General features: G+C 56.5%; 239 protein-coding genes, 2 tRNA genes and 1 other RNA gene (2 of these 242 cut by a window edge). 136 read left to right on the top strand and 106 right to left on the bottom strand.

Features of this window, described 5'->3' with window-relative positions:
• On the top strand, positions 1–131 hold the 3' portion of the coding sequence (mnmH, locus tag C1J02_RS19725; protein WP_114880092.1) for a tRNA 2-selenouridine(34) synthase MnmH. The gene continues 916 nt to the left of window position 1, outside the view; the window shows 131 of its 1,047 coding nt (coding positions 917–1,047); its start codon lies off the left edge, out of view; its stop codon occupies positions 129–131.
• Here the strand turns inward: mnmH and selD are convergent.
• The 6 genes from selD to C1J02_RS19695 form a co-directional block, all read right to left on the bottom strand.
• Positions 124–2,286, bottom strand: a complete 2,163-nt coding sequence (gene selD / locus C1J02_RS19720; RefSeq protein ID WP_114880091.1) for a selenide, water dikinase SelD — start codon at positions 2,284–2,286, stop codon at positions 124–126. The genes mnmH and selD overlap by 8 nt on opposite strands.
• 127 nt (positions 2,287–2,413) lie before the next feature.
• Positions 2,414–5,725: an error-prone DNA polymerase gene (locus tag C1J02_RS19715; protein ID WP_114880090.1), complete on the bottom strand. Its 3,312-nt coding sequence runs from the start codon at positions 5,723–5,725 to the stop codon at positions 2,414–2,416.
• Complete coding sequence (locus C1J02_RS19710) at positions 5,725–7,269, bottom strand: DNA polymerase Y family protein (RefSeq protein WP_114880089.1); 1,545 nt, start codon at positions 7,267–7,269, stop codon at positions 5,725–5,727. The genes C1J02_RS19715 and C1J02_RS19710 overlap by 1 nt, the downstream gene beginning before the upstream one ends.
• Positions 7,160–7,882: an ImuA family protein gene (locus C1J02_RS19705; RefSeq protein WP_114880088.1), complete on the bottom strand. Its 723-nt coding sequence runs from the start codon at positions 7,880–7,882 to the stop codon at positions 7,160–7,162. The genes C1J02_RS19710 and C1J02_RS19705 overlap by 110 nt, the downstream gene beginning before the upstream one ends.
• A 160-nt stretch (positions 7,883–8,042) precedes the next feature.
• Positions 8,043–10,073, bottom strand: coding sequence for a VWA domain-containing protein (locus C1J02_RS19700; protein WP_114880087.1), 2,031 nt, complete (start codon positions 10,071–10,073; stop codon positions 8,043–8,045).
• Positions 10,070–10,603: an RNA polymerase sigma factor gene (locus C1J02_RS19695; protein ID WP_205389831.1), complete on the bottom strand. Its 534-nt coding sequence runs from the start codon at positions 10,601–10,603 to the stop codon at positions 10,070–10,072. Before C1J02_RS19695 ends, C1J02_RS19700 begins: the two co-directional genes overlap by 4 nt.
• A 138-nt stretch (positions 10,604–10,741) precedes the next feature.
• Between C1J02_RS19695 and C1J02_RS19690 the strand changes: the two genes are divergently transcribed.
• Positions 10,742–11,467: a hypothetical protein gene (locus C1J02_RS19690; protein WP_114880085.1), complete on the top strand. Its 726-nt coding sequence runs from the start codon at positions 10,742–10,744 to the stop codon at positions 11,465–11,467.
• A 76-nt stretch (positions 11,468–11,543) separates the two neighbouring features.
• On the opposite strand, the gene C1J02_RS19685 is transcribed toward C1J02_RS19690, so the two are convergent.
• Positions 11,544–13,016, bottom strand: a complete 1,473-nt coding sequence (locus C1J02_RS19685; protein WP_114880084.1) for an NAD-dependent succinate-semialdehyde dehydrogenase — start codon at positions 13,014–13,016, stop codon at positions 11,544–11,546.
• Between the two features lie 96 nt (positions 13,017–13,112).
• Between C1J02_RS19685 and C1J02_RS19680 the strand changes: the two genes are divergently transcribed.
• Together C1J02_RS19680 and C1J02_RS19675 are read left to right on the top strand one after the other, a co-directional pair.
• Positions 13,113–13,904: an alpha/beta hydrolase gene (locus C1J02_RS19680; RefSeq protein ID WP_114880083.1), complete on the top strand. Its 792-nt coding sequence runs from the start codon at positions 13,113–13,115 to the stop codon at positions 13,902–13,904.
• A gap of 78 nt (positions 13,905–13,982) precedes the next feature.
• Positions 13,983–15,212, top strand: coding sequence for an MFS transporter (locus C1J02_RS19675; protein ID WP_162798385.1), 1,230 nt, complete (start codon positions 13,983–13,985; stop codon positions 15,210–15,212).
• Here C1J02_RS19675 and C1J02_RS19670 read toward each other — a convergent pair.
• Entirely contained in the window at positions 15,194–15,535 is a 342-nt protein-coding gene (locus C1J02_RS19670) for a cupin domain-containing protein (protein ID WP_114880081.1), read from the bottom strand. The two genes, C1J02_RS19675 and C1J02_RS19670, sit on opposite strands and share 19 nt — an antisense overlap.
• A 154-nt stretch (positions 15,536–15,689) precedes the next feature.
• Here C1J02_RS19670 and C1J02_RS19665 point away from each other — a divergent pair, with 154 nt between their 5' ends.
• The 7 genes from C1J02_RS19665 to C1J02_RS19630 all read left to right on the top strand — a co-directional run bounded on the left by C1J02_RS19665 (position 15,690) and on the right by C1J02_RS19630 (position 23,459).
• On the top strand, positions 15,690–16,766 hold the full coding sequence (locus C1J02_RS19665) for a hypothetical protein (RefSeq protein ID WP_114880080.1): 1,077 nt from the start codon (positions 15,690–15,692) through the stop codon (positions 16,764–16,766).
• Positions 16,767–17,051: 285 nt separating this feature from the next.
• Positions 17,052–18,173, top strand: a complete 1,122-nt coding sequence (locus tag C1J02_RS19655; RefSeq protein ID WP_114880078.1) for a hypothetical protein — start codon at positions 17,052–17,054, stop codon at positions 18,171–18,173.
• A 53-nt stretch (positions 18,174–18,226) separates the two neighbouring features.
• Complete coding sequence (locus tag C1J02_RS19650) at positions 18,227–20,167, top strand: ATP-binding protein (RefSeq protein ID WP_114880077.1); 1,941 nt, start codon at positions 18,227–18,229, stop codon at positions 20,165–20,167.
• A 3-nt stretch (positions 20,168–20,170) separates the two neighbouring features.
• Positions 20,171–21,193: an AbiJ-NTD4 domain-containing protein gene (locus C1J02_RS20980; protein ID WP_162798384.1), complete on the top strand. Its 1,023-nt coding sequence runs from the start codon at positions 20,171–20,173 to the stop codon at positions 21,191–21,193.
• Entirely contained in the window at positions 21,190–22,545 is a 1,356-nt protein-coding gene (locus C1J02_RS19640) for a DUF6638 family protein (RefSeq protein ID WP_114880076.1), read from the top strand. Before C1J02_RS20980 ends, C1J02_RS19640 begins: the two co-directional genes overlap by 4 nt.
• A 3-nt stretch (positions 22,546–22,548) precedes the next feature.
• Positions 22,549–22,815: a hypothetical protein gene (locus C1J02_RS19635; RefSeq protein WP_114880075.1), complete on the top strand. Its 267-nt coding sequence runs from the start codon at positions 22,549–22,551 to the stop codon at positions 22,813–22,815.
• 14 nt (positions 22,816–22,829) lie between these two features.
• Positions 22,830–23,459, top strand: coding sequence for a DUF1523 family protein (locus C1J02_RS19630; RefSeq protein ID WP_114880074.1), 630 nt, complete (start codon positions 22,830–22,832; stop codon positions 23,457–23,459).
• Between the two features lie 58 nt (positions 23,460–23,517).
• On the opposite strand, the gene C1J02_RS19625 is transcribed toward C1J02_RS19630, so the two are convergent.
• Entirely contained in the window at positions 23,518–25,095 is a 1,578-nt protein-coding gene (locus C1J02_RS19625; RefSeq protein WP_114880073.1) for a DUF5928 domain-containing protein, read from the bottom strand.
• Between the two features lie 144 nt (positions 25,096–25,239).
• Between C1J02_RS19625 and C1J02_RS19620 the strand changes: the two genes are divergently transcribed.
• Positions 25,240–26,058 carry a sulfotransferase family protein gene (locus C1J02_RS19620; RefSeq protein ID WP_114880072.1) on the top strand — a complete coding sequence of 273 codons (819 nt, stop codon included), beginning with the start codon at positions 25,240–25,242 and terminating at the stop codon, positions 26,056–26,058.
• Between the two features lie 15 nt (positions 26,059–26,073).
• Here C1J02_RS19620 and C1J02_RS19615 read toward each other — a convergent pair whose 3' ends face one another.
• Positions 26,074–26,760 (bottom strand): SGNH/GDSL hydrolase family protein, encoded by a 687-nt coding sequence (locus C1J02_RS19615; protein ID WP_254693163.1) that lies wholly within the window; start codon positions 26,758–26,760, stop codon positions 26,074–26,076.
• 192 nt (positions 26,761–26,952) lie between these two features.
• On the opposite strand from C1J02_RS19615, the gene smpB reads away from it, so the two are divergent.
• The 5 genes from smpB (at position 26,953) to C1J02_RS19590 (ending at position 30,603) form a co-directional block, all read left to right on the top strand.
• Positions 26,953–27,441 carry an SsrA-binding protein SmpB gene (gene smpB, locus C1J02_RS19610; protein ID WP_114880071.1) on the top strand — a complete coding sequence of 163 codons (489 nt, stop codon included), beginning with the start codon at positions 26,953–26,955 and terminating at the stop codon, positions 27,439–27,441.
• On the top strand, positions 27,434–28,078 hold the full coding sequence (locus C1J02_RS19605) for a glutathione S-transferase family protein (RefSeq protein WP_254693162.1): 645 nt from the start codon (positions 27,434–27,436) through the stop codon (positions 28,076–28,078). The genes smpB and C1J02_RS19605 overlap by 8 nt, the downstream gene beginning before the upstream one ends.
• Before the next feature lie 121 nt (positions 28,079–28,199).
• Complete coding sequence (locus C1J02_RS19600) at positions 28,200–28,472, top strand: hypothetical protein (RefSeq protein ID WP_114880070.1); 273 nt, start codon at positions 28,200–28,202, stop codon at positions 28,470–28,472.
• Between the two features lie 92 nt (positions 28,473–28,564).
• Complete coding sequence (gene sseA / locus C1J02_RS19595; RefSeq protein WP_114880069.1) at positions 28,565–29,419, top strand: 3-mercaptopyruvate sulfurtransferase; 855 nt, start codon at positions 28,565–28,567, stop codon at positions 29,417–29,419.
• Complete coding sequence (locus tag C1J02_RS19590) at positions 29,419–30,603, top strand: amino acid aminotransferase (protein WP_114880068.1); 1,185 nt, start codon at positions 29,419–29,421, stop codon at positions 30,601–30,603. The genes sseA and C1J02_RS19590 overlap by 1 nt, the downstream gene beginning before the upstream one ends.
• Before the next feature lie 77 nt (positions 30,604–30,680).
• Here C1J02_RS19590 and C1J02_RS19585 read toward each other — a convergent pair whose 3' ends face one another.
• Both C1J02_RS19585 and C1J02_RS19580 read right to left on the bottom strand, forming a co-directional pair.
• A complete protein-coding gene (locus C1J02_RS19585) occupies positions 30,681–31,988 on the bottom strand; it encodes an ammonium transporter (RefSeq protein WP_114880067.1) in 1,308 nt (435 codons plus the stop codon).
• Positions 31,989–32,016: 28 nt separating this feature from the next.
• On the bottom strand, positions 32,017–32,355 hold the full coding sequence (locus tag C1J02_RS19580) for a P-II family nitrogen regulator (RefSeq protein WP_114880734.1): 339 nt from the start codon (positions 32,353–32,355) through the stop codon (positions 32,017–32,019).
• Between the two features lie 257 nt (positions 32,356–32,612).
• Here C1J02_RS19580 and C1J02_RS19575 point away from each other — a divergent pair, with 257 nt between their 5' ends.
• The 9 genes from C1J02_RS19575 (at position 32,613) to C1J02_RS19535 (ending at position 42,652) form a co-directional block, all read left to right on the top strand.
• Positions 32,613–34,823, top strand: coding sequence for a transglycosylase domain-containing protein (locus tag C1J02_RS19575; protein WP_205389830.1), 2,211 nt, complete (start codon positions 32,613–32,615; stop codon positions 34,821–34,823).
• Between the two features lie 95 nt (positions 34,824–34,918).
• On the top strand, positions 34,919–35,755 hold the full coding sequence (locus tag C1J02_RS19570; protein WP_114880066.1) for a PhzF family phenazine biosynthesis protein: 837 nt from the start codon (positions 34,919–34,921) through the stop codon (positions 35,753–35,755).
• Between the two features lie 170 nt (positions 35,756–35,925).
• The gene (locus C1J02_RS19565; protein WP_114880732.1) at positions 35,926–37,662 is read left to right on the top strand and encodes a type I secretion system permease/ATPase; all 1,737 of its coding nucleotides are present in this window, start codon (positions 35,926–35,928) and stop codon (positions 37,660–37,662) included.
• The gene (locus C1J02_RS19560; protein ID WP_114880065.1) at positions 37,659–38,969 is read left to right on the top strand and encodes an HlyD family type I secretion periplasmic adaptor subunit; all 1,311 of its coding nucleotides are present in this window, start codon (positions 37,659–37,661) and stop codon (positions 38,967–38,969) included. The genes C1J02_RS19565 and C1J02_RS19560 overlap by 4 nt, the downstream gene beginning before the upstream one ends.
• Positions 38,970–39,040: 71 nt before the next feature.
• Positions 39,041–39,499: a RidA family protein gene (locus C1J02_RS19555; RefSeq protein WP_114880064.1), complete on the top strand. Its 459-nt coding sequence runs from the start codon at positions 39,041–39,043 to the stop codon at positions 39,497–39,499.
• Positions 39,496–40,257, top strand: coding sequence for a glycerophosphodiester phosphodiesterase family protein (locus C1J02_RS19550; RefSeq protein WP_114880063.1), 762 nt, complete (start codon positions 39,496–39,498; stop codon positions 40,255–40,257). The genes C1J02_RS19555 and C1J02_RS19550 overlap by 4 nt, the downstream gene beginning before the upstream one ends.
• 46 nt (positions 40,258–40,303) lie before the next feature.
• Complete coding sequence (locus C1J02_RS19545) at positions 40,304–41,491, top strand: GNAT family N-acetyltransferase (RefSeq protein ID WP_114880062.1); 1,188 nt, start codon at positions 40,304–40,306, stop codon at positions 41,489–41,491.
• Complete coding sequence (locus C1J02_RS19540; RefSeq protein ID WP_114880061.1) at positions 41,488–41,796, top strand: 4a-hydroxytetrahydrobiopterin dehydratase; 309 nt, start codon at positions 41,488–41,490, stop codon at positions 41,794–41,796. The genes C1J02_RS19545 and C1J02_RS19540 overlap by 4 nt, the downstream gene beginning before the upstream one ends.
• Positions 41,797–41,806: 10 nt before the next feature.
• Positions 41,807–42,652, top strand: coding sequence for a mechanosensitive ion channel family protein (locus C1J02_RS19535; protein WP_114880060.1), 846 nt, complete (start codon positions 41,807–41,809; stop codon positions 42,650–42,652).
• A 49-nt stretch (positions 42,653–42,701) separates the two neighbouring features.
• Here the strand turns inward: C1J02_RS19535 and C1J02_RS19530 are convergent, their stop codons facing one another.
• The gene (locus tag C1J02_RS19530; RefSeq protein WP_114880059.1) at positions 42,702–43,190 is read right to left on the bottom strand and encodes a peroxiredoxin; all 489 of its coding nucleotides are present in this window, start codon (positions 43,188–43,190) and stop codon (positions 42,702–42,704) included.
• A 91-nt stretch (positions 43,191–43,281) separates the two neighbouring features.
• On the opposite strand from C1J02_RS19530, the gene C1J02_RS19525 reads away from it, so the two are divergent.
• Entirely contained in the window at positions 43,282–44,490 is a 1,209-nt protein-coding gene (locus C1J02_RS19525) for an NAD(P)/FAD-dependent oxidoreductase (RefSeq protein WP_114880058.1), read from the top strand.
• On the top strand, positions 44,487–45,041 hold the full coding sequence (gene rsmD, locus C1J02_RS19520) for a 16S rRNA (guanine(966)-N(2))-methyltransferase RsmD (protein WP_114880057.1): 555 nt from the start codon (positions 44,487–44,489) through the stop codon (positions 45,039–45,041). Before C1J02_RS19525 ends, rsmD begins: the two co-directional genes overlap by 4 nt.
• Here rsmD and C1J02_RS19515 read toward each other — a convergent pair.
• From C1J02_RS19515 to sfsA, 3 genes are all read right to left on the bottom strand, one after another.
• Entirely contained in the window at positions 45,038–46,249 is a 1,212-nt protein-coding gene (locus C1J02_RS19515; RefSeq protein ID WP_114880056.1) for a PLP-dependent aminotransferase family protein, read from the bottom strand. The two genes, rsmD and C1J02_RS19515, sit on opposite strands and share 4 nt — an antisense overlap.
• A 102-nt stretch (positions 46,250–46,351) precedes the next feature.
• The gene (map, locus tag C1J02_RS19510) at positions 46,352–47,167 is read right to left on the bottom strand and encodes a type I methionyl aminopeptidase (RefSeq protein ID WP_114880055.1); all 816 of its coding nucleotides are present in this window, start codon (positions 47,165–47,167) and stop codon (positions 46,352–46,354) included.
• A 32-nt stretch (positions 47,168–47,199) separates the two neighbouring features.
• Positions 47,200–47,913 carry a DNA/RNA nuclease SfsA gene (sfsA, locus tag C1J02_RS19505; protein WP_114880054.1) on the bottom strand — a complete coding sequence of 238 codons (714 nt, stop codon included), beginning with the start codon at positions 47,911–47,913 and terminating at the stop codon, positions 47,200–47,202.
• Between the two features lie 48 nt (positions 47,914–47,961).
• Here sfsA and C1J02_RS19500 point away from each other — a divergent pair, with 48 nt between their 5' ends.
• From C1J02_RS19500 to C1J02_RS19485, 4 genes are read left to right on the top strand one after another with little or no spacing between them, the layout of a single operon-like run.
• A complete protein-coding gene (locus C1J02_RS19500) occupies positions 47,962–48,681 on the top strand; it encodes a molybdopterin-binding protein (RefSeq protein WP_114880053.1) in 720 nt (239 codons plus the stop codon).
• Positions 48,678–49,397 carry a GNAT family N-acetyltransferase gene (locus C1J02_RS19495; protein ID WP_114880052.1) on the top strand — a complete coding sequence of 240 codons (720 nt, stop codon included), beginning with the start codon at positions 48,678–48,680 and terminating at the stop codon, positions 49,395–49,397. Before C1J02_RS19500 ends, C1J02_RS19495 begins: the two co-directional genes overlap by 4 nt.
• A 12-nt stretch (positions 49,398–49,409) precedes the next feature.
• Positions 49,410–49,979, top strand: coding sequence for a peroxidase-related enzyme (locus C1J02_RS19490; RefSeq protein ID WP_114880051.1), 570 nt, complete (start codon positions 49,410–49,412; stop codon positions 49,977–49,979).
• Positions 49,976–50,923 carry an OmpA family protein gene (locus C1J02_RS19485; protein WP_114880050.1) on the top strand — a complete coding sequence of 316 codons (948 nt, stop codon included), beginning with the start codon at positions 49,976–49,978 and terminating at the stop codon, positions 50,921–50,923. Before C1J02_RS19490 ends, C1J02_RS19485 begins: the two co-directional genes overlap by 4 nt.
• A gap of 74 nt (positions 50,924–50,997) precedes the next feature.
• Here C1J02_RS19485 and C1J02_RS19480 read toward each other — a convergent pair whose 3' ends face one another.
• From C1J02_RS19480 to C1J02_RS19470, 3 genes are all read right to left on the bottom strand, one after another.
• The gene (locus tag C1J02_RS19480; protein ID WP_114880049.1) at positions 50,998–51,903 is read right to left on the bottom strand and encodes a LysR family transcriptional regulator; all 906 of its coding nucleotides are present in this window, start codon (positions 51,901–51,903) and stop codon (positions 50,998–51,000) included.
• 146 nt (positions 51,904–52,049) lie between these two features.
• Positions 52,050–52,991 (bottom strand): zinc transporter ZntB, encoded by a 942-nt coding sequence (locus tag C1J02_RS19475; protein ID WP_114880048.1) that lies wholly within the window; start codon positions 52,989–52,991, stop codon positions 52,050–52,052.
• 74 nt (positions 52,992–53,065) lie between these two features.
• Complete coding sequence (locus C1J02_RS19470) at positions 53,066–55,093, bottom strand: NADPH-dependent 2,4-dienoyl-CoA reductase (RefSeq protein WP_114880047.1); 2,028 nt, start codon at positions 55,091–55,093, stop codon at positions 53,066–53,068.
• Between the two features lie 223 nt (positions 55,094–55,316).
• Between C1J02_RS19470 and C1J02_RS19465 the strand changes: the two genes are divergently transcribed.
• Positions 55,317–55,799, top strand: coding sequence for an RNA pyrophosphohydrolase (locus C1J02_RS19465; RefSeq protein ID WP_114880046.1), 483 nt, complete (start codon positions 55,317–55,319; stop codon positions 55,797–55,799).
• Entirely contained in the window at positions 55,796–56,266 is a 471-nt protein-coding gene (locus tag C1J02_RS19460; protein ID WP_114880045.1) for a hypothetical protein, read from the top strand. The genes C1J02_RS19465 and C1J02_RS19460 overlap by 4 nt, the downstream gene beginning before the upstream one ends.
• Here C1J02_RS19460 and C1J02_RS19455 read toward each other — a convergent pair.
• Genes C1J02_RS19455 through nth form a run of 3 tightly spaced genes read right to left on the bottom strand, consistent with a single transcriptional unit; the run spans position 56,263 to position 58,492 of the window.
• On the bottom strand, positions 56,263–56,859 hold the full coding sequence (locus tag C1J02_RS19455) for a GNAT family N-acetyltransferase (RefSeq protein WP_114880044.1): 597 nt from the start codon (positions 56,857–56,859) through the stop codon (positions 56,263–56,265). The genes C1J02_RS19460 and C1J02_RS19455 overlap by 4 nt on opposite strands.
• 2 nt (positions 56,860–56,861) lie before the next feature.
• Positions 56,862–57,851, bottom strand: a complete 990-nt coding sequence (locus tag C1J02_RS19450; protein ID WP_114880043.1) for an adenosine kinase — start codon at positions 57,849–57,851, stop codon at positions 56,862–56,864.
• Positions 57,848–58,492 (bottom strand): endonuclease III, encoded by a 645-nt coding sequence (gene nth / locus C1J02_RS19445; protein WP_114880042.1) that lies wholly within the window; start codon positions 58,490–58,492, stop codon positions 57,848–57,850. The genes C1J02_RS19450 and nth overlap by 4 nt, the downstream gene beginning before the upstream one ends.
• Before the next feature lie 128 nt (positions 58,493–58,620).
• Between nth and C1J02_RS19440 the strand changes: the two genes are divergently transcribed.
• From C1J02_RS19440 to C1J02_RS19430, 3 genes are all read left to right on the top strand, one after another.
• The gene (locus C1J02_RS19440) at positions 58,621–59,490 is read left to right on the top strand and encodes a bifunctional helix-turn-helix domain-containing protein/methylated-DNA--[protein]-cysteine S-methyltransferase (RefSeq protein ID WP_114880041.1); all 870 of its coding nucleotides are present in this window, start codon (positions 58,621–58,623) and stop codon (positions 59,488–59,490) included.
• A gap of 124 nt (positions 59,491–59,614) precedes the next feature.
• Positions 59,615–60,286 carry an OmpA family protein gene (locus C1J02_RS19435; RefSeq protein ID WP_114880040.1) on the top strand — a complete coding sequence of 224 codons (672 nt, stop codon included), beginning with the start codon at positions 59,615–59,617 and terminating at the stop codon, positions 60,284–60,286.
• A 111-nt stretch (positions 60,287–60,397) separates the two neighbouring features.
• A complete protein-coding gene (locus C1J02_RS19430; RefSeq protein ID WP_114880731.1) occupies positions 60,398–60,946 on the top strand; it encodes an NADPH-dependent FMN reductase in 549 nt (182 codons plus the stop codon).
• 10 nt (positions 60,947–60,956) lie between these two features.
• Here the strand turns inward: C1J02_RS19430 and C1J02_RS19425 are convergent, their stop codons facing one another.
• Positions 60,957–61,988, bottom strand: coding sequence for an FAD-binding oxidoreductase (locus C1J02_RS19425; RefSeq protein WP_114880039.1), 1,032 nt, complete (start codon positions 61,986–61,988; stop codon positions 60,957–60,959).
• A gap of 61 nt (positions 61,989–62,049) precedes the next feature.
• Between C1J02_RS19425 and mnmD the strand changes: the two genes are divergently transcribed.
• Both mnmD and C1J02_RS19415 read left to right on the top strand, forming a co-directional pair.
• Entirely contained in the window at positions 62,050–62,724 is a 675-nt protein-coding gene (gene mnmD / locus C1J02_RS19420) for a tRNA (5-methylaminomethyl-2-thiouridine)(34)-methyltransferase MnmD (protein WP_114880038.1), read from the top strand.
• Positions 62,721–63,599, top strand: coding sequence for a DMT family transporter (locus tag C1J02_RS19415; protein ID WP_114880037.1), 879 nt, complete (start codon positions 62,721–62,723; stop codon positions 63,597–63,599). Before mnmD ends, C1J02_RS19415 begins: the two co-directional genes overlap by 4 nt.
• Here C1J02_RS19415 and C1J02_RS19410 read toward each other — a convergent pair.
• Positions 63,555–65,528 (bottom strand): lytic transglycosylase domain-containing protein, encoded by a 1,974-nt coding sequence (locus C1J02_RS19410; protein ID WP_205389829.1) that lies wholly within the window; start codon positions 65,526–65,528, stop codon positions 63,555–63,557. The genes C1J02_RS19415 and C1J02_RS19410 overlap by 45 nt on opposite strands.
• Positions 65,529–65,653: 125 nt before the next feature.
• Here C1J02_RS19410 and dapA point away from each other — a divergent pair, with 125 nt between their 5' ends.
• Positions 65,654–66,529: a 4-hydroxy-tetrahydrodipicolinate synthase gene (gene dapA, locus C1J02_RS19405; RefSeq protein ID WP_114880036.1), complete on the top strand. Its 876-nt coding sequence runs from the start codon at positions 65,654–65,656 to the stop codon at positions 66,527–66,529.
• Between the two features lie 80 nt (positions 66,530–66,609).
• Positions 66,610–67,779: a M20 aminoacylase family protein gene (locus tag C1J02_RS19400; protein ID WP_114880035.1), complete on the top strand. Its 1,170-nt coding sequence runs from the start codon at positions 66,610–66,612 to the stop codon at positions 67,777–67,779.
• A 30-nt stretch (positions 67,780–67,809) separates the two neighbouring features.
• Here the strand turns inward: C1J02_RS19400 and C1J02_RS19395 are convergent, their stop codons facing one another.
• The 8 genes from C1J02_RS19395 to C1J02_RS19360 form a co-directional block, all read right to left on the bottom strand.
• On the bottom strand, positions 67,810–68,682 hold the full coding sequence (locus tag C1J02_RS19395; RefSeq protein ID WP_114880034.1) for a DmsC/YnfH family molybdoenzyme membrane anchor subunit: 873 nt from the start codon (positions 68,680–68,682) through the stop codon (positions 67,810–67,812).
• Positions 68,682–69,428 (bottom strand): 4Fe-4S dicluster domain-containing protein, encoded by a 747-nt coding sequence (locus C1J02_RS19390; protein WP_114880033.1) that lies wholly within the window; start codon positions 69,426–69,428, stop codon positions 68,682–68,684. Before C1J02_RS19390 ends, C1J02_RS19395 begins: the two co-directional genes overlap by 1 nt.
• 118 nt (positions 69,429–69,546) lie before the next feature.
• A complete protein-coding gene (locus C1J02_RS19385; RefSeq protein WP_114880032.1) occupies positions 69,547–72,381 on the bottom strand; it encodes a molybdopterin oxidoreductase family protein in 2,835 nt (944 codons plus the stop codon).
• Between the two features lie 19 nt (positions 72,382–72,400).
• Complete coding sequence (gene pta, locus C1J02_RS19380; RefSeq protein ID WP_114880729.1) at positions 72,401–73,399, bottom strand: phosphate acetyltransferase; 999 nt, start codon at positions 73,397–73,399, stop codon at positions 72,401–72,403.
• Positions 73,400–73,436: 37 nt separating this feature from the next.
• Entirely contained in the window at positions 73,437–75,218 is a 1,782-nt protein-coding gene (xsc, locus tag C1J02_RS19375; RefSeq protein WP_114880031.1) for a sulfoacetaldehyde acetyltransferase, read from the bottom strand.
• A 115-nt stretch (positions 75,219–75,333) separates the two neighbouring features.
• Positions 75,334–76,797, bottom strand: a complete 1,464-nt coding sequence (locus C1J02_RS19370; protein WP_114880030.1) for a PLP-dependent aminotransferase family protein — start codon at positions 76,795–76,797, stop codon at positions 75,334–75,336.
• A 274-nt stretch (positions 76,798–77,071) separates the two neighbouring features.
• Positions 77,072–77,329 carry a glycine zipper domain-containing protein gene (locus tag C1J02_RS19365; RefSeq protein ID WP_114880728.1) on the bottom strand — a complete coding sequence of 86 codons (258 nt, stop codon included), beginning with the start codon at positions 77,327–77,329 and terminating at the stop codon, positions 77,072–77,074.
• Between the two features lie 204 nt (positions 77,330–77,533).
• Positions 77,534–78,925: an aspartate aminotransferase family protein gene (locus tag C1J02_RS19360; protein WP_114880029.1), complete on the bottom strand. Its 1,392-nt coding sequence runs from the start codon at positions 78,923–78,925 to the stop codon at positions 77,534–77,536.
• Between the two features lie 588 nt (positions 78,926–79,513).
• On the opposite strand from C1J02_RS19360, the gene C1J02_RS19355 reads away from it, so the two are divergent.
• From C1J02_RS19355 to C1J02_RS19345, 3 genes are all read left to right on the top strand, one after another.
• A complete protein-coding gene (locus C1J02_RS19355; RefSeq protein WP_114880028.1) occupies positions 79,514–80,515 on the top strand; it encodes an ABC transporter substrate-binding protein in 1,002 nt (333 codons plus the stop codon).
• Positions 80,516–80,627: 112 nt separating this feature from the next.
• Positions 80,628–81,434 (top strand): taurine ABC transporter ATP-binding protein, encoded by an 807-nt coding sequence (locus C1J02_RS19350; RefSeq protein WP_114880027.1) that lies wholly within the window; start codon positions 80,628–80,630, stop codon positions 81,432–81,434.
• A 5-nt stretch (positions 81,435–81,439) separates the two neighbouring features.
• Positions 81,440–82,708: an ABC transporter permease gene (locus C1J02_RS19345; RefSeq protein ID WP_114880727.1), complete on the top strand. Its 1,269-nt coding sequence runs from the start codon at positions 81,440–81,442 to the stop codon at positions 82,706–82,708.
• Between the two features lie 58 nt (positions 82,709–82,766).
• Here C1J02_RS19345 and C1J02_RS19340 read toward each other — a convergent pair whose 3' ends face one another.
• The 3 genes from C1J02_RS19340 to C1J02_RS19330 form a co-directional block, all read right to left on the bottom strand.
• Entirely contained in the window at positions 82,767–84,947 is a 2,181-nt protein-coding gene (locus tag C1J02_RS19340) for a DEAD/DEAH box helicase (protein ID WP_114880026.1), read from the bottom strand.
• 271 nt (positions 84,948–85,218) lie between these two features.
• Positions 85,219–85,294: transfer RNA gene (locus tag C1J02_RS19335), tRNA-Ala, on the bottom strand.
• Between the two features lie 134 nt (positions 85,295–85,428).
• Entirely contained in the window at positions 85,429–85,761 is a 333-nt protein-coding gene (locus C1J02_RS19330; protein WP_114880025.1) for a TIGR02300 family protein, read from the bottom strand.
• Positions 85,762–85,885: 124 nt separating this feature from the next.
• Between C1J02_RS19330 and C1J02_RS19325 the strand changes: the two genes are divergently transcribed.
• On the top strand, positions 85,886–86,572 hold the full coding sequence (locus C1J02_RS19325; RefSeq protein WP_114880726.1) for a M48 family metallopeptidase: 687 nt from the start codon (positions 85,886–85,888) through the stop codon (positions 86,570–86,572).
• Positions 86,573–86,574: 2 nt separating this feature from the next.
• Here the strand turns inward: C1J02_RS19325 and C1J02_RS19320 are convergent, their stop codons facing one another.
• On the bottom strand, positions 86,575–87,117 hold the full coding sequence (locus C1J02_RS19320) for a CHAP domain-containing protein (RefSeq protein WP_114880024.1): 543 nt from the start codon (positions 87,115–87,117) through the stop codon (positions 86,575–86,577).
• Positions 87,118–87,347: 230 nt separating this feature from the next.
• Between C1J02_RS19320 and C1J02_RS19315 the strand changes: the two genes are divergently transcribed.
• Both C1J02_RS19315 and C1J02_RS19310 read left to right on the top strand, forming a co-directional pair.
• Positions 87,348–87,998: a GntR family transcriptional regulator gene (locus C1J02_RS19315; protein WP_114880725.1), complete on the top strand. Its 651-nt coding sequence runs from the start codon at positions 87,348–87,350 to the stop codon at positions 87,996–87,998.
• A 165-nt stretch (positions 87,999–88,163) separates the two neighbouring features.
• Positions 88,164–88,640 carry a GNAT family N-acetyltransferase gene (locus tag C1J02_RS19310; protein WP_114880023.1) on the top strand — a complete coding sequence of 159 codons (477 nt, stop codon included), beginning with the start codon at positions 88,164–88,166 and terminating at the stop codon, positions 88,638–88,640.
• Positions 88,641–88,689: 49 nt separating this feature from the next.
• Here the strand turns inward: C1J02_RS19310 and C1J02_RS19305 are convergent, their stop codons facing one another.
• Complete coding sequence (locus C1J02_RS19305; RefSeq protein ID WP_162798383.1) at positions 88,690–88,995, bottom strand: hypothetical protein; 306 nt, start codon at positions 88,993–88,995, stop codon at positions 88,690–88,692.
• A gap of 258 nt (positions 88,996–89,253) precedes the next feature.
• The gene (locus C1J02_RS19300; RefSeq protein WP_114880021.1) at positions 89,254–90,216 is read right to left on the bottom strand and encodes an acetyl-CoA carboxylase carboxyltransferase subunit alpha; all 963 of its coding nucleotides are present in this window, start codon (positions 90,214–90,216) and stop codon (positions 89,254–89,256) included.
• A gap of 98 nt (positions 90,217–90,314) precedes the next feature.
• On the opposite strand from C1J02_RS19300, the gene C1J02_RS19295 reads away from it, so the two are divergent.
• Complete coding sequence (locus C1J02_RS19295; protein ID WP_162798382.1) at positions 90,315–90,752, top strand: hypothetical protein; 438 nt, start codon at positions 90,315–90,317, stop codon at positions 90,750–90,752.
• On the opposite strand, the gene C1J02_RS19290 is transcribed toward C1J02_RS19295, so the two are convergent.
• Positions 90,749–91,348 (bottom strand): LysE family translocator, encoded by a 600-nt coding sequence (locus C1J02_RS19290; protein WP_114880019.1) that lies wholly within the window; start codon positions 91,346–91,348, stop codon positions 90,749–90,751. The two genes, C1J02_RS19295 and C1J02_RS19290, sit on opposite strands and share 4 nt — an antisense overlap.
• A 73-nt stretch (positions 91,349–91,421) precedes the next feature.
• Between C1J02_RS19290 and C1J02_RS19285 the strand changes: the two genes are divergently transcribed.
• Entirely contained in the window at positions 91,422–91,874 is a 453-nt protein-coding gene (locus C1J02_RS19285; RefSeq protein WP_114880018.1) for an Lrp/AsnC family transcriptional regulator, read from the top strand.
• 4 nt (positions 91,875–91,878) lie between these two features.
• On the opposite strand, the gene C1J02_RS19280 is transcribed toward C1J02_RS19285, so the two are convergent.
• Positions 91,879–92,838 carry an L-malyl-CoA/beta-methylmalyl-CoA lyase gene (locus C1J02_RS19280; RefSeq protein ID WP_114880017.1) on the bottom strand — a complete coding sequence of 320 codons (960 nt, stop codon included), beginning with the start codon at positions 92,836–92,838 and terminating at the stop codon, positions 91,879–91,881.
• Between the two features lie 191 nt (positions 92,839–93,029).
• On the opposite strand from C1J02_RS19280, the gene dgcA reads away from it, so the two are divergent.
• From dgcA to C1J02_RS19265, 3 genes are all read left to right on the top strand, one after another.
• Complete coding sequence (gene dgcA / locus C1J02_RS19275; RefSeq protein WP_114880016.1) at positions 93,030–93,995, top strand: N-acetyl-D-Glu racemase DgcA; 966 nt, start codon at positions 93,030–93,032, stop codon at positions 93,993–93,995.
• 2 nt (positions 93,996–93,997) lie between these two features.
• The gene (locus tag C1J02_RS19270; RefSeq protein ID WP_205389933.1) at positions 93,998–94,858 is read left to right on the top strand and encodes a D-amino-acid transaminase; all 861 of its coding nucleotides are present in this window, start codon (positions 93,998–94,000) and stop codon (positions 94,856–94,858) included.
• Positions 94,859–94,973: 115 nt separating this feature from the next.
• Positions 94,974–95,435 (top strand): MaoC family dehydratase, encoded by a 462-nt coding sequence (locus C1J02_RS19265; protein WP_162798381.1) that lies wholly within the window; start codon positions 94,974–94,976, stop codon positions 95,433–95,435.
• A 33-nt stretch (positions 95,436–95,468) separates the two neighbouring features.
• Here C1J02_RS19265 and C1J02_RS19260 read toward each other — a convergent pair whose 3' ends face one another.
• The 3 genes from C1J02_RS19260 to C1J02_RS19250 all read right to left on the bottom strand — a co-directional run bounded on the left by C1J02_RS19260 (position 95,469) and on the right by C1J02_RS19250 (position 97,525).
• Complete coding sequence (locus tag C1J02_RS19260; protein ID WP_114880014.1) at positions 95,469–96,341, bottom strand: metal-dependent phosphohydrolase; 873 nt, start codon at positions 96,339–96,341, stop codon at positions 95,469–95,471.
• A gap of 117 nt (positions 96,342–96,458) precedes the next feature.
• Positions 96,459–96,770 (bottom strand): DUF1244 domain-containing protein, encoded by a 312-nt coding sequence (locus C1J02_RS19255; RefSeq protein ID WP_114880723.1) that lies wholly within the window; start codon positions 96,768–96,770, stop codon positions 96,459–96,461.
• A gap of 17 nt (positions 96,771–96,787) precedes the next feature.
• The gene (locus C1J02_RS19250; RefSeq protein WP_114880013.1) at positions 96,788–97,525 is read right to left on the bottom strand and encodes an N-formylglutamate amidohydrolase; all 738 of its coding nucleotides are present in this window, start codon (positions 97,523–97,525) and stop codon (positions 96,788–96,790) included.
• Positions 97,526–97,635: 110 nt separating this feature from the next.
• On the opposite strand from C1J02_RS19250, the gene pyk reads away from it, so the two are divergent.
• Complete coding sequence (gene pyk, locus C1J02_RS19245) at positions 97,636–99,081, top strand: pyruvate kinase (protein ID WP_114880012.1); 1,446 nt, start codon at positions 97,636–97,638, stop codon at positions 99,079–99,081.
• A 127-nt stretch (positions 99,082–99,208) separates the two neighbouring features.
• Here pyk and C1J02_RS21345 read toward each other — a convergent pair whose 3' ends face one another.
• Positions 99,209–99,463 (bottom strand): hypothetical protein, encoded by a 255-nt coding sequence (locus tag C1J02_RS21345; RefSeq protein WP_162798380.1) that lies wholly within the window; start codon positions 99,461–99,463, stop codon positions 99,209–99,211.
• 97 nt (positions 99,464–99,560) lie between these two features.
• Here C1J02_RS21345 and C1J02_RS19235 point away from each other — a divergent pair, with 97 nt between their 5' ends.
• The 11 genes from C1J02_RS19235 (at position 99,561) to C1J02_RS19185 (ending at position 110,820) form a co-directional block, all read left to right on the top strand.
• Positions 99,561–99,956 carry an ankyrin repeat domain-containing protein gene (locus C1J02_RS19235; protein ID WP_162798379.1) on the top strand — a complete coding sequence of 132 codons (396 nt, stop codon included), beginning with the start codon at positions 99,561–99,563 and terminating at the stop codon, positions 99,954–99,956.
• Positions 99,957–100,218: 262 nt separating this feature from the next.
• A complete protein-coding gene (locus C1J02_RS19230; protein WP_114880009.1) occupies positions 100,219–102,177 on the top strand; it encodes an acyltransferase family protein in 1,959 nt (652 codons plus the stop codon).
• A 283-nt stretch (positions 102,178–102,460) separates the two neighbouring features.
• A complete protein-coding gene (rpmI, locus tag C1J02_RS19225; RefSeq protein WP_114880008.1) occupies positions 102,461–102,661 on the top strand; it encodes a 50S ribosomal protein L35 in 201 nt (66 codons plus the stop codon).
• A 15-nt stretch (positions 102,662–102,676) separates the two neighbouring features.
• Positions 102,677–103,042, top strand: coding sequence for a 50S ribosomal protein L20 (rplT, locus tag C1J02_RS19220; protein ID WP_114880007.1), 366 nt, complete (start codon positions 102,677–102,679; stop codon positions 103,040–103,042).
• A gap of 147 nt (positions 103,043–103,189) precedes the next feature.
• Positions 103,190–104,263, top strand: a complete 1,074-nt coding sequence (gene pheS, locus C1J02_RS19215; protein ID WP_114880006.1) for a phenylalanine--tRNA ligase subunit alpha — start codon at positions 103,190–103,192, stop codon at positions 104,261–104,263.
• Positions 104,264–104,351: 88 nt separating this feature from the next.
• Complete coding sequence (locus C1J02_RS19210) at positions 104,352–105,110, top strand: type 1 glutamine amidotransferase (protein ID WP_114880005.1); 759 nt, start codon at positions 104,352–104,354, stop codon at positions 105,108–105,110.
• Between the two features lie 36 nt (positions 105,111–105,146).
• Complete coding sequence (locus C1J02_RS19205) at positions 105,147–105,950, top strand: PHB depolymerase family esterase (RefSeq protein ID WP_114880004.1); 804 nt, start codon at positions 105,147–105,149, stop codon at positions 105,948–105,950.
• Positions 105,951–106,096: 146 nt separating this feature from the next.
• On the top strand, positions 106,097–108,496 hold the full coding sequence (gene pheT, locus C1J02_RS19200) for a phenylalanine--tRNA ligase subunit beta (protein ID WP_114880003.1): 2,400 nt from the start codon (positions 106,097–106,099) through the stop codon (positions 108,494–108,496).
• Positions 108,493–109,641 (top strand): hypothetical protein, encoded by a 1,149-nt coding sequence (locus C1J02_RS19195; protein WP_114880002.1) that lies wholly within the window; start codon positions 108,493–108,495, stop codon positions 109,639–109,641. Before pheT ends, C1J02_RS19195 begins: the two co-directional genes overlap by 4 nt.
• A gap of 10 nt (positions 109,642–109,651) precedes the next feature.
• A complete protein-coding gene (locus tag C1J02_RS19190; RefSeq protein WP_114880001.1) occupies positions 109,652–110,098 on the top strand; it encodes a YtoQ family protein in 447 nt (148 codons plus the stop codon).
• A gap of 152 nt (positions 110,099–110,250) precedes the next feature.
• Positions 110,251–110,820 (top strand): dimethylsulfonioproprionate lyase family protein, encoded by a 570-nt coding sequence (locus C1J02_RS19185; protein ID WP_162798378.1) that lies wholly within the window; start codon positions 110,251–110,253, stop codon positions 110,818–110,820.
• A 30-nt stretch (positions 110,821–110,850) separates the two neighbouring features.
• Here C1J02_RS19185 and C1J02_RS19180 read toward each other — a convergent pair whose 3' ends face one another.
• A complete protein-coding gene (locus C1J02_RS19180; RefSeq protein ID WP_114879999.1) occupies positions 110,851–111,552 on the bottom strand; it encodes a glutathione S-transferase N-terminal domain-containing protein in 702 nt (233 codons plus the stop codon).
• A 148-nt stretch (positions 111,553–111,700) separates the two neighbouring features.
• On the opposite strand from C1J02_RS19180, the gene mscL reads away from it, so the two are divergent.
• Entirely contained in the window at positions 111,701–112,135 is a 435-nt protein-coding gene (gene mscL / locus C1J02_RS19175) for a large conductance mechanosensitive channel protein MscL (RefSeq protein ID WP_114880722.1), read from the top strand.
• Between the two features lie 60 nt (positions 112,136–112,195).
• On the opposite strand, the gene C1J02_RS19170 is transcribed toward mscL, so the two are convergent.
• Complete coding sequence (locus tag C1J02_RS19170) at positions 112,196–112,477, bottom strand: DUF1330 domain-containing protein (RefSeq protein WP_114879998.1); 282 nt, start codon at positions 112,475–112,477, stop codon at positions 112,196–112,198.
• Between the two features lie 101 nt (positions 112,478–112,578).
• On the opposite strand from C1J02_RS19170, the gene C1J02_RS19165 reads away from it, so the two are divergent.
• Positions 112,579–113,466 (top strand): LysR family transcriptional regulator, encoded by an 888-nt coding sequence (locus tag C1J02_RS19165; protein ID WP_114879997.1) that lies wholly within the window; start codon positions 112,579–112,581, stop codon positions 113,464–113,466.
• Here the strand turns inward: C1J02_RS19165 and ald are convergent, their stop codons facing one another.
• A complete protein-coding gene (gene ald, locus C1J02_RS19160; protein WP_114879996.1) occupies positions 113,467–114,585 on the bottom strand; it encodes an alanine dehydrogenase in 1,119 nt (372 codons plus the stop codon).
• A 139-nt stretch (positions 114,586–114,724) separates the two neighbouring features.
• Here ald and C1J02_RS19155 point away from each other — a divergent pair, with 139 nt between their 5' ends.
• Positions 114,725–115,186, top strand: coding sequence for an Lrp/AsnC family transcriptional regulator (locus tag C1J02_RS19155; protein WP_114879995.1), 462 nt, complete (start codon positions 114,725–114,727; stop codon positions 115,184–115,186).
• A 130-nt stretch (positions 115,187–115,316) separates the two neighbouring features.
• On the opposite strand, the gene C1J02_RS19150 is transcribed toward C1J02_RS19155, so the two are convergent.
• Together C1J02_RS19150 and rpsU are read right to left on the bottom strand one after the other, a co-directional pair.
• Entirely contained in the window at positions 115,317–115,808 is a 492-nt protein-coding gene (locus C1J02_RS19150) for a fasciclin domain-containing protein (protein WP_114879994.1), read from the bottom strand.
• A gap of 240 nt (positions 115,809–116,048) precedes the next feature.
• On the bottom strand, positions 116,049–116,249 hold the full coding sequence (gene rpsU, locus C1J02_RS19145) for a 30S ribosomal protein S21 (RefSeq protein WP_114879993.1): 201 nt from the start codon (positions 116,247–116,249) through the stop codon (positions 116,049–116,051).
• A gap of 114 nt (positions 116,250–116,363) precedes the next feature.
• Between rpsU and C1J02_RS19140 the strand changes: the two genes are divergently transcribed.
• The 4 genes from C1J02_RS19140 (at position 116,364) to C1J02_RS19125 (ending at position 119,064) form a co-directional block, all read left to right on the top strand.
• Complete coding sequence (locus C1J02_RS19140; RefSeq protein ID WP_114879992.1) at positions 116,364–117,050, top strand: COQ9 family protein; 687 nt, start codon at positions 116,364–116,366, stop codon at positions 117,048–117,050.
• An 85-nt stretch (positions 117,051–117,135) separates the two neighbouring features.
• Positions 117,136–117,870 (top strand): energy-coupling factor ABC transporter ATP-binding protein, encoded by a 735-nt coding sequence (locus C1J02_RS19135; protein WP_114879991.1) that lies wholly within the window; start codon positions 117,136–117,138, stop codon positions 117,868–117,870.
• A complete protein-coding gene (locus C1J02_RS19130) occupies positions 117,845–118,441 on the top strand; it encodes an energy-coupling factor transporter transmembrane protein EcfT (RefSeq protein ID WP_114879990.1) in 597 nt (198 codons plus the stop codon). The genes C1J02_RS19135 and C1J02_RS19130 overlap by 26 nt, the downstream gene beginning before the upstream one ends.
• A 77-nt stretch (positions 118,442–118,518) precedes the next feature.
• The gene (locus tag C1J02_RS19125) at positions 118,519–119,064 is read left to right on the top strand and encodes a biotin transporter BioY (protein WP_114879989.1); all 546 of its coding nucleotides are present in this window, start codon (positions 118,519–118,521) and stop codon (positions 119,062–119,064) included.
• On the opposite strand, the gene C1J02_RS19120 is transcribed toward C1J02_RS19125, so the two are convergent.
• Both C1J02_RS19120 and C1J02_RS19115 read right to left on the bottom strand, forming a co-directional pair.
• Positions 119,053–120,153, bottom strand: a complete 1,101-nt coding sequence (locus C1J02_RS19120) for a thiolase family protein (protein ID WP_114879988.1) — start codon at positions 120,151–120,153, stop codon at positions 119,053–119,055. The genes C1J02_RS19125 and C1J02_RS19120 overlap by 12 nt on opposite strands.
• Positions 120,150–121,382 (bottom strand): class I adenylate-forming enzyme family protein, encoded by a 1,233-nt coding sequence (locus C1J02_RS19115; protein WP_114879987.1) that lies wholly within the window; start codon positions 121,380–121,382, stop codon positions 120,150–120,152. The genes C1J02_RS19120 and C1J02_RS19115 overlap by 4 nt, the downstream gene beginning before the upstream one ends.
• A 139-nt stretch (positions 121,383–121,521) precedes the next feature.
• Here C1J02_RS19115 and C1J02_RS19110 point away from each other — a divergent pair, with 139 nt between their 5' ends.
• Positions 121,522–122,508, top strand: a complete 987-nt coding sequence (locus C1J02_RS19110; RefSeq protein WP_114879986.1) for an NAD(P)H-quinone oxidoreductase — start codon at positions 121,522–121,524, stop codon at positions 122,506–122,508.
• A gap of 14 nt (positions 122,509–122,522) precedes the next feature.
• Here C1J02_RS19110 and C1J02_RS19105 read toward each other — a convergent pair whose 3' ends face one another.
• The gene (locus tag C1J02_RS19105; protein ID WP_114879985.1) at positions 122,523–123,167 is read right to left on the bottom strand and encodes a ribonuclease T2; all 645 of its coding nucleotides are present in this window, start codon (positions 123,165–123,167) and stop codon (positions 122,523–122,525) included.
• A 124-nt stretch (positions 123,168–123,291) separates the two neighbouring features.
• On the opposite strand from C1J02_RS19105, the gene C1J02_RS19100 reads away from it, so the two are divergent.
• From C1J02_RS19100 to C1J02_RS19090, 3 genes are all read left to right on the top strand, one after another.
• Positions 123,292–124,053 (top strand): DUF1013 domain-containing protein, encoded by a 762-nt coding sequence (locus C1J02_RS19100; RefSeq protein ID WP_114879984.1) that lies wholly within the window; start codon positions 123,292–123,294, stop codon positions 124,051–124,053.
• Positions 124,054–124,177: 124 nt separating this feature from the next.
• On the top strand, positions 124,178–125,278 hold the full coding sequence (locus tag C1J02_RS19095; protein ID WP_114879983.1) for an endonuclease/exonuclease/phosphatase family protein: 1,101 nt from the start codon (positions 124,178–124,180) through the stop codon (positions 125,276–125,278).
• Between the two features lie 271 nt (positions 125,279–125,549).
• The gene (locus C1J02_RS19090; protein WP_114879982.1) at positions 125,550–126,728 is read left to right on the top strand and encodes a type III PLP-dependent enzyme; all 1,179 of its coding nucleotides are present in this window, start codon (positions 125,550–125,552) and stop codon (positions 126,726–126,728) included.
• A 90-nt stretch (positions 126,729–126,818) separates the two neighbouring features.
• Here C1J02_RS19090 and recR read toward each other — a convergent pair whose 3' ends face one another.
• The 4 genes from recR to C1J02_RS19070 are packed head-to-tail and all read right to left on the bottom strand — an operon-like array spanning position 126,819 to position 130,009.
• Positions 126,819–127,412, bottom strand: coding sequence for a recombination mediator RecR (gene recR / locus C1J02_RS19085; RefSeq protein WP_114879981.1), 594 nt, complete (start codon positions 127,410–127,412; stop codon positions 126,819–126,821).
• A gap of 54 nt (positions 127,413–127,466) precedes the next feature.
• On the bottom strand, positions 127,467–127,811 hold the full coding sequence (locus C1J02_RS19080) for a YbaB/EbfC family nucleoid-associated protein (protein WP_114879980.1): 345 nt from the start codon (positions 127,809–127,811) through the stop codon (positions 127,467–127,469).
• A gap of 54 nt (positions 127,812–127,865) precedes the next feature.
• On the bottom strand, positions 127,866–129,608 hold the full coding sequence (locus C1J02_RS19075; protein ID WP_114879979.1) for a DNA polymerase III subunit gamma/tau: 1,743 nt from the start codon (positions 129,606–129,608) through the stop codon (positions 127,866–127,868).
• Positions 129,609–129,646: 38 nt separating this feature from the next.
• Positions 129,647–130,009, bottom strand: a complete 363-nt coding sequence (locus C1J02_RS19070; RefSeq protein ID WP_114879978.1) for a YidH family protein — start codon at positions 130,007–130,009, stop codon at positions 129,647–129,649.
• 64 nt (positions 130,010–130,073) lie between these two features.
• Here C1J02_RS19070 and C1J02_RS19065 point away from each other — a divergent pair, with 64 nt between their 5' ends.
• Positions 130,074–130,913, top strand: coding sequence for a neutral zinc metallopeptidase (locus C1J02_RS19065; protein ID WP_114879977.1), 840 nt, complete (start codon positions 130,074–130,076; stop codon positions 130,911–130,913).
• Positions 130,914–131,029: 116 nt separating this feature from the next.
• On the opposite strand, the gene ffs is transcribed toward C1J02_RS19065, so the two are convergent.
• An RNA gene (ffs, locus tag C1J02_RS19060) (signal recognition particle sRNA small type) lies at positions 131,030–131,127 on the bottom strand.
• A 37-nt stretch (positions 131,128–131,164) separates the two neighbouring features.
• A complete protein-coding gene (locus C1J02_RS19055) occupies positions 131,165–133,012 on the bottom strand; it encodes a 5'-nucleotidase C-terminal domain-containing protein (protein ID WP_162798377.1) in 1,848 nt (615 codons plus the stop codon).
• A gap of 163 nt (positions 133,013–133,175) precedes the next feature.
• Between C1J02_RS19055 and nudC the strand changes: the two genes are divergently transcribed.
• From nudC to C1J02_RS19040, 3 genes are all read left to right on the top strand, one after another.
• Positions 133,176–134,144 (top strand): NAD(+) diphosphatase, encoded by a 969-nt coding sequence (gene nudC / locus C1J02_RS19050; protein ID WP_114879975.1) that lies wholly within the window; start codon positions 133,176–133,178, stop codon positions 134,142–134,144.
• An 86-nt stretch (positions 134,145–134,230) separates the two neighbouring features.
• Positions 134,231–134,698 (top strand): SRPBCC family protein, encoded by a 468-nt coding sequence (locus tag C1J02_RS19045; RefSeq protein ID WP_114879974.1) that lies wholly within the window; start codon positions 134,231–134,233, stop codon positions 134,696–134,698.
• A 261-nt stretch (positions 134,699–134,959) separates the two neighbouring features.
• The gene (locus tag C1J02_RS19040; protein WP_114879973.1) at positions 134,960–135,559 is read left to right on the top strand and encodes a short chain dehydrogenase; all 600 of its coding nucleotides are present in this window, start codon (positions 134,960–134,962) and stop codon (positions 135,557–135,559) included.
• A gap of 66 nt (positions 135,560–135,625) precedes the next feature.
• On the opposite strand, the gene C1J02_RS19035 is transcribed toward C1J02_RS19040, so the two are convergent.
• Positions 135,626–136,468: a prephenate dehydratase gene (locus tag C1J02_RS19035; protein WP_114879972.1), complete on the bottom strand. Its 843-nt coding sequence runs from the start codon at positions 136,466–136,468 to the stop codon at positions 135,626–135,628.
• 130 nt (positions 136,469–136,598) lie between these two features.
• On the opposite strand from C1J02_RS19035, the gene C1J02_RS19030 reads away from it, so the two are divergent.
• From C1J02_RS19030 to C1J02_RS19010, 5 genes are all read left to right on the top strand, one after another.
• The gene (locus C1J02_RS19030; protein ID WP_114879971.1) at positions 136,599–137,102 is read left to right on the top strand and encodes a cytochrome c family protein; all 504 of its coding nucleotides are present in this window, start codon (positions 136,599–136,601) and stop codon (positions 137,100–137,102) included.
• Between the two features lie 263 nt (positions 137,103–137,365).
• A complete protein-coding gene (locus C1J02_RS19025) occupies positions 137,366–139,225 on the top strand; it encodes an extracellular solute-binding protein (protein ID WP_254693294.1) in 1,860 nt (619 codons plus the stop codon).
• Positions 139,226–139,234: 9 nt separating this feature from the next.
• A complete protein-coding gene (locus C1J02_RS19020; protein ID WP_114879970.1) occupies positions 139,235–140,329 on the top strand; it encodes a microcin C ABC transporter permease YejB in 1,095 nt (364 codons plus the stop codon).
• Positions 140,329–141,435: an ABC transporter permease gene (locus C1J02_RS19015; RefSeq protein ID WP_114879969.1), complete on the top strand. Its 1,107-nt coding sequence runs from the start codon at positions 140,329–140,331 to the stop codon at positions 141,433–141,435. The genes C1J02_RS19020 and C1J02_RS19015 overlap by 1 nt, the downstream gene beginning before the upstream one ends.
• Positions 141,432–143,012 carry an ABC transporter ATP-binding protein gene (locus C1J02_RS19010; protein WP_114879968.1) on the top strand — a complete coding sequence of 527 codons (1,581 nt, stop codon included), beginning with the start codon at positions 141,432–141,434 and terminating at the stop codon, positions 143,010–143,012. Before C1J02_RS19015 ends, C1J02_RS19010 begins: the two co-directional genes overlap by 4 nt.
• 11 nt (positions 143,013–143,023) lie before the next feature.
• On the opposite strand, the gene C1J02_RS21340 is transcribed toward C1J02_RS19010, so the two are convergent.
• The gene (locus C1J02_RS21340) at positions 143,024–143,143 is read right to left on the bottom strand and encodes a DUF6552 family protein (RefSeq protein WP_368073760.1); all 120 of its coding nucleotides are present in this window, start codon (positions 143,141–143,143) and stop codon (positions 143,024–143,026) included.
• Positions 143,144–143,189: 46 nt separating this feature from the next.
• Positions 143,190–143,717 (bottom strand): cysteine hydrolase family protein, encoded by a 528-nt coding sequence (locus C1J02_RS19005; protein WP_114879967.1) that lies wholly within the window; start codon positions 143,715–143,717, stop codon positions 143,190–143,192.
• A 254-nt stretch (positions 143,718–143,971) separates the two neighbouring features.
• Here C1J02_RS19005 and C1J02_RS19000 point away from each other — a divergent pair, with 254 nt between their 5' ends.
• The gene (locus C1J02_RS19000; RefSeq protein WP_114879966.1) at positions 143,972–144,850 is read left to right on the top strand and encodes a LysR family transcriptional regulator; all 879 of its coding nucleotides are present in this window, start codon (positions 143,972–143,974) and stop codon (positions 144,848–144,850) included.
• Between the two features lie 10 nt (positions 144,851–144,860).
• Here C1J02_RS19000 and C1J02_RS18995 read toward each other — a convergent pair whose 3' ends face one another.
• The gene (locus C1J02_RS18995) at positions 144,861–146,318 is read right to left on the bottom strand and encodes a D-alanyl-D-alanine carboxypeptidase family protein (protein WP_114879965.1); all 1,458 of its coding nucleotides are present in this window, start codon (positions 146,316–146,318) and stop codon (positions 144,861–144,863) included.
• A 227-nt stretch (positions 146,319–146,545) separates the two neighbouring features.
• Positions 146,546–147,265, bottom strand: a complete 720-nt coding sequence (locus C1J02_RS18990; RefSeq protein WP_114879964.1) for an HAD family hydrolase — start codon at positions 147,263–147,265, stop codon at positions 146,546–146,548.
• A 91-nt stretch (positions 147,266–147,356) separates the two neighbouring features.
• Between C1J02_RS18990 and clpS the strand changes: the two genes are divergently transcribed.
• The 9 genes from clpS to C1J02_RS18945 all read left to right on the top strand — a co-directional run bounded on the left by clpS (position 147,357) and on the right by C1J02_RS18945 (position 155,613).
• A complete protein-coding gene (gene clpS / locus C1J02_RS18985; RefSeq protein WP_114879963.1) occupies positions 147,357–147,698 on the top strand; it encodes an ATP-dependent Clp protease adapter ClpS in 342 nt (113 codons plus the stop codon).
• A 3-nt stretch (positions 147,699–147,701) separates the two neighbouring features.
• Positions 147,702–148,694 (top strand): class I SAM-dependent methyltransferase, encoded by a 993-nt coding sequence (locus tag C1J02_RS18980; RefSeq protein ID WP_114879962.1) that lies wholly within the window; start codon positions 147,702–147,704, stop codon positions 148,692–148,694.
• Positions 148,695–148,715: 21 nt separating this feature from the next.
• Positions 148,716–149,516, top strand: a complete 801-nt coding sequence (locus C1J02_RS18975; RefSeq protein ID WP_114879961.1) for an SDR family NAD(P)-dependent oxidoreductase — start codon at positions 148,716–148,718, stop codon at positions 149,514–149,516.
• Between the two features lie 111 nt (positions 149,517–149,627).
• Positions 149,628–149,704: transfer RNA gene (locus C1J02_RS18970), tRNA-Met, on the top strand.
• Positions 149,705–149,971: 267 nt separating this feature from the next.
• Entirely contained in the window at positions 149,972–151,012 is a 1,041-nt protein-coding gene (locus C1J02_RS18965) for a TRAP transporter substrate-binding protein (RefSeq protein ID WP_254693161.1), read from the top strand.
• Between the two features lie 78 nt (positions 151,013–151,090).
• On the top strand, positions 151,091–151,672 hold the full coding sequence (locus C1J02_RS18960) for a TRAP transporter small permease (RefSeq protein WP_114879960.1): 582 nt from the start codon (positions 151,091–151,093) through the stop codon (positions 151,670–151,672).
• A 1-nt stretch (position 151,673) separates the two neighbouring features.
• Positions 151,674–152,993, top strand: coding sequence for a TRAP transporter large permease (locus tag C1J02_RS18955; protein WP_114879959.1), 1,320 nt, complete (start codon positions 151,674–151,676; stop codon positions 152,991–152,993).
• A gap of 4 nt (positions 152,994–152,997) precedes the next feature.
• Positions 152,998–153,765, top strand: a complete 768-nt coding sequence (locus C1J02_RS18950) for a crotonase/enoyl-CoA hydratase family protein (protein ID WP_114879958.1) — start codon at positions 152,998–153,000, stop codon at positions 153,763–153,765.
• Between the two features lie 18 nt (positions 153,766–153,783).
• Positions 153,784–155,613, top strand: coding sequence for a feruloyl-CoA synthase (locus tag C1J02_RS18945; RefSeq protein WP_114879957.1), 1,830 nt, complete (start codon positions 153,784–153,786; stop codon positions 155,611–155,613).
• A gap of 859 nt (positions 155,614–156,472) precedes the next feature.
• Here C1J02_RS18945 and C1J02_RS21335 read toward each other — a convergent pair.
• The 4 genes from C1J02_RS21335 to C1J02_RS21330 form a co-directional block, all read right to left on the bottom strand.
• A complete protein-coding gene (locus C1J02_RS21335; RefSeq protein ID WP_114879955.1) occupies positions 156,473–156,901 on the bottom strand; it encodes a L,D-transpeptidase in 429 nt (142 codons plus the stop codon).
• Positions 156,902–156,946: 45 nt separating this feature from the next.
• Positions 156,947–157,276, bottom strand: coding sequence for an RHS repeat domain-containing protein (locus C1J02_RS18930; RefSeq protein ID WP_114879954.1), 330 nt, complete (start codon positions 157,274–157,276; stop codon positions 156,947–156,949).
• Positions 157,277–157,399: 123 nt separating this feature from the next.
• On the bottom strand, positions 157,400–158,047 hold the full coding sequence (locus tag C1J02_RS18925) for a hypothetical protein (protein ID WP_114879953.1): 648 nt from the start codon (positions 158,045–158,047) through the stop codon (positions 157,400–157,402).
• Positions 158,048–158,086: 39 nt separating this feature from the next.
• Positions 158,087–158,686: an RHS repeat-associated core domain-containing protein gene (locus C1J02_RS21330; RefSeq protein WP_368073790.1), complete on the bottom strand. Its 600-nt coding sequence runs from the start codon at positions 158,684–158,686 to the stop codon at positions 158,087–158,089.
• A 74-nt stretch (positions 158,687–158,760) separates the two neighbouring features.
• Here C1J02_RS21330 and C1J02_RS18915 point away from each other — a divergent pair, with 74 nt between their 5' ends.
• From C1J02_RS18915 to C1J02_RS18875, 9 genes are all read left to right on the top strand, one after another.
• Complete coding sequence (locus C1J02_RS18915; protein WP_114879951.1) at positions 158,761–160,302, top strand: benzoate-CoA ligase family protein; 1,542 nt, start codon at positions 158,761–158,763, stop codon at positions 160,300–160,302.
• Positions 160,299–161,123: an alpha/beta fold hydrolase gene (locus tag C1J02_RS18910; RefSeq protein WP_114879950.1), complete on the top strand. Its 825-nt coding sequence runs from the start codon at positions 160,299–160,301 to the stop codon at positions 161,121–161,123. The genes C1J02_RS18915 and C1J02_RS18910 overlap by 4 nt, the downstream gene beginning before the upstream one ends.
• The gene (locus C1J02_RS18905) at positions 161,107–161,562 is read left to right on the top strand and encodes a DUF309 domain-containing protein (protein WP_254693160.1); all 456 of its coding nucleotides are present in this window, start codon (positions 161,107–161,109) and stop codon (positions 161,560–161,562) included. The genes C1J02_RS18910 and C1J02_RS18905 overlap by 17 nt, the downstream gene beginning before the upstream one ends.
• A gap of 114 nt (positions 161,563–161,676) precedes the next feature.
• Positions 161,677–163,335 (top strand): 2,3-epoxybenzoyl-CoA dihydrolase, encoded by a 1,659-nt coding sequence (gene boxC, locus C1J02_RS18900; RefSeq protein ID WP_114880718.1) that lies wholly within the window; start codon positions 161,677–161,679, stop codon positions 163,333–163,335.
• A gap of 87 nt (positions 163,336–163,422) precedes the next feature.
• A complete protein-coding gene (boxB, locus tag C1J02_RS18895) occupies positions 163,423–164,874 on the top strand; it encodes a benzoyl-CoA 2,3-epoxidase subunit BoxB (protein WP_114879949.1) in 1,452 nt (483 codons plus the stop codon).
• Between the two features lie 83 nt (positions 164,875–164,957).
• Positions 164,958–166,127: a benzoyl-CoA 2,3-epoxidase subunit BoxA gene (boxA, locus tag C1J02_RS18890; RefSeq protein WP_114879948.1), complete on the top strand. Its 1,170-nt coding sequence runs from the start codon at positions 164,958–164,960 to the stop codon at positions 166,125–166,127.
• Positions 166,128–166,553: a thioesterase family protein gene (locus C1J02_RS18885; RefSeq protein ID WP_114879947.1), complete on the top strand. Its 426-nt coding sequence runs from the start codon at positions 166,128–166,130 to the stop codon at positions 166,551–166,553.
• A gap of 78 nt (positions 166,554–166,631) precedes the next feature.
• Positions 166,632–167,516, top strand: coding sequence for a helix-turn-helix transcriptional regulator (locus C1J02_RS18880; RefSeq protein WP_114879946.1), 885 nt, complete (start codon positions 166,632–166,634; stop codon positions 167,514–167,516).
• Entirely contained in the window at positions 167,513–167,986 is a 474-nt protein-coding gene (locus C1J02_RS18875; protein WP_114879945.1) for a 3-hydroxyacyl-CoA dehydrogenase family protein, read from the top strand. Before C1J02_RS18880 ends, C1J02_RS18875 begins: the two co-directional genes overlap by 4 nt.
• Positions 167,987–168,051: 65 nt before the next feature.
• Here C1J02_RS18875 and C1J02_RS18870 read toward each other — a convergent pair whose 3' ends face one another.
• From C1J02_RS18870 to hmgA, 7 genes are all read right to left on the bottom strand, one after another.
• A complete protein-coding gene (locus tag C1J02_RS18870) occupies positions 168,052–169,719 on the bottom strand; it encodes an ABC transporter substrate-binding protein (RefSeq protein WP_114880717.1) in 1,668 nt (555 codons plus the stop codon).
• Positions 169,720–170,252: 533 nt separating this feature from the next.
• Positions 170,253–170,441 carry a DUF2783 domain-containing protein gene (locus tag C1J02_RS18865; protein WP_114879944.1) on the bottom strand — a complete coding sequence of 63 codons (189 nt, stop codon included), beginning with the start codon at positions 170,439–170,441 and terminating at the stop codon, positions 170,253–170,255.
• The gene (locus C1J02_RS18860) at positions 170,441–172,042 is read right to left on the bottom strand and encodes an FAD-dependent oxidoreductase (protein WP_114879943.1); all 1,602 of its coding nucleotides are present in this window, start codon (positions 172,040–172,042) and stop codon (positions 170,441–170,443) included. The genes C1J02_RS18865 and C1J02_RS18860 overlap by 1 nt, the downstream gene beginning before the upstream one ends.
• A gap of 85 nt (positions 172,043–172,127) precedes the next feature.
• A complete protein-coding gene (locus C1J02_RS18855) occupies positions 172,128–173,078 on the bottom strand; it encodes an MBL fold metallo-hydrolase (protein ID WP_114879942.1) in 951 nt (316 codons plus the stop codon).
• A 67-nt stretch (positions 173,079–173,145) separates the two neighbouring features.
• Positions 173,146–174,399: a fumarylacetoacetase gene (fahA, locus tag C1J02_RS18850; RefSeq protein WP_114879941.1), complete on the bottom strand. Its 1,254-nt coding sequence runs from the start codon at positions 174,397–174,399 to the stop codon at positions 173,146–173,148.
• A gap of 80 nt (positions 174,400–174,479) precedes the next feature.
• Positions 174,480–174,683: a hypothetical protein gene (locus tag C1J02_RS18845; protein ID WP_114879940.1), complete on the bottom strand. Its 204-nt coding sequence runs from the start codon at positions 174,681–174,683 to the stop codon at positions 174,480–174,482.
• Entirely contained in the window at positions 174,680–176,041 is a 1,362-nt protein-coding gene (hmgA, locus tag C1J02_RS18840; protein ID WP_114879939.1) for a homogentisate 1,2-dioxygenase, read from the bottom strand. The genes C1J02_RS18845 and hmgA overlap by 4 nt, the downstream gene beginning before the upstream one ends.
• Before the next feature lie 68 nt (positions 176,042–176,109).
• Between hmgA and C1J02_RS18835 the strand changes: the two genes are divergently transcribed.
• Together C1J02_RS18835 and C1J02_RS18830 are read left to right on the top strand one after the other, a co-directional pair.
• The gene (locus C1J02_RS18835; RefSeq protein WP_114879938.1) at positions 176,110–176,559 is read left to right on the top strand and encodes a MarR family winged helix-turn-helix transcriptional regulator; all 450 of its coding nucleotides are present in this window, start codon (positions 176,110–176,112) and stop codon (positions 176,557–176,559) included.
• A 27-nt stretch (positions 176,560–176,586) separates the two neighbouring features.
• Complete coding sequence (locus C1J02_RS18830; RefSeq protein ID WP_114879937.1) at positions 176,587–177,462, top strand: DMT family transporter; 876 nt, start codon at positions 176,587–176,589, stop codon at positions 177,460–177,462.
• Positions 177,463–177,503: 41 nt separating this feature from the next.
• Here the strand turns inward: C1J02_RS18830 and C1J02_RS18825 are convergent, their stop codons facing one another.
• From C1J02_RS18825 to rplS, 4 genes are all read right to left on the bottom strand, one after another.
• Positions 177,504–178,421 carry a calcium/sodium antiporter gene (locus tag C1J02_RS18825; protein WP_114879936.1) on the bottom strand — a complete coding sequence of 306 codons (918 nt, stop codon included), beginning with the start codon at positions 178,419–178,421 and terminating at the stop codon, positions 177,504–177,506.
• Positions 178,422–178,582: 161 nt separating this feature from the next.
• Positions 178,583–179,392 (bottom strand): division plane positioning ATPase MipZ, encoded by an 810-nt coding sequence (locus tag C1J02_RS18820; protein ID WP_114880716.1) that lies wholly within the window; start codon positions 179,390–179,392, stop codon positions 178,583–178,585.
• Positions 179,393–179,624: 232 nt separating this feature from the next.
• Positions 179,625–179,846 (bottom strand): 50S ribosomal protein L31, encoded by a 222-nt coding sequence (rpmE, locus tag C1J02_RS18815; RefSeq protein WP_114879935.1) that lies wholly within the window; start codon positions 179,844–179,846, stop codon positions 179,625–179,627.
• 5 nt (positions 179,847–179,851) lie between these two features.
• The gene (gene rplS / locus C1J02_RS18810; protein WP_114879934.1) at positions 179,852–180,238 is read right to left on the bottom strand and encodes a 50S ribosomal protein L19; all 387 of its coding nucleotides are present in this window, start codon (positions 180,236–180,238) and stop codon (positions 179,852–179,854) included.
• 382 nt (positions 180,239–180,620) lie between these two features.
• Here rplS and ppk2 point away from each other — a divergent pair, with 382 nt between their 5' ends.
• Together ppk2 and C1J02_RS18800 are read left to right on the top strand one after the other, a co-directional pair.
• Positions 180,621–181,472 carry a polyphosphate kinase 2 gene (gene ppk2 / locus C1J02_RS18805; protein ID WP_114879933.1) on the top strand — a complete coding sequence of 284 codons (852 nt, stop codon included), beginning with the start codon at positions 180,621–180,623 and terminating at the stop codon, positions 181,470–181,472.
• A gap of 25 nt (positions 181,473–181,497) precedes the next feature.
• Entirely contained in the window at positions 181,498–181,746 is a 249-nt protein-coding gene (locus C1J02_RS18800) for a YdcH family protein (RefSeq protein ID WP_114879932.1), read from the top strand.
• A gap of 30 nt (positions 181,747–181,776) precedes the next feature.
• On the opposite strand, the gene trmD is transcribed toward C1J02_RS18800, so the two are convergent.
• The 13 genes from trmD to C1J02_RS18740 all read right to left on the bottom strand — a co-directional run bounded on the left by trmD (position 181,777) and on the right by C1J02_RS18740 (position 189,682).
• Positions 181,777–182,568: a tRNA (guanosine(37)-N1)-methyltransferase TrmD gene (gene trmD / locus C1J02_RS18795; RefSeq protein ID WP_114879931.1), complete on the bottom strand. Its 792-nt coding sequence runs from the start codon at positions 182,566–182,568 to the stop codon at positions 181,777–181,779.
• On the bottom strand, positions 182,565–183,350 hold the full coding sequence (locus tag C1J02_RS18790) for a sulfotransferase (protein WP_114879930.1): 786 nt from the start codon (positions 183,348–183,350) through the stop codon (positions 182,565–182,567). The genes trmD and C1J02_RS18790 overlap by 4 nt, the downstream gene beginning before the upstream one ends.
• Positions 183,350–183,871 (bottom strand): ribosome maturation factor RimM, encoded by a 522-nt coding sequence (gene rimM, locus C1J02_RS18785; RefSeq protein WP_114879929.1) that lies wholly within the window; start codon positions 183,869–183,871, stop codon positions 183,350–183,352. The genes C1J02_RS18790 and rimM overlap by 1 nt, the downstream gene beginning before the upstream one ends.
• Positions 183,868–184,017, bottom strand: coding sequence for a hypothetical protein (locus C1J02_RS21100; RefSeq protein WP_205389828.1), 150 nt, complete (start codon positions 184,015–184,017; stop codon positions 183,868–183,870). The genes rimM and C1J02_RS21100 overlap by 4 nt, the downstream gene beginning before the upstream one ends.
• On the bottom strand, positions 184,017–184,646 hold the full coding sequence (bluB, locus tag C1J02_RS18780; RefSeq protein ID WP_114879928.1) for a 5,6-dimethylbenzimidazole synthase: 630 nt from the start codon (positions 184,644–184,646) through the stop codon (positions 184,017–184,019). The genes C1J02_RS21100 and bluB overlap by 1 nt, the downstream gene beginning before the upstream one ends.
• A gap of 18 nt (positions 184,647–184,664) precedes the next feature.
• A complete protein-coding gene (gene rpsP / locus C1J02_RS18775; protein ID WP_114879927.1) occupies positions 184,665–185,081 on the bottom strand; it encodes a 30S ribosomal protein S16 in 417 nt (138 codons plus the stop codon).
• A 21-nt stretch (positions 185,082–185,102) separates the two neighbouring features.
• Entirely contained in the window at positions 185,103–185,399 is a 297-nt protein-coding gene (locus C1J02_RS18770; RefSeq protein ID WP_114879926.1) for a chorismate mutase, read from the bottom strand.
• Positions 185,396–185,950 carry a GNAT family N-acetyltransferase gene (locus C1J02_RS18765; protein ID WP_162798376.1) on the bottom strand — a complete coding sequence of 185 codons (555 nt, stop codon included), beginning with the start codon at positions 185,948–185,950 and terminating at the stop codon, positions 185,396–185,398. The genes C1J02_RS18770 and C1J02_RS18765 overlap by 4 nt, the downstream gene beginning before the upstream one ends.
• A 5-nt stretch (positions 185,951–185,955) precedes the next feature.
• A complete protein-coding gene (locus tag C1J02_RS18760; protein ID WP_114879924.1) occupies positions 185,956–186,477 on the bottom strand; it encodes a GNAT family N-acetyltransferase in 522 nt (173 codons plus the stop codon).
• A complete protein-coding gene (locus tag C1J02_RS18755; RefSeq protein WP_114879923.1) occupies positions 186,478–186,810 on the bottom strand; it encodes an NIPSNAP family protein in 333 nt (110 codons plus the stop codon).
• Positions 186,807–188,303, bottom strand: coding sequence for a signal recognition particle protein (gene ffh / locus C1J02_RS18750; protein WP_114879922.1), 1,497 nt, complete (start codon positions 188,301–188,303; stop codon positions 186,807–186,809). The genes C1J02_RS18755 and ffh overlap by 4 nt, the downstream gene beginning before the upstream one ends.
• Before the next feature lie 222 nt (positions 188,304–188,525).
• On the bottom strand, positions 188,526–189,023 hold the full coding sequence (locus C1J02_RS18745) for a hypothetical protein (protein ID WP_114879921.1): 498 nt from the start codon (positions 189,021–189,023) through the stop codon (positions 188,526–188,528).
• 74 nt (positions 189,024–189,097) lie between these two features.
• The gene (locus tag C1J02_RS18740) at positions 189,098–189,682 is read right to left on the bottom strand and encodes an FMN-dependent NADH-azoreductase (RefSeq protein ID WP_114879920.1); all 585 of its coding nucleotides are present in this window, start codon (positions 189,680–189,682) and stop codon (positions 189,098–189,100) included.
• A 110-nt stretch (positions 189,683–189,792) separates the two neighbouring features.
• Between C1J02_RS18740 and C1J02_RS18735 the strand changes: the two genes are divergently transcribed.
• Both C1J02_RS18735 and C1J02_RS18730 read left to right on the top strand, forming a co-directional pair.
• The gene (locus C1J02_RS18735; protein WP_114880715.1) at positions 189,793–190,671 is read left to right on the top strand and encodes a LysR family transcriptional regulator; all 879 of its coding nucleotides are present in this window, start codon (positions 189,793–189,795) and stop codon (positions 190,669–190,671) included.
• A complete protein-coding gene (locus C1J02_RS18730; protein ID WP_114879919.1) occupies positions 190,668–191,561 on the top strand; it encodes a DMT family transporter in 894 nt (297 codons plus the stop codon). Before C1J02_RS18735 ends, C1J02_RS18730 begins: the two co-directional genes overlap by 4 nt.
• 176 nt (positions 191,562–191,737) lie before the next feature.
• Here the strand turns inward: C1J02_RS18730 and C1J02_RS18725 are convergent, their stop codons facing one another.
• Together C1J02_RS18725 and C1J02_RS18720 are read right to left on the bottom strand one after the other, a co-directional pair.
• Positions 191,738–192,079, bottom strand: a complete 342-nt coding sequence (locus C1J02_RS18725; RefSeq protein ID WP_114879918.1) for a helix-turn-helix transcriptional regulator — start codon at positions 192,077–192,079, stop codon at positions 191,738–191,740.
• A 39-nt stretch (positions 192,080–192,118) separates the two neighbouring features.
• Complete coding sequence (locus tag C1J02_RS18720; protein WP_114879917.1) at positions 192,119–192,361, bottom strand: hypothetical protein; 243 nt, start codon at positions 192,359–192,361, stop codon at positions 192,119–192,121.
• A 105-nt stretch (positions 192,362–192,466) separates the two neighbouring features.
• Here C1J02_RS18720 and C1J02_RS18715 point away from each other — a divergent pair, with 105 nt between their 5' ends.
• The 6 genes from C1J02_RS18715 (at position 192,467) to C1J02_RS18690 (ending at position 196,174) form a co-directional block, all read left to right on the top strand.
• A complete protein-coding gene (locus tag C1J02_RS18715) occupies positions 192,467–193,360 on the top strand; it encodes a LysR family transcriptional regulator (protein ID WP_114879916.1) in 894 nt (297 codons plus the stop codon).
• A 204-nt stretch (positions 193,361–193,564) separates the two neighbouring features.
• Positions 193,565–193,894, top strand: a complete 330-nt coding sequence (locus C1J02_RS18710) for an AtpZ/AtpI family protein (protein ID WP_114879915.1) — start codon at positions 193,565–193,567, stop codon at positions 193,892–193,894.
• Position 193,895: 1 nt separating this feature from the next.
• Positions 193,896–194,654: a F0F1 ATP synthase subunit A gene (locus C1J02_RS18705; protein ID WP_114879914.1), complete on the top strand. Its 759-nt coding sequence runs from the start codon at positions 193,896–193,898 to the stop codon at positions 194,652–194,654.
• A gap of 69 nt (positions 194,655–194,723) precedes the next feature.
• Complete coding sequence (locus C1J02_RS18700; protein ID WP_114879913.1) at positions 194,724–194,948, top strand: F0F1 ATP synthase subunit C; 225 nt, start codon at positions 194,724–194,726, stop codon at positions 194,946–194,948.
• 89 nt (positions 194,949–195,037) lie between these two features.
• The gene (locus C1J02_RS18695; protein WP_114879912.1) at positions 195,038–195,598 is read left to right on the top strand and encodes a F0F1 ATP synthase subunit B'; all 561 of its coding nucleotides are present in this window, start codon (positions 195,038–195,040) and stop codon (positions 195,596–195,598) included.
• A gap of 3 nt (positions 195,599–195,601) precedes the next feature.
• Positions 195,602–196,174, top strand: a complete 573-nt coding sequence (locus C1J02_RS18690; protein ID WP_114879911.1) for a F0F1 ATP synthase subunit B — start codon at positions 195,602–195,604, stop codon at positions 196,172–196,174.
• A gap of 110 nt (positions 196,175–196,284) precedes the next feature.
• On the opposite strand, the gene C1J02_RS18685 is transcribed toward C1J02_RS18690, so the two are convergent.
• Positions 196,285–197,052: an FCD domain-containing protein gene (locus C1J02_RS18685; protein ID WP_114879910.1), complete on the bottom strand. Its 768-nt coding sequence runs from the start codon at positions 197,050–197,052 to the stop codon at positions 196,285–196,287.
• A gap of 118 nt (positions 197,053–197,170) precedes the next feature.
• Here C1J02_RS18685 and C1J02_RS18680 point away from each other — a divergent pair, with 118 nt between their 5' ends.
• The 3 genes from C1J02_RS18680 to C1J02_RS18670 all read left to right on the top strand — a co-directional run bounded on the left by C1J02_RS18680 (position 197,171) and on the right by C1J02_RS18670 (position 201,550).
• Complete coding sequence (locus C1J02_RS18680) at positions 197,171–197,578, top strand: hypothetical protein (protein ID WP_254693159.1); 408 nt, start codon at positions 197,171–197,173, stop codon at positions 197,576–197,578.
• Between the two features lie 123 nt (positions 197,579–197,701).
• Positions 197,702–201,157 (top strand): chromosome segregation SMC family protein, encoded by a 3,456-nt coding sequence (locus tag C1J02_RS18675; protein ID WP_114879909.1) that lies wholly within the window; start codon positions 197,702–197,704, stop codon positions 201,155–201,157.
• Positions 201,158–201,199: 42 nt separating this feature from the next.
• Entirely contained in the window at positions 201,200–201,550 is a 351-nt protein-coding gene (locus tag C1J02_RS18670) for a hypothetical protein (protein WP_114879908.1), read from the top strand.
• A gap of 12 nt (positions 201,551–201,562) precedes the next feature.
• Here C1J02_RS18670 and C1J02_RS18665 read toward each other — a convergent pair whose 3' ends face one another.
• From C1J02_RS18665 to C1J02_RS18650, 4 genes are read right to left on the bottom strand one after another with little or no spacing between them, the layout of a single operon-like run.
• A complete protein-coding gene (locus C1J02_RS18665; RefSeq protein ID WP_114879907.1) occupies positions 201,563–201,958 on the bottom strand; it encodes a rhodanese-like domain-containing protein in 396 nt (131 codons plus the stop codon).
• A 15-nt stretch (positions 201,959–201,973) separates the two neighbouring features.
• Complete coding sequence (locus C1J02_RS18660) at positions 201,974–203,146, bottom strand: lytic murein transglycosylase (protein WP_114879906.1); 1,173 nt, start codon at positions 203,144–203,146, stop codon at positions 201,974–201,976.
• Positions 203,147–203,155: 9 nt separating this feature from the next.
• Positions 203,156–204,070 carry an adenosylcobinamide-phosphate synthase CbiB gene (gene cbiB / locus C1J02_RS18655; RefSeq protein WP_114879905.1) on the bottom strand — a complete coding sequence of 305 codons (915 nt, stop codon included), beginning with the start codon at positions 204,068–204,070 and terminating at the stop codon, positions 203,156–203,158.
• Complete coding sequence (locus tag C1J02_RS18650; RefSeq protein WP_114879904.1) at positions 204,067–205,014, bottom strand: threonine-phosphate decarboxylase; 948 nt, start codon at positions 205,012–205,014, stop codon at positions 204,067–204,069. Before C1J02_RS18650 ends, cbiB begins: the two co-directional genes overlap by 4 nt.
• A 204-nt stretch (positions 205,015–205,218) precedes the next feature.
• Between C1J02_RS18650 and C1J02_RS18645 the strand changes: the two genes are divergently transcribed.
• A complete protein-coding gene (locus C1J02_RS18645) occupies positions 205,219–205,584 on the top strand; it encodes a response regulator (protein ID WP_114880714.1) in 366 nt (121 codons plus the stop codon).
• 9 nt (positions 205,585–205,593) lie between these two features.
• Here C1J02_RS18645 and C1J02_RS18640 read toward each other — a convergent pair whose 3' ends face one another.
• A complete protein-coding gene (locus tag C1J02_RS18640) occupies positions 205,594–206,568 on the bottom strand; it encodes a glutathione S-transferase family protein (RefSeq protein WP_114879903.1) in 975 nt (324 codons plus the stop codon).
• A 169-nt stretch (positions 206,569–206,737) separates the two neighbouring features.
• On the opposite strand from C1J02_RS18640, the gene C1J02_RS18635 reads away from it, so the two are divergent.
• Positions 206,738–207,091, top strand: a complete 354-nt coding sequence (locus C1J02_RS18635; protein ID WP_114879902.1) for a hypothetical protein — start codon at positions 206,738–206,740, stop codon at positions 207,089–207,091.
• Positions 207,092–207,134: 43 nt separating this feature from the next.
• Here the strand turns inward: C1J02_RS18635 and C1J02_RS18630 are convergent, their stop codons facing one another.
• On the bottom strand, positions 207,135–208,310 hold the full coding sequence (locus tag C1J02_RS18630) for a MalY/PatB family protein (protein ID WP_114880713.1): 1,176 nt from the start codon (positions 208,308–208,310) through the stop codon (positions 207,135–207,137).
• Between the two features lie 97 nt (positions 208,311–208,407).
• Between C1J02_RS18630 and def (C1J02_RS18625) the strand changes: the two genes are divergently transcribed.
• From def (C1J02_RS18625) to C1J02_RS18605, 5 genes are read left to right on the top strand one after another with little or no spacing between them, the layout of a single operon-like run.
• On the top strand, positions 208,408–208,926 hold the full coding sequence (gene def, locus C1J02_RS18625) for a peptide deformylase (RefSeq protein WP_114879901.1): 519 nt from the start codon (positions 208,408–208,410) through the stop codon (positions 208,924–208,926).
• A complete protein-coding gene (gene def, locus C1J02_RS18620; RefSeq protein ID WP_114879900.1) occupies positions 208,923–209,420 on the top strand; it encodes a peptide deformylase in 498 nt (165 codons plus the stop codon). The genes def (C1J02_RS18625) and def (C1J02_RS18620) overlap by 4 nt, the downstream gene beginning before the upstream one ends.
• Positions 209,417–209,914, top strand: a complete 498-nt coding sequence (gene def, locus C1J02_RS18615; RefSeq protein ID WP_114879899.1) for a peptide deformylase — start codon at positions 209,417–209,419, stop codon at positions 209,912–209,914. The genes def (C1J02_RS18620) and def (C1J02_RS18615) overlap by 4 nt, the downstream gene beginning before the upstream one ends.
• A gap of 24 nt (positions 209,915–209,938) precedes the next feature.
• The gene (gene fmt / locus C1J02_RS18610; RefSeq protein WP_114879898.1) at positions 209,939–210,853 is read left to right on the top strand and encodes a methionyl-tRNA formyltransferase; all 915 of its coding nucleotides are present in this window, start codon (positions 209,939–209,941) and stop codon (positions 210,851–210,853) included.
• Between the two features lie 3 nt (positions 210,854–210,856).
• Positions 210,857–211,093, top strand: coding sequence for a hypothetical protein (locus tag C1J02_RS18605; RefSeq protein ID WP_114879897.1), 237 nt, complete (start codon positions 210,857–210,859; stop codon positions 211,091–211,093).
• Positions 211,094–211,133: 40 nt separating this feature from the next.
• Here C1J02_RS18605 and C1J02_RS18600 read toward each other — a convergent pair whose 3' ends face one another.
• The 6 genes from C1J02_RS18600 to C1J02_RS18575 all read right to left on the bottom strand — a co-directional run bounded on the left by C1J02_RS18600 (position 211,134) and on the right by C1J02_RS18575 (position 214,877).
• Positions 211,134–211,757, bottom strand: a complete 624-nt coding sequence (locus tag C1J02_RS18600; RefSeq protein ID WP_114879896.1) for a trimeric intracellular cation channel family protein — start codon at positions 211,755–211,757, stop codon at positions 211,134–211,136.
• Entirely contained in the window at positions 211,754–212,206 is a 453-nt protein-coding gene (gene rnhA, locus C1J02_RS18595; RefSeq protein WP_114879895.1) for a ribonuclease HI, read from the bottom strand. Before rnhA ends, C1J02_RS18600 begins: the two co-directional genes overlap by 4 nt.
• Positions 212,199–212,792 carry a class I SAM-dependent methyltransferase gene (locus tag C1J02_RS18590; RefSeq protein ID WP_114879894.1) on the bottom strand — a complete coding sequence of 198 codons (594 nt, stop codon included), beginning with the start codon at positions 212,790–212,792 and terminating at the stop codon, positions 212,199–212,201. Before C1J02_RS18590 ends, rnhA begins: the two co-directional genes overlap by 8 nt.
• The gene (locus C1J02_RS18585) at positions 212,789–213,256 is read right to left on the bottom strand and encodes a DUF3429 domain-containing protein (protein ID WP_114879893.1); all 468 of its coding nucleotides are present in this window, start codon (positions 213,254–213,256) and stop codon (positions 212,789–212,791) included. The genes C1J02_RS18590 and C1J02_RS18585 overlap by 4 nt, the downstream gene beginning before the upstream one ends.
• Positions 213,253–214,203 carry a 4-hydroxy-3-methylbut-2-enyl diphosphate reductase gene (gene ispH, locus C1J02_RS18580; RefSeq protein ID WP_114879892.1) on the bottom strand — a complete coding sequence of 317 codons (951 nt, stop codon included), beginning with the start codon at positions 214,201–214,203 and terminating at the stop codon, positions 213,253–213,255. Before ispH ends, C1J02_RS18585 begins: the two co-directional genes overlap by 4 nt.
• Before the next feature lie 119 nt (positions 214,204–214,322).
• Complete coding sequence (locus tag C1J02_RS18575; RefSeq protein ID WP_114879891.1) at positions 214,323–214,877, bottom strand: NYN domain-containing protein; 555 nt, start codon at positions 214,875–214,877, stop codon at positions 214,323–214,325.
• Positions 214,878–215,058: 181 nt separating this feature from the next.
• On the opposite strand from C1J02_RS18575, the gene folK reads away from it, so the two are divergent.
• The 11 genes from folK to C1J02_RS18520 form a co-directional block, all read left to right on the top strand.
• Positions 215,059–215,622: a 2-amino-4-hydroxy-6-hydroxymethyldihydropteridine diphosphokinase gene (gene folK, locus C1J02_RS18570; protein WP_114880712.1), complete on the top strand. Its 564-nt coding sequence runs from the start codon at positions 215,059–215,061 to the stop codon at positions 215,620–215,622.
• A gap of 72 nt (positions 215,623–215,694) precedes the next feature.
• On the top strand, positions 215,695–216,048 hold the full coding sequence (gene rpoZ, locus C1J02_RS18565) for a DNA-directed RNA polymerase subunit omega (protein ID WP_114879890.1): 354 nt from the start codon (positions 215,695–215,697) through the stop codon (positions 216,046–216,048).
• 49 nt (positions 216,049–216,097) lie between these two features.
• The gene (locus C1J02_RS18560) at positions 216,098–218,239 is read left to right on the top strand and encodes a bifunctional (p)ppGpp synthetase/guanosine-3',5'-bis(diphosphate) 3'-pyrophosphohydrolase (protein ID WP_114879889.1); all 2,142 of its coding nucleotides are present in this window, start codon (positions 216,098–216,100) and stop codon (positions 218,237–218,239) included.
• 62 nt (positions 218,240–218,301) lie between these two features.
• Positions 218,302–218,958 (top strand): DUF2062 domain-containing protein, encoded by a 657-nt coding sequence (locus C1J02_RS18555; protein WP_114879888.1) that lies wholly within the window; start codon positions 218,302–218,304, stop codon positions 218,956–218,958.
• Between the two features lie 32 nt (positions 218,959–218,990).
• The gene (locus tag C1J02_RS18550) at positions 218,991–219,746 is read left to right on the top strand and encodes a pyridoxine 5'-phosphate synthase (protein ID WP_114879887.1); all 756 of its coding nucleotides are present in this window, start codon (positions 218,991–218,993) and stop codon (positions 219,744–219,746) included.
• A gap of 1 nt (position 219,747) precedes the next feature.
• Positions 219,748–220,185: a hypothetical protein gene (locus C1J02_RS18545; RefSeq protein ID WP_114879886.1), complete on the top strand. Its 438-nt coding sequence runs from the start codon at positions 219,748–219,750 to the stop codon at positions 220,183–220,185.
• A gap of 16 nt (positions 220,186–220,201) precedes the next feature.
• Entirely contained in the window at positions 220,202–220,609 is a 408-nt protein-coding gene (gene acpS / locus C1J02_RS18540; RefSeq protein WP_114879885.1) for a holo-ACP synthase, read from the top strand.
• 111 nt (positions 220,610–220,720) lie between these two features.
• Positions 220,721–221,557, top strand: coding sequence for a signal peptidase I (gene lepB, locus C1J02_RS18535; protein WP_114879884.1), 837 nt, complete (start codon positions 220,721–220,723; stop codon positions 221,555–221,557).
• A complete protein-coding gene (rnc, locus tag C1J02_RS18530) occupies positions 221,554–222,240 on the top strand; it encodes a ribonuclease III (protein WP_114879883.1) in 687 nt (228 codons plus the stop codon). Before lepB ends, rnc begins: the two co-directional genes overlap by 4 nt.
• Complete coding sequence (gene era, locus C1J02_RS18525; protein ID WP_114879882.1) at positions 222,237–223,163, top strand: GTPase Era; 927 nt, start codon at positions 222,237–222,239, stop codon at positions 223,161–223,163. The genes rnc and era overlap by 4 nt, the downstream gene beginning before the upstream one ends.
• A 60-nt stretch (positions 223,164–223,223) precedes the next feature.
• Positions 223,224–223,376: the 5' end (the start) of a DUF1491 family protein gene (locus C1J02_RS18520; RefSeq protein WP_114880711.1), read on the top strand. Its footprint extends 177 nt past the window's final position; the window shows 153 of its 330 coding nt (coding positions 1–153); the start codon lies at positions 223,224–223,226; the stop codon falls past the right edge of the window.

Below are 223,376 nucleotides of genomic sequence, written 5' to 3'. Positions count from 1 at the left end.
ATCACTACGATCCACGCTACGCAAGATCTGCGGTGCGGCTTCAGAACGACACCCAGTTGATTGACCTGCCAGATTTGGAAGACGAAACACTAGCGATCACCGCTGCGCGCTTGGCGTCCGAGATTAAATAAGAGTGATGGTGCCCGCACCTGTTTCAAGTCGCCCGATAATATGCCCGCCGCAGCCCAACTTTGCCAATGCCGCGATGGCGCGTTCAGCGTCCTTCCGGGGCATGGCCGCCAACAATCCACCAGCCGTTTGCGGATCAAAGAGAAGCGCATCCTCAATGCCTGCAACTGCGGCATCCGCGCGGTTTGACGGCATCAGCGTCGAAGCCACGCCCCGGTCGGAAAGTGCGCGCGCGCCGGGATAGATCGGGATTGCAGATTGCCAAAGCTCTGCGTCAAGTCCCGAGGCAAGGCAGATCGCACGCACATGACCGGCAAGGCCAAAACCCGTCACATCCGTCATCGCATGGGCCTGACGCAACACTTCTGCTTCGCGGTGCTGAGGGCGTTCCATGATCTGCAATGCGTTTGCAACGATGCGCCCCTCGGCGCTGCCTTGCATGTGCGCTGCCATGATGACCCCTGACCCAATCGGCCGGGTGAGCACCAGCACATCACCGGGCTGCGCGCCAGTGACGGTAATTGGCATGGTTGGATGGGTCCCGGTGACCGTGAATCCGATGGTCATTTCCGCGCCCATCGTCGTATGCCCGCCGACCAATTGCGCCCCGGCAGTGTGGAACACCTCGGTCGCGGATTGGGTTATTTCACGCAGGGTCCGGGCCTGTAATGCGGCAGACATGCGTGGCAAAATCAGGCTGGCCAATGCCACTTGCGGTTTGGCCCCCATTGCCCAGACATCGCCAAGCGCATGCACCGCCGCGATGCGCGTCATCTGTACCGGGTCATGCACGATGCTGCGCAGGTGGTCGGCGCTCATCACTTGAAACCCACCGCCCGGGGTCCGCAAAATAGCGGCATCATCGCCGGCCCCGGCCACAACATCACCGCTAATCTTGGGCAGATCACACAGCGCATCCGACAAAACGCCACCGCCAACCTTGGCCCCACACCCGCCGCAAAGCGGCTTGTCGGCCAATATTTCTTGCACCCCGCTTGCAACCTGTGTCGGAGCAGGCGGCGCTTTCATCACTGGCAATTCATCCAGACGGTCCATAAACGCCTGATCAATCCGGTTCTTCCAACGCCACAGAAGCGGACCTGCGAACGCCAGCCCATATTTTTCTGCCATTGCCGACTTGCCGCCCAACGAAATCAGCTTGAGATAATTTTTCTGCGGTCTGAAGGTGCGCGTGCGGCCACCCGATAGCGCGGCCCGCAAGTTGGCGTGCAGTATTGGTGCGGCGCGCACGGCAAATACGCCTGCTTTGGGCCGGGGGGCAAAGGGCATATGGGCGCAATCCCCGACAGCAAAAAGCGTGTTGTCGCCAGCGATGCTCAGATCAGGACCGACTTCAATAAACCCATCTTTTTGCGGCAAGTCGGTCTGGGCGATCCATTCGTGCGGAAAGGCACCTGCGGCCCCGACGCAAAACCGCGCTGAGACCGGGTCCTGATCATTCAGCAAAACCTGCTGCGCTTCGATCCGTTCAATGCGGGCATTCAGGCGCAAGCCAATGCCAAGATCGGTCATCGCGGATAACAGCATAGCCCGGGCGCGGGGCCCAACGCCTGATATCTGTGGCCCTGCTTCGATGACCGTAACCTGCGGCGATATACCTGCCTGCGTCATGGCAAAGGCCATCGCCATCGCCAGTTCGCAACCCGCCACTCCACCGCCAATCACTGCGACCTTTGGCTCTGCCTTGCCATGAGTGACCTGATCCAGAAAATCCCGCCATCGGGCTGCATAGACATCAAGCGGTTTGGCCCCCACGGCATGATCCGCAAATCCCGGCAAATCCATCTGTGCTGTAATACCAATGTCGATGGAGGCGATGTCGTAGGCAACTGGCCCGCGGCCATCGACGATGATCTCATGTGCTTGCCGGTCTATGCCGGTCGCTTTGCTCAGGATCAGCCGTGCACCGGCATGACGGCACAGGCGGACCAGATCAATTTCCAGATCATCACGCCCATAATGCCCCGCCACATGACCCGGCAACATGCCTGTATAGGGTGCAGTTGGACCGGGATTGATCACCGTTAACCGTGCCCCCGGCAATGGGTCCATTCCCCAGGCCTTGAGCACCAGCGCGTGTGCATGCCCGCCCCCAACCAGCACAAGGTCGCGTGTCAAAGGGACGTCATTTTGCATGCATAAATCTTTCTCTTCTTCTCGGCGCTGAACATCATGGGTGCCAGTGAGGCAAAGCTTCTCATTTCGCAGACAGAACATGTGTGGCACAGCCGTTCTATAAGCTAACAGCCCGACATGGCACCTGCTAATGAAAATCCCGCGACTTTGGAATGACACGCACGTCGCGTGGATGCCTGCGCCCACCGACCTGACCTGCGATGGGATGTGTCGGGTGATCGCCGCGTGCATCTGGCGGCGGCATTGCATCCTCAGACAGGGCATCCAAACGGTCTGTCCGGTTCTCCAATTGATCAGCGACAACGTGAATGACGCGTCCATCACTTTGCACGCGCCCGTGGACCACCAACAGACGCGCAGACATGATAACCGGGCGAAAATGGTCAAAAAGCTTTGGCCAGATCACAAGATTTGCCACCCCGGTTTCGTCCTCCAGCGTGATAAAGCAGACGCCCTTTGCGCTGCCCGGTTTTTGACGCACCAGCACCAAACCAGCCAGCGATACCTTTTGTCCGTGAAACATGCCCGGCAGTTCATCTGATGCTGCAAACCTCTGGCTGCGCAAACTGGCCCGAAAGAAACTTAGCGGGTGCGCTTTGAGTGACAGGCGCAGTGTCTGATAGTCCGCCACAACATGTTCCGCTTGTGGCATCGTGGGCAATGTGACCACAGGTTCTGCGCCCTCATCGCGGGACTCTGCATGGGTAAAAATTGGCAGTTCGGGCGCGTCTTTTAACCCTTGCGCCTGCCACAGGGCCTGACGCCGATCTATGCCCATATTGCGCATGGCATCCGCCGCTGCCAGACGCCGGATGGTGCCGCGATCAAGACGTGCGCGTGCTTTTAACTCCGCCACATCCACAAATGGCGCATCCCGCGCCGCCATGATCCGCGCCGCCGCATCCTCGCGCAGGCCATCCACTTGCCGCAACCCCAGACGCACGGCAAAGCCACCCTTGCAGGGTTCCAACGTGCAGTGCCAGTCAGAGAAATCCACATCCACGCCGCGCACCTCGACCCCGTGTTCGCGCGCATCGCGCACGATCTGGGCGGGGGCATAAAACCCCATCGGCTGGCTGTTCAGCAAAGCGGCACAAAAAGCATCGGGGTAATGGCATTTCATCCATGACGACACATAGACCAGCTTGGCAAAGCTGGCGGCATGGGATTCAGGAAACCCATATTCCCCAAATCCTTTGATCTGATCAAAACAGCGCTGGGCAAAGTCAGGGTCATAGCCGCGCTTTACCATGCGGCCCACCATTTTTTCCTGCAATTTCTCAATGGTGCCGCGTGACCGGAATGTCGCCATGGCTTTGCGCAGCTCATTGCTTTCCTGTGCGCTGAAACGGGCCGCATCCATCGCAATCTTCATGGCCTGTTCCTGAAAAATAGGCACCCCCAATGTCCGCCCCAGAATTTTCATCAACTCATCCTGTGGATGATCCGGACCGGGGGCGGGGTAACTGACCCCTTCCAGCCCCTGCCGTCGCCGCAGATAGGGGTGCACCATGTCGCCCTGAATGGGGCCGGGGCGCACGATCGCCACTTCGATCACCAGATCATAAAACTTGCGTGGTCGCAGCTTTGGCAACATTGCCATCTGCGCGCGGCTTTCGACCTGAAAAACACCAAGGCTGTCGCCCGCACACAACATGTCATAAGTTTCGGCATCGGCCTGTGGGACACTGGCCAGATCGTAATCAACGCCGTGATGGGCACGCAAAAGATCAAAACATTTGGCGATGCAGGTCAGCATCCCCAGCGCCAGAATATCGACCTTGAAGATGCCCAAGGCATCAATGTCGTCCTTGTCCCATTCAATAAAAGACCGCTCTGGCATTGCGCCATTGCCGATCGGGACCATCTCGGTCAATGGCCGCTCGGTCAGAATGAAACCGCCCACGTGCTGTGACAGATGGCGCGGCATCCCGGTCATTTGCCGTGCCAGCGTGATCACCCGGCGCAGATATGGATCAGACAGGTCCATGCCCGCCTCCTGCACGCGTTTGTCGCCCACATCGGCCTCAAAACTACCCCAGACGGTGCCGGCAAGTTTGCTGGTCACGTCCTCGGAAAGACCCATCGCCTTGCCCACCTCGCGGATCGCAGAACGTGGGCGATAGTGGATCACGGTGGCACAAAGCCCCGCACGGTCCCGGCCATATTTGTGATACATGTACTGGATCACTTCCTCGCGCCGCTCGTGTTCGAAATCGACATCGATGTCGGGTGGTTCGTCACGCTCTTCGCTTAAGAAACGTTCAAATAGAACGTCATGTTCGGCGGGGTCCACAGATGTGATACCAAGGCAGAAACAGACTGCGGAATTGGCGGCCGACCCACGACCCTGGCACAGGATCGGAGGCTCCGCCTCCTGACGGGCAAAGCGGACGATGTCATTGATGGTCAGGAAATAGCGGGCAATTTTCTTGGACCGGATCAGAGCGAATTCTTTTTCGATGATTGCGCGGATGTCGTCAGGCACGCCAGCGGGATACCGCATTTCTGACCCTTTCCATGTCAGGCGCTCCAATTCTTCCTGTGCGGTGCGCCCTTCAGGCTCAATCTCATGCGGGTACTCATATTTCAGATCATCCAGCGAAAAGGCACAGGCATCCGCCACTTGGCGGGTGGCGCGGATGGCATGGGGCCAGCGGTCAAAAAGACGGATCATTTCATGTGGCGGTTTGAGGTGGCGCTCGGCGTTGGACTCAAGCAGAAATCCTGCCCTTTCAACTGTTGTCCCTTCGCGAATACAGGTCATCACATCCTGCAGGGGCCGCCGCTGTGGTGTGTGATAAAGCACGTCATTGGTGGCGAGTATGCCCAAGCCATGCGCGCGCGCGATGCTGTCCAATCGGTTGATCCGGGCCACGTCGTCGCCGCGATAAAGATACGTCGTCCCAATATGGCGCAGCCCCGGCACCGCGCGAACCACGCGGGGCAATCCCGCTTCAAATAGGTCCAGATTGGGACCGGGCATTATGATCAGTTGCACGCCCTCGACATGGGATGCCAGCATTTCAAGCGTCAGATGAGTTTCACCCTTTTCCTGCCAGCCGCCATTCACATCGGCCATCTTGCCCTTGGACAGCAACATTGACAGCCGCGCATAGGCATCGCGGTCGGTTGGATAGGCCAGCAGTTCGACACCGCACATCAACACCAGCCGCGTGCCAATTATGGGCCGCACCTTGGCTTTGCGCGCTTCGGTATGCATGCGCACGACCCCGGCCAGCGTGTTGTGATCGGCAATGCCAATGCTGTGATAGCCCAACAGGTTTGCCGTGGCCGTCAGGTCAACGGCATCAGACGCGGCGCGCAGGAATGAAAAACAACTGGCAAGCCCCAATTCCACATACGGGCCGGGGTCGTGCCATTGAAACGGGTCATTGGTGTCTAGCGTGCGGCGTTTATGTCCATCTTGCTGGGGCATTATTCAAACACCCCATGCAAAAACCATCGCGGCGCATCCCCGCGTCCGTCGCCCAGTATCCCCTCGCGGTAGATCCAGAACCGCCGCCCATCTGTGACCTCGACCTTGTAGTAATCACGCAGCCTTGTGCCGGGGCGGTCGCGCCACCATTCCGGCGCGATGCGTTCGGGTCCCTCGTGACGCGCGGTGAGATAAGCCACCCGCCGCCAGCGGAACCGGGCGGGCGGCCCTTCGGGCACCGCATAAAGCACAGTGATTTCTTCGGGCGGGGCCAGCAGGCGCAAGGGGCGGTCGCGGTTGAGTACGGGCGCATCAGCAGGGGCATGTGACAAAGCGGGGCGTGTGTGTTCGACCCGTTCGGGCAAATGGCTTTCGCACCACGCTGACCATGTGATTTTTTCCGGGCCCAGCCGGGCGGTTAGGCGGTCCAGCAAGGCGGCCACATCCGCCGACGTATCGCGGCTGCCATCCAGACGGTCCTGGTGTTGTGACAGCGGTTCCACCCTGAGCGCCTCAAGGGTGAGCAGGTCAAACCCAAAGCCGGGGTCGATCCCCTCAAGTTTTCCGATCAGTAGCCGTAACATATGCGCGGCATCACGGCTGGCGCTGGCTGTGGCGACATCGCGGCTGCGCCATTCGCCGTCGACGCGGTAGATGGTCAGTCGCAACAGGCGTGCGCCCTGTTCTGCCTTGGCAAGCTGCGCGCACAGATCATCCGCCAGTGCATCCAGATGTGGTATGGGGTCAATCACCGGTTCCGGCAGGCGCGCACGCACCAACCAGCGCTGTGCATCTGCGGGCGCGTTCAGCGGATCGGCACTGCGCCCCAAGGCGCGGTCGAGCAGGATCAGCGGATTGCGATCCTCAGTCATCTTGCCAAACCGCCGCATCATTGCGACACGCGGCACCGCATCAAGTGCGCCAATGGTCTTGAGACCCAGTCGCTGCAACAGGCGTATGGTATCGGCATCAATGCGCAGGGCCGCAACGGGCAACGGGGCAAGGTGCGCCGCACTTTCATCCACACCGCAGATCGTGCTGGCCTTGCCATAGCGCGCCAGCATTTGTGCGGCACCACGTGTGGGGGCAATGGCCAGCCGCGCGGTCAGTCCCTGCATTTTGAACCGCACCCCCATATCACGCAGCAATGCGGGCTCGCCCCCAAACAGATGTGCGGCCCCGGTCACGTCCATTACAATGCCATCGGTGTCATCTCGCACGGTCCACGGGCACCAACGCCGCGCCCAATGTGCCACCCGGGTCAGCAACGCCTGATCGCCCTGCATATCGGCCTGTTCCACATGCAGGTCGGGATGGATGGCCTGTACATCAACCACCCGCGCTCCTTGTGTGATGCCACGTGCATGGGCGGCTGTACTTAGCGCATAGATGATCGGGCCGTGGCTGCCTTGCTGTGCCAGCACCACTGGCACATCATCCCCCGGAAGCGTCCGCTGTTGCGCCGTGATCCGCCGCCATCTGTCCATCGACAGGTCGGGGAAATAGGCGGAGACGATCCGCTGATGTGCGTGCCTTTGGGTCATATTCGGCCACCCACAGCCCCGGTGCACGGCCCCGTGCCCGGAACAATTCCGCCTCCCACAGTGGCACGCCGGGGGCCCCGGCATCGTGCGGATGTTTTTGTGATGAAACGGAGGACACCCGCCAGCGTTCGCGCGCCGCAGACAGTGCGCCGGGATCGCCTGATCGGATCAGCCAGATGGGTACCTTTGAGGCTTCGGCGCGTAAGGCCAGCCGTTTGGTTGCGGTAAAGCTGAGCACCTCGGGCGCGCCATGAATTTCGCCGACCACAGCGGCCAATCCGGCACAGGCTGCCCCCTCCTCCATCGCCCAAAGGACGTCGCGGGGATGGCTGACTTCGACCCGCAGCACACGCCCCTTGAAGCCAAACTTGCGCAGGGCAGCACCATAAAGCCGTCCGTTTTCGCGGCGTGACATGCGGTCGCTGACCCAAAGAACAGGGGAGGCTGTATCGGGCAGGCAGGCCAGCACAAAACCTGTCACCGCAGCATCGAACGGCCCCCCCGCCAGCACATCGCGCAGCACCGCATCGCCCCCGTTTGGGGCGGGCACGTCCCTGACAAGACGTTTTGCGGACAGGGAGATCACCTGCCCAAAAGGGGAATCGGTTGGCATGCATGCCTCCAGTATGTTCACTTTTTGTTCTACATGAAAAGGTTGCAGATGGCGAGACACATTTATGGGATAGGTTCGTCAGGTAAAGCGGGCACATAAAGCGCTTCAAGGCGGACCTGATGTGGCCCGCCTTGAAAATATCACTCTATCCAGAGGATGCTCAGTTTTGTGACAGGCTTGCCGCCAACCGCATCAATTGGACAGCTTCAGCGCGATAGCCAAACGGATCGTCACCCTTCGTGCTGTTCGCAAGGGCGATGGCATCGGCATGCGACCAATCACCCAGATAGGGGCTGCCGCGCAGCAGTTGACCAAAGCCCGCGATGGCGGTGGCAAACCCCGCGTCCGCCTGCGCGGTGTCCGTGCTGATCGGGGCCTCGATCAACTGGCTGGTCGCTGACCCTGGGGCCTTGTAGCGCAGACGCAAAAAGCCAAGTTCATCCTTGGTGTCAGCCACGGTGTCCGCTGTGCCATACCGCAACGGATCACTGAGTTGCGCAGGTGAGCCAACAGGCGTGACTTCATAAAGGGCCGTCACCTGATGGCCCGCGCCAATGTCGCCCGCATCCACCTTGTCGTTGTTGAAATCCTCGCGGCGCAGGGCGCGCGTTTCATACCCGATCAGACGGTATTCGGCGACTTGGGCGGGGTTGAATTCAACCTGAACTTTAACGTCATTGGCGATGGGGAACAACGCGCCGCCCAATTGATCCACCAGCACCTTTTGCGCTTCTGACAATGTGTCGATATAGGCGGCCTGGCCGTTGCCGTTCTGGGCCAAGGCCTGCATGGTCGCATCATCGAGATTGCCGCGACCAAAGCCAAGAACACTGAGATAGGTGCCGGTTTCGCGCTTGTCAGCAATGTAGTTTTTCAGCGCTTCAGGGTCAGAAAGCCCCACGTTGAAATCGCCATCCGTGGCAAGGATCACGCGGTTAATATCGCCGTGTTCGGCCATCGCCGCCGCGGTGGCATAGGCCTGCTGCAGACCTGCCTGACCCGCTGTGGACCCACCCGCGTCAAGATTGTCGAGTGCGGCGAGAATCGTGTCGCGCTCTTCTGCTGGAGTGGGTGCCAGCACCTGTCCGGCACTGCCTGCGTAGGTCACAATCGCCACTTGGTCTTCGGGCCGCAACTGGCCCAACATCAGGCGAAAGCTCTGTTTGAGCAAGGGCAGTTTGTCGGGATTGTTCATTGAGCCTGAGGTGTCGATCAGGAACACGAGGTTCAGGGGCGGGCGATCAGCGGCATCCGGCACCGCACCTTGAATACCGATCTGCACAAGCTGGGTGTCGGGGTTCCATGGGGTCTGGGTGATGGAGACGGTCGGACGGAAAGCCGCGTCCGCATCGGGAGTGGGATAGTCGTAGGGAAAATAATTCACCATTTCCTCTATCCGTATTGCATCGGTATTGGGCAGGTATCCGTTCGTCAGTGAGTTACGGATCACCGCATAGGATGCGGTGTCGACGTCGATCGAAAAGGTCGAGACAGGATCCTCAGTGACAATGTGCACCGGGTTGCTGTTGGCGTTAGCGAATTCCTCGGTGTTGGGCAATTCCAATTGTGGCGCTTCGTCCGCCACAAGGCCGCCCACTACGTACCCCTCGGCCTGTACCCGTGAGCGTGTCAATTCGCCTGGGGAAGAGGGAACGGGCGCGGGCAGGGAATTAAGACTGGCGACCCCGCCACTTTCAGCGTGGAATGTAGCATCATCTGACAGGCTTTCTGAATCCGCTTCGGCCAGGTCCAAACTGGGCGTTACAGACAGGGGCTGTTCCTCACGCGCCTCGCGTTTTGTGGTGTCAGTCCGCTCAGCCAAAATGGGTGCCGCCGCCTCGGGCTTGGGTGCCTTTTTGCTCGCTGGAACAATGCCGTAATCAGCTTCTTTGATGCCACCGGGGTTCAGCAGGGTGTCACCAATTGGCGTAAAAGCAATAAGGCCAACGGCGATCAATGCGGTTGATGCGGTCAGACCCGCGCGGGATGTCAGTGTATTCAGCATTGTCTTCGCTCCTGTCCAAAGGCCCGTCATCGGGCGATTGGAAGTAGGACGCGCGTCCTTATGCGATCCTTGGAGGGTTTCGAAATTTTTCTGCGCCAGCGCGATATTTTCCGCCCGGCGTTTTGCATCAGGGCGCGGCGTGGCGGCGTTCATCATGTTTTTCAGATCTTTGAGGTCGTCGCTCATGGCGTATCCTCCTTGCGCATCTGCGCGAGTTGTTTCTTGGCTTGAGATATCCGCCAGCTGATGGTGCCTTCGGATACGCCCAGAATGTCGCCCGCTTGGGCATGTGTCATGTCATCCAGCACCAATGCCAATGTGTCGCGCAGGTCGTCGGGCATGGCGCGCATGGCGCAGGTCAGCCAATCGACGGCCTGTGCTGTTTCAGTATCGGCGGCGCGACGATTCACTTCCCAGTCTCCCCAGCCAGATGCCGCTTTGGCATGGGTTGCCGCACGACGGCGGCGGTCGTGGGCGGCGTTGACGCACAGACGGTAGAGCCATGTGGTAAGCGCCGCGTCGCCCCGGTAGCTGCGCAGCTTTGCGGGCAGGGCGGCGCAAATGTCTTGGGTCAGATCTTCTGCGTCTGCTTGTGATCCGGTCAACCGAAAGCACAGGCGAAACAGGCGGTCATACTGCCGCTCCAACAGATTGGCGAACGCGGCTGCATCGCCCCCCGCGGCGGCAAGCGCCAGAGTTTCATTGCTGGTTTTCATCAACATCACGTAAGTTGGACGCAGCGCAGGCGTCAATCCCTGGTGGAACCTCGAAAAAATCCTCTGATTGGTTCAAACAAACGAATTATCAACTGTTTTGGGTGAGTTTGAGGCAACTGGAAATGCGCTGGGGTTTGAATGCTGCGATTGAGTTATGCGATTTTTGTGCTGCTTTGTGCGCCGAACCTCGTGCTGGCCGAGGCTGGGTCACTCTTTTCAGGAAGCACGATGGCGACGGCGCGTGGCGGGGTCATCCCGGTCAAAGGGACAGCGTTCACCGCGCCACGGTCCAGTCTTTTCATCGGGCGCGCAGAAATGGGCCTGTTCGCTGATCCGCCTGCACATGAACCCATCTATGACGATGCGCCCTATCAGGGCGTCGGTGGCGCGGATGTCGTGCATATCAGACATCTGATTGGACAGGCGGAATCGCGGCGGGACGGGTATGATGCGGTGCAGCACGGCGCGCGTATCAAACCTGCCAAGCGACCAACCATGATGACACTTGGTGAAATTTATCAGTGGATTGGGGACACGCCAGGTCAACCCCATGCGATCGGACGCTATCAGTTTATTCCAAAGACGCTGTTGCGCGTGGCGCGCAAGATAGGGGCGCTGCCGGATCAGCGTTTTTCCCCGCAACTTCAGGACAGGCTTGCTGATGTTTTGCTGGCGGAGGCAGGATTGCACGAATTTCGCGCAGGCAAACTGTCACGCGTGTCCTTTATGAACAACCTTGCAAAAATATGGGCCGGTTTGCCGACGTCATCGGGGAAGTCTTATTATGATGGATATGCAGGCAACAAGGCGTCAATGACCTGGGCGAGATTTGACGCCGAAATGGCGCGCGTGGAACCCGGCTGATGCCGCATCATGACAAAGGGCAGCGCGTGAGGCCGCCCTTTGGATTTGTGTATTTTTTGAACAATGAAATGCCGGTTCAGACACTCATACAGATGTATTTCATTTCCAGGTAATCTTCGATCCCGTGGTGTGATCCTTCGCGGCCCAGACCGGATTGTTTGACGCCACCAAAGGGTGCAACTTCTGTCGAGATGATTCCTGTGTTGACGCCGACGATGCCATATTCAAGTGCTTCGGCGACCTTGTAGACGCGGCTGAGGTCCTTTGCATAGAAATAGGAGGCAAGGCCGAAGATCGTGTCATTGGCCATAGCGATCACGTCGTCTTCGGTGTCAAATTTGAACAGCGGCGCGAGGGGTCCGAATGTTTCCTCTGTCGCGACTTTCATATCCTGGGTCACGCCGGTGACAATGGTCGGGGCGAGGAAGTTGCCCTGCATGTCACCACTATTGCCCAACATTACCGTACCGCCCTTGGCAATGGCGTCTTCGATATGTTCTTTGACCTTTTCGCCGGCCGCAGGGTTGATCAGGGGGCCAAGTTCGACGCCTTCTGCAAAGCCATCGCCAACTTTCATTTTCTCGACCCGTGCTTTGAGTTTCTGAGCGAAAGCGTCATAGACACCGGCTTGAACGTAAATGCGGTTTGCACAGACGCATGTCTGGCCGTTGTTGCGGAATTTGCACAGGATCGCCCCTTCAACGGCTGCATCCAGATCGGCATCATCAAAGACAATGAAAGGGGCGTTTCCACCCAGTTCCATAGAGCATTTCATAACCTGATCGGCGGCTTGTTTCAGCAAGATGCGCCCGACTTCGGTTGAGCCCGTGAAGGTGATTTTACGCACTGCGGGGTTTTCACAGAATTCCTTGCCCACGGCAGAGGAGGACGAGGATGGCACGACGTTGAACACGCCCGCAGGGATGCCTGCGCGTTCGGCCAGCACGCCCATCACGATGGCCGACAGTGGCGTTTCCGCAGCAGGGCGTGCCACGAATGCACAGCCCGCGGCCAATGCCGGGGCCGCCTTGCGGGTGATCATCGCGTTGGGAAAGTTCCACGGCGTGATTGAGGCCGCGACGCCGATGGGTTGTTTGATCACGGTGATGCGTTTGTCACGCTGGTGACCGGGTATGGTTTCGCCGTAGATGCGCTTGGCCTCTTCGCCAAAAAATTCAATAAAGGACGCACCATAAGCGATCTCGCCTTTGGCTTCTGCCAGTGGTTTGCCTTGTTCGGCAGTCAGGATGACGCCCAGATCGTGCTGGTTTTCCATCATCAGGTCGAACCATTTGCGCAAGACGCCCGCGCGTTCTTTGCCAGTCCATGTTGCCCAATCCTTTTGTGCGGCTTCTGCCTGAGCGATGGCACCGGCAACCTGTGCACGGCTCAGGTTTGCGACTTTGGCGATCACGTCACCGCGCGCCGGGTTGGTCACGTTAAACGTCCCATCATCGCCATCGACCCATTTTCCGCCTATATAGGCGCGGGTTTCAAGAAGGCTGGGGTCGTTGAGCATGGATTTCAGGTCAGTTGTTGCGTCAGTCATTTTGGTGTCTCCGCTTTTGGTTATGGCACCCAAAGCAACAAAGGCTATGATTGTCCAGTTCGAGTTTGCTATGTAATCCTTTTAGGAGACCGCTGAATGACGCTTGATGATGCTTACGCCAACGCTGCTTATATCCCCCAAGCAGAGGATTACCCGCCGCGCTGGGCCGCGCAAGCAGCAGCGTTTCGCGATGCGCAAGGTGCGCGGGGACAGATCGGTGTCCGGTATGGGCCAAGTGACCGACAGGTGTTTGATTTCTTTCAGCCGACGGGTGTGTCGCGCGGCACAATGATGTTTGTGCATGGCGGTTATTGGAAAGCATTTGATGCGTCGTCGTTTTCGCATCTTGCTGCAGGTGCCCTGGCGCGGGGGTGGGCTGTGGCGTTGCCGAGTTATGACTTGTGTCCCGATGTCCGGATCTCTGAAATCAGCACGCAAATTGCGGCGGCACTGACCGAAGTGGCCAATCGGACGCAGGGTCCGATTGCGTTGGCGGGACATTCGGCTGGCGGGCATTTGGTTGCCCGTATGACCGACCCGTTGTTGGTTGCGGGCGAGGTGCGCGACCGTATTGAACAGATCGTCGCGATTTCACCGGTCGCTGATCTGACGCCTTTGCTGCAAACATCAATGAATGAGATTTTGCAATTGGACGCGGCTGAGGCAGAGGCGGAAAGCCCGGTGAACATGAGCCCGCCACATGGGGTAAATGTCGCGGTTTGGGTCGGGTCAGAAGAACGGCCTGTGTTCCTTGAACAGGCCGAAGCCTTTGCCAGAACCTGGGGCGCGCGGCATGTCGTGGTCGAAGGCAAACATCATTTTGATATCATTGATGGGTTGGCAGACCCTGAAAGTGATCTGATTGCCGCGCTGTTGGGGCTGAAATAACGTCTGAACCTTGAAGCGTATTCTGGCGTGGTCAGATAAGGGTGGTATGAGATGGCGGCGTCGATGCAGGGTGCGGACATGACGCGGAATGTCGCGCTTTACCCTTGGTTCAAGTTTTTCCAAAACCTCATTTTCTGGCAAGCGGTATGGTTCCTGTTTTTCCAGGCGCAGTTGTCAGCGGCTGAGGCGCTTTTACTTTATGCCATTTATGATGTGGCAACGACGGCGCTTGAGGTTCCGTCGGGATATATGTCGGACAGATGGGGGCGTCGCCCAACCTTGATTGCGGCGGCGGTTGCGGGATGTGCGGGGTCCGGGCTGATTGCGCTGGGCGGTGGGTTTGGGGCCTTTGCCCTGGCTCAGGTCTTGCTGGGGGCAAGCGCCGCTTTTGCGTCGGGGACAGACAACGCATTGCTTTACGAATCTCTGGCCGGGACGGGGCGATCAGATGAAGTTGAGGCGCAAGAAACCCGCGGCTGGCAGTTTACCTTAACGGCGCTGGCATTGTCGGCGTTCCTTGGCGGGATCATCGCGCAATACAGTTATGGTGCTGCATTCGCGGCGGCCGCCGTCGCTATGGCGATTGCCTGTTTGATTGCCTTTCGATTTCAGGAACCTCCACACGATGTCCAACACGTGGGCGGTGTCGCAGACAGCACGCAATGGCATTTGTTTCGCAGCGCGATGAAACAGCCCGTGCTGGTTTGGTTGTTCTCGTTGTCGGTGCTGATGTACGGGTTCAGCCATATACCATTTGTCTTTGGTCAACCCTTTATTCAGGAAGCATTGAACAGTGCGGGGTGGCAGGCAGAGGCCCCTCTGGTCAGCGGGTCGGTGTCCGCTTTGATGATGCTGGTGTCCGTTGTGGCGTCGCTTTTTGCTATACGGCTACGACAGCGCATTGGCCTTCCTGCCATTCTGGTACTGGCATTTGGCATCCAGATCGCGCTCATTGCCACGCTTGCCGTGACCAATAGCATCCTTGCCATCGCGGTCCTATTCCTGCGAATGGTGCCGAATTCTCTGGCCCGGCCGTTTATCATCGCCCGGATGCAGCCCTTGCTGAGTGATGCGGGACGGGCGACATTCTTGTCCGTGCAGAGCTTTTGCGGGCGACTGCTTTTTGCGGCAACGCTTTTACTGGCCTCTGCAAATGTGCCAGATGGGTCTGAATTTGCATATGGCGATATTCAACAGACGCTGGCGTGCTATGTGATCGCAGGATGTATATTCTTCGCGATCCTTCTGGCCACCGTCAGACGTGCAAAGATTGCGGTTAAGCAAGAGGGTCAGAGCCGGATCACGTAGTCCTTGGTGGTTGTTTCGAGCACTTCCCAGGTTCCCGCAAAACCCGGACGGATGATAAAGCTGTCACCAGTGTTCAGCGTGACAGGGTCAGCACCGTCCTGGGTGATCACGGACACCCCGGACAGGATGTGGAAATACTCCCATTCGTCATAGACGACGCGCCATTTTCCCGGCGTTGACTGCCAAATACCGCAGTAAAGCCCCTCGATTTCTTCGACGTTCCAGGTCTTGAACTCAGGATCACCAGAGATCAGCCTGTCGGCAGCAGGTCGGTCATTTTCAACATCGCCTTCAGGTGTCAGGCGGAATAATTTTTCAGACATGCAAAGGCTCCTCGTGCTTTGGCTCTGGGTAGCGTTCCCCCTTTTCAATGGTCAAGGCATTTGTCACACTGTGCAAAATTTCGCAGGGCATGGATGTAAATCATCATAACATTCCCTATGTAATTGTTAACGTATTGAAAGACAGGAGCGATTCATGGCTAATTTGGATGCACAGGTTAAGGAATCTCAGACGCAGGTTGCCGAGGCACAAAGCAAAATTGCCGAGTTGACCAGCCGGATCGAGACGGCGCGCGCCAAACTCAAGACTGGCGACGATGCGATGATCGACATCGAAAATGCCTCGCTTGAGGATGTGCATGCCCATACGGACGTGATGAACGCCAATATTGCCGAGTTGATCATGGGACTTGATGATGTGACCGCGGGGTTTAGCCGTGATTTCGACGAAATGCGCAACAAGACCGGCATGGAAAGCATCATCGGGATATTTTCCAAGGCCAAGTCGGACAGCATGCGTCAGGAACGGGTGCGGTCGGCGTCGATTGACGACAAATTGCAGGACTTGATTTCTAAGTCCGACATCATTGTGCAACTGCTCGAAGGGCAGTTGGCAATGCTGGAGGAGCAAAAGACAAAGGTTGAAACCAACCTGACCGAGACGCTGGATGAGCGTGAAATGACTGTGGGTGAATTGGAGACCATCCGTAGTGATATTCAGGGCATGGACCCGTCAATCATCAAGGTTGAGAATGCGATTGCGTCTGAGACAGACGCGGCGAAACGGACCAAATTGGAAACCGAATTGGCTGACCTGAACACCAAGTACAATGCCTTGGTGCAGGACGAGCAGGTCAAACTGGCCAAGTCGCAGACTCTGGAACGCTATATTGAAAAGGGCAAAACCTGGATCGATTCACTACAGAACCAGGCGGCGACACAGATGGTTTTGATTAACAAATTGCAGACTGACACCAAACAGCGTGTGGTTTTGTATGATGCGCTGACCAAGTCTTTGAAGACGGCGCAGCAGCAGGATGTGGCCCACCGGATCAATGAGATCGGCGTCAAAACGGACCAAGAGGCGCAATCGGCGATGGCGGGTATCGGGTCGGCCACGAATGCACGCATGGCCGAGATGATGGAAAAGCACGAGGACCATATGGTGTTTGCGCGGGAGGTGCTTGAGGCGAAGGCGAAGGCGGATGAACGGTTCGCACGACGGTTTGCCAAGATCATCGAGAAGCATGACAGCAATCAGTATGGTGGGTAAGCAAACCTCCTTTGCGGTAATATGGCTGGTCGTATTCTCATCCCAATCAGCTTCGGCGGACTGGCAAAGGACGACTCAAGACTCGTCCGATTTGGCTGAGTCGGAGTTGGTATTGATAGGTTCGGTCGTCCAACCAGGGATAAATCCGAAATTGATTACATTTTGGCGAGACCCAGAAAATGTTAGGGAAATCGGGGATGGTTTGACTGTCCGAACATTCAGATGCTTTGATGAAATAGGGGGCGGTATTGCAAATAGTTATTGTGAAATTGCGTCTGGCCATGAATGACTGACCCCTCTCAAGACCACGTCGGCCTGACCGACACCTTTGCCTCGCGTCGTTATTTCCGCAAGTTCGAAGGCATCATGCGACACATGCTGGATGTGGCGGGTGTGATGGAGGCCGAGCAAAAGCTGAACCGGGACGAGGTCGCGATTCTGACCCGCTATGCGGCCAAGTTGACCCATACTTTTCGTGCGCTGAGCCTTAAATACCTGCTGGTCGGGCGCAACACCGGGCGGTTCTTTGGATCGTTGACCATGGACGACCGAGATAGCGGATTCCCCGTGGCCGCGGAGATCATGACGATGGCCAATGACGCGCAGCAAGCGGCGACGCATCTGGAGAATATGGCGTCTGAAACAACCCTTAAAAACGAGATGGTACAGACGATCTTGGGTGATCGGGAGGTGCCGACGAAACTGCAATTCGCCTTGTCACAGCGGCTTTATTACGAAGAGCTGGCCAAGGGCGATCTGTTCTGGGTTCAGAATGATCCGCAGGCGGATTGGACCGGGAACAAGTCGGAACAGCGGCGCACCTTTCGGCTACACTGGGCGACATACGATTCACAGGTCAACCTGCCGGTGATCTATCTGATGGAGCTTGAGGACACGGGCAGTGTTGCTCTGCCCAAGGATGAACGGCGTTGGCCGGAGGTGCAGGCGCACCTGAGTGCGCAGGCGCTGGGCGGATTGAAGTTGGTCACCATCGCGCGCGGATTTGACCAGGACTTTGACGATCTGCATCCAAAGCGGTTGCGACGGTTCCATCTGGGTCCGATGTATTCCCACGCCTTTACCCGGCAAGCTGGACCCCTGCGCGAGGTGCTGGCTGAGGCAAAGGCACCTGTGGGGCAAGACTGGGCGCTGGTCTGGACCGAAGAGGAACTGTTGTCGGACCGGGTGATTGAAGAGAAATCGGGCTGGTTTTCGACGGTCGAACGGGAAGTTTTTGCGCTTGATCCCTTTGGGGTACAAGGCCCGGACCTTGGGGCGACACGGACAGAGCGCAGCATCATCCTGCCGCAGCGGCCCTTTCAGGTTTTGGAGGAAAAGAACCTGCCGGGGTTTGGATCGGTGCGCAAATTTGTGGTCAGCCCACAGGGGCGGGTGTTGCAGTATTAGCGGCGTAGCACCGAAGATGTGTATTTTAAGAACAATGAAGATGGGTTGAAGATATGAGCCAGACCTCAGACGCCATGGAACTCCGCGAGGAGGACATCAAGAAACATAATTCGGTGGCCGGTGCGTTGTTGGAAGGGTTTGATCATGCGCCGCGGATTGGCACACCTTTGGCTGCGGATGCCCCAGCCGAGAAGTCCAGCGGCGTTGGAACGCGGCGGCGGTTTCGTTCGACGACGCCGGGGCTGGTGACGCAACGCAACGTGGCAAGCGCAGGTGTGCAGTTGATTGGGCGCATTGCCCGCGCGGATGATGGCGATATGCTTGTTTCCCCGGTGCAGGCGACCGTCATGCATGCATTGCGCCGTGCGGTGGCGATTGCGCTGGCCGTGGCAGAGAATTATGCGGATCAGTCCGGTCTGGGCGATCTGAAGCGGGCTAATCTGGAAGGTAGTTTACCTGCTGCGCGCAAGACCGAATTTTCGGAACTGCTGGCCGGTGAGGCGTTGGTGACGCTTTATGTCTTTGGCAATGCTGTGGCCTATCTGTTGTCATCGCATTTGACCGAAGTGACTGTCGAAGTGGGCGATGTGGACGAGGTGCTGACCGACAATGGTCAGGTTGCCCTGCATGGCGCGCTGTGGGAGCTGGATCAGGATATCGCATCCCATGCGAGCGATGATGCGCGGCTGGTGGGTACCGTCTGTGCCTTTGCTGAGATGCTGATGGAGAAAGTTGCGTTGCGCGCGCAGACCGCGCCGCGATTGGAAAGTTTCAAGGGGGCCGCGTGGCGGGTTGAGGCGGATGATTTTACCGTGCGCGGGTTCAGCCCGGCGTCCAAGGCGAAGTCGACCACGCTGACCATGACGTTCAAGAAGCCCAATGAGGTTGTTGGCAACCACATCGCGAAATATCAGGCGATGAAGCTTTCCAAGATGCTGATGGCCTATGATTTTGACCGTCGGTTGAACCCGTTTGCGGACCTTGGTGGGTTCATCTTTACCTTCATGGGCGATGGCGCGCCGGGGACGGGGAAAACAACGCTGATCCAGATGATGGCGGGGTTGGTGAATGAATACTGCCTGAACGCGGGCTATCCGTTTCGCTATCAGAACCTTTCGACGGACAATATCGACAGCTATCAGGGCAAGTCGGGCCAGAACGCCAAGGCATTTATCAACAACATCATTGATCCGTCGGTGATCGGCTTTGGCACGATTGACGACATTGACCAATTGGCTGGTAAGCGGGGCGATCGGCAGTCGTCAGCGGGGCAGTTGGAGATCACGGCGGTGTTGATGGAGTCGTTTGCCGGGGCCAATACCGTGGTGCGCGGAAATTGTACGTTTGGGATGTTCTCGAACTATCCTGAGAACGTCGATGATGCCCTGCGCCAGCGGGCCGGGGCGCGGTTTCTGGTCGATGGGCCACAGACGCGGGATGATTACATCGACATCCTGAACCTGCTGATGGGCAAGAACCACGATATTCCGCTGGGTGATCATCAGCCGTTTGCCGCGCAGGAGATCAAGAAGGCGGTGGCGGCATCGTTTGAATCGCACTCAAAGCCCCATGAAGAGGGTCTGATGAAGGTGTTTGATCAGGTGTCAAAGGACATCGGCAGCCTTGATACGATTGCCAAGCTTGGGACCTATCTGAAGGGGATTCAGGAGGCGGATGAGCGGTTCACCGGACGCGCGATCAAGAACATCACGGATGCGGTTAAGGTGCGGGCGATGGACTTTGAATTGCCCGACGAATGGATGGAGCAACCGGACCTGTTCCTGTTTAAGGGCTATGACGAAAAGCTGGCGATGATCAAAGATATGCGCAAGCCGATCACGGTGGAGATGGTGATCCAAGAGATCAATCGGTACGCCGATTCCGAGTTCCGGTATGCGGATAAGTCGGATGAGATTGCGATTGAGAATGCGGTGCGGGACATGCAACGGATGGAGGCGGCAAAGAAGCGGTTTTTGAGTGGGGGTGCGGGGTGATGGATGCTTACTGATATATTTGCTGTTCGCTATGAAAGCCGAAAATTATTCTCTGAGTACGGTCGTCGAGAACAAAGGACTTTACATCAATGTATGACTTGCTTGGAAGAACTTTCGAGCAAGCGAAATCCCGATGACGGGACATTATCTGTAGATATGAACTTCTGGAATGCTGTTCATGGAAGGGTCTCAAATGAACTAGGCATGCGGTGGTTGAGTGATCCTTACCAAGATGCATTGGGGCGGACTTCGGCAATAGACTCGCTTGGAGTGAGGGAACGCTCGAAATTTGAGATTTCTAGAGATTGGATGGAACGACTTCCAAGCAACCTAGACGATACTGATGAATTCCTAAAAAATCGAATAAGCTTAATAGAAGTTGGCTTTAGAGAGGCATACAAAAAAGAGGAGTCCCAAATTCGGTTTGCAGAGACAAATCCAAAAATGGCTGAATTTCTTGGGAAAAATACTAAAACACACTCTACACTCTACAACATGAGTGCTAACGAACTGAACAAGCGCTTCAGAGATGCACGATTTCCGCTTCATTATCATAATGGCTTCGTTCAGATAGAGGCTGATAAGCTCATTTCGACCGAAATTGAGCAACCGTTTTGGAGCTTGGTATCTGAACCGCTTTGGGAAAATGTTGATTTAGATATGAAAGAGGCATTGGACCAGAGAGACTCTGGTGGGAAAGATCCTGCGCTTTATGCTGCGAAAGCATTAGAAAGTACGATCAAGATCATTTCCTCTGAGCTAAATATTACTCACGGCAAAGAAAATGGTGCACATAACTTTATTGAAAATATTGGCAAGAAGGATGTTGGGTTCATCAGGTCTTGGGAGGCTGACTTTCTAAAGTCCTATTTCACCAAAGTCAGAAACCCTTTGGGCCATGGTCCCGGAAAGGAAGAGATGCCAAGACTGACAGCTGAGCAAACCAATTGGGCGATAGAGTCCGCGATGTCTTGGATCAAGCTTTTGGTTCAAAGATACACATTGTTGCCCGAACGCGTACAATGAAACGCCTCATCAAACACGGCCTCATGTTTGGCAACCTGTTCCACGTGGACTCCCCTGCGCTGGTGGACCGCTATAACCGCGCGCTGGAGCACCTGACGGGCAAGACTACCAAACAGACAGACTTCCACGTCGATATCTCGGGCTACTCGCCCGAGATTGGCGATGAGTTGAACGACCACCTCTACCTCAACCATGCGGGTGTGAACCGACAGTTTATTTTGCTGAGCATGGACCAGCGCACGGCACCTTTGCTCAACACCAAATTCTCGACCTCGCGCGGCATCCTTCAGCAGTTTTATGCGGAGAACGAGGCGCAGTTGTTTGCCCTGACCGCGCGAGATGCGGTGGCGGGGGAATTGGTCAACAGCGTCTATGACGTGTCCACGCCCCGGCGGTTGTTTGATATCCGCCGGATCAAGGTTGAGGCTGATACCACCGCCGGAACTGTGCATGATGCTGAGAAGCTGGGCGATCTGGTGGATCGGTTCAAGACGGAGCCCGATGGTTGGTTCGATGACGTGCTGATTGCCGAGATGATCACGCTGGCGGGCAAGACCGGGGATGTGGTGCGTAATCCGGTCAAGCTGAAGCAGATGAGCTTTGATCAGCGCAATTTCTGGACGGCGCATTTTGGCGGGCTGTATCTTTTTCAGGACGTGGAACACCCTGCGTTGATCGCGCCGTTGGGCAAGGCAGGGTTGGGTGAGTTGCCTATCAAATATGTTTTTGATGCAAGCAACCGAAACCAAATTGCCAAGTTTTTCGAATATAACGAGCTGACCGAAGCCATCACTGAGGCGCGGGGGATCAATGCCGCCGCGATCCTGCGGCAAAAGATGGATTTCATTCTGGTAGATGCGGTGGCAGATCAGGGCGTGGACCTGACCGGGGCCACGCGGGCCGATATGCGGCGGCTGGCGCGGGACCATGGTGACAAGCTGCCTGCCGAATTTCACGCGTTGGCGGCGTTGGTAAACTGGGCAGAGAATGGTGGGGCCTGGCCACGTATTTCATCGGATCATCCGGCGTATTTCTATACCTTGCGCGCGTCTGATACAAAGGACGCAGCACTGGTGAACATGCTGCTGGCGGAACTTGCGCCCAAAGACGCACGGCAGATGTTCATCTGTCATAAGGAACTCTTTTACCGCACCTATGCGGGTTGGCCGGATAACAAGCGCGCCTATGTTGCTGATTTCCTTGTGGCCGAGTATCAGGTGGACAAGGCGGGCGCGCGCAGGGCGCTTTTTGGTCATGATGCGCCGCTCGAAGAACCAATGCCTGCAAAGCCGGACCCGGTGTCGGATATGATAGCCCGGGTTGGTCCGTGGGGCGCGGTGAGGGGGAACTAGGCGATGCTTGCACTGGCACGATTGGTGGTGATGGGGTTCGTCGTTCTGACGGTGATCTTTATCTGTTTGTCATTCTATTCGCGTGCTGTCAGGCGCGGCAAGTTGCGCAAGAAATGGGAGGATGGCCCACGGAAGGTGGACCGGGAGACGTTTGTGCGGCGCGGCCTTGAAAGATACGATGACTCGATCCGTCGTAAATTGATTTGGGGCGTTTATATTGTACCTGTGGTGCTGATCAGCGTGATCATCTATCTGACCAATTTTTCGTAAGAAGGAACCTCGTGATGGCGATTGTTAAATGGGTCTTCTGGATCACAGTCTGGGTGCTGATTGGCGCGTTCTTTCATTACACGCTGCCGCAGGTAGACATTGTGCGGGTGACCGACACGTATGAAAAGCGGATCGATTTTGGTGAGAATTCGATTTTCTGGGCGCAAGCAGATATTGGAACGGATGGTGCCGCGGTCAATCGCGATGTGTTCTTTATCCAGACACGGCGGGCCAAGGGTGACGTCATGGTCTACCGAAACGAGGATACCGGCTGGGGCTGGCCGCCCTATTTCAAATTTGACACGTCAAATTTGCAGGCTGAGGCGGCGGACGCCAAATCAACCACCGGGGCACCGACCTATGTGGCGCTTAAGCATTATGGCTGGCGCAATGAATTCCTGACAATATTTCCGAATGCGATTTCGATCCGGGCGGTGGAGGGGCCAGATGCGTCCAAGGGAATTCCGTGGCTTAACATCATCATACTGACGCTGTTTTTTGCGATTGTTTACGCGATCTGGGTGCGCTGGCGCAGATTCAGGATGGCACGGATCGATCCGACGCTTGAGGCGATTGAGGATGATTTTGCCGAAAAAAGCGGACGGTTTTCCCGCTGGTTGGGGACGTGGCGCAAGAAGCCTTGAATTAAGCATTCTGGCGTTAGTCGTTCATACTGCATGACTTTCTGCCCTGCGACGCGGTTCAATCCGCAAAGAGGTAATCCGTAGACGCAATCTCTCGGGCCTTTTCATGCGGTATCGCCAAGAATTGGCTCAGCATTTCCGCGTTTTGATCCTCTGACGCGTTTTCGCGCAAACGCAGGTGGTTTTCGAAACCAGAATCTCTGATCTGGTCACTTTCATGCACCATGTCGTTCCGGATAGTGGGCAAAAGGCGTTCCAAAGTGTCTTGCGATGTCTGTTCCCCTGCAAGGCCCACACGCATTGCGTGGCCGATCAGATAATCATCGGAAAACTGGCATTCGATCTCAAGCATCCGCGTCACGGATCGGTCCGATGCAAAATCATTCAGCAGATCCAGATTTTCCGGATCCATGCACACAATGAGGCGGTCGGTTTCAAAATAATCAAACAACATGCGCATCAGCGCACGGCGGTGGCGCGTCCGTTTTTCCAGGGTGTTTTGAATGCCACCCAAATCGGGCAAAGGCGTGTCTTGTTCGTTAAAGATGTATTCGATTGCCGGTACATTGGTGACCTGACGGATGCGGTCAAGCACGCGTTTGGCCACATGCCATTTCTTGCAGATGACGATCAGCAATTCTCGTTCGCGACCCAAGGTGCTTTCGGTTTCCCAGAAACGGGTGGCAAAGCGGCGCCCAATACGGCCACGCCCCGACAAGAATTTGAAAAGGCTGCGCCCTTCGTTGCTGATCTGGAATTTTACACTCTCGGCCGCATAAAGCAGTCCCAGACGCCGCTTGAGATTCTGCGCTTCCGCGCTGATCTTGCGGGCGAACAGGTAATCCTGTGCCAAAAGCAGATCATAGTGATCGTTGTAGAACGTGACCGGCATCCCGTAGTCGGTGAACATGAGAAAAGTCAGCGTGCGGGTGCGTATTTCATCCTCGGGCACGAGATGGCGTACCAATGTTTGAAAAAATGTCTCATCCGGAATCCAGGTCGTGCGGAAAAAGCGGACGACATCCTTGCGCTGCTTTACGAAGTGCAACAGCCATTCGATGGTACGGCGGCGCAGGCACCACCATTGGCTGCCGATCTGGATCTGCAAGTCTGCAGGGATCTCTCGGGTCAGGCCCAGCCATTTTTGCACTTCGAACATGGCGTAGAACAGTTTTTTGTGGGTGCGCTCGTTCACCCAATGGCGGTAAATCAGGCGTTCCTCTTTCCAGCCTGTTTTGATCCAGTCACTTTCGAAATAGTCGAAGCTTTCGATGAAATCAGCATCGTTTTCATCCAGGTACTGATGGGTGTATTCGGCGGATTTGATCGCCATGCAATCGCCAGACAGCATGTAGAAATGTGTGGCACGTGGAAAGGCTTTGGCGGCGGATTCAACGGCGTAAAGTGTGGCTTGGACCAGCGACCATTCCCCCCACCCGCATTTGATCCGCTTATGGGCAAATGTGACGTTTGGATTGTTCGCGAGGGCCGCCTTAATCTCTTTGAAATGTTCAGGATTTGCAGAGGCATCAAAGTGGATCGACATATAATCGCCGACCGCTGTCAAACGCTCCGCTTGCCGAATAATGGCAACCGGATCCTTGTGACAAAGCAGAATGTAGGCGATTTTTGCCATTTTGGAAACGAACTGACCCTTTAACTCGGTTTGTTTACCTAGATAATGATGAAGACCGATTGAATAAACACCATTTATTTGCTTTTTTGTAGCAAAGCCAAACTGTTGCTAAAAACAGTCAGGGCCATCAGGAGGCGAGTGAGCATGGGTTTCCCCGGTACGTGGATGACAGAGAGCGAAAGCGTGGTTTACCGCGTGGTGCCGAAATGCGCCTGTTCAAGCATCGGACAGATCATGTTCTATTCCGACCATGGCGATTTTTTCGATGGCGATATTCACGATGCCAAGGCTGGTTTGCACAAATGGGCGTTGGATGGATCACAAGAGCCGATCACCCGGAATGTGACCAACCACAAGTCTTATGCGTTCACCTGTGTGCGCAATCCCTACACGCGCATCCTGTCGTCATTCTTTGACAAGATCTGCGGGATTCAGCGTAACGGGAAGCGTTATCGCGGCAATTTGGTGCCGCTGCTGATCCAGAAGTACGGCATCGAGGTTGGTGGGGAGGATGGCAAACAGGAATTCGATCAGATCGCATCGTTTCGCCGGTTTTTGCTGTTTGCCCGTGACACCATTCGCTGGCACCGTCCCATGGACCCTGACATTCATTGGTCAGCGCAGTCGGGTCATGTGAGCACTTTCATCATCAATGGCGGCACCTATGACAAGATCGTCTGGACCGAAAGTTTCAACGATGGGATGCAGGACGTCATGGACGCCATCGAAACACCACACCAGGTGACCCTTGCCGACATCCCCCGCTTTAACGAAAGCGAAGGGCATGGACCCAAGCGGGCGCATCCCGTTGAGGATTATTTTGATGATCTGTCAATGCATCTGGTGCGCGAAATTTATAAGCGTGATTTTGACTTGTTCAAATATGACTTTGAAAATCCGGGCAACAAGATGCCCATCGGCGAGATTGATTTGGCCGAGGTGCACGCAAAATTGGGCGACTGAATTTCCCCGGCGGGCTTATGACGGGTTCGGCCGAATGATCGACAGCACCCTGCGCGCAGCGGCGGCACTGCCTTTGGGCGACGGGTGGATCATATCAAGGGCGTGAAAACTTGCGTCGCCAAAAGGCACCATATCGGCCAGCGAAACAAACGTAATGCCACTGTCCAGCGCAGCCAGTTTTGCGATGCGCGCTTCGAGTTTGTCCCCCAATGGCTTACATGCCTCGATTGGGGATCCTCTGCCGGGGCTGCGCAGGTATCCGACGTAGATGACCTTTGCACCATCCCGGCGCGCGCGCGCAATTGTATTGGGTATCGCCCCTTTGCGCCCATCGCTGGATATCAGCTTTTCCATTTGGCGAGTGCATTTGCCACATCCGCAGCCCATCCAAAGGTCATTGCCGCCCCCGTTCATCACGACATAATCCCATTTTCCGGGTCGGTATTGTTTGGAAATATTCATCCCCAATCCGCCCGAGATCGGTAGGGCGTAAAGATGCCGAGCCCCCGCCACGGCTCTGCTTTTGACTTTGGTGCGCAGCAGGCCGGACAACACATGCGGCAGTGATTTTTTGGCGGAACTGTTTGAGGTCATGAACGAATCCCCCATCACCAGAACCCGCATCGGACTTTCTGCGGTGGCGGGGGTGGTCATCATTAAACAAAGGGCCAGCGCGGTGCACAGGCGAACGAGCAGCATCATGTTTATCCTTTTTCACGCGGCAGCGCGCGATGCGCGGGCAGGTACGTGTGTGGCAGACTTAGATTCTGTCAAAATTAGTACAATTTCGTGGCAAAAATATGGCAAATTGTGTTGAGTTGTGGTTGGGCAAAGATGGTAATTGCCTTGTAAAGCAGCCTTGCGCGAAGTGCCATGGCGGCATAAATCAACACTATGAGTCAAGTAAAATCATCCTCCAAATCTGATCCCAATTACAAGGTGATCGCTGAAAACCGCCGGGCGCGGTATGATTACGCAATTGAGGATGATCTTGAATGTGGGATCATGCTGGAAGGGTCCGAGGTCAAATCACTGCGCATGGGCGGGGCCAACATTGCTGAGAGCTATGCTGCGGTTGAGGATGGTGAGCTGTGGCTGGTGAACGGCTATATTGCACCCTACGCGCAGGCCAAGACCTTTTCGCACGAGGAGCGCCGCCGTCGCAAATTGCTCGTCTCGCGCAAGCAGTTGTCGCGGCTTTGGAATGAAACCCAGCGCAAGGGGATGACGCTGGTGCCGCTGGTGATGTATTTTAACCATCGCGGCAAAGCCAAGATCAAGATTGGCATCGCCAAGGGTAAGAAAAATCATGACAAGCGCGAAACAAGCGCCAAGCGTGATTGGTCACGGCAAAAGGCACGTCTTCTCAAAGATCATGGATGATCGGTTTATTCTGATCGGCTTTCGGTACAGCGTTTACACGCGCATTGTGCGCATGGCACTTTTGGAGCTGGGACTTGAAGCCACCTATGTTGAGGCCAATCCTTTTGCCGTAGAACCTGATGCTGAGCTGTCTCGCCACACGGCATTTGGTCGGGTTCCAGTCTTGCGGCACGGGGCATTTACGCTAACAGAAACAGCCGCGATCACCGGGTATCTCCATGATTTGACTGCCGGCCGGGCATTGCGGCCCGATGATGCCCAAGCCACCGCGCGCTTGCGGCAGGTGATCGGTATCGTTGATGCCTATGGCTATCAACCGATGGTCAGAGATGTGTTTTCACACGGTTTTTACCGGCCACATCTGGGTGAAGAATTTGACCCGGACAAAGTTGTCACCGGATTGGAGCGGTCTCTGCCTGTTTTGCAGACGCTGGATTTGATCGCCGAGGAAAGGCTGAAACTGAATGGCAAAGACGTCAGCCTTGCCGATATCCATCTCTCACCGATGATCGCCTATTTCGCAAAGGTTCCTCGGGCCGCAGATCTATTGAGCAAGTACCCTGCGCTGTCAGCGTGGTGGGCACAGCTGTGCAACCGCCCCTCTTTGATCGAAACGGATCCCTTTGCGATGCGGTAAATGCGTTAACGGCACCTTTTTTCCCCTTTGTCACACCATTTGCCCGCCCTAGTCCTGAATGCGCTGCAAGCTGGGGCCACATGCGGCATCAAATAAATACGGCCCCATAGGGAATGGAAATATGGAACTTATTATTGGTCTCCTTTCGGGCGCTGTTGGTGGTAATGTTGTTGGTAAAATTCTGGGTCAGCTCGACCAAGGTACTTTGATCAACTCAATCTCGGGCGTCGTGGGCGGCGGTCTGGGTGCGACGATCCTTGGCGGTCTGGGTGCAGGTGCCGCAGGTGGTGGGCTGGATATCGGCAGCATCATCAGCCAGGTTGCTGGCGGCGGCGTCGGCGGCGGCGTTGTTTTGGCGATTGTTGGCATCGTTAAAAACATGATGGAGAAATAAGTGACTTTGGGCGGTGCAACAGCGTCGCCCGGACTTGCCAGCCTGAACCAGCGGCGGTAGGCAATAGGAAACCTGACAAAAGAGGGCTTCCTGTGACCGATGATCCCAAAACACTGGTTTCAACTGACTGGTTGGCCAAGCATCTCAAAGACCCGGATCTGCGTTTGCTGGACGCATCGTGGTACCTGCCTGATACGGACCGGGATGCAAAAGCGGAATATGACGCGGCGCATATCCCAGGCGCGCGGTTTTTCGATATTGATGATATTTCCGATGCACGGTCAGATTTGCCCCACATGGCCCCGCCGGTTGAAAAGTTTATGTCGCGCATGCGCGCCATGGGGGTTGGTGACGGCCATCAGGTCGTTGTCTATGACGGCGATGGTTTGTTTTCTGCGGCGCGCGTGTGGTGGCTGTTCAAGCTGATGGGACAGAATAACGTTGCTGTTCTGGATGGTGGCCTGCCAAAGTGGATCGCAGAAGGGCATGCGACCGAAGATATGCCGCCGATCCCGCGTGATCGCCATATGACTGTGCGTTTGCAAAACCACTTGGTGCGCGATGTCACGCAGGTCGCCCATGCGTCAAAGCTTGGCGATCCGCAGATTGTTGATGCCCGTGCCGCCGCGCGGTTCCGCGGTGATGCGCCTGAGCCCCGCGAGGGTCTGCGCGCAGGGCACATTCCCGGTGCGCGCAATGTGCCATACACCGAACTGTTGAACGATGACAAAACGATGAAGTCCCCCGATGCCACGCGCGCAGTTTTCGAGGCGGCGGGTGTTGATCTGGGCAAACCCGTTATCACTTCGTGCGGATCCGGCGTGACGGCGGCCATTCTGGCGTTGGCACTGGAACGTATGGGGCATACGAATTGGTCCCTTTATGACGGCTCATGGTCCGAATGGGGCATGTTCCCCACGGTGCCCGTCGCAACCGGAGAAGCATAATGTTTGAGACGCTCAAGGCGCAGCCTGCTGACAAAATTCTAACGCTTATGCAGATGTACAAAGACGACCCTCGTGCCACAAAGGTGGACCTGGGGGTTGGCGTTTACAAAGACGCGACTGGCCTGACACCAGTGATGCGTGCGGTAAAGGCGGCAGAACACCAGTTGTGGGAAACGCAGAACTCCAAGGTTTATACCGGTCTTGCGGGTGATCCGGCGTTTGCGGATGCGATGATTGCGCTGATACTGGACGATGCAGTGCCCCGTAACACAATTGCTGCGGCCGCCACGCCGGGGGGTACGGGGGCGGTGCGTCAGGCATTTGAGATGATCCAGATGGCGCGACCAGAGGCGCGGGTATTTGTGTCTGATCCAACCTGGCCCAACCACCTGTCGATCCTGAAGTATCTTGGGATTGAGGCAGTACCCTATCGCTATTTCGACGATGAAACACGTGGCGTTGATTTTGACGGTTTGATCGCAGACCTAAAAACGGCAAAGAAAGGCGATGTCGTCTTGCTGCACGGGTGCTGCCACAACCCAACCGGTGCCAACCTCAATGCGTCCGAATGGGATGCGGTGATCAAGGTGCTGCTTGAAACCGGGGCCACCCCGATGATCGACATTGCCTATCAGGGTTTTGGCGATGGATTGGAAGAAGACGCCGCCGCCACGCGCAAAGTTGTGGCGGCTGTGCCAGAGTGCCTGATTGCAGCAAGCTGTTCCAAAAACTTTGGTATTTACCGCGAACGCACCGGGCTTTTGCTGGCCATCGCTGCGGATGCGTCAGCGCATGACCTGAACCAAGCGACGTTGGCGTTTTTGAACCGCCAGAACTTTAGCTTTCCGCCTGATCACGGGGCGCGGATTGTGACGATGATTCTGGATGACGACGCGTTGCGCAGTGATTGGATGGCTGAGCTGGAAGATGTCCGCACCGCCATGCTTGGCCTGCGCACACAGCTTGCGGGTGAATTGCAGCGTTTGTCCGGATCAGATCGGTTTGGCTTTCTCGCGCAGCACCGCGGCATGTTCTCGCGCCTGGGCACGACACCGGAAAAGGTTGAAGAACTGCGCAGCAAACACGGTATTTACATGATCGGTGACAGCCGCATGAACATCGCCGGTTTGAACAGCGAAACGGTACCAATTCTGGCGAAAGCAATCCTCGATGTTGGTATCTAGGCGCGGCGCGCCAATGCCATAGATGCGAAAAAGCCCGGACATGACGTCCGGGCTTTTTCATGTCTCATGGTGGCTTGTCAGCCTTTTGAGAATTCAGGATAGGCTTCCATGCCCAGTTCTGACATGTCCAATCCGTTGATCTCTGCCTCTTCGCTGACGCGGATACCCACCGTGGCTTTCAGGATCGTCCAGACTATAAAGCTGACGATGAACACAAAACCACCCACTGCACCAAAGCCAATGATCTGTGTCACGAAGGACGTGTCGGCGGTATAGACCGGTACCACCAAGGTGCCCCAGAAACCCGCGATCAGGTGAACCGGAATCGCACCGACCACATCGTCGATCTTGAGCTTGTCGAGGAAGGGGACGGCGAAGACAACGATTACCCCGCCCACAGCACCAATCCAGAGCGCCCCAAACAGCGTTGGGTCAAGTGGACCGGCGGTGATTGACACCAGACCTGCAAGCGCACCGTTCAGCACCATGGTAAGGTCGACCTTGCCATAAATCATCTGTGTCACGATCAGCGCGGCAACGGCACCAGCGGCGGCAGCCATGTTTGTATTGGCAAAGATCTGTGCGACGGCATCCACATCAGAGATGGTTCCCATCGCGAGCTGGGATGCGCCGTTAAAGCCGAACCAACCGAGCCACAGAATGAACGTACCCAATGTCGCGAGGGCAAGGTTTGAGCCTGGCATCGGTATCACACGACCTTCCTTGTTGTATTTACCAAGGCGCGGCCCCAGCACAATCGCACCCGCAAGTGCTGCAAAACCACCAGCGGCGTGTACCAGCGTAGAACCGGCAAAGTCGCTAAAGCCCATGTTGGCAAGGAAACCTGCGCCCCACTGCCAGCTTGCTTCGATCGGGTAGATCACGCCTGTCAGCACAACAACGAAGATCAGGAAGGGCCACAATTTGATGCGCTCAGCCAAAGTGCCGGACACGATAGAGGCTGTGGTTGCACAGAACATCAACTGGAAAAAGAAGTCGGATGCGTTGGAATAGCCGCCAGCATCAATCTCGGACTTGATATCCTTTGTGCCAATGCTGCCAAAAACATCCTGAATGATCCAGTTGCCGTCGCCGGGGTACATGATGTTATAGCCGATGAGCCAGTACATGATCGCAGCAATCGCAAACAACGCGATGTTCTTGGTCAACTGGGTCGTCACGTTCTTGGATCTGACGAGGCCGGCTTCGAGCATCGCAAAACCCGCAGCCATCCAGAACACCAGAAAGCCACCGATCAAAAAGAGCAGCGTGTTAAAGATAAATGTTGTATCGGCCAGCGTTGCAAATTCTGCATCCTGCGCCGCGCCCAGTGTCGGCACCAGTGCAAGCGCCGTGACCATGGGAATGATGTATCGTTTTTTCATGGGTCTGTTCTTTCTTAATGCAGAGGGGTCAAATGGCGTCATCGCCGGTTTCGCCTGTACGCACGCGGACGGCCTGTTCCACATCGAGGACAAAGATTTTTCCGTCACCGATCTTGCCGGTTTTCGCTGTGCGGCTGATCACTTCGATCATCTGATCGGCGACGCCATCCGAGACGACCAATTCCAATTTGACCTTGGGGACAAAGTTCACGACGTATTCGGCACCGCGATAAATTTCGGTATGGCCTGACTGTGCGCCAAAGCCCTTTATTTCGGTCACCATCAACCCGCGCACGCCAGCGTCTGTGAGCGCCTCACGTACTTCTTCCAGTTTGAATGGTTTAATAGTTGCAATGATGAGTTTCACCTTCTGGATACCTCTTTCAGTTGGCAGGAGCGCCCTGCATTGTGCAGGTGCAGCAAAACCTGGCAGGGCCTGAATTTGAAAGCGGTGGGTGGCCAAAACAGGCCTAAAGCCGGCATGGCGTGCTTAAATATTAGCCACACTTGCGGATGTGATTAAAAAATAGTCGGAAAATTGACGTTGTTTGTTCAATGGGACGCTAAACAATCCGGCCCGCTCAGGTTAAGATGCCGTAAAAATCAGGCCGGGCAGGCAATTTCATGAGTGATTCATCCAAGCGTAAGCGCCCTTTGGTGGCGGACAAGCGGTATCCTGGAAAAGGGTCGGCTGTCCCGAAAAAGGCACCCAGAGGCAAAGCGCCCGCGAAACGCAAACCGGCACGGGCCAAACGGCCAAGACGCGGGGGTATCATTGGTCTGCTCAGCGCGTTTGTGGGCTGGGTATTCCGACTGATCTGGAAGATTACATGGCGGCTTACTGCGGTTGCCATGGTCGTTCTGGCGGTTGCGATTGGATATTTTTATACAACGCTGCCCGCGCTTGATGACCTGTTGGATGGCCGTGCGCGTGGATCGGTCACAATGCTGGACAGGAACGGTGATGTCTTTGCGTGGCGGGGTGATCAATTCGGTGGTGTTGTAACCGCTGACAGCGTGTCCAGACACCTCAAGAACGCGGTGGTCGCCACCGAGGACAAACGCTTCTATTGGCATTTCGGGGTCAGCCCGCGTGGTATCGCGTCGGCGATCCGCATCAACCTCAGTGAAGGGCGAGGTCCGTTGTCTGGCCATGGTGGTTCCACCATCACACAGCAGGTCGCCAAGCTCATTTGTTTCGGGGAGCCGTTCGATGCTTCCACCGGACAGACAGAGGCGGAATATGAGCGCAGTTGCCGCGCGGGCAACATTCAGCGCAAGGCCAAAGAGGCGCTTTATGCCATGGCGATGGAGGCAAAGTATTCCAAGGACGACATCCTGTCGATTTATCTGAACCGAGCCTACATGGGTGGCGGTGCCTACGGCGCTGAGGCCGCGGCGCAGCGGTTCTTTGGCAAGCCCGCCGCAGCGGTGAATGCAGCCGAAGCAGCTATGCTTGCCGGTCTGCTGACCGCGCCCAGCAGTTTTTCCCCAACATCCGACCTTGATCGTTCGCAGAACCGCGCGGCCACGGTCATTCGGTTGATGCGCGAGCAGGGCTACCTGACACAAGCAGAGGCGGACGCGGCCCAAGCCAATCCGGCCGAATTGTCAGAGGCTGCCGAGGCCAAGGCGGGCGGGTATTTCGCCGATTGGGTCATGTCGACGGGTCCCGAATTCTTTACCCGTAACACCACCGAAGATGTGATCATCAAAACCACCCTTGATCAGCGTATCCAGCGCGCCGCCGAGGATGGGTTGAAATGGGTGTTCGAGAACAAGGTGCGCGAAGGGTCAAAGGCGCAGGCCGCCATCGTTGTCATGTCGGCAGACGGTGCCGTGCGCGCCATGGTCGGTGGTCGCAAAACCAAAGTGGCAGGTGCGTTCAACCGTGCAACGCAGGCCCTGCGCCAGACAGGTTCCGCATTCAAACCTTTTGTCTATGCCGCAGCGCTTGATCTGGGGTATTCACCAAATGATCTGATTGATGATGAACCGTATTGTTTGAACATTCCCGGTTCGGGTAAGTGGTGTCCAAGAAACTATACCAATAACTTCAAAGGCTTGGTGACGCTTACCGACGCCCTCAAGAATTCGCTGAACATTCCTGCCGTCAAAGTTTCTGAAAGTGTTGGGCGTGAACTGGTCAGTCAGGTTGCCCTTCAGTTTGGTATAAAAAATGATCTTGCCGCAGGACCGGCACTGGCGCTTGGCGCATCCGAAAGTACCTTGATTGAAATGACGGGTGCATATGCCGGTATCCTGAATGGGGGGTCGTCGGTGACGCCATACGGTCTGATTGATTTGCGGCTGATGGGAGATAATGAGCCTTTGATGGGGACCGGTGGCGGCATTGGTGAACGTGTGATTCAAGAAGAGGCCGCGCGCCAATTGGTTTACATGATGGAAAAGGTCATTTCCGAAGGCACTGGCCAACGTGGGCAGTTTGGCGGACGCCAACTGGCAGGAAAAACCGGAACGACCTCAGCTGCCAAAGATGCCTGGTTTATCGGATTTTCAGCCGATTATGTTGCCGGGGTCTGGATGGGGTATGATGACAACACACCTCTCAAAGGCGTGACAGGCGGTGGTCTGCCAACTGAGATATGGCGTGAAACGATGAGCCGTGTGCACGAGGGTGTCCCGCTTAGCGATCTGCCAATGAGCCTGCCGGGCCCTGCAAGTGGCCTGGGCGAACAGCAAGTCGCCTCAGATCCCATTCCAGTTGATAATGGCGGGGGCACACTGATCGATCAGGTGCTGCGCGAGATCTTTGGCCCCTCTTCCGGGGGTGGGGGTCAAAAAAACATTCCGGCGCGTGGTGAAGACCGCTGAGCATCACAATTTGTGATTGAACGGCGCACATACGGTCGTTTTTGATTGGATGGTGTTTGTGTCATCAGGGGATTGTTCAGAAAATGAGGTCCCCCATGACACCCCTTCGCATCGCATCTTTTTCGGCAGACGGCAGCGGCGGCAATCCCGCCGGCGTTGTCATTTCAGACCACCTGCCTGACCCCGATCAGATGCAATCCATCGCTGCAGAGCTTGGGTTTTCCGAGACCGCGTTCGCCACCCCAGAGGGCGATGCCTGGCGCGTCAGGTATTATGCGCCTGTCGGTGAGGTCGCTTTTTGCGGCCACGCCACAATCGCACTGGGGGCCGCGCTGGGTGCGCAAAAGGGGGCAGGACAGTTTGATTTGAACCTGCGGGACGCAAAAATTACCGTTGATGCGATGCAGGAAAGCGGTGTCTGGCAGGCTGCACTCCAGTCGCCTGAAACATGGTCAAAGCCATTGGATGATGAACTGGCGGTGCAGCTCTTATCGCTCTTTTCTCTGACGCGTGAGGACCTCGAACCGATGTTGCCACCAACACTGGCTTTTGCAGGGGTTAAACACGCCGTTCTCACCCTGAAGGACCGCACAAAGCTTGCGCAGATGTCCTATCCATTTGAACCGATGCGTGCGCTGATGGCTGAACATGATCTGGTTACCGTCAGTCTGCTTTACATCAATGGGCCGCGTCTTTTTGAGGCGCGTAATGCATTCGCCAGCGGTGGGGTGGTCGAGGACCCTGCAACCGGCGCTGCCGCTGCCGCTTTGGGCGGCGCGTTGGTTGATATGAATTGGGATGGATTGCGCACAGGCGGTTCATTCGAGATCAGTCAGGGCGTGGATATGGGTGCCCCGTCAAGGTTGACGGTGAATGTGACCGGAAGGCCCGGTGCGTCGGTGCGTGTGAGTGGCGCTGTCAGGTGGATGTGACCGGCAGCCAAATGTCCCAGCATTTGGATTGACTTAAATTTTTCGAAAAAAATCCGGATACTTATCGAAAGCGCAATGAAGTTTTAAGACCCATCGCACTATCCCCTTATGCGGACATGTGCGTTGACAGATGACAGCGAGTTGTTGACCGCCACTTAATGAAGGTTCCAATGCGCGACGAAGTCATCAAACGTGGGCAGAGTGAGTTGCGCAATGTGTGCAGCCGCAGCTGGACGTTGTTTTGGGTGGTCGGTCTGTTCAGCTTGTTTGCAAACCTGTTGATGCTGACGGGACCGCTGTACATGTTGCAGGTCTATGACCGGGTTCTGGGCTCAGGTTCACAAGAAACGTTGGTCGCGCTGTCGATTTTGGTCGTGTTCCTGTATGGTACGATGGGCATTCTGGATCATACGCGCGGCCGGATCATGGCGCGGGTTGGTGCGCGCTTTCAGGCTGATCTGGATCGCCGCGTTTTTGATGCTGTCGTGCGCAAATCTGCGGTGGCACCGGACTTAAAAACCGACGCTGGTCTGGCCGATCTGGAAGCAGTGCAGCGGTTGATCACGTCCCCCGTGCTCATGGCGGCCTTTGACATTCCGTGGTCGCCCATTTTCTTTGCGGCGATCTTTGTGTTCCATCCGTTGTTGGGATGGATGGCTCTGGGTGGTGCTGCGATTTTGATCCTGATTACGGTCGCGAATCAGATGTTGTCGCGCAGCAGCCAGGCAAGGGCGGGCATCGCGAGTCAGACGGCTGTTGCTATTTCGGATCAGATCAGGACCGAAGCGGAAATGGTGCAGGCCATGGGCATGCGCACCGCCGCTTTTGACCGCTGGCAAAAGTCGCGCCGCGAGGCATTGGAACAGCACGTTCGTGCTACGGATGTTGGTGGCACCTTTACGTCAATGAGCAAGACACTGCGCCTGTTTTTGCAGTCCGCCATGTTGGGGCTGGGTGCATGGCTGGTGTTGCAAAACCAGATGACACCGGGCGCGATGATTGCTGGATCAATCTTGTTGGGTCGCGCGCTGGCCCCGGTTGAGATGGCGCTGAACCAATGGCCTGTTCTGCAAAGAGGGCGTATCGGGTGGGAAAACCTTCTGCTGCTATTAGGGGTGGTTGCCCTTGAGACGACCCGCACAGCGTTGCCGCAGCCACGTGCCAAGCTGACTGCCAAGGGGCTGACCGTGGTTCCACCGGGTGAGAAACAGGCATCACTCAAGTCGCTCAATTTAGAGGTTGAACCGGGTCAGGCTGTCGGTGTGATCGGGCCATCCGGTTCTGGCAAATCGACCCTGGCGCGGGCTTTGATGGGAGTCTGGCCGCCTGCTGGTGGATATGTTCGATTGGATGGTGCGGCGCTGGATCAATACGGGTCAGAAACCTTGGGACGTCACATCGGGTATTTGCCACAACGCGTTCAGCTTTTTGATGGCAGCATTGCCGAAAATATCGCCCGGCTTTCCGACACGCCGGATGATGCGAAAGTTGTTGCCGCCGCCAAAATGGCCGCAGCACACGAGATGATTCTTGAGCTGCCGCAAGGCTATGACACTCAGATCCGATCAGGTCAGGTTCGCCTGTCTGGCGGCCAAATGCAACGGATCGGCCTCGCCCGTGCACTGTATGGCGATCCAGTAATTGTTGTGCTGGATGAACCCAATTCAAATCTCGATAACATTGGGTCACAGGCTCTTAACCAAGCGATCCGGCAGATGAAAGCGAACAAGCGGTCGGTTCTGATCATGGCACACCGACCTGCGGCCATTCAGGAATGTGACACGCTGTTGGTCCTCGACAACGGGATGCGCATGGCCTTTGGCCCCAAAGATGAGGTTCTGGCAGGCATGGTCAAAAACCATCAACAGATCAAACAGGCACCCGTTGATGCGGGGGGCGTGACATGACCGATACGCCTGACGAACGCTGGTCTGCAAAGCGCCAGGTTATTAGTGGGATGTTGGGGCTGGCGCTGCTGTTTGGTGGTTTTGGTACTTGGGCCATGATGACAGAGATCGCCGGCGCAATTGTCGCAACGGGAAAGATTGAGGTCGACCGGAACCGTCAGATTGTTCAGCACGAAAAGGGCGGCGTCGTTGCGGCCATTCTGGTGGATGAGGGCGACAGTGTTGCGGCCGGTGATCTGTTGATCCAGCTTGATCCACAAACTCTGGCTTCGCGATTGGCCATTACGGAAGGGCAATTGTTCGAACTGATGGCCCGACGTGGACGCCTTGAGGCGCAGCGCGATGAATCGGACGCCGTGGTTTTTGAAGAAGAGCTGATCGCCGTCGGCGCGATAAACCCAGATATGCAAGAACTGATGGGGGGGCAGCGCAATTTGTTTGAGGCGCGCCGCGCATCCGTTGTGCAAGAGATTGATCAACTGGGCAAGCGGCGTGGCCAAATCGGCTCGCAGGTTGCCGGTATTCAGGCGCAAGAGGCATCGCTTGCCCGTCAGCTTGAGTTGATTGAACAAGAGTTGGGCAATCAGCAATTGCTGTTGGATCGCGGCTTGGCGCAGGCATCAATTGTGTTGTCTCTGCAGCGTGAACAAGCACGACTGCAAGGACAGATTGGCGAATTGTCGGCCAGCAAGGCAGAAGCGCAAGGGCGTGCCACTGAAATTGATATCGAGATATTAAAACTTGGCGCTGCGGGCCGCGAAGAAGCGATTACGCGGTTGCGCGATCTTCGCTATCGCGAGCTGGAATTGGTGGAACAGCGCCGCGCGCTCAAGGCAGAGATTGATCAGCTTGACATACGCGCGCCTGTGTCCGGCATCGTGTACGCCATGCAGGTCCAGACGCCGCGTTCCGTCGTGCGCCCGGCAGATCCGGTGCTGTATCTGGTCCCCCAAGACCGTCCGCTGGTCATCGCGGCGCGCGTCAACCCGACCAACATCGATCAGATTGCAGTTGGTCAGCAAGTAAACTTACGGATGTCCGCGCTGGACCAAAGAACCACGCCAGAGCTATTGGGGCAGGTCATGCAAATCTCCGCTGATGCGATAGAAGAGGAACAAACCGGGCAATCATATTTTCGGGCGGAAATCACGTTGAACCCCGGTGAGATGGAAAAGCTGGCCGCGGGTACCATCCTGCTGCCCGGTATGCCGGTTGAAGCGTTTATTCGGACGGGGGACAGATCGCCTATGGCTTATCTGATCAAGCCGATGGCAGATTATTTTGCGCGCGCTTTTCGCGAAAGTTGATCCTGCCTCTTTCTCATCTCGCCTATCCCGGATAGCGTCTGGTAAACCTCAAACCGCTAAGGGAATACACCATGAACATCACCGCACGTCTGACCGAATTGGGTGTCACATTGCCCGATGCACCCGCACCCGCAGCGAATTATGTACCGTTCGTGACGGTGGGTAATATCGTCTATGTCTCGGGGCAGATATCAAATGGCCCTGATGGCTTCATCACGGGCAAGTTGGGCGAGAACATGGATGTTGATGCGGGGGCAGCGGCGGCAAAATCATGTGTGATCAGTTTGCTGGCGCAGGTCAAAACAGCCTGTGGCGGCGATATTGAGCGGTTGGTCCGGGTGATCAAGCTGACCGGCTTTGTGAATTCCACTGCGGAGTTCACCGACCAGCCCAAAGTGATCAATGGCGCTTCTGATTTTCTGGTCGAGGCGCTGGGCGACAAGGGGCGACATTCCCGTTCGGCGGTTTCTGCCGCATCCTTGCCATTTGGCGTTGCAGTTGAAATCGAAGGCATTTTTGAGATCAAATGAGCCTTCCGCATGCGTTTTATGATCGACCGTTGGCTCATCGCGCATTGCACGACGTGCGTGATGGACGTCCCGAAAACAGCCGCGCTGCCATTCGGGCGGCGATCGCGGCCGGATATGGTATTGAGATCGATGTTCAACTCAGCGCGGATGGCGCGGCGATGGTGTTTCACGACTATTCGCTGGACCGGCTGACAGGCGCGAAAGGTCCCATACGGCTGTGTCGTGCTGATGAACTGGCCCAGATCCACCTGACCGGTGGCGAAGAGGGCGTTCCGACCTTGCCAGAAGTACTTGATCTGGTCGCAGGCCGCGTTCCCCTGGTGATCGAAATAAAGGACCAGGACGGCGATATGGGCCCCGCAATCGGCCCGCTTGAAGAAGCAACTGCTGCGGCCTTGCGGGGATATGAGGGAGACGTGGCCGTGATGTCATTCAACCCTCATGCGGTTGCAAGAATGGCCGAACTGGCACCGGACGTGCCGCGCGGTTTGGTCACAAGCGCCTACCGTTATGACGAATGGCCGTTGTCCAAGACGACTTGCGACCGTTTGCGAGATATTCCCGATTATGATCGGGTCGGCGCATCTTTTATCAGCCACGAGGTAGATGATCTGACGCGCGCACGCGTTTCCGAACTAAAAGCGTTGGGCGCAATGATCTGTTGCTGGACGGTCCGGACAGTTGAAGAGGAAAAGATCGCGCGCCAGATCGCCGACAATATTACCTTTGAGGCCTACCGCGCCGCCCTTACCGCTTGATCCTGCGCGGGCAAGCCACAGATAAGGCACGAAGGCAGGAAATAATATGAGTGCGCAGGACGTAGAGATTAGGGTGGTGCCTGAGCTTGCCGATATCGGGCAGGCCGATTGGGATGGCTGCGCCTGCCCCGAGGCGCAGAGTGGCGCGCGCGCGCGCGATCCGTTTACCACCTATCGATTTCTTGCAGCACTTGAGCAAAGTGGCAGCGTCGGCCCGGGTACGGGGTGGCAGCCACAATATCTGACAGCCACGGTTGCGCGTCAGGTGATCGCGGTGGCCCCGATGTACGTCAAGTCGCATTCGCAGGGTGAGTATATCTTTGACCACAATTGGGCGCATGCCTACGAGCGCGCGGGGGGACGGTACTATCCAAAGCTGCAAATCGCGGTGCCGCATACCCCCGTGACAGGTCGGCGTTTTCTTACCCGTCCGGGGTTTGAAGAAACCGGGATGGCAGCACTTGTTCAAGGTGCCATTCAGCTTACGGAATCAAACAATTTGTCGTCTTTGCATGTGACCTTTTGCACCGAAGATGAAGTTGAAGTGGCCAAAGAACTGGGGTTGATGCCGCGCAAAAGCCAGCAATTTCACTGGCGCAATGATCGCTATGGCGACTTTGATGACTTTCTGAGCAGCCTTAACTCGCGCAAAAGAAAGAACATTCGCAAAGAACGCATGACTGCCCAAAGCTTTGGAGGACACATTCGGGTCCTCACCGGTGATCAGATCAAACCAGAACATTGGGATGCATTTTGGCGGTTCTATCAGGATACCGGCGCGCGAAAATGGGGGACGCCTTATCTGACGCGGTCGTTTTTTGATATCGCCCATGAAACACTGCGCGACGATATCGCTTTGGTTCTGGCAGAGCGTGACGGTGAATATGTGGCGGGGGCCCTGAACTTTATCGGTGCTGATGCGTTGTATGGTCGGTATTGGGGCTGCTCTGAGCATCATCCCTGCCTGCATTTCGAGCTGTGTTACTATCAGGCAATAGATATCGCCATCGCATACAAGCTCAAAACGGTTGAAGCCGGCGCGCAGGGTGAGCACAAGCTGGCGCGGGGCTATTTGCCAACGCCGACCTGGTCGCTGCATTGGATGCGGGACGCGGGGTTTGCGCATGCGGTTGGTGATTATCTGGCGGCTGAACGTGCGGCCGTTGACGAAGAGATTGAGATTTTGACAGATTATGGGCCATTTAGACGCGCCCAAATTGAGGAGCAGGAATGACAGAACGATTAAGCGACGAAACCCGGAACACGTTACTACAGCCTCTTTTCAACACTGGCTGGGAGATGGAAGAGGGGCGTGATGCCATCCACAAAACGTTTAAGTTTCCCGACTTTGCGGATGCGTTTGGCTGGATGACCCGTGTGGCGATATGGTCGGAAAAATGGGACCATCATCCAGAATGGATCAATGTCTATAACAAGGTGAATGTGACGTTGATCACCCATGATGTTGATGGCTTAAGCACGCTTGACGTCAAGTTGGCGCGCAAAATGGATAGTTTGTTCGAGACCAAGAAAGACTGACGGAATACATATGCAAAATCTAATGAATACAGAGCTTTGGCAGGGCAAGACCCTTGGCGATCTTTTGACACTTGAATTCCTGGCAGGCGCGGTGGGGTCGGTTCTTGCGGCCATTGGGATCCTGCTGGCGGGTTGGATCGTGTCAGCCTGGCTGCAACGACGTGTGCAGCACCTTGGAAAGAAACACAAACATCTGGATGAGATGTTGTTCGATTTTCTTGCGTCGATCGTGCGGTATGTCGTCCTGGGTTTCGCGGTGCTGTTTGTGCTGAACACTTTTGGTGTTCAAACGACATCAGTTGTGGCGCTTATCGGTGCGGCAGGTCTGGCAATTGGTCTGGCCCTGCAAGGCACGCTGTCTAATGTTGCAGCGGGTGTGATGCTGATCATGTTCCGGCCCATTAAAATAGGCGATTTTGTGGATATCGGCGGAGAAATGGGAACGGTCAAACAGATCAACCTCAACTTTACCGAATTGGCGGATCTCAGCAATGTTCAGGTGATTGTGCCCAATTCCAAGGTTTGGGGGAACGTCATCACCAATTATTCCGTGAACGAAACGCGGCGCGCAGAATGGACATTTGGCGTTGGCTATGGGGCCAATCTGAAAAGCGCCGAGGAGATCATTCGCAAAACCATCATGGCCGATGCGCGCGCGCATGCAGACCCCGATCCGTTTATTCAGGTCACAAATCTTGGCGACAGTTCCGTTGATTTTCTGGTGCGTGTCTGGTGTGACGCAGGGGATTATTTTGCGTTCAAGGCGGATATGACGCGGCAGGTTAAAGAAGCGTTGGACTCTGGTGGTGTGGATATTCCGTTCCCCACCCGCACAATCGTTCAGGCGGCAGAGTAGCGTATTGGTGTAAGGCGGCAGGCCATCGCATTGGCCTGCCGCGTTTGTGTTACATGCTGGCCAGCAGCGCTTCACCGCCGGACACGTCACAGACGCCGGGGCTTTCTTCGGCTTGGAACAGCGTCACTTTGCCATCGTCCACCAACATCGCATAGCGTTTTGACCGGGCCATCAACCCTGCAGGGGGGGCGTCAAAGTCCATGCCGATGGCACGGGTGAATTCGGATGATGCATCGGCCAGCATGGTAATGCCTGCCGCAGTTGCACCCGTCGCTTCGCCCCATGCTTTCATCACGAAGGGATCGTTGCAGGACACGCAGATGATCTCATCCACGCCTTTGGCATCGAATTGATCCTTGGTGCGTACAAAGCTGGGTACATGCGCGGAATTGCACGTCGGTGTAAATGCACCGGGCACCGCGAATACAACCACTTTGCGGCCTTTGAGTTTGTCCGCCATTTTGACTGGCGCTGGTCCGTCAGCGCCCAATTCGACCAGAGTTGCGTCGGGCAGAGTGTCCCCTTGAGATATCGTCATGGGCTAGACCTTTCATGTCATTGCGTTTGTCCTAAGCAAGCATATAGGTTTTGTCATAGGGTACGACCAGTAATATCGGGGAAAATTGGCTATGCGGCATGTGGTTGTGATCGGGGCGGGGCAGGCGGGGTCGTCTTGCGTGGCCAAGCTGCGCAATGGTGGTTTTGAGGGTCGCGTGACGTTGATTGGTGCAGAACCCGTACCCCCATATCAACGGCCGCCCCTGTCCAAGGCATACCTGATGGGTGACATGGCACTTGAACGCCTGTTTCTGCGCCCTGAGGCGTTTTATGCAGAGCACGATATCGATCTTATGATGGGCGTGCATGTCGACGCGATTGACACAGCCGCGCAAAGCATCTCGGTGCAGGGCAAGACGATGCACTATGATGATCTGGTCCTGACCACAGGATCGGAACCGCGTCATTTGCCAGCCAGCATAGGTGGCGATCTGGACGGTGTGCATGTGGTGCGCGATCTGGCGGATGTTGATGCGATGGCCCCGCGTTTTGTCAAAGATGCGAAGGTGCTCATTGTCGGAGGGGGTTATATCGGGCTGGAGGCTGCATCGGTTGCCGCCAAACTGGGCCTGCGCGTCACGCTTGTAGAAATGGCAGATCGTATTTTGCAGCGGGTCGCCGCACCCGAAACCAGTGATTTTTTCCGGGATCTGCATCAAGAGCACGGGGTCGATATCCGCGAGGGTGTCGGCCTTGAACGGCTGTTGGGTGATGGGGCTGTGCGTGGTGCGCGCCTGTCTGACGGGGCTGAGGTTGATGCGGATTTCGTGATAGTCGGTGTCGGGATAGCGCCATGTACGGCCTTGGCCGAGGTGGCAGGGATCGAGATCGACAATGGCATTAAGGTTGATGCGCAGGGCCGGACCTCAGCGCCGCATGTATGGGCGGCGGGTGATTGTGCGTCGTTTCCCTATCGCGGTGGGCGCATTCGGCTGGAGTCTGTTCCCAACGCCATCGATCAGTCAGAATGCGTGGCTGAGAACATCATGGGTGGGGACAAGGACTATGTTGCGAAGCCATGGTTTTGGTCCGATCAATACGATGTAAAGCTGCAGATCGCCGGGCTGAACACAGGCTATGACCGGGTGATCACACGGCGCACGGATGCCGATAGCGTGGCGTTCTGGTACTTTCGCGGGTCCGAATTGTTGGCGGTTGATGCCATGAATGATCCGCGCGGATTCATGGTTGGCAAGCGCTTGATTGAGGCCGGAAAATCGCCTGACCCTGCGGCGATTTCGGACCCGGAAACGGATATGAAAGCGTTGCTGAAGCTGTGAGGATCATCGCCGGAAAATACCGTGGGTCGGTGTTGTCCGATGTGGGCGAAGGCGACGTGGCCGCGCATCTGAGGCCCACGTCTGACCGGGTGCGAGAAAGCCTGTTCTCGATGCTGACACATCACGATGTGATCATCGGGGCAAGGGTGCTTGATCTGTTTGCGGGGACCGGCGCGCTGGGGTTGGAGGCGTTATCACGCGGTGCGAAAGACGTATGTTTTGTTGAGAATGGCCGTGTCGCGCAACGCCTGATCACTCAGAATATTGAGAAGTTGAGAGCAAAAGCAGAGGCCACGTTGATGCGCAATGATGCGACCAGTTTGGGTGCGTGGATTGCGGCACCTTTCGATCTGGTCCTTCTCGATCCCCCTTACGGTAAAGGGATGGGGCAGCTGGCGTTGACAGCCGTACGAGACGGCGGATGGCTGGCACCAGATGCCATGATTGTCTGGGAAGAGAACGCACCGATGAACGCGCCACACGGGTTTAAGCGGATCGATAAACGCAAGTATGGCGATACCCATATGACCTTGCTGCGCAGAACGGTTTAGGCCGCCGCGCGAATGACCGCTGCCAAACGTTTGATACCCTCATCGATTTTGGCGTCATCTGCCAATGAATATGCAAGGCGCAGGGTGTTTGCCCCGGATCCATCGGCAAAAAAGGCGTGACCCGGAACAAAGGCGACCCTTTGCGTTTCAAGCGATTGCCGCAACAGATCACCGCCATCCAGATGTTTTGGCAGTGTGACCCAGACAAACATCCCGCCTTCGGGTTTGGTCCAGACTACGCCATCGGGCATATGTGTCGCCAGGGCATGCAGCATCGCATCACGGCGCGCGCCATAAATCTTGCGCAGTTTGGCGGTGTGTTCACCAAAAATCTGCTGCGCCACGGTGGCGATTGCCATTTGGTTAAGCGTTGATGAATGCAGATCGGATGCCTGTTTCATCAGCACCAGCTGGGAAATGACGGGTGCCGCGCCACACACCCAACCAACCCGCAGGCCGGGTGCCAATGACTTCGAAAAGCTCCCGCAATACAGCGTCCGACAGGCATCGATGCTGCCTTTGCGTTCAATCTCCAGCGCCAATACGGGTGGGATCGGGGTGCCATCATAGCGCAGCGCCTGATAGGCCGCGTCCTCGATCACCGCGATGTCCATCTCATCTGCAAGATCAAGGATATTTTTGCGCGCCGCGAGATCAAGCGTCTCGCCCGTGGGATTAGCAAAATCGACCGACATATAGGCAAACTTTACCCGCCCACCGTTTTGGGCAGCAGCTTCTGCATAATCAGCGGCAGACCGATTGCCGCGCGGGATCAGACGGTCATAATGTGGTTCATAGGCATTGAAGGCACCCAAAGCACCAAGGTAGGTGGGCCACCCCAAAAGTGCCGTATCGCCCGGTGACAGCATCAATTTGCCCAGATAATCCAGCGCTTGTTGCGATCCTGAGGTGATCAGCACGTTATCACGGGTGCAGGGGATTCCGATTGCATCCATTTGTCCAATGATCCAGTCCCGTAAGGGACCGTAGCCTTCGGAAACGGAATATTGCAGTGCTGTGGCTTGTTTGGCCGGGGAAAGGGCATCCGCCAATGCCGCCTGAAACGCTTCGGTTGGGAACAGGGCCGGGTCAGGAATGCCACCTGCAAAGGAAATGATATCGGGCTGATCCAAGAGTTTGAGCAGCTCGCGAATTTCGCTGGCTTTCATGCGCTGCATGCGCGTCGCGAATATCTGTTCCCACTTCATGATGTCATCCCCCTGAGTTTAAGGACAACAGCACGAATCTAAATGTATGGCAATACTTCTTACCTATTTATACGTAAATTGGGCTGCATGCGCGAGCCTTCTTTAAGTCTTGTAAGTGGGGTGGAAGATATTGGCGGGCGACAGGGTGAATATCTCACATCCGGTTTCCGTAACCCCTACGGAATGTTCAAATTGCGCCGACAAGGATTTGTCACGGGTCACAGCCGTCCAGTCATCGGCGAGCGTTTTGGTCTCTGCCCGTCCAAGGTTCACCATCGGTTCAATTGTGAAAAACATGCCGGGCTCCAGAACGGCGCCGGTACCGGGGCGGCCGTAATGAAGGACGTTAGGTGGTGCATGGAATACGCGGCCTAACCCGTGCCCACAAAAGTCTGTGACCACGCTCATCCGGTGGCCTTCGACATAGGTCTGGATTGCATGGCCAATGTCGCCAAAAGTATTCCCGGGTTTTACGGCCTCAATACCCCGCATCAGGCTGTCATGTGTGACTTCGATCAGACGTTCAGCTTTGCGGGACAGTTTGCCTGCCACATACATGCGTGACGTATCGCCAAACCAACCATCAACAATCACGGTAACATCGACGTTCAGAATATCGCCATCCTTCAGCTTCTTGTCGCCGGGGATACCGTGGCAAACAACGTGATTCACCGAAATGCAGCTCGCGTGTTTATAGCCCTTGTACCCGATCGTCGCTGATTTCGCCCCGGCTGCTGTCACCTTTTCCTCGATGATGCGGTCAATCTCTCCGGTGGTTTGGCCAACAAAGACGTGTTCGGCGATTTCATCCAGAATGGCAGCGGCCAAACGGCCAGCGGCGTGCATGCCGGCAAAATCAGAAGGATCGTAAATGCGAATGCCGTCTTTGGTCTGACGGCCACGGTGTTCTGTGTTCACCGGGTTCTCCAATATCTTTTGTTTGGCCTTACTTAGCGTGCGGGGCGGCCAAGGGCCAGAGGGGCGGCGAGGCTCACTTCCAAAGGGCTGATGAGGGTGCCAATGGCCAGGGTTTCCAGACCAGAGGCGGTTGCCGCGTGATGGGCCGCGGCATAAGCGGGGTCAATGTCGTCTGCAATTGTGACATGGGTACAATCGGTGCGTTGCACAAGGTAAAGCAGAACGGCCCGGTGCCCAGCCGCCGCCATTCTGGCCAGTTCGCCCAGGTGTTTTGCGCCACGAGCGGTCACAGAATCAGGGAATTCGGCCAAACCGGGTTTTCGGGAAAGTGTGACAGATTTCACTTCGACAAAGGCATCTGGCAAACCCGGTTCGCTCAGTAAAAAGTCGATGCGGGAGTTTTCCCCGTATTTCACTTCTGGTTTTACAGTTCCATAGGCGGCAAGCGGTGCTAATTCGCGGGCTTCAAGAGCGGCCCGCACCGCGCGGTTCGGAAGCGCGGTGTCGACACCGGTGAAATGACCATTCTCGTGATCAACCAACCGCCAGCCGTACTTCAGCTTTTTCTTGGGGTCATCATTTGGTTCAAGCCAGATCCGCATCCCCGGTTCTGCCAATCCCATCATTGAGCCTGGGTTCGCACAATGTGCGGTTACCTCGTGCCCATCCTCAAGCATACAATCGGCCAAAAACCGTTTGTAGCGGCGGATCAGGCGGGCGGGGACAAGTTCGGTTTGAAAGCGCATGGGGCGAGGCCTATACCGTAGTGTAAGCAACCTCAAGGATACAAGCATATGCTCAACCCCACCGCCGCGATGCTGGTCATCGGAGACGAAATTCTGTCAGGTCGCACCCGCGATTCAAATATGCATTATCTTGCGGGACAACTGAATGATATCGGTATCGACCTAAAAGAAGTGCGCGTCGTCGGTGATGAGAACGGCAGAATTATCGCGGCGGTTCAGGCGCTGTCAGCCGCGTATAAATACGTGTTTACCAGTGGTGGCATAGGACCAACCCATGATGACATTACGGCCGACTGCATTGCAGCAGCGTTCGACCGAAACATAGATGTGCGCGATGATGCCCGTGCCATTTTGGCAGAACATTATGAAAAATCAGGGACTGAGCTGAACGCATCGCGGCTGCGCATGGCGCGGATTCCGGATGATGCGACTCTGATTGAAAATCCGGTATCGGCGGCCCCCGGTTTCAAACTGGAAAATGTGCATGTCATGGCAGGGGTGCCGTCGGTCTTTCAGGCGATGGTCGCCTCCGTGATCCCGACATTGACGGGGGGTGCGGCGCTGATCAGTAAAACAACCCGCATAGACCGGGGTGAGGGCGATATTGCGGGGCCGTTGGGCGATTTGGCGGCGGCGTTTCCGGCATTGGTGATGGGGTCCTATCCGTTTCAAAAAGATGGAAAATACGGCGCGCATATCGTGATCCGGGGCAATGACGAGGATGAGATTGACGCGGCGATGGATCAACTCAAAGATACCTTTAAGTGAATGTGACGGCGCATCAGCTATATGAGGTCTGCGACCAGACATGGCCCGCCGCGCGGCGCTTTGATCTGGGCAAATGGACGCTGCGTGAAGGGCGGGGCGGCGGCAAACGGGTCTCTGCGGCAACTGCGCTTGATGCGGTGTGCGCAGAAGACGTCGGGCAGGCCGAAATCGATATGCAAGAGATGGGCCAGCAGCCGTTGTTCATGATCCGGCAAGGCGATGATGCGCTGGATGCACTGCTTGAAGCGCGGGGATATCCGATCGTCGATCCTGTCACCCTTTATACACTGCCCATTGAAAACCTGACCGACGTACCAATCCCGCGGGTGACGGCGTTCACAATATGGGAACCTTTGGCAATCATGGCCGAGATTTGGGCCGAAGGCGGCATCGGTCCGGCACGATTGGATGTCATGTCTCGGGCGCAGATCAAGACCGGCGTGCTGGCGCGTTGGAACGAACAGCCTGCCGGCGTGGCCTTTGCCGGGGCTCATGACAATGTGTGCATGGTCCATGCTGTCGAAGTCTTGCCGCATCAACGCAGACAAGGTGTGGCGGAATGGATGATGCGGGCGGCGGCGTTCTGGGGGCAGTCACAGGGTGCCACGCATGTGTCTGTCTTGTGTGTAACGCAAAACGTGGGCGCAAATGCGCTTTATCGCTCTCTGGGCTTTGCACCTGCAGGGCGTTATCATTACCGACAATCCCCCGAGTAAAGGAGCCACCGGATGGCTGAAATGATGCCCACTGCCCTTGATTTGCCGATGGTTGATCCGCTTCCGGAAGCCACGCAAAAGTACTTTGACGTCTGTCAGGATAAGTTGGGAATGATCCCGAATGTCTTGCGTGCGCATGCCTTTGACATCGAGAAATTGAACGCCTTTACAGCGCTCTACAACGATCTGATGTTGGGCGTGTCAGAGTTGACCAAACTTGAGCGCGAAATGATCGCGGTTGTCGTGTCGTCGGTGAACAAATGCTATTATTGTCTGGTGTCGCATGGCGCTGCGGTGCGGGCGTTGTCTGGTGATCCGATGCTGGGCGAACAACTGGTGATGAACTACCGCGTGGCCAAATTGGACCCACGACAGCGTGCCATGCTGGATTTCGCGCACAAGCTGACAACGGCAAGCGCCACGATTGAAGAGGCGGACAGACAAGTGTTGCGCGACCATGGGTTTAGCGAGCGGGACATTTGGGACATCGCCAATGTCACCGGGTTCTTTAACATGACCAATCGGGTTGCCAGTGGCACCGACATGCGCCCGAATGACGAATACCACGCCCAGGCGCGATGAGAACCGCAGGGCGCATTCTGGCGATCACTGCCCTGGTGGGCTGGGCGAACGTCGGTACCGCGCTGGACCTGTCTTTGCCGGCAAATGCGGTGCAAACAGCCGCGCGGAACACCTCGCCCGATCTCTACGCAGCTCCGGTGGGCGTGTTTGTTGATGGCAAGGTTGAAAAACTCGACATCGAAGGTGACGTGCGGCGTACGGCATGGCGCCTCGACCAGCCTGGGCTGACCCCCCTACAGGTGATGCGCCCGCTGCGCGCCCAGTTGGATGCCGCCGGTTTTGAGATTGTCCTTGATTGCGCCAGCCAGACCTGTGGCGGGTTTGACTTTCGCTTTGCGACTGAAACGCTGCCCGGACCGAACATGTACGTGAACATTCGGGCATTTCATTTTGTGACCGCAATGCGCCCAACGGCGGCGGCCCCGAATGAGGTGATCACGGTTCTGACAAGCACCTCTGCCACGTCCGCTTATGTGCAGGTGATCCAAGCGGGTGCCTTGGACGACGTTGCAGTCGCTGTCGCCGCAACCGCTGATGTGCCTGTCACAACGCCAGTTGTCGCGCCTCAGGACATGTCGGGGCAGCTGTTGAGCGTGGGTCATATGGTGCTGAAAGACCTTGATTTTGATACGGGTACTTCTGACTTGGGCACCGGGAATTTCGCCTCGCTTGATGCCTTGGCCGCATTTCTCAGGGCGCAACCGGGGATCAAAGTTGCGTTGGTCGGGCATACTGATGCTATTGGTGGTCTTGACGGGAACATTGCATTGTCCCGCCGTCGCGCGCAGTCGGTGCGTGCACGGTTGATTGATGCATACGGTCTGGACCCGGGGCGCATGGATGCGCAGGGCATGGGGTATTTGTCGCCCATTGCATCCAACCTCAATGCCGCAGGTCGAGAAGCGAACCGCCGGGTCGAGGTGGTTGTGCTGTCATCGGAATGAAGTTTAGCCGGAAAGCCCCGCGAAACCAGAAGGCCTCGGGGGCTTAAGTCCATCAAGGGTAGATGGTGTTACTTTTACCAGTCACTTGGGCCTTTATCGGCAAATTCGTGTACCAGGAAATCAATGAATGCGCGCACTTTGGGCTGTGTGAAACGGCCCGGCGGATAGACGGCATAGATGCCTTGGGTTTCCAACGGCAGATCAGGGATCGCATCCTCAACCAGACCCTTTTCCATCGCTTCTGAATAAAGGAAGCTGGGCAGATACGCGATGCCAAGTCCGCTGATCGCGGCGTTTAGCAAAGATTGCCCATCGTTGACCGAAAGCCAGCCAGCGGTGCGCACCTGACGTTTTTCGCCAGAGGGTGCGGTCAATTTCCAGACGTTTCCTGAAGATTGGTTTGAATAATGTAACAGCTTGTGATCATTCAAATCATCGATCTTTTCAGGCCGCCCGTATTGTTCAAAATACTTCGGTGACGCGATCATCCGCTTGGTTGTTTCTGTCAATTTGCGGGCGCGCAGGGTGCTGTCTTCCAGCTCACCAATGCGCACGGCCATATCAAAACCTTCGCTGATCAGCTCAACATAACGGTTGTTCAGGACCATGTTCACCGTAATATCCGGGAAATCGCTGAGGAATTCAGACAAAGCCGGAGACAGGTGGTTTACCCCGAAATCGGTCGCCACCGAAATGCGCAAAAGGCCAGATGGTGCGGATTGCATTGACGTGACCAATGCGTCCGCTTCACCGGCGTCGTTCAACACGCGGCGGGCACGGTCATAATAGGCAAGACCAATCTCTGTTGGGGACACACGGCGTGTCGTCCGGTTCAAAAGGCGCGCGCCAAGGCGGGCCTCAAGTGACGAGACGTGTTTGGACACGGCCGATTTTGAGATTCCCATTTTTTTAGCGGCATCGGTAAAGCCCCCTTGGTCCACCACGGTGGCGAATGCTTCCATTTCTGTGAGGCGGTCCATGCCCGATCCCTTCAAGATACTTACTTCAAGGATCAGCTATGGCGGTGAATTGGGGCGGGTTCGGGGCAGGGTTGAGACAGTTACAAGGTAATTGCTGGGATCGTTCAAGGCATGGAAACGGCAGCGCGACCGGTTTTCAATCATTATCAGAGCCAGCGAAACGCCTTTAACACCAGATACATTAACCCCGCCAACCCAACCATTGAGATGCAAAGAATGGCAAAACCCCATGCGTTTTCAATGCCGGGCATGCCGCCAATATTCACGCCAAACAAACCGGTCAGGAAACCGAGCGGTAAAAATATTGCTGCCACAATCGACAGAGCATAGCCGTTTCGCGCCTGACGGCGTGCCACATCTAAGTCGTGATCATCCTGCACGGCAATCAAACGTTCCTGAAGCGCGTCAAGCTCTTCAACCGCAATCGTTGTGCGGTTGGCCAGTTCCCGCAGTTTCAGGGCGTCGGTTTCAGTGACAATCGGTAAATCAATGGTCGACAATGTGACCAGTGCGTTTTTCTGAGGCTCCAGATAGCGGCGCAATTTGATCACGCTGCGCCGGGTTGCTGGCAGGTCCTTTGGCAATGGTGTTGTATCGTTCTCAAGGTCCGCTTCGTAAAACTCGGTCAGCTTGGAAATGCGCATCACCTCGTCCTGAACCCGTGCGGTCAGGCGGCCAACCAGCGCCTCGATAAAGGCGGCAGTTGTAAGAGGCGCTGCTTGGGCGATGACAATCTGGCGAATTTCATCAAGCGCAAAAACTCTGCGCAGGCGCACGGTGATGATGACATTCCCTTCAACCCACATGCGCACCGATACCATTTGATCAGCATGCTGACCCGCGTTCAGATTGATGCCACGCAGGTTCAGAATGAGCCCTTCTTCATAAAGGTCACACCGTGGTCGCGTTTCGGGCTGCAACAAAGCACCTGCGGGGATCGCTGGCAGTCTGTTCGTGGCCCAGTCAGCCAGATCGGGATCGCTCAGGTCATAGTGCCACCAACGATAGGTGCCGGGGCCGGTGAGGGCGGCATCATCCGGCACCTTTGCTGTGCCGTCAGGGAATATGTCAAAGACGCAAATGGGCATTGTGGCATCTTTACTGCGGCCCGTGATTTACGCAATGGCCGGGTAAGGTCTGGTGGGCTGATCACCCACCCCTGTCACAACGATGCCGCCAGTCGGGTGCCTTGATTGATCGCGCGCTTTGCGTCGAGCTCTGCTGCGACATCCGCGCCACCGATGACGTGGCAGGAACGGCCTTTCGCCTCCAATGCATCAGCGAGCGAACGATCAGAGAGTTGCCCGGCGCATAGAACGATTGTGTCCACCTCAAGCAAGGTGGGGTTTTCACGCGCCTCGCCAAAGCTGATGTGCAGGCCGGTCTGATCAATCTTTTCATAGTTCACACCGGCAATCATCTTGACCTCTTTCATGGTCAGTGAGGCGCGGTGTATCCACCCGGTTGTCTTGCCCAGGCCCTTGCCGACCTTTGACGGTTTTCGCTGCAGCATTGTGACCTGACGGGCGGGCGCATGTGGCTGTGGCCCTTCTGGGGCCAGTCCGCTGCGGTGTTCTGCGGGGTCTGTAACACCCCATTCACGCATCCATTCGGGCAGGTTGAGTGTGGTGCTGTCGCCGTCATGCACAAGGTGTTCACTAACGTCAAAACCGATACCGCCCGCACCAATCACAGCGACACGGTTGCCCACTTTCGCTTTGCCGTTCAGCACATCGATATAGCTGACCACGTTGCCGCCGTTCTGGCCGGGGATTTTCGGGTCACGCGGCACGACCCCTGTGGCGATAACGACCTCGTCAAAGCCGTCAAGATCATTGGCCGATACTTCGGTGTTCAGCTTTACTGTTACGCCTAGTTCGGTGACCATGGCGCGATACCAGTCGACAAAGCCCCAGAATTCTTCTTTGCCCGCAACTTGCTTTGCAAGGTTAAGCTGTCCGCCAATTTCGGACGCGCGGTCGAAGACGGTGACATTGTGACCGCGTTCCGCCGCTGTAATGGCGGTGGACAGGCCTGCGGGTCCCGCCCCCACGATGGCAATGGATTTTGGCCGGTCCGTCTTTTCGATTTTCAGTTCAGTTTCATAACAGGCGCGCGGATTGACCAGACAGGTCGAGATCTTGCCATTGAACGTGTGATCAAGACAGGCTTGGTTACATGCGATGCAGGGCGCGATCTGGTCGGATTTTCCCGCCATCGCCTTGGACACAAATTCGGGGTCGGCCAACATGGGCCGTGCCATCGACACCATATCCGCGCATCCATCGGCCAGAATTTCCTCGGCGACTTGCGGTGTGTTGATCCGGTTTGATGTGATGATCGGGATACCCACCTTGCCCATCAGTTTCTTCGTGACCCATGCAAATGCGGCGCGGGGTACCGATGTGGCGATTGTCGGTATTCGGGCCTCGTGCCATCCAATACCTGTGTTGATGATGGTAGCACCTGCTTTTTCAATCGCTCTCGCAAGTTGAACAACCTCATCATGGGTCGACCCGTTGGGGACCAGATCAATCATCGACAGGCGGTATATGATGATGAAATCCGTGCCGACGGCTTCGCGCGTGCGGCGCACGACCTCAATCGGCAGGCGCATGCGGTTTTCATATGACCCGCCCCATTCGTCGGTGCGTTTGTTGGTGTGGGTCACAAGGAACTGGTTCAGGAAGTATCCTTCGGACCCCATGATCTCGACCCCGTCATAGCCCGCATCTTTGGCGCGTTCGGCACAGGCGACGATATCGCTGATTTGCTTTTCGATGCCTGCCGCATCGAGCTCTTTGGGCGCAAACAAAGAGATGGGTGATTTGATCGCAGAGGGCGCGACGCAATCAGGTGAATAGGCATAACGGCCCGCATGCAGGATCTGCATTGCGATCTTGCCACCCGCCTCATGAACGCGGTTTGTAACCAAGGTGTGATTTTTCACGTCTTCATCAGTGGTCATCATCGAAGCACCGTGCATGACCGACCCTTCGGGATTGGGGCCGATGCCGCCAGTGACCATCAATGCCACGTCCGCCCGCGCACGGGTGGCATAAAATTCAGCCACGCGGTTCCAGTCTTTGGTTTCTTCGAGCCCGGTGTGCATTGACCCCATAAGCACGCGGTTTTTGAGTGTTGTGAAACCCAGATCAAGAGGGGCGAGCATATGGGGGTAATCAGACATGGGAACCTCACGGGGATCGGGAATGGGATGGTATCTGAATGACCTTAGAACGTGGTTCTGTCACGCACAACGCCACGTCATAGGGTGCCAGCAGGATCCTGAAATGGCCCAAGGCAGCTTTAGACCATTTGGCATTCGTGATATTTGATGACAAAGCGGGTTTGGCTAAACTGGAATTCTGCCCTGCGCCGCAAAAGCCCGCCCCAGCAAAGAAAGTGCCCTGATGACGCCTGAAGAGATTTCCAAACTGCCCTATCGGTCCTGCGTGGGGGTGATGCTGGTGAACGAGGCGGGCGACGTGTTCGTGGGTCAACGCAAGGATCGTGATTTTGATGCCTGGCAGATGCCACAGGGTGGCGTGGACAAAGGTGAAGCAGCGGATGAAGCAGCCTTGCGAGAGTTGGAAGAAGAAATCGGCGTGGGCCGTGAATTGGTCAGCATTATTGCGCAATCAGACGGCTGGCTGGCTTATGATTTGCCGCATGATCTGGTGCCTAATATATGGAAAGGGCGCTATCGGGGGCAGCAACAAAAATGGTTTCTGATGCGGTTTAATGGCCGCGACGATCAAGTGAACATTGAAACGGACCACCCGGAGTTTTCAAAGTGGCGTTGGGTGCCGGTAGATGAGCTGGTGGATGGGATCGTTCCGTTCAAGCGCGCCGTATATGAGGCGGTTGTGAAAGAGTTCAGGGCATATTTATGATGCGTATTATTTCGTTTATCTTATCACTTGCTGCACCTCTACCGGCATTGGCGCTGTCTTGTGTCCAGCCGTCGGTTGTGGCCACCTATGAACGGGCGCAGGAGTCAACCGATGCCTATGTGGTTGTTCATGGCAGATTGGTTGTGGATCAGCGCAAATTTCTACGTGCTGGGGCCTCTTCGCAAAATCCAGCCGAAATGACCCGCATCCCCGCGACGATTGAGGGGCGTGCCCTGTTGAAGACCGGGTTTAACGCGCCATTCAAGAGGGGGATCACACTGGAGGTTGCTTGTTTTGGTCCGTGGTGTGAATCGGTCGAAAATGGGGCGGATGTGTTGGCTTTTCTCAGGCGTGACGCGGCGGGGTATGTTTTGGCCATTGATCCATGTGGGGGCGATGTGTTCGCCACGCCTCAGGTCGCAATGTTGAAACAGGTTGAGCGCTGCTTCAGGCGCGGTCAGTGTTAGGGCCGAATGATCGGTACATGCGGTGCCGCAGCTTCGGGCAAAAGGCCGCTGAGCCGCGGGTCGTCATCAATTTCGACCTGCCGGCGGTACGGGGTGAACCCGCTGCGAATATAGAACGACAGTGCCAGGTGGCTGTCGATGGTGCATGTGTGAACGTGAAAGCGGGTGATAGGCTGCATCCAGGCAAGGCGAATGGCTTCATTCATTAAGAAACGCCCGGCCCCGGTTCCAATTAATTCTGAAGTCAAACCAAAGTAGGCCAATTCGCATTGGCCCTCTTGGCGGAAATCAAGTTCCAGTATCGCTTCGTCCCGTCCGTCGCGGGTCAGGGTGTAAAAGGCAACCTTTGGGTCGGCCAGAATGGCGGACAAATCGGTATCTGCCATTTTAAGACGCCCGTACCAAAGCCAATCAAGCGCGCCGACGCGGCTAAAGATATCGCGATACCACGCAAGATCAGGCTGACGCTGCCGGAAAGTGATGCCCTTCGGGAGCGGCTGAGGACGCGTCGGCGCAGGCGCATGCATCTCAAGATGGGTGACCACCATCGCCACTTTACCACGCGGCACATCGTGCAGCCCATCTGTCAGCATGATCAGACGAGGCCTTGCGCTTTGAACAGGTTCATGATGGCGACCTCTGGCCGCGGCCCCACATGGCTGATGACCTCGGCTGCGCAGACATTGCCCATCCGCCCACAAACATCCAGATCTCGCCCGGTTGCCACTCCATAAAGAAAGCCAGCGGCAAACTGATCCCCGGCACCAGTTGCGTCAACCGGAACCACTTTATTCACCGGAACATCCACACGGGTGCCGCCCTGAATAATCGTCACCCCGTCACCAGACCGGGTACAGACAACAAGCGGGCACATCGCGGCGGTTTTGCTCAGCGCGCCCTCAAGATCGTCAGTCTCATAGAGGGATCTGATTTCGGCTTCGTTGCCAATCACGTAGTCCAGCTCGTTTGCGATCATCCGCAAGAAATCGGCGCGATGACGGTTCACACAGAACGGATCAGAGATGGCGATGCCCGCCTTGCCGCCTGCGGCGCGGGTCAGTCGCGATGCCTCCAGAAAAGCTTGTTTGCCCTGATCTTTGTCGAACAGATAGCCTTCGAGAAACATGATCTTGGCACCAGACGCGACCTCATCGGGTACATCATTGGGGCCCAAATCGGTGGAGATACCCAGATAGGTGTTCATGGATCGCTCCCCGTCGGGGGACACAAAAATCATCGACCGTGATGTGGGCAGATGGCCACCCGCGACAGGATCGTTCACAAATGCGGTGCCGCCATCACGCATTGAATTGGCATAAAACCTGCCCAAAGCATCGTCGTGGACGCGCCCGATAAATGCGGTCGGCAGGCCAAGTGATCCGATCCCTGCAACCGTATTCGCAACCGAACCACCCGGCGTCTGAAGCCGGTCTTCCATTGCACCAAAAAGTACCTCTGCGCGGTCGCGTTCGACCAGCTGCATGATGCCTTTTTCAATGCCCATATGGTCCAGAAAGCTGTCATCGGCAAGGGATATCACATCAACAACGGCATTCCCGATGCCAACAACTTCGTATTTGGTCATTCTGTTTTTTCCTCATAGGAACAAAGATCACGGATGATACAGGTGCGGCACAATGGCTTGCGCGCCTTGCAATGATAGCGGCCGTGCAGGATCAGCCAGTGGTGGGCATGGTGTTGAAAATCTGCCGGTACATTATCTTCGATGGCGCGTTCGACCGCCTCAACAGTTTTGCCGGGGGCCAGTCCTGTGCGGTTGCCGACGCGAAAAATATGGGTGTCCACGGCCTGCGCGGGTTGGTGCCACCACATGTTCAGCACAACATTGGCTGTCTTGCGCCCCACACCCGGCAGTGACTGCAGGGCGGCACGCGAATTGGGAACCTCGCCGCCATATTCATCAACCAATATCTGGCTAAGCTTGATGACGTTCTTGGCCTTTTGCCGAAAAAGACCAATTGTTTTGATATGCTCGGTGACGCCGTCGATACCCAAGTCCAACATTTTTTGAGGGGTATCAGCAATTTCGAACAACGCACGTGTCGCTTTGTTCACGCCTGCGTCGGTGGCTTGGGCGCTTAGCGCTACGGCAACCACCAGTGTATAGACATTCACATGCTCTAATTCACCCTTCGGCTCAGGCTCTGCGTGATGAAAGCGCGTAAAGATTTCGCGGATGGTATGATAGTCGAGCTGTTTGGTCATGGGCCGTGGTATGTTCGGATTTCTTGTTCAGGGCAAGGCAAAGCGGCCAATTTTGTCTGCGCGGGGCGCATTGAATTTCGCGCAAGTTTCGGGTCGCTTGGAAGCCGTCAATTGCCTAGATTGGGGCCATGACACAGATTAAACCGATATCCACCCCCAACACTGATGATGGCTATCATTATCAGGTGATGCGCCGCGCGATCGACTTGATCGACAAGGCGGAGGACCCGATGCAGTTGGAACAGATCGCCAGCAAAATGGGGATGAGTGCCGCTCATTTCCAGCGTTTGTTTTCGCGTTGGGTCGGCGTGTCGCCCAAGCGCTATCAACAATATCTGATGCTGGGTCATGCCAAGACGTTGATGCGCGACCGGTTTACGACATTGGAAACAGCGCATTCGCTGGGGTTATCCGGGACGGGCAGGTTGCACGATCTGTTCTTGCGATGGGAATCGATGAGTCCGGGTGAATTTGCGCGCAAAGGGGCTGACCTGACCATCTTTTGGGGCTGGTTTGACAGCCCCTTTGGATTGGCTTTGGTCATGGGTACGGAAAAAGGCATCTGCGGGTTGGCGCTGGCTGCTGAAACGGGCGAAGAGGCTGCGATGCAGGATCTGACCGCGCGATGGCCACTGGCCACGTTTGTTGAAAATCCGATGATGCTGCGCCCCTGGGTGTTGACGGCGTTTGGTGCGCAGGGCGGGAAGCTGGACAAGGCACCGCTCTATCTGATTGGCGCGCCATTCCAGATCAAAGTGTGGGAAGCATTGTTGAGCATTCCATCAGGCCAGGTCACCACCTATTCGGAGATTGCCAGCGCGGTCGGCAAACCAAAAGCAGTGCGCGCCGTTGGCACTGCTGTGGGGCGTAATCCGGTGTCGTGGCTGATCCCCTGTCACCGCGCCCTGCGTAAATCGGGGGCGCTGGGGGGGTACCATTGGGGTTTGCCAGTGAAACGCGCAATGCTGGCATATGAGGCCGCGCGCGCAGAGGCTTGATGCTCATGCGCGGGATACTGCCGATGAAAAATCCCCCCTGATTTTATCGGCGGTCAACTGCCTATATACTGCAGATACTAAGATGCCCCGCCCGAACGGGGCCACACATATGAAAGCAGTAACTATGATTTCTTCGAAACTTACTTTGGCCAGCGTTTTGGTCGGTGCGATGACGCTCGGTGCATGTACAGAAACCGGTCAGATCGGCGCGGGTCCGAATGATCCGAACCAGAAAACCAAGAATGGTGCCTTGATCGGTGCCGGTGCTGGTGCCTTGATCGGTGCGCTGTCCAAGGGTGATGGCAACCGTGGTGATGCCGCCCTCAAAGGTGCGCTGATCGGCGGCGCGATCGGTGGCGGTGTCGGCTATTCTCTGGACAAACAAGAGGCGGACTTGCGTCGTCAGCTGGACAGCAATGTGATCATCACCAACACCGGTGATCGTCTGATTGTAACGCTGCCCCAGGATATCCTGTTCGCGACTGACAGCACGACGGTGAACGCTGGTTTGCGCGATGACCTGCGCGCACTTGCGAACAACGTGAATGTCTATGCCAATTCCACTTTGCAGATTATCGGCCACACCGACAGCGATGGTGAAGCCGCATATAATCAGCAATTGTCAGAAGGCCGCGCCTTTGCAGTGGCAAACGTGTTGGTCGCCGATGGTGTTCCACCATCACGGATACAGTCCATCGGACGTGGTGAATCCCAACCCATCGCCAGTAACCTTAGCGCTGCGGGTAAGGCACAAAACCGTCGGGTTGAAATTGTAATTCTGCCCAACGCAAGATAATTTCTATCGCGAAAAAAACCAAGAAGCCTCTGTGTTATGCAGGGGCTTCTTGCCTTTTGGGGTTGGCGCACAACATTATGGTCATCGAAATCAAGGATGGGCTTCACGCATATGACAACTCCAAAAATACTCGGCATCTCTGGATCACTGCGCACTGAGTCGACAAATCGTAAACTTCTGCGCGAAGCGGCACGGCTGTTTGGTGAGTGTGATTATTCCGAAGCTGAAATTCATTTCCCACTTTATGATGGCGATGATGAAGAGAAGACCGGCATCCCAGATGCGGTCAAAAAATTGCATGCGCAGATTGGAGCGGCGGATGCGGTCCTGATCTCTACGCCTGAATATAACAAAGGGCCATCTGGCGTGTTAAAGAATGCCCTGGACTGGGTGAGCCGCGTGGAAGGCAACCCGTGGAACAACAAGCCACTGGCGGTGATGTCAGCGGCAGCAGGTCGTGCAGGTGGCGAGCGGGCACAGATGATATTGCGTGGGTTCATGGTGCCCTTTCGCCCGATGATCCTGCAGGGTCCTGAAATTCATCTGGCCGCGAGTCAAAAGCAATTTGACGAAAACGGGCGGCTGACCGGTGAAATCTATATCAAGGAATTGTCGGCACTGATGCAGTCTTTGAAGACATTGATCAATAAGATGTCGTGATCGACGCGGCTTAAAAACTGTCCTCAACCCGAAATCCATCCGGGATCCGGTCGCGCCCTTCCAGTAACAAGTCGGCCATCACGTCTGCGATTTTTGGGGCCATCCCAAATCCAATCTTGAAACCGCCATTGGCGATAAAATGTCCTGGCCTTTCCGGCCATGGGCCAAGCATGGGCGCGCGGCTGCGACTGCGCGGGCGCAGGCCTGCCCAGCGTTGAATGACACGGGCATCCTTTAAGGAGGGCACCGCATCGCGTGCGGCGGCGATGACGGCGTGGAGTTGATCATCAGTTTCTGCTGCTCTGTCGTAGGCGCGTTCAGAGGTTGACCCGACTGCGACAGTTCCATCCAGATGCGGAATAATATGAACGCCCCCAGCGAACAGTTGCGCATGGCCCGCCGCGTTGTGATCCAGCAGGGCGGCTTGTCCCTTTTCACCGCTGCCAACCGGACGATGGTGGCCTTTGTTCAGCGCTTCAAGCCCCGCAACCCCTGTCGCCCAAAGTACATGGCCCCGATCAGCGCCATCCGCCGTGACCTGAACCCCTTTCGCGGCCAAAGCTCTTACCAATGCATCACAAGCCTTGCGTGGATGTATCAAGGCGCTGAGCGTGTCTTGGATCAGCCAACCCGTGGTGCTGATGGGTTCCCAAGCCGCGCCTGTCGCGCGAACGACGTGCCATTGTGCGTTGTCCTGCCAGACGTTCGAGGCGGTTTCAGCGCGTTTTCGGGCCAGATCAAGGGCGTTTTCATCATGAACGGGTTGCAACCTGCCGTTCCTTGCATAGCCAGATGCGCCACCGCCGGCGTGTTCAATATCTGACCAGAAATCCTTTGCCATCAATAAGCTGTCCAGTTGGAAAGCCTTTTTGGTGTTCCATTTTTCCGGCACATGGGGGGCCAATGCGCCGACAATGCCACCGCTGCTGCCTGCAGCGGGGCCGTATGGGTCAATGACCTGAATCCGCGCACCCCGTTTCACACAGGCCCAAGCCACTGAAAGGCCGAAAATCCCAGCGCCTCTGATGGTGATATCGACCATTGCCAATGGGTCCCTCTTTGCGCAAGGTCTGCGCGATACCATACCCATACAAGGTGCCACTGTGCAGAACCAGAGCGATCAGATTGAGTGGCGGGATGGTGATGTTCCTGTCTCTACCCAATTTGATGATCCGTTTTTCAGCCTGGATGATGGTGTTGCCGAGACAGAGCATGTGTTTTTGGCTGGAAATGACCTGCCTGCCCGCTTTGTAGATGGTTTTCATATTGCAGAACTTGGGTTTGGGACGGGGTTGAACCTGCTTGTCGCATGGGACGCTTGGGAAAAGGCGGGCTGTTCCGGCACGTTGTTCTTCACCAGCTTTGAGGCGTTTCCCTTATCGAAGGCTGATATGGAACGTGCGCATGCGGCCTTTCCTGATTTTGGCGGAAAGCGAGATATCCTGAAAGACGCATGGGAACCATACGGTGGCGTATTGAATTTGCCGGGCGTGCAGGTCGACGTGGTTCTCGGCGATGCGAGAGAGACAGTTAGCCAGTGGGAAGGGCGCGCGGATGCGTGGTTTCTGGACGGCTTTTCGCCAGCAAAAAACCCTGAGCTTTGGGGCGAGGGCTTGATGTGCGATGTGGCAAAACATACGCAACCGTATGGAACCGCGGCAACCTACACTGCTGCGGGATTTGTGCGGCGCAACCTTGCAACGGCGGGTTTTGCCGTTGAGCGGACGGAAGGGTACGGCCGTAAACGGCACATGACCCGGGCAAAGCTACCTTCATGACGCAATCCAATAATATACCGTTGGGCATCGGATTGATGGTTGCAACGACTTTTGTGTTTGCTGTGCAAGACGGTTTGTCGCGGCATCTGGCCTCTGAATATAACGTGATGATGGTTGTGATGATCCGGTATTGGTTCTTTGCAGCCTTTGTCATTGCAATTGCCCGGCGCAAGGCCGGCGGTATTCGTGCTGCAGCGCAGACGTCCCAGCCGATCTTGCAATCATTGCGGGGGTTGCTGCTTGCTGCTGAAATCTGCGTCATGGTGGCCGGTTTTACTATTCTGGGTCTGGTCGAAAGCCATGCTGTCTTTACCTGTTATCCCTTGTTGGTCGCGGCCCTGTCCGGACCCATTTTGGGCGAAAGTGTCGGTTGGCGGCGCTGGGCAGCGATTGGGGTTGGGTTCATCGGCGTGCTTATTGTCTTGCAACCCGGCATGACGGTTTTTGAACCTGCTGCCGCCATTCCTCTGATCGCCGCAGCGATGTTTGCGATTTACGGTCTGCTTACCCGGTTTGTTGCCCGCAAAGACAGCACCGCAACCAGCTTTTTCTGGACGGGCGTGATGGGGTCAATCGCCATGACATGCGCTGGCGTATGGTATTGGCAGCCAATGTCGCCAACTGACTGGATTTACATGGGGTGCCTGTGTATCACGGGCGTCACAGGTCATTGGCTTTTGATCCGCTGTTATGAGGTTGCAGAAGCAAGTGCGGTGCAGCCTTTCGCCTATCTGCAACTGGTGTTTGCGTCGATCATCGGCATCACATTGTTTGGCGAAACGGTGCGCATGAATGTCGCAATTGGTGCCGGGTTGATCGTTGCGGCGGGGCTATTCACCTTTTGGCGCGAAGCCCTTCAGCGTCGATCCCACTAATTCTTTGGAAAAAGGCACCGGCAACGGGTCTTTGCCCAACCTTGCCCGATAAACAGGCAGGCTTTCGGTGACGCGCATCACGTAATTCTGGGTTTCGCGGAATGGGATCATCTCAACCCAATCGACGATGTCAATCTTGCCTTTGCGGGGATCCCCGTAGTCGGCCATCCAGCGAATAGGGCGACTGGGCCCGGCATTATAGGCAGCGGCCATCATCGAGACATTGCCATCGAACCGTCCCGCCATTTGTGACAAATATTTGGCCCCCAACCGCGCGTTGTAGTCGGGATCGGCGGTCAGCCGGTCCGTTGTGTGCAAGGCGGTGATGGCCAGATCAGCCGCCACTTCGCGCGCTGTGGCGGGCATGATCTGCATCAGACCACGTGCGCCGACGGCACTTTGCACCACAGGATCAAATTCGCTTTCGCGCCGGGCAATGGCAAGGGTCATCTCGGGGGCCATCGGCAAATCAAGTTCGACCAGAGAATGCATGGGATAATAGGGGGCTGCGATGGTCAAGCCGCGCCGCGCGGCCCGTTTGCCAATCATCACAGCCAGATGCGGCTGGTCGGTGTCGATCGCAGCCTGACCCAATAAGGCCAGATCATCAGACACAAGTTGATCCGCCAAATGGCTCCAAAACCGTTCGGCGACGGACAATTCGCCAGAAGCCTGCAATAACATTCCAGCCTCAAACAAAGGGGCAGATGCCAAAGGTGAACTGCGCCAGTTCTGCGCCGGCGTTTCACCCGCCAAGGTCATGTCAAAAGGCAGACCGGCACGTTCGGCAGCCAGCAATCCGTAAAACGATGTCTGAAACTGAGCACCCATTGCATAGGCCTTGGCGGCCCCGTCCGCATCACCCAATGCCTCAAGTGCCCGGCCTTGCCAATATCCGGCACGTCCTTGGCTGATTGGGGATTCAACAGCGCTGTCGTGGTTCAGAAAGTGTTGATAGGCCGCCTTTGGGTCATCTAGAAACCGCAGTGCGATATACCCTGACAGCCATTCAAGATCAGCATAATCTGATCCCGGTTCCAGAAAATGCTGCGATGAAATTTGATAGGCACGTTTTTTATTGCCAGATCGCATTTCGTCGCGCGCCAGTGCACGGCGGCGATTGCTCCATTTTCCGGGCTGGCCCAATGCCTCAGCCGAGGTGGATTTTTCCAACAAAAGCGTTTTTGCATCAGCCGCCAGATTTTTGCGTATCCGCCATTCAAACCGATCATGGGCCAGACCGGGATCGCCAGCCTTGCTTGCCGGCAGGGCATTGATCAGCCTGTTCACATCGCCCTCACGTCTCTGCAATGCGATGCGGGTTTTCGCGAGCGCCACGTCATCCTTGCCAACCAGATCAAACATCTGTCGGGCCTCGGCGTGTTCACGTTGCCACAGCATTTCATCCAGTCGCGCCTGATGATGCGGCTTTAAGACACCCTCGTGTTCGGCCAGAAACAGCGCCTGCGATGTGGCATTCATCGGCATTGTGCGCCAAGCCAGAACGACATCGGCCTCTGCCTCGCCGCGTTGGTTGGCCCGGATCAATGCCGCGGCATGGGCCAACACACCACTCGGGGTCTGTGGTGGCATTTCGGCGAAAAAGGCCAAGACTGCGGGGTCATCCTGCTGGATCACATCGTCCTCGACCTGTTTGCGCAAATAGGCCTCGCCCGGCCAGTCAGGCCGTCGATCCAGAAATGCGCGGGCCTCGGCATAGGTGCCGCGCCCCGCACGCAGGCGGTGCCATTCGATCACGTCCGCCGCAACCGGGCCATCGCGGTTGGCGATGAGCGCTGCAGTGTCCCAGTTTCCGGCGCGCATCGCTTCCATCGCCCAGCCCAAGGGACGCGGACGTTCGGCATTTGCGGGCAAAGCAAGCGCAAAAACCAGAGCAATAGTGGCCGTAATGCGTGTGATCACTTGCATTTCCCTTTGTTCAAAGGCTAGAGCCTTGCAACATATGACAAGCGTTGGCGTAATCAACTCACGATCCCGCCACAAGTACATCCCAGACCGGTTCGCGCCGGCCAGCACAACAAAGGAGCGTGCACATGTTCAACGGCTCACTGCCTGCCCTCGTCACGCCGTTTCGAAACGGCGAGCTGGATCTGGAGACTTTGAAGAAACTTGTGGAATGGCATATCGGCGAAGGCAGCAATGGGCTTGTGCCTGTGGGCACCACCGGCGAATCGCCAACATTAACCCACCGCGAACATGAGATTGTCGTTGAAGAGGTTGTGAAAGCCGCAGCTGGTCGGGTGCCGGTCATTGCCGGTGCCGGGTCAAACAACACGATTGAAAGCATCCGTCTGGCGCAGCACGCCGAAAAAGTCGGTGCAGACGCGGTTCTGGTTGTGACACCCTATTATAACAAACCTACGCAGCGCGGCATGATTGCGCATTTCACGGCTGTTCACGATGCCTGTAATTTGCCGATCTTCATATACAATATCCCGCCGCGGTCTGTCATCGATATGACACCCGAAACGATGGGCGAATTGTCCAAACTGCCGCGCATTGTTGGCGTCAAGGATGCCACAGCGGATCTTTCTCGCGTATCAGCGCAGCGGATCACCTGTGGCAAGGACTTCATACAGCTGTCTGGCGAAGATCCAACGGCACATGGGTTTAACGCCCAAGGTGGCGTCGGCTGTATCTCTGTTACGGCAAATGCCGCGCCGCGTTTGTTGTCACAGATGCAGGCGGCCTGTGCGTCAGGGGATTATGCCACAGCTCTCGAAATCCAGGATCGGCTGATGCCGCTGCACAGAGCGATCTTTACCGAACCGGGTTTGGTTGGTGTTAAATACGCAATGTCCCGGCTTGATCTTTGCTCTGACGAAGTGCGCTTGCCGTTGAGTGGTCTTTTGGACGAGACCAAAGCGCGGATTGATGCCGGGTTGCGGCACGCAGGCTTGCTGAACTGATCAACAGGGACCGGTTTGGGGTTGCAGTATGGTGGGGTTTGACCCCACCCTCGCGTCTGACCCAGACCGGAGCCTGACCTATGAATATCCTGCCGATCATCGCAGACAGCAAAGACGAGCTTGAAACGATCTTTCGCGATCTGCACGCGCACCCCGAGATAGGTTTCACCGAAGTGCGTACCAGCGGTATCGTCGCAGAGGCACTGCGCAGCTATGGTGTGGATGAGGTTCACACCGGCCTGGGCGAGACGGGTGTTGTGGCGCTGATCAAGGGCAAGGGAAACGGCAACCGCCGCGTCGGCCTGCGTGCTGATATGGATGCGTTGCCGATCCATGAGGCCACAGGACTGCCCTATGCCTCGCAAAACGATGGGGTGATGCATGCCTGTGGGCGTGACAGCCACACCACGATGCTGCTTGGGGCCGCGAAACATCTGGCCGCAACCCGCGATTTTGATGGCACCGCAGTGGTCGTTTTCCAACCCGCCGAAGAGGGCTTGGGTGGCGCGCGCCAAATGCTGGCTGAAGGTTTGTTTGAATTGTTCCCGGTGGACGAAATTTTCGGCATGCACAATTCGCCAAATGGCAAGCCTGGCAAGGTGGGCATTTGCAAAGGACCGGCGATGGCAGGGGCCGCGTTCTTTGACATTCACATCAAGGGCAAAGGCAGCCACGCCGCGCGGCCAAGCGATTCAAAAGACGCGCTGATCATAGCGGCATCTTTGGCGAGCGAGTTGCAAACCATCCTCAGCCGAAACATCCCGGCCCAAGACGTGGTGGTTCTGTCGGTGACGCAACTGCATTCAGGGGTGGCCTATAACGTTGTTCCGGACACGGCGACGTTGGCGGGGACGGTGCGGTATTTCAATGATGAGATGTACACGCTGGCGGCAACCCGCATGCAGTCGATCTGTGACGGGATGGCCGCGATGCACGCGGTTGAGATTACGCTTGATCTGCGCAACGTCTTTGATGTGTTGATCAACGATGATGCATTATCCGACGCCTATATGCAGGCCGCAGGTGACATCGTGGGGCTAGAAAACCTTGATCCAAACACGCCGCCTGTTACGGGATCAGAAGATTTCGCGGATATGTTAAAAGTTGTGCCAGGGGCCTATTGCACGGTGGGGCACGCAGGCACGATGCCTTTGCACAACCCGGAATATGTGCTCGACCCGTCAATCTTGCCCGTGGGGGCGTCGATTATGGCGCGTATTGTTGAGCGTCGTTTGCCCCTCAATGTGTAGGGCGGGGCGCATCCCGCCATTGGTCAGATTTCAGCGCTTGCCATAATAGAGGCCAACAACGTGTTCGGCTTCGGCGAAAAAGAGCCAGCGCGCGGTAAGCACGCCAGCCACATGTGCCAGGACCGCCACGACGGCGATGATGTGGTTGAACGGTAACAGCAGCAAAATAACCGGCAGCACCACCATCAGACCCAGTGCAATGATACGCAGTTTTTCGCTGTGCTTGCGGCCAATGACATGCACAAATTCGCGCAGCAAATAGTTTGTGCCGGTGTGCGGGGGTTCAAACGCACGAACTTTGCCAATGCCGCCCAACTGCGTCGCACTTGCCATATCCGTGCCTGAAGATGCCAATGCTTTATCTCCGATGACCCATGTGGCGGCCTGGATGACGCCGGATATTACCAACAAGATGATTGACCACATCACCTGTCCCGCAAGGAGCGCGCCACCAGCGATACTGAGCGACAGAAAATTGAACGGTGTGAGCGGCTGATGCCACCGTGGGATGGTTTTGAGCTGGGTGTAAATCATCGAAGTGGTGAACACAGTCGCCAGCGAGAAAAACGCGCCGAGCAAACCCAGCAAGGTCCATTTCGCGTCAAAAAATACAAGCCCGGCACCGTAAAGCGCCATCAGGATCAGCGCGGCAACAGCGCACCATCCTTCGCGGCTGAGCCAGCTTGTCTTCCATTGCGTAAACGCCTTGAGCGCGCGTTCAGGGTGGCCGAGATGGAAGGTCGACGAGATCAGTCCACCAACCGCAAGAAGATAAGCAATTGCAAAAAACGCAAAGGCGGACCAGCCGGAAACCTCTGGTACGCCAAGGCCAAGCCAGATCAGAAGGCCAAACCCCAAGCCAGAAAAGGTGCTGAAAAAGATAACGGACGGTGCAGGATGCATCAGATTTTCTCCAGCGCTTTGTCGAGCCAGCCAAGGAACCCCTTGGGTTCATCCATGACGGGTTCAAGGAAAGGGGCCAACACGTCAAATTCGGGCAATGCGTCTTTGGGCCGTGGTGGCAGGTATTTGTTGACAGGTTTGGTGCCCTGTTCCGGCATCAGATCGACACCGCCGCGTTCCGCAACCAGTTGACTGACATCGCTGTCAGGATCGCCAAGATCGCCAAAATGGCGCGCACCTGCGGGGCAGGTCCGCACGCAAGACGGCACGCGGTCCACCTCTGGCAGGTTCTCGTTATAAATCCGGTCTACGCAGAGGGTGCATTTTTTCATCACCTTCTCTTCCTGATCCATCTCTCGTGCGCCGTATGGGCATGCCCACGCGCACAACCCACATCCAATGCAATCGCTCTCATTGACCAGCACAATGCCGTCTTCGACACGTTTGTAGCTGGCCCCGGTGGGACAGACGGTAACGCAAGGGGCGTCTTCGCAGTGCAGACAGGACTTGGGGAAGTGGATCAGTTGCGCCGCGCCCTGCTCAGGCTGAACCTCAAAGCTGTGCACGCGGTTCAGAAACGTGCCAGACGGGTTTGCGCCGTAAGGATCCTGATCAGACAGCGGCGCACCGTAGTTCTCGGTGTTCCAGCCCTTGCAGGAAATCACGCAGGCATGACAGCCGACGCAGGTATCAAGGTCGATGACGAGGCCGAGTTTCTTGTCGGTGGAATGAGGGAGAGTGGTCATTTTCGGCCTCCGAAATCGGCGTCGGTATTACGTCGGTTTTGCGTCGGTATTACGTTGCTGCTTGGTGCCGGACTTTTTGAAAAGTCCGGGCAAATTTCTTTGAAGAGATTTGGAGCTCTCATTTGCCCACCTTCCATGCAAGCTTGTCCGGCCCTTGGCCAACCGGTGACTTGATTGGCGGATATTCTGGGCGGGCCTCCTTGGGGGCGGTGGCCTTTTCGATCCGCACTTTCAGATCGAACCACGCGGCCTGTCCGGTGATAGGATCAGAGTTCGCCCATCGCATGCCGTCACCTTTGGGCGGCATCAGCTCGTGAATCAAATGGTTCAGCAGAAAGCCTTTGGTCGCTTCGGGCGCGTCCTTGTCCAAAGCCCACGCGCCTTTGCGTTTGCCAATCGCGTTCCAGGTCCAGATGGTATTTTCGTTCAGCGCAGCCATTTCCATCACAGGCACTGTGATCTCGCCATGCGGCGAGGATACCCGCGCCCAATCGCCATCCACAAGATCATGTTGGCGCATCAGCTTGGTGGGCAGGTAAAGCGGGTTGCGGCCATGGAGCTGGCGCAACCACGCGTTCTGGCTGCCCCATGAATGGTACATTGCCATCGGGCGTTGGGTCAGGGCATTCACGGTGAAGCCCTCGTTGCCCTGTTGATCGGTTTCGTACCAGATGGGCAGTGGTGACATGGTCGCCTTGATCCGCTCGCGCAGGTGATCCGGGGGCTGTCGATCGCCGTGCCCTTCTGCGGCCAGCTGGAATTTGCGCATCGGCTCGACATAGAGGTTGAACAAATAGGGCTGCGGCGCGTCATAAAGGCCCATTTTCACGGCCCAGGCCTGATAGGCTTTGTTCCACGGCTTGTAGTAATTCGACCCTTCGGGAATGTGTTCCACAAAGAAACCGCCGTTTTCGATGTAGTTATCCAATTGGCTAGCGTTTACGTCGCCACGGCCCGATTGCAGACCGCTTTCGCCCATGCGCCAACCTGCCAATGGGCCGATGCCCGGACGGCGCTGATGATTGACAATGTAATCGGCGTAATCAGCAAATTTCTGGCTTCCATCGTCGTTGACGAAGCCGGGCAGCCCCAGTTTCGCCCCCAGATCACAGAGCGCGGATTGGAAGCCTTTGACGTTGCGATCTGGTTCCACCACGGGCCAGCGGATGGCGTCCGCCGCAGCATCAGCCTCGCAGATGGGCCGGTCAAGCAGGGATATGCAATCGTGGCGCTCAAGGTAGGTGGTGTCGGGCAGGATCAGATCGGAATAGGCAACCATTTCAGACGAATAAGCATCCGAATAGATGATATGCGGGATCACATAGTCGCCGTTTTCATCCTTGTCGGTCAGCATCTCCATCACGCCGCCGGTGTTCATAGACGAATTCCATGACATGTTCGCCATGTACATGAACAGCGTGTCGATTTTGTAGGGATCACCAGCATGTGCGTTGGAGATCACCATATGCATGAGGCCGTGCGACGACATCGGGTTTTCCCATGTGAACGCCTTGTCGATGCGCGCGGGTGTGCCGTCTTCCTTAAGTGCCAGATCATCGGGTCCGTGCACAAAGCCAAGGTGCGGTCCGTTCAACGGCGCGCCCGGCGTCATGCCGACATGCGGTTTTGGATGCGCCTTGGCGGGTTTTGGATAGGGCGGCTTGAATCGGAACCCGCCAGGCACCTCAACGGTGCCGAGGATGATCTGCAACACATGCAGCGCGCGACAGGTTTGAAAGCCGTTGGCATGGGCGGAAATACCGCGCATCGCGTGGAAAGAGACGGGACGTCCCGTCATGGTCTTGTGCGTCTCCCCTCGGAAATCGGTCCATTCGTGATCAAGTTCGAACGATTCCTCGAACGCCACACGCGCCAGTTCGGCGGCAATTGCACGGATGCGTTTGGCGGGGATCCCACAGCGATCTGCAACCGCTTCGGGCGCGTATTCATCGCTTAGATATTTCTCGGCCATCTGGTGGAAGACCGGCTTGTGTGTGACCCCTTTGGCGCGGTGCGTGGCGGACAGATCCGGTTTCACGCCCGGTTTGTCGAATGCGGTCAGCTTGCCAGTGACGCGGTCAATGACCAATTCCTTGCCATCGTCATCCCGCAGAAACAGGCCGTAGTTCGGTGATTTGGGGTCGTTGTTCACCAGCACCGGCGCGTCGGTATATTGGGCAAGGTAGTTCAGGTCCACCTTGCCGGCTTTCATGAGGCAATGGATCATCGCGAGGATGAACAAGCCATCCGTTCCCGGCGTGATGCCCACCCAATCGTCCGCCACGGCGTTGTATCCGGTGCGGATCGGGTTCACGCCGATGACACGCGCCCCGCGCCCCTTTATCTTGCCAATGCCCATCTTGATCGGGTTTGAATCGTGATCTTCTGCCACGCCGAACAGCATGAACAATTTCGTATGGTCCCAATCGGGTTGGCCAAATTCCCAGAACGCGCCGCCCATTGTGTAGATACCAGCGGCGGCCATGTTGACCGAACAAAATCCACCATGCGCGGCGTAATTTGGCGTGCCAAAAGCCTGCGCCCAAAAGCTGGTAAAGGACTGCGACTGATCGCGGCCGGTAAAGAACGCCAGCTTTTCCGGGTTATCTTTGCGGATCGGCTCAAGCCAGTCGGCGGCGATTTGATAGGCCTCTTCCCAGCTGATTTCTTCAAACTCGCCTGATCCGCGCGGTCCAACGCGTTTCAATGGGCTGCGCAAGCGGGACGGCGCATTGTGCTGCATGATCCCGGCGGAGCCTTTGGCGCAGAGTACCCCTTGATTTACCGGATGGTCGCGGTTGCCTTCGATGTAGGCGACCTTTAACTCACCATTGTCGCCCTTTTTCATATGCACATTGATGCCGCAGCGGCAGGCGCACATGTAACAGGTCGTCTTGCGGATTTCGTCGGACACCTTGGGCGACAGATCGAGGACGGGCTGTTTGTGCGTCATGGTGTTTCCTGACTTGATATCAAAGGGTCGCCTGAAGAGTGGTGACGGCAATCATGTTCGTTACGTCCTGCGCGGTACACCCACGAGACAGGTCATTTGCAGGCTTTGCAAGACCCTGAAGGACTGGACCAATGGCATCTGCCCCGCCAATACGCTGTGCGATCTTGTAGCCGATGTTGCCTGCATCGAGATTTGGAAAGATCATCACGTTGGCATGCCCCGCCACCTCAGATCCCGGCGCTTTGGATGCGCCGACGTCTGGCACGAAGGCCGCGTCAAATTGCAATTCGCCGTCCGCAGCCAGATCGGGGTGGTTCGCGTGTAAGATGGCCACCGCGTCTGACACTTTGGTCACGCTCGCATGGCGCGCAGAGCCCTTTGTCGAGAATGACAGCAAGGCCACACGCGGTGTGTCGCCGAGCAATTTCTGGCAAGATGCAGCAGAGGCGACCGCGATGTCCGCCAATTCCTCTGCATTTGGATCGATGACCAAGCCACAATCGCCAAACACCATGGCGCTGCGGCCTGACAGGTGCTTGGCGGGCAGAATCATCAAGAAAAAACTGGATACCAAGGCCGCGTCTTTTGCTTTGCCAATGATCTGCAACGCGGCACGCACGGTATCGGACGTTGTTGAAACAGCACCGCCGACGGTTCCGTCTGCATGGCCATTGCGCACCATCATGGCGGCAAAGACCAAAGGGTCATGCGCCTGAGTGTTGGCCACATCTTCGCTTACGCCTTTGTGCTGGCGCAGTTCAAAGTAGGATTTGGCAAATTCTGCGGTCAGCTGGGATGTTTCGGGGTCTTGAATGGTGATTTCGTCGGCATCCGTTGCTCCGGCTTTCTTCAGTTGTGCGGAAACTTCAGCAATGGGACCGACAAGTGTGATGCGGGCGATGCCACTGCGCAGAGCTTCAAGCGCGCCGGCCACGATCCGGGGATCGTGGCCTTCGCTTAGGACGATGTGGGCGGGCCGGGCGGCTGCGCGATCTCTTAAACCCTGCAGCACGTTCATGGCTCGTCCCTTTGTTTTTTGGCGTTTGACACCAGAGTTATGTGCGCGCTTGCTGGCGCATGTCATCTTTGTTGATGCCCGCCACGGAGACTGGTTTTTTCATGGCGTCGCGGCGGAATGGTTCGCCGAGTTCCTGGTTCAGGACAACCTCGATAAAGGTGGTGACGCCGTTTTTCATCTGGTCCTTGATGGCGGTGTTCAGCGCATCGGTGAGCTGGTCCATGCCGGTGACCTGCACGCCTTTGAGGCCGCAGCCCTTGGCGATCTCTGCATAGTTCACACCTTCGTTCAGCTCGGTGCCGACAAAGTTGTCATCGAACCACAGGGTCGTGTTGCGCTTTTCAGCGCCCCACTGATAGTTGCGGAAGATGATCATGGTGATCGCAGGCCAGTCGCCGCGGCCACAGGCCGTCATCTCGTTCATCGAGATGCCGAATGCGCCGTCCCCGGCAAAGCCTACAACCGGCACATCCGGGCAGCCGATTTTCGCACCCAGAATGGCAGGCAGGCCATAGCCACAAGGACCAAACAGGCCCGGTGCCAGATATTTGCGGCCCTTGTCGAACGACGGATAGGCGTTGCCGATTGCACAGTTGTTGCCGATGTCAGAAGAGACAATCGCATCCTTTGGCATCGCCGACATGATCGCGCGCCAGGCCTGACGCGGTGACATCCGGTCGGGCTGGCGGTTGCGCGCCCGCTCGTTCCAATCGACGCCCTCATCCGCGTCATCTTCGTGGTCCATCGAGGACAGTTCCTGGGCCCAGCGGGATTTGGTCATCGCAATCAGATCCTTGCGCTCCTTGCGGCCTTTGTCGCCGGCACCATCGCTGAGTTTCGCAAGCAGTTGCTCAGCCACGGCTTTTGCGTCGCCCTGGATCGCCACGTCGACCTTTTTGGTCAGGCCGATGCGGTCAGAGTTGATGTCGACCTGAATGATCTTTGCATTCTGCGGCCAGTAGTTGATGCCATAGCCGGGCAGGGTGCTGAATGGGTTCAGGCGGTTGCCAAGGGCCAGGACCACATCGGCTTTCTGGATCAGCTCCATCGCCGCCTTGGACCCGTTGTAGCCCAAAGGCCCAACAGCCAGCGGGTGACCGCCGGGGAAGGCATCGTTGTGCTGATAGCCACAGGCGACGGGCGCGTCCAAAGCTTCGGCCAGTTTTGCGGATGCCTCAATGCCACCGGACAGGATCACGCCAGCCCCGTTCAGGATGACCGGGAATTCGGCTTCAGAGAGCAGCTTGGCCGCGTCCGCCACGGCCTGTTCGCCGCCCTGCGGGCGTTCAAGGCGGATGATCTGGGGCAGTTCGATGTCAATCACCTGGGTCCAGTAATCGCGCGGGATGTTGATCTGTGCCGGCGCACAGCCGCGCCATGCCTTTTCGATCACCCGGTTCAGCACTTCGGCCATGCGCGACGGGTCGCGGACCTCTTCCTGATAACAAACCATGTCTTCGAACAGCTTCATCTGTTCGATTTCCTGGAAACCACCCTGACCAATGGTCTTGTTGGCCGCCTGTGGCGTGACCAGCAGCATCGGCGTGTGGTTCCAATAGGCGGTCTTGATCGGCGTGACGAAATTGGTGATGCCGGGGCCGTTCTGCGCAATCGCCATCGACATCTTGCCAGAGGCGCGCGTGTAGCCGTCGGCAATCATCCCGCCAGACGTTTCATGCGCACAATCCCAGAACTTGATCCCCGCTGCCGGAAACAGATCAGAAATCGGCATCATCGCAGACCCGATGATCCCAAAGGCATTGTCGATACCGTGCATCTGAAGAACTTTTACAAAGGCCTCTTCGGTGGTCATTTTCATGGCAGAACATCCTTACAATGAGGTGGGATTAGCGAATCCAATTGGCGTTGGCCGCAGGGTAAGCTGCGGGTCGGTCATCGGTTAGGTCCAAAAGGGGAGGGTGCATAATGCCACGTCATGACATTTCCCTGATTTCTTGTGCAATAAGGTCAACGCCTTCGGCGATCCGCGTTGTCGGGACCGAAGAATATGCGAGCCGATAATAGTTTGCGGGTTTTACATCGCCTGCAAAAAAGGCCCGCCCCGGTTCGATAAGCACACCCTTCTTGTTAAGACGGCGGGCCAAAGCGTCGGTGTCTACCTCGTTTGGTGCGCGCATCCAAAATGATGACCCTCCGTGATACCCTCTGCCTGACACCTCAAGATCATGGGCTGCCAATGCCGCCTCCATGACGCGGCGGCGGTCTTGCAAGGCGGTCGCCATCTTGCGGATCAATGCATCATAATGGCCCAAGGACAAAAAGTATGAAGCTGTCCTTTGAATATGGCCCGGAGGATGGCGCAACACGCTGGCGCGTAATGCTCTCGCCTCTCGAATAAAAGGTTCAGATCCAACCAGATATCCCAGTCGCAACCCCGGAAACAGCGATTTTGAGAAGCTGCCGACATAGATCACACGCCCATCCGTATCGAGCGATTTGAGCGCGGGCGAAGGCGATTTCAGGAACGACATCTCGAACTCATAATCATCCTCCACAATCAAAGCATCCATTTCACGCGCCCGTTCCAGCAGTGCCAGACGACGGTTCATCGGCATGGTTGTGTTGGTGGGGCACTGGTGGCTGGGCGTTGTGAAAATCACGTCGGTATTTGGGGGAATGGCGTCTGGTGGCAATCCATCCTGATCAACCCGGACCGGCGTTACATGGCATCTGGATTGGGACAGGATGTCGCGCAACGCATGGTAACATGGGTCTTCCAAGACAGCGCGGCGTCTTTGGGTGAGCAAGACCTGGGTCGTCAGCCACAAGGCGTTTTGTGCACCCAGGGTGATCAATATCTGCTCAGGCCGTGCCGAAATGCCGCGCCGGGGCAGGGTGTGGCGTGCGATAAATTCGATGAGCTGTGGGTCATCTTTGTCATAATAGTCTGTCGTCAATGAGGTGAAATCGCGCTGTCCAAGCGCCTGCAAGGCGCAGAGCCGCCAGTTTGCGTGGTCAAAAAGGGTGGGATCAGCCTGACCATAGATGAAGGGATAGCGGTATTTCGCCCAGTCCTGTGGCTTTGAAGGTGTCACACCGCCGCTGAATTTCTGACCAATGGCCCGAGACCAATCAACAACGTCAGTTTCCTGGGCTGCTGGTGAAAACCGTGGGGGTGCGGGGGCGTTTTCGGATACAAAATATCCAGACCGGCCTTTTGAGATCAGGTAGTCGTTTGCCAAAAGCTCGGTATAGGCAATCGTGACGGTAATCCGGCTGATGCTCAGATGCCCCGCCAATTTGCGTGTGGAAGGAAGCTTTTCACCATGCTGGAACCTGCCGGACAGGATGCCCTGCGCAATCATTTGCTGGATTTGCTGCTGCAGTGTCCCTTGCGCGCCGGGATGCAGAAAGAAGGTTTCAACCGGAAGGGCCATGACAGGTATCCTATACTGGACCTAGACGATCTTCAATCTGGTATTAGGCGGAAGCGAAAATAAAATTTCCCACTTTAGTATAGCTTGGCCAGCCCCTCATGTAAATCAATTAATGAGACTTGGAATATCAATTAATGAAATTTTGTTTGCATGAAGAGGCTGAACCCACCTAGGCGGCCCTCTATTTGGCTATTGGGGCCGCCGATGGGGGGGCTGGCCGCAAAAAAACCCGGGTCGCAAAACCCGGGTTTCTTCTTTTGCCATTTGCAAAGTCTTAAGGGCAAGCAGCCGTGTAGCGCTGACCTGCTGAGTTCTGGTACACACAATTGCCGTTCTGTGTGCGGCCCAGCAAGTTCCCTGCGGCAGCGCCAGCGATGCCACCAATAAGCGCGCCTTTGATGTTATCGTCATCGTTTGACACGGCAGCGCCCAATGCGGCACCTGTCAGAGCACCAGCAGCTGTGGTCTGGTTCTGGGTTTCGCAAGCAGCCAGTGCAGCAACAAGTGGTAGTGCGATAAGTAGTTTCTTCATGATAATCTCCCGTTCATGTTTGGACACTTAACGTAGAATTCTACGGTAGGTTCCAATGATTTGTTCAACGCGCGGAAGATTGCCTATGGCCGCCTTCCGCGTTTGTCATGTTCGGGCAAGACTTGATCAGTTTCGGCGCAATTGCTGACCGGGTCAAGCCCGGCAAGCATCACGACGTCGCGGTAACTTTGACGTAGTCTAAGGTCAGGTAAAGACCCGGCCCAACGCACCGTCAACAGCACTGATGATCTGATCAATATCGTCTCTCTTCGCGATCAATGCCGGCGAGAAGCACAGGGTGTTATTCTTGCCGGGCAAGGACCGGTTGGTCATCCCGATAATGACACCTTGCTGCATGCAATCGCCGACAACCGCCTGTGCCATCTTTTCGTGGACAGGCGCGCGGCTGTCGTGGTCTTCGACCAATTCGGCACCAAGGAACAAACCCTTACCGCGCACTTGACCTATGACCTTGTGCTTGTCGGCCAGCTCTTCGAGCTTGCCGTACATATAGGCACCCATCTTGGTCGTGTTTTCGAGCAGGTTCTCATCCTCGATGATCTTCATGTTTTCGATGCCAGCTGTCGGACCGGCCGTACAGCCGCCAAATGTCGAGATGTCGCGGAAATAGTTCATCGGATCAGCGGCGTCGTCCTTGAACATGTTGAACACCTCTTCGGTGGTAACAAGACAAGCGATCGCTGCGTATCCAGACGCGACACCTTTTGCCATGGTCACCATGTCTGGCTTGACGCCGTAATGCTGGTATCCAAACCAGGTGCCGGTGCGGCCAACACCACACACAACCTCGTCAATATGCAGCAGTATGTCGTATTTCTTGCATATCTCCTGCACACGGTCCCAATAGCCGTCCGGAGGCGTGATCACACCACCACCGGCTGTGACAGGCTCAAGACACAGGCCACCCACGGTGTCCGGACCTTCTGCGAGGATCACTTTTTCAATCTGATCCGCAGCCCAGATGCCATAGTTTTCCTGCGGCGCGCCATCTTGTTCGAACGACCGGTATTCAAGGCAGTGCGGCACCCGTACAAAACCTTCGGTGAACGGGCCATATTGTGCGTTGCGCTCGTCCTGGCCACCTGCGGACAGGGCGGTGATTGTGGTCCCGTGATAATCGCGGTCTCTGTACAGGACCTTGTGCTTTTTGCCGCCGTAGCGCTTGTGCGCAATCTGGCGGACCATCTTAAAGCCCTTCTCGTTCGCCTCGGAGCCAGAGTTGCAATAATAAACCCGGCTCATGCCCGGCATCTTGTCGATCAGCATCTCGGCAAAGTTTGATCCGGGGATAGAGCCCGCCGAACCTGCAAAATAGTTCAGCTTGATCAACTGATCGCGCACGGCGTTGGCAATGCGTTCGCGGCCATAGCCGACGTTAACGGTCCAGACCCCACCAGACACAGCATCAAGGTGTTCTTTGCCTTTTTGATCCCAAACGCGCATCCCTTTGCCTTCGACAATGATGCGGGGATCGGTTGTTTCGTAGGGTTTGTGTTGGCTCAGGTGATGCCAGATGTGCGCGCGGTCGGCCTCGACAACGCGAGAAATATCATTTTCGTTAAAGGTACCATCCATGGTTCAGGCCTTTCCTAGCGTCGAACAGGTGAGTGAATTCATAGCAAAGTGTGCCATTTTATCATGATACAACACTGCTTTTTTTCAGAATCAAGTAGCGCCAGTCTGGATGCATTGGTGATTCCAGACAAGTCATCGTATTTGACTGCTCGGGCAAGAGAGCTTGGTGATCCAGCATGCTGGCCCCTGTCATGGCACAGGTCAATTCCACCAATACACTGCATTAACATCAGCCTGATTTGAAAGCGGAGAACTGGACTCATGCACCGTCAAGAATTGGACGTTTGATTCTCAAGCCTCCGGAACGCAGACTGCGCCACTTAATATCTGTCCTTCCTGCCCAATGGTTCTGCGACTGCCTGGTTTAGATCAAGAAGCACTTTGATCGCATAATCAGAAATGATTGCTCAGCCAGAGGTTAGGTTGCATGGTGCATAAAGTTAGTTTCCTTCGGCCAATATCCGGCAGGTCAACGAGTTTAGATCGCGAAGCTCATAGGCCAAACTGAGGTTGATCGGCAGATGGACAGCTAAAAAGACTAAGAAACCCGACCAATAAAGGATCGGGAATGATCAACGGGAGAAAACAATGATCAAGAAGACAAGAACTGGATTTGTAGCTGGCGCTGTTATGGCAATGACCGGCCAAGCTGCGTTTGCGGATGCGCACGGTGAAATCACAGTAGGCTACTTCCTCGAATGGCCAATGCCGTTTTTGGCAGCAAAAGCATCTGGTGCCTATGACGAAGCGCTGGGAATGAAAGTAAACTGGGTTTCGTTTGAAACTGGCACCGCAATGTCAGCTGCGATGGCTTCAGGCGATGTGCAGCTGTCCGTTTCGCAAGGTGTGCCACCTTTCGTTGTTGCCACATCTGGCGGCCAGGACATCCAAATCGTCGACGTTGCTGTGTCCTATTCGGACAATGATAACTGTGTTGTGGCTTCCGGTCTGGAAATCGACAAGGATTCTGCTGGTGAACTGGCAGGAAAAAAGGTTGCCGTGCCATTGGGTACAGCGGCACACTATGGTTTCCTGCGTCAGATGGATCACTTTGGTATCGATCTTGCGTCCCTTCAAATCGTTGACATGGCACCACCAGAAGGTGCCGCAGCATTGAGCCAAGGCGCAGTTGATTTTGCCTGCGGTTGGGGCGGTGGTCTTTCTCGGATGAAGGAATACGGCAACATCCTGTTGACCGGCGCTGAAAAGCAAGAGCTGGGCATTCTGGTGTTTGACGTGACATCCGCGCCTGCATCCTACATCGCTGAAAACGGCGATGTTGTTGCGAAGTTCGTGAAAGTTACTGCCGATGCCAACGCTGAGTGGGCGGCTGGCCAAAGCGAAGAAATGCTTGCTGTGATTGCTGAACAATCCGGTATGGATCTCGAAGCAACACGTGCCTCAATCTCCAGCTTTGTGTTCCCCACGATCGAAGAGCAGCTGAGCGAAAGCTGGCTGGGTGGCAATGCGGCGGCCTTCATGAAGGGTGTTGCGGACGTGTTTGTTGAGGCCGGTTCCATCGACAGCGCCCTCGACAGCTATGAGGACACAGTGAACACCGGCCCACTGGAGGCCGCAAAAGGCATGTAAATAAGACTGTCGGCACGGGCCCTTCGGGGTCTGTGCCGATGCTAACTAATGAACCAGAGGCAAGGAAAACCTTGCCCTATTCGTCCAAACAGGGACACAGGAAAAATCACATATGACCGGACTTAACATTGATAACCTTTCGATGCGTTTTGATTTGCCTAACGGCGGATCGGTGCAGGCGTTGCAGGATGTGTCGATTGACCTCAAGGCAGGAGAGTTGCTGTCGGTGCTGGGGCCTTCTGGCTGCGGGAAAACCACTTTGCTTAACATTGTTGCGGGCTTTTTGGCCCCGACGGGCGGCAAGATGACCCTGAACGGCCACGAGATAAAGGGTCCGGATGCCGAACGCGGTATGGTCTTTCAGCAGGGCGCGCTTTTTGAATGGATGTCGGTACGCGAAAATGTGGGCTTTGGTCCGTCGATGAAAGGTATGCCTAAGAACGACAAGAATGAGGTTGTCGATCACCTTTTGGATGTGGTGGGCCTGCAGGATTTCAAGGAAAAAGCCGTTTACGAATTGTCAGGCGGAATGCAGCAGCGTGTGGCACTGGCCCGCTGTCTGGCCAATGACCCGGACGTTATTTTGATGGATGAACCTTTGGGTGCCCTTGATGCGTTGACCCGCGAAAAAATGCAGTCACTTGTACTCAAGTTGTGGAAAGAAACCGGCAAGACGATCATCCTGATCACCCACTCTGTTGAAGAGGCGCTGTTGCTGGGGGAACGTTTGATTGTAATGGCCCCGCGGCCGGGTCGCATCCATAAAGAATACCGTTTGCCGTTCGCAGAAATGGGCGTGAATGCTGATTTGAGAGAGGTTAAAAAACACCCTGAATTTGGCCCGCGCCGCGAAGAAATCCTGAACATGATCTGGGACATGGAAGAAGAGATTATGGGCACCAAGGAGGATGCGGCATGACCGGTATTATCTTTCTTGCCATCTATGTCGCGATTTTTGCGGCAGCGTTTTTTATTGTCACCAAGTCAAGCCAAGGCGCTCGGGCTAAGGATTATACATCACTCAAGACGGTAACCTTTGGTGATGAAAGTGCTGTGCGTCCAAATCGGGCGGCTGGTATCGTTTCGATCTTCACCATTTTCCTGATGTGGGGCATTTTCACTGGATCGTCATGGTTGCCTGGCTTTTTGCACGCGCCAGGCCCATTTGAAGGGACAACCAGCTTTACCTATACCGCTGAGGCTGAGGGTGGAAACCGCGATGATGCGACAGTGACCATATTGGTGCATCCGCGCGAAGAACAAGCCGAAGACCCTGTCGTTGAACCCGGCGATGGTTTTGCCAAGAATGACGCGGCGACTGTCGCGCAATGGCGGACTGTATTGGTCAATGTCGATCGCAATGATGAGATCACTAAAAAAGACGGCGCGAATGTCATTGAAATCAACGGCCAGAAGATCGCACCCGGTGGGTCGGTAAAAATTGATGGCGGTGTTGTGAACCTGTCTGACAAAGGCACACCTAACTTTGAACCGGAAAAAGGCTGGCAGATGGAATCGCTTTATCTGCCTGCCCCAGAGGAGGTTTGGACACGCGCGATCAAGGTCGCATCCGAAGGGTTCCGGGGTACGTCGCTGGGCGGTCACCTTGGGTATTCGCTGTTTCGGGTGATTATCGGTTTTCTCTGCGGTGCTGTGGTTGGCATTCCGCTTGGCTATGCGATGGGTCTGAGCGATTGGTTCCGTGGCTGGTTTGATCCGATTGTGGAATTCATGCGTCCGGTGCCGCCGCTTGCCTTGATCCCATTGGTGATCATCTGGGCCGGGATCGGCGAGACGGGTAAGATCATCCTGCTTTTCCTTGCTGCACTGTGGATCATGGCCATTGCCGCACGCTCGGGTGTGTCAGGCGTGAAGATATCCAAGGTCCATGCGGCCTATAGTCTGGGTGCCTCAAAATGGCAGATCATGCGCCATGTGATCATCCCCAATTCGCTGCCCGAGATTTTTACGGGCGCGCGTGTAGCGATGGGCGTTTGCTGGGGCACGGTTGTGGCCGCTGAATTGGTCGCGGCGGAGCAGGGCGCGGGTATGATGATCATGACCGCCTCCAAGTTTCAGAACACCGATATCGTGATCATGGGTATCATCCTGATCGGCGTCATCGGGTTTGGGATCGACATGCTGATGCGCTGGGCTGAACGGATCCTGGTGCCTTGGAAAGGCAAAGGCTGATCCTTCAGGCCTCATCAATATGGAAAAGTGAAAACGCCGGGGAATTCCCCGGCGTTTTTCATTTTGGTCTAAAGCTGTTTTTGGCGCGCTTTGGTGTGACGTCCCCACCATTGGGTTTGCCACCCGGTTTCGGCCGCGCATTGGGCTTGCCGCCCTGCTTGCCAATCTTGTTTGGCGGCGTGAACCGCTTTGATGGATCGGCAGCGCGCTGATAGGTTTTCTCGGCTGCAGGGGCGTCGCCTTTTGGCTTAAAGGGCTTGCCCGGCTTTGGTTTGCGCGGCTCATAAGCATCGCCCGCAGGCTTTTCCTTTTTCCAGACTGCTTTTGCCTTGGGCTTGCCCGTCTCATCCGGTTTCGGGTTTGATTTTGGCTTTGGCGCTGCACCGGGTTTCATTGGGCTGCGTTCGGTCTTGTGCGATTTGGGCGGGCGTTCACCCTTGGGGGCGCGTGGTTTTTCGAATTTTGGTTTATCGCCGCGCGGTTTGTCTGGTTGTGGGGACGACACCTCTGCGACTGGGGCGTCTGCTGGCGTTGGACGGGGTTTGCGCGGTGCCGATGGTGCCTCAGGATCATAGGAGTGCTTTTCGCGCGGTGGACGCGGCGCGCGCTCTGGGCGATCAGCCGGTTTTGGGCCACGCTTGGCACTGGGCTTGGGCCCGCGTTCAAGGTTTGGCGGGCTGTCGAGTTGTGTGACAACTGCGCCGCTTTCGACTTTCATCTCTGCCCCGAGAGCGTTCACAAAACGCGGTGCTGAGGACGCCAGGATTTCGACAAAGCTGTGGCTTGGCTGAATGCGGATGGCACCAATGTCGTCTTTCGTCAGATCACCCAGACGGCACAGCATCGGCAGCAATGTGCGTGGTTCTGCGCCATCATTGCGGCCAGTTGACACAGAGAACCAGACCGACGGGCCAAAGGCCGCGCGGGGTTTGTCATCAACGGCACCGGCCTCGCCAAGTTCTTCTGGTGCGGACTGGCGCGCCCGGTAGAGGTTCACAAATGCTGTGGCAAGCTGTTCCGGGCTGAACTGTGTGACCAGATTTGCCACAAAATCCTGGGCATCTTCGGGGGCCGGGTCGGTCCATGCGGCATCGGCCAGCAGGCGTTCTTCATCCGCTGCGTTCACTTCTGATGCAGATGGTGGTGCTGCCCACTCAACCTTGAGCTTGGCCCCCCCGATCAGTCGATTTGCTTTGCTGCGCATCTTGGCGGGGACGATCAATGCGGACACACCCTTGCGGCCTGCACGACCTGTCCGGCCAGAACGGTGCAGCAATGTATCTGAGTTTGAGGGCAAATCGGCGTGAATCACCAACTCCAGATTCGGAAGGTCGATGCCACGCGCGGCCACATCCGTGGCGATACAGACACGTGCCCGCCCATCGCGCAATGACTGCAGCGCATTGGTGCGCTCCGATTGCGTCAGTTCACCCGACAGCGCGACAACAGAAAAACCACGGTTTGTGAACCGCGAGGTCAACCGCGCCACTGCGGCACGGGTGTTGCAGAACACGATGGCATTCTTTGCCTCATAGAACCGCAGCACGTTGATGATCGCGTTTTCGGTGTCGCGTGGGTGGACCGACAGCGCGCGGTATTCGATGTCGCTGTGTTGCTTGGCTTCGCCCACGGTTTCGACCCGCTGGGCATTGCGCTGATACGATTTTGCCAGCTTGGCAATTGCGGCGGGCACAGTGGCCGAGAACATCAACGTGCGGCGGTCTTCCGGTGCTTCGGACAGGATGAATTCAAGTTCGTCGCGAAAACCAAGATCAAGCATTTCGTCGGCTTCATCCAATACGACAGCGCGCAGATCATGCAGTTTGATGTTGTTCCGTTTGATATGGTCACACAAGCGCCCCGGCGTGGCGACAACCACATGTGCGCCGCGGTCCAACATGCGCCGTTCAGTGCGGGTGTCCATCCCGCCAACGCAGGTGGTCACGATCGCTCCCGCCTTACCATAAAGCCAGGTAAGTTCGCGGCTGACCTGCATCGCCAGTTCACGGGTTGGCGCAATGATCAATGCAAGCGGTGCACCCGCAGGGCCAAAGCGGTCGGTGTCGCCCAGCAGTGTTGGCGCAATCGCGAGCCCGAAGCCAACGGTCTTGCCTGACCCGGTTTGCGCGGAAACAAGCAGGTCGGCATCTGCCAAAGCAGGGGCGGAAACAGCTTCCTGCACGGCGGTCAGTGTATCATAGCCCTTTTGGGCAAGCGCGTCTGCGATGGTCTGAATCAAAGGATCGTCCTGTTCTGATAATGGCTGTCCAAACGACAGCGGCCAGCAGCGAAGCGCCCCGGCATTGATTGCGGCTGTCGGTAAGCGGTTGAGCCACGAATGTACATGGTGTTTGTGGCGTTACATTTCAGCGGCAACAAAACGCCGCTGATCTGCCATGCTCAGGGGTGTCTGTTTCGTCTTCTCTAAATACGACTCGCTAAGTTGAGAATGCGCGTCAATGATCACAAGATTTTGTGGTTCAGGCAGGGAGGAATTTACGGGAAGGGTTTGGTGGAGCATAGCGGGATCGAACCGCTGACCTCCTGCATGCCATGCAGGCGCTCTCCCAGCTGAGCTAATGCCCCAAATAGGACCAAGGGTCCGTATTGGTATCCGGGCGGGTGGCCCGGGTAAGTGGCGCGTAAGTAGGCGCAAGCGCGGGCGGGATCAAGTGAAAAATCGGATCCCGCCCACAAGTATTCTTAATTGTCGTCTGTGGTTAATCTTCGTCGTCGTTGGTTACAACGTCGGCGATGTCATCCAGCGGCACTGTGTCTTCATCGTCGTCGTCGTCATCCAGAATGTCGTCATCCAGATCCACATCGACGTCATCATCATCAATGATATCATCGTCGTCGTCCTCGACCTTGGCTTCCTTGGCCTTGGCTGTGACAGCATCCTCGGCATCTGCCGCGATCATGCGCGACTTGGCTGCGTCAACTTCCAGCACTTCGCCGGTATAGGGGCTGACGATGGGATTCTTATTGAGGTCATAGAAGCGCTTGCCCGTTGTGGGGCACAGGCGCTTGGTTCCCCATTCTTCGTTGGGCATGAAACACCCCTTCTTCAAATTGCGGTTGCGTGTAGATGATCAGCTTTATGATTCTGGCCAAGTGCCATATGAGATAGGCAGTGTCAAAGGCTTTGGCCACCCTTGGTTCGGAGAGAATCCGCAGATGAGCGACCCTATCCTGCCCGGTGATCCCCCGATCCCCCTGATCCTGCGGCGTTCGCCGCGGGCACGGCGCATTTCTTTGCGCATCTCTCAATTGGACGGACGGGTGACATTAACCATGCCAATACGGCTTGCTGAGTGTGAGGCATTGAACTTTGCCCGTACCAAGGAAGATTGGATTCGCAAGCATCTGGAGGCCCGCGGTGCCGATGTGCAGGTTAAATTGGGTGCGCAATTGCCGGTGGGAGGGCAGTTGTTGACCGTCACACAAGGGCGCGGGCGTTCCGTATCCATTGGACTGAATGAGGTTGCGGTGCCCGGACCTGAGGACCGCGTTCCCAAACGTCTGGCTGCATATCTGCGCGAGGTGGCACGAGACCGTCTGGCTGGGGCATGTGATGATTATGCCGCGCTTCTGGGCAAACCCTACAACCGCCTTACCATGCGCGATACACGGTCTCGTTGGGGGTCGTGTACATCAGACGGTGGCCTGATGTTTTCGTGGCGGTTGATCATGACCCCGCCAGAAGTGCTGGACTATGTCGCGGCCCATGAGGTCGCGCATCTGGCACAGATGAATCATTCAGCCGCATTCTGGGCAGAGGTTGAGCGGATATACGGAGATTACAAGCCGCCGCGCCGATGGCTCAAAAAACATGGCAGCGATCTACACCGCTACCAGTTTTGATCTCATTCGGGATAGATGAAGCCCGTGATTGGATAGACGCTGCCAAAGGCTGTTGGTTGGCTTTTCAGGCGCACTGCGGACCAGTCGTTATTTTCTGACACATCAATCACGTCCATCTTCAGCGACACTTTGTTGCGCTTCCAGTTGGCATGATCCACGCGAATTTCGCGCTCTGATACAACTTCGGACACGACGGCAACATGGCCCATTGGCAGTTTGCTGGTTTTGCGAAACGCCATGACAGCCCCGACCAGAGGTTGTTTGCCCTTGTCATAAATCCCGGTGGCTTTGCCCCACCATGTATTCGCATTGCCGCGAATCTGCACGCCACTGACGTTGCGGGCAAACGGCACACACCAAACCCGGCTGCCTTTTGACTGGAGTTGCTGAACTTCCATCAGCGCCAATTGTTGACGTTGTGGATCAAGTTCCACCGATGACAGTGACGGTACGTTTTGAGATGGTGTTGAACATGCGGCGATGAAAAGAAGTGCAGCGCACAAAATGGACAGGCCCACTGGCCGACGGGCGTGTTTCACGCTCATATTCCCCCCGAAGAATCTTCTGTTTCGTGGCGGACATGACCTGACTCGCCTCCGGGCGGAACATCTATGATTTATGCTAAACCTCAAAGTGGTGTTATCCGTGTGGGCAGATTTTCGCCGAACGGGTGTCGCGATACTACAAATTGAAACGACAGCTTTTGTGCGTGCCAAAGCAGGGCTGCAGATTTGGGCCGCTTGACCCCGCCTGCATTTGTGATCACACCTTTGGCATGAACCTGACACCGCGCCCGCTTGACACCACCATTCCTGCGCATGACCTTGTATATCGTCGACTGCGTAGCCGGATCATGCACGGCGATCTGCCGCCAGGGCACGCGCTGACCCTGCGCGGTATCGGCAAACAATTCGACGTGTCGATGACGCCAGCGCGCGAGGCTGTGCGCAGGTTGGCGGCAGAAGGGGCGCTTACCATTTCCTCGTCGGGTCGCATTTCGACGCCTGAGCTGAGCAATGAACGGATCGAGGAACTGGCCGCCTTGCGGGCGTTGATCGAAGTAGAGCTTGCCAGCCGCGCATTGCCGCGTGCGCATATGGCGTTGATTGAACGGTTGCAAACCATCAACGGTGCCGTGGCCGAAGCGGTCGCCCATCGCGATGCGGTCAGTTATATTCGCACGAACCTGGAGTTTCACCGCACCTTGTATCTGCGCGCGCAGGCCCCCGCGATGTTGGCAATGGCTGAGACCGTGTGGTTGCAGATGGGTCCAACCATGCGCGCCCTTTATGGCCGTCTTCGCCAGACTGAGCCACCACAGTTTCACCGTCTGATCATAGCGGCATTGCGGGCCGGGGATGAACCGGGTTTGCGGCTTGCCGTGCGGTCGGATGTGACGCAGGGCCTGCGGATGTTGGCGAGTTGACGAACGCAAAACTTCGCGGCATCCTGTCGCGATGATCAACGCCTTGAAAATCGCGCGTTATTAACGCCGCTTCACCTGAACGCGGCACCCTTTTCCTGTATTAACTTACCCAAGCCGCCATCGCGCGGCCTTTGTCGTCTTTGGTGCACAGTTAGAAAGACTGACATGCCTGATGTATCCATCCGATTGGCCGAGGCCAAAGAGCTGCCCGATGTTCTGCCCATGATCCATGTGCTTGCCGCCCATCATCACGATACGTCGACATTGACGCTTGATGCGCTCAAGCGCGACACTTTGGGCGACACCCCATGGATCACGCTGATCGTAGCGGAGCAGTCAGAAAACCTTTTGGGCTACGCTGCATTATGTCCTTTGACGCAGCTTCAGTTTGGTGTGCGTGGCATGGATATGCACCATCTGTTCGTTAAGCCTTCGGCGCGGGGGCAGGGCATCGGGCAAAAGTTGATTACGGCTGCGATTGATCACTCAAAGCGGCAGGGCTGTCGGTACATGATGGTTGGCACGCACCCGGAAAATAAGGCGGCGCAGGCCATGTACCTGACCGCCGGCTTTTCAGAGGCCCCCGCACCTGGACCGCGGTTCAGGATGAAGTTTGACAGCACTTGCGCTGGACATCCCTGACGCGCCAACGATGTTGACGCATCAGTTCACGTCGGCACTCAGGGCGCGTTTAACCTGCCGCACCTTTTTTTGTGGCGACTGGCGTTTCGGCAAGCCAATGTGTGCCAGCAGAGAGAACACAACTGATCCCATCCGCCCGGCTGACAAAGATTGTATAGCTGCCGGTTTCTGCGGATGCCCAAATTTCTACGATGGATCTTGCGTTCTGCAGCCCCCTCGCGGTCAAGGTTTCAGTATATGCTGTTGTCAATTTTGACACCAATTCCGCGCGCGGCATACAGGTCATCGCATGGGCTGGCGGGCCTGTGCAGGCCATCCCGAACAGCAGACCGGCAGTGATAATACGCTTGTACATGACACTCTCCTTTTCCATTTCTCAAGGACAAGGAGGCAGATCACAGAGGCGAAATCACACCTCCTCTGCTCATAATATCGGCACGATTGGGCGCTATTGCAATTCACGTGATATCACATGATTGGTGGCAAGTTGGTCAATTTCGGCAACGCGTCAGCCCTAAGCGGGCGGATCATCATCAATCGATGCTGTCACGAAACGATGCAAAGTATCTAAGGTTTTCGACTGGTATCGTTGCGCAATACTCTGGATCTATCGTCAGGCAGCCAGCCCTTTGCCGCCGATGTCGAGGTATTTGCGGCGACGGTCCGCGACAAGCGTTTTGCCGTCTTTGCCGCTGAGTTCTTTGAGCATCGCAGCGATAGCCACACCGACCGATTTGATCGTCATCGCGGCGTCGCGGTGGGCACCGCCCTTGGGTTCTTTGATAATCTGGTCCGTTACACCCAGTTTCATCAGGTCATCTGCGGTCAGCCGCATTGCCTCTGCCGCCTCACGCATTTTTTCTGAATCTTTCCAGAGGATCGACGCGCAGCCTTCCGGGGTGATCACGGAATACACAGCATGTTCCAGCATCGCGACCCGGTTTGCCGTGGCAAATGCAACCGCCCCGCCTGAACCGCCTTCTCCGATAATGACGCTGATCAACGGCACGCCGATCTGCAAACATTTTTCTGTGGACCGTGCAATTGCTTCTGATTGCCCACGTTCCTCGGCCCCTTTGCCGGGATAGGCACCGGGCGTGTCGACCAGCGTGATCACGGGCAGGTTAAACTTACCTGCAAGTTCCATCAGGCGCACGGCCTTGCGGTATCCTTCGGGTCGGGCCATGCCAAAATTCCGCTCAATCCGGGATTTGGTATCGTTGCCTTTTTCGTGGCCGATCACCATCACAGGCGTGTCATTAAACCGTGCCAAACCGCCCATCACGGCCAAGTCGTCCGCAAAATTCCGATCACCTGCCAATGGCGTATATTCGGTAAACAGCGCTTCAATGTAGTCTTTACAATGGGGCCGCTCAGGGTGGCGTGCGACCTGGCATTTACGCCAGGGGGTCAGTGAACTGTACAATTCATCAAGTATGGCCGCCGCTTTGACATCCAACGCTTTGGCTTCCGCAGTGGTATCCGTCTCGGGATTTGTCCGCGCAATGGCGCGCAGCTCTTCTGCTTTGCCTTCAATCTCGGCCAGTGGTTTCTCGAAATCAAGGTATTGGGTCATTGCGTGCTCCGACTTCTGATCCCTGTTATATGGCGCTGATTTGGGCAGTTTGCAACGCGCGGTTAAATGCGTAGCCTGAGAATAAATTGGAGATGACAATGAACCTTAGACTTCTCGTTGCGGCGATTGCGTCCGTTGCCCCAGCCGCCGTGTTGGCGCAATCGATCAACTTTGGCGATGATGCGAGCCAATGGTCGAATGATGGTGAATGTGATGACCGCCGTTTTCGGGGCGCGGGGATGGCGCAGGGCTTGGACCGCGATGACATTGGCCATGATGCGACCGACTGCAAAGCCGGCTTTGACGCGGGTAAACTGATGATCTGGGATTTTGCTGCGGCAAAGGCCGCGACCCAATGCAGCGCGATCAACTTTGGCGATGACAAGTCTGAATGGCCCGATGATGGGCAATGTGATGACTATCGTTTTGACGGGCCGGGTGCGGACTTCGTGCTGCTGTCAGAAGATATCGGTCATGATGCGTCTGACTGCCGGCAATTATGTGATTTGGGTCAGATTGCTGTTCGAGATTATTAACCAATCATCGACAAGACCGGATAGAGCGAGGCAATCAACAGCGCCGCCATTGTCCAGTTAAACATGCGCAGGCGCGAGGGGTTGGTCAGAAAACGGGCCATTTGCTGGCCCAGCACCGTCCATATTGTCACGGACGGCAGGTTGACCGACGCAAAAAGAACCGCCGCCGCAAATAACATCATCGCCCCGCCATCGGCGACGTAAACGGTGATCCCGGTCAACGCCATCGCCCAAGCCTTGGGGTTGACCCACTGGAACGCTGCTGCCTGTAGAAACGTCATTGGCTGACCGGTTGCTTGCCGTTCTTTGACCGGTGCTGCATTGGCAATTTTCCATGCCAGATAAAGCAGATAGGCAATGCTCAGCACCGTGAGGGCGGTATAAATGGCTGGATAGATTTCAAAAACCCGGACGAGGCCAACACCAGTGAGCAGCATCAAAACCAGAAACCCGATAGATATGCCCAGCATGTGCGGAATGGTGCGGCGAAAACCGTAATTCGCCCCCGATGCCATGAGCATCAGGTTGTTGGGCCCCGGCGTGGCGGAGCTGACAAAGGCGAAAAGTGCAAGCGCGGGTAAGACATCATAATCCATGACGCAATGTTTGACTTAAGTTCTGCGCTGATAAATTGTGAAATGCATCGTAATAATCGAAAGATCACAATCTATGGCCGTTCTAGATCGAATTTCTGAACATATATTGCGCGAACTGTCCCGCAATGGTCGGATCAGCAATCTTGAGCTTGCGGATCGGGTTGGTCTTTCACCCTCTGCCTGCCTGCGCCGGGTTCAGGATCTGGAAAAGAAGGGCATCATCACAGGGTACCGTGCGGTGCTGGATCGCACCGCCCTTGGTTCTGGGTTTGTGGCATATGTTGGTGTCGGCCTCAGCGACCATTCCAAGTCGAGCCAAGAAGCATTTGAACGCGCCATTGCCCGCGCACCCGAAGTGGTCGAGTGCCACAACATTACCGGGACAATCGAGTACCTTTTGCGTGTCGAATGCGCCGATTTGCGGGCCTACAAATCCTTCCACACCGACATGCTTGGCGCGCTGCCGCAAGTGAATGGGATCACGTCCTATGTCGTAATGGGATCGCCCAAAGACGAACGGGCTTAGCGGTCTATTTCCCGGCAATCATCTCTGATTGGCGCACAATAACTTCGGCCTGTTTGATACTGGCAATATCAACCAGACGCCCTTTATAGACCGTGGCCCCTTCGCCTTTGGCTTTGGCGGCCTCCATGGCGGCCAGAATCTCGCGGGCTTCGGAGACGGCTTCTGCTGAGGGCGTAAATACCTCGTTTGCGATCGCGATCTGTTTTGGGTGGATCGCCCATTTCCCGACCATGCCCAGCGTTGCCGAACGGCGGGCCTGTGCCCTGAACCCGTCATCGTCGGAAAAATCACCAAAGGGGCCATCCACGGGCAAAACGCCGTGCGTGCGACAGGCCGCCACGATCGCGGCCTGTGCCCAGTGCCAGGGGTCCGACCAGTGTTTCGCCCCGTCCCGGAGCATATAGTAATTCTCCTGCGTCCCGCCGATGCCAGTTGTCTGCATCCCCATCGAGGCTGCAAAATCCGCAGCACCCAAACTCATGGCCTGCAATCGAGGCGAGCTTGCAGCGATCTCTTCGACATGCGCGATTCCCGCCGCAGATTCGATGATGACCTCGAATGAAATTTTCCTGGACCGCCCCTTGGCTGTTTCAATCGCTGTGACCAAGGCATCCACGGCATAAACATCCGCTGCACAGCCGACTTTCGGGATCATGATTTGATCGAGCCGGTCGCCCGCCTGTTCCATCAGATCGACGACGTCACGGTACCAATAGGGCGTATCCAAACCGTTGATGCGAACGGACAGGGTTTTGTCGCCCCAGTTCACATCAGAGATCGCCGCGATGATGTTGGCGCGCGCGCTGTCTTTGTCAGACGGGGCCACGCTGTCTTCGAGGTCAAGGTTAATGACATCAGCCGCTGATGCCGCCATCTTTTCAAACAGCGCCGGCCGTGATCCCGGGCCGAACAACTGGCAGCGGTTCGGGCGTGCGGGTGCGGTTGGCTGGATGCGGAATGACATAAAGGCTGATCCTTGGCGAATGATTGTTACGGATTGACTGGTGTCAACTGTTATAAAATTGCGCGATATGCTGCAAGCGCATTTCGCAACTGCAGCATTAAGGGTCTGCCAGTGCCTAGTTGGCAGTTATCTAGACCTTGCGTCTGGCCGCTGGGCCGGGTTTGTTTCCTACTAACCAATAGGGGATAGGCATGCGCATAGAAGTCTGCCGGGATGTATTTAAGCTGGCGCAGGTTTTTGCGATATCGCGGGAATCACGTACCGAAGCCCGAGTTTTGACCGTGCGCATCACTGAGGGTGGCGTTACGGGATGGGGCGAATGTGTGCCCTATGCCCGATATGATGAGACATTGGACTCTGTGACGGCTGAGATAGAAGGGCTGACAAGCACGGTAAGCCGCGCAAAACTCCATGATCTATTGCCAGCCGGGGCTGCGCGAAATGCGGTTGATTGTGCGCTGTGGGATTTGGCGGCCAAACAGGCCGGAAAACGCGTCTGGGAGCTGGCTGGATTAGAAACTCCGGGGCCGGAGGTTACCGCCTATACGTTATCTTTGGACACGCCAGAGGCCATGCAGGCGCAGGCCGCCAAACATGCGTTTCGGCCCTTGTTGAAGATTAAGCTCGGCACACCCGATGATATGCCAAGGCTTGAGGCGGTTCGTGCAGGTGCGCCCACGTCCACCATTATTGTAGATGCCAACGAAGGCTGGTCCGCTGAGGTCTATGCGGACCTCGCGCCACATCTGTTGCGGCTTGGTGTGGCGCTTGTGGAACAGCCGCTGCCAGCAGGGGAAGATGATGCACTGATTGGCATGCAGCGCCCGGTCCCGGTTTGTGCTGACGAATCCTGTCATGATCGCGAAAGCCTGCCCGGACTCAAAGGCAAATACGATGTGGTGAACATCAAATTGGACAAGGCCGGCGGGCTGACCGAGGCGCTGGCACTGCGCGACGCCGCGCGTGCCGAAGGTTATGACGTGATGGTCGGTTGCATGGTCGGGTCGTCTCTGGCGATGGCACCGGCAACGCTTGTCGCGCAAGGGGTCAACGTCGTCGACCTTGACGGGCCGCTCTTGTTGGCAGAAGACCGGGATCATGCGTTGAAATATGATCAGGCTGGTGTGCACCCGCCTGAGGCAGTACTTTGGGGATGAACATGCGGACAGTCTATGTAAACGGCGAATACCTTCCTGAAACCGATGCAAAAATCTCAATTTTTGATCGCGGATTTTTGATGGCAGATGGGGTCTATGAGGTCACATCGGTCCTGGACGGTAAGCTGATTGATTTTGACGGCCATGCGGTGCGGCTCAGCCGGTCGTTGAATGAGCTGCAGATGCGCAACCCGATTTCCAAGGACGACCTGTTGGAGGTGCACCGCGAACTGGTGCGCGTGAATGAGATTGACGAAGGGTTGATCTATTTGCAGATCACACGCGGCTCGGATGGGGATCGTGACTTTGCCTTTCCCGATCCTGAAACCACCGAACCAACCATCGTTTTGTTTACCCAGAGCAAACCGGGCATGGCGGATAGTCCTGCGGCCAAAAAAGGCGCAAAGATCATCAGCATCGAGGACATCCGATGGGGTCGCCGTGACATCAAGACGGTGCAATTGCTCTATCCGTCGATGGGCAAAATGATGGCCAAGAAAGCGGGCTGTGATGATGCGTGGATGGTCGAGGATGGCTTTGTCACCGAAGGCACCAGCAACAATGCCTATATCGTTAAGGGCAACAAAATCATCACCCGGGCGCTGAGCAATGACATCCTGCACGGCATCACCCGCGCGGCTGTTTTACGGTTTGCGCGTGAGGCGCAGATGGTGGTTGAGGAACGCAATTTTACCATCGACGAAGCACAGGCCGCGGATGAAGCATTCACCACGTCAGCCAGCGCATTTGTGATGCCGGTGGTGGAGATTGACGGGGTTGCCTTGGGTGACGGGACGCCGGGCAAAGTGGCCCCGCGGCTGCGTGAAATCTATCTGGATGAAATGCGCAAGGCGGCCGTTTGAGGGGCATTGAATGTCCCTTTGAACCGCTGCTGTAAAACGTCGGTATTTTGTCGGTATTGCGACTGTGCTGAATGACGCCTGAAATCCGCCGGGTCTATTGCAGGAAAGGCAGAACATGACGACCACATCCATCACCCGAGAGGATATGATCGCAGCGCAGGGGCGCGAGATTGGCCATTCGGGGTGGTTTACCATGGATCAGGCGCGCATTGATGCCTTTGCTGAAGTGACCGAGGACCGTCAGTTTATCCACATTGACCCGGTCCGCGCCGCTGACACGATGTTCGGCGGCACCGTGGCGCATGGCATGCTGACCCTGGCTATGATGTCCGGGATGGCATATGCCGCGTTGCCCGCGATGGTGGGGCAAAGCGCGTCGGTGAATTATGGATTCGAGAAGGTGCGGTTTATCACTCCGGTGCGGTCCGGTGCGCGGATCAGGGGGCGATTTGTGCTGTCTGACGCGACGGTGCGCGGAGGTGACAAGCTGATGACCCGCTTTGATGTCGTGGTGGAGATTGAGGGAGAGGCCCGGCCCGCCCTGACGGCGGATTGGTTGATTTTGTATATGTTTTAACTTGGGCATGATCCCAGGAATTCTGCGGACGGGCTATTCCGGTTCCTCTCGACCCTTCGCGCCCGGAAACGGTCCAAGGCAACTGGCCCGATGGGATACCTGAAAGACGTGATTATAAAGCTGTGCCACCCACTGCTTGCCTTCCATTGTCTGCTCCAGATGCACAAGCGCAGGGCCGATCAATGGCTGCACTTGATGCCAGAAGAATTGTGGAAACTGTTCCATCAAATCCATTGGCGTCTCATACCCAAGTTTTTGCGCAAAACCGGTTTCGACAAATTCACTGAAAAGACCGCCAATCTTGCGATGGTAGAACGGGTCCGCGATCTGTCCGATAAGGTCGGCAGCGCGCACCAGAGCCGGTTCGCTCGTTGTGTCGGCATAGGCCGGATCATCTGGCACGGGAAACCGGGTGTATTCGATGGCGGCGGCGATCCTCTCTTCATCAATGAGACCGGATCCTGCAAAGCGCCGACGGGCATACATTTTTCCACGATCAACGTGATAGGGCGCAAGAAAGGCATCTGACGCGCCGCGTGGCGGACAGATTTTGTCACCGGCCGCGTTCACAACGACCTCGGTGTCCGTGTCCCCTTCGCAGATGTCACGAGAGTAGCCTATGTCGTGGACCAAAAGCGCTACGATGTAATGCAGCCAGTCTTCGGGTTGGACAGCGCGGGTCACCAACTGGCCCCGGATGATTTGCTGACCAACGAGTGTGACCATCATCGTATGTTCGGCATTGTGATAAAGAGCGTCGGAATTGCCCAGCCGCTCAAGCAGCATGCGTGCGCTGCCGCTGATGAAGGCGGCGTATTCAGCTTTGCGTCCCGAGAAATACTGTAGATAGGTTTCAGCGAGATGATCCCCGAATTCTGACGCAACGACGGCGGTAGGATTGAACATGGTCAACTCGCATTTCTGGGCATCCGGCCCAATAGTATCCTTTTTGGTCTATCTTGTCAGCTTTGGGTGCAGCCCGGCCAATTCCTGCGAAACTGCAGGGCCAGAAACGCCAGCCTGTCACTTGTTCCCTACATTCTCCTCAAACGCAGTTTTGAAGGCTTCTTTCTGGGCATCGCCTGCTTCGGTCTGATATTTTGCTTTCCAGTCATCCATGGTCATGCCGTAAAACAGCTCGCGGGCCTCTTGTTTGCCCATCTCGATCCCGCGTTCGTTCGCGGCCTCCTGATACCAGCGCGACAGGCAGTTGCGGCAAAATCCGGTGAGGTTCATCATGTCGATGTTTTGCACATCTGTGCGGTCCTGCATCAGGTGTTTTTGCAGGCGGCGGAATGCGGCGGCCTGGAGTTCTATTTCAGTCTGGCTGGGCATCGCGGTCTCCTTTTTTGTCAAAGTTGGGTTTGTGCCAGAACAGTTTCAAGGATCGGCGCAAGGCGCGCGGCCCATGCCTGTTGGCTTGGTTCATCGGCGATGAGGTCGTTGCGCAATTCAATTAACGCATTGGGGCGGCCGTGTTGCAATGCGTGGCGGTCCACTGCATCACCGGGCAGGTGGCCGGAATAGGGTTCATTGTCGCCCACCGTCAGATCAGCCTCTGCATGCAGATGGTCGATCAAGGGGCGGGCAATGCGGGCATCGTGCGCGTAAAGCACGCCGATTTCCCACGGGCGGATGTATTTGCCTTGCAGCTTTGGTGTGAAGCTGTGGATCGACAAAATCACCGTTGCCGGGCGCGCGGCCAGCTTCGCCAAGGCATCGTGGTAGGGCCGATAGCACAGGTTCAGGCGATGTTCGATTTCGGCAGCATCGGCATGGCGATTGGCGGGAACGATGGTGCCATCATAGAGCCGCATCAACAATGTGGGGTCGTCTTCGCCGCGGTTCGGATCAATCGCAAGCCGGGAAAAGTTGGACAGAATGGCGGGGCTGTCAAGCAAGGTTGCCAGAGCGCGCGCGACACCCGCAGCACCAACATCATATGCGATGTGCCGGGCCATGTCCGCAGCACTTAGCCCAAGGTCACCGCCGGCAATATCAGGGGGCACGGTATTGGTCGCGTGATCACATGTCACCAACCAGCGGCCGGATCGGTCAGCCCCCTCAATATGGTATGGAAGGTACGTCATTTATGTGAAACCTTTGACTTGTATCGCTGGGGCGGGTAAGCCCCTCTGAAATGATTGTTACCGCTAACATAGCGGGACTCCGGCCCGTGAACCGAACAAGGACGCACAATATGAGACGCCTTCGCAATGTAAAGATCGTCGCAACGCTTGGACCAGCATCTGACACTTATGAGATGATCGAGGCGCTGCACAATGCGGGCGCGGATGTTTTTCGCCTGAACATGAGCCATGGCAGTCACGAAGAGATCCGCATCAAGCACGAGATCATTCGCAAGGTTGAGGAAACCACAGGCAGCACAATCGGTATTCTGGCGGATCTGCAGGGTCCCAAGCTGCGGGTGGGCGTGTTTTCTGGCGACAGTGAACAGCTGGTTGAAGGGGCGGCATTTCGTCTGGACCTTGATGAGGCTGAAGGCGATTCAAGTCGGGTCTGCCTGCCGCATCCTGAGATTTTTGCAGCCCTTGAACCCGGTGCGTCTCTGTTGGTGAATGACGGAAAAATCCGTTTGAAAGTGCGCGAATGTGGCCCTGATTTTGCCGATTGTGTTGTTGTGACGGGGGGAATCATATCGAACCGCAAGGGCGTCAATGTGCCCGATGTGGAACTGCCGTTGGCCGCGTTGTCTGACAAAGACCGGGCCGATCTGGAATTTGCCTGTGGCCTTGGCGTTGACTGGTTGGCGCTGTCGTTTGTGCAGCGCCCCGCCGACGTTGAAGAGGCGCGGTTGCTGGTCAAGGGCCGGGCGGCGATCCTGTCGAAGATCGAAAAACCCAATGCGGTCGAGCGGTTCGATGACATTCTGGCCGTAAGCGACGGCATCATGGTTGCCCGCGGTGATCTGGGTGTGGAACTGCCGGTTCAGAACGTGCCGCCAATCCAGAAACGACTTGTGCGCAAATGCCGTGCAGCGGCAAAGCCCGTGATCGTGGCAACGCAAATGCTGGAAAGCATGATCGAAAGCCCGATGCCGACGCGTGCCGAAGTCAGCGATGTGGCGACAGCGATTTATGAAGGTGCTGATGCGGTGATGCTCAGCGCGGAATCGGCGGCGGGCGATTATCCGATTGAGGCTGTGACCACGATGGATAATGTCGCGCAGGAGGTCGAGGCTGACCCGACCTATACCCAGATCATTGAGGCAAGCCGCACAGCGGACCGGATGACCGTTGCGGATGGCATTGTGGCCGCCGCACGCGAGATTGCCGAAACCACCGACATCAAGGCGATCTGTTGTTTCACGCATAGCGGGACAACCGCCCTTTTGACGGCACGTGAACGGCCACGGGTGCCGATCATTGCCCTGACGCCGATTGTCAGAACCGCACGGCGGCTGGCGCTGAGCTGGGGCACGAATTGCGTGATCACTGAGGAATTGGATCGCTTTAAGGCGGCTGTGGTCAATGCAGCGAAAGCCGCGCGTTCAGAAGGGTTTGCAGGTCCAGATGATCTGATTGTTGTGACCGCAGGTGTGCCATTTAACACCCCAGGTAGTACCAACATTCTGCGAGTCGCCCCATGTGACGAACGTTTGATTTTTTCGTCTGATCCAGAGTAGACTCTCCCTATATGGGTGAGGAAATTGTATGGATCACGATCTTGCATTGGTGATAGGTATTGTTCTGGGCGTATTGTCGGTGCCCTCTGTACTTTCAGCGTTTTCAGATCGGCGTGCACCACGGGCATCAGCGATAACGATATTGATCGCGGGAAGCTTGATTGTCTACGCGGCGCAGAACAAGCCCAACGGGATTTCCTTGGATCAGATCCCCGATATCTTTGTGAACGTCATCGGCCGGTATTTGCTTTGACGCGGGCAACCAAATATCCCGAAAGAACGATCCGCCTTGTCTGAAAATAATCACGCCATCACATTCTTCGAAACCATTTGGAATGCGATGGGTGACGGTGACATTAGGCGGCTCGAAGAGTTGACCCATTTTCAGTTCTTTTCCACACGGAAAAGACGGTTGGCTGGGGCGGCATTGGCTGACCCATGCTGTGGATTGCGGAAATCTGGCGGCCATCGAATGGGTATTGAGTAAGAAACCTGCGATAAATTACCAGGACGATGAGGGGGAATGCGCCCTTACTTCAGCGCTTCAATTTGAAGCAAATGCCGCCCTGTGGGACGATGAGGACGCGCGGTTGTCAGCCGGGAATGCGGTGAAGCGCGTGATTGAGATTGTCAATTTGTTGGTGCGCGAGGGTGCAGACATCAATCAAAGTCTGACTTTGGACAAGACCCCCCTGCATGCGGCCGCGCATTGGTCATCGCCCGAAGTGGTCCGGCATTTTCTTGCCCTTGGGGCGGACCCGAATTTGCGAGATTGTGATTACGGGTTCGATGCACCAGCAGACTGTGCCAAAAGCAGCAAGCGGCCAGAGGTTGAAACCATTTTGCGCGAGGCGATGCAGGCGTCATCCACTTGACAGAAATCTTCCTAGGTGCAGGTCGTTATGAGCCGATGTCGGGTTGGAGCCCATTCGGTCATATGGAGACGAAAAACTGATAACACACGAGAAAACTATTTGATCGAATTACGACCCAAATCATGCGACATAAGCAATCTTGAAATCTCGTCTTTTCCACTGTAGCCGCTCAGCAAACGAATAGGTTGCAAACCACTGACGAACCGAAAACCGGATAAGTTGGCTGCCCCCCTCATTGTCAAAAAGAATAAAGGCCATCGATATGACACCGGCAAGTCCATTATCCTACCGTCCGGAAATCGATGGCCTTCGTTTCCTCGCAATTACTGTGGTTTTGTTCTTCCATCTTGGTTTTTCAGATTGGGCGGGTGGTTTCACCGGTGTGGACATCTTCTTTGTGCTGTCGGGCTACCTGATTTGCGGTCAAATCTATATCTCGCTGAAAAAAGACAGGTTTTCTGCCCTAGATTTTTTTGCCCGTCGCATTCGCCGACTCAGTACCGCAGCCTTTGCCTGTTTTCTTGTCACGGGAGGTGCCGCCTACGTCGTTTTTAGCCCGCTTGAAATGTACGTCGTCGTGCAAAATTTGCTGGGCAGTATCACATTTACAAACAACATCTTATTGATGAATGAAGCTGGTTATTTTGCGCCATCCGCCGAGATGAACCCATTTCTACACACTTGGTCCTTGTCAATAGAAGAGCAGTTTTACATTGCCTTGCCGCTGGCCATTGCGTGTCTGAATTTTCGCGCCCGGAACTTTGTTTTGCTGCTTTGTGTAGCTTTTGCCATCTCGCTTTCGATCACTTTATTTTCAGGTTCTAAAATTTATTCACAAGATGCTCGGTACTTCTCTAGCCTTTTGCGGGTGTGGCAATTGGCGCTTGGTGGGCTGACATTTATTGCGTTGCAACGCATGCCACGGCCGATCAAGCTTTTTGGCCTGCCGCTGATTGGATCGGTGATGATGGTTGCCCCTACATTTATCATGCACGAAGGGGCAGTGCACCCCGGCCTTTGGGCATTGGCTCCAACCTTTGGTACTGCCCTGATGCTGTTATCAGCATTTCCTATGCATTCATTTTTAGCGCGCGTGCTGTCCAGCCGCATTCCTAGGTACTTGGGGAAAATTTCGTATGGGACGTATCTGTGGCATTGGCCAATCATTGTTTTTTATCAATATGTTGGTGGTGATTTTAGCGACAAGACCCGGGTTCTGGCAATTTTGGTGTCTTTTGGGATGGGTGCCCTATCACACCACATGGTTGAACAACCAATCCGAAAAATATCAACCTCCGGAAAGCGCGGATTTCTTTTTAGCCTGTTTGCTGCCCAAACGTTGGTCTTGGCGGGTCTGGCTGGAGCCCTTTCGATGCGTGGCAGCAATACTGACACCGACGAATATGCCCGCTTTAAAAAGATCCAGGAAGCTGGAAATTTTGCGACCGAAATGCCGGATCAGTGCTGGTATCAAAACTCAGGGGAAGGCCTTTGCGCGTTTGGTGTTTTGAATTTAGAAAAACGGCCAATTTTGCTGTGGGGCGACAGCATGGCGCTCAGCGCGTTACCAGCATTTGAGGCGCTAGCTGAACGTCGTCAAACATCCGGTGCAGTCTATGCAACGCCCGGCTGTCCACCGTTGCTTGGTGTCGTTCGGGATGTACCGAAAGCGTCGGGATGTCTGGCACTGAATTTGAGGGTGCTCGACACCCTCAAATCGGCTCCAGCGACAGACGTTTTTCTGTTTGCTCGTTGGCCGCACTACGCAGAAGGGGTACGAAACAACATGTGGGGGGAATCCGGCAAAGTTGATCTAGTAGATGCGAATTTTAAGGCCATCAATGCGGAAACAATAACAGTCTTCGGAGACGCTTTAAATGCATTGCTCAAAGCAATCGCTCCCCGTCACCACGTGGTCATCATTGGCGCACCTCCTGAATTTCCATATTCGGTGCCAAATGAAATGATCAAGAAAATCCGGTTTGAACAACCGTTAGAGCAGCTTGCACGCGGTCGGTTCGATGCTCGCGCAAAAAGAACAATTTCTCTTTTGAACAAAGTCGCTCAAACGAACGATGTAACGCTCATCAAACTGACAGATGTGTTCTGCGATTCAGAGGTCTGTCATATGAGCAAGGATGGCATACCACTGTTTGCTGACCATGTGCATTTGTCGGGAAGAGGCAATGAACTATTGTTGGAGGCCTTGATAAATGAATAGGCAAAGGCCCCAGCGCACACCGAAGAAAACGTTGCAGTCAACGGCAACTATGTCTGCATAGCCGACCTGCATGATTCTGGAGGGATGAGCCACCAATCCATCAGATGGTTTGCTATTGGTGCCGGATATTGCCCTGGTACGCATGCCCGGTGCGACAAAACGATGGGATTCCACCACTTGCCAAACATTTCCATCCCGCCTATACGCCAGCTTTCAACCGCCCGTCCGGCCAAAGTGGCATGCCGAGATGCGCGTTAACCGATCTGAACTATAGGAGACGGAAATGCCCAAGATGAAGACGAAATCGAGCGCTAAAAAGCGCTTTAAGATCTCGGCGACCGGTAAGGTCATCGGCGGCCAGGCTGGCAAACAGCATGGCATGATTAAGCGGAGCAAGAAATTCATCCGTAACGCACGCGGCACATCAGCATTGTCTGAGCCAGATGCAAAAATCATCAAGGGCTTTATGCCCTACGACCGCTGATAAAGGAGAGCCGAGATGTCCCGTACAAAAGGTGGCACAGTCACCCACGCCCGTCACAAGAAGATCATCAAAGCCGCCAAAGGTTATTATGGTCGTCGCAAGAACGTCTTTAAGGTCGCCACGCAGGCGGTCGACAAGGCCAACCAATACGCCACACGTGACCGCAAGAATCGCAAGCGCAACTTCCGCGCGCTGTGGATCCAGCGGATCAACGCCGCTGTGCGCAGCCACGACGAAGCGCTGACATACAGCCGTTTCATCAACGGTCTGTCGCTGGCCGGTATCGAGGTTGACCGCAAGGTTCTGGCCGATCTGGCCGTACATGAGCCCGAAGCGTTTGGCATGATCGTCAAGCAGGCACAGGATGCGCTGGCGGCCTGAGGCCCCTGTCGCAAAGACTGAAATTCAAAGCCGTCTCTGGAAACAGGGGCGGCTTTATCCGTTGGACCTGTTGCCTTTGGGCCAACTTGCCTTGTGTTCGAGCGTATTTCTGCTAGCACCAGCGCACCATAATGATGCGAGGCAGAGATGGACGATCTCAAGCAAAAATACCTAAGTCAGATCGCCAGTGCGGGTGATGAAGCGGCGTTGGAAGATATCCGGCTGGCTGCTGTTGGCAAAAAGGGCGAAGTCGCGTTGAAAATGCGCGAATTGGGCAAGATGACACCGGAAGAACGCCAGACGGCCGGCCCAGCACTGAATGCCCTGAAGGACGAGATCAATTCCGCCCTCGCGGCCAAGAAAGCCGCGTTGGGTGATGCCGCGCTGGATGAACGGCTGCGGTCCGAATGGCTGGATGTGACGCTGCCGACGCGGGCGCAGAGGCAGGGTTCGATTCACCCGGTATCACAGGTAACTGAGGAGCTGACCGCAATCTTTGCGGAGATGGGGTTTTCGGTGGCCGAGGGGCCGCGCATCGACACTGACTGGTATAATTTTGACGCGCTGAACATTCCCGGCCACCACCCGGCGCGCGCCGAGATGGACACGTTTTACATGCACCGCGCGGAAGGCGATAATCGCCCGCCGCATGTGTTGCGGACCCATACGTCGCCGGTGCAAATTCGTACGATGGAGGCCGAGGGCGCACCGCTGCGCATCATTTGCCCCGGTGGTGTGTACCGTGCCGATTACGACCAGACCCACACGCCGATGTTCCATCAGGTTGAGGGGCTGGCGATCGACAAAGACATCTCGATGGCGAATTTGAAATGGACGCTGGAGGAATTCTTTGCCGCGTTCTTTGAGATCGACGGAATCAAGACGCGCTTCCGGGCCTCGCATTTCCCGTTCACCGAACCTTCTGCAGAAGTTGATATCCAGTGTTCATGGGTCGACGGGCAGTTGCGGATTGGCGAAGGCGACGGTTGGTTGGAGGTTCTGGGATCCGGCATGGTGCATCCCAATGTGTTGCGGGCGGGCGGTGTGGACCCCGATCAATGGCAGGGCTTTGCCTTTGGCATGGGGATCGACCGGATAGCGATGCTGAAATACGGGATACCGGATTTGCGGGCGTTTTTTGACAGCGATTTGCGGTGGTTGCGGCATTATGGATTTGGCGCGCTGGATCAGCCGAACTTGCATGCTGGGTTGAGTAGGTGAGCTTGCGACTGCCGGTGACGGTTCTAAAACATCGTATTGGGGGCTCTTTCCTTTAGATTGTTGTTACCCATTCTAAGGAGCCTGTTACGTGCCTCACATTCTGATCATTGATTCCAACACGGCTGAGATAAATAGCGCCAGCAGCAAATGTGCGGGTGCGGTCTATGCCGATGCACTAATGGCGTGCCAAGACGACTTAAAAATCACCATTGCCGCGCCCTATGATGGGGATGATACCCCTGACCTCAGCGGCGTGGATGGTGTGGTTTTTACTGGCTCTGGGGTGGAGTGGAATACCGATGACCCGCGTGCTGAACCATTAGCGCAGGTCATGCGGGCTGTTTTTGCAAAGGGCATTCCCACGTTGGGATCGTGTAACGGAATGCAATTGGCAGCATCGGTTCTAGGGGGCTGTTCATCAGCTTCGCCCAATGGCCATGAAGATGGGCTTGCCCGTGAGATCAGGCTGACCGACGCGGGACATAAACATCCTTTCATGCGGGGTCGCCGTGATGGGTACGCTGTCCCCTGCGTGCACCGGGACGAAGTGCGTAAACTACCAGATGGGGCCATCCTGTTGGCGGGGAACGCACACTCGCATGTGCAAGCCTTTGTTTATGAGATGAATGGTATCCGTTTTTGGGGCGTGCAGTATCATCCGGAATATACGCCCGAATTCGTCAGTGGGTTGATGGCGCGCTTAGGGCGAATGCCAGAGCCCCAGATTTCTGACTTGGGCTGTGCTGACGTAGACGTCGACGCAGCATCCAGGCTCGGTATTCGGCCAGAAGATATGGGCGCGGAGATACGGCTGACCGAGTTGCGTAATTGGCTGGCGTCTTTGTGAGGTGACAGCCAGACGCAAATTGCTAATTTCAAGTCTATGGAAATTCGAAAACTGCTTTTTGTCTGGACGCTCGTTTTCCTTCCTGCAATGGGACCTTGGAAAGACTGTGAAGGTGCCACTGCCTGCACGCTTCAAGACCGCTCCTACCACGTCAAACTTCCCGATGATTGGGACGGCGAAACACCGCTCCCGATGCTCCTGCATTTCCACGGTTGGGGCCGGCAGGGCGACCTGATTGTCAAACACCGCCGTATCTCTGGCGCGACGCGTCGGCGGGGGGTGTTGTTGGTGGCACCCAATGGCAACGGGCGGTCCTGGGATTTCTGGGGCGGGCGCAGTGATGATGTGGAATTTGCTGCAGCGGTGATTGAGAATGTGGCCGCGCACTACCCTATTGATCGCAAACAGATCTATGTCTCGGGCTATTCCTACGGTGCCGCGATGGCATGGCGCTATGCCTGCGAAAACGGGAATGCTGTGGCGGCGTTGCTGGCGGTGTCGGGGTCGCTGCGACAGGATGAGGCCTGTCCGCAGGCACCGCGCGAGGTGCGGCATGTGCACGGCTTTGCTGACAATGTGATGGGGTTTCCCATGGGACCGGGTGGCGATGAAACCTATCCGGTGGCCCTGTGGCGTCAGCAGTTTGGCTGCGGTCCGGGGCAGGAAGAGTCCGCTTGGGGTGCAGTGGATTTTCTGACCTTTGATCGGCGGGTCTGGACAGACTGCGTGGAGGGTCACAAGGTCACGCTCGACCTGCATCCCGGCGGTCATTTCATTCCGCATGGCTGGATCGGCTGGCAATTGGATCAGTTGATGGGACGGGTGCCGCACTATCCCTGAGGGCTGGTTTGCGTGGCGGCGTTTCATTTGTGTATTTGAAGAACAATGAATGGATGGGTGGCGTTGCTAATTGCGGGCGTTGTCATTGAAACTGTCCGCGATAGCGGGTACCGAAAGCGCCAAGCAATGCTGCGAGGAATAACGACATGAAATTCACCCTGTCTTGGCTCAAAGAGCATCTGGATACCACCGCATCTTTGGATGAGATCACCTATGCGCTGACCGATCTGGGGCTTGAGGTTGAAGGTGTTGAGGACCGCGGTGCCCAGCTGGCGGGGTTCACGCTTGGGTATGTGAAGTCTGCGGAAAAGCATCCTGATGCGGACCGTTTGCAGGTTTGTCAGGTTGAGACGGATGAGGGCGTTCAGCAGATTATCTGTGGGGCACCCAACGCGCGGGCGGGCATCACCGTGGTTGTGGCCAAACCGGGTATTTACGTGCCGGGGATTGATACGACCATCGGGGTTGGCAAAATCCGTGGCATTGAGAGTTTCGGGATGATGGCCTCCGAGCGCGAGATGGAACTGTCAGAGGAGCATGACGGGATCATTGAACTGCCTTCGGGTGCGGTCGGGGATCGGTTTGTCGATTGGCTGGCTGAGAATGACCCGGCAAAGGTGGACCCGGTGATTGAGATTGCGATTACGCCCAACCGCCCTGATGCGCTTGGCGTGCGGGGGATTGCCCGCGATCTGGCGGCGCGTGGTTTGGGCAAGCTGAAAGCGCGCGATATGGATGCGGTTGAGGGCACGTTCCCCTGTCCCATCTCAGTGACAATTGATGATGACACGCTTGAGCAATGCCCGGTTTTCTTTGGACGGGTCATTCGGGGTGTCAAGAATGGCCCCAGCCCGGTGTGGTTGCAGGACAAGTTGCGCGCCATTGGGTTGCGGCCAATCTCGTTCCTTGTCGATGTGACCAATTTCTTCACCTATGATCGCAACCGTCCCCTGCATGTTTTTGATGCAGACAAGGTTGCGGGCGATGCGTTGCGTGTGCACCGTGCCAAAGGTGGCGAGACGATGATGGCGCTTGATGACAAGGAATATACCTTTGTCGAAGGCATGACGCTGATCTCTGATGCGCAGGGTGTGGAAAGCATCGGTGGCGTGATGGGCGGGCTTGGGTCGAGCTGCACCGGAGAAACAGTGAATGTGTTTGTTGAGGCCGCCTATTTTGATCCGGTGCGGACGGCCTACACAGGCCGGGCGCTAAAGATCAATTCGGATGCGCGGTATCGGTTTGAACGGGGCATTGACCCTGAATGGACGCCCTATGGCATCGAACATGCCACACGGATGATCCTTGATCATGCAGGTGGTGAAGCCTCTGATGTTGTTGTTGCGGGCACCATTCCCGACACCAGCCGCGCCTACAAACTGGACGCGGCGCGGGTTCAGGCGTTGGTGGGCATGACGATCCCGGAAAGCGACCAGCGCCAGACGTTGACGGCGCTGGGGTTCCGGTTGGAGGGCAATATGGCCCATGTGCCAAGCTGGCGGCCCGATGTGCAGGGCGAGGCCGATCTGGTGGAGGAAGTGGCGCGGATTGCATCGCTGACCAAGCTGGAAGGGCGACCGTTACCGCGGCTGAGTGCGGGGGTGCCCCGCCCGATCCTGTCACCAATGCAAAAACGCCAAGGGGCGGCCCGGCGGGCCTGTGCGGCGCTCGGATATAACGAATGTGTGAGCTATAGCTTTATTGATCAGGCATCTGCGGCGCTGTTTGGGGGCGGTACAGATGAGACCAAGCTGGAAAACCCGATCAGCAGCGACATGAGCCACATGCGGCCCGCCTTGTTGCCGGGTTTGTTGCAGGCTGCGGCGCGCAATCAGGCGCGTGGGTTTGCCGATATGGCGCTGTTTGAGGTCGGCCCCGCCTTTCATGGTGGGGAGCCGGGTGAACAACACAATCTGATTTCCGGGTTGCTGGTAGGCAAAACCGGACCAAAAGATGTGCATGGCGCATCCCGGGCAGTAGATGTGTTTGACGTCAAAGCCGATGCCGAAGCTGTTCTTGCCGCGATGGGTGCACCGGCGCGGGTCCAGATCCTGCGCGGTGCCGCAGGGTGGTGGCACCCTGGGCGGCATGGCATGATTTGTCTGGGCCCCAAAAAGGTGCTGGGCATCTATGGCGAGGTGCATCCCAAAGTGTTGGCTGCAATGGATGTCAAAGGCCCCGCGATGGCCTTTACACTTTGGCCTGCTGAAGTCCCGATGGCGCGCAAGTCGGGGGCGACGCGGGCAGCGTTGACCATCAATGATTTGCAGGCGGTTGAACGTGACTTTGCCTTTGTGGTGGATGCAGATGTTGAGGCCATGACCCTGCTGAACGCAGCGATGGGTGCTGATAAAGCATTGATCGAGGACGTGAGAGTATTTGATCAGTTCATCGGGGGATCACTGGGCGAGGGCAAAAAGTCGCTGGCGATCACGGTGCGGATGCAGCCGGTTGAGAAGACACTGAAGGACGCGGATATCGAAGCCGTCGGGGCCAAGGTCATCGAGAAAGTGACCAAGGCGACAGGGGGCGTTTTGCGCGGATGATCCGGACTACGTTCCTTGCGCTTTTGATGATTGCTTCGCAGGCGTCAGCATGGTGTGTGGAACCGGTAGAGGATGCGCGAAAGGGCACGGACCCGCTTGATTGGCGCGATTTTCAATTGCATCGCGTGATCCCGGGGTATCCCTACCTGCTGATTTCCCCAGCGGGGTACGGGTTACGCACCATCATTGACGGACGGTTCGTGGACCTTGAAACAGAGTTTCCGCATGGCGGCCTGGGCGGAACAACGGATTGGGTCGTTTTGGATGATGGCCGCGTGTGGGGGTGGCGGTTTGCCGATGGTGGGAAACAACTTTACGAGTTTCGCCCGGGACAGGATGGGTTCGTGCGGGCCGGGGTATCGGGATTCATCAATCAGGAATTTGACCCCTACCAACAAGTGATGCTGCTGCTTTTCAAAGACAAAGGGCTGATGCAGTGGGATGGCAGCACGTTGGCCAAAGCCCCCTTTGGGGAGACGCCGTTTGGCCGCGACAGTGAATTGCCGACTTTTCAACCCGCGCTGGGTATCTATCTGGCGCGACCGGGCAAGAAGATCTATGCGATAGATCCCAAAACACCGACCGATTGGCAGGAGGTGAACTTTGGCTGGTGGACCGGTCCGCCAGCATATTTCACGTTTTTCTGGTCCCGGACCATGCAGATCGCTGATGATGGCAAGGTTGCTACGCTGCACACGGGCAAGCATCTTTATGTGTTGAACCGCACGGGGGCGGCATCTCTTGACATGATCTATCGGTTGGACGGCTATCACAAGGTTGTGAAAGATGACGCGGGCAACCTCTGGTCGCAGCCGACACTGCTTACGCAACAGGCAATTGCCTTAACTGCACGAAAAGCAATCTATCAGACCGCCCTCTCCCTGCCCGAAGGGCATCCGGCGCGGCCCGCCACGGATGAATTCAACAAGCATACCTCCACAGTATTCGAGGGGACGTTTGTTGTGCCAAGAGACAAGCACATGGTATTCCGGCCCGACAGTGGCGGCGAAGAGCCCGTGGAGCCGCTCAAAGAGGCGGGCAACAGGACCAGATACTTCGGTGATGTTCCCGGCGAGAATTATGGCTTGGTGCGCGATCGCGATGAATTGCTGTTGCTGCACCGCGATTGCCCGATTGCGAAATAAAGGAAAAAAGATGCTGAAAGTATATTTATCCGGTGAAATTCACACCGATTGGCGTGAACAGATCACTCAGGGTGCCATGGGTTTGGATGTGACCTTTGATGGCCCTGTCACGGATCATGCGGCAAGTGACGATTGTGGTGTGGCCATCCTTGGGGCGGAGGTTGACAAGGTCTGGCATGACCGCAAAGGCGCGCAGATGAACGCGATCCGCACCCGCAAGGGGATCGAGGATGCCGATGTCGTCGTTGTGCGGTTTGGTGATCAGTACAAGCAGTGGAATGCCGCCTTTGATGCGGGATATGCCGCAGCATTGGGCAAATCGCTGATTATTCTGCATGGACCGGATCACGCCCATGCGCTGAAAGAAGTTGACGCGGCAGCGCTTGCTGTGGCCACTGAACCTGCGCAGGTCGTGCAAATTCTGCGCTATGTTCTTACCGGATCATTGCCGGATTGACCGATGGCGTCCTGATCTGAAATCGACCTGTGGTGCGTCGCAGATACGCGCGCAGATTGCTCTGATTGGCTTTACCCCGAAGGACATATTTCTGGCTGGGGAGCGACGCAATACTGGATCTGGGGCCCGACCGCATTTTGTGGGATGCATTGTTGCAAGAGGTTCGCATCGCCCATGAAGGGCATGCCGAGCTGAGCCGTTTTTGCCCTTTCCCCGATGACCTCAGGCCACAGAGAGTACTGCCATTCCAGGTGCCGCCCGCGGCGCTGTTGGTCAATGAACAAGGCCTTTTTTCAGATATCTATCCGCAGACCAGAAATGCTTTTGTTGCCGCGGGCGCGGTTGCGCAGTGGCGTGAAACCTACAAAGATACCGATATCGGGTCGGATTTTATGGACCGGTTCGGATGTTACTGCCTGATCGGCGACGGCGGTGCTTATACCAGCGCAACGATGGCCGCATGGGTGGTCTATATGCCAGCCGGGCTTTATTATACGTGGCATCAACATCCCGCCGAAGAAATGTACCTGACGCTTGCCGGCGAAGCGACATTCATGCGCGAGGGATGTGAGGATGCGGTGTTGCGGGCGGGGGGCACAAGCCAGCATGCCAGCAACCAGCCCCATGCGATGCAGACCCATGCCCATCCGGTGCTGGCCTATGTCGTGTGGCGCAATGGATTTGATTCGCCGCCAGTCCTGACGGGCGGCGAAAGAGTCTAAGTCTGGTCCTGACTGACCCGCCGGATGCGGTCAGTCGCGGGCCGGCGTCACCAGACCTTTTTGAACGGCGGGGCGCGCCTCAAACCTTTTGACGTAATCAACCAGATTTGTGTGATTGTCCCAGCCAAGCACTTCCTTTGCGCCATAAAAATCCAAAGCGCGGAGCCATGGGGCAATGGCGATGTCGGCAATGGTGTAGTCCGTTCCGGTGATCCACTCTTTGCCCGCCAATTCAAGGTTCAGCACATTCAGCAATCGTTTTGCTTCGTCGATGTAGCGTTGCTGGGGCCGCTTATCTTCCCAGTCAGACCCTGCGAATTTGTAAAAGAAACCCAATTGGCCAAGCATCGGCCCCAAACCGCCCATCTGAAACATCAGCCATTGAATCACCTGCGCACGCTCGCGCGCTGAGGTGCCGATGAACTTGCCGGATTTATCGGCGAGATAGATCAGGATCGCACCGGATTCGAACAACCCGATCGGGGTGCCGTCAGGGCCATTGGGATCAATGATCGCCGGGATCTTGTTGTTGGGATTCAATGACAGATATTCAGCACTTTTTACATCCGCGTCAGACAAAGTGACCTTATGCGCCTCATAGGGGATGCCCATTTCCTCAAGGGCGATGGATGCCTTGACGCCGTTGGGTGTGGGGAACGAATAGAGCTGCAGAATATCGGCGTTCTTGGCAGGCCATTTCTTGGCGATTGGAAATGCGGAAAGGTCGGCCATTTGATGTCTCCTTGACTGGTTTAGCCAACAACTAGGCGTTTTTCCCCGTAAGAACAGGCTGGCGAAGGTGCGTGGATGTGCTAACGAATGTGCGTTGGCGAACAAGCTGGTGCGAACAGTCGCCAAGATCAACCAAGGGGATGAGAAAATGATCAATGAATTCAAGGACTTTATCGCCAAGGGCAATGTCATGGACATGGCTGTTGGTATTATTATCGGTGCGGCCTTTACGGCTATTGTGACATCGCTGGTTGGCGATATTATCAATCCAATTATCGGACTGGTGTCTGGTGGCGTTGATTTCACCAATAATTACGCTGTCTTGGGCGGGGATCTGCCAGCAGGTGCGTCACTCGAAGCAGCGCGCGAAGCAGGTGCGTCCGTCTTTGCCTATGGCGCATTCATCATGGCCGTGATCAATTTCCTGATCATCGCTTTTGTGGTGTTCATGTTGGTCAAGATGGTGAACCGTGTGAAGGCCGCTGCAGAAAACCCGGATAACGTTGCTCCGGAAGTTGAGACAGGTCCATCCGAACTGGACGTGCTTTTGGAAATCCGCGATTCACTTGCCAAGGCAAAGTAACTGGTTTCAAATCTGATAAGGGAGGCCCGCCAATTGGCGGGCCTTTTGCGTTGTACCCGTTTAGAGAAGAAAAATGCGCGAGTTCCCAGCCCCTTGGCGCAAAGCATGTACCTCAGCAATGGTCGGGTCGTTGTGCCAGTTTTCAGCAGATTCACGGTTTGGGAAAGTGAGCAGAACCATGATCTGCGGGACCGGGCCATCCCCTTCGAGCAAGCTGGGGGCGGTGCTGACATGCAGAGGGCTGGCCCCATGTTTCGCCAGAGCAGGTCCAGCGACCTCGCGGTAGCGGGCCATCATGTCGGTGTCGGTAACATCCAGGGTGACAACGGCGTAACCAGTCATTTTGTACTCCTTTTCTGGTGATCTGGCTTCTGGATACCAGCAGACACCCTGTGCGAATACCGCTCAACATTGCGGATAGGTTGTGCGATAATAATCAGGATATGTTGGATTGGAACGATTTACGCTTCGTGCTCGAAACAGTACGGCAAGGCGGGTTGAGCGGGGCCGCGCGCACCTTGCGTGTCAATCATGCTACCGTTTCTCGCAGGATCACAGCGGCTGAGGCGGCATTAGGTGCCCGTTTGTTCAATCGCCAGGCCAGCGGTTATCGGCCGACCGAAGCAGGCCAAGAGGCCGCCCGCATTGCCGAGCGCATGGAAATGGCAAGCCACGATCTCACCCGCAGCATTGGTGCACGTGATCAGAAGCTAAGTGGGGTGCTAACGGTGACGGCATCTGAATTGCTGGTGGAACGGATACTGGCACCTCTACTTGCGCGCTTTATCGAGTTGTACCCAGATATCGAATTACGGCTTGTGGCGGCGAACCGAGAGTTGGATTTGAAGAAGATGGAGGCCGATGTTGCCTTTCGCATCTCTGACAACCCCGGAGACATGTTGGTCGGGCGGCGGGTGGCTGAACAAAACGCGGCCGTTTATGTTGGCTTGGAGCAAGCAGAACGCCTTCGTCTTGATCCAGACCAGCCGCTTGATTGGGTACGATTTGCGCATTGGCCGGGCCCGCCGCCTGAGGTAACGCATGCATGGCCGAACCGTCGGGTCCGATTGGTGGTGGATGATATGCAAGCAGCTGTCGCAGCCGTGCGAGCCAATATCGGGGCAACGCGGATGGCTTGTTTCTTGGGGGATAGTGACCCGGCAATGGTGCGTCTTCCGCGCGTGCCGGTTTTTCCCTATCGCCCACTTTGGGTTTTGACACACCCGGACTTACGCGCTGCGGCGCGTGTACTGGCTTTCACTGATTTTGCTAATCAGGAAATTGCATTACTGCGCCCCGTCTTCGAGGGGCGCAGTCTGCCTGACAAATAATCAGCCCGCGATTGCGTCGTCTGCTGAGATAAAGTCCATCTTCAACGCTTCGCCAACCGCAGCATAGGTCAGTTTGCCAGCATGCACGTTCAAGCCAGCCTTTAGATGGGGATCGTCAGCACAGGCTTTCTTCCATCCCTTGTTGGCCAGCGCCAGCATGAATGGCATCGTCGCGTTGCCCAGGGCGATGGTCGAAGTGCGCGCCACGGCACCGGGCATGTTGGCCACGCAATAATGCATGATCCCGTCCACTTCATAGACCGGGTCATGGTGGGTTGTGGCCTTTGAGGTTTCAAAGCAACCGCCTTGGTCAATCGCCACGTCAACCAGTGCCGCACCGGGTTTCAGTTCGCTGAGCTGTGCGCGGCTGATCAATTTTGGTGCGGCAGCACCGGGTATCAGCACAGCACCGATGATCATATCCGCCTCACGCGCCAGTTCGATGGTGTTTTGTGCCGAGGCATAGGAGGTTTTGAAAACACCACCATAGACATCATCCAGATAACGCAGCCGCACCAATGACCGGTCCAGAACGGTCACATCCGCGCCCATGCCAGCGGCGATACGCGCCGCATGTGTCCCGACGACACCGCCGCCTATGACCATGACCCGCGCCGGGCCAACACCGGGGACACCGCCCATCAGCACGCCACGGCCGCCATTGGCCTTTTGCAACGTCCAGGCCCCCACTTGCGGGGCCAGACGGCCCGCGACTTCGGACATTGGGGCTAGCAGGGGCAGGCCGCCATTGCGGTCGGTCACGGTTTCATAGGCGATGCAGGTGGCACCGGAGGCCAGCAGGTCTTTGGTCTGCTCAGGATCAGGGGCGAGGTGCAGGTAGGTAAAGAGCAATTGCCCTTCCCGCAGCATCTTGCGTTCGCCTGCCTGTGGTTCCTTGACCTTTACGATCATGTCAGCGGCGGCAAAGATTTCTTCTGCTGTGTCGAGGATCTTGGCACCCGCTGCTTCGTAGCTGGCATCATCAAAGCCCGCGCCGATCCCGGCACCGGATTGCACGATGACATTGTGACCATTGTTGACGGCTTCCATCGCTGCGCTGGGCGTTAATCCCACACGAAATTCCTGTGGCTTGATCTCTGTTGGGCAACCGATTTTCATTGGACGTTTCCTTGTTACATGATTTGCACAAAAACTAGGCGTATGGCCGTGCAAATAGGCGCGAATGAGGGTCGCCAAAGGCGGATAGTTTAGGATATATTTGCGCCAAGTTGGCGATTGACGCGAAGGACGTGCGCAAATGAGCTTGGACGAGATTGATCGGCGGATACTGCGCGCTGTGCAACGCAACGGGCGGATGTCCAACGCTGAGGTGTCTGAGATTGTGCATCTGTCCCCCTCTGCGTGTCACCGCCGTGTGCAGCGCCTTGAGAAGGACGGGTATATCATTGACTATGTGGCCTTGCTTGATGCGCGCAAGGTGGGGGTGCCGACAACTGTGTTTGTCGAGATTACCTTGCAGGGTCAGGCCGACGAAATATTGGATGCCTTTGAGAAAGCTGTCGCCCGGATACCCGACGTCCTGGAATGTCATCTGATGGCCGGAACTGCGGATTATCTGCTCAAGGTGGTTGCTGAAGACACCGATGATTTTGCCCGTATTCATCGCCAATATCTGGCGCGGTTGCCGGGGGTTGGGCAGATGCAATCTAGCTTTGCGCTGAGGACGGTTTGCAAAACCACGGCGTTGCCGATTGACTGAAGGCTGAGAGATGCGGGCGTGTTGTTTAGATGTATGCGCGCTGCGAATTCAGGCGTTCTAAACAAAGCCTTTTAACGCAAAGAAGCCCCGGCGCGCGTCTGGGGCTTCTTGCTTGGTTGTCTGGGTATCTTTACGGCAACAATACTTTGTCGATGGCGTGGATCACGCCGTTTGAAGCCGCAACATCAGCAATGACGACATTCGCGTTCTCGACTTTGACCCCGTTGGTGCCATTGATGTGCAGCCCACCACCCTGAACGCTGGTCAGCGCCCCGCGCTTGCCGGCAAGTGAACTGGCGGGATAGTTGCCTGCGACAACATGGTAGGTGAGAATTGAGACCAGTTGATCCTTGTTTTCAGGCTTGAGCAGGTTTTCAACGGTGCCTGCAGGCAGAGCCGCAAAGGCCGCGTTGGTTGGTGCGAAGACGGTAAAGGGTCCATCCCCTTTGAGGGTGTCGACCAATCCCGCAGCCGACACTGCGGCGACCAAAGTTGAGAAGTCGTCATTCGAGGAAGCGACATCGACAATATCGCCACCGGTCCCGGCACCAGTGGTGCACCCGGCAACGAATGCGATAAAGCCTGCGGCAACGGCGGATTTCAAAGCTGATCTACGGTTCATAATTCAAGTCCCTTGGTTGGTTGCGATGAAGTGTTTACGCACCGCCGCGAGAACCGGTTCACTAAAAGATGAGATTTGGCGAATAACCCACGAACGGTTGCGGTTTTTGGACATGCTGGTGATCACCGATTTACGGCATCGATGGCGGGACACCGCATTATATGATCGCACAAAAAAACCCCCCGCCGCCAACAGGCCACGGGGGGTTCAAAGTGCGTCAGAGACACGAGATGATTTAAATCACCCTTCGCGCTCCAATTTCTTGCGCGCCAGTTTACGGGCGCGGCGGATCGCTTCAGCTTTCTCGCGCGCTCTTTTCTCGGACGGTTTCTCGAAATGCTCTTTAAGTTTCATTTCACGAAACACACCTTCGCGCTGTAGCTTCTTCTTCAAGGCCCGAAGGGCTTGATCGACATTGTTGTCACGAACACTAACCTGCATGTGGTTTTCACCACCTTTCTAGGATAAAGTTGCAATAATTTGCAGGAAGCCGCCCTATATCAAGATGATACGGCTCTGTCGAGTCTGCTGTGACGTGAAATAAAGGAGCCCGCCATGACACATCCCAAAGATAAACTGCTGGATGCTGCGCTTGATCACGTGCCGTTTGATGGCTGGTCCGCCGCAACGTTCGACGCCGCGGTGCGCGACAGTGGGGTTGACGCAACGGTGGCACGGGCCGTGTGCCCGCGTGGCGCAATTGATCTGGCTGTGGCCTGTCACATACGCGGTGACACCCAGATGTTAGAGCGCCTGAAGGATCAGGATCTTGGGGCGATGCGGTTTCGTGATCGGATTGCCGCGGCGGTGCGCATCCGGCTTGAGGTTATCACGGACAAAGAGGTCATACGCCGCAGCTCCGCTCTGTTTGCCCTGCCGCAGTATCTGGCGGACGGGGCCAAGCTGATCTGGGGCACTTGCGATCACATCTGGGATGCTTTGGGCGATACATCTGATGATGTGAATTGGTATACCAAACGCGCGACGCTTTCCGGGGTCTACTCCGCTACCGTGTTGTATTGGTTGGGCGATACCAGCGATGACCATGCTGACACATGGGAATTTCTGGACCGGCGCATCGATAATGTCATGCAGATCGAAAAGGCAAAAGCGCAGGTCCGCGATAGCCCGACATTGAGCAAACTGATGGCGGGACCCAATTGGGTGATGAGCCACATTAAAGCACCTACGCGGTTCCCCAAGGGTGATCTGCCCGGATCGTGGACGTCGCCGCGACGATAACATCACAGGCTCTGGTGGTTTTCCTGCGATGGTGCGGGTAATAGGGCAAAGCCCGATTATTCCCTGAGCAAAGGCCGCCCGCATCATGCCCTCGCAACCGACGCCGCTGATTGCACTTGAAGCGATAGATTACGCCCCTGATGGCGTGCCCGTTCTGACGGATATCTCCTTTAGCACCAGCGCGCGGCGCATTGGGATCATTGGGCGCAACGGGTCTGGCAAAACGTCTTTGGCCCGAGTGATGGCGGGGCTTGTTTCCCCACACAAAGGAGACGCGCGCATCGCCGGAATAGACGTGTCCCGTGACCGCAAGGCGGCGTTGCGGCATGTCGGTATCTTGTTTCAAAACCCCGATCACCAGATCATTTTCCCAACGGTCGGCGAAGAGATCGCTTTTGGGCTGACCCAATTGGATCTGTCGAAAACTGAGGTCACTGCGCAGGTCACTGCCATTCTGACGCAGTTTGACAAAGCCCATTGGGGACCTGCGGCCATCCACCAACTTTCGCAGGGCCAACGGCAATTGGTTTGCCTGATGTCGGTGCTCGCGATGCAGCCGCAGGTGATCATTCTGGATGAACCCTTTGCCGGGCTTGATATTCCGACCGCCATGCATTTGCGCCGGGTGTTGGAGGGGCTGGATGTGACGCTGGTGGTGATCACCCATGATCCTGATGTGGTGCGAGGATATGATAGGGTTGTGTGGTTGGAAGGCGGACAGGTCGCCCAGAACGGTGCGCCGGGGCATGTTTTGCCGATCTTTGAGGCGCGGATGAAACAGATTGGGGACGGTGATGATCTCTCTTACGTCGCCGGTTGAAACCTGGGCGCACCGATGGCCAGCTGGCCTGAAGCTTGGTCTGCTTTGCGTGGCAACGATGGTGTTGTTCGCGGTGCAGCACCTGCAATGGCATCTGATATTTTTTGGGATTGCCTTCGTGCTCTACGCGCTGCCGGGGCGTCGTTTTTGGGTCAGTGGGCTGCGACGTCTGATGGTGCTCTGGCCTTTTGTGGTGCTGATCGTTCTGTGGCATTTCATCACCGCTGATCTTGGGGCGGGGGTGGTGATCGTGCTGCGGATGGTGACGGCAGTCGCGCTCGCCAATTTGGTCACCATGACCACCCGACTGTCCGACATGATGGGTGTCGTCCGGTGGCTTACCGCGCCTTTGCGGGTCTTCGGGGTCAGGACCGAACGGATCGAGCTGGCCATAGCGCTGGTGGTGCGGTTCACGCCGGTATTGGCAGCTAAGGGGCAGCTTTTGGCAATGGCATGGCGTGCGCGTGCGGTTCGGCGGGTCGGTTGGCGGATCATCACGCCCTTTGCGGTGTTGGCGATTGATGATGCTGAGCATGTGGCCGAGGCCCTGCGCGCCCGGGGTGGTGTGTAACATCAACCGGTTGACGGCACTTCATGGGCAGCCTACCGATGCGCGAAGTCGAACTTTGCGCAAGTCAGGGATACCACATGGAACGCTCAATCGCTCTCATTGCCATTTTTGCTGCCTTGATCGCGGCCCTTGGGTTGATGCCAAATCTGATGCTTGCGACAGGCGTGCCGATCACGGCGCAGAGCCTTGGTGTGATGCTCTGTGGAACAGTGTTGGGTGCCAGGCGTGGTGGGCTTGCTGTCCTGTTGTTCGTTGGCTTGGTGGCACTTGGGCTGCCGCTGCTGGCTGGTGGGCGCGGGGGCTTGGGTGTCTTTGCATCGCCGACTGTTGGGTTCATTGTCGGTTTCCCCATCGCGGCGTTCACGACGGGTTTCGTGATGGAGCAGATGCGCAGGCAACCGGTTGGTCTGGCCGCCGGCGTCTCCGCTGCGGTTGGGGGCATTTTGGTGCTCTATCTCTTTGGCATCACTGGGTTCATGTTCATTCTGGACAAGGGATTGGGTGAATCGCTGATCGTGCTTGGGGCGTATATACCCGGCGACATCATCAAGGTCATTCTGGCGGGGTTTATCACCGCGGGATTGGCCAAGGCGCGCCCCGCAAGTTTGCTGTCACGCACGTAACAACAGCGCGGTTCCGATCCCACCCGCTGCGGCAATCGCAGCCAATCCAGTGCCGCCTTTTTTCTGCAGGTCATGAAACAGCCGCACCGCGTTGATTGCACCGGATGCGCCAATGGGATGGCCCCGCGCCAGCGCACCGCCGCCTTGGTTCACGATGCCCGGATCAATGTGCGCGCCCTGAACACAAGCGATGGCCTGTACCGCGTAGGCCTCCATAATCTCGGCGGCGGAGAGGTCTTTTGGGGACAGGCCGGTTTGAGCCATGATCTTTGTGATGGCGGCAATTGGGGCAAGGCCGGGACAATCTGGTGCGCCGCCCATCGTCGCCCCCGCAACGATTTCAACTTTGGGGCCTGAAAGCCGTGCGGCCACGCGTTCAGATACCACCACACAGAATGCGGCCCCATCTGCGGCGACGGCCGCATTGGCCGCTGTGATATCCCCTGTAATTGTTTTGGCTCTTTCACATAATGCAGGACTTAGGCGGCGTGTGAATGTATCTTTGGTCACCCCGTCAATCGGGACGATTTCGTTGGGTGTCGGATGGTAGGACAGTGCTTTGGTATGGCTGGCGATTGCCCAGTCATCCTGTGCATTGCGGGTGATGCCAAGCGATTGGGCCAGCGCATCTGCTGCTTCTGCCATGTCAGGATCGCGGTCGGGCCAGGGGGTGAAAGACGCCTGATCATAAGCCACGGGCGCACGCCCATCCGTAAAGGTCTTCATCCGAACCGGGCGGCGTGAATAGCTTTCCACCCCGCCTGCGACGACCACATCAGCGTCACCACTGCGGATCATCTGACGGGCCAGCAAAAGGGCGTCCAGACCGCCCGCACATTGCCGATCAATGCTCAGCCCCGCGATGCGCTCCGGCAGGCCCGCCGCAAGGGCGATGATGCGCGCAGGGTTGCCGCCTGCGCCGAGGGCATTGCTGACGATGACCTCGTCGACATTACTGTCTTCTAGTCCAGCCTGCGACAGCGCCGCGCGCAGGACTGGCCCTGCAAGCGCGTGCATTTCCAGATGTGACAGTGCGCCGCCGCGCGGGGCAACAGCGCTTCGGCAGGCGGCGATGATATAGGCCGTCACACTTGGCCCTCCACCCAATTAGACAGGGTGACCAGATCAATCTTGCCGGAGCCAAGCAGTGGCAAGGACGGGTGGAACAGCACCTTTTGCGGGGTCATCAAGGCCCCCAGTTTTACATGGCATATGTCTTTCACGGCTTGAGCCATCGCGGCATTTTGCACCCCTTGCAAGATGGCGATCAAGCGGTGGCCACGTGTCCTGTCCGAAACCGGGATCACGGCACATGCCCCGAATTGGGGATTGGTTGAGATCAGCGTTTCGATGTCTTCGGGGAATACATTCTGGTCGGCTATGGTGATCATCCGCGTTTTGCGCCCCTTGATCCAGAGGTTGCCGTCGGTGTCGATCTTGCCCATTTCGCCCACGGTGACAAACCCATCTTTCCACCTTGTATCAGCGGGGTCATTGGCCATGTAGCGCTCAAAAAGATAGGGGCTTTGGACCCAGACCTCACCAACGCCGGTTGTCGGCACGCCATTTCTATCCAGAACACGCAGGACCATGCCGGGATAGGGTTGGCCAACCGAACCGTCAGGCGTGTTGGCACCCGCAAGAGTGATGAAGCTGGTCTCAGCAGCGCCATAAAAGACATGAAGCGCGGCATTGGGGCAAAGTGTCCTGGCCGCTGCCCGTGTGGATGGGTTCAGGTCGCCCCCGCCGCATAGGATCAGCCGCACACCGGGCAATTCTTCGCCCTTTGGATACGCGAGCAAGCGCAATTGTGTTGGCGTAGCGTAAAGCACGCTGATGCCGTGGTCCGCCAGCGCTGCCCGCTGCGTTCGGGGGCTTAAGCCGTCCAAGGCAAAGGCGTTCAGACCAAGATGCAGCGCTTCAAGCACGCCATAAAGCGCAAGTGAGTGGCTGAGTTTGCCGAAAACGGCGATGCAGTCATTTTCGGTGAAGTCGAATTGCGTTGCGTTAACTTCAAAGCTGGAAATCCACGACGCCTGTGACCGGCAGACAATCTTTGGCTGACCCGACGATCCACCCGTAAGGGTAAGGAAGTGGTTACTGTCGGTTTCAAGATCTGGCGGCAATGGTTTTTCAGAAACGCAAAAACCGCCATTGCCAATCAGCGCTGCACCAACGTCGGACAGGGCCGCGGCTGTTGGCGCGCAGGCAATCTGTTTGAAGGGCTGGTCTTGGCCGGTCTTTGGCCGTTTGATTTCGATATCGCCCGCGAAAAGCCGTGCGCGTTCATCCCATCTAAACGTCGCGGCTTGCGCCATTTTCAGTGCCTCACATTACGTTGCCTTGCTACTGACCTATCAAATCACGCGGCCAATGGCCAAGCACACAATATCCGGGTGCATGGGATGCGTGCCGCGTCTATGTTGGTGATCATATCTGTAACGTGGGGATGAGCCGATGACTGAGACGATGCGTGCAATTGAGATCACCAAACCCGGCGGGCCAGAGGTATTACAGGTCACAACCCGGCCAATGCCCATAGCCGGATATGGTCAGGTTGTGATCAAGGTCGCTTACGCCGGCGTAAACCGTCCGGACGCGTTGCAACGGGCTGGCATGTATGCGCCACCACCCACAGCAAGTGATCTGCCGGGGCTGGAAGCATCAGGTGAGGTGGTCATTGTTGGTGCTGGCGTGTCGACCGTTGCTGTTGGCGATCGTGTCTGTGCGCTGCTGCCCGGTGGCGGATATGCCGAATATGTTGCCACACCTGCCGCGCATTGTTTGCCGATCCCGTCTGGTATGGCGCTGAAACAGGCAGCGTGCCTGCCCGAGACGTTTTTCACCGTGTGGTCGAATGTCTTTATGCGCGGCGGTCTGAAGGCTGGAGAACGGTTTTTGGTGCATGGTGGATCATCGGGCATTGGCACAACGGCGATCCAACTGGCGCGGACCTTTGGCGCGCGGGTGTTTGCCACAGCCGGGACAGATGAAAAATGTGCGGCGTGCATTACGCTTGGTGCCGAAGAGGCGATCAATTACCGGGACAGTGATTTTGTGGAAGTCTTGCAGCCCGTAGGGGGTGCAAATCTCATTCTTGATATGGTGGGGGGCGATTACATTCCCCGAAACCTAAAGGCGTTGGCCGAGGATGGTCGATTGGTTCAGATCGCATTCCTGCAAGGACCGAAAGTTGAAGTGAATTTTGCCACCCTGATGACACGCCGCCTGACGATGACCGGATCGACGTTGCGCCCGCAAAGTGATCTGGCAAAGGCGCGCATCGCACAGGAACTGCAAGAAGCGGTTTGGCCGCTTCTATCATCGGGCAGTGTGGCCCCGGTGATGGACAGCGAATATGATTTCGAAGCGGCGTCAGAAGCGCATGCGCGGATGGAGACAAGCGGCCATATTGGCAAGATTGTTTTGAAAATCGCAGGCTGAACGGGGCACGACATTCAACGGAGCGGGTCAAACAGAGCGTCTTTCATCTGGCAATCTCGTATTACGTCCTGTCCGCAGGGCACTGGGGTGAGCTGAAGTGACAGGCAAATGCGCGCCTCTTGGATGCGGTTATTGCGGCAGGTGATGGTGATGCCGTCTGCTTTGATGGCCGGGTTGGATTTCAAAAAAGCGTCTTCGACAACTGAGGCGGGCAATCTGACGCTGCGGTCGAGTTTGCGAAAAATGGCGGGGCGTTCGATCAGCGCATAGGCGCGGCGGGACAACGCATAGTAATCCTGCGCGGAAAGGCCGGTGCAAGAGCCATGTTTTTTCCATTGGTGCCATGCCAGCCCGCTTGTGCCCATAATGTCGGCCATGGCGCTGGTCATGCCGCGCGATGGGGGCCGTTCAACCGTGCGGCAAAAGGAGGGGTAGCCGCGATGGAACTGAGGCCAGAGACCGTGCATGATCCAACCGTGGCCGGATTTTTCAGCGCATTGTGGCGATCGTTTTGCGTCACCTTCAATGGCACACCAATTTGGTGACCAGCTGAGCGACAGCACGAAATAGTCGAATTCACCGGCCAGTTCATTCTTGGCTGTGGCAGGGTGGGCGGCACCAAACAAGAGCGCCACAAACCCGATCAGCAGGATGCGCATTGGGTCTTTCCTTATGTTTCATGGCTCATTATATAGGCGTTAAGTTCCCCGACAATGGAAACCGTTCTGCCCCGCAGGACAGCCTTTCAGGCGACGGGGAAGTTGCGTTCAAAGGAGAGATAAAATGGCAAAACCAATTATGGCCAAAGCCACCGCTGTTTGGTTGGTGGACAACACCACCATCAGCTTCAAGCAGATTGCTGATTTTGTTGGCATGCACGAATTGGAAGTGCAGGGCATTGCGGATGGCGATGTGGCGCAGGGCGTGAAGGGTTTTGATCCGGTTGCAAACAATCAACTGACCCAGGATGAGATCGAAGCCGCACAAGACTCTCCCACTCACGTCATTAAGCTCAAGTTCAACGCCGCGGCGCAGGGTGAAGAAAAGCGGCGTGGGCCACGCTATACGCCCTTGTCGAAACGTCAGGATCGGCCTGCCTCGATCTATTGGCTGGTGAAATTCCATCCAGAACTGACAGACGGGCAGATCAGCAAATTGGTCGGCACCACGAAACCGACGATTCAGGCGATCCGTGACCGGACCCATTGGAATATCTCAAACATCCAACCCATTGATCCGGTTGCACTGGGGTTGTGCAAGCAATCTGAACTGGACGCTGCCGTGCAAAAGGCAGCCGCCAAGAAGCTAGCCGCTGGCGAAGTGATGAACGACGATGAGCGGCGCAAACTGGTGAGCACGGAACAAAGCCTTGGGATGGATTCAGAGCCGAAGATTCCAACGGCAATTGAAGGGCTGGAGACCTTTACGCTCTCTGGAAATCCGGCAGATGATGAAGATGAGGACAAGGGCGATTATTCCGACGCCGACAGCTTCTTTTCGCTGCCAGACGATGACGATGACGACGAGGCCGACAAAAAGTCCTGAGCATTCCGAGCGTCTTTGGGGAACCAACTAGCGCGATCTTGTGTTAGTAATTCGGGGTGCAGGATGTCTTTCCTGCACCCTTTCGCTTTTCAGATAGGAAAATCGGAATTCTCAGGGGGGCAAATTGACGACACTCGGCATTGGACTTCTTTGGCTTGTTGGACTGCTGGTACTGGTCGCGACCCTGATACCTTTTTCCAAAATACCTCATGGTGTGGTTCGCGGGCTCGCCTTTCCACGCCAACAGCTTTTCGTGATGGCGCTGGTACTGGCGGTTCTGATGCTGGTCGTGCACCCGAACGCTTGGGGATGGTTTGGCGCGGCTACGCTTGGTTTGCTTGCCGCGATCCAACTTATTCATACCATCAAGTTCACACCGATCTGGAGCCAGCAGTCTGTCGCTGCACCGGCAGAATTACGCGACGATACACAGAGCCACATCAGGATTCTGGCGGCCAACATCAAGAAATCCAATCGGCAGTTCGATAGGCTGATCTCTCTTATTCGAGCGCGCGAACCTGATGTTGTGCTGGTAATCGAAGTGGATGAGGGGTGGATTGATGCGCTGAAGGCCCCTCTTGGGGATACATTTGCACATTGGGTCGAGGTGCCGAAAGACAACGGATATGGCATTTGCCTGATGTCGAAATTTCCACTGTCTGAAACGGATGTGCGTGAGATGATTACCGAAGGTGTGCCGTCGATCCGCACAGCAGTGCGTTTGCCCAATGGGTCGGACATTCGGCTGTATGTGGTACACCCTGAACCACCAGTCATTGACCATGATACGATCGGACGAGACAGTGAGATTGCCCTCGTCGGAATAGAAGCAGAAAAGGATCACTTGCCAGCCATCGTTGCAGGGGACCTCAACGATGTGGCGTGGTCGACCACAACCCGACGTTTTCAGCGGTTGTCGGGCCTGCTTGATCCGCGTGTGGGTCGGGGATTTTACAATACTTTCAGCGCGACGATGCCTTGGATGCGCTGGCCGCTTGATCATCTGTTCCATGACCCTGAATTCAGATTGGTGGAGATGGCGCGGTTGGAAAAAATCGGGTCGGACCATTTTCCGATGTGGTTTGTTCTGGCCCTTGCCAGGACCAAGGCAGCCGAGACGAAACCCGATCCGGCTGACGCAAAAGAAACCCGCAAAACAAAAGAAATGATCGCTGAAGAGCGGGATCGCCCGCGCGAGGCCATTGGCAGTGACTGGGAGGATTGAGGGGAGAATGATCGTTGGAATTGGGTTTCATCCCGTGTGTGACAAATGATGCAGCCAGGACACGGTGCATTGGGTCAGATATCGAATTTCGGCAGAGTGCATTTTCAGCTTGTACGAATCTCAATTCCGCTTAAATGGCGTCACACAGACGCCAACGCACGCGCCTCTGGCCGGTCAGGAATGTACTTGACTGACCCGCGTTTATGCAGCGACGGTAACGTCTCTTGAAACGACCTGTTGGGGTTCTACCTCCCCACTTGGCTCTTTGGAGATGACCATGACTGCACAAACCAGCGCGGCACTGCGCGCCGATGCACCTTTGAATTTTGACGAAGCAGCGGATTACATCGCGAACAACACGTTCGACAAACCGACATTGGTTGTCAGCCGTGATCGGATTGCCGCGCAATATGATGCGTTGCACGCCGGTTTGGGTCGCGCGCACATTCACTATGCAGTCAAGGCGAACCCGGCACCGGAGATCATTCGCATGCTGGTCGAAAAAGGCTGTGGTTTTGATGCGGCGTCCCGTCAGGAAGTCGAACTGGTGCTGTCTCAGGGTGCCCATCCGTCGACCATTTCCTTTGGCAACACCATCAAACGGCCCGTCGATATTGCGTTTGCACATTCGACCGGTGTGACCTTGTTTGCCGCCGATTGCGTTGCCGAACTGGACAAGATCGCGGCACATGCGCCCGGTGCGCGGGTGTATATCCGTGTAATTGTTGAAAATTCGCTGGCCGACTGGCCGCTGACCCGCAAATTTGGTTGTGCAGATTCGATGCTGCCATCCTTGCTTGATCATGCAGTATCAGTTGGGCTTGTGCCGTATGGTTTGTCGTTTCACGTTGGTTCGCAGACCCGCAAGGCGGAATTCTGGAACCCGGTTCTGGATCAGGTCGCACCGCTTTGGCACGCCGCGATTGAGGCCGGTCACGACCTGCAACTGCTGAACATCGGTGGCGGTTTTCCAGCGTTTTATGGCGAAACCGTCGAGGCACCACGCGCCTATTCTGCGGCCGTCATGGCAGCGGTTGAAATGCGATTTGGCAATGTGCCTCATATCATGGCTGAACCAGGTCGCGGCATGGTGGCCGAGGCCGGTCACATCGCAGCCGAGGTGTTGCTGGTGTCACAAAAATCAGAAGAGGCGCAGCGCCGTTGGGTGTATCTGGATATTGGCCGTTTTTCCGGACTGGCAGAGACAGAAGGCGAAGCGATCCGCTATCAGTTTGTGACAGAGCATGATGGTGGGCTGGTCGGGCCTTGTGTGCTGGCCGGACCTTCGTGCGACTCAGCTGATATCCTGTATGAAAAGACACCCATCGATCTGCCGCTTGATCTGCGTTCGGGCGATCGGATCATGATCAAAAACTGCGGTGCTTATACCAGCACCTACAGCTCTGTCGGGTTTAATGGATTTCCGCCGCTTGATGTGATTGTTCTCTGACCGGTCAACATCGCGCGGAAGGGCCGTCTGCTTTGGGAGGAGCGGACGGCCTATCTGTTTATGGGCGGGCGTTTGATTAGGCTGTAAAAGCTAAAGCGCTTTGCGGGCGCGCATGGCGGCGGTGATTGTGCCGTCATCGAGGTAATCAAGCTCACCCCCGATGGGAACGCCTTGCGCCAGCGAGGTCAATTGAACCTGACCGTCAAGCTGATCTGCGATGTAATGCGCTGTGGTTTGACCGTCAATGGTCGCATTCAAGGCCAGGATGACTTCGGTGATCCCTTCGGTGGCAACCCGGTCCATCAGGCGCGGAATGCGCAGTTCCTGAGGGCCGATGGCATCAAGCGCGGACAGCGTGCCGCCCAACACATGATACCGCCCTTTGAACACGCCAGAGCGTTCCATCGCCCAGAGATCCGCCACATCTTCGACCACGCATAATTCGCCGTTGGCGCGTTTTTCGCTGTCGCAGATGTCACAAACGTCCGCTGTGCCGACGTTGCCACAGTTCAGGCATTCGCGGGCGGTGGCGGCGACGGTCTGCATCAGATCCGCCAAAGGTGTCAGCAGCAGCGCCCGTTTGCGGATCAGGTGAAGCACCGCGCGCCGGGCCGAGCGGGGACCGAGGCCGGGAAGTTTGGCCATCAGTTCGATCAGGTTGTCGATGTCGCGGGTACTGCTCAAACGGCGTCCTTCGCTGCGCGGTTGGTCAATGTGTATTTTGAGAACAATGAAATGTCAGAATGGCAATTTCATATCGGCGGGCAGGCCCATGCCTTCGGTCAGTTTCGCCATTTCGGCCTGCGCGCGTTCGGACGCTTTGCCTTGGGCGTCTTTTATTGCGGCAAGGATCAGGTCCTCAACCACCTCTTTGTCATCGCCGTTAAAGATAGAAGGGTCGATGTCGAGCCCTTTGAGTTCTCCTTTGGCTGTCGCCGTGGCTTTGACAAGGCCTGCGCCGCTTTCGCCCGTCACCATGATATTGGCCATGTCTTCTTGCATCTGGGCCATCTTGCCCTGCATTTCCTGCGCTTTTTTCATCATCCCGGCCATATCGCCAAGTGCGCCTAGTCCTTTGAGCATTGTGATCTCCTTTGTGTTCGGTTTGGCCTTATATGATGCCGGTCAGGGCAGTTATCAACTGTCTTCGAAGGGGTCCCATTCATCTTCGACCTCAGGTAGCGCCTCGCTTACCGCATCGGCGGCGATGTCTTCGGCGGTGCGGATTGCGGTGATTTTGGCTTTGGGGAATTGGGCGATGACAGCCTGCATGAGCGGATGGTTCTCGGCCTCAGCCCGCAGGTTCAGGTCTTTGGCATCGCGGATTTCGGCAATGGTTTCAGCGGTGGCATCATTCACGATGGTCACGGCCCAGCGGTTGCCCGTCCAGCGTTGCAGGCAGGCACCAAGGCGCTGCGCCAGATCGCGCGGGGCAGCGTCTGTGGGGGTGAAAGCGATGCGGCCGGGTTGGTAGCTGTCCAGGCGCAGGCAGGTTTCAACCTCGACCAGCAGTTTGACATCACGTCTGGCGCGGATCAGTTCGACAACGTGATCAAAGGTCGGAAGCCGGGCAAGAGCGGCGTCGATGTCGGGGGCCAGGGCGGTCACTGTGCCGCCGGAATTCGACGTCTGTGCAACGTCGGTATGTTGTCGGTATGACGTCGGTGCACCGCCCGTGGATGGAGACGGGCCACCTGATGCGGGTGCGGAGGGCGGCGGTGTGGCATTTTGCAACTTGCGCACCAGTTCTTCGGGGCTGGGCAGCTCGGCCACATGGGTCAGTCGGATGATCGCCATTTCGGCGGCCATCATCGCGTTTGGGGCGGCAGCGACTTCGTCGAGCGCCTTGAGCAGCATTTGCCACAGGCGGGTCAGAACGCGCATCGGCAGGGCCTCGGCCATGGTCAGGCCGCGGCTGCGTTCATCAGGTGAGATCGTCGGATCCTCTGCGGCGTCGGGCGTGATTTTCACGACCGACACCCAATGGGTAATTTCGGCCAGATCACGCATGACCGCCATCGGGTCAGCGCCATCTGCGTATTGCCCGCTGAGTTCGGTCAGCGCGCCCGCCGCATCGCCGCGCAGGATCATGTCGAAGAGATCAAGCACCCGACCCCGGTCGGCCAACCCCAGCATTGCCCGGACCTGAACAGCCGTTGTTTCGCCCGCCCCGTGGCTGATCGCCTGATCCAGCAAAGACGTTGCATCGCGCACGGACCCTTCGGCGGCGCGGGTGATGAGGGCCAGCGCATCATCGGCAATTTCGGCCCCTTCGGCTGTCGCTATCTTGCGCATCAGGGCGATCATCACCTCAGGTTCAATACGGCGCAAATCGAACCGTTGGCAGCGCGACAGGACCGTCACTGGCACTTTGCGAATTTCGGTGGTGGCAAAGATAAATTTGACGTGTTCGGGGGGTTCTTCGAGGGTCTTCAAGAGCGCGTTAAAGGCACCGGTGGACAGCATGTGCACTTCGTCGATGATGTAGACTTTGTAACGGGCCGATGCGGCGCGGTAATGCACCGAGTCGATGATTTCGCGGATGTTGGCGACGCCGGTGTTGGAGGCGGCATCCATTTCCATCACATCGACATGGCGGCCTTCCATGATCGCGACACAATGTTCGCATTGCCCGCAGGGTTCGGTTGTGGGCCCGCCTTTGCCGTCCGGTCCGATACAATTCATGCCCTTGGCGATGATCCGCGCGGTTGTGGTTTTGCCGGTGCCGCGAATGCCGGTCATGATGAACGCCTGCGCAATGCGGTCCGCCTCAAACGCATTTTTCAGCGTGCGCACCATTGGATCCTGCCCGACCAGATCGACAAAGGTCTCGGGGCGGTATTTACGGGCAAGCACGCGATAGGCGGGTTGGTCGGTCATTGGGTTTCCGTTGCGGATTCGGGGATCAAGATGTCAGGCTAAAGCATCCAGAGGATGCCGCCAACCGCAATGGACCCACAGGCAAAGATCAGCGCGAGGGTTTTCATCCGGCGTGCTGGTTGGGCATGGGCTTCGTTGTCGTCGAGACGTTGAAGTGTCGCGCAGGCAGAATCCTGTGCCGCCCAAAAGATATAGACGGCCGTGAGCACAAAGATGGTTGCGACGGCTTTGGCCGCCCATGTCGGTTCAAATGCGCCAAAAACCGCCCTAAGACCGATGGCCACCGCAAGTGAGGCCATGCCGGTGCGCATCCAGCCCGCAAAGGTGCGTTCATTTGCCAGAATGGTGCGGTCTTCGGCCCAATCGGTGCGGTCTTTTGCAAGTTTATTGCTGTTGCTCATTGAACTATTGTGCGCGCGGCGCGTTCGACTGACAATAGCGCAGGACACAGTGAGGGGAACTAAGATGCGGTTACGGGGTATTCGGCGGAGCAAGAATGTTGAGGTGCGTCGCGGGGGAGGTCGTGCTGGCAAAGCAGGCGGCGTTGGTATTGTCGGTTTGTTGGCTGTGCTGGCAATCGGCTATTTTACCGGGATCGACGTCAGCCCGTTGTTGAATGGTGGCGGTGCTGTCCAGACCCAGCAAGGTGCCCCGGTTTCACAAGCAGACGACAAGGCCACCCAGTTCAGCGCACAGGTGCTGGCCACAACCGAAGATGTCTGGACAAAGGTGTTTCGCGAACAATTGGACCGCACCTATACGCCGCCCAATTTGATCGTGTTTTCCGGTGTCACACAAAGCCCCTGTGGTGGCGCGTCCGGGGCCACCGGGCCGTTCTATTGTCCTGCAGATCAAAAGGCCTATCTCGACACGTCATTCTTCACGATGTTGAGTCAGCGCATGGGTGCGGGGGGTGATTTTGCAGCCGCCTATGTGATTGCCCACGAGGTTGCGCATCATGTGCAAAATCAGCTTGGGATTTTGCCGAAAGTGGACGCGGCGCGCAGGCAGTCTTCAAAAGTTGAAGCAAATGCGCTGACCGTGCGGTTGGAATTGATGGCCGATTGCCTGTCAGGGATTTGGGCCGCGAATGTGCAGGGACTGATGGAAAGAGGTGACCTGGATGAAGCGCTGAATGCCGCGCGCAAAATCGGCGACGATCATTTGCAACGGCAGGCGGGTCAGGTTCCGCAGCCACATACATTCACGCATGGCACATCAGAGCAACGTGCGCGCTGGTTTGGGCGTGGGTATGACAGTGGCAATGTCGGGCAGTGCGATACCTTTGCTGCCAATCAGTTGTAGGGGGCTGGGAGAGGATATCCGTGGCAGCGATGACGGGGCCGGAAGCGACGTGGTTCGGCGGTATGATGCGGATGCGCCATCTGGGCTGCGTGCGCATTCGCTTTGCGCATGTGCTGAGGTGAGAGATTGATAACGACCCAAGCGGGACTCGTTGTGGCTGCTTCCTTCCGGATCTGACCAGGTTGGCGAGGCGCCTGCCCGCACCAACCTCTCACCGGTCATATAAGATGGGATTTGGCCAAACGCAAGGATCACAAAGTCAGGCGCAGTGTGACAAAACCATCGTCGGTGGTGCCGGTCTCGGTTGGACCTAGATGTGCTGCATCTCCCAGTTGATCCAGTGCTGCCGGAGACGTTTTGAGCATCGCGTGTACCTTGCCGTTGCAGTCAAAGGACCAAGGCTGATGGGATGGCCAGATACTGTCCATGGGATGCTTTAACGCATCAATCAGGGCGTCCGAGATGTTGGTTTTGCTGCGCAGAACAATATCGCTGTTTGCTGTGGGGATCACACCTCCGCCTCCGGCGGCGCGAAATTGATTTGTTGTCAGGATAAAACGATCATCTGCCAGCACCTTAAGGCCGTTATGGTGCAATGTCGTGATACGCTTGCCGGGGGGCTGGGTCGGGTCAATCGCATATGACACACCAAACACAGTATCGAAATTGAACGTGGGAATAAGCGGATCGACCAATGGTTGGTTTGGGTTATCCCGCTTGAGTGTATGAAAAACGGATGCGGTGGTTTCCAGCATGGCGCGCAAACCGGCACCAGTGATCCGCACCGCCCAGATCTGGTTTGCATAGGGGCTGAGCCCGGCGATATGGCGGCGCAAGACGGGGCCTTTTGGAATGCATAAAAAGTGGTCGGGGCCGCCACGCCCGCCTGCGGTATGGGCCGCGACAGAGGCGAGCAACGGGGTGTTAGCGTCGCTGGTTCCCGCCAGTGCAGCCTGCACAACCCGTGCCTTTGCGCGCGCTGTCAACGCGGCAATCCCGGTGGGCATGGCGAGCGAGAAGTAATTATGCAGCACGTTGTTTGTGTGTCCGACACATTCTGACAGATGTTTCTGCGCGCGATGATGGACGGGCATACAAAGCGCTGTGATTTTGGTGTCTGGCGGTGTCGTGGCCGTATTGGCGCGCAGCTTGCTGGTGTGACGGGTTACAGTCCAGGCACCTGACCACATTTTGGTAAGGGACAGGTCAAGCACGGCCAGATCGGAGGCTGCGTTGCCGGGCATGATTGCGGGCCGTTGTGCAATAGTGCCTTTGCTTGCATCCACGCCCGACATACCGGCGTGATCACCGGCGGGGAAGCGTCGGTGCGTATGACCTGCGATGATGGCGTCAATTCCGGGGATTTGTGCGAGCGACAGGGCATTTTCGTCGTGACCCTGATGAACCTCTGCGATGCCCATATGTGCCAGCAGGACGATCACCTGCGCGCCGCGCGCCCGCAGCTTTGCTATTGCGGCACGCAGGCAAGGCATGGGCGGTGCCACGTCTGCCTTGCCCTCAAGGACATGGTGATTCCAGATAGATGTTTTGGCAGGCAATATTGACAGCACACCGACTTTCAAATGCGCGTCCATGCCGCTGCGGTGCGGCAGCTTGCATCTGATGACAACAGCGTTTTGTACGAAATCGGGCGTGTGCAGATTGAGGTTCGTGCTGACCAGCGGCATGGCCAAATGCGAGGAAATATCGCGAAGATAATCTAATCCGAAATCCAGATCATGGTTTCCCAGACCCAACGCGTCATACTGCAAAGCGTTGATGCAGGACACGAGGGGATGGGTGCGATTTACAGGGTGAGCGGCCAGAATATCACCGATGACTGTCCCTTGAAACATGTCTCCGTTGTCCAGCAAGATACAGCCGGAGCGGTCTGCCGCTGCCTCTGCGCGGGCCTTGGCGATCAAGGTTGCAATTCCAGCCAGACCTTTGTTTGCGGTTGGTCGATCCGACACATAATCATGTCCGAGCAATTGCATGTGGATGTCGGTGGTGGCCAGAATTCGAAGCCTTGCGGTGTCGTAGCTGACATCGCTGCCCCGAACTGCGCTGCAAGTGGGTAACGATATTTCTGTACTCACAATAAGGTCCTGTATGGCAGTAAGATAATCGTCTTTAGGTTGCAAACATTCCAGCAGATTGCACCTAAAGGTGCAAGGACAACGGGGGTTGCCTTTGCCCTAAACCTCGTGTCCGTTGCGCAAAAGCGATAGATCGAACAACATGGAATAGTGAGAGCCACGCATGAAATACGCGGAGCAGGTAACTTTTGGCGGCTCAGCGCTGGACCGGGCAGGCGAGATCCGAAATGATGCGAAAGCTGTTGAAGCTGCCCGCTCGAACCCTGAGGCGCGTGCCGTCCTGTTCTGGCGTGGCAAGCCGCTGATCACACCGGAGCGGCCCGCGGCACTGGTGCGGCTTGCACTGGACCATCCGGTGCTTCAGCAGGCTGTTGCAGACCCGATATTGTTGGGGCGCGAAGATGGTGCTGCCCGGTTTGCGTTTGATATATCCGGTTGGATGCCTGAGGGATTGGATGCCGCTGCCTTGGGTGGGTTTCTCGACCCCAGCGAGCAGCGCCATCCGCTGTTGCCGGAAACGATGGTTTTTGCAGAATTGCGCCGTATCATGACCTGGCTTGATACCCGTGATGCGGAACTGGCCGCGACCGGCAAGGCCATCCTGGGATGGCATGACATCCATAGGTTCTGTGCGCGTTGCGGTCATGAAACGAATATCACTCAGGCGGGATGGCAAAGAACATGCCCTGCGTGTCAGGGCGCGCATTTTCCGCGCACGGACCCGGTTGTGATCATGTTGATCACCCATGGGAATTCAGTTCTGATGGGGCGTTCACCGGGGTGGCCCGAGGGAATGTATTCGCTGCTTGCCGGGTTTGTGGAACCGGGCGAAACGCTTGAGGCTGCGGTGCGCCGCGAGGTGTTTGAAGAAGCCGGCGTGCAGGTGGGTGCCGTGAGCTATCTTGCCAGTCAGCCATGGCCGTTCCCGGCGTCATTGATGTTTGGATGTTCAGGTGTGGCGACCAGCCGCGACATTACAATTGACCCGGTAGAGATTGAGGATGCGCTTTGGATCAGCCGCGAAGAAATGCTGGAGATTTTTGCAGGTCATCATGCCAATATCCTGCCCGCACGTAAGGGGGCAATTGCACACTTTTTACTAGAGAACTGGCTTGCGGATACGCTTGATTAACGCAACAATGGTTAACGAAATGTTAACCCGCTTCTGCGCGACACCAATTGAGTGGCTGAGAAATCAGCAGCGAAAAAGGCAGCTATATGAAATTTTCGACCAGAGAAGATATTGAAGCACCAATAGATTCTGTTTTTGAGATGCTATGCGATTTTGAAGGATTTGAGCGGTCTGCGATGCGGCGCGGTGCCGAGGTTCAGCGTGTGGATCGTCTGACCGCCCCCGGTGTCGGGATGATGTGGCAAACCGTCTTTGACATGCGTGGCAAACGGCGCGAGATGCAGGTCGAAATGGTCACCTTTGACCGTCCGAACGATATTATTGTCGAAAGCACGTCGCCGGGACTGGTCGGGCAGATGAGCTTTGAATTGATGGCACTGTCGCGCAATCGCACGCGGCTAAACGTGGCGCTGGAGGTCAAACCGCTGACCCTGTCAGCGCGGCTTTTGGTGCAGTCCATGAAGCTGGCCAAGGCGTCGCTGACACGCAAGTATAAATTGCGGATCGGGGAATATGCCAAGGGCATGGAAGAGCGGTATGTGAAGATGGCGTGAGGGGGGGCTGGTTGACGTCAGTCAACTGGCCGCAGCAAAATGCAGGTAATCCCGGGCAAGCGATACTTTGGTTTTTGACCTGAGGCGAGAGGTCAGATTGGCATGAAGATTGCAGATGATGCGGAGCGCACCTGTCTTAGTCTTTCGACAAGTCGGCATTAACTACGATCGGACCTTTGGCCGGCAAGCAGATTTGGATCGGTGCTGCACAATTCCCGACCGAAAGCGCAGCTGGTATGATCGGAAACTGGAGGATCAGGGATGAAAATCATCATAGTGGGTGCAGCAGGCGATATCGGGCAATCCGCATGCAAGGAACTTGGTGAAAGGCATGACATCATTACCGTGGGACGTTCTGGGGGTGACTATCGCGTGGATGTGGCCGACTTGGATGCTGTGAAAGCATTGTACCGGAAGGTTGGCATGTTTGACGCCGTGATTTCCTGTGTAGGCGATGCGACTTTTGCACCGCTGCACGAATTTGATCAGGACAGCTTCATGGTCGGTCTTCGTCAGAAAGTCATGGGGCAGGTCAATCTGGTTCTCGCGGGGTTGGACGTGATCGCAGATGGCGGATCCTTCACCCTGACCAGTGGTGTTCTGGATCGTGATCCAATCCGCATGGGCACCAACGCCGCGACAGCAAACGGCGCGCTGGCGGGATTTGTGCGGAGTGCGGCGATAGAAATGACGCGCGGACTTCGGATAAATGTGGTCAGCCCCGGAATGCTGGATGTTTCTGCCACGCGTTACGGTGAATGGTTTCGGGGTCATAAACCCGTGCCATCACAAGATGTCGGGCTGGCCTATGCCAAATGTGTTGAGGGTGCCCAGACCGGACAAGTTGTCACTGTCGGGTAACGCGGCGACGGGTGGCGTGGAGATTGACGGAACGTCCGTCACCTCCCCGAAACCCACATCATCCTCTCATTCACGTCCTCTGCTGGCCGGATAGACGCCCAGTACCTCAAGCATGTTGGTGAAATATCCCAATTCCTCCAATGCGCGTTTGACCGGCGGATCCTCGGGATGGCCTTCGATGTCCGCATAAAACTGGGTTGCGGTGAATGATCCACCGACCATGTAGCTTTCCAGTTTGGTCATGTTGACGCCATTTGTGGCAAACCCACCCATCGCCTTGTAAAGCGCTGCGGGGATGTTGCGGACCTCGAACACGAATGTGGTCAGCATATTGTCGCCCCGCCGGGTCAGGTCGATGTCCGGGGCCATCAGCAGGAAACGGGTGGTGTTGTGATCGAGGTCTTCAATATCGCGGGCCAGAACCTCCAGTCCATGAATGTCGGCGGCAACTTCGCTGGCCAGCACACCGTCTGTTGAGCCGGACAGTTCCGCCAATTCCGCGGCAGCACCGGCGCTGTCGGCGGCGGGCTCTGACGTAATGCCGTGTGCGTCGAGAAAACTGCGCGCTTGGGGCAGCAGAACCAGATGCGCGCGGACGTGTTTCACGTCAGACAATGCAACGCCCGGGCGCGCCATCAGCGCAATGCGAACCCTCACAAATGCTTCGCCAATGATGTGCAGGCCGCTTTCGGGCAGCAATCGATGAATATCGGCGACACGGCCATAGGTTGTATTCTCGACCGGAAGCATCGCAAGGTCGGCACGCCCCTCGCGCACCGCACGGATCACACCGTCAAATGTCGTGCAGGGCACGGGAATCATCCCGGGGCGGGCTTGCAGACAGGCCTCGTGGCTGTAGGCACCCAAGGCCCCCTGAAAGGCGATGCGTGGGGTTGTCTGGGCGTTCATAACCGCATTCCTTGATCAAATTCCGTTAGTCGGGCAATTGGTCGCGGTAACTACACCTTGCCCGCGCCAAGGGAAAGCAATAGTAACGCTATGAAAGAGATGCCTGTTACAAAGTAGTGGACCAAAGCCCATGTTCGACACGATGACCATCACCAAAGTTGCCGCTGGCCTGTTCGGGGCGTGGTTGATCCTTTTGCTCGGCAAATGGGCCGGGTCGGAAATGTATCAAGCCGAAGCGCATGGCGAACCCTCTTATGTGATCGAAGTTGCCGATGCTGGTGGCGACAGCGCAGAGGCCGAAGTCGACTTTGGCGAACTGCTGGCGGTTGCAGATATTGCCAAGGGCGAAAAGGTATTCAAGAAATGCAGCGCCTGCCACAAGGTCGAGAAGGGCGCGAATGCTGTTGGCCCTTATCTGATCGGTGTTGTTGGCCGTCCGGTTGATGCGGCGGATGGATTTTCCTACTCCGGCGCGCTGGAAAAGGTGGCGGACGTCTGGACGCCTGAACACCTCAACGGTTTTCTGGCCAATCCCAAAGGCTATGCGCCGGGCACCACAATGGGTTTTGCGGGCTTGAAAAAGATCGAAGAACGCGCAGACGTGATTGCCTATCTCGACAGCCTCGACAATTGATTTCATACCCACCGGTATCAAGGGCCGCTTCCGTTTCGGGGCGGCCTTTTTCATATCTGCAGCAGGTATAACGGGGGTTTGATAGGCTGTGCGGCAAGATTACATATTCGCAACTTGCGCCTTGGCCTATTGCCGCATTAGCCTAGTTTAACAAAATGCCCGCGCGTAACGCGATACAAAGGATGTGCCTGATGACCCACCCAAAGACCCGTGCCGCCACCCGGACGTTACATCAAAAACTCTGGGCGAATTGGGCCGCGTTTATGGTTTTGGGCCTGTCTGTGATCTGGGCCACGCATGTCTGGGCTGACGAAGGCAAGATCACCAGAAGCCACGGATATTCGTTTTATGGCGATCTGACCTATCCTGTTGACTACCCGCATTTTAACTATGTGAACCCGGATGCGCCCAAGGGCGGCGAGATTTCGATCGCTTTTGTGGGATCGCTGGATTCGATGAACCCCTATTCCGGCAAAGGCCGTGCGCATCTGTTTTCGATTTTTGGATTTGAGAGCCTGCTTGGCGAAGCGCCCAGCAATGAAAGCCTGCCTTCGGATGTCTATGGCGAGGCCTATTGCCTGCTGTGTGAAACGCTTGAATACCCAGAGGATAAATCCTGGGTCATCTTCCACATGCGGCCGGAAGCGCGGTTTTCAGACGGGACGCCCGTGACCGCACATGACATCTATTTCTCGCACAACCTTTTGCTGGACGAGGGGCTGAAATCTTATGCGGAAGCGGTGCGCAAACGCATTCCGAACGTCGAGGTGATCGACGATCACACAATCAAATTCTACTTTGCCGAAGGTATTTCACGGCGCAGCCTGATCGAACAGGTTGGCGGTGTTCCGGCCTGGCCAAAGGCGTGGTTTGAAAAGACCGGCAATGGCCTGAAAGATTCCTGGCTTGATGGCCCGCCGGGATCGGGGGCGTATGTCATCAAGTCTTTGGACCTGTCGCGCCGCATCGTGTTGGAACGCAACCCGGATTATTGGGGGAATGACCTGCCGATCAATCAGGGGCGCAATAATTTCGACCGTATCCGGTTGGAAATATTCAGCGATGACACGGCTGCATTTGAGGCGTTCAAAGCGGGTGAGTATACGTTCCGCAACGAAGGCGATTCCAAGAAGTGGGCGACGGGGTATGATTTTCCGAAAGTGAAAAGCGGCGCGATCGTGACCGAAGAAATCGCCGATGGTGCCCCTGCAACTCCATCAGGTATTGTGTTCAACCTTGGCAGCGAGGCGCTTAAGGACAAGCGTGTGCGCGAGGCGATTGCATTGGCGTTCAACTTTGAATGGACCAACGAATCCCTGCAATATGGGCTGTTCAAGCAACGTGCATCCTTTACTCAGGATACGCCATTGATGGCGACCGGTGTTCCCGAAGGTGCGGAACTGGAATTTTTGAAGAGCCTTGGTGACCTGGTACCGCCGGCGATGTTGACCCAAGAATTGAGCCTGCCGCATACATCAAAGCCAGATCGGCTTTTGGATCGGCGCAATGCGCGTGCGGCGGCCAAACTGCTTGATGATGCGGGTTGGACGGTGGAAAGCGGCAAACGGGTGAATGCGCAAGGCGAGCCGTTGAAGCTTAACTTTCTATTCAATTCTGCAAGCTCGCCCACCTCCACGGCTGTGGTTGAAAACTTTGTCTCAAACCTTCAGTCCTTCGGCATTGATGCGACCCTTGAGAAAGTGGATGGTTCCCAATTCACTGCGCGGTCCCGGGATCGTGACTATGATCTGCTGTTTGACAGTTATGCAGCGTTCCTGGGGACAGGAACGGGCCTTGCGCAATACTATGGGTCGGAGGCGGCGGAATTTTCGCTGTTTAACCCGGCTGGACTGGCAAGCCCATTGGTGGATGCGATTATCGACGCCTCACTGAACGCCCAGACCCGCGAAGAAGAGGCCGCGGCCATCATGGCGCTGGACCGTGCTTTGCGTGATGCATTCTTTATCATTCCGGTTTGGTACAAGGACAGCTATTGGGTTGCCTATTATGATCAGTACGAACATCCCGAAACGCCCCCTGCCTATGCTTTGGGGTACCTTGATTTCTGGTGGTTCAATGAAGAAAAAGCCGCGAAATTGCGTGCAGATGGCGCGTTGAGGTAAACCGCACCCATGGGCGCCTATATTATCCGACGGCTGTTGCTGATCATTCCGACGTTGGTCGGGATCATGCTGATCAACTTTGCGCTGGTGCAGTTTGTGCCGGGTGGCCCGGTGGAGCAGGCCATCGCACGCATTCAGGGCGGCGGTGACGTGTTTGGTGGGTTTGCCGGTGAAAACAACGATGCGGGCGTAACCGATGATCTGGCGCGGGGGTCAGACAGCACTTATGTCGGCGCGCGGGGGTTGCCGCCGGAATTCATTGCAGAACTGGAAAAGGAGTTCGGCTTTGACAAGCCGCCGGTGCAGCGGTTCTTCAACATGATGTGGAATTACGTCCGGTTTGATTTTGGCGAAAGCTATTTCAGGTCGATCAGCGTGATTGATCTGGTCAAGGAAAAACTGCCCGTGTCGATCACCCTTGGGCTTTGGTCGACGCTGATTGCCTATATCATCTCTATTCCATTGGGGATCGCCAAGGCGGTGCGAGATGGCAGCCGTTTTGATACCTGGACGTCTGGCACGATCATTGCGGCCTATGCGATACCTGGTTTCTTGTTTGCGATCCTGTTGCTGGTGCTGTTTGCAGGCGGATCATACTGGCAGATCTTCCCGTTGCGCGGCCTGACATCGGACAACTGGGACAGTCTGAGCCCGTTGGGCAAGGTGGCGGATTATTTCTGGCACATCGCGCTGCCGGTTCTCGCTTCGACGATTTCGGCCTTTGCCACGCTGACCTTGCTGACCAAGAACAGTTTTCTTGACGAGATCAAGAAGCACTATGTGATGACCGCCCGCGCCAAGGGGCTGTCGGAGCGTAGCGTGCTTTATGGTCATGTGTTTCGCAACGCGATGCTGATTGTGATTGCGGGTTTTCCGGCGGTGTTCATCGGGGTGTTCTTTGGCGGGTCGCTGATTATCGAAACGATATTTTCGCTGGATGGTCTGGGGCGGCTTGGGTTTGAGGCGGCGGTGGCGCGGGATTATCCGATCGTGTTTGGCACGCTGTTTATCTTTGGCCTGATTGGTCTGCTGGTCGGTATTCTGTCGGACCTGATGTATGTGCTGGTCGACCCGCGTATTGATTTTGAACGGCGGGAGGGCTGATGGCTTTGTCCCCGCTCAATCAGCGCCGTTGGCGCAATTTTACCCGAAACAGGCGTGCCTATTGGTCCATGTGGATTTTTGCGGTGCTGTTTGGCATTTCACTGTTTGCGGAATTTGTGGCCAACGACAAACCGATCCTGGTGAATTATCGGGGTGAATACTTCATGCCGATATTCAGCTTCTATCCCGAAACGGCATTTGGCGGCGATTTCGAAACTGAGGCCGTGTACCGCGACCCCGAAGTCAAATGCCTGATCGCGACCGGCGGTCTGGAGGATTGTTTTGATGATCCCGACGCGTTCCTTGAGGACGCGCAGGATGGTGAGATTGCGGGCGCAGAGATTGAAAAGGGCTGGGCGATCTGGCCGCCAATTCCCTATTCGTTCAATACTGCCGTTGACCGGCCCGGCGCTGCCCCCTTGCCGCCTAATGAGCAGAACTGGCTGGGCACCGATGGCACCAAACGTGACGTGTTGGCGCGGGTGATCCATGGGTTTCGGTTGTCGATCTTGTTCACGCTGATTGTGACGGGCCTTGCATCCATCATTGGCGTGATCGCGGGCGCGGTTCAGGGGTTCTTTGGCGGCTGGACGGACCTTATTTTTCAGCGGATCATTGAGATTTGGTCCTCCACGCCCAGCCTCTATGTGATCATCATCATGTTCGCGATTTTGGGGCGCAGTTTCTGGCTGTTGGTCTTTTTGCTGGTGCTCTTTAGCTGGACATCGCTGGTCGGCGTGGTGCGTGCCGAGTTTCTGCGCGCGCGCAATCTGGAATATGTGCGCGCGGCGCGGGCGCTGGGGGTCAGTAACGTGACGATCATGTTCCGGCATATGCTGCCCAATGCCATGGTCGCCACGCTGACGATGCTGCCGTTCATCATCACCGGAACCATCAGCACGCTTGCGATCCTTGATTTCCTGGGCTTTGGATTGCCGTCCTCAGCGCCTTCATTGGGAGAATTAACGCTGCAAGCCAAGCAGAACCTGCAGGCCCCATGGCTGGCGTTCACCGCGTTCTTTACCTTTGCCATCATGCTGTCGCTGCTGGTGTTCATTTTCGAAGGCATCCGGGATGCGTTTGACCCCAGAAAGACATTTAGTTGAGCGCACTTTTGGAAATCAAGGACCTGAGCGTCAGCTTTCGTCAGGACGGGGCGTTGACCCACGCGGTACGCGGTGTCAGCTTTACGGTCGAGCGTGGCGAAACGGTAGCCCTGGTCGGTGAAAGCGGGTCGGGCAAATCTGTGTCGGCGCTTTCTACGGTATCCTTGCTGGGTGACAGTGCTGAGGTATCTGGATCTGTCACCTATGACGGCCAGCAGATGATTGGTGCCGATGATGCGCTGCTGCGTAAGGTGCGCGGCAACGACATCAGCTTTATCTTTCAAGAGCCGATGACATCGCTCAATCCGCTGCACACGATTGAAAAGCAGTTGGCGGAATCGCTGGCGCTGCATCAGGGTGTTGTCGGCGCAGAGGCGCGCAGCCGTATTCTGGATTTGATGGATAAGGTCGGGATCAAGGACGCCGAAAGTCGTTTGGGTGCCTATCCCCACCAATTGTCCGGCGGTCAACGTCAGCGGGTGATGATCGCGATGGCGCTGGCCAACAAGCCTGACGTGCTGATCGCGGATGAGCCAACCACGGCGCTTGATGTGACCATTGAGGCGCAGATTCTGGACCTGCTGAAAGACCTCAAGGATAAGATGGGCATGGGGCTGCTGTTCATTACCCACGATCTTGGCATCGTGCGCCGGATTGCCGACCGGGTCTGTGTGATGCAGCAAGGCGAGATTGTGGAGCAGGGGCCAACTGCCAAGATTTTCAAAAACCCGCAGCACCCCTATACGATCAAACTGTTAAGCGCGGAGCCGACGGGCCAACCGGACCCGGTGCCCGAGGACGCCCCAGAAATCGTCAGGACCGATCACCTCAAGATCTGGTTTCCAATCACCAAAGGGTTGCTGCGCCGCACCGTGGGGCATGTGAAGGCGGTTAATGATGCGACGTTTTCCGTCAGGGCGGGTGAGACGCTTGGCATCGTGGGGGAATCCGGATCGGGTAAGACCACCATGGCGCTGGCGATCATGCGGCTGATCTCATCTGAGGGTGCAATCACCTTTATGGGGCAGGACGTGCGGCAATGGTCCACCCGTGAACTGCGGCGGTTGCGCAAGGACATGCAGATTGTGTTTCAGGATCCCTTTGGGTCACTGTCGCCGCGGATGACCTGTTTTCAGATCATCGCTGAGGGCCTGAGCATCCACAATGTCGATGAAACGCGCGACAAGCGCGAACTGGTCCATGAGGTGATGATTGAGGTAGGCCTCGACCCGGCCACGATGGATCGTTATCCGCACGAGTTTTCCGGTGGTCAACGTCAGCGTATCGCGATTGCCCGCGCCATGGTGTTGCGCCCCCGATTACTGGTGCTGGACGAACCGACATCAGCGCTCGACATGACGGTACAGGTTCAGATTGTCGATCTGCTGCGGGATCTGCAGGTTAAATACGGGCTGGCCTATCTGTTCATCAGCCATGACCTGAAGGTCGTTCGCGCCATGTCACACAAGGTGATCGTGATGAAAGGCGGTGACGTGGTGGAGTACGGGGAGGCGGGTGATCTTTATGATAATCCGCAGTCCGATTATACCCGTGCCCTTTTGCAGGTGACCGCCTGAGGCAAGTATTTTCAGCCAAGGGCAATGGCACCATAGCCCACGATCTGAAAGAGTGATGCGATCCACTTGATCCAGAACGCAACCCTTGCATCTCGCAGTGGCGCGTTTGGAATGTCAGGAGTTGCCGCCATTTCAGGGTCCCTTGGTCATTGAATTCATTGGGTCCGTTTGACCGGCTCAGATCACCGTTGCATAGGACATTGCCAATGCTGCCAGAAAGGCCGCCTGCACCTGTTCGGCGGTAAGTGCGGTTGCCCCAAATGTCATTGCTTTTGCCCCGCAGGCATCCGCGACCAACGTGACATCATACCCCAGATCACGCGCGGCCCGTGCGGTGGCGTCGATGCACATTTGCGTCATCGCACCGATGATTGTGAGGTCGCGGATCCCGGCAGACTGCAACTGTTCCTGCAGGTCGGTTTGGTAAAAGCTGTTTGGCCGGTGCTTGAGAATGATGGATTCGTTTCCGAGCGGTGCAACACTTGGATGAATGTCTGCACCTGTCGTGCCGGGCCGGAAAAACGGAGCTGCGTCGCTGGTGGCCTCATGACGGATGTGGATCACCAGATCGCCCGCTTCGCGTGCCGCATCCAGAACGTTCGCGGCGGCATCGGCAACGCGGTCCATATCGTCGACGGGCCAAAGCCCGCCCGCGAAATAATCGTTCTGGATGTCCACAAGGATCACCGCGCGGGTGGGTGTCATGACCGTGCTCACAATTTGGCCGGATCAATGCAGCGGGTCTTGCGACCTGCAAACCAATTCAGGCGTTTCACGGGTGTTTTTGGCGGCATGTCCCGCAGGCGGACACATCCGCTTCGTGTCGCAGTCATTAAAGTTTGTGCGTAAATGTTTAACATGACATTTCCTCTTGTTCCGAATTTTGCCCTTTATAAGTTGCAGAAAATGCGCAAACCTGCGAGTCATTGAAATTCTAATCATGTAAGATGGGGTTTAATATGGATTGGCGCGACCTTCCGCCCTTGACGGCTTTGCGATCCTTTGCGGCCTTTGCTGAAACCGGCAGCGTCGTGGCGGCAGGTGATGCGCTGGGTGTGAGCCATGCAGCGATCAGTCAGCAATTGCGCAGCCTTGAGGCGCATCTGGATGTGGCATTGCTGAACCGCGACGGCCGGTCGATGACCCTGACCGCAGAGGGTGAACAGATGGCCAATACGTTGCATAGCAGTTTTGGTGGCATGATCGACACGGTGCGCCTGATAACCGGGGCGCGTGATGAACGGCCTTTGCATGTTTCGACGACACCAACCTTTGCCGCGTCATGGTTGATGCCGCGTTTGCCCAAGTTTCGCGATTTGCATCCACAGGTCGATTTGATGCTGGACCCCACGCCCGAGGTCGTGACCTTATCTTCGACCGGCATTGATCTGGCGATCCGTTATGGCGCGGGTGATTGGCCGGGGTTGGATTCAGAGATGTTGCTCAGATCACCGATGGTTGTTGTTGCGGCCCCTTCGCTTGTGGGGGAGGGCGCGTTACCGCGCGCGGAGGACCTGACAGACCTGCCGTGGCTCGAAGAATTCTGTACATCTGAGGCGACGCGATGGCTGGCTCAGCAAGGTGTGAAGCTAAAATTCGGGCTTGGACTTACCCAAGTGCCGGGCAATTTGTTGCTGGATGGTGCGCGCGATGGTCAGGGGGTCGCGGTGACGGTGCGGACCTTTGTTGAGCGTGATATTGCTGCGGGCCGGTTGCGTGTCATTGAGACTGAGGATCGGCCCGAGATGGGCTATCATATCGTCACGCGGCCTGGCGTGATGCGTCCCGTGCTCAAAGATTTCGTGCGCTGGATCAGGCGCGAGGGGGCTATCGGCTAAGAGTTTCAGATCACTCCGGCCCGATCATGAAACAACTCACATTGCGCGCGGCCAAGCGGCGGCACGCCTGATCAGCGCCTTCCCGGGTCATGCCAAGGAAATTTGCATCAAATCCCTGTGGTCTGCGGACAACTTTGCGCAAGGACCCATCCAGTGTTGCCATTTCGGTCAACGCGGTTTTCAACAGCACTTTTTCAGCGGCAAATCGGCTGGGATAGCGACCTACGTTTACGCCCCAATGCCGCCCGCCAGATGTGGACACACGGGTCACGATCTCCTGTTCGACGGCTTTTTTCTGGGCGCGCACGGGGGCGGATGTTTTGGGCCTTATTGCTGGTCTGAGCGTGGGGGTCGCCGAGGCCAATGTCACGGGAACATCAGGGGCGGGGGTTTCGACCGCCTCACGCAGGGCGGCGGTGATGTCGGCATTTAACATTGTGCTGGTTGCATTGGGTTGTTCGGCGGTGGCCACGACCACAACCTGCTCTGCCACGGGCCGGATCTGGGGCCGCTTGGAGGTCTTCACCGCCCCGACAAGACGAATGGTTTTGCCCGCACCGCCCGCTGTTGATCCCGGTGCGACACTCGGTGTGCTTTCGACATCGGCATACACGGGGGCATTTGGTTTGCGCAGGGGGGCCCGTGAGGGTGCGCGGCGGAAACCCATGTCCATCAGCTCGGCCACCTTGGCATTGCGTGATGCGGTTGTCTGGCCTCCAAATACGGTCACGATGATACGTTCACTGCCACGTTCCGCGGAGGCGGTCAGGTTAAAGCCAGCCGCACGGGTGTAGCCGGTCTTGATGCCATCGGCACCCTTGTAGGACGCAAGAAAGCGGCGATTTGTGTGCGACACCTTGCGCATGCCGGCGTCCGCCGTGATGCGCGAGAACAGGTTGTAATACTCAGGGTAATCATAAAGCAGATGCCGACCCATGATGGTCATGTCATGGGCGGTAGAAAGGTGTCCGGCCTCGGTCAGGCCATGGGCGTTCTTGAATGTGGTGCGTGTCATTCCGAGCGCCTTGGCCGTCCGGTTCATCCGGCGGGCAAACTTGGCCTCTGACCCTTCGATCGCTTCGCCAATGGCGGTGGCCGCATCGTTGGCGGATTTCACCGCGGCAGCGCGGATGAGATAGCGCAGCGCGATCTTTTGACCTGGGCGCAGACCCAGCTTGCTGGGCGGTTCTGATGCGGCATTCTTGGAAATGGTGACCTTGGTATCAAGGGAAATCTGGCCCCGCTCAATCGCCTCAAACGCGATATAGAGGGTCATCATTTTGGTCAGCGAGGCGGGGTGCAACCGGGTGTCGGCATTGCGCGAATGGATCACCTTACCCGTCCGGGCGTCGATGACATAAGCAGCATAGGGCGCTGCCATCGCGCTCAGCGGGACCACTACCAAAAGCCAAAATGCCGCAATGAAAAATAGCCCAAAACGGGCCGGCTGAATGCGCCGCACCTTCATTATAATCTGCCTTTTACTGCCTCAGACCGCCGATTTTTTCGACTGGCCACATTTTTGATTGGTGTCAGGCTAACATATGTCGCTTTTTCGATAAACCCTTTGAATCAAGGCAATTAGGTAAAAAAATTAAAGTGCGACATCCAGATGTTGGGGGTATCGCCAGCGCATGTACTAAGGGGGCCAATGTGGCAGGAATATGGCAGCATTGGGGCGGTCAGCGCCCCAATTCAATTGCAGTGCTGACCATCCTGAATCGCGCCAATCAGACCCGTTAACGCGCCCAGATTTTCAATCTCTGCAAATCTCGCATGATTGTCGGGTGCCTCACTATGTTCGATCTCCCAGGTCAGACCATGTGGCACAAACACGCCCCATCCGCCTGCGGCAATCATCGGGAGCACGTCAGACGCCATCGAATTGCCCACCATCAGCCCGCGCTGCGCCCCATGACCATGCCGCGCGAATATCTCTGAATATTCCACAGCGGTCTTCTGTGAGACGATTTCAATGGCATCAAATACATCGCGCAGGTCCGACTGGGCCACTTTGCGTTCCTGATCCATCAAGTCGCCCTTGGTGATCAGGACCAATTGGTAATCCTCTTTGAGCGCATCGAGGGTTGTGTGGACATGGGGCAGCAATTCAATGGGATGGGACAACATTTCACGACCCGCTGCCAGCACCTCCGCAATCACCTTGGCAGGCACGCGGCCCTCCGTGACCTCAATGGCTGTTTCAATCATGGAAAGTGTGAAGCCTTTGATTCCAAATCCATAATGGGGCAGATTGCGCCGCTCTGACGCAAGCAGGCGTTCCATCAGATGGTCCTTGTCGGTATGATCGGAAAGCAACTCGGCAAAGTGGTCCTGCGTCAGTGCAAAGAACCGCTCATTGTGCCACAATGTGTCGTCTGCATCGAAACCAATGGTGGTCAGGGGCCGCGTCATCTTTTGTACTGCCTCTTTTCTAAATCCGTAAGCAGGTTATATAGACGTCCAAGCGACTCACATATAACCCATTTCCAGATCAGGAGCAGCAATGCGCCTTGACGACTACATGATGGCACAAGGTCCCCGCGACGAAGATCAGACCGATCTTTTGACCAAGACAAAGCCCAAGACCAAGCGGCCTCCGCTGTATAAGGTGATGCTGCTGAATGACGATTTCACGCCGATGGAATTTGTCGTGCATGTGTTGGAGCGGTTTTTTGGTCTTAACCACGCGCAGGCGTTTGAAATTATGCTGACGGTCCACAAAAAGGGTCTGGCCGTGGTTGGTGTGTTCAGCCACGAGATCGCAGAAACCAAGGTGGCGCAGGTGATGGATTTTGCCCGGCGTCATCAGCATCCGCTGCAATGCACCATGGAAAAAGAAGAATAGCGCGTGATTGATGCGCGCATGCAGCTGGCGCTGAACGGGGGCGGGCTTGACCTGCCGGAGGAAGGGCGGATCGCGGTTTTTCAGCCGCCCGTCGATGCAGATCTGGAGGGGCTGCCCGCCGATCGATGCCTGATCATTCATGATTTCAAGCCATATTTTGATGCCTGGGCCGCGCGTGGATATGATGTCGCCCACAGCACCAAAGACCGATACGCCGCCGCAATTGTCTGCCTGCCGCGCTCCAAGGTCGAAGCGCGGGCGTTGATTGCTGAGGCATGTGCGGTCAGTGATGGCGTGGTTGTGATTGACGGTCAGAAAACCGATGGCGCAGATTCGATCCTGCGTGAAATGCGGGCGCGCGTGACGGTAAAAGGTCCGGTATCCAAGGCGCATGGCAAGATGTTCTGGATCACCGCCCCTGCAGCCGATTTTTTCGCGGATTGGGTCGCAGGCCCGTCGCAGACAGAAGGTGGATTTTGGACGGCACCGGGCGTGTTCTCTGCGGATGGTGTTGATCTGGCCTCTGCCCTGCTGGTCGAGGCGCTGCCGGAAAAGTTGTCGGGCGAGGTTGCTGATCTTGGGGCGGGCTGGGGATATTTGTCGGCACATATCCTGTCGCGACCAAAGGTTCAGACGCTGCATCTGGTTGAGGCTGGTGATATGGCGCTGGAATGCGCACGCCGCAACGTGACCGATCAGCGTGCGCGGTTTTACTGGGATGACGCGGTAACATGGCAACCGCCGCACCGAATGGATGCGGTTGTGATGAACCCGCCGTTTCACACCGGCAGGGCGGCGGAACCACGGATTGGACAGGCCTTTGTGGCCACTGCGGCGCGGATATTGTCAGGTCATGGTGATCTATGGATGGTGGCAAACCGTCATTTACCTTATGAAGCCGAGTTGAATAAACGGTTTTCGTTTGTAGAAGAGTTGGGCGGCGACGCGCGCTTTAAGCTCTTTCATGCTGCCCGGCCTACGCGGGCGCGGCGGTAGCATCTCCCGAAAGGATCAAGGATGTCTTTTTCGATCACTGGCAAGACGGCAATTGTAACGGGTGCCGCAACGGGCATTGGCCTTGCGATTGCACGGCATCTGGCGGACCAAGGCGCAAATGTGATGTGCGCCGATTCCGACGAAAAGAAGCTGATGGAAGCCTTGGGGGATGAACCCGAGGATGGCAACATACGGACCTTTTCAGGTGATCTGCGCCAAAGGCTGACGCTTGCGAACCTGCTGTCCGCAACGATTGATGCCTTTGAAGAGGTTGATATTCTGGTCAACGCCTCCCGACTGCTGTTGGTGACAGACGCCTTGGATGTGGAAGACACTTCGGTTGCGACTTTGCTAGAGCAGAATTTGATGACAGCCTTGCAGCTGTCACAAATGGTGGCCAAACGGATGATGAAGCGGACAGCGGATCAGCCTGAAGGGCAAATTGGCTCCATCATCAACCTAAGTTCCATCGCCGCGCGTCAGATCCAGCCTGAATTGATGGGCTATTCCATTGCGTCGGCAGCGGTTCAGCAAATGACCCGGTCTATGGCCCTGTCTTTGGCACCTCACAGGATCAGGGTGAACGCCATTTCGTTTGGATCGGTGATGAGCACGTCATTGAGAGAATCTGTGGCGGACAACCGGGAGTGGCGTGATGACATCCGCAAACACACGCCGTTGGGCAGGATTGCCGCCCCGAATGAGCTGTGCCATGCGGTGCAGTTTATGGCCGCTGAAAGTTCAGGTTTTATGACCGGAGAGATCATCGTGATCGACGGGGGGCGCAGCCTGCTGGATGCTGTGACAGCGCCAGCGCACTAACAGCGCGTTGGGGAACACTCAGAATAATTGCTGGCGCGGCGATGATCATTGTGTCGGGTTGGGATTTGGCCCTTGACGGCACCCCGGCACTGGCATAGTCCACGCGCCGATGGCGTTATAGCTCAGTTGGTTAGAGCGAACGACTCATAATCGTTAGGTCCCTGGTTCAAATCCAGGTAACGCCACCACATTTTCACCCGATTGCGCCATGGCAATTTCAGATGCTTAAGGCCTGAAAATTGCGACATTGAAGGCCGGTTTGGCCTTGATAGTTACAAACACAACTGCGCTTGATGCGGCTCTCAGACGTGAGTATGGCGTCGCCGCGGTTCATAATGGCTATGTTCAAAATGAGTGGTGACAAAAAACAGTCAGTCGCTTAGCGTCAGGAAAAAAAGACGAAACGTCGGAAAGTGCCTCAGCGACTGTCGCATGCCGAATAAAGGGAGAATACAATGAAAATGACACGCAAAGCGTTTTTGGGTCTGGCGGGTGCGGCCGCACTTGCAATGGGCCTAGGTGCAGCGCCGGCACTGGCACAGGACGTGACACTGCGCCTGCACCAATTTCTGCCACCACAAGCCAACGTGCCCAAGTTGGTGCTGGATGTCTGGGCTGACAAGGTTGAGGCAGACAGTGAAGGGCGCATCAAGGTTGAGCGTTATCCTTCCATGCAATTGGGCGGCACCCCACCCGAACTGATGGATCAGGCGATTGATGGTGTTGCAGACATCGTGTGGACCGTTGTGGGCTATACGCCCGGCCGATATCCAAGCACCGAGGTGTTTGAGCTGCCATTCATGATGACAAATGCCCGCGCGGCATCTTCTGCCTACTGGCAGATGTTCGAAAAACACATGAAAGACACCGAGTTCAAGGATGTGCACATCCTGGGAACATGGGTGCACGGTCCGGGCCTGATCCACACCAACAAAGAAGTACGCACACCTGCCGACATGCAGGGGCTGAAAATCCGTGGTGGATCGCGGCTTGCAAACCGTTTGCTGGAAATCACCGGTGCGACACCCATCGGCATGCCGGTTCCGGCGATCCCTGAGGGTCTGTCAAAAGGTGTGATCGACGGCACCACCATTCCATGGGAAGTGACCGCCGCGTTGAAAGTGCCGGAACTGGTCAGCAACCACACCGAATTCACCGGTAACGCGCTTTACGTACTGACCTTTGTTCTGGCGATGAACAAAGACAAATACGACAGCATGCCTGCGGATCTGCAAAAGGTCATCGATGACAATTCAGGTCTGGAATTTTCGATCTTTGCCGGTGGCACGCAGGAAGATTCTGATGGTCCTGCGCGCAAGTTGGCAGCGGACCGTGGCAACAACATCGTGACCCTGAATGCTGAGGAAACGCAGGTCTGGAAAGACGCGGCACAGCCGATCTATGACGAATGGATTGCGGATATGCAGACCAAAGGCATCGACGGTCAGGCGCTGATCGACGAGGCGCGGATGCTGATGGACGCTTACGACAAGTAACCGGTTCAACGACATGACTATGATCTGCGGCAGGGCCTCCTGCCGCAGATTTTTTATCACTATTATGCGAGACTTCACATGCACAGGTTGATCCAGACCCTTGCCCGCGTCACCGCTTTGGCCGGGGGGCTTGTGCTGATCGTTTTGATCATAATGACGACCTTTTCCATCATTGGCCGGTCGCTTAACAAGCTCATGCATGGCGACTTCTTTCAGCAGAATCTGACCGGGTTGGCGCAGTGGCTGCTGGATCTGGGCGTGGGGGAAATCAACGGCAACTACGAATTGCTGGAGGCCGGTGTTGCCTTTGCGATCTTCTCGTTCCTGCCGATCTGTCAGCTTTATGGGGCGCATGCGACTGTCGACATCTTCACCTCTTTCCTGCCGCCCCGTGCAAATCGCTGGATCGCCGCGTTTTGGGAAATCGTTCTGGCCGCGGTGATATTGCTGATCGTCAATCAATTGTTTGGCGGGATGGAACGCTATATCCGAAATGGTCAGACAACGTTCTTTTTGCAGTTCCCGGTCTGGTGGGCCTACGCCTTTAGTTTTGCCGCGGGCCTCGTGGCCTGTGTCACGGCGGTCTATTGCGCCGCGATGCGTCTGGGGGAGGCCGTGATGGGCCGCAGTATCCTGCCGTCCGAGCATGGGGGCCATTGAGATGAGCAATCTTGAACTGGGCTTCTGGTCGTTCCCCATTCTGCTGATCATGGTGTTTTTGCGTGCGCCGATCGGGCTGGCGATGCTGCTGTGTGGTTTTGGTGGCTGGTTTATGGCGATGGGTGGCAATCCGACCCCGCTGTTGGCGAAGATGAAGTCAGAGACTTACACGACCTTTTCCAGCTATTCGCTCAGCATCATTCCTATGTTTTTGTTGATGGGGCAATTTGCAACGCTGTCAGGCATGTCACAGGCCCTGTTCAAGGCCGCAGAAAGCTTTCTTGGCCACAGGCGGGGTGGTGTCGCGATGGCGGCTGTTGGGGCCTGCGCGGGTTTTGGTGCGATCTGTGGGTCGTCACTGGCCACCGCCGCGACCATGTCCAAGGTCGCGCTGCCCGAGCTGAAGCGATATGGGTATTCCGGTGGTTTCTCGACTGCCACATTGGCGGCTGGCGGCACGCTGGGTATTCTGATCCCGCCTTCGGTGATCCTGGTGATCTATGCGATCCTGACGGAACAGAATATTGCCAAGCTGTTTCTGGCTGCTTTCATTCCGGGCATCCTGGCGGCCATCGGATACATCATCACCATCTCGATCTATGTGCGCTTGAATCCAAAGTCGGCGGGGACGCGGCCTGCTGTCCCCATGGGCGAACGGTTCAAGGCGCTGGCCAATACCTGGCCCGTCTTGGTGATTTTCTTTATAGTGGTGGGTGGTATCTATCTGGGTTGGTTTACCCCAACCGAAGGATCAGCGATTGGTGCCGCCGGCACGGGGTTGGTGGCGCTGGTGTCAGGCAGCCTTAACTGGAGTATCTTGCGCGACAGCCTGCTTGGCACGGCGCGCACCACTGCGATGATCTTTTTCATTGTGTTGGGGGCGGCGTTCTATAACGGGTTTCTGGCGCTGTCTGGCGTGCCGCAGTTCATGGCCGATTGGGTTGTAACGCAAGGGTTCAGCCCGTTGTTGGTCATGTCGATGATCCTGATCTTTTATCTGATATTCGGCTGTCTGATGGACAGCCTGTCGATGATCCTGCTGACTGTGCCGATCTTTTTCCCGGTCATATCGGCGATGGATTTTGGCATGACGCCCGAACATCTGGCGATCTGGTTTGGTATACTGGTGCTGATCGTGGTCGAGGTGGGGTTGATCACGCCGCCGGTTGGGATGAACCTGTTCATCATCAATTCCATGGACCGCCAAACACCCATGACGGAAACCTACAAGGCGGTAATGTGGTTTGTCGGGTCTGACATCGTGCGGGTCATCATCCTTGTTCTGTTCCCTGCAATCACCTTGTTCCTGTTGCCGGAGTAGCAGCATGTCTAACGGCGCATTGAAAATTGACATTGATGGTGCGGTTGCCACGCTGACCATGAACCGGCCTGACAAACGCAACGCGATGAACGATCAGTTGCTGGCTGAGATTGATTCATTTTTTGCCAATCCGCCAAAGGACGTTCGCGTTGCTATACTGGTGGGGTCCGGTGGGCATTACTGCGCCGGGCTGGACCTGAGCGAGCATCAGGCCCGCGATGCGGAAGGGACGCTGCATCATTCGCGGGGTTGGCAGGCGGTCATGGACCGCATTCAATTGTCTGGACTGCCTGTGGTTTCGGCTCTGTTCGGCGCGGTGATCGGTGGTGGGCTTGAACTGGCCACAGCGACCCATGTGCGCATTGCCGAACCTGACTGCATCTTTCAGTTGCCCGAGGGGCGGCGTGGGATATTTGTGGGCGGGGGTGCCACGGTGCGGGTGGGGCGCATCCTTGGCGCGGACCGGATGATCGAGATGATGTTGACCGGTCGCAAGCATGGCACCGAAGATGCGGTTGCCTTGGGGCTGGCTCATTACGCGGTTGGTGCAGGCGAAGCGCTGCCGATGGCACGCAAGATTGCAGCACAGATTGCAGGCAATGCGCCTTTGGCCAATTACATGATGATCCAGGCGATTGGCCGCATTGAAGACATGTCCCGCGCCGACGGGTTTTTCACCGAGAGCCTTTGTGCCGCTCTGGCGCAGACCAGCCCGGATGCACTGGAAGGTCTGGCGGCGTTTCTGGAAAAGCGGCCACCCACCTTCAGGTAACACGATGAGAGGTTTGATATGACAGCACATCTCAACCTGAAACCACATAACGTGCTGCGCGAAGACCGGGCTGATGGCACGATCCTGCTGCGGTCTGCCTATGCAATGGGGCCGGTTGCGCGGTGCAGTGGCGACTGGTTACACTATTGGGCAACCACCGCCCCGGACCGGGTGTTTCTTGCAGAACGGTCTGGCAAAGGCTGGCGCGAGGTCCGATACGCTGAGGCGCTTGCGCAGGTCCAAGCGATTGCGGGGCATCTTATCTCGCGCGATTTGGGGCCTGATCGGCCCATCATGATCTTGTCGGGAAATGGCATCGATCACGGGTTGCTGACCCTTGCAGCGCAGTATGTGGGCATTTCCACCGTGCCGGTGGCCGAACAATACAGCTTGATCCCTGCGGCGCACCCACGGTTGGAATATGCCGCGAGACTGGTCCGACCGGGGATGGTGTTTGCCGAGGATGCCGCACAATACGCGGGCGCATTGGCGTTGAATGTCTTCGACGGGGTTGAAGTGCTGAGTTCGGCACCGGGCGACAATGGTGCAACGGATTTTGCGCAGTTTCTGCGCCCCATCAGCGCCGATATTGCTTCGGCATTTCAGGCGATCACTTCCGATACGCTGGCCAAAATCCTGCTGACGTCCGGTTCAACCTCGGACCCCAAGGGGGTGTTGACGACGATGGGGATGATGACGGCCAATCAGGCCCAGATCGCCGCCTGTCTGCCCTTTGTTCAAACACGCCCGCCCTGCATTGTGGATTGGTTGCCGTGGAACCATGTCTTTGGTGGATCGCATAATTTCAACCTGATGCTGGCCAACGGCGGCAGCCTTTATATCGACGCTGGAAAACCTGCGCCGGGCTTGTTCGACCTGACGCTTGAAAATCTTGGCCAAAAATCGGCCACGATCAGCTTTAATGTGCCTGTCGGTTTTGCGCAGCTGGTCACAGCATTGGAGCGTGATAAGGCATTGCGCGACACATACTTTGCCGATCTTGATATGATTTTTTATGCTGGCGCATCATTGCCTCAGGACACCTGGGCGGCGCTTGAACGGCTGGCACTGGACACCTGCGGGCAGTTGCCGTTGATCACCACGTCATGGGGCCTGACCGAAACCGCACCTGCGGCGCTGATCAACCACGCCGATGCAAAAGGGGCCGGGATTGTGGGCGTGCCGATGCCCGGTGTGACGCTCAAACTGGTGCCGGACGCGCAAGGACGCTGCGAAGTGCGCGTGAAGGGAGCCAACGTCACGCCCGGATATTTGCACGACGCGGCCAGGACGCAAAAAGCTTTTGATGATGAAGGTTTTTTTAGGACGGGTGACGCAATGCGCTTTGTTGATGCTGATGACGTCAACAAGGGCCTGCATTTTGACGGGCGGCTTGATGAGGATTTTAAACTGGCGACAGGCACCTGGGTGCAGGCCGCCAATCTGCGGCTGGCGTTGTTGGCGGTGCTTGCCCCCTTTGCGCAGGATGTAGTGATCACCGGGCAGGGACGCGCGGCGCTGGGCGCGTTGATTGTGCCAAACCGGGCCGCAATCGCAGCGCAGGGCTGGGACGCGGCAGAAACGGCTGGCGTGATGCACTGTGACGCATTGAACGCAGAGCTTGCAGAGCGCCTGACCACCCTTGCAGCAAAAGCGACGGGCAGTGCAACGCGGATAACTTGCGCCTTGATCTTGGCTGATCCCCCGTCAATGGCTGACGGCGAAGCGACAGCGAAAGGCAATATTAACTTTGCGAAGCTGTTGGAACGCCGGGCAGATCTGATTGAAATGCTTTACGATCCGACGACGCCCGCGCGCATCTCAGTTCTGGTGCAAGCCGCTCTCTGACTGGAACCACTGGTCCCGCTGCCCGGCAGCACATGCTTGCATGTGTGAGAGGGGGGAAGCGCAGTTCTATCGGTCCGCCGGTCGAGACATGCACGCCGCTGAAGGGCAGATATGTCGCCTCCCAAACCTTCACGCCGGAGGAATCGGTCGCAAATACGGGCCGCCCAATGTGATGAGTGCGCACGAGGTAGACATCGTTGGTCTGGCCATCGACCACCGCCACAGGCACACCGTCATGCCAAATGTATTCCTGCAGCAAGGTCGAGGCACCAGTCGTGTTGTCGATCTGGTACTCCGCCAACCGGTTGCCATCCTTGTCGTGGATCACATGGATGCGATACCCCGTCTGCGTCAGGCTGCAGTTGACCTACGGATCGCAGGCGTTGTTGGTCTACACCACTTGCGCCACGGTAATCAGGTCTTTGGTCCTATTAAGGCTGCTTTGTCTCTAACATCCCAATACAAGATACCAAAAACTGCTCCGAGGTGTGTTCAGGAAATTGAATGAAGAGTATTATTTGGTTTCTCTCTGGAAAACTCCTTACCCTATATTCATCGATATTAGTTGCCGAAGATTTGGAACATGTGAGTGGGATAGTGCCTAGCGACTTTTCTCTTAGTTCCGTAACTTCATCATAGTAGCTAGCGCCTATATTTAGTTGATAAGTTTTTCCAAAAATTCCGTGCCGCAGAACAGTCAGTATGTAATCCCCAGCGGCTCTCTCGAGTCCTCTAGAATAAAAACTTCTCTCGAGACGGTGATTGAATTCGGGGTAGCCGCTTCCTGCCCCATTACCTTCACTAGCTGCAAAAACGCATGCGAGAAAAATCCAGAATCGCGAGTTCCGGTAGCGTCCCATCAAAATCGGCCCAGCCCAAATGAATTATTGTCGCCATAGTCGACAATAACCGGAACCGGACGGGTTTGCCGCTCCAACCACTCGTGGAATGCATCGTTACTATTAGTCAAGTCAATACAGCCCTTAGAACCGGGATAGCGGCCACCATGTATGTACATTTGAGTGCGACCTTCTGCGTTATGCCGAAATGGCACAAGATGCGTTCTTTGATTTCCCCACGCGATTCGTGATCCCCAGCCGCCGATTTTAGGCAAGCCCTTGAGAAAACTCCACCGATTGATCGCACTCGGATCAACCGTATACATACCCTCGGGTGTTGGTCCATAATCCTCTATGTTCATGTCATCAGAGCATTGGCACGACTGGGATTTTCCGGAAACAGCAGGATAACTTGCGACTGGACGGCCACTGCCGTCAAAAGTACTCAGTGTTGTGCCATTGAAGGAAACACTCTGTTCTCCCCTCGGATCAACTTACCGCCCCGGGTTCTGCAACACGTACCCATACACAGACGCCCCTTCCACCAGTCCCAGCGGATCGGCCTGAATATACCTCCCGGTGGTCGGATCGTACTCGCGCATCCAGTTCTGGTGCAAACCGCTCTCAGACTGGAACCACTGACCCGGAAAGCGCAGCTCGATGTTTGGACCTGTCGATACTTGCACACCGCCGAAGGGCAGATACATCGCCTCCCACACCTTCGCGCCGGTGCTGTCGGTGGCAAAGACGGGCCGCCCGATGTGGTCGGTGCGGATAAAATACATCTGCCCGCCCTCGATCACCGCGACAGCGACACCATCCATCCAGATATATTCGCGCAGCAGGGTGGAGGTGCTGGTGGCCGGATCAAACAGATATTCGGCAATCTGGTTGCCATTGGCGCACTACTTGGAGAGGATCACCATCTAAAACGTGTGGTGTTGCAACTAACTGGCTGCGTCAATTATCTTGTTTAGCCGCGCGCCAACATCTTTCATAAATTGTGTGGAACCGGGTCGGACGGCGTCTTCGAGGAATTCGCGCGCCTCATCGTAGCGTTCCAGTTTGATGCAGGCGGCTGCAGCATACATGCTGGCTTGTTTGGATTGGGATGACCGCCCAATCCTTTTTCGTTTACACTCAATCAGGCTTTCATAGCTTGCATAACGTTCGAACGCTTTCGGAATAACACGCTCAAGCTTTAAAGCGAACTCAAGAAATGCCGCCTCGCTAGCTGCACCTTTAGGTAGGAATAGGTTGTCAGGCACACCGACCCAGACGCCATTGTCATCAAAATCAAATAGACTGGATTCAAAATGAGCTCCAAGTATCCCATTCGGCACAGGTATCGGGTTGGCCTCAGTGAAACCGGCCTGCCTACTCCATCCCATCAGATCATCGACTGCGCGAGAGAAGAAACCAATATCAACTTCAAAATAGTACAACCCCTCATCGCCAAACTTACTCGACCTCGTTTCAACGACAATCAGCCAGTCCTCGTCTTTTTCCAGGCACCACAAGCCACCATGCTTCTCAAAGCCCTGACGTTTAAGGACGGGATATATGTGCTTTCTAATTTGCGGAGACAGTGACATCAGTAGTAAATTATCCTAGTATTACCTAAACCCTATTTCTTATATAGTTCCTGCTTTGCTCTTCCGGCCGCTCGGCGTATTTGGTTTAAGATCAATATTGTTGCCTCTGGGAGACCTTGCGTCAGGTCGGACCCTACTTCCACTTCCAGGAACGGTCTGATCAGCTCTCCAGCCAAGTTTATGTTTTCTTATCCAGTCTGTTAACGCGTTATGCGCGGCTTTTCCAACATCCCTGCTATTTGCCCCAGCTGCTCGTGCCGCGTCTGCGGCCTCGCGGATTGCAGTGCCGGGCCCGCGAGAAACGACAGGAGCCACAGCACCCGCGCCACCCTTTACTACTGACCCAATTGCCTTTCCAACGCTACCGAACGCAGCACCTAGGAGAGCGTCGGTAGCGGCCTCGTCCCAAGTGTAACACCCATCGCCCCAAATTTGATCAATAGTGTAACCCGTAACAACACCAGCCACTGCCCCTCCGACCACAGCAACGCAGTATGGGCATTGTCCGGTAAAGTCGGAGTAGACACCCGGGTTCTGCCTTGCATATCCATACACACTCGCCCCATCCACCAGCCCCAACGGGTCCGCCTGAATATACCGCCCGGTCGCTGGATCGTACTCGCGCATCCAGTTCTGGATTAAAGTGCCGTCGCTCTAAAGATGATTTGCGAATTGCGCGGCATAATGCAGAATGCCTATTCAAGGGGGACCATATGCTGTCAGTCAATGCCAACGCGGTAACGTATTTTGTCGACCGTCATCTGGACGAAGGGCGCGCCGACAAAAGCGCGTATCTGGAGGCTGAGACAGGCCGGTCGCTGAGCTATGGCGAAATGGCACAAGGGGCCGCTAAGGTTGCAGGCGCATTGACCCAGGCCGGGATTCGACCAGAGGAACGCGCAGCGATGCTGGTGCTTGATCAGATAGAATTTCCGCAGGTGTTCTGGGGCGCGATAAAGGCCGGGGTGGTTCCTGTGCCGCTAAACACTTTGCTGGCCACACCGGTTTATGACGTAATCCTCCGCGATTGCCGGGCCGCCATTCTATTTGTTTCCGCCCCGCTCTGGGAGGTGATTGCACCCGCTCTGACAGATAATCCTTATCTGCGGCATGTCGTTGTGATTGGCGATGCCGCGCCGGGTGGCACAGAGTATGAGGACTTTCTGAAAGGTGCTGCGCCACAAGCCACGCTGCCGGTCAGTGCGGATGAGGTGGCATTCTGGCTCTATTCGTCTGGGTCAACCGGGCAACCAAAAGGTGTGGCGCATGTTCATTCCGCGCTCAGGGCCACCGCTGATACCTATGGCGCACAGGTCTTGCAGATTGCCGAAGATGACCTTGTCTTGTCCGCCGCCAAGTTCTTTTTCGCCTACGGTCTGGGCAATGAAATGACATTCCCCCTGTCTGTCGGTGCAACCTCTGTCCTGTTCACAGGCAGACCGACGCCGCAGGGCATGATCGATACGATTACGGCACATCAGCCGACGATCTTTTGCGGCGTGCCGACGCTTTATGCCGCCATGGTGGCACAGATGGACAAAACGGGTGCCCCGGATGTACCACTTCGGACGTGCATTTCCGCAGGTGAAGCCTTGCCCGAAGACATTGGCAAACGGTGGGAAGCGCACATGGGTGTGGGCATCATGGACGGCGTCGGGTCAACTGAGATGCTGCATATTTTCCTAAGCAACGCGCCGGGGAACATCGTTTATGGCACGTCCGGCATTGCGGTGCCGGGGTATGAGTTGCGGCTGGTGGATGAGGCAGGCGCAGAGGTGAGCGTGGGTGAATTGGGTGAGTTGCTGGTCAACGGCCATTCAGCCGCCACAGGCTATTGGAACCAGCGCGACAAAAGCCGGGGCACGTTTGAGGGCGTCTGGACGCGGACTGGTGACAAATACGAACGCCGCGCAGACGGGCGCTATATCTATTGCGGGCGGACAGACGACATGTTCAAGGCCTCGGGCATCTGGGTGTCCCCTTTTGAAGTCGAAGGTGCGTTGATCAGCCATCCGCAGGTCTTGGAAGCCGCAGTTGTCGCCGCTCAGGATGAAAACGGGTTGGACAAACCCAAAGCTTTTGTGGTGCTGCAATCGGGTGAGGCAAATGACGCATTGCTGGCCGAGTTGAAGACCCATGTCCAAACCCAGGTCGGCAAATGGAAATATCCCCGCTGGATTGAAGTGGTCGAAGACCTGCCCAAAACGGCAACAGGTAAAATTCAACGGTTCAAGCTCAGGGGCGACGGGACATGACAGCCGCCTGGACAAATGAGCCGGACGCACGGCTTATCGCGGGTGGAAAAACGCTCGAATATGCCTGCTGGGGGCCGCCACCTGACAAAGCGATGACGCTGGTGCTGTTGCACGAGGGATTGGGTTCTGTGGCCCTTTGGCGCGACTTACCGAAACGTTTGGTTGCTGCAACGGGTCTTGGGGTTCTGGCGTATTCGCGGGGCGGGTATGGTGCATCTGAGACTACCGATTTACCGCGCCCGCTTGACTATCAGACCCACGAGGCGACAGAGGTTCTGGGGGACGTTCTGGATGGGCTGGGTGTGCAGCAGACGATCCTGATCGGGCATTCCGATGGGGGCACCATCGCTGCGATTTATGCGGGGTCGGTATCGGACATGCGGGTGCGGGGGTTGATCCTGATCGCGCCCCATTTCTTTACCGAACCGACCGGATTGGCCACAATTGCGGCCGCCGGAAGATCCTATCAGACCGGGGACCTCAAGACGCGATTGGCACCATATCACGCGAACCCTGATGTGGCTTTCTGGGGCTGGCACGATGCGTGGACCGACCCGGACTTTGCCGACTGGAATGTGGCCGATGTCATTGACCATTGGCGCATCCCGGTGCTGGCCGTTCAGGGTCGCGATGACCCTTATGGCACATTGGCCCAGATTGATGAGATCGACACGCGGATCTATTCCCCGTTCGAGGCGCTTGTTCTGGACAACTGTGGGCATGCCCCGCACCTTGAATATCCAGCCGAAACAGACGCTGCGATCGCTGAGTTTTGCGCCCGCCTGAGACGAATTGAGCAGGCAGATGTGCGCGTTGGCTGATCTGCCGCATGGGATCGCCGTGCCAACGCACGCCTATGTCCCCGGCGTGAATGCGCGCCATCCCGAAGATTGGTTTGATCAGATCAAACAGACTGTGACGCCCAACATTCCGGCCGCGCAATTGCACCATACGACAGCCTGGACAACAGGCCTTGCGTATCTGAACGCCGGATATTTCTGGGAATGCCATGAGGTGCTTGAGGCCGTTTGGATGCAGACGCAAGACGGCACGGCGGAACGCGATATGGTGCAGGCATTGATTCAACTGGCGAATGCGCGGCTAAAGCTGCGGATGGACCGCCCACAAGCAGCATGGCGTTTGTGCAATATGGTGCAGGCGCATCTGGCCCGCTGCCCGAATGACCGTGCGATTCTGGGGCTGACTGTGGGGGACGCGCAGGCATGGGTCAGAGAGACTGAAATTCGCATTGAGCGGTAAAGTTTGCGATATAGTGCAAATATTGGGTGAAATATCTAAGATTGCCCACCTGTTCGCCCGGATTAAATGAATTATAATACATCACACCCAGCCTCACCCGCCAAAGGACGTGCCATGACCAAGATCATCGACTTTCAGACCGACCCATCCAAGTATCGGCATTGGAAAGTGACGTATGACGGCCCGGTTGCCAATCTTTTCATGGATGTGGACGAAAAGGGGGGTCTGTTTGATGGCTATGACCTGAAGCTGAACAGCTATGACCTTGGCGTCGATATCGAACTGGCCGATGTGGTGCAGCGGATGAGGTTTGAACACCCCGAGGTGAAGGTGGTGGTGATGCAATCAGCCAAGGACAAGGTGTTTTGCGCGGGGGCCAATATCCGCATGCTGGGCGGCGCTGCTCATGCGCATAAGGTCAATTTTTGCAAATTTACCAATGAAACCCGCAACACCTATGAGGCAGCTTTGGCCGATTCCGGTCAGAATTATATTTGCGCAATCAAAGGGGCCTGCGCGGGCGGTGGTTATGAACTGGCGCTGGCGTGCAATCACCTGATGCTGACAGATGACAGCACGTCATCCGTGGCCCTGCCTGAAGTGCCCTTGCTGGCGGTTTTGCCGGGCACAGGTGGGCTGACCCGCGTGACCGACAAGCGCAAGGTGCGGCGGGATCTGGCGGATGTGTTTTGTTCCATCGAAGAAGGTGTGAAAGGCAAGCGTGCGGTCGACTGGCGGCTGGTGGATGAGGTCATCCCCAACTCGAAATTTGACGAAACGGTTGTTGCGCGGGCCAAGGAGATGGCGGCGGCATCGGACAAGACGGATGTCAGCGCGGGCATAGAACTGAGCCCGCTTCAGCGGAATTTCACGAAGGATGGCGTGATCTATTCATCTGTCGAAGTCACGCTGCACCCTGATGCCCGGCGTGCCACAGTGATGATCAAAGGGCCGGGCGAGGACGCGCCTGACGATATGGATATGTTCATGGCTCAGGGTGCCGACGCGTGGCTGTTGCGGGCCGCGCGGGAACTGGACGATGCGATCCTGCATTTGCGCAACAACGAAAAAGAACTGGGCCTGATCGAATTTCAGACACAGGGCGACCCGGAACTTGTGATCGCGCATGAGGCTTTGTTGCTGAATAATGCGGATCATTGGTTGGCCAATGAGTTGGTCCAGTATTGGAAGCGGGTCATGAAGCGGGTCGATATGACATCGCGCAGCCTTGTCGCGATTGTGGAGCATGGGTCGTGTTTTGCGGGACCTTTGGCAGAGTTGCTGTGGGCCGCTGACCGCAGCTATATGATGCTGGACGAATTTGATGGGGATAACCGCCCACTAGCCGCCGTAACGCTGAGCGATGGCAACTTTGGCAGCTATCCCATGGGCAATGATCTGACCCGGTTGGAAACACGCTTTTTGGGAACGCCTGAACAGGTTGAAAAGCTCAAAAGCAGTATTGGCGAGGCGTTGGAAGCGGAGGATGCAGAAGCGCTTGGCCTTGTCACCTATGCCTTCGATGACATTGACTGGGAAGATGAGGTGCGTCTGTTTATGGAGGAGCGCGCCAGCTTTAGCCCTGATGCAATGACGGGGATGGAAGCGAACCTGCGCTTTGCCGGGCCAGAAACGATGGAAACCCGGATTTTCGGCCGATTGACCGCGTGGCAGAACTGGATTTTTCAACGCCCCAATGCGGTTGGTGATGAAGGCGCATTGCAGCGTTATGGCACCGGTGTGCGCGGTAAATACAACATGGAACGTGTGTGAATTGAAAGGTGAGGGGGCGATGCGCCTGCCTTGCGAGGGAAATAGTGAGGGGGGTGCATTGCCCGCCCGTGCTTGAGGAGAGATGAAATGCTGGACCTGATCAACGTAAGCTACGACACGCAAATCCCGAACAATGTGGGGCTGAGTGAAGACAAGAAAGTGCTGAAAGCGCTGGAAAAGTGGCACCCCGGTTACATTAACTGGTGGAACGATCTGATCCCGCAGAACTTTCAGGAAAGCATGGTTTATCTGCGCACCGCTGTGAGTGTGGACCCAAAAGGCTGGGCCAAGTTTGATTACGTCAAGATGCCCGAATACCGTTGGGGCGTTTTGCTGGCCCCGGCTGTGGAGGACCGCAAGATACCCATGGGCGAACATGTCGGCGAGACCGCCTGGCAAGAAGTGCCGGGCGAATACCGCAACATGCTCAAGCGTCTGATTGTCATTCAAGGGGATACCGAACCGGGGTCGGTTGAGCAGCAGCGTTTTCTGGGGCTGACCGCGCCGTCGCTTTATGATCTGCGCAACCTGTTTCAGGTGAACGTCGAAGAAGGCCGGCACCTTTGGGCGATGGTTTATCTGCTGCAGAAATACTTTGGCCGTGATGGCCGCGAAGAGGCGAATGATCTGTTGGTGCGGTCGTCCGGCTCTGAAGAAGCGCCGCGCATGTTGGGTGCTTTCAATGAGGAAACGCCGGATTGGTTGAGCTTTTTCATGTTCACCTATTTCACGGACCGCGATGGCAAGATGCAGTTGGAAAGCCTTGCGCAGTCCGGCTTTGACCCGCTGTCGCGCACCTGCCGCTTTATGTTGACCGAAGAAGCACACCACATGTTTGTAGGCGAAACCGGTGTGGGCCGGACCATTCAGGCCACGGTTGAAGCGATGAACAAGGCGGGAATTACCGACCCTTACGATATTGGCAAAATCCGCGATTTGGGGGTGATCGACCTGCCCACGATCCAGAAAAAGTTGAACCTGCATTATACGCTTTCGCTTGACCTGTTTGGCCAAGAGGTCAGCACCAATGCCGCCAACGCGTTTAATGCTGGCATCAAAGGCCGGTATATGGAGCATCGCATTGACGATGATCACAAGCTGCAAAATGACACGTACGCGGTGACCTCGATTGTCGACGGGACAATTTTGACCGAGGATGTCCCAGCGCTTACTGCGGTCAATATGCGTCTTCGCGACGACTATGTGCGTGATGCGGCGGGCGGTGTGGGGCGTTGGAACAAGCAGATCGCCAAGGCGGGTATCGAATATGAACTGAAACTGCCCCACGAAGGGTTTCACCGCCAGATCGGCGTGTTCAGCACCGTGGCTGTCGATCCGGACGGCAACGTGATCTCTGCTGAGGACTGGCAAAAACGCCGGAACGAGTGGTTGCCAACCAAGGCCGATGGTGACTTTATCCAATCGCTGATGGTGCCTTGCTTTGAGGCTGGCCAATACGCGTCATGGATTGCGGCACCCAAGGTAGGGATTGATAACAAACCCGGCGATTTTGAGTATGTGAAACTGCACATGGCTTGAACCGCGCGGTGGGGCCAAACCCCACCTGACCGAAATTCTGAAAGGTGGGGTTTGATCCCACCTGCGCACACGAAGGGCCTGTGATGAACAAACCCGTCAAACAACATCTGATCGACCCGGAAATCTGTATTCGGTGCTACACCTGCGAGAACACCTGTCCCATTCAGGCGATTGAGCATGACGATAACAACGTCGTGGTCAACGCGGATATCTGTAACTTTTGTATGGATTGCATTCCGGTATGCCCCACCGGGTCAATCGACGAATGGCGGGTGGTTGAGACGCCTTATACGCTCGAACAGCAATACGAGATGGAGGAGTTGCCGGAACAAGAGGACATTGAAACGGTCACCACAGATCAGGCGGCCGACCCCATCGAAGAACTCTTGGCCGAAGCGCATAAGGGCGCAGGTGGCAAGGCGCGCGCTCCTGCAAATGCGGGCAAACCAACGGTCAACATGTACAATCTGAGCAGGCCTGCCAAGATGACCGTTCAGGGCAATTATGCCCTGACCGATGATCCTGATCATGATGTTCGCCATATCATCCTTGACCCGGGCGGATTGCCGTTTCCGGTGCTTGAGGGCCAGTCGGTCGGGATCATTCCACCGGGTGTTGATGGGGATGGCAACGCGCATCTGCCGCGGCTTTATTCCGTATCCAGCCCGCGTGATGGCGAGCGGCCCGGCTATCACAATATTTCCCTGACGGTAAAGCGTGAGGGCAAAGGGCTGGCGTCGAACTATCTTTGTGATCTGGAACAGGGTTCCACTGTGGATGTGACGGGGCCGTTCGGCGCGACGTTTCTGATGCCCAGCCAATCTGATGCGCATCTGCTGTTGATCTGTACGGGCACCGGGTCGGCCCCGATGCGTGCCTTTACCATGCAGCGCCAGCGCAGTGGGGCAACGGGTGGCATGACCATGTTCTTTGGTGCCCGCACGCCCAAAAGCCTGCCCTATTTTGGACCCCTCAAGAAGGTTCCTGAAAGTGTGCTGAAACAGCATCTGGTGTTCAGCCGTCTGCCCGATCAGGATAAGGAATATGTGCAGGATCGGATCGTGACGGAGCAGGAGTCTGTTGCCGAATTGTTAGGTGATCCGCGCACTTATATTTACATCTGCGGCCTGCGCGGGATGGAAGACGGGGTGGAACGTGCCATGACCTCAATCGCGCAAAGCATGGGCATTCAGTGGACCGCCCTGCGCGACACGATGCGCGAAGAGGGCCGGTATCATGTGGAAACGTATTAAATGAGCAAAGAACCATTCGTGCACCAGATCAATGTGACATGGGGTGACTGTGATCCTGCGCGCATTGTTTATACGGGGCGCTTGCCTGCCTTCGCTTTGGAAGCGATCAATGCCTGGTGGGAGGCGCATTTTGACGGTGATGGTTGGTTCCAGCTTGAGCTTGACCGCAACATCGGAACGCCGTTTGTGAACCTGAATATGGATTTCCTCAGCCCTGTCACGCCGCGACACATATTGATGTGCGAGACGTATCCAACGCGGCTTGGCAATAAATCCATCACCTTTGGGATGAAGGCGCGTCAGGATGGTGTACTGTGTTTCGAGGGCAGTTTTACATGCGTATTTACCATTGCAGATCAATTCAAAAGCCAATCCGCGCCTGACGCGCTGCGCCGTGTGATCGAACCCTTGGTTCGTGCGGAATAGTGCAACTTTTGCGCAAATTGCGGTTGTCGGGCGCATTTTGCACGTTAGACTTGCAGTATTGTTCCTGAATTGGACGCCATGCCTGTTACAGATCCATCCTATGACCCCGGCGCCGACTTGATCGCACAGCTTGCGATGCGTGTTGCAGAGGCGCGCAAGGCGCGTGGCATGCCCCGGCGTGTGCTGTCAGAACTGTCCGGTGTCTCACCCCGCTATCTCGCGCAGTTGGAAGCGGGGGAAGGCAATATTTCGATTTTGCTTTTGCAACGGGTCGCGGCGGCGCTTGATCTTAAGGTGGGTGCGCTGCTGGCTGAGGACGTGCCGCTGGACCACGACGCGCAGCGGGTTGTCGCGCTTTTTCGCCAGGCCCCTTTGGACGTACAACAAAAGGTTCGCAGTCTGTTGGCCCCACAGAACCCGGATGTGATGCGGGCAGGACGGATATGTCTGGTCGGTCTGCGCGGGGCTGGCAAATCAACCCTTGGCAAGCTGGCGGGTGAAGCGCTGAACATTCCGTTTGTGGAGTTGAACAAAGACATCGAGGCGGAAACCGACATGCCGCTGGCTGAGGTGATGGCGCTTTATGGTCAAGACGGATACCGCGAGATGGAGGCCGAGGCGTTGGAACGGGTCAGCGCCCGGCATGACCGGGTGATTTTGGCCGTTGCAGGGGGCATTGTGGCGGAGCCTGCGACCTATGCGCGCCTGTTGGAGCGGTTTCATACGGTGTGGGTCAAGACCAGCCCGCCAGAGCATATGCAGCGGGTGCGCGCTCAGGGGGATGTGCGACCGATGCAAGGCAATCCGGCGGCAATGACCCAGTTGAATGAATTGCTCAAACTGCGCACGCCGCTTTACAACAAAGCCGAGGCACAGGTGAACACATCGAACCGGGCGGTGCGGTCATCGCTCAATGATCTGCTGACACTCATCGCCAAGCGGCGGTTCCTTGATCCTGTATGACTGAGGCGGATGCGGTCGCGGCGCTGCAGGATGCCTTTTGGCGGGCTGCGGAACATCTGCTTTTGCACCACACAAACCCATGGGAGTTGGACGAGGCGCTGACCGCATGGGGATATTCGATGGGTCCTTGCGAAGCACAGGATCTATTGGGACTTGATCGCGTGTTGGCGCGCCGTCCGGAACCCAATGGCCCCATACTGCGGCGTATGGTTGCGGAAGGGCGGATGGGCAAGATCGGCGGTGTCGGATATTATCGGTATCCCGGTGGCGGGGGCGCTGTCATTGATCCGCTGATCGAAGATTTGATCCGTGAAGAGGCGTGGTTTGCCAAGGTAAATCGGGTTGAGATCAGTGATGCGGCGTTGGTTTCGACGATGAACGCGGCGTTGCGCAGTGCATTGGCCGAGAATAATGCCGATCCGTCGCTTTTGGCAAAAGCCGTCAATCCTCCCCAAGGCTGGCAGGTCTAACCACATGATATTGCATAAAAAAAGGGCCGCGACTGGCGCAGCCCCTTCTCAAGTATTTCCCCGTATCAGGCGGTCCAGGCCATCCGTGCAGGATGGTATTCAAAGCCGATGTGGTGCTCTGCACCAACCAGACCAACTTTGGTGTGGTTGTACAGTGAACGCCAGTATGGCTGGATTATAACACCATCGTCCTGCATCATTTTCTGACCGATAGCCATCAGTTCGCGGCGGGCATCGACGTCAGCTGTTGCAAGTGCCTTTTCCAGATTGGCATCGAATTCAGGGCTGGAGTACGCCGCTTCGTTCCATGCTTCACCGGTTTTATAGGCAAGTGCCCAGATCTGAACGCCCAGAGGACGCGCGTTCCAGTTGGTGGACGAGAACGGGTACTTGACCCAATCGTTCCAGAACGTGGAGCCGGGCAAGATTGTCCGCTTTACCTTGATGCCTGCATCACGCAACTGGGCTGCAACAGCGTCAGTTGTATCTTTGCGCCATGCATCGTCGATCGAGAACAACTCGTGCTCGTAATCGCCCATGCCTGCTTCGTCCATCAGCGCCTTGGCTGCTGCTGGATCGACTGTGCGGGCTGGAATTTCAGCAAACTCAGGGTGCATTGGCCCAACGTGGTGGTTGTCGGCAACCAAGCCGCGGCCGGCGTAGCCCAATTCAAGCAGAACAGAGTTGTCGACAGCCATGGCAATTGCCTGACGCACCCGCTTGTCAGCGTACGGTTTGACGCCGTCGACTTCGGCCTCCTGGTTTGGACGGATAACAATCGTCGCAGCAGTGGCGATGGTGTTTTCGTTCCAGCCGTCCAGCGTGCTCATGATGTCGATGTATTCACCTTCCATGGAATAGAAAGCGTCCACTTCTTCGGCTTCGGCGGCGGCGATCCATGCAGATGGGTCTGTCCCGTAGTCGATGTACTCCAGACGGTCGATGTATGGGCCGCCATAGACTTCGGTGCCCCACCATGTGTGATCGGCGTTCTTCACCATCACAGCTTTCACGCCAACCTCAAGCGACTCGGGCAAGTAAGGGCCGGTGCCGATAGGATTGTCGAGCATTGTGTCTGCGTTGAAGCCTTCGGGCACGATTGCCGCTGGGTAGTCTGCCATGCCGGGGATCAATGTGATGTCTGGACGTGGCAACATCAGCTTGACGGTGTGATCGTCCACAACGGAAATCGATCCTTCAATGGCTTTGCCGGTTGCTTCGTCTATCAATGTGGCGAAACGGCCCGCCATGGAATTGCCTTCGAGGGACTTGTCACACCAGCCTTCGATGTTGCGGGCAACATCAGCAGCAGTGAAATCGGTGCCATTGTTCCACTTGACGCCCTTGCGAACGTTCAACGTGTATTCAGTGGCGTCGTCGTTGATTTCCCAGCTTTCCAGCAGCGCGGGTGAGAACGTACCATCGTTCTCCCAAATCGCCAGATATTCCAGCCAGCCGCGTGAGAAGTTTGCGATCTGCGACCAGTCATAGGTGCGTGGATCCTTGAGAGCGCGTACTTCTTGCTGCATGCGGACGGTGCCGCCTTCCTGGTGGCCGGCAGCCATGGCTGGTCTGGCCATTCCGATCATGGAATATGCAGTTGCGGCGGTCGCACCAAAGGCACTGGCCAATGCCAGAAACTCGCGACGGTTCACCGGATCTTTTTTCGCGCTCTCAGCAGAATCCAAAATGGCCTGCGGAAGCGGCTTGCCGGTCCGTGTCAAAAAACTCATGGTCTTCCTCTCTGTTGTCGTTGGCAGCGTTTTTTTGCTGTCATGGAAATCGCCGTCATGTGGCGTCAGGTGATGCAGTTGATCTGCTTTTATCAGCGTCCCTTGTGGGTGCTGCGCGATACTCAGACACTGTGTTGCATGCGTCAAGCCCATCGCACAGAGTTGAATACCGCTTTGCCGGGTCCAGCGATGGAAAGCCTGCACAGCGGTTGATATATACAAACGCGACAAGGTCAGTGATCGTTCCCGCCGCTGCTGTTGGAACGGACCTTGGATGGGCTGGCAGCGCCATCTGAGCGCGGTTGAATGTCGCTCTGAGGATAGTCGCCCGGAATTAGGGGTCAACTAGTTTCGAGACGCACCCGTGAAACGGCCATGTTTAGCTGGTCCATCAGCAGGCGAAGCAGAATTTCAAATACAAAAGATTAATTTCCTGCGGGTGGGGCAAAAACAGAAATGATCGCGATTTTTGGGCCGACGCGAATCTCTATGCGTCCAGCAACCTGGCTGTCTTTAAACACCCGTCGTTTGGCCTATGCGTTTTGGGCCGCCTCACCGATCAGGTCTTGCAGGACGTTCAAATCAGCAATTTCGTTGGCGAGGATCAGGACGAGGCGGGCGTTCAAGGCGTGGCTCTGCGCCTCGCTGAGGCCATCATGCGCCGCCATCAGGCAGTTGTAAAAGGCATCGCCATTGTCGCCAAGTTTATCATCAAGGGCCATTATTGAATTCCTCTGGCTTGGGTGTATGCGGCGGTGACAGCCGCGGCATCGGGCCGGTCAAATACTGCGCAAATGTGGCCATCCGGGCGTATCAGATAGATGTGGTTGCGTCCGTAACGTCGGGTTGCATGGCCTTCGACGTCTTCAAAACACGGGTATGCGGCACGGCTGTTGATCCCGATACAAGCGTTCCCCGGAATGGTCGGAAGTGTGACTTCGCCAAACCCAAGCAGTGTAAATTGACCTTGCGCCTCGGCAATCAACCAGGTGTCGCCGTTCGGACCTTTGATGGGTGCATCAATCAGCGCCTCGCCGGGCTGGACCGGCGCAGTTCCGGGGGTCTGCAATGACATGCCCGCCAACGAGCAGGGCTGAGACAAACGGCCGGAATTGATCAACCTGCGCGCAAAGGGATGGGTGGTGGCAAGGTTCAACACCTGATCCCGAAACAGCGCCTCGATCGGGGATTTCGGGGTCATGAAATTGGTGGCGCGCGATGAATGCAGGATGTTTTCAGCAGAGCCGTGGGTGCGTTCTTCGTTGTAGGTTTCGATCAGGGTGGCAGGTGCGTCACCGTGCAATACAGCGGCCAGTTTCCAGCCCAGATTGTCCAAATCCTGAATGCCACCGTTGCCACCGCGTGCGCCAAAGGGGCTGACCACATGGGCGCTGTCCCCGACAAAGAGGACGCGATTGTGCACAAAGCGATCCAGCCTGGCGCAGCGGAATTTATAGACGCTCATCCAGTCAAGGCGGAAGGGTTTGTCGCCCAGCATCGCCTTGAGGCGGGGGGTCACCTTTTCCTCGGTCGCTTCGGTCTTTGGGTCGGTGTCTGGGCCAAGCTGCAAGTCGATACGATAGATGTTGTCGGGCTGTTTATGCAGCAGTGCTGACTGGCCAGGGTGGAAGGGCGGTGCAAACCAGAACCAGCGTTCGGGAGTGTCGTGATCGCCGAAGGGAGACTGTTCCATCTCGACGTCGACGATCAGAAAATGTTCCTCAAACGTCTGGCCTTCAAACGGCAGGTTCATGCGGTTGCGGGTGGGCGAGCCTGCGCCGTCGCAGGCGATGTACCAATCGGCGTCCAGCGAATAGGGGCCATCGGGTGTTTCTATCTTCAGGCTCACGTGGGTGTCGTGATCGGTGTGGCCGATAACCTCGTTCAGGAACCGCAGATCGATTAGGTCTGGAAATTCCTGAGCCCTTTCAATGAGATACTGTTCGACATAATATTGTTGCAGGTTGATAAAGGCGGGATATTTATGGCCCGGTTCGGGCAGCAGATCGAAGTTGTAAACTTCGTCCTTGCCAAAGAAGTTTCGGCCCACTTTCCATGTGACGCCTTTTTCCAGCATCCGGTCACCGACACCCAGGCGATCAAAGATTTCCAAGGTGCGTTTTGCCCAGCAGATCGCGCGGGAACCTACCGACACCACGTTGTTATCGTCCAATACCACCGACTTGACCCCCCGCAGCGCAAGGTCGACGGCCATCGCGAGGCCAATCGGGCCAGCGCCGACGATGGCCACCGGATGGCGGGGTTCCGGGGCGCTCAGACCGGGGGGAGCGGTGTAGGGAAAGGGGGAATAGTCGTAGGCCATGGTGTACTCCGATTTTCGTGTCGGCATTACGTCGGTATCGCGGGAGTGGCGGTTGGCGTCCAACGGGCCAATCGCCAATCTCCTTTCACCCCTGCAATGCCGCCCACATGTCCAGATCGCGCTGCGCGGTCCAGATGCGCGGCGTGTCGATGCCGCGGGCTTCGTCGTAGGCGCGGGCGACGTTGAAGGGCAGGCAGTGTTCGTAGATCGCGTAGTCCGCAAATTTTGGGTCACAGGCGGCGCGCACGGCGTCCCATGCTTCTTTCAATGTGCCGCCTCGGGCCGCGACGCGGACGGCGGGGGCGTAGGTGCTGCTGACAAAATCGCGGGTGCTGTCGATGGCACGGGCAACGGCATCTTTGCCGATGAGCGCCCCCCCGCGGCCGGGGGCGATGGCATCGACATCAAAGCTCGCGATGTTGTCGAGGGTATTGCCCCAGTCGATGAAATGTCCGTCACCGCAGTAACAAGCGGAGTGATCCTCGACGATGTCGCCGGTGAACATCACGTTTTCGTCCGGTACATGGATGACAATGTCGCCCGCTGTATGGGCGCGTCCAAGGTGCATCAGGTCGACACGGCGGTTGCCGAGATAGATTGTCATGCTGTCAGAGAATGTGGTGGTCGGGTAGGTCAGGCCGGGGATGGATTCGTGCCCTTCGAAAAGACGCGGGAAGCGCTGGAATTCGCTGTCCCAGTCTTCCTGCCCCCGTTCTACCACCATGGCACGGGCGGTGTCGCCCATGATGATCTGATCGGCACCGTAGGCAGACGCCCCCAAGACCCGCACGGCGTGATAATGGGTCAGCACCACATGGCTGATTGGTTTGTCGGTGATGGAACGGACTTTGTCGATGACCTTGTTCGCCAGACGCGGGGTTGCCTGTGCTTCGACGATCATCACGCTGTCATCGCCGATGATCACACCCGAATTGGGGTCGCCTTCGGCGGTGAATGCCCAGAGGTCGCGGCCAATCTCGTCAAAGGTGATGGTTTTTTCCGTCATGTCGCCCTGGGATGCAAAGGCTTTGGCCATCGTATTTCCTTTCGAGGTCGGTTTGCGGTCAGACCGCAGGATGTGTGTATTTGAAGAACAATGAAATCTACGGGTACTTAATGGCCGGTAGGATTTTCCCGGCGCAGGCACCAAAGCCGATCCGGTACCCTTCGCCCGATGCGTGACCGGTCAGGATCATTGTGTCGCCGTCTTCGATGAAGCTGCGGGTAGAGCCATCGGACAGGGTGATCGGTTCCTTGCCGCCCCAGCTGAGTTCCAGCAGGCTGCCGCGCTGTGACTTCTCAGGGCCTGAAATGGTGCCGGAGCCCAAAAGGTCGCCTGCATTCATGGCGCAGCCAGAGGAGGCGTGGTGGGTCAGTTGCTGGGCGGCGGAATAGTACATCTCGTTGTAGTTGGTGCGTGCGATGACTTCTTGTGCGCCGCCGTCCGGTTCGATGATGACGCTGAGGTCGATGTCATAGAGCATCGGACCGGGTTCCTGGAGATAAGGCAGCAGGTCTTTTTCACGCTCGGGCGTTGAAGTGCGGAAGGGTTCGAGGGCCGCGCGGGTGACGATCCAGGGGCTGATCGAGGTGGCAAAAGCCTTGGCCTGAAAGGGGCCGAGCGGCTGATATTCCCAGGCCTGAATGTCACGTGCCGACCAGTCGTTGAGCAGGACATAGCCAAAGATCATCTCGTCCGCCTGCGCCACGCTGATGGGTTGGCCCATGTCCGTGGATGTGCCAACAATCGCGCCCATTTCGAGTTCAATATCGAGGCGTTTGCAGGGGCCAAAGCTGGGGTTTTCAGCATCTGGCGCTTTGGTCTGACCATTGGGGCGGGTGATGTCGGTGCCGGAGACCACAACTGTGCTGGCACGGCCGTTATAGCCGATGGGAATGTGCAGCCAGTTTGGCGGAAGTGCGTTTTCAGCCCCCCGGAACATCGTGCCGACGTTGGTGGCGTGGTGGCGTCCTGCGTAGAAATCGGTGTATTCGCTGACGACCAGAGGCATGTGCAGGCGGGCGTCTGCCATCGGGATCAGGTGTGGGGCGACGCGCGCCTGATCGGGGCTGTCCGAGCTTAAGAGGTCGGTCAGGCGGTCGCGCAGGGTGGCCCATGTGTCTGGACCGAGGTCCATCACATCGTTCCAATAGGGCACGTCGAACACCGGTTCGAAGTGCAGCAGGATCAGGTCTTCTTCCTCCATCGCAGCCATGTCGAGGATCATATCGCCGATGGCGACCCCGCAGCGGGGTTCGAGAGAGTTTGTCGAAAACACGCCGTACGGCAGGTTGTTGAGGGGGAAATCAGAAGACGCTGAATTAGCGCTTTCTACCCAGGAAGTGATCAGTGTCATGTGTGTTCCTATGTGAGGGGCAGGCGATACGCCTACCTTACAAAAGCTGCAGGCCCGCTGCACCCCAGTCTGCAAGAAAACTAATCGCCACCACCCGCGTCGCCGCCACCCGCGTCACCGCCCCCAGCAAGGGGGGGGTCGATGATGGTGCTGGCGTCCTCGAATTTATTCTTCAACTTATCAGGGTTGGACGTATCGAGGTCGCGGCCCCAAAGTTGGGTCGCGATCGCAATAAGCCCAAACAAGCCAAAACCGATTAGGACTGCCAGGACATTCGTACTCATTTCTTGCCCGGCGTACCGTCGAATTTCTTTTCGATGTCTTCCCAGCAGTCGATGTAATCATCCTGTAATGGGGCCTCTTTGGCGGCGAATTCGGTCAGGTGTTGCGGAAACCGGGTTTCGAACATGAAGGACATGGTATTGTCGAGCTTTTCGGCCTTGAGGTCCGCGTTTGACGCACCGTCAAACGCATTCTTGTCAGGTCCATGGGGCAGCATCATGTTGTGCAGGGACAGGCCGCCGGGAACGAAACCCTTGGGCTTGGCATCGTATTGGCCATAAATATTGCCCATCATCTCTGACATGACATTCTTGTGGTACCATGGCGGGCGGAAAGTATCTTCGGCCACCATCCAGCGTTCGCGGAACAGAACAAAGTCGATGTTGGCGGTGCCGGGGACGCCAGAGGCGGCGGTCAGGACGGTAAAGATCGACGGGTCGGGGTGGTCAAACAGGATCGAGCCGACCGGGCAATAGGTGCGCAGGTCGTATTTGACCGGGCAGTAATTGCCGTGCCAAGCGACCACATCCAATGGCGAGTGGCCGATCTTGGTTTCGTGGAACTGGCCGCACCATTTGATGGTGACGGTGGAGGGGACCTCGCGGTCTTCAAACGCCGCCACCGGCGTTTTGAAATCGCGGCGGTTTGCCATGCAGTTGGCTCCGATGGGGCCGCGGCCCGGCAGCTCAAACTTCTGACCGTAGTTTTCGCAGACAAATCCGCGTGCCGGCCCGCTGATGACTTCGACGCGGTAGAGCAGGCCACGGGGGATAATTGCGATTTCCTTGGGTTCAAGGTCGATGACGCCCAGTTCGGTGCAGAAGCGTAGGCGGCCTTCTTGAGGGACCACCAGCAATTCGGAATCAGCGGAGTAGAAATAGCTGTCCACCATGCTGTCGGTGACCAGATAGATGTGGCTGGCCATGCCGACCTGAGTGTTCACGTCACCGGCTGTGGTCATCGTACGCATGCCGGTTAGCCATGTCAGGGGCGTGTCGGAATGGGGTACCGGATCCCAGCGGTATTGGCCCAGCGATATCACATCCTGTGGGATGTGGGGCGCTGATTTCCAATAGGGCAGATTGACCTTTTCATAGCGGTGCGAATGTTTCACCGAAGGGCGGATGCGGTAGCACCAGGTGCGTTCGTTCTGATGGCTGGGGGCGGTGAAGGCGGTGCCGCTCAATTGTTCGCCGTAAAGGCCGTAATTGCATTTTTGTGGTGAGTTCATGCCTTGCGGCAATGCACCGGGAAGGGCTTCGGTTTCGAAATCATTGCCGAAACCTGGCATATATCCGGGATGTATGCCCATTGGCGTTGCCGCATGGGTCAGGTCATTCGGTGTGGTCTGGTGGTTCATGAGGTGCCCCCTTGCAGAATCTGCCCCATCCGTAATAGTTGTTTTTGTAACTAACAAGCGGTGCTGCGATGAAAAACATTGAATTCGAACTGGAGCATTTCCTGCCTTATCTGCTTACTCAGGCAGCCGAGACCAGTTCGATTGCGTTTCAGCAGGTGTATAAGGATCGTTATGGGATGTTGCGCACCGAATGGCGGGTGTTGTTTCATCTGGGGCTTTATGGAAGCATGACGGCCAGTGAAATTGGTGCGCGTGCCAAAACCCACAAGACCAAGATCAGCCGCGCGGTTCATGGATTGGTATCGCGCCGTTTCGTCAGCCGCGAACGGGACGAAAACGACCGGCGGGTGGAGCATCTGACCCTGACGGCATCGGGGCAGGCGGCGTACGTTGAACTGCGCGGGATTGCGGAAAAGTATGAGGCCGCATTGATGACGTCGCTGACGGCGGAAGAGAGCAAGGTCTTGCGCCGGGCGCTGGTCAAATTGGCTGAAATGGAAACTGTCCGCTTTACTTGAACGCGCAGAACGGTCACCGATGTTTTCATGACGGACCAGACCAAAGGCCTTTTGATCACATTTTTCGGTGTCCTTTTTGTGGTGCCGGATTCGCTGTTTGTGCGTTTGATTGATGCGGACGCATGGACCATCGCGTTTTGGCGGCTGCTTTTGGCGGGTGGGGGGACGGCACTTTATCTGTTGGCCACGTCTGGAACCGCACCTTTCAGGGATATGCTGGCGACGGGACGGTTTGGCCTGATCTATATGTTGGGCGTCGGCAGCAGCGGTGTCTTGTTTGTGTTGGCGGTCAGCCTGACTTCAGTGGCCAATGTGGTCTTCATCATTGCGTCACTGCCGGTCTTTGCCGCTGTGTTCAGCCGCATTTTTCTGGCCGAACCGTTCAGTCAACGCACTTTGCTTACCATCGCCGCCGTGGTCCCGGGGTTGGCGGTGATCGCCTATGGGTCGGGTGAAACGGCGGGCGCGAGCCTGTCTGGGGACCTGTTGGCATTTGCGTTGTCGGCGATGTTTGCCGCCGCTTTGACGGCGGCGCGGCATGTGCGCGGCACGTCGATGGTACCGGGTGTCGCAATGGGATATCTGATTGCGGCGCTGGTGGTCTGGCCTTTTGCAGCGCCGTTGTCGGTGCCGGTATCACAGGTGACTTTTGTTCTGGGGCATGGCGGGTTCATCCTGATCTCTTCGGTGCTGCTGGCGCTGGGGCCAAGATACATCACGTCGGCAGAGGTTGGATTGCTGGTGCTGTTGGAATCGGTACTGGCCCCTTTGCTGGCATGGCTGGTGATTGGGGAAAACCCGGGCGGCTATGCCTTGATCGGGGGCGGGATTGTGATGGGGGCACTGACAGTGTCGAACCTGGTGGTGTTGCGGCGGCAGAGAGTTTTGACCACCCAAGGGTAGATTTAAGCCCCGAAATCCCACGCACAAGAAACACGTTTCCTTTATTGGGCGGCGACCACGTAAACGGCGTAGCCGAACAGCATCAGTGCACCCACTGAGCGACCGATCTGCGGACGGGTCAGCAACAGACCAACCAGTCCTAACGAAACAGCAATCATGACAGGCAGATCGAAAGTTAGGAACCGTGCTGCAACCGGAATTGGTGTGATAAGGGCAGTGGCACCCAGAATACCCAGCACGTTAAAAATGTTGGACCCGATGACATTTCCAATTGCGATATCTGACTCGCGGCGAAATGCCGCGATAAGCGACGTAGCAAGCTCTGGGAGTGACGTCCCGACCGCGACGATCGTGAGCCCGATAAATGCCTCGGACACGCCAAAACCACGTGCGACGGATGCGGCACCGTCGACCAGAAACTGCGCTCCAAACAACAACGCCGACAGGCCGAATGCGACCCAGAGCAATGATATAGTAATTGACGATTGTCCCGCTGGGTTTTCATCAACAATTGTGTCTTGTCGCGACTTCAGGAACGTCCAAACCAAATAGAATACCAGCCCGCCCACCAGCAGCAGACCACTTGTTCGACCGATTTCGCCCAACGCGAATAGCGGCACCAATAGTAATGCCGATACGATCATGAATGCCGTGTCGCGCCGCAACGTGGCGACAGCAACCTTGATCGGCCACACCACGGACGTCACGCCCACAATCAGCAAAATATTCGCGATGTTTGATCCAATAATGTTGCCAACTGCGATGTCAGGAATGCCTTTCAGAGCGGCCTGTACTGACACCAGAAGTTCGGGTGTTGAGGTTCCGAAACCAACGACAGTCAACCCGATGATCAGCGGCGAAATCGACATCCGTCGCGCAATGCTGACGCTGCCTCGAACGAGCGCTTCACCGCCAAAAAACAAACCGACGAGGCCGATCATGATATACAGGTAGTCCAAGAAAGACCTCCAACGGGCAATGCGCCACGCTCTAGCTGCATATCGGCGTTGAACCCCTATGCAACAAGGAGGTCATGAGAATAAAGTTCAGGGAAATGAAGCCGCTGGCACGAAAGGTGCGAAAGCCCCTTTTGCCTTGCAAAGCCGTGCTTCAGGGACGCTCAGAAATCAGCGGTCACACCCGGCAAATTCAGGGCCTTTATCATATCGCGCAGTTCCTGACGGGCGGCGACATTTGAGATGTTGAGCTGTTTGACGCCAATGTCCTTGAGGTCCAGCAGGGTCAGGCCTCGGGGGAACAGCTCGCGGAAGATGACGCGTTCGTTAAAGCCCGGTGCGACGCGGAAACCGATGCGTCTGCTGAGGTTCTGGATCGCGCGCTCCATCTTTTCCTTGTTCACCATGCGCTGGGCACCCATGCGGTTGCGCACGACAACCCAGTCAATGGGCGAAAGCCCGGCCTGGGCGCGCAGCTGCCGTGCGTTCCACACCATTTCAGAGTAAACAGACGGCCCAGTGATCTTGTCGCCTGAGGCATCGGTATGGGCCAGCAGATCAAAGTCGATAAAGCTGTCGTTGAGCGGTGTGATCAGCGTGTCGGCCAGCGAATGCGCGACCTGGCTGAGCCGGGTGTGTGAACCGGGACAGTCGATCAGGATAAAGTCGTTGTAAGGTTCAAGCGATGTTACCGCCACACTGAGCCGGTGATCGTACATGTTTTCGCCGGGGCGCAAACTGCTTGGCTCAACCTCGGGCAGTTCGCACAGGGCCGGACTGACCAGATCAAGGTTGGCTTGTTTTACGAATGCGAGACGGTTTTCGACATAGCGGCCGAAGGTGCGCTGGCGCAGGTCCAGATCAAGGCCGCTGACCTTGTGGCCCATCCGCGCGAGGGCTGTGGCCAAATGCATGGACACTGTGGATTTGCCCGCCCCACCTTTTTCGTTTCCGACGACGATAATATGCGCCATGCCCATGTCCCTCTGTTCCCTGCGGTTTGTGCAGGTGATTGTTGTGCGACACTATATGTGGTGTAACTGCATTTGGGAAGATGCAGCAGAGTGTGTGGCTGTGATAATTCGTGTGACTGTGGTTTGTTTGGCAAAAGTTGAGCGAATTTGCGCTGTCCCGGCACCTCGGAATTAGCAAAGAAAAATGGCGCAGCCTAAGGCCGCGCCATTATTATTGCAAAGGCAGATGGTATCAGAAACCAAGGCCTGCATATTTGTTTTTGAACTTCGACACGCGGCCGCCGGTGTCCATCAGACGGCTGGAGCCGCCGGTCCACGCGGGGTGCACGGATGGGTCGATGTCAAGCGACAGCTGGTCGCCCTCTTTTCCCCATGTCGATTTCATTTCCACAATTGTGCCGTCGGTCATTTTGACGTTGATTGTGTGATATTCGGGATGTGTATCGGCTTTCATCGCTCTTATCCTTTCGCGTCAGACTTGGGTTTCTTGTAGTGCGCATTCTCAACGATACGTGCTGATTTACCACGGCGCGAACGCAGGTAATACAGTTTCGCGCGACGCACACGACCACGGCGGACCACGGTGATTTCGTCGATGTTTGTTGAATGCAGCGGGAATACACGTTCCACGCCTTCACCAAAGCTGATTTTGCGGACGGTGAACGACCCGGCAATGCCATGGCCGTTGTTACGGGCGATGCAGACACCTTCGTAGTTCTGCACACGGGTGCGGGTGCCTTCGGTTACTTTAAAACCGACACGGACGGTATCGCCCGCACGAAAATCTGGGATGTTTTTGCCCAGTTCGGCGATTTGTTCCGCCTCAATCTCTGCGATCAGGTTCATCTGACGCGTCTCCTATGATGCTCGTGGTGTTCCACGAAGTTATTGCGCGATCCAAGAGCTTCGGTCTGTGTTTCGGGACTGCACCTTAGTGGCCCACCGGAGGTAGCATCGTCATTCCTTGTTTTGCGATCTGCAAACAGCAGAAAGGTCCGGGGCCGCAAAAGCGATTCCAGACTGGCGTCGTATAGGCGGTCTGTGGGGATGGATCAAGGGGGGTGATTGTGGGCGCAAGGTACCGCTGGCTGACTTTGCTGGACATGGTTGATCCACGTCAAGGCAAGTTGGCTTGCGACAGATTATCCTTATCGCGAAATCCGAGAAAGTGTGAAGAAAAGGAGATAACGTGCCAACAGCCAGTACCACTAAGACAACAGCGTTAAAGATGGCCAGAACCAACACGATCCTTGGTTTTGAAAGCGGTGAATACCCCTATAGAACCAAGATGGCACGCCGGACGTATGAAACCGAAAAGTCTGCGTTGCAGGTCGAGTTGCTGAAAGTTCAGCATTGGGTTCAGGAGACCGATCAGAAATTCGTGCTTTTGTTCGAGGGGCGGGATGCTGCGGGCAAAGGGGGCACGATCAAACGGTTCACCGAACACCTCAATCCGCGTGCGGCGCGCGTGGTTGCCTTGAACAAACCCACGGACGAAGAACGGGGCCAGTGGTTTTTCCAGCGCTACATTAAACATCTGCCAACCGCGGGCGAGATCGTTCTATATGACCGATCGTGGTATAATCGTGCGGGTGTTGAACGGGTCATGAACTTTTGCGCGCCCACCGAATACCTGGAATTCATGCGGCAAACGCCGGAATTTGAACGCATGTTGGTGCGCAGCGGTATCAAGCTGTTCAAATATTGGTTTTCCGTCACCCAAGAAGAGCAAAAGAGACGCTTTGCTTCGCGCGAAACTGATCCGCTCAAGCGGTGGAAGCTGTCGCCGATTGATCGTGCCAGCCTTGATAAGTGGGATGATTATACCGAGGCGAAAGAAGCGATGTTTTTCTACACGGACACAGCGGATGCGCCTTGGACGGTGATCCGATCAAACGACAAGAAACGCGCGCGCCTCACGTGCATGCGGCATTTTTTGGCTCAGCTTGATTATCCGGACAAGGACCCTGAGGTCGCCAAAGCGCCGGACCCCAAAATCTATCATCAAGCCGAAGCGATCGTTCATGACTCCGATCATGTGCTGGCAGCGTCTTTGCATCCTGAACGCAACAATAAGTGACCCCAATTCAAAAAAGGAACGACATATGTCCCATACCCCACACGAGCTTGCCGAAGAATTTCCTGAAATGACCACTCAGATGGCGCAGTTGCGTCAGAGCGATCGTCATTTTGAGAACTTGGCCGACACCTATCATACATTGAATCGTGCAATTCACCGGGCTGAAACCGATGTGGAACCCACCAGTGACGATCACATGAGTAACATGCGCAAGCGGCGACTGGCGCTCAAAGATGAGATTTATGCCTATTTGACGGCGCAAACTACCGGGTAGAGTCTTGGCAAAACAGACTTACCGCAGTGCCTAGTTTTCCTTGTCGCCCCGGCGTGACCACATGTCGGGGCGGCGGGTTTTAGTTAGGATTTCGGCTTGTTGTTGTCGCCATTTGGCGATTTCGCCGTGGTTCCCGGACATCAGGACGGGGGGGATCTCGCGCCCTTCCCAGATCGCGGGGCGGGTGTATTGGGGGTGTTCGAGCAGATTGTTTGAATGGCTTTCCTCAACGGTGCTGCTGGCATTGCCCAGCACACCGGGCAGCAGGCGCACGGTCGCGTCGATCATCGCCTGGGCCGCCAGTTCGCCGCCTGTCATGACAAAATCGCCAAGGCTGACTTCGGTGATACCGAAGTGTTCAATCACCCGTTCATCCACGCCTTCAAACCGGCCACAGAGCATGGTCACGCCCGCGCAGGTGGACAGATCGCGCGCCATCGCCTGGTCAAAGCGTTGGCCGCGCGGGGACATATACAGGATTGGCCAGCGGCCATGGGCGTGGCTTTGCGCGTCGGCCAGTGCGGGACCAACCACATCGGCACGCAGGACCATGCCCGCCCCGCCGCCGGCAGGTGTGTCATCGACATTGCGGTGTTTGCCGATCCCGTAAGGGCGCAAGTCGTGGGTGTGCAATTGCCACTTGCCGTCCTGCAAGGCTTTGCCCGTCAGGCTGGCCCCCAGCACGCCGGGAAAGAGGTCGGGAAAGAGCGTGACAACGCGGGCCTGCCAGATGTCGGCATAGTCGGGCGTGTCCTGCATCAGTTCACGGGGCTGCAAATTGGCGCGGACCGATTGGCGGCCATGGGAGCGGGGTGTTTTCATTGACGCGCCTCAGCAAGGATTGCGGCCTTGGCAGCTTTGCGGGCATCTGGTGTCTTGTGGTTTTTGTTGGCCTCGATCATCGCGTCCAGAACATCGTCGCCCAACCGCATGTTCGCGGGTGGAGGGGCCACCAGTTCGGCGCGCAGGCTGAGTGGCAGCTCACACAGATCAAGCAATGGGTCGGCGGGGCCAAGCGGCAAATCGCGACAATCCTCAAGCGCTTTGTGATGAACGGGGCAGGGCACGCGGCTGGCGATGTCGGCAACCATCCCCTCAAGGTTCGCTGCCGCATGATACCGGTCGCAAAAGGCATCCGCATCCATTGTCATATTGGATGCTTTGACGTGCTCCCAATGGGCAGATTTGAGCCATGCGTCAGGGGCACGGGTGGAAAGGTAGAGCAAGATTTCGGCTTCCGGATAGCGCTTGGTCATAATCTCCCAGAATGCATAAAGCAGCACAGGTGCGGCAGAATAATCATCCAGATCGCCGCGGCCGGGCAGGTGGCCCGAAAGCTCTTCGGCAGAGATGATCAGCGTTCGGCGGGGCATGCCGGGCAATTCGTTCATCACGGTTTCGAAGCGGTCCTGCGCTTTGATCAGGGTCAGCGGATCACGCCATGTGGAATAACCGCGTGTGGCGCTGATGAGGTCTTGCATGTGCCAGCGCAGGCGCAGTGCCGCGTGTTTTTTCAGGGCGACCCGGTTTTCGCGCAATGTGGCCTGAATGCTGGAGGTTCCGGTTTTGTGGAACCCTGCATGCAGGATGATCCGGCGCGGCATTACTTGGTTTCCGTTTCCGGCAAGACGCCATGCGGCGGGTCGGCCACGATGCGGCCCAAGGCGAGGTCAACCGTTGGCACAGCGGCCTTTGTAAAGGGCAGAAACGTGGTGGCAGAGGTGCCGGCAAGTTGCAGTTCCAACAGGTCGTCAGCGCCGTGGTTCTGTACCGTCTTGACCGTGCCAAGCAATACGCCGCCGGTGTCATAGACCGAAAGGCCAATCAGATCGGCGTGATAAAATTCATCATCGGGCAGCGACGGCAGTTGGTCGCGGTCCGCATAAAGGGCAGTGCCGCGCAGGGCGTCGGCCTCTTCCTTGGTTGAGACATCGGTGATCCGTGCAGCAAAGCCGTTTTTGATGGGGTGCAGGATGGCGAGGGCAAACTGGCGGCTGCGGTCCTCTGACCAGAGCGGCGTGTAGGTTTCAATATCTTCCGGGACCGCACAATAACTTTTGACGCGCAGCTCGCCGCGCACACCGTAAGAGCCTGCGATGGCACCTACACAGATCATTTCAGTCATTGCAGCAACTCCGAGTCCACGCAGATCGTGCCCGTCCATTCACCCGCACCGGCGGCACATTCCGAGCGCATGAGGAAGCGTTCGTACCACATGCCAATGCCAAACCCGATGGCCAGAACAACGACAAGTTTGATCAAACGGTACATCAGCGGTTTTCCACATGCAGATGGGGGGCGCGGGCCTCCCAGTTTTTGGTTTCGAGTTCGGGCGTCAGGGTGTTCTCGCGGGGCCACCCCAGACAAAGATAAGCGACCAAAGACCACCCCTCCGGCACCTCAAGATCACGGTTAAGACGGACGGGGTCAAGAACAGAGACCCACCCCAGCCCAAGGCCGTGCGTTCGGGCGGTCAACCACATCAGCGTGATCGCGCCAACCACTGAATAGCGGCGCATTTCCGGCATGGTGCCAGCGCCAAGACCGTGCCCTTTTTCAGTGCTCTCATCACAGTAGATTGCCATCTGTTCGGGCGCGTTCTGCATCCCAGACAGCTTGAGCGAGGCGTAAAGGGCCGCCTGTTCGCCGGAATATCCTGCAAGGGCTTCGGCATTGGCTGCTTTGAAATTCTCAAGTGCGGCCTGACGCGCGGTGTCAGAGGCGACGCGGATGATGCGCCATGGTTCTGACAGGCCCACGGAAGGGGCCAGATGAAAGGTGTCGAGGCATTCGCTGATCAATGCCTCGTCCACGGGATCGGTTAGAAAGTGGCGGACGTCGCGCCGCCAGCGCATCAGGTCGTGCAGCCCGGCACGGAAGTCTTCTGAGAATGTTTCCATGCCGGACTTTGCCTCAGATTATTCTGCGGCTGCTTCGTCGGCGGCTGCCTCTTCTGCTGGCGCTTCCTCGGCAGGGGCGGCGGCAGCTTCGGCAGCGGCGGTTGCTTTGGCGGCTTTCTCTTCAACACGGTCCTGGGCTTTCTTGCCCGGTGTGCCTTTGTTGGGGTTGTTACGTTCTGTTTTTTCACGAACGCCGGCGGCTTCGAGCATGCGGGCAACGCGGTCTGTGGGCTGCGCGCCTTTTGCAATCCATTCCTGGATCTTTTCGATGTCCATTTTCACGCGCTCTTCGCTGTCTTTTGGCAGCAGCGGGTTATAGGTGCCCAGCTTTTCAATAAAGCGGCCATCGCGTGGCATGCGGCTGTCTGCAGCGACGATGCGGTAAAAGGGGCGTTTCTTGGAGCCGCCGCGGGCGAGACGAATTTTCATAGCCATGGTGTGTAGTCCTTTAGGTTTTTACGTTTGGTGTGATTTGTGGTGCTGAATGACTTCAGCGATGATGAAGTTCAGGAACTTCTTGGCGAATTCGGGATCGAGGTCAGCCTCTTTCGCCAAATCTTCGAGCCGTGCGATCTGGGTCCCTTCGCGGGACGGATCGGACGGGGGAAGGTCGTGTTCGGCTTTGAGTTTCCCCACAGCCTGTGTGTGTTTGAACCGCTCGCCTAATGTATAGACAAGGATTGCGTCGAGACGGTCGATGGACGCGCGGTGATCTTTGAGGATCTGCGCAGCGCGGGTGGTTGTGTCGGTCATTTGAGCGCTCCCTTTTGGTGACGCCAGATGTTTACGGGTGTGTCGTGATCGGCAAATTCGCCACCGTCGGCGTTTTCGATCCGGGTGGTTTCTGCGTCCAATGTTGCGCCCAACGCACGTGCCACGGCGACGGATGCGTGATTTCCCTCATCAATATGCGATTGCGCGGTATCCACACCCATCACAGGCCACGCCCATGGAATGATCGCGCGCATGGCTTCTGTGACGTATCCTTTGCCCTCTGCAGCAACATCATAGAGCGTCCAGCCAAACTCAGGTTCGCGCCATTTCAGCGGGTGAAACACCCCAAAGCCGCCGATGAGGGTTTCTGGATCGTCCCGGGTCGTGGCCATGAAGAGGCCATAGCCCCGGATTACCCATTGACCCGCAATCTTGAAAAAGCCTGCTTGTGCTGCATTTCGATCAATCGGACCGCCAGTGAATTTGGCGCGCGCGGACATCTTGTACGCAACATAGTATTCCGCGTCTTGCAGTCTCGGCGTGCGCAGGATCAAACGATCTGTCTCCAGCGTTGGGAGGGTCAAGGCCATGGCAGTCATGCGAGGTCCGCCGGCGCAGGATGGCGAAACAAGTGTTCGGTACCCATGTTTATGTTGTCATAGGTCGTTTCGTGAACCGCACCCAGACGTTCCGCCAAGGCGATGGAGCGCGTATTGCCCGGTACGATGTTGCTTGTCATCGTGGTGAAACCCATGACGGTATAGGCGTGGTGCCGCACTGCGGTTGCCGCTTCAAACGCGATGCCTTTGCCTTCCGCCTGCGGGAAAGCGATCCACCCCAGTTCCGCTTCGGGCCAGCCTTCGGGATTCCAGAGGCCGCAGATCCCAAGGGCGGTGCAGTCGGATTTGTCGGTGATGGTCCAAAAGCCGTACCCACGCAGATGCCAATGGCCAATCATGCTGGCAAACCAGCGCCAAGCCTGATCACGCGGCAGCACGCCACCAAAGCCCATTGAGCGCTCTGGATCGGCATAGAATGCGGCGATCGGTTCAAAGTCCGCCGCTTCCGGTCCGCGCAAAATCAGGCGCTTGGTTTCTATGATTGGCGCTGGCGTCATTCAAAGACCCAATGCATCAACGGTTGCGCCGTCAAACAGCGGTTTGGTGAAAGAACGATCATAGCGGCGGATGCATTTTGTGCGCTTGGCGTGCTCATAGGCGCGCAGGCATTCCGGGTCTTCCCACATCTTTGCGCGGTAAGCTTCGTAATCGGCGAGTGATGGGAACGAGAAATGGCAATAGGCGATGTCGTTCGGCCCCTCATGCGGCATGTGATAGCCGTGATGGGTCCCACCGAGCTTTGGCACAAGATGCAGCCACGCTTTCGCATAGACCTCAAACTCCGCCAATTTGTCGGGGTCGATTTCATATCTGACGGTGCAGGTGATCATTTCTTTTTCGCAAATCCGCTCAGCCCGGAAGGCAGGCCCATGCCGCCGCCCATACCGCCCAGACCACCGGGCAGTTTGCCGCCCATCTGTTTGGCCGCTGCTTCCAATGCTTTGGGGTCCATCTGGCTGGGGTCCATGCCGCCTTTGCCAAACATGCCCTTCATGGCTTGCTTGAGCATGCCGCCTTTGCCCATTTTACCCATCTTCTTCATCATGTCGGACATCTGGCGGTGCATTTTCATCAGCTTGTTCAATTCGCTGACTTCCAGGCCCGCACCTTTGGCGATCCGTTTTTTACGGCTGGCCTGCAAGAGTGCAGGATTGGCGCGCTCTTTCTTTGTCATGGATTGGATCAGGGCGATCTGGCGTGTGAGGATTTTGTCATCAAGGCCTGCATCCTCGACCTTTTTGGCCATTTTGCCCATGCCGGGCATCATGCCCATCATGCCTTGCATACCGCCCATTTTGATCATCTGTTCCAGCTGCATCTTGAGGTCGTTCATATTGAACTGACCTTTGGCCATGCGCCGCATCATCTTTTCGGCCTGCTCGGCCTCGATGGTTTCCTGCGCCTTTTCGACCAGTGCGACGATATCGCCCATGCCAAGGATGCGGCCCGCGATGCGTTCTGGTTCGAACGTTTCGAGCGCGTCCATCTTTTCGCCAAGGCCGACGAATTTGATCGGCTTGCCGGTCACCGCGCGCATGGACAGTGCCGCACCGCCGCGCCCGTCCCCATCCATCCGGGTCAGGACAACGCCGGTGATGCCGATACGGTCGTCAAAGTTTTGCGCTGTATGCACCGCATCCTGGCCTGTCAGGCCATCAACAACCAGCAGGGTTTCGCGAGGGTTGGCCACGTTACGCACTGCTTCGACCTGGCTCATCAGCTCTTCGTCGATGCTGAGGCGGCCCGCCGTGTCGAGCATATAGACGTCATAGCCGCCCATGGCTGCTTGGGTCTTGGCGCGTTTGGCGATGGCGACGGGGTCTTCGCCTTTGACAATGGGCAGGGTGTCAACGCCGATTTGCACGCCGAGGATGGCCAGTTGTTCCATCGCGGCCGGGCGGTTCACGTCAAGCGATGCCATCAACACGCGTTTGCCGTCGCGCTCTTTCAGGCGCTTTGCCAATTTCGCAGTTGTGGTTGTCTTACCGCCACCCTGCAGACCGACCATCAGGATCGGTGCCGGCGGGCTGTCGATTTTCAGCGCACCGGGTTCGCCTTCGCCTTTCAGCGTGTCGATCAGGGCGTCATGGACAATCTTGACGACCTGTTGGCCGGGGGTGATGGATTTTGTGACCGCCTGGCCAGTGGCCTTGTCCTGAACCGCTTTGACAAAATCGCGGGCCACGGGCAGCGACACATCCGCCTCCAGCAGGGCGACGCGGACTTCACGCAGGGCGGTTTTGACGTCGTCCTCAGACAACGCACCCTGTTTGGTGAGGCGATCAAAGACGCCCGACAGGCGTTCAGACAGGTTCTCAAACATGGGGCAAAGCCCTTTCTCGGTTCGGTTGCGGGGTATCCTGAACTTAGGAACCCTGCGGTAAATGCACAATTGCCCCCGAAACGTTTTGAACGGGAACAAAACCAAATGGTTTTGCCCCCGTGGGCGCAACGCGCTGACGGAGGGCGATCCCCACAAAAGGCGGGGACCGGAAGGCAATGCTTCCGGGAGTTGAGCGGCGTTTAGGCTGTGACCGGAGCAGAGTCAACTGTTGTGCTGGGGTCCGAGCCAGGTGTTGATGGCGCGTGCGGCGCGGCTGGCACCCTGACCGGACGTGTAGACTTCGGTGATGGGGTGCGCGCCTGCGCTCATGCCGGTGTCAAAGATCAGTGTTGCCCGGCTCATGGGTGTGCGAGACCCGGATGAGCGATTGTTGCTGACGGAGGTTTCCACCACCGCGCGTGACAGATCGCTTAGGGCGTGTGTGACGCTTTGATAGCCCAGAATGGACTGCCTTCGGATCGTGAGCGTATTGGCTGGGCGATCTATGATAACCTGCACCCGCCGGACAAACGCCCAGAAGGCGACCGCTCCGATCCCGGCACCAATGGTGGCAAAGGGAAACCCAAACCACGGTTCTTCACTTGCTGCCAAAAGGCCGGCAGCGACGAAGATTAAAATGAAACAGGTCAATGCGATGCTGATCAGCCAGGGTGTATCGGCAATGATCAATTGATCTGGGGTATTGCGGGTCACTTTCATGGCATTTGCCTTAGCCGCAACGGCTAATTCTGTCAAAGGGGGCGCGACCCTGAAGGTGTGCCGCGCCCTGACCTTTATGCGGCAACGGCCAGTGTGTCGATCTGCGCATGGGCGCGCAGAATTGTGCCGCTTGGGTCTTTGGCTAGGGTGTCCGCGGCGACAAAGGTCACGTCAGTCATTCCCATAAAGCCCAGCACCTGCCGCAGATAGCCGCTGGCAAAATCCATGTCAGAGCCCATCGGTGTGCCACCAGAAGCCAGTGCGATGATCACGCGCTTGCCATCAACCAAGCCGACCGGCCCGGTTTCAGTGTAACGAAACGTCACGCCCGCACGGGCAATCAGGTCAATCCAGGCCTTGAGGGCCGCTGGCACGCCGAAATTGTACACGGGTGCGCCGATCACGATCGTATCTGCGGCCATGATTTCTGCAATCAGTGCATCGGATAGTGCAAGGGCGTTCGCCTGTTCATCGGTGCGGTCCTCTGCGGGCACGGCGCGGGCGACGGTCCAGGCGTGATCGATCTGCGGCAATGCATTTTTGGCAAGGTCGCGGATGGTGACCTCGGTTGCCCCCAAAATTGAGATGATGCGGTCTGTCAGTTCGCGGGTGACGGAGGTTTCGATATTGGCGGATGAATCAATACGTAGAATGGTCATGTGAGGTCCTTTCAGAAGGAGGTGGGTCTGCCTTTCAATTGACTATTGTATATGCGAACTCAACGGGCAATATGGCGCAGATTATGTTCGCCAGCGCACATGAGGTTCAGATGGACGATTGGGATGAGATAAAGACTGCGTACCAAGTTGCCCGTGTGGGCACGGTGAGCGGTGCGGCCGAGGTTCTGGGTGTTCATCACGCGACGGTCATTCGCCATATTGATGCGCTGGAGGGGCGGCTTGGCGTAAAGCTTTTTCAGCGCCACCCACGTGGTTACACTGCCACCGAGGCTGGCGAGGATCTTTTGCGCGTGGCCAAGGCAACCGATGACCAGTTCAATCAAATGGTTGGCCGGATCAAAGGGCGGGGGTCTGAGGTGTCTGGCGATCTGGTTGTGACGTCTTTGACATCTCTCGCGCCGCAGATTGCACCGATGCTTGCGGCTTTTCAGAAACAGCACAAGGATGTGGTTGTCCGGTATCTTACCAGCTCCAGGCTGTTTCGGCTGGAATATGGTGAAGCCCATGTCGCCATCCGGGCGGGGTTGGCACCTGACCAACCTGACAACGTTGTGCAGCCGATGCTGGATTTGCAAATAGGTGCCTATGCCAGTGGCAGCTATGTGGCTGAATACGGCATGCCGGAAGGACCAAAGGACTATGCTAACCACCGTTTCGTCGGGGCAGATGATCTGGACAACCGCGCACCTTATTACAAATGGCTGCGCGAAAATGTGCCGGAATCGTCAATATCATACCGCACTTCTGATACCCGCGCGGCCGAAGTTGCGGTGCGCGCCGGGGCCGGCATTGGATTTCTGGTCAAAGAACAGGCAGAGGGTGATCCCGGTCTGGTAGAGATATATCCACCGCGGCCAGAATGGGCTGCACCGATCTGGCTTGTGACCCATGTCGATCTGCACCGCACAACAAAAGTGCAGGCTTTGCTGCGGTTCATCAAGGAACAGATGCAACAGGGGCCGCAATGAACCCTGGCACCTTGGGGCATCTGGCCATGCTCGCTTTTTCGGCGCTGGTTGCAGGGTCGTTTTCACTGGGCGCGCTGGTCGCCAATGATATCAGCCCCACAGCTTTCAACACGCTTCGGTTCTGTATCGCGACGGTACTGGTTGGCGGATTTGCCTTGTCACGGGGCGCGGTGAGCCGACAAGGGTTCACAGCACCCTGGCGGTACGCGATTCTGGGCGGGCTTTTTGCGGTTTACTTTGTGCTGATGTTTGAGGGGCTGAAAACCGCGCAACCCGTCAGTGCGGCGGCTGTCTTTACACTGGTTCCCCTGATGGCGGCGGGCTTTGCTTGGGTGCTGTTGCGGCAGGTTCTGACACCGCGCATGGCACTTGCCCTGAGCATTGGGGGCTGCGGGGCGCTTTGGGTCATCTTCAAAGCGGATCTGGCCGCCTTTCTCGCGTTTGACGTGGGCCGGGGCGAAGCGATCTATTTCATTGGTTGCGTCAGCCATGCCATTTATACACCCATGGTGCGTCGCCTGAACCGGGGCGAAAGTGCGGTGATGTTTACTTTTGGCACTTTGCTTGCCGGATCAGTGCTGCTGTTGATATATGGCTGGTCTGACCTTGTCGCTGTTGAGTGGGCCAAATTGCCAAACATGGTCTGGATTGCGCTTGTTTATGTGACCTTTTTTGCAACCGCATTGACCATCATTCTGTTGCAGTTTGCCACCCTGCGCCTGCCGTCCGCCAAGGTGATGGCCTATACCTATCTGACGCCAAGCTGGGTCATCGTCTGGGAGATCATGCTGGGCAAGGGCGCGCCCGGTTCAATTGTGCTGATCGGGGTGGCTTTTACCGTACTGGCGCTGCTTTTGCTGCTGCGCGATGATGCGGCCAAGACCGTTTGAACCTTTTTTGGAACCGAACCGCTGCCTGATGTGTTAGGGTCCAGAAGCAAACTAAAAGGAACTTTCCATGCGTGGTATTATTTATCTTGTCGGTCTTGTGGTCATTGTTTTGGCGATCGTTCAGTTCGTTTTATAAGCGAACCATCAGACGGGGCCTGAAATTTTATACCTCGGTTTTATGCCTCGTCTGACACCACTTCCGCGAGTTCGCGCGCGAGAAACCTTTCGAAGTCATCCAGATTGACCGGTTCGAACTGTCCAAACCCCTGCATCCAGACCGAAGCTTTGCGCATCGCATCGGGTTCCAGCTTGCACCATTTGACCCGCCCGCGCTTTTCCTGAGAGATAAGCCCAGCAGCCGACAAAACCCCCAAATGTTTAGAGATCGCGGCCAGAGACATGTCAAATGGCTCTGCCACATCTGTGACAGCCATATCATCCTCAAGCAGCATCGCCAGAATGGTGCGGCGGGTCGGGTCGGAGAGGGCGGCAAATACCTGATCAATGTCACGTGTCATGCCCTGTCATACCTAGGGTCGCAGCTTCAGGAAAGCGTTTCATCCGCGTGGATGATGTGTTGTCTGCGACGGCAGTTCGATGCTGCCCCATTCCCGGTCTGCAGGGTCCAGCCCAATGTCCCGCGCCAAATGATCTGAGAGTTTGGGGTAGCTTTGACGCGGATCTGACCCCAGCTTGGTTAATTTGGCCAATAACTTTAGGCTGAGCCATTTCGCAATACGCTGAATTTTCGCACGAGTGAACCCTGCGCGCCGCAGCGCGTTTAAATGCATATAGGACATGATTTTCCACCTATCTGTGAGTGATATGCATTGATACGGTGAGGAATCCCTTTGAATCAAACGCCAATACTTGACATTATGTGTGCAAAAAACGCACGTATATGAATGTCACGAAATCTTCCGCCTCTGAATGCCTTGCGTGCGTTTGATGCCGCGGCGCGCCACGAAAGCTTTAGCCGTGCGGCGGAGGAGTTGTTGGTCAGTCATTCCGCGATCAGCCGGCATGTGCGCGGGTTAGAGGCCCGCCTGGGCGTGAAATTGTTTCGTGATTTGCCGCGTGGGGTCGAGTTGACGATGGTGGGGCGCAGCTATCTGGAAAGGGTGCTGCCTGCGTTGGATATGATCGCAGATGCGACGGACGACCTTGCCGATGTGCCAACAGGGCAGGTTACGGTGAACAGCGAGCCGCTTTTTGCTGAGCGATTTATCATTCCGCGATTGGCCGGGTTTCAAAAGGCCTATCCAGAAGTCGAGGTGCGGCTGGAGGCATCGCCTGCTCTTGCGGATGTTGAAAGATACGAGGCGGATATTGCTGTCCGGTTTGCGCATACGGGTAAATTGGACGGGCCGTCCGATCTGTTAAGCGCCGCCCCGATCTATCCCCATGCATCCCCTGATCTGATGGAAGATGGCATTCGCAAGCCGGAGGATTTGTTGAAACTGCCGCTGCTCCGAGATCGGACCAACAACATCTGGAAGCCATGGTTCGCTGCTGCCGGTGTTCAAACGGATGCGCTTTTGGATCATGAGTGGCGTATGAAGCCGCCGCTCGCATACGAGGCCGGACTGAATGGGCTTGGGGTGTACTTGGGGTCGTCAGAATGTGTTTCGTTTGATGTCGGGCTGGGGCGCTTGGTGCGGTGTTTTGATATCGGGATCAGGGATGGTGCCTTTTATCTGGTTTACGGCAGCCGTGGCGTGCGTCGCTCAGCGGTAAAGCAGTTCCGTGCGTGGCTCCTTGATGAGACCCGTTCCTTCCGGAGTGAACCAGCAGTTTGAAAACATCAACCAATTGGTTGAATAACGAAAAAGCCTCAGGATGACACATTGCCAGATTGGATGGGTGATTTGGCGCGCACCTTTGTTGTGAAAAGTTGTTCAAAAACAAAATGTTAATTGCAGCGCGCAGTGAACATGGCAGCGGTTGACTCCGAGCTATCCCGCCAGTAGCTACATGACAAGTTATCCAATGGGGGATGCGGCGTGCCAGACCCGGACCAACAGCAGCAACTGCAGCAGCTTGAGGCCAAACTTGACGCCGCAAGAAAGCGCAACGCGCCAAAACCCCGCGTGGATGAGCATTATTCTCAGGCCAATTTGGCATGGCGGATGGTGATTGAATTGGTGGCCGGTCTTGGGATCGGTTTTGGCATCGGATATGGGCTTGATTTGCTGTTCGGCACATTGCCCATCTTCATGGTGCTGTTTGTAATGCTGGGCCTTGCGGCTGGGGTGAAAACGATGCTCCGCTCTGCCAAGGAAATCCAGGAAAAGCAGTTGGCCGAACAGGCTGAAAAGAACGAAGGAGCCTGAAATGGCAACAGAGGCAAGCGGCGAAGAGACAGGCGGTTTGGTCTTTCACCCGATGGATCAGTTCAAGGTTGAGAACATCTTGGGCGATGGAGCTGTAACCTGGTACTCGATCACCAACTCCACATTGTGGATGGCTCTGGCGGTTCTGGCGACTTTTGCCCTGCTGGTTCTGGGCACGTCAAAGCGTTCAATCATCCCAACGCGGATACAGTCGGTCGCTGAATTGGCTTATGGCTTTGTTTATAAAATGGTCGAGGACATCTGCGGCAAGGATGGGATCAAGTATTTCCCGTATATCATGACGCTCTTTATGTTTATCGTCTGCGCCAACTTTCTTGGTCTGATCCCGACCGCCTTTACGCCAACGTCGCATTTCGCTGTGACTGTTGTTCTGGCGATGGCGGTTTTCTTGACCGTTACCGTTTTGGGCTTTGTAAAGAACGGCACCGCGTTTCTGGGCTTGTTCTGGGTGTCATCGGCACCTCTGGCCCTGCGTCCCGTGCTCGCGATCATTGAATTGATCAGCTATTTCGTGCGCCCCGTCAGCCATTCCATTCGTTTGGCGGGCAACGTCATGGCGGGTCACGCGGTGATCAAGGTTTTCGCAGGCTTTGCCGCAATCACAATCATTTCTCCGGCGTCAGTCATTGCCATCACGGCGATGTACGGGCTGGAGGTTCTGGTGGCCTTTATTCAGGCCTACGTTTTCACCATCCTCACATGCGTGTATCTCAAAGACGCTCTGCATCCGGGTCACTAACGACTTTACTCATTCGGGCGAAATTAACCCGTCCTAATACTCAACTTCCAACCTAATAGGAGAATTCACATGGAAGGCGAACTCGCACACATCGGCGCAGGCTTGGCAGCAATCGGTTCCGGGGCAGCAGCCATCGGTGTTGGTAACGTTGCTGGCAACTTCTTGTCCGGCGCATTGCGCAACCCATCGGCAGCCGCCGGTCAGACAGCAACACTTTTCATCGGCATCGCCTTTGCAGAAGCTTTGGGGATCTTCGCGTTCCTCGTTGCTCTGCTGTTGATGTTCGCTGTTTAATCCTCGGAACTGATATCCTTACAGGCGGGCAGATGCGACGCACGTATCTGCCCGGCACGTAACGGCCAAGTTTCCAAGGAGAAGCCAAAATGGCAACTGAAACACATAGCGATGGTTTGGCCGACGCCGTTGGCGTTGACATGGCTGAACACGCCAGCACACCGGGCATGCCACAGCTCGATTTCTCGACTTGGGGAAATCAGATATTCTGGCTGGTTCTGGCGCTGATCGCGACATATTTTATTCTGTCCCGCGTGGCGTTGCCGCGTATTGGTGCGGTTCTGGCAGAACGTCAGGGTACGATCACCAATGACATCGCCGCCGCCGAAGACCTCAAGGCCAAAGCCGTTGAAGCCGAAGCTGCATATGACAAGGCTTTGCTGGATGCCCGCGCTGAGGCGCACAGCATCGTTGGGCAAGCCAAAGCGGATATGCAGGCGGATCTGGATGATGCGATTTCCCGTGCCGACGCCGAGATTGCAGCGAAAGCCGCTGAATCGGAAAAAGCGATCTCTGAAATTCGCGCAAGCGCGTTGGAGAACGTTAAAGTCGTGGCCAAGGATACGGCCAAAGAAATCGTTGCAGCGATGGGTGGCAAGGCTGATGCCAAAACCATCAACGCTGCTGTGACCTCACGGATGAAAGGATAACCAATGGTTAAGAACTTACGTTTATCCGTTTCAACCGCGTTGGCCGCACTGATGGCCTCTCCTGCATTTGCTGCGGGCGACGTGTTCTTCTCGCTTAAGAATACTGACTTTGTGGTTTTGCTGGCGTTCCTTTTGTTCATCGCCGTGCTGATATACTTCAAGGTGCCGGGACTTTTGGGTGGGATGCTGGACAAACGTGCCGATGGCATCAAGTCCGAGTTGGAAGAAGCCCGCACCCTGCGTGAAGAAGCGCAAACATTGCTGGCGTCCTATGAGCGCAAGCAGAAAGAAGTGCAGGATCAGGCGGACCGCATCGTTTCTGCCGCGAAGGAAGAAGCCAATGCCGCTGCTGAACAGGCACGTGCAGATCTGGCCAAATCACTGGAGCGCCGGATGGCCGCTGCAGAGGAACAGATTGTATCAGCTCAGGCTGCCGCGGTGAAAGAAGTACGCGATACAGCCGTTACGATTGCGGTTGCTGCGGCACGAGACGTGATCGCGAAACAGATGTCTGCCGCAGATGGCAACAAGCTGATTGATGAGGCGATTGAGCAGGTAGATGCGAAACTGCACTAGGCTTTGATGTCAGTACGATAATTCTGAAAACCCCGGTCATTGGCCGGGGTTTTTTGTTGTCTGGGAGGGCGAAGATCTGTGCGGTCCATTACCCTGGCGACTGGTCGGGGTCAGGTGTTGCTTTCATGCTCCAGACGCTGGCGGGCGATCTGGTCGTTGCGGTCGGCTTTTTGCTGATCGGTCAGCGAGGCGGCGACGTAAGTCAGATGCGCTTCGACCGCAGCCCGCGCAGCGGCGGGATCGCGGCTTTGCAAGGCGTTGTTGATGGCGCGGTGTTGATCCAAAAGCGCGGAACGGCTGATTTTTTGTTTGAACATCACCTGGCGGTTATAAAACACCCCGCCGCGCAGCAGCTCATACATTGAGCGCATCATATGCAGCATCACGACGTTATGGCTGGCCTCAATAATTGCCATATGGAATTGCGCGTCCAGTTGCGCTTCCTCATTGGCATCCCGCTTTGTATGGGCCTTTTCCATCTTGTCGAACACGGTTTGAACGACGGCAAGATCGGTGTCGGATCCAAACTGTGCCGCGCGCATCGCGGCCAGTCCTTCCATGTCACGGCGAAAGGACAGGTAGTCGAATACCGCCTCGTCATGACGCGAGAACAGATCAATCAGTGCAGGCGAAAATGCACTGCCCAGAACGTCAGCGACATAGATACCGGCCCCCGGTTTGGTGCTGAGCAGGCCTGTCGTCTGAAGCTGTGATATTGCATCGCGCAGGGAAGGCCGGGAAACGCCAAACCGTTCGGCCAATTCACGTTCTGCAGGCAGCCGTTCACCCGGTCGTAAGATGCCGCGCAAGATCAGTTGCTCGATCTGGCCGATCACGGCATGAGACAGTTTTTCTTGGGTCACTGGGCGAAAGGGCATGGCAAATCCTCGAATTGGTCAAATTATATGACCAGAGGGCCGAGGCAGCAATTGCTTTTATGGGCCGGGCGGCATGAGGGGTAACAAATTGTTAACCATTCGCGTCTGACAATACGGGATGTCGCGTCATGCCTATCTCATATGTCTCTGCTTTGGTCTTGCTGCCTGCAACACCGCAGGCCCGCATTTTCGCGGCCTGCCGGCCACCCGAGTGACTGTTGAGGGGTCGGTTTTTGATGTGCGCGTGCGCGATGATCTGGCCGAAGCGATGCGCGTCAACATGCAATATGCCCCTCGGTTCGGACCGATCCGGGACCAAGCGGGCATCGCCATGGCCAAAGTCAGCGGGTGCAAAGTCAAAGAGGTGCGCGGCGATCAGGCATTGGCGACAGGGCTGTTGGACTGTGGTAAGGGCGCGCCACGTGACCGGATCGCGCCGGCGGCGCTTGATTGCATCCCAGTGCGCGGGACCGAATTGCGGGGCGTTGGTCAGGTCAGTGTCGATTTGGACTGCTATCCCGCCTAAAATCGCAATATCTTGTGGATAATCGCCGATATACCCCCTGTGTATGGTGTGATGGTGTTGACTTAGGGGGCGCTGAACCTTCATTTTCCTCCGAGCTATGGAATCATCGGAGCACGGCAGTACTTGCGCTTTTCCAAACTTAGACTGACAGGCTTCAAAAGCTTTGTGGACCCCACCGACCTGATCATCTCAGATGGTTTGACCGGCGTTGTGGGGCCAAACGGCTGTGGTAAATCGAACCTGTTGGAAGCGCTGCGTTGGGTGATGGGTGAAAACCGCCCCACAGCTGTTCGGGGCGGCGGCATGGAAGACGTGATTTTTGCCGGGGCTGCCACCCGGCCCGCGCGCAACTTTGCAGAAGTCGCTCTGCACATTGATAACAGTGAGCGGTTGGCCCCAGCAGGCTTCAACGACACCGATAATCTTGAGATCGTGCGCCGGATCACCCGAGATGTGGGCAGTGCTTACAAAGCGGCGGGCAAAGACGTGCGTGCGCGCGATGTGCAGATGCTGTTTGCCGATGCCTCAACCGGGGCGCACAGCCCTGCATTGGTGCGGCAGGGGCAGATTGCAGAGCTGATCAATGCCAAGCCCAAGAGCCGCCGCCGTATTCTGGAAGAAGCTGCCGGGATTTCCGGTCTTTATCAGCGGCGCCATGAGGCAGAGCTGAAACTGAACGGTGCCGAAGCGAACCTTGCCCGCGTTGATGATGTGATTGAACAACTGGCAACCCAGTTGGCGCAATTGGCCCGGCAGGCGCGACAAGCGGCGCGCTATCGCGAGATCGGGGATGATTTGCGCAAGACCGAAGGGATGCTGCTTTATCGGCGCTGGCGCGAAGCGGATGATGCCCGCGCAAAGGCGGATGAAGAGCTGCGCGCCCGGGTGACTGCGGCAGCGCAGGCGCAAGGCGTGGTCCAGCAGGCCGCGAAGGCGCGACAGGTTGCTGAGGATGCTTTGCCCGCGCTGCGCGAGGAAGAGGCCATTGCAGCCGCAGTGTTGCAGCGGTTGGCGGTGCAGCGCGATACGCTGACCGATCAGGAGGCGCGCGCACAGGCGACGATCGAAACATTGGCCGGGCGCATTGCGCAGTTGGCGCGGGATATCGAACGTGAAGGCGGGCTGAACAAGGACGCGGGCGAAACCATCGAGCGGCTGGAATGGGAGGCCCGCGAACTGGCCAAGGCGGGCGAGGGGCATGACGCAGCATTGGAGAGCGCCGCAGAGGCAGCGCGTGAGGCGGCGGCGGTCTTGCAGGTGCGCGAAGGTGATCTGTCACAGCTGACCGAAGATATGGCACGGCTGGCTGCCCGGCATGGATCGGCTGAACGGTTGCTTGAAGACAGCCGAAAGACGCAGGAAAAGTCAGAGGCTGAGGCGCAGAAGGCACAAGACGCCGTGGCGCAAAGTGGTGCCGCGCTTGAGAAGGCAGGTGTGGATTTTGCGGCAGCCCAAAGTGCCGAAGCCGCTGCCGTTGCCGCCGCAGAAGCCGCCGATACTGCCCTATTGAATGCCGAAGCCGCCCGCGCCGAGACCCAAGCCAGAGAAGCCGATGCGCGCGCCGAACGGTCTGAGGCGGAGGGCGAGATGAACGCCCTGCGTGCGGAGGCAGGCGCGTTGGCCAAGCTGGTGGAACGGGACACTGCTGAGGGCGGGCAAATCCTTGACCGGTTACAGGTTGAACATGGGTTCGAAAAGGCGCTTGGCGCGGCATTGGCCGATGATCTGCGCGCGCCGCAGGTTGAGCCGGACGGGCCGTCGGGCTGGGCGGTCTTGCCGGGCTATGATGCACCGCAACCGCTGCCTGCCGGGGTCACGCCGCTGACGCAGCATGTGTCGGTGCCGGATGTACTGGTCCGCCGCATGGGCCAAATAGGGCTTGTTGATCCTGACGACGGTCCGCGCTTGCAACATGCATTGTTGCCGGGCCAGCGGTTGGTGTCGCCGGAAGGTGATCTGTGGCGCTGGGATGGCTATCGCGCGTGGGCTGAGGATGCGCCATCCGCTGCTGCCTTGAGGCTGCAACAGTTGAACCGGCTTGAGGTCCTGAAGCAAGCGCTTGAGCAGGCCAGCCAGAGGGCGGAGGGCGCGCGGTCAGCGCATGAGACCCTCACGCGCACTTTGGCTGAACAATCCGATGCGGACAAACGCGCACGTGAGGCGCGGCGCGATGCGGATCGGATGGTTGCCGATGCAGGTCGCGCGCTGAGCCGGTCCGAAGCAGATCGCAATCTGGCCGAGGGCCGTTTGGAAAGCCTTGGTCTGGCCGTCAAACGCCACGAGGACGAAGCGATGTCGGCGCGCGGACGTGTGCTTGAGGCGGAGCGGGCGTTGGCGGATTTGGGCGATCTGACGGAGGCGCGCGCCAGCGTTGATGACATTCGCATGGCCGTCGAGGCCGCGCGCATCACGATGATGTCACGGCGGTCCGGCCATGACGAATTGCGCCGCGAAGGCGAGGCGCGTACGAAACGGGCGCAGGAAGTCACCAAGGAAATCAGCGGCTGGCGGCATCGACTGGAGACAGCCGAAAAGCGCACTGCGGAATTGGTGGAGCGCAAGACGACCTCAGAGGCAGACCTGAAAGAGGCAAGCGCCGCCCCAGCCGAGATCGCCGCAAAGCGCGATGAGCTGAGTGATGCAATTTCAGCGGCAGAAGCCCGGCGCGCAGAGGCGGCGGATAGACTTTCTGTTGGTGAAAGCACGCAACGTGAGGCGACAACCGCCGAGCGCGATGCGGAGCGGCAGGCGTCAGAGGCCCGTGAGGGCCGCGCACGTTCAGAAGCCCGGGCCGAGGCCGCGAAAGAGACAGCGGCGGCTGCGGCGGAACGGATCGCCGAGGATCAGCAGGTGACGCCCAATCAATTGCTGACAGCACTTGATGTAAACCCCGATCAGATGCCCGGCGCGGATGCGTTGGAAACCGATGTAAATCGACTCAAGCGTCAGCGTGATGCATTGGGGGCCGTGAACCTGCGGGCTGAGGAAGATGCAAAAGAAGTGCAAGAAGAGCATGACAACCTGGCGGCTGAAAAGGCGGATCTTGAAGAAGCGATCAAAACATTGCGCAGTGGCATTGCCAGTCTGAACCGCGAGGGACGCGAACGGTTGCTCACTGCATTCGAACAGGTCAATTCCAACTTTTCATTGCTGTTCAAACATCTGTTTGGTGGCGGTGAGGCCAACCTGGTGATGGTCGAATCTGATGATCCGCTCGAAGCGGGATTGGAAATCATGTGCCAGCCACCCGGCAAAAAGCTGAGCACGCTGAGCCTGTTGAGCGGGGGAGAGCAGACGCTGACGGCGATGGCGCTGATCTTTGCCGTTTTCCTTGCAAACCCTGCGCCGATTTGTGTGCTCGACGAGGTTGATGCGCCGCTGGATGATGCCAACGTGACGCGGTTCTGCGACCTGTTGGACGAAATGTGCCGCCAGACAGACACGCGGTTTTTGATCATCACCCACCACGCTGTCACGATGGCACGGATGGATCGACTGTTTGGGGTGACAATGGCCGAACAGGGTGTGAGCCAATTGGTCTCTGTCGATCTGAAGGCCGCTGAAACGTTGGTCGCGTGAACGTCAGTGGCTATTGTGGGTGTCCGGCAGTAGCCTTTTGCCATGAGATTTGTTCTGGCCCTTGCCCTGCTTCCGACGTGCGTTTTTGCCGATGGGTTTGATGTGCTTGAGGACGACACGGCGCTGACGCATGACGAGGTTCTCAACCTCACGTATGGTCATAGTCTGTCGTTTTATGAGGGCGGAAAGTCGCGGTATTCTGTGGGTGGTGCCTATAGCTATTCATACCAGAGCGGTGCGACAGCTTTTGGACATTTTGAGGTGCAGCCAGACGGCAAGGTCTGTGTCACCTTTGTAAACGGGCGCACGCGATGTGATCGGTTCGTGCGCAGCCATGGGCGTTTGGTGCTGTTGACGCAGGATGGTGGACGATTTCCGGTGCGGCCCAGATGATTGTAGGAGCCGCTATTTGGGCGCGTCCTTTTCAACCGGCCCGCCCGCTTTTTCCCAACCACTGAATCCGTCCTTGAGGTGCGCTGCGTCAAAGCCCATGTCTTGCAATGTGGCCACGGAAATGGCGGACCGCCAGCCAGATGCGCAATGAAAGACGAACTTCTTGTCTTCGGCAAAAACGTCTTTGAAATAGGGGCTGTCGGGATCAACCCAAAATTCTAGCATGCCACGCGGGCAATGAAAACTGCCGGGGATAAAGCCGCTGCGCGCCCGTTCGCGGGGGTCGCGCAGGTCAACGATCCGGACATTTGGATCATTGACCATCGCAATGCCATCGCTGGTTTCAATCTCTTCAATCCGGGCGCGGGCATCTGCAACCATCTGGGCGGCTGATATTTTAAGGGCCATCTTAATTTCCTCGTCTCAGAGCTTTGACAGGAGTTCGGGTGTAGGCCAGCCATCCACCGGCATGCCCAACCGACTCTGTTCGGCGCGCACGGCGGCACGGGTGCCAGAGCCAAGGATGCCGTCAATGTCACCGACGTCATACCCCAAGCCCTGCAACCGGTTCTGCAATGCTTTCATCTGGTTGCTGTCCAGTCCCGTATCCGGATTGCCCGCATCTAAGACCTTGGCCCCTTGCAAACGCGTGGCGAAATAGGCGGCGGTCATGACGTAAGTAAAGCTTTGGTTCCATTCAAAATAAACGCGGAAATTGGGGTAGGCGATAAAGGCCGGGCCATTGCGACCTTGCGGGATCAGCACGGATGCCTGCAAGCCTTCAACCAGCGGGCCATTGCGGGGTTCAACGCCGAGGGCCGACCATTCCGAGATGGGTTTGGCTGTTTCCAATCCTGTCTGTGACCAGTCGAAATCACGCGGCAGCACGACTTCTGCCAGCCACGGTTCGCCCGCCCGCCAACCAAGGCTTTGCAACATTTTGCCACCCGATGTGAGGGCATCCGCAGGGGAAGTTTTGAGCGACACCACGCCGTCGCCATCTCCATCGACACCATTTTCCAGGATATCGTATGGCAGCATCTGGACCATGCCAATTTCGCCAGCCCATGCACCGGTGGTGGTGTTCGGGTTAAAATCGCCACGCGCAAAAAGTTCCATCGCGGCAAAAATCTGGGGACGGAAGAGTTCCGGGCGGCGGCAATCGTAGGCAAGTGTCACCAGCGCGTTTGCCGTGTTGAAATCCCCCTGAAAGGTCCCGTAATCGGTTTCGAACGCCCAGAAGGCGAGCAATACGCCCCGGTCAACGCCATAGTTGGCCTCAATCCTGTCAAAGACCGCATCATATTTTTGACCGTTTGACCGACCGCGGTTGATCCGGTCGTTTGAGATCAACCGCCGCGAAAAATCGACGAACGGTATTTGAAACACGCCTTGCTTTTGATCGGCGCGCAAAACGGAGGGATCCAAGCCGACATTGGCCAAGAATGCATCGGCGGTGCCTGGGGCAATCCCCGACGCCGCGGCCTCGGTCTTGAGACCTTCGATAAAGGTGGTGAATGGTCCGCCACAGGGTGTGTCGGCAAAGGCTGTGAGGGGTGTTGCGAGAAGGGCAGCGGCAAAGAAAATGGGGCGCATGATGGTCCTTTAGATTAACAACAGGCCGAGGGTCAGGCTTATGCCCAGCATCACCGCCCATGCCTGCCACAGACGGGTGATGGCAGCGTCGATTGCGGCAGGTCCGATGATACGCGCCCCCGTACCATTCACCCACGCAAATTGCTGCATCCGACCATCATAGCTGCGTGGCCCGGCCAAGGCTACATCTATGGCACGCGCCATCGCGGCCTCTGGCCAGCCGGCGTTGGGGGATCGGTGTTTGGCGGCATCGGTCTGAATGCCGCGCCATCGTTGTAAGACCCCGCCGGGCAGCGCAATCAAGGCAGCGGCCAGGCGGGCGGGGATCAGGTTAAGCAGATCGTCCATGCGGGCCGATGCCCAGCCGAAGTCCGCGTGGCGCGGCGTCAAATAGCCGATCATGCTGTCGGCGGTGTTCACGATCTTGTAGATCAGCAATCCGGGCAAGCCGCCAATCAGGAACCAGAAGGCAGGTGCAATCACGCCGTCACTCAGGTTTTCGGCGGCGCTTTCAATTGCGGAACGCGCGACGGCCGGTTCCTGCATCGCGTTGGTGTCGCGGCTGACGATCATCGCAACGGCACGACGTCCTTCGGTCAGTGACAGGCGCAAGCCGTCAGCGACGGCGCGCACATGATCGACGAGGGACCGTTGCGCCAGCAGGATGGCAACGACAACAACCTCGACCAAGGATCCAAAAAGGCTGAGGATTTGACCAAGAAAACCAGCCCCGGCGATGATGGCCAAGAGCACCAGCAAACCTTTAAACTTTCGCGAGTGTCCTGAATTGAAACGTTCATCACACTGGTTAATCAACCGACCCATGAGCACCGCCGGGTGCGGCAGGCGGTTCCACAGCCACTGGGGTTCCCCCAACATCGCATCAAGCAACAGCGCAAGGCTCAGGACCAATGCGGTGTTCATGCCAGTGCTGCTTCCAACCGATCCCATCCGGTAGGAACGGGCAGGCCCAGCCGCAGCCATTTTGGGTTATAGGGAAATATCCGCGACCAGATGTGATGGTGGGCAAGTGTGTGTTGCCATTGGGCGGCATCCGCGACCTCGTAGAGCCGGAAAAGCGAGGTCCCGCCAACCAGTCTTGCGTCCTTTTTCAAAACCAATTGATCCAGGCGATCCGCATCTTGTTGCAGACGCGTACGTGTGGCAGCGGCCCAATCGCTGTTGCGCAGGGCCGCCGTGCCAATGGTCAACGCAGGCCCGGCAACGGCCCATGGTCCGAGCATTGCACCCAAGCGTTCAACAAGCACCGGATCGCCGATGACAAAACCGAGCCGTAGGCCAGCCAGCCCCCAGAACTTGCCGAAACTTTTCAGGATCAGCGTGCCGGGCTGCGTGGCCTCGGAAATCAGTGTCGCATCGGGGATCACATCACAAAAGCTTTCGTCGATAATTCGCAGTGCGCCGCGTATATCTTTGGCACGCCATTCACGGCCATCGGGGTTGTTGGGGTGAACATGAATCGATGCTGAGGCGGTGTCAGGCGATTGGGTCACGCGCCATCCGGTGGCGGCGAAACTGGCGGCGTGTTCGTTATAGGTCGGGCCGGGGATGTGGACGTCGCCCGCCTGCGCCAATCGCGGGATCTGGGCGATGGCCGAAGACGCACCAGGAACCGCAAGAACCGCCGCCGTTTCCGGCACATTCCAAAATTCGCGCGCGGCCGTTTCGATCGCATCGCGTGCGGCCTGATCGGGCAAGGAAACCCATGCATCGTCTGCGATGGTTGGGCGTGGGTAGGGGACCGGATTAATGCCAGTGGACAGGTCCAGCCAATCTTCACGCGCCCCACCAAATGCGGCTGCGGCAGCATCCACACCGCCACCATGGTCGCGTTTGAGATTGTCCAACGTGCACTACCTTTCGTCGGGACATAGGCCAAATTGAGCCAGAATGACGGATTGCAAAGAGCGGAAAAATGCCGCTTGTTCAAGGGCCTTCCTGTTTGTTAAGTTCCTTAGTGGAAACTTTACTGTTTGTTAAGTTTTTGAACTATCGTGTTTATCAGTTGCCTTTGTTTAAAGATTGGGAAAACGGTGTCCTTGGAAACCCAACTGCGTGTTCTGATTGTTGAGAGCCAGCCAGAGTTGGCTGGGCTATGGCAGCGGCATCTGGAACGTCAGGGTATGTGGGTGTCGAAAACCGAAACCCAGGACGGCGCGATTGCTTTTCTCGCGGAAAAGGACACAGATATTATCATTCTGGATTTGGTGCTTGAGGATGGATCGGCGCTTGCTGTCGCCGACTATGCGAATTATCGGCAGCCTGATGCGCGGGTCATTTTTGTGACCAACACGACGTTCTTCTCAGATGGATCAATCTTTGCGCACTCGGCGAATGCAAGGGCGTTCCTGCCCCTGGCGACGCCGCCAGATGATTTGGCGGCTATGGTTGCGCATTACGGATCAGAAGACAGCTGAGAGCGGTTTTCATCCGCGCCCGTGTGGTGCGTCAAAATCCAAGGCCGGATTGATCGGGATGATCCGGTTTGGGTTAATGGTCTCGTGGCTGTAGTGGTAATGCCGGACAATATGGTCAAAATTGACGGTCTGCGCCACGCCGGGCCATTGATAGAGCTCGCGGGTGTAGGCCCATAAGTTGGGGTAATCTATGATACGGGCCCGGTTGCATTTGAAATGCAGATGATAGACCGGATCAAACCGCACAAGTGTGGTGAATAAACGCCAATCCGCCTCGGTCAGCCTGTCACCAATCAGGTATCTGTTCTCTGACAGGATGCCTTCGAGCCAATCCAGAGTTTCAAACAAGGGATGAACCGCAGCGTCGTATGCGCTTTGCGAGGTTGCGAAGCCGCATTTGTACACACCATTGTTCAGCGTGTCATAGATGCGGTCATTCACCGGGGCGATTTTGGACCGCAGGCTGCCAGGCCAATAGTCCTCTGTATTGCCTGTGATGCTGTCAAACGCGGAATTGAACATGCGAATGATTTCAGAGCTTTCGTTGGAGACGATGGTATTCTGGTCGGTGTCCCACAGCACGGGCACGGTCACGCGGCCAGAAAATTCTGGATCAGCCTTGGTATAGATGTCGCGTGCATACGGCAGATCGAACAAGCGATCCCCGGTGGCCCCTTTGTCATCCGTCTTGAATGTCCAGCCTTCGCCCAGCATGTCGGGATGCACGACAGAGACGTCGATGTGCGATGTCAGATCCTTGATCTGGCGGAAAATCAGCGTGCGATGCGCCCAGGGGCAGGCATGGCTGACATAGAGGTGATATCGCCCTGATTCTGCTTTGAAGCCACTTTTTCCTGAGGAACCGGCGCTGCCGTCCACTGTGACCCAGTTGCGAAACTGTGCCTGTGCACGTTCAAATTTCCCGTCTGAAGATTTGGTATCGTACCACTGATCCTGCCAAACGCCGTCAACCAACAGCCCCATCTTGTCTATCTCCTCAATTATCCCGCCATATGTAGAGTATTCATCGGCTGACGTCCAAGATTCACGCCGCGCAGCAGGCGTTCGTGAATGCACACTCATAGCTTGTAATAAAAAATTAACTTGAATTTAGGGCTGATTAGGGCAGCTTAGACCTATTTAGGGGGTAACGATGGAAACGGTTTTTTCAAAAGAAATTCAGGCAGGATTGGATGCGGCACGTCTGGCCGGGCTGCGCAAAGCATCGCGATTGCGGATCAATGTGGACGGACAGATGCACCCGGTTCTGCGGATGTGGAAAACGGGATTTGCCGTTGCGGCAGAGGATGCGCCGCACCTGCGCGGGCTCGTCGATCTTTACGATGGGGCGAACCATTTGTTCCAGTGTCTCATTGTTGCAGGCGAAGAGGAGGCAGGCGAAATGCAGTATGAATTCAAACGCGCCACTGCCGTCGCTCAATCAGCGGCATTGGATTTTGAGAAGCTGGCGAACGCGCCTGTCGGCCTGATCACGGATGGCCGGTAAAGACGATCTGAGGCGGGGCTGACTTCGCCTCGCCAAAAGTCGGTTACTGCAGGTCTTTGAACGCGTCGGCCAACCGGTCGCAGGCTTCTTCGAGCCGGGCGCGCGGAGTGGCGATGTTGAAACGCATGAAGCTTTCGCCGCCCTTGCCAAGGCCGCTGCCCGGTGTTGGGGCAATCCGCGCGTCGCGATGAATGCGGTCTAGAATCTCATCTGACGTCATGCCGGTGTCCGCAAAATCCACCCATGCAAGATAGGTCGATTGCATCGGCATTGCGCGCACGCCGGGGATGGCGTTTATCCGGTCATTGAACAGGGTCGCATTGCGATCAAGATAGGCCACCAGCCCATCAACCCAGAGCGCCCCTGCCGGGGAATAGGCGGCACGGGTCAGGGTAATGCCCAACAGGTTTGGGCTGATATCAAGGCTGCGGTAGAACGCGCCAAAACGGGCGCGCAGGTCAGGATCGGGGATCATCACGCAGCCGGTACGGGCACCCGCAATGTTAAAGGTCTTGGAGCCGGAGGTCATGGTGATCAGCCGGTCGGTAATCTGTGGCACCGCCACATGGGTCGGCAAAAATGTGTGCCCCGGCAGGATGAGGTCATGGTGAATCTCGTCTGACACCAGCAGCAGATCGTGACGTGTGCAAAAGTCCGCTAGCGCCGTAAGTTCGTCTTGTGACCAGACCCGCCCGGCAGGATTGTGCGGGGAACTGATCAGGACGATTTTTTCATTCCCGGTCAACAGCGCATCATAGGCGTCGAAATCCATAGCATAGGTACCATCCGCCTGAACGGTCAGCGGCAGTTGCGTGTTCACGCGGCCTGTCTTGGCGATCTTGGCGGCGAATTCGTGATAGACGGGTGTAAAGGTCACAACCCCGTCGCCCGGCGCGCTGAACGCGTGCAACGTCATGGCGATGCCGTTGCCCAGACCGTATGTGACAAACATCCAATCCGCTTCCACTGACCAGTTGTGGCGATGATGCATCCACCATTTGACGGCGTCCTGATACGTTTCCATGCCGCTGAAATAGCCGTAATTCGCTTTTTCAAGAAGGCCGTGCACGGCATCCTGCAGAAAATCGGGGGCGGCAAAATCCATATCTGCGACCCACATCGGGATGCCGTCCCGGGGGGATACGCCCGAAAAGGATTCCATCAGGTCCCATTTGCTCGAATCGGTACCGCGCCGATCAATGATCTGGTCAAAACTCATTAAGGCCTCCTGTGACGTTGCGCGCCAAGCTACCCAGAAACGCGGGCACTGCAAGCCCCCGGTTGCAGTCTGTGCAGGCATTGCATAAATCACGCTCATGAAACGTACCATTCTCTTGCACCCCGACCCCCGGCTCAAGAAAGCCTGCGCACCTGTCACGGACCTGACGGATGAATTGCGCCTTTTGGGCGATGATATGCTGACCACGATGTATGAGGCACCCGGCGTTGGCTTGGCGGCCCCTCAGGTTGGCGTTTTAACCCGCCTGATCGTGCTTGATTGTGTAAAGGAAGAGGGCGAGGCCCCGCGCCCCATGATCATGTTCAATCCCGAAGTGATCGCATCATCGGACGATCTGAACACCTATGAAGAAGGGTGTTTGTCGATCCCGGAGCAGTTTGCCGATGTGACACGGCCAGCCGAGGTTGATGTGCGTTGGATTGATCGGAACGGCAAGGAAGTAACTGATACATTCACCAAGTTGTGGGCGACCTGCGTGCAGCATGAGATTGACCATCTAGATGGCAAGCTGTTCATCGACTACCTCAAACCGCTGCGGCGTCAGATGATCACCCGCAAGATGGTGAAGCTCAAACGCGAGTTGGCGCGCGGATGAGCGTTCTGCCGATACTGAAGTGGCCGGACCCACGTCTGGCGGAAACCTGTGCGCCGATCACTCAGATTACCCCTGAAATCGAAAAACTGGCCGCCGACATGCTTGAGACAATGTATGCCGCACCGGGGCGCGGCTTGGCGGGGCCGCAGGTGGGCGCAATGCAGCGCATATTTGTGATGGATACAGGGTGGAAAGAGGGCAAGCCTGATCCGATTGTTTGCCTCAATCCGATGTTGCAGGAAGTGAGCGACGAGCGGGCGACCAACAGCGAAGGCTGCTTGAGCATCCCGGGTGTCGCCGCTGACATCAGCCGCCCTGCGCAGGTGCAGATGGTGTGGACGGGCCTTAATGGCGGGCGCTATGTGCAGAGCTTTGAAGGGTTTGCAGCGGCTTGCGTGCAGCATGAATTGGATCATCTGGATGGGGTCGTGACCTTTGACCATCTGGGTGCCGACGAACGGAATGCCCTGATTGCGGAGTATCATGCGCAATGACTGTGCGGCGCTGCCTCCCGTGGCCTGACAAACGGCTCAGGACAAAGGCCGCCGAGGTGCCGCAGATCACCGATGAAGTGCGCGGTATCTGGGAGGATATGATCGACACCATGGATGCGATGCCCGGTGTCGGTCTTGGTGCGCCGCAGATCGGTGTGATGCAGCAACTGGCCGTGGTGGATGTGTCCGAGGCGCGCAACCGGCGTATCCGGTTGGCCAATCCGCAGGTGATTGATGCCTCGGCGATCATGAATGTGCACGAAGAAGCCAGCCCAAATTTGCCGGGAGTATCCGCAAAGATCAGCCGCCCGCGTGGCGTGAGAGTGCGCTATATGGACGAAGGTGGTGCAATCTTGGAACGCGATTTTGTGGGGCTTGAGGCGACGTCGGTTCAGCACCAGATCGACCACTTGGCAGGGCGGATGTATTTCGACAATCTGAGCAAGATGAAACGTGACATGCTGTTGCGCAGGGCCCGCAAGACCAAAGGCTGAGGCCTGCGGTAGAAAGGAATAGCGATGCGCGTCATTTTCATGGGAACGCCAGAATTTTCAGTCCCGGTGCTCGATGCGCTGGTGACGGCGGGCCACGACATTGTTTCAGTCTATTGCCAGCCGCCACGGCCCGCCGGGCGCGGCAAAAAGGATCGGCCGAGCCCCGTTCAGATGCGTGCCGAAGCCTTGGGCTTGCCGGTGCGCCATCCGGTGTCGTTGAAGCCCGCTGAGGAACAAGCGGCTTTTGCAACACTTGAGGCGGATGTGGCGGTGGTCGTGGCTTATGGTCTAATCCTGCCGCAGGCGGTGTTGGATGCGTCTCGCAAGGGATGTCTGAACATTCACGCAAGCCTGTTGCCGCGCTGGCGCGGGGCTGCACCGATCCACAGGGCGATCATGGCAGGAGATGCAGAAACAGGCGTGTGCATCATGCAGATGGACGCGGGGCTGGACACGGGTCCTTTGTTGATGTGCAAAGTCACAGACATTGGTGCGGATGAAACAACGGCCCAATTGCACGATCGGTTAAGCGCCCTGGGGGCAGCAGCGATAGTAGAGGCGCTGGCATCGCTGGATGATCTGACGCCGGTGCCACAGCCAGATGACGGCGTGACATATGCGTCAAAGATCGACAAAGCCGAAGCGCGGATTGATTGGACCAAACCGGCGCAGGACATTGACCGATTGATCAGGGGGCTGTCGCCGTTTCCCGGTGCGTGGTTCGAGCACGCGGGTACGCGGGTCAAGGTACTGGGGTCAACTTTGGCTGAGGGGTCTGGCCCTGCGGGTGAGGTTTTGGACAAGGGTCTGCGCATCGCCTGTGGTATGGGTGCTGTACAACTGACGCGCTTGCAACGGGCGGGCAAGGCTGTGCAAGATGTTGATGATTTTCAACGCGGCGCGCAGATTGCGCCGGGCACGCGGCTTACAGGAGAATAGCAGATGTTTCTGACCATGTTCGGGACGGTCGTGATTGCCGGGATTGTGGGATATGTTTCCGAAAAGACAGAGTGGACCCACAATGGCATTCTGCAGTCGATCATCATCTGTATTGGCGGTGCATTCCTGTTCTATTTCGTGCGGATCATGTTCGGGTTTGGATTTTCGAGCCCCGGCCTGAATGCGATTGTATCCTCAATCGGGGCGCTGATCATTGTACCGTTTCACTGGCGGCGATGAAGACGGTATTTGAAAAAGGGTGAAGTGGGGGGCGGATCGTTCAGGTTTTGGGCGGCGTGCTTTTGTAGACCGGCAGATGCCAGCCAAAAAAAAGCGACCCTGCGCGCAAAATCCAGGTGACAATGGCGCAGGCCAGCAGTGCCAACAACGTATCATACTCATAAACGCGCACTAGAACTGCCGTCGCAGCGCCGGCAAACGCGGCTGTGACATAAAGCTCACCTTGTTTGAGGACCAGCGGCACCTCGTCCACGACAACATCGCGCATCAAGCCGCCCATACATCCTGTGATCATCCCCATCAGGATGACAATAATGGCAGATTGATCCAGTGACAGCGCAACGCCCGCCCCTGCGGCCACCGCCACCGCCAGTGCAAGACTGTCGAGCCAGATCAGCGTGCGCAGGCGGCTTTCGAGCAGATGTGCAGTAAAAAAGACCACCAAAGCGGCCCCTGCACCAACGGCCAGATAGGTGGGGTTCGCGATCCAGAAAATCGGATTACGGTCGAGCAGTAGATCCCGGATGGTGCCGCCGCCCAGTGCAGTGAGGCAGGCAATAAAGGCAAAGCCGACCAGATCAAGTTGTGCACGGCTGGCGACCAATGCACCTGTGATGGCAAAGATCAGGACGGACGCGTAATCTAGCAGGCTGAGCAGGGTCATTTTTTGAACGGAGCCATGCCCGCGCGGGCCAGTTCATCGGCGCGTTCATTTTCGGGGTGGCCAGCGTGGCCTTTGACCCATTCCCACGTGACGGTGTGGCGGGCGTTCGCCGCATCAAGCCGTTGCCACAATTCAGCGTTTTTGACGGGCTTTTTGGCGGCGTTCTTCCAGCCGTTCTTTTTCCAGCCAAATATCCAGCCGGTTATGCCGTTCTTCACATAATTGCTGTCTGTTACGATGGTAATCTCGGTTGGACGGTCCAGCGCCTCCAACGCGTTGATGGCGGCCAGCAACTCCATCCGGTTATTGGTTGTTTCGGCCTCGCCGCCTTTGAGTTCGCGTTCTTTTACGACAGTATCGCCCTCGCGTGCCTGCATCAAAGCACCCCAGCCACCGGGGCCGGGATTGCCTGAACACGCGCCGTCCGTGTATGCGAAAAGTTTAGCCATAGGCGTGCAGGGCGATCCAATCGGCGGGTGTGCCATCAAGCCCCACATCGCGGCCCGTGGTACAACTGTCAACCACAAAGCCCGCAGCGGTCAGCAAATCGGTCAAATCGGCCTGTGTGTAGTATGTATAATACCGCCCGAGCCGGTCCCGTTTGCTGTTTTCACCTGACTTAAGGGCGATGTGAAAAAGGCCACCGGGTTTGAGTGCGTTGTGCAATGCCTTGAGGTGGCGGGGCAGGTCGGTGCGCTTTGCGTGCAGCAGGCTGAAGTTGGCCCAAATGCCGTCGTACAGCCCGGTGCCAGCAATGTCGTCAAAGGTGCCGAGAACCGGGGTGATCAAGGCATGTTCCGGGACCAATGCGATCATTTCCGGCACCGCGTCCATCGCTGTGACGGACAAGCCTGCCTGTGCCATGATGCCTGCAGATTTTCCCGGCCCGCAGCCGAGATCAAGCACATGAGCACCCTCGGGGAGCGCTTGAATGAACTTGGCCTGCAATGGGTCTTTTTTTGCAGATTTTTTGACGAGACCTGCGTATTCCTCTGCCTTTTTGGCATAGACGCCAAGCGTCTCAGGATCGCTCACGCCCAGACCCCAATGGCCAGACAGATCAACACCACGATTGTCAGCGGAATCCGCAGGGACATCCACCACGGCGGCGCAAGATCCCAGCGTTGAAATGCCAGATCAAGGAGCAAGACGGCTGAGAAGCCGATCATCAGGTTGATTAATGCGCCGGGTGCATCGGTGCCGGGCATCAGGAACCACCAGATAGCGGGCAGAACGGAAAGGACATAGGCCGCGCCGCTTTGGTTGCCTTCGGCTTTGGTGGCAAACCCCCAGAGAATACCAGACATGAAGGGCAGAATGATGCCGCCATATCGGATCATCAAGAGGGATCCATCGGTGGCTGCAATGATAGAATATCCACCAGCCGCAGGGTCGCCGATGCTGGCATTGACATAACCCAAAGTGACCAAGGCACCCCAGATAAATGGGATGAGCCCGGCGACCCCCAGCAACAGTGCAGATGCTGGAATACGGATCATGCCGGGATCCTCAGCACACGGGGCACCTTGAATTCAACGTTCTCTTGCGCGGTTTCCACGATTTCGGTGGTCACGTCATAGCGGGTCTTGAATGCATCGATGACCTCGTTGATCAGCACCTCGGGGGCAGATGCGCCAGCGGTGATGCCGATGCTGGTGATGCCATCCAAGCTGCGCCAGTCGATTTCTGCGGCGCGCTGCACCAATTGCGCATAGGGACATCCGGCGCGCGCGCCCACCTCAACCAAGCGGCGTGAGTTTGACGAATTGGGCGCGCCGACGACCAGCATTGCGTCGCATTTCGGGGCCATCGCTTTGACGGCTTCCTGGCGGTTTGTGGTGGCGTAGCAAATGTCTTCTTTATGGGGGCCGATGATGGCCGGAAATCGTGCCTTGAGAGCGGCGACAATATCGGCGGTATCATCCACGCTGAGCGTGGTCTGGGTGACATAGGCCAGACGGTTTGGGTCGCGCACATCGACGTCTGCCACGTCATCGGGCGTTTCGACCAACAGAACTTCGCCGTCGGGCAATTGGCCCATTGTGCCAATGGTCTCGGGGTGGCCTTTGTGTCCGATCATGATCATCTGAAGACCGGCATCTGCATGCCGCTGGGCCTCGATGTGGACTTTGCTCACCAACGGGCAGGTCGCGTCGACATAGATCATATTGCGCGCTTCGGCGGCATTGGGGACCGATTTGGGCACACCATGCGCCGAGAATATCACCGGGCGGTCGTCGGGACATTCAGACAGTTCCTCGACAAAGATGGCACCCAGATCGCGGAGCCCGTCGACAACGAATTTGTTGTGCACAATCTCATGTCGGACATAGACGGGCGCGCCCCATTTCTGCAGCGCCATTTCGACGATCTTGATGGCGCGGTCCACGCCTGCACAAAATCCACGCGGGGCGGCAAGATAAAGCGTGAGGGCAGGTTTGGTCATCGGGCACTCCGGCGGGTTGGCCCAGAAGTAAGGCCTTGAGGGCCATTCGTCCAGTGCCGCCGCAGGGCTAAAGCCGTGCCAATGGCCGTCTTTGCCATGGCACCGGCGTCAGTTTTCGATCACTGGGTTTCTGCAGGCAGCGGTTCGCGCGGGGGCCTGCCGATTACCTCGCGCAGATCGTCCAATTCGATGAAGTTGTCCGCCTGGCGACGCAGCTCGTCTGAAATCATCGGCGGCTGGCTGCGGATCGTCGACACAACAGAAACGCGCACGCCCCGGCGCTGCAGATGGTCTACCAGGGGACAAAAGTCGCCGTCACCGGAGAAAATCACAATGTGATCGAGCCGCGGTGCAAGCTCCATCGCGTCCACGGCCAGTTCGATGTCCATGTTGCCTTTGACTTTACGCCGACCCATGCTGTCGGTGTATTCTTTGGCCGGTTTCGTCACCATGGTGTAGCCATTGTAGTGCAACCAATCCACCAAAGGACGTATTGGCGAATATTCGTCATTTTCCAGCAAAGCGGTGTAATAGATTGCGCGCAGAAGTTTGCCACGGCGCATGAACTCTTGTCTTAAGAGCTTGTAGTCGATGTCAAAGCCCAAGGATTTGGCTGCGGCATAAAGATTGGAGCCGTCGATAAACAACGCCAGCCGCTCATCTTTGTAGAACATTTTTATTTCCTTTCGGCGGGGCCGTCGCCAAACAATCAGGCTTGAGATAACGTCGCATTGAATTCACGATCAAAGCACAAATCAAATAATTTTGCCCCGAGTTATTGGGGGGTATAGGTAGGACTTTTTGCGCAGGGTGCAAAGGCATAATCGCGGGGAAAATGGCGATGATCCGCTCAAAATGAACCACATCTTACTCATAGCGCTTGGGGGTAACCTGACGTCACCCAAAGGGCCACCGCAGGAAACCCTGCGTGAAGCGGTCGCCGCGCTCAAGAAAAACGGAGCAGTGATTCGCGCCCTGAGCCCATTTTATCATACGCCGGCGTTTCCCGCTGGGAACGGTCCCGATTATGTGAATGCAGCGGCAAAGATCAGCGTCCCGTGGTCGCCAACACAGGCGCTGGAGATATTGCACGCCATCGAGGCAGAGTTGGGCCGCGAACGGGTCCGGCGCTGGGGGCAACGCACGCTTGATCTGGATATGATCAGCTATGATGATTTTGTGTTACCTGACCTCAAAACCCACCAGACATGGCGCGAATTGCCAGTCGAGGCACAGATTAACCGCACACCGGATGAATTGATTTTGCCACATCCACGTCTGCAGGATCGCGCGTTTGTTTTGGTACCGCTTGCAGATGTCGCACCGGACTGGGTGCACCCAATCCTTGGAGAATCCATCAGAAGCCTGTTGGAGGCGGTTCCGGAGGCCGAAAAATCAGCCGTGCGTCGGATCGAATAGCCGCTTGTAAATCGGCCCAAAGCCTCCTAAATACTCCCCTTCTGACCGCATATTGAGATATTGGAGCATTCCATGGCCCGCGTTACTGTAGAAGATTGTGTAGACAAGGTTCCCAACCGATTTGAACTTGTCATGCTGGCGGCCCACCGGGCGCGCGAAATCTCGGCAGGGTCTGCTGTGACTGTGGATCGTGACAACGACAAGAATCCCGTCGTATCGCTGCGTGAGATTGCGGATGAAACACAATCTGCTGATGCCTTGCGCGAGCGTCTGATTGAATCCAACCAGAACCAGATCGAAGTTGATGAGCCTGAAGAAGACGCCATGGCGCTTTTGATGGGTGCAGAGCAGGACAAGCCAGAAGAAGACAGCATGTCCGAAGAAATGCTGTTGCGTCAGTTGATGGCGGCACAGGGACAGGGGTAAACCCCCGAGCCCTTGCGTTTTTGGACGTAGGGGCCAAGAGGCAGATGGCATGAACAACGCCGAGATGACTGCCGATGGCCTGCTAGCGCTGGTTCATCATTATAACCCCAAGACCAATGAAAAACTGATCCGCACGGCCTATGATTATGGTGCTGCGATGCACGAGGGGCAATTTCGTCACTCGGGCGAACCTTATTTCACGCATCCCGTTTCGGTTGCGGCCATTCTAACCGAACAGCAATTGGATGATGCGACGATCATCACAGCCTTGTTGCATGACACCATCGAAGACACCAAAGCATCCTATGCCGAAGTGGAAAAGATCTTTGGTCATGAAGTGGCGGAACTTGTTGATGGTGTCACCAAGCTGACCAATCTTCAGCTCAATTCGACCCAGACCAAGCAGGCCGAGAATTTTCGCAAGTTGTTTATGGCGATGGCCAAGGACATGCGGGTCATTCTGGTCAAACTTGCCGACCGGTTGCACAACATGCGCACGATCAAGTCGATGCGCGTCGACAAGCAGCAGCAAAAAGCACGCGAAACCATGGATATCTATGCGCCTCTTGCCGGGCGCATGGGGATGCAATGGATGCGCGAAGAGTTGGAAGACCTCGCCTTCAAGGTGCTCAACCCCGAGGCGCGCCAATCCATCATCCGTCGATTTATCACGCTGCAACGCGAATCAGGGGATGTGATCCAGCGCATCACGGGGGATATGCGGTTAGAACTCGACAAAGCGGGCATAGAGGCCGAGGTATTCGGACGCGCCAAAAAGCCCTATTCCATCTGGCGCAAGATGGAAGAGAAAGAGCAGTCCTTCAGCCGGTTGTCGGACATCTATGGGTTTCGCATCATCACGGGCAGCGAAGAGGATTGTTACCGTGCGCTCGGGGCCATTCATCGCCGCTGGCGTGCTGTGCCGGGCCGGTTCAAGGACTATATCAGCCAGCCCAAAACCAACGGATATCGATCTATCCACGCCACCGTGTCAGGGCGCGACGGCAAGCGTGTAGAGGTTCAGATCAGAACGCAGTTGATGCATGATGTGGCTGAAACAGGGGTTGCGGCGCATTGGTCGTACCGGGACGGTGTGCGGTCAAAGAACCCGTTTGCTGTCGACCCGGCCAAATGGATCGCCCAACTGACAGAACAATTCGATGCAGAAGACGACCACGAGGATTTCCTTGAGGCGGTCAAACTGGAAATGTACGCCGACCAGGTTTTTTGTTTTACACCGAAAGGCGACGTCGTCAAATTGCCCCGTGGGGGTACGCCAATTGATTTTGCCTATGCCATCCATACCCGCATCGGCAATGCCTGCGTGGGTGCCAAAGTGGACGGTATGCGTGTGCCTTTGTGGACCCGCGTTAAGAACGGTCAGTCGATTGAGATCATCACCGCTCAGGGTCAAACACCACAGGTGACCTGGCTGGATATTGCCACAACGGGCAAAGCCAAGGCCGCGATCAGGCGGTCCCTGCGCGAGGTGGATCGTGCGCGGTTCATCAAGCTGGGTCAGGAACTGGCAAGGTCGGCCTTCCTGCATGTGGGAAAAGAGGCGACAAGCAAGGTGCTGCGCACCGCCGCAAAAAATATGCGGTTGAATGATGCAGAGGAAGTGCTTGCCCGGCTGGGCAGCTCTGAATTGACGGGACGGGAAGTTGTGCAATCGGTCTATCCTGATCTGGCACCCCATAAGGCCGATCAGATTGATGCGCGCCGCGCCGTGGTTGGTCTGGAGCCCGGCCAATCGTTTGACCGCGCGCCGTGCTGTAATCCGCTGCCAGGCGAACGGATTATTGGCATCACTTTTCGCGGTAAGGGCGTGACCGTTCATGCCATTGATTGTGAAAACCTGTCTGCCTATGAGGACCAGCCAGAACGTTGGCTGGACCTGCGGTGGCACGAAGGCAGCCACCCGGCGGTTTACGGTGCGGTCATCGACCTGACCATCGGCAATGGTGCGGGGGTATTAGGTCGGATATGCACCTTGATCGGCGCGGCATCCGCCAATATCTCTGATCTGGAGTTCTTGGAGCGCAAACCTGATTTTTATCGGCTATTGATCTATGTGGACCTGCGGGATGTGGCACATTTGCATTCGCTTATGTTAACGCTGGAAGCAGAGGATGATGTGGCAGAGATTACGCGGCATCGTGATATGAACGCACAAAAACTGGCGGTTTGAAGGTGCCAGGTTCGACCGGCCAATGTTTTGGCAAATGTAACACTGATACTGGATACCAATAGTTGATTTTTAAACGCCGTGATCCAAAACCAACATTGCGCGCGATGGCCGAATTTCTGTGGCCACGCGGGGGTTGGACGCGTGCGTTTCACTATGTCAAACATCGGATGCGGCGGTTGCCAGATAGCCCGGAGCGTATTGCGCGGGGCATTTGGGCAGGTGTTTTCACAACTTTCACACCGTTCTACGGGATGCACTTTATTGTTGCGGCCTTTGTGGCGCGGGCCATGCAGGGGAACATTCTGGCAGCACTCATGGCCACGTTTTTCGGCAATCCGCTGACCTATGTGCCGATTGGTATTGCTTCGCTCAAAACCGGTCACTGGATCTTGGGTGCCAAGATGGATGAAGGGGTGAAACGATCGTTCACTGGCAAATTCGCCGATGCTGGCAGTGAATTATGGTACAACTTTGCGGCTATTTTCACCAAGGCGGAAATGGATTGGTCCGGCCTTATCGTGTTCGGCCGCGAGGTCTTTTATCCCTATTTGATCGGGGGCATTCTGCCGGGCATTCTGTGCGCGTCGGTCGCCTATTATCTGTCGGTGCCGTTGTTGCGGGCCTATCAAAAGCGCCGCAAGGGCATGATCAAAGCGAAATTCGAGGCGCTCAAACAAAAAGCTGCGGCAAAGGCAGACGCAAAGCGCAAAGCAAAATAACCTGAGCTTGACGCAACCGGTAAGGAATAAACATGGCAACGCAGAATAGACTGAGACTGGGTGTGAACATCGACCACGTGGCGACCGTGCGCAACGCGCGTGGCGGGGCCTATCCGGACCCATTGCGTGCCGCCAAGATTGCTGAAAAGGCTGGTGCGGACGGCATCACCGCACATTTGCGCGAAGACCGCAGGCATATTTCTGACGCGGATATTGACGGGCTGATGGAGGTTCTTTCAATCCCACTGAATTTTGAGATGGCTGCGACACCCGAAATGCAAAAAATCGCGCTGCGCCATAAACCCCACGCGGTTTGTATCGTGCCGGAAAAACGCGAAGAGCGCACCACCGAAGGCGGGCTTGAAGTTGCGCGTGAGGAAAATCAACTCGCTCATTTTATCGCACCGCTGCGTGATGCTGGATGCCGGGTTTCGATATTCATTGCGGCAGACAAGCGTCAGATCGAAGCGGCCAATCGTATCGGTGCCGAAGTCATCGAACTGCATACCGGTGCCTATTGCGATGCCTTCGCTGAAGGGCGTTGGCCGGACGCCCAGACCGAATTGAAAAAGCTGGAAGAGATGTCGACCTTTGCGCATGATCTTGGGCTTGAGGTGCATGCAGGTCACGGGCTGACCTATGACACGGTGTCGCCGATTGCTGCGTTTCCGGAGGTCAGGGAATTGAACATCGGGCATTTCCTGATTGGAGAGGCGATTTTTCTGGGGCTTGAACCTGCCATCACCGAAATGCGCCGTTTGATGGATGAGGCACGTGAGGTTGATTGAGATGAAGTTGTGGATAGTGGCCCTTATTATGGCCTGTGCGGCCCAGAACGCTCAGGCGCAGGATTGGGGTGATTTGGATGCGCTGTTGTTTCAGTACCTGACCAACTCCGGTACGGCGCAAGTTTCATTTTGGCTGCCCAATGCGCCGGATCCGGCCCAAGCGACCACAGCGATTGGCATTGTATATGAACACATCCCCGGTGCAGCCGGAAACACAGGGATCGCAATAGGGGTGTTCATCCGGCAGGCAAATGCCTGGGCCTTTGCCGGAGAGGTTGAAGGCATGTATGGTCAGCAACCACGTGACGCCGTGTTTTCGCAGGATTTTGTAGATGTGACGACAACGATGCCGGGGCCAAATGACCCCCGGTGTTGCCCCACTGTGCCGACACGGTGGCGCATTGATTTTAACGCTATGAAGGCCGGTCAGATAAATTGATAATGAGGGCCGTCACATGATCCTTGGTATCGGCACTGACCTTGCAAATATCGAGCGCATCCAAGGGACGCTGGACCGCTTTGGGGATCGGTTCCGCGATCGTGTGTTTACGCAGGTTGAGCAGGGCAAGGCAGAGCGGCGCAAGGATGTTGCGGGCACCTACGCCAAACGCTGGGCCGCGAAAGAGGCTTGTTCAAAGGCGCTGGGCACGGGGTTGCGCATGGGTATTTCATGGCGCGATATGGCCGTCAGCAATCTGCGCTCGGGCCAGCCGGTGATGGAGGTCACAGGCTGGGCCGCGACACGGCTTGCAAGCATGACGCCGCCCGGACATGAGGCCATCATCCATGTGACTTTGACCGATGATCACCCCTGGGCACAGGCCTTTGTTGTGATTGAGGCGCGTCCCAAAGTGCCGGTATGATATAGGCGGGTCGGGGCCTTGTGTGGGTGCCTGTGCTTGACAGTGCCGCCGCCCGCCCGCATGTAGCTGCAAAATTGGAACATCCCGACCCTGAACATTATGGAGTGCCGCATGGCCGCCAAGGAAAAGACCGGCAACGCCTTTGTCGAAACGATCAAGACAATTGTCTACGCGCTGCTGATTGCCGGTGTTTTCCGCAGTCTGTTCTTTCAACCGTTCTGGATTCCGTCTGGTTCGATGAAGGAAACGCTGCTGATCGGTGATTTTCTGTTCGTGAACAAGATGGCCTATGGCTATTCCTATGCGTCCTGTCCGAGCCTTATGATGCCGGGCATTGGCATCGAAGTGGATGCCAAGGATATCTGTGGCATGTTTGACGGTGACAACAGCCGCTTGTTTGGGGGTGAGCCGGAACGGGGCGATGTGGTTGTGTTCCGCCATCCGGTGTCTGGACGTGACTATATCAAGCGCTTGATTGGTCTGCCCGGTGACACCGTTCAGGTCAGGGCGGGTGTGGTGCAAATCAACGGTGAGCCCGTTCAGTTGCAGGATGCGGGGATGTTTGAGGAAATAATGGCCCCGCAAGGCCCTCAAGCGCTCCGCCCGCGCTGTGAAAATGGCCCGGTTGGGGCCGGTGGATTGTGCCAGAAATCCCGCCAGATCGAAACATTGCCAAATGGTGTTGAACATATCGTCCTGAACATTGCCGATCAGCAATCTGACAGGACAGGCATCTATTCGGTGCCTGAGGGACATTACTTTTTCATGGGCGACAACCGTGACAACTCTGCTGACAGCCGGTTGGCGCAGCAGGCCGGTGGCGTTGGGTTTGTGCCTTATGAAAACCTGATCGGTCGCGCGGATCGGATCATGTTCAGCTCGGCTGGGCGGTCGATGCTGTTTTTCTGGACGTGGCGCAGTGACCGGTTCTTTAAAGCGGTCAAATGAAGTTAAGTGGCGATCTGAAGGCCTTTGAGGGGCGCATCGGGCATCAGTTTGCCGCGCCTGAATTGCTTGGCCGCGCCGTCACCCACGCATCGATGTCGTCGGCCAATCGCGATGACAATCAGCGACTGGAATTTCTGGGTGACCGGGTGTTGGGTTTGGTGATGGCAGAGGCATTGCTGGCCCTTGATCCAAGCGCCACGGAAGGGCAATTGGCCCCGCGCTTCAATGCATTGGTGCGCAAGGAAACCTGCGCCGATGTCGCGCGCGAAATCGATTTGGGTCAAGTGCTCAAGCTGGGGCGGTCTGAGATGATTTCGGGGGGGCGGCGCAAACAGGCGCTGTTGGGGGATGCCATAGAGGCGGTGATTGCCGCCGTGTATCTTGATGGTGGTTTCGACGCGGCGCGCGATATGGTGCTGCGCCTTTGGGGCAAACGTGTTAAAAGCGTGAAAGAGGATGCCCGCGATGCCAAAACGGCCCTACAGGAATGGGCGCAGGCGCGTGGGTTGAACCCGCCAAAGTACGTTCAGATTGACCGAAGTGGCCCAGATCATGCGCCCGTTTTCACCATCGCGGCAATGCTCGACAACGGTGCTGAGGCAAAAGCGACTGCAAATTCAAAACGAAATGCAGAACAGGCCGCCGCGACCCTATTGCTGGCGCAGTTGGAGAATGACACATGACCACATCGCCTGTCGCCAAGACGAGGGCCGGATTTGTCGCCCTGATCGGAGAACCCAATGCGGGCAAATCCACCCTGTTGAACCGCATGGTCGGGGCCAAGGTCAGCATCGTCACACATAAAGTCCAAACCACACGTGCGCGCATTCGCGGTGTAGCGATGGAAGGTGATGCGCAGATTGTTTTTGTCGATACGCCGGGCCTTTTCCAGCCGCGCCGCCGTCTGGATCGTGCAATGGTGGCCGCCGCATGGGGCGGGGCAGCAGATGCCGATATCGTGGTGTTGCTGGTTGAGGCCCATCGCGGTGTGACCGAAGGCGTGAAGCGCATTCTTGAGGGGCTTGTTGACATTGGCAAAGGGCGCAAGGTCGCCCTGGCGATCAACAAGATCGACAAGGTTGAGGCACCGGTATTGTTGGGGCTGAGCAAAGACCTGAACGAACGCTTTTCCTTCGCTGAAACCTTTATGATTTCGGCAGAGCGTGGACATGGCGTGGAGGCGTTGCGCAACTGGCTGGCTGATGAATTGCCTGAGGGGCCGTGGCTCTACCCGGAGGATCAGATTGCCGACCTGCCGATGCGGATGATCGCCGCAGAGATGACGCGCGAAAAGCTGACGCTTCGGCTACATCAGGAATTGCCGTATCAGTTGACTGTCGAGACGGAAAACTGGGAAGAGCGCGATGATGGTACTGCGCGGATTGATCAGCTGATTTATGTCGTACGTGATGGCCATAAGGGTATCGTGTTGGGCAACAAGGGTGAGACAATCAAAGGCGTCAGCAAAGCGGCGCGCGAGGAATTGGAAGAGTTTCTGGGACGGCGGGTCCATCTGTTTTTGCAGGTCAAAGTAAGACCCAACTGGTTGGAGGATGCCGAGCGGTATTCCGAAATGGGGCTGGATTTTAAAGATGGCAACGGGTGACTTATTGGCAGTCGTCGCACCAAAGGTGTGTATTTTCAGAACAATGAACCGGGGGGTGCCATGCCCCGCCTGACCGCACGTTTTTGGGTTGATGCCTATCTGGCGCGGTTGCGATTCCAGGATATTCCGGCGTTTGTGGTGGCCCACGGCGATGATACCGGCGGCGCGGTCCTGATTAAGCTTAATACACTGGATGGGCAGGCCGTGGTATTC

Source organism: Sulfitobacter sp. SK011, assembly GCF_003352065.1.
In the GTDB taxonomy this organism is placed as follows: domain Bacteria; phylum Pseudomonadota; class Alphaproteobacteria; order Rhodobacterales; family Rhodobacteraceae; genus Sulfitobacter.
The sequence above is the reverse complement of the archived record's forward strand: the minus strand, read 5'-3'. Positions and strand labels throughout refer to the sequence as shown.

Excerpts from the sequence above, each read along its gene's own strand:
- selD (WP_114880091.1), bottom strand. The coding sequence starts at position 2,286 with ATGCAAAATGACGTCCCTTTGACACGCGACCTTGTGCTGGTTGGGGGC.
- C1J02_RS19715 (WP_114880090.1), bottom strand. The coding sequence starts at position 5,725 with ATGCCCCAGCAAGATGGACATAAACGCCGCACGCTAGACACCAATGAC.
- C1J02_RS19710 (WP_114880089.1), bottom strand. The coding sequence starts at position 7,269 with ATGACCCAAAGGCACGCACATCAGCGGATCGTCTCCGCCTATTTCCCC.
- C1J02_RS19705 (WP_114880088.1), bottom strand. The coding sequence starts at position 7,882 with ATGCCAACCGATTCCCCTTTTGGGCAGGTGATCTCCCTGTCCGCAAAA.
- C1J02_RS19700 (WP_114880087.1), bottom strand. The coding sequence starts at position 10,073 with ATGAGCGACGACCTCAAAGATCTGAAAAACATGATGAACGCCGCCACG.
- C1J02_RS19695 (WP_205389831.1), bottom strand. The coding sequence starts at position 10,603 with ATGAAAACCAGCAATGAAACTCTGGCGCTTGCCGCCGCGGGGGGCGAT.
- C1J02_RS19690 (WP_114880085.1), top strand. The coding sequence starts at position 10,742 with ATGCTGCGATTGAGTTATGCGATTTTTGTGCTGCTTTGTGCGCCGAAC.
- C1J02_RS19685 (WP_114880084.1), bottom strand. The coding sequence starts at position 13,016 with ATGACTGACGCAACAACTGACCTGAAATCCATGCTCAACGACCCCAGC.
- C1J02_RS19680 (WP_114880083.1), top strand. The coding sequence starts at position 13,113 with ATGACGCTTGATGATGCTTACGCCAACGCTGCTTATATCCCCCAAGCA.
- C1J02_RS19675 (WP_162798385.1), top strand. The coding sequence starts at position 13,983 with ATGACGCGGAATGTCGCGCTTTACCCTTGGTTCAAGTTTTTCCAAAAC.
- C1J02_RS19670 (WP_114880081.1), bottom strand. The coding sequence starts at position 15,535 with ATGTCTGAAAAATTATTCCGCCTGACACCTGAAGGCGATGTTGAAAAT.
- C1J02_RS19665 (WP_114880080.1), top strand. The coding sequence starts at position 15,690 with ATGGCTAATTTGGATGCACAGGTTAAGGAATCTCAGACGCAGGTTGCC.
- C1J02_RS19655 (WP_114880078.1), top strand. The coding sequence starts at position 17,052 with ATGACTGACCCCTCTCAAGACCACGTCGGCCTGACCGACACCTTTGCC.
- C1J02_RS19650 (WP_114880077.1), top strand. The coding sequence starts at position 18,227 with ATGAGCCAGACCTCAGACGCCATGGAACTCCGCGAGGAGGACATCAAG.
- C1J02_RS20980 (WP_162798384.1), top strand. The coding sequence starts at position 20,171 with ATGCTTACTGATATATTTGCTGTTCGCTATGAAAGCCGAAAATTATTC.
- C1J02_RS19640 (WP_114880076.1), top strand. The coding sequence starts at position 21,190 with ATGAAACGCCTCATCAAACACGGCCTCATGTTTGGCAACCTGTTCCAC.
- C1J02_RS19635 (WP_114880075.1), top strand. The coding sequence starts at position 22,549 with ATGCTTGCACTGGCACGATTGGTGGTGATGGGGTTCGTCGTTCTGACG.
- C1J02_RS19630 (WP_114880074.1), top strand. The coding sequence starts at position 22,830 with ATGGCGATTGTTAAATGGGTCTTCTGGATCACAGTCTGGGTGCTGATT.
- C1J02_RS19625 (WP_114880073.1), bottom strand. The coding sequence starts at position 25,095 with ATGGCAAAAATCGCCTACATTCTGCTTTGTCACAAGGATCCGGTTGCC.
- C1J02_RS19620 (WP_114880072.1), top strand. The coding sequence starts at position 25,240 with ATGGGTTTCCCCGGTACGTGGATGACAGAGAGCGAAAGCGTGGTTTAC.
- C1J02_RS19615 (WP_254693163.1), bottom strand. The coding sequence starts at position 26,760 with ATGATGCTGCTCGTTCGCCTGTGCACCGCGCTGGCCCTTTGTTTAATG.
- smpB (WP_114880071.1), top strand. The coding sequence starts at position 26,953 with ATGAGTCAAGTAAAATCATCCTCCAAATCTGATCCCAATTACAAGGTG.
- C1J02_RS19605 (WP_254693162.1), top strand. The coding sequence starts at position 27,434 with ATGGATGATCGGTTTATTCTGATCGGCTTTCGGTACAGCGTTTACACG.
- C1J02_RS19600 (WP_114880070.1), top strand. The coding sequence starts at position 28,200 with ATGGAACTTATTATTGGTCTCCTTTCGGGCGCTGTTGGTGGTAATGTT.
- C1J02_RS19590 (WP_114880068.1), top strand. The coding sequence starts at position 29,419 with ATGTTTGAGACGCTCAAGGCGCAGCCTGCTGACAAAATTCTAACGCTT.
- C1J02_RS19585 (WP_114880067.1), bottom strand. The coding sequence starts at position 31,988 with ATGAAAAAACGATACATCATTCCCATGGTCACGGCGCTTGCACTGGTG.
- C1J02_RS19575 (WP_205389830.1), top strand. The coding sequence starts at position 32,613 with ATGAGTGATTCATCCAAGCGTAAGCGCCCTTTGGTGGCGGACAAGCGG.
- C1J02_RS19570 (WP_114880066.1), top strand. The coding sequence starts at position 34,919 with ATGACACCCCTTCGCATCGCATCTTTTTCGGCAGACGGCAGCGGCGGC.
- C1J02_RS19565 (WP_114880732.1), top strand. The coding sequence starts at position 35,926 with ATGCGCGACGAAGTCATCAAACGTGGGCAGAGTGAGTTGCGCAATGTG.
- C1J02_RS19560 (WP_114880065.1), top strand. The coding sequence starts at position 37,659 with ATGACCGATACGCCTGACGAACGCTGGTCTGCAAAGCGCCAGGTTATT.
- C1J02_RS19555 (WP_114880064.1), top strand. The coding sequence starts at position 39,041 with ATGAACATCACCGCACGTCTGACCGAATTGGGTGTCACATTGCCCGAT.
- C1J02_RS19550 (WP_114880063.1), top strand. The coding sequence starts at position 39,496 with ATGAGCCTTCCGCATGCGTTTTATGATCGACCGTTGGCTCATCGCGCA.
- C1J02_RS19545 (WP_114880062.1), top strand. The coding sequence starts at position 40,304 with ATGAGTGCGCAGGACGTAGAGATTAGGGTGGTGCCTGAGCTTGCCGAT.
- C1J02_RS19540 (WP_114880061.1), top strand. The coding sequence starts at position 41,488 with ATGACAGAACGATTAAGCGACGAAACCCGGAACACGTTACTACAGCCT.
- C1J02_RS19535 (WP_114880060.1), top strand. The coding sequence starts at position 41,807 with ATGCAAAATCTAATGAATACAGAGCTTTGGCAGGGCAAGACCCTTGGC.
- C1J02_RS19530 (WP_114880059.1), bottom strand. The coding sequence starts at position 43,190 with ATGACGATATCTCAAGGGGACACTCTGCCCGACGCAACTCTGGTCGAA.
- C1J02_RS19525 (WP_114880058.1), top strand. The coding sequence starts at position 43,282 with ATGCGGCATGTGGTTGTGATCGGGGCGGGGCAGGCGGGGTCGTCTTGC.
- C1J02_RS19515 (WP_114880056.1), bottom strand. The coding sequence starts at position 46,249 with ATGAAGTGGGAACAGATATTCGCGACGCGCATGCAGCGCATGAAAGCC.
- sfsA (WP_114880054.1), bottom strand. The coding sequence starts at position 47,913 with ATGCGCTTTCAAACCGAACTTGTCCCCGCCCGCCTGATCCGCCGCTAC.
- C1J02_RS19500 (WP_114880053.1), top strand. The coding sequence starts at position 47,962 with ATGCTCAACCCCACCGCCGCGATGCTGGTCATCGGAGACGAAATTCTG.
- C1J02_RS19490 (WP_114880051.1), top strand. The coding sequence starts at position 49,410 with ATGGCTGAAATGATGCCCACTGCCCTTGATTTGCCGATGGTTGATCCG.
- C1J02_RS19485 (WP_114880050.1), top strand. The coding sequence starts at position 49,976 with ATGAGAACCGCAGGGCGCATTCTGGCGATCACTGCCCTGGTGGGCTGG.
- C1J02_RS19480 (WP_114880049.1), bottom strand. The coding sequence starts at position 51,903 with ATGGACCGCCTCACAGAAATGGAAGCATTCGCCACCGTGGTGGACCAA.
- C1J02_RS19475 (WP_114880048.1), bottom strand. The coding sequence starts at position 52,991 with ATGCCCATTTGCGTCTTTGACATATTCCCTGACGGCACAGCAAAGGTG.
- C1J02_RS19470 (WP_114880047.1), bottom strand. The coding sequence starts at position 55,093 with ATGTCTGATTACCCCCATATGCTCGCCCCTCTTGATCTGGGTTTCACA.
- C1J02_RS19465 (WP_114880046.1), top strand. The coding sequence starts at position 55,317 with ATGACGCCTGAAGAGATTTCCAAACTGCCCTATCGGTCCTGCGTGGGG.
- C1J02_RS19460 (WP_114880045.1), top strand. The coding sequence starts at position 55,796 with ATGATGCGTATTATTTCGTTTATCTTATCACTTGCTGCACCTCTACCG.
- C1J02_RS19455 (WP_114880044.1), bottom strand. The coding sequence starts at position 56,859 with ATGCTGACAGATGGGCTGCACGATGTGCCGCGTGGTAAAGTGGCGATG.
- C1J02_RS19450 (WP_114880043.1), bottom strand. The coding sequence starts at position 57,851 with ATGACCAAATACGAAGTTGTTGGCATCGGGAATGCCGTTGTTGATGTG.
- nth (WP_114880042.1), bottom strand. The coding sequence starts at position 58,492 with ATGACCAAACAGCTCGACTATCATACCATCCGCGAAATCTTTACGCGC.
- C1J02_RS19440 (WP_114880041.1), top strand. The coding sequence starts at position 58,621 with ATGACACAGATTAAACCGATATCCACCCCCAACACTGATGATGGCTAT.
- C1J02_RS19435 (WP_114880040.1), top strand. The coding sequence starts at position 59,615 with ATGATTTCTTCGAAACTTACTTTGGCCAGCGTTTTGGTCGGTGCGATG.
- C1J02_RS19430 (WP_114880731.1), top strand. The coding sequence starts at position 60,398 with ATGACAACTCCAAAAATACTCGGCATCTCTGGATCACTGCGCACTGAG.
- C1J02_RS19425 (WP_114880039.1), bottom strand. The coding sequence starts at position 61,988 with ATGGTCGATATCACCATCAGAGGCGCTGGGATTTTCGGCCTTTCAGTG.
- C1J02_RS19415 (WP_114880037.1), top strand. The coding sequence starts at position 62,721 with ATGACGCAATCCAATAATATACCGTTGGGCATCGGATTGATGGTTGCA.
- C1J02_RS19410 (WP_205389829.1), bottom strand. The coding sequence starts at position 65,528 with ATGCAAGTGATCACACGCATTACGGCCACTATTGCTCTGGTTTTTGCG.
- dapA (WP_114880036.1), top strand. The coding sequence starts at position 65,654 with ATGTTCAACGGCTCACTGCCTGCCCTCGTCACGCCGTTTCGAAACGGC.
- C1J02_RS19400 (WP_114880035.1), top strand. The coding sequence starts at position 66,610 with ATGAATATCCTGCCGATCATCGCAGACAGCAAAGACGAGCTTGAAACG.
- C1J02_RS19395 (WP_114880034.1), bottom strand. The coding sequence starts at position 68,682 with ATGCATCCTGCACCGTCCGTTATCTTTTTCAGCACCTTTTCTGGCTTG.
- C1J02_RS19390 (WP_114880033.1), bottom strand. The coding sequence starts at position 69,428 with ATGACCACTCTCCCTCATTCCACCGACAAGAAACTCGGCCTCGTCATC.
- C1J02_RS19385 (WP_114880032.1), bottom strand. The coding sequence starts at position 72,381 with ATGACGCACAAACAGCCCGTCCTCGATCTGTCGCCCAAGGTGTCCGAC.
- pta (WP_114880729.1), bottom strand. The coding sequence starts at position 73,399 with ATGAACGTGCTGCAGGGTTTAAGAGATCGCGCAGCCGCCCGGCCCGCC.
- xsc (WP_114880031.1), bottom strand. The coding sequence starts at position 75,218 with ATGAAAATGACCACCGAAGAGGCCTTTGTAAAAGTTCTTCAGATGCAC.
- C1J02_RS19370 (WP_114880030.1), bottom strand. The coding sequence starts at position 76,797 with ATGGCCCTTCCGGTTGAAACCTTCTTTCTGCATCCCGGCGCGCAAGGG.
- C1J02_RS19365 (WP_114880728.1), bottom strand. The coding sequence starts at position 77,329 with ATGAAGAAACTACTTATCGCACTACCACTTGTTGCTGCACTGGCTGCT.
- C1J02_RS19360 (WP_114880029.1), bottom strand. The coding sequence starts at position 78,925 with ATGGATGGTACCTTTAACGAAAATGATATTTCTCGCGTTGTCGAGGCC.
- C1J02_RS19355 (WP_114880028.1), top strand. The coding sequence starts at position 79,514 with ATGATCAAGAAGACAAGAACTGGATTTGTAGCTGGCGCTGTTATGGCA.
- C1J02_RS19350 (WP_114880027.1), top strand. The coding sequence starts at position 80,628 with ATGACCGGACTTAACATTGATAACCTTTCGATGCGTTTTGATTTGCCT.
- C1J02_RS19330 (WP_114880025.1), bottom strand. The coding sequence starts at position 85,761 with ATGCCCAACGAAGAATGGGGAACCAAGCGCCTGTGCCCCACAACGGGC.
- C1J02_RS19325 (WP_114880726.1), top strand. The coding sequence starts at position 85,886 with ATGAGCGACCCTATCCTGCCCGGTGATCCCCCGATCCCCCTGATCCTG.
- C1J02_RS19320 (WP_114880024.1), bottom strand. The coding sequence starts at position 87,117 with ATGAGCGTGAAACACGCCCGTCGGCCAGTGGGCCTGTCCATTTTGTGC.
- C1J02_RS19315 (WP_114880725.1), top strand. The coding sequence starts at position 87,348 with ATGAACCTGACACCGCGCCCGCTTGACACCACCATTCCTGCGCATGAC.
- C1J02_RS19310 (WP_114880023.1), top strand. The coding sequence starts at position 88,164 with ATGCCTGATGTATCCATCCGATTGGCCGAGGCCAAAGAGCTGCCCGAT.
- C1J02_RS19305 (WP_162798383.1), bottom strand. The coding sequence starts at position 88,995 with ATGTACAAGCGTATTATCACTGCCGGTCTGCTGTTCGGGATGGCCTGC.
- C1J02_RS19300 (WP_114880021.1), bottom strand. The coding sequence starts at position 90,216 with ATGACCCAATACCTTGATTTCGAGAAACCACTGGCCGAGATTGAAGGC.
- C1J02_RS19295 (WP_162798382.1), top strand. The coding sequence starts at position 90,315 with ATGAACCTTAGACTTCTCGTTGCGGCGATTGCGTCCGTTGCCCCAGCC.
- C1J02_RS19290 (WP_114880019.1), bottom strand. The coding sequence starts at position 91,348 with ATGGATTATGATGTCTTACCCGCGCTTGCACTTTTCGCCTTTGTCAGC.
- C1J02_RS19285 (WP_114880018.1), top strand. The coding sequence starts at position 91,422 with ATGGCCGTTCTAGATCGAATTTCTGAACATATATTGCGCGAACTGTCC.
- C1J02_RS19280 (WP_114880017.1), bottom strand. The coding sequence starts at position 92,838 with ATGTCATTCCGCATCCAGCCAACCGCACCCGCACGCCCGAACCGCTGC.
- dgcA (WP_114880016.1), top strand. The coding sequence starts at position 93,030 with ATGCGCATAGAAGTCTGCCGGGATGTATTTAAGCTGGCGCAGGTTTTT.
- C1J02_RS19270 (WP_205389933.1), top strand. The coding sequence starts at position 93,998 with ATGCGGACAGTCTATGTAAACGGCGAATACCTTCCTGAAACCGATGCA.
- C1J02_RS19265 (WP_162798381.1), top strand. The coding sequence starts at position 94,974 with ATGACGACCACATCCATCACCCGAGAGGATATGATCGCAGCGCAGGGG.
- C1J02_RS19260 (WP_114880014.1), bottom strand. The coding sequence starts at position 96,341 with ATGTTCAATCCTACCGCCGTCGTTGCGTCAGAATTCGGGGATCATCTC.
- C1J02_RS19255 (WP_114880723.1), bottom strand. The coding sequence starts at position 96,770 with ATGCCCAGCCAGACTGAAATAGAACTCCAGGCCGCCGCATTCCGCCGC.
- C1J02_RS19250 (WP_114880013.1), bottom strand. The coding sequence starts at position 97,525 with ATGACGTACCTTCCATACCATATTGAGGGGGCTGACCGATCCGGCCGC.
- pyk (WP_114880012.1), top strand. The coding sequence starts at position 97,636 with ATGAGACGCCTTCGCAATGTAAAGATCGTCGCAACGCTTGGACCAGCA.
- C1J02_RS21345 (WP_162798380.1), bottom strand. The coding sequence starts at position 99,463 with ATGGGTCAACTCTTCGAGCCGCCTAATGTCACCGTCACCCATCGCATT.
- C1J02_RS19230 (WP_114880009.1), top strand. The coding sequence starts at position 100,219 with ATGACACCGGCAAGTCCATTATCCTACCGTCCGGAAATCGATGGCCTT.
- rpmI (WP_114880008.1), top strand. The coding sequence starts at position 102,461 with ATGCCCAAGATGAAGACGAAATCGAGCGCTAAAAAGCGCTTTAAGATC.
- rplT (WP_114880007.1), top strand. The coding sequence starts at position 102,677 with ATGTCCCGTACAAAAGGTGGCACAGTCACCCACGCCCGTCACAAGAAG.
- pheS (WP_114880006.1), top strand. The coding sequence starts at position 103,190 with ATGGACGATCTCAAGCAAAAATACCTAAGTCAGATCGCCAGTGCGGGT.
- C1J02_RS19205 (WP_114880004.1), top strand. The coding sequence starts at position 105,147 with ATGGAAATTCGAAAACTGCTTTTTGTCTGGACGCTCGTTTTCCTTCCT.
- pheT (WP_114880003.1), top strand. The coding sequence starts at position 106,097 with ATGAAATTCACCCTGTCTTGGCTCAAAGAGCATCTGGATACCACCGCA.
- C1J02_RS19195 (WP_114880002.1), top strand. The coding sequence starts at position 108,493 with ATGATCCGGACTACGTTCCTTGCGCTTTTGATGATTGCTTCGCAGGCG.
- C1J02_RS19190 (WP_114880001.1), top strand. The coding sequence starts at position 109,652 with ATGCTGAAAGTATATTTATCCGGTGAAATTCACACCGATTGGCGTGAA.
- C1J02_RS19180 (WP_114879999.1), bottom strand. The coding sequence starts at position 111,552 with ATGGCCGACCTTTCCGCATTTCCAATCGCCAAGAAATGGCCTGCCAAG.
- mscL (WP_114880722.1), top strand. The coding sequence starts at position 111,701 with ATGATCAATGAATTCAAGGACTTTATCGCCAAGGGCAATGTCATGGAC.
- C1J02_RS19170 (WP_114879998.1), bottom strand. The coding sequence starts at position 112,477 with ATGACTGGTTACGCCGTTGTCACCCTGGATGTTACCGACACCGACATG.
- C1J02_RS19165 (WP_114879997.1), top strand. The coding sequence starts at position 112,579 with ATGTTGGATTGGAACGATTTACGCTTCGTGCTCGAAACAGTACGGCAA.
- ald (WP_114879996.1), bottom strand. The coding sequence starts at position 114,585 with ATGAAAATCGGTTGCCCAACAGAGATCAAGCCACAGGAATTTCGTGTG.
- C1J02_RS19155 (WP_114879995.1), top strand. The coding sequence starts at position 114,725 with ATGAGCTTGGACGAGATTGATCGGCGGATACTGCGCGCTGTGCAACGC.
- C1J02_RS19150 (WP_114879994.1), bottom strand. The coding sequence starts at position 115,808 with ATGAACCGTAGATCAGCTTTGAAATCCGCCGTTGCCGCAGGCTTTATC.
- rpsU (WP_114879993.1), bottom strand. The coding sequence starts at position 116,249 with ATGCAGGTTAGTGTTCGTGACAACAATGTCGATCAAGCCCTTCGGGCC.
- C1J02_RS19140 (WP_114879992.1), top strand. The coding sequence starts at position 116,364 with ATGACACATCCCAAAGATAAACTGCTGGATGCTGCGCTTGATCACGTG.
- C1J02_RS19135 (WP_114879991.1), top strand. The coding sequence starts at position 117,136 with ATGCCCTCGCAACCGACGCCGCTGATTGCACTTGAAGCGATAGATTAC.
- C1J02_RS19130 (WP_114879990.1), top strand. The coding sequence starts at position 117,845 with ATGATCTCTCTTACGTCGCCGGTTGAAACCTGGGCGCACCGATGGCCA.
- C1J02_RS19125 (WP_114879989.1), top strand. The coding sequence starts at position 118,519 with ATGGAACGCTCAATCGCTCTCATTGCCATTTTTGCTGCCTTGATCGCG.
- C1J02_RS19115 (WP_114879987.1), bottom strand. The coding sequence starts at position 121,382 with ATGGCGCAAGCCGCGACGTTTAGATGGGATGAACGCGCACGGCTTTTC.
- C1J02_RS19110 (WP_114879986.1), top strand. The coding sequence starts at position 121,522 with ATGACTGAGACGATGCGTGCAATTGAGATCACCAAACCCGGCGGGCCA.
- C1J02_RS19105 (WP_114879985.1), bottom strand. The coding sequence starts at position 123,167 with ATGCGCATCCTGCTGATCGGGTTTGTGGCGCTCTTGTTTGGTGCCGCC.
- C1J02_RS19100 (WP_114879984.1), top strand. The coding sequence starts at position 123,292 with ATGGCAAAACCAATTATGGCCAAAGCCACCGCTGTTTGGTTGGTGGAC.
- C1J02_RS19090 (WP_114879982.1), top strand. The coding sequence starts at position 125,550 with ATGACCATGACTGCACAAACCAGCGCGGCACTGCGCGCCGATGCACCT.
- C1J02_RS19080 (WP_114879980.1), bottom strand. The coding sequence starts at position 127,811 with ATGCTCAAAGGACTAGGCGCACTTGGCGATATGGCCGGGATGATGAAA.
- C1J02_RS19075 (WP_114879979.1), bottom strand. The coding sequence starts at position 129,608 with ATGACCGACCAACCCGCCTATCGCGTGCTTGCCCGTAAATACCGCCCC.
- C1J02_RS19070 (WP_114879978.1), bottom strand. The coding sequence starts at position 130,009 with ATGAGCAACAGCAATAAACTTGCAAAAGACCGCACCGATTGGGCCGAA.
- C1J02_RS19065 (WP_114879977.1), top strand. The coding sequence starts at position 130,074 with ATGCGGTTACGGGGTATTCGGCGGAGCAAGAATGTTGAGGTGCGTCGC.
- nudC (WP_114879975.1), top strand. The coding sequence starts at position 133,176 with ATGAAATACGCGGAGCAGGTAACTTTTGGCGGCTCAGCGCTGGACCGG.
- C1J02_RS19045 (WP_114879974.1), top strand. The coding sequence starts at position 134,231 with ATGAAATTTTCGACCAGAGAAGATATTGAAGCACCAATAGATTCTGTT.
- C1J02_RS19040 (WP_114879973.1), top strand. The coding sequence starts at position 134,960 with ATGAAAATCATCATAGTGGGTGCAGCAGGCGATATCGGGCAATCCGCA.
- C1J02_RS19035 (WP_114879972.1), bottom strand. The coding sequence starts at position 136,468 with ATGAACGCCCAGACAACCCCACGCATCGCCTTTCAGGGGGCCTTGGGT.
- C1J02_RS19030 (WP_114879971.1), top strand. The coding sequence starts at position 136,599 with ATGTTCGACACGATGACCATCACCAAAGTTGCCGCTGGCCTGTTCGGG.
- C1J02_RS19025 (WP_254693294.1), top strand. The coding sequence starts at position 137,366 with ATGGTTTTGGGCCTGTCTGTGATCTGGGCCACGCATGTCTGGGCTGAC.
- C1J02_RS19020 (WP_114879970.1), top strand. The coding sequence starts at position 139,235 with ATGGGCGCCTATATTATCCGACGGCTGTTGCTGATCATTCCGACGTTG.
- C1J02_RS19015 (WP_114879969.1), top strand. The coding sequence starts at position 140,329 with ATGGCTTTGTCCCCGCTCAATCAGCGCCGTTGGCGCAATTTTACCCGA.
- C1J02_RS21340 (WP_368073760.1), bottom strand. The coding sequence starts at position 143,143 with ATGGCGGCAACTCCTGACATTCCAAACGCGCCACTGCGAGATGCAAGG.
- C1J02_RS19005 (WP_114879967.1), bottom strand. The coding sequence starts at position 143,717 with ATGACACCCACCCGCGCGGTGATCCTTGTGGACATCCAGAACGATTAT.
- C1J02_RS19000 (WP_114879966.1), top strand. The coding sequence starts at position 143,972 with ATGGATTGGCGCGACCTTCCGCCCTTGACGGCTTTGCGATCCTTTGCG.
- C1J02_RS18995 (WP_114879965.1), bottom strand. The coding sequence starts at position 146,318 with ATGAAGGTGCGGCGCATTCAGCCGGCCCGTTTTGGGCTATTTTTCATT.
- C1J02_RS18990 (WP_114879964.1), bottom strand. The coding sequence starts at position 147,265 with ATGACGCGGCCCCTGACCACCATTGGTTTCGATGCAGACGACACATTG.
- clpS (WP_114879963.1), top strand. The coding sequence starts at position 147,357 with ATGCGCCTTGACGACTACATGATGGCACAAGGTCCCCGCGACGAAGAT.
- C1J02_RS18975 (WP_114879961.1), top strand. The coding sequence starts at position 148,716 with ATGTCTTTTTCGATCACTGGCAAGACGGCAATTGTAACGGGTGCCGCA.
- C1J02_RS18965 (WP_254693161.1), top strand. The coding sequence starts at position 149,972 with ATGAAAATGACACGCAAAGCGTTTTTGGGTCTGGCGGGTGCGGCCGCA.
- C1J02_RS18960 (WP_114879960.1), top strand. The coding sequence starts at position 151,091 with ATGCACAGGTTGATCCAGACCCTTGCCCGCGTCACCGCTTTGGCCGGG.
- C1J02_RS18955 (WP_114879959.1), top strand. The coding sequence starts at position 151,674 with ATGAGCAATCTTGAACTGGGCTTCTGGTCGTTCCCCATTCTGCTGATC.
- C1J02_RS18950 (WP_114879958.1), top strand. The coding sequence starts at position 152,998 with ATGTCTAACGGCGCATTGAAAATTGACATTGATGGTGCGGTTGCCACG.
- C1J02_RS18945 (WP_114879957.1), top strand. The coding sequence starts at position 153,784 with ATGACAGCACATCTCAACCTGAAACCACATAACGTGCTGCGCGAAGAC.
- C1J02_RS18930 (WP_114879954.1), bottom strand. The coding sequence starts at position 157,276 with ATGGATGGTGTCGCTGTCGCGGTGATCGAGGGCGGGCAGATGTATTTT.
- C1J02_RS18925 (WP_114879953.1), bottom strand. The coding sequence starts at position 158,047 with ATGTCACTGTCTCCGCAAATTAGAAAGCACATATATCCCGTCCTTAAA.
- C1J02_RS18915 (WP_114879951.1), top strand. The coding sequence starts at position 158,761 with ATGCTGTCAGTCAATGCCAACGCGGTAACGTATTTTGTCGACCGTCAT.
- C1J02_RS18910 (WP_114879950.1), top strand. The coding sequence starts at position 160,299 with ATGACAGCCGCCTGGACAAATGAGCCGGACGCACGGCTTATCGCGGGT.
- C1J02_RS18905 (WP_254693160.1), top strand. The coding sequence starts at position 161,107 with ATGTGCGCGTTGGCTGATCTGCCGCATGGGATCGCCGTGCCAACGCAC.
- boxC (WP_114880718.1), top strand. The coding sequence starts at position 161,677 with ATGACCAAGATCATCGACTTTCAGACCGACCCATCCAAGTATCGGCAT.
- boxB (WP_114879949.1), top strand. The coding sequence starts at position 163,423 with ATGCTGGACCTGATCAACGTAAGCTACGACACGCAAATCCCGAACAAT.
- boxA (WP_114879948.1), top strand. The coding sequence starts at position 164,958 with ATGAACAAACCCGTCAAACAACATCTGATCGACCCGGAAATCTGTATT.
- C1J02_RS18885 (WP_114879947.1), top strand. The coding sequence starts at position 166,128 with ATGAGCAAAGAACCATTCGTGCACCAGATCAATGTGACATGGGGTGAC.
- C1J02_RS18880 (WP_114879946.1), top strand. The coding sequence starts at position 166,632 with ATGCCTGTTACAGATCCATCCTATGACCCCGGCGCCGACTTGATCGCA.
- C1J02_RS18875 (WP_114879945.1), top strand. The coding sequence starts at position 167,513 with ATGACTGAGGCGGATGCGGTCGCGGCGCTGCAGGATGCCTTTTGGCGG.
- C1J02_RS18870 (WP_114880717.1), bottom strand. The coding sequence starts at position 169,719 with ATGAGTTTTTTGACACGGACCGGCAAGCCGCTTCCGCAGGCCATTTTG.
- C1J02_RS18865 (WP_114879944.1), bottom strand. The coding sequence starts at position 170,441 with ATGGCCCTTGATGATAAACTTGGCGACAATGGCGATGCCTTTTACAAC.
- C1J02_RS18860 (WP_114879943.1), bottom strand. The coding sequence starts at position 172,042 with ATGGCCTACGACTATTCCCCCTTTCCCTACACCGCTCCCCCCGGTCTG.
- C1J02_RS18855 (WP_114879942.1), bottom strand. The coding sequence starts at position 173,078 with ATGGCCAAAGCCTTTGCATCCCAGGGCGACATGACGGAAAAAACCATC.
- fahA (WP_114879941.1), bottom strand. The coding sequence starts at position 174,399 with ATGACACTGATCACTTCCTGGGTAGAAAGCGCTAATTCAGCGTCTTCT.
- C1J02_RS18845 (WP_114879940.1), bottom strand. The coding sequence starts at position 174,683 with ATGAGTACGAATGTCCTGGCAGTCCTAATCGGTTTTGGCTTGTTTGGG.
- hmgA (WP_114879939.1), bottom strand. The coding sequence starts at position 176,041 with ATGAACCACCAGACCACACCGAATGACCTGACCCATGCGGCAACGCCA.
- C1J02_RS18835 (WP_114879938.1), top strand. The coding sequence starts at position 176,110 with ATGAAAAACATTGAATTCGAACTGGAGCATTTCCTGCCTTATCTGCTT.
- C1J02_RS18830 (WP_114879937.1), top strand. The coding sequence starts at position 176,587 with ATGACGGACCAGACCAAAGGCCTTTTGATCACATTTTTCGGTGTCCTT.
- C1J02_RS18820 (WP_114880716.1), bottom strand. The coding sequence starts at position 179,392 with ATGGCGCATATTATCGTCGTCGGAAACGAAAAAGGTGGGGCGGGCAAA.
- rpmE (WP_114879935.1), bottom strand. The coding sequence starts at position 179,846 with ATGAAAGCCGATACACATCCCGAATATCACACAATCAACGTCAAAATG.
- rplS (WP_114879934.1), bottom strand. The coding sequence starts at position 180,238 with ATGAACCTGATCGCAGAGATTGAGGCGGAACAAATCGCCGAACTGGGC.
- ppk2 (WP_114879933.1), top strand. The coding sequence starts at position 180,621 with ATGGCCAGAACCAACACGATCCTTGGTTTTGAAAGCGGTGAATACCCC.
- C1J02_RS18800 (WP_114879932.1), top strand. The coding sequence starts at position 181,498 with ATGTCCCATACCCCACACGAGCTTGCCGAAGAATTTCCTGAAATGACC.
- trmD (WP_114879931.1), bottom strand. The coding sequence starts at position 182,568 with ATGAAAACACCCCGCTCCCATGGCCGCCAATCGGTCCGCGCCAATTTG.
- C1J02_RS18790 (WP_114879930.1), bottom strand. The coding sequence starts at position 183,350 with ATGCCGCGCCGGATCATCCTGCATGCAGGGTTCCACAAAACCGGAACC.
- rimM (WP_114879929.1), bottom strand. The coding sequence starts at position 183,871 with ATGACTGAAATGATCTGTGTAGGTGCCATCGCAGGCTCTTACGGTGTG.
- C1J02_RS21100 (WP_205389828.1), bottom strand. The coding sequence starts at position 184,017 with ATGTACCGTTTGATCAAACTTGTCGTTGTTCTGGCCATCGGGTTTGGC.
- bluB (WP_114879928.1), bottom strand. The coding sequence starts at position 184,646 with ATGGAAACATTCTCAGAAGACTTCCGTGCCGGGCTGCACGACCTGATG.
- rpsP (WP_114879927.1), bottom strand. The coding sequence starts at position 185,081 with ATGGCTATGAAAATTCGTCTCGCCCGCGGCGGCTCCAAGAAACGCCCC.
- C1J02_RS18770 (WP_114879926.1), bottom strand. The coding sequence starts at position 185,399 with ATGACCGACACAACCACCCGCGCTGCGCAGATCCTCAAAGATCACCGC.
- C1J02_RS18765 (WP_162798376.1), bottom strand. The coding sequence starts at position 185,950 with ATGGCCTTGACCCTCCCAACGCTGGAGACAGATCGTTTGATCCTGCGC.
- C1J02_RS18760 (WP_114879924.1), bottom strand. The coding sequence starts at position 186,477 with ATGACGCCAGCGCCAATCATAGAAACCAAGCGCCTGATTTTGCGCGGA.
- C1J02_RS18755 (WP_114879923.1), bottom strand. The coding sequence starts at position 186,810 with ATGATCACCTGCACCGTCAGATATGAAATCGACCCCGACAAATTGGCG.
- ffh (WP_114879922.1), bottom strand. The coding sequence starts at position 188,303 with ATGTTTGAGAACCTGTCTGAACGCCTGTCGGGCGTCTTTGATCGCCTC.
- C1J02_RS18745 (WP_114879921.1), bottom strand. The coding sequence starts at position 189,023 with ATGAAAGTGACCCGCAATACCCCAGATCAATTGATCATTGCCGATACA.
- C1J02_RS18740 (WP_114879920.1), bottom strand. The coding sequence starts at position 189,682 with ATGACCATTCTACGTATTGATTCATCCGCCAATATCGAAACCTCCGTC.
- C1J02_RS18735 (WP_114880715.1), top strand. The coding sequence starts at position 189,793 with ATGGACGATTGGGATGAGATAAAGACTGCGTACCAAGTTGCCCGTGTG.
- C1J02_RS18730 (WP_114879919.1), top strand. The coding sequence starts at position 190,668 with ATGAACCCTGGCACCTTGGGGCATCTGGCCATGCTCGCTTTTTCGGCG.
- C1J02_RS18725 (WP_114879918.1), bottom strand. The coding sequence starts at position 192,079 with ATGACACGTGACATTGATCAGGTATTTGCCGCCCTCTCCGACCCGACC.
- C1J02_RS18720 (WP_114879917.1), bottom strand. The coding sequence starts at position 192,361 with ATGTCCTATATGCATTTAAACGCGCTGCGGCGCGCAGGGTTCACTCGT.
- C1J02_RS18715 (WP_114879916.1), top strand. The coding sequence starts at position 192,467 with ATGTCACGAAATCTTCCGCCTCTGAATGCCTTGCGTGCGTTTGATGCC.
- C1J02_RS18705 (WP_114879914.1), top strand. The coding sequence starts at position 193,896 with ATGGCAACAGAGGCAAGCGGCGAAGAGACAGGCGGTTTGGTCTTTCAC.
- C1J02_RS18700 (WP_114879913.1), top strand. The coding sequence starts at position 194,724 with ATGGAAGGCGAACTCGCACACATCGGCGCAGGCTTGGCAGCAATCGGT.
- C1J02_RS18695 (WP_114879912.1), top strand. The coding sequence starts at position 195,038 with ATGGCAACTGAAACACATAGCGATGGTTTGGCCGACGCCGTTGGCGTT.
- C1J02_RS18690 (WP_114879911.1), top strand. The coding sequence starts at position 195,602 with ATGGTTAAGAACTTACGTTTATCCGTTTCAACCGCGTTGGCCGCACTG.
- C1J02_RS18685 (WP_114879910.1), bottom strand. The coding sequence starts at position 197,052 with ATGCCCTTTCGCCCAGTGACCCAAGAAAAACTGTCTCATGCCGTGATC.
- C1J02_RS18680 (WP_254693159.1), top strand. The coding sequence starts at position 197,171 with ATGTCGCGTCATGCCTATCTCATATGTCTCTGCTTTGGTCTTGCTGCC.
- C1J02_RS18670 (WP_114879908.1), top strand. The coding sequence starts at position 201,200 with ATGAGATTTGTTCTGGCCCTTGCCCTGCTTCCGACGTGCGTTTTTGCC.
- C1J02_RS18665 (WP_114879907.1), bottom strand. The coding sequence starts at position 201,958 with ATGGCCCTTAAAATATCAGCCGCCCAGATGGTTGCAGATGCCCGCGCC.
- C1J02_RS18660 (WP_114879906.1), bottom strand. The coding sequence starts at position 203,146 with ATGCGCCCCATTTTCTTTGCCGCTGCCCTTCTCGCAACACCCCTCACA.
- cbiB (WP_114879905.1), bottom strand. The coding sequence starts at position 204,070 with ATGAACACCGCATTGGTCCTGAGCCTTGCGCTGTTGCTTGATGCGATG.
- C1J02_RS18640 (WP_114879903.1), bottom strand. The coding sequence starts at position 206,568 with ATGGGGCTGTTGGTTGACGGCGTTTGGCAGGATCAGTGGTACGATACC.
- C1J02_RS18635 (WP_114879902.1), top strand. The coding sequence starts at position 206,738 with ATGGAAACGGTTTTTTCAAAAGAAATTCAGGCAGGATTGGATGCGGCA.
- C1J02_RS18630 (WP_114880713.1), bottom strand. The coding sequence starts at position 208,310 with ATGAGTTTTGACCAGATCATTGATCGGCGCGGTACCGATTCGAGCAAA.
- def (WP_114879901.1), top strand. The coding sequence starts at position 208,408 with ATGAAACGTACCATTCTCTTGCACCCCGACCCCCGGCTCAAGAAAGCC.
- def (WP_114879900.1), top strand. The coding sequence starts at position 208,923 with ATGAGCGTTCTGCCGATACTGAAGTGGCCGGACCCACGTCTGGCGGAA.
- def (WP_114879899.1), top strand. The coding sequence starts at position 209,417 with ATGACTGTGCGGCGCTGCCTCCCGTGGCCTGACAAACGGCTCAGGACA.
- fmt (WP_114879898.1), top strand. The coding sequence starts at position 209,939 with ATGCGCGTCATTTTCATGGGAACGCCAGAATTTTCAGTCCCGGTGCTC.
- C1J02_RS18605 (WP_114879897.1), top strand. The coding sequence starts at position 210,857 with ATGTTTCTGACCATGTTCGGGACGGTCGTGATTGCCGGGATTGTGGGA.
- C1J02_RS18600 (WP_114879896.1), bottom strand. The coding sequence starts at position 211,757 with ATGACCCTGCTCAGCCTGCTAGATTACGCGTCCGTCCTGATCTTTGCC.
- rnhA (WP_114879895.1), bottom strand. The coding sequence starts at position 212,206 with ATGGCTAAACTTTTCGCATACACGGACGGCGCGTGTTCAGGCAATCCC.
- C1J02_RS18585 (WP_114879893.1), bottom strand. The coding sequence starts at position 213,256 with ATGATCCGTATTCCAGCATCTGCACTGTTGCTGGGGGTCGCCGGGCTC.
- ispH (WP_114879892.1), bottom strand. The coding sequence starts at position 214,203 with ATGACCAAACCTGCCCTCACGCTTTATCTTGCCGCCCCGCGTGGATTT.
- C1J02_RS18575 (WP_114879891.1), bottom strand. The coding sequence starts at position 214,877 with ATGTTCTACAAAGATGAGCGGCTGGCGTTGTTTATCGACGGCTCCAAT.
- folK (WP_114880712.1), top strand. The coding sequence starts at position 215,059 with ATGAACCACATCTTACTCATAGCGCTTGGGGGTAACCTGACGTCACCC.
- rpoZ (WP_114879890.1), top strand. The coding sequence starts at position 215,695 with ATGGCCCGCGTTACTGTAGAAGATTGTGTAGACAAGGTTCCCAACCGA.
- C1J02_RS18560 (WP_114879889.1), top strand. The coding sequence starts at position 216,098 with ATGAACAACGCCGAGATGACTGCCGATGGCCTGCTAGCGCTGGTTCAT.
- C1J02_RS18550 (WP_114879887.1), top strand. The coding sequence starts at position 218,991 with ATGGCAACGCAGAATAGACTGAGACTGGGTGTGAACATCGACCACGTG.
- C1J02_RS18545 (WP_114879886.1), top strand. The coding sequence starts at position 219,748 with ATGAAGTTGTGGATAGTGGCCCTTATTATGGCCTGTGCGGCCCAGAAC.
- acpS (WP_114879885.1), top strand. The coding sequence starts at position 220,202 with ATGATCCTTGGTATCGGCACTGACCTTGCAAATATCGAGCGCATCCAA.
- lepB (WP_114879884.1), top strand. The coding sequence starts at position 220,721 with ATGGCCGCCAAGGAAAAGACCGGCAACGCCTTTGTCGAAACGATCAAG.
- rnc (WP_114879883.1), top strand. The coding sequence starts at position 221,554 with ATGAAGTTAAGTGGCGATCTGAAGGCCTTTGAGGGGCGCATCGGGCAT.
- era (WP_114879882.1), top strand. The coding sequence starts at position 222,237 with ATGACCACATCGCCTGTCGCCAAGACGAGGGCCGGATTTGTCGCCCTG.